Annotated in this window: 149 protein-coding genes, 3 tRNA genes and 5 pseudogenes; 73 read left to right on the top strand and 84 right to left on the bottom strand. The window is 66.1% G+C overall.

Translation table 11 applies throughout. The annotated features are described in order from the left end of the window. Positions 1–1,134: MinD/ParA family ATP-binding protein (locus AWC31_RS07385; protein ID WP_085143654.1), on the top strand; the 1,134-nt coding region annotated here is incomplete at its 5' end. Positions 1,135–1,140: 6 nt separating this feature from the next. Here the strand turns inward: AWC31_RS07385 and AWC31_RS07380 are convergent. Next, positions 1,141–1,914, bottom strand: a complete 774-nt coding sequence (locus AWC31_RS07380; protein WP_085143638.1) for a helix-turn-helix domain-containing protein — start codon at positions 1,912–1,914, stop codon at positions 1,141–1,143. 385 nt (positions 1,915–2,299) lie between these two features. Between AWC31_RS07380 and AWC31_RS07375 the strand changes: the two genes are divergently transcribed. Then, positions 2,300–2,593, top strand: coding sequence for a WhiB family transcriptional regulator (locus tag AWC31_RS07375; RefSeq protein WP_067849798.1), 294 nt, complete (start codon positions 2,300–2,302; stop codon positions 2,591–2,593). Positions 2,594–2,799: 206 nt separating this feature from the next. Here the strand turns inward: AWC31_RS07375 and AWC31_RS07370 are convergent, their stop codons facing one another. Continuing rightward, positions 2,800–3,066, bottom strand: coding sequence for a DivIVA domain-containing protein (locus AWC31_RS07370; protein ID WP_085143637.1), 267 nt, complete (start codon positions 3,064–3,066; stop codon positions 2,800–2,802). A gap of 46 nt (positions 3,067–3,112) precedes the next feature. Between AWC31_RS07370 and AWC31_RS07365 the strand changes: the two genes are divergently transcribed. Further along, positions 3,113–3,835 (top strand): pirin family protein, encoded by a 723-nt coding sequence (locus tag AWC31_RS07365; protein ID WP_085143653.1) that lies wholly within the window; start codon positions 3,113–3,115, stop codon positions 3,833–3,835. On the opposite strand, the gene AWC31_RS07360 is transcribed toward AWC31_RS07365, so the two are convergent. After that, positions 3,832–4,335, bottom strand: coding sequence for a pyridoxamine 5'-phosphate oxidase family protein (locus tag AWC31_RS07360; RefSeq protein ID WP_085143636.1), 504 nt, complete (start codon positions 4,333–4,335; stop codon positions 3,832–3,834). The two genes, AWC31_RS07365 and AWC31_RS07360, sit on opposite strands and share 4 nt — an antisense overlap. A 116-nt stretch (positions 4,336–4,451) precedes the next feature. Here AWC31_RS07360 and AWC31_RS07355 point away from each other — a divergent pair, with 116 nt between their 5' ends. After that, the gene (locus AWC31_RS07355) at positions 4,452–5,363 is read left to right on the top strand and encodes a DUF8017 domain-containing protein (protein ID WP_085143635.1); all 912 of its coding nucleotides are present in this window, start codon (positions 4,452–4,454) and stop codon (positions 5,361–5,363) included. On the opposite strand, the gene AWC31_RS07350 is transcribed toward AWC31_RS07355, so the two are convergent. Genes AWC31_RS07350 through AWC31_RS07340 form a run of 3 tightly spaced genes read right to left on the bottom strand, consistent with a single transcriptional unit; the run spans position 5,360 to position 10,990 of the window. Beyond that, positions 5,360–6,517 carry a hypothetical protein gene (locus tag AWC31_RS07350; protein ID WP_085143634.1) on the bottom strand — a complete coding sequence of 386 codons (1,158 nt, stop codon included), beginning with the start codon at positions 6,515–6,517 and terminating at the stop codon, positions 5,360–5,362. The two genes, AWC31_RS07355 and AWC31_RS07350, sit on opposite strands and share 4 nt — an antisense overlap. Then, on the bottom strand, positions 6,510–8,972 hold the full coding sequence (locus AWC31_RS07345) for a GAP1-N2 domain-containing protein (protein ID WP_085143633.1): 2,463 nt from the start codon (positions 8,970–8,972) through the stop codon (positions 6,510–6,512). The genes AWC31_RS07350 and AWC31_RS07345 overlap by 8 nt, the downstream gene beginning before the upstream one ends. Continuing rightward, complete coding sequence (locus AWC31_RS07340; RefSeq protein ID WP_085143632.1) at positions 8,969–10,990, bottom strand: SaeA-related protein; 2,022 nt, start codon at positions 10,988–10,990, stop codon at positions 8,969–8,971. Before AWC31_RS07340 ends, AWC31_RS07345 begins: the two co-directional genes overlap by 4 nt. 205 nt (positions 10,991–11,195) lie before the next feature. On the opposite strand from AWC31_RS07340, the gene AWC31_RS07335 reads away from it, so the two are divergent. Beyond that, positions 11,196–11,816 carry a nitroreductase family protein gene (locus tag AWC31_RS07335; protein ID WP_085143652.1) on the top strand — a complete coding sequence of 207 codons (621 nt, stop codon included), beginning with the start codon at positions 11,196–11,198 and terminating at the stop codon, positions 11,814–11,816. Positions 11,817–11,824: 8 nt separating this feature from the next. Here AWC31_RS07335 and AWC31_RS07330 read toward each other — a convergent pair whose 3' ends face one another. Next, positions 11,825–12,466, bottom strand: a complete 642-nt coding sequence (locus AWC31_RS07330) for an alpha/beta fold hydrolase (protein ID WP_085143631.1) — start codon at positions 12,464–12,466, stop codon at positions 11,825–11,827. A gap of 46 nt (positions 12,467–12,512) precedes the next feature. On the opposite strand from AWC31_RS07330, the gene ygiD reads away from it, so the two are divergent. Beyond that, entirely contained in the window at positions 12,513–13,280 is a 768-nt protein-coding gene (gene ygiD, locus AWC31_RS07325) for a 4,5-DOPA-extradiol-dioxygenase (RefSeq protein ID WP_085143651.1), read from the top strand. A 19-nt stretch (positions 13,281–13,299) separates the two neighbouring features. After that, on the top strand, positions 13,300–13,794 hold the full coding sequence (locus tag AWC31_RS07320) for a CYTH domain-containing protein (RefSeq protein ID WP_085143630.1): 495 nt from the start codon (positions 13,300–13,302) through the stop codon (positions 13,792–13,794). Here AWC31_RS07320 and AWC31_RS07315 read toward each other — a convergent pair whose 3' ends face one another. After that, entirely contained in the window at positions 13,795–14,343 is a 549-nt protein-coding gene (locus tag AWC31_RS07315) for a TetR/AcrR family transcriptional regulator (RefSeq protein ID WP_085143629.1), read from the bottom strand. A gap of 52 nt (positions 14,344–14,395) precedes the next feature. On the opposite strand from AWC31_RS07315, the gene AWC31_RS07310 reads away from it, so the two are divergent. The 3 genes from AWC31_RS07310 (at position 14,396) to AWC31_RS37345 (ending at position 17,037) form a co-directional block, all read left to right on the top strand. After that, the gene (locus tag AWC31_RS07310; protein WP_234816757.1) at positions 14,396–15,649 is read left to right on the top strand and encodes an MFS transporter; all 1,254 of its coding nucleotides are present in this window, start codon (positions 14,396–14,398) and stop codon (positions 15,647–15,649) included. A gap of 203 nt (positions 15,650–15,852) precedes the next feature. Continuing rightward, the gene (locus AWC31_RS07305) at positions 15,853–16,740 is read left to right on the top strand and encodes a glycoside hydrolase family 5 protein (protein WP_085143627.1); all 888 of its coding nucleotides are present in this window, start codon (positions 15,853–15,855) and stop codon (positions 16,738–16,740) included. Positions 16,741–16,875: 135 nt separating this feature from the next. Next, positions 16,876–17,037, top strand: a complete 162-nt coding sequence (locus tag AWC31_RS37345) for a hypothetical protein (protein ID WP_165765926.1) — start codon at positions 16,876–16,878, stop codon at positions 17,035–17,037. Between the two features lie 262 nt (positions 17,038–17,299). Here AWC31_RS37345 and AWC31_RS37105 read toward each other — a convergent pair whose 3' ends face one another. After that, the gene (locus AWC31_RS37105) at positions 17,300–17,701 is read right to left on the bottom strand and encodes a hypothetical protein (protein WP_133060124.1); all 402 of its coding nucleotides are present in this window, start codon (positions 17,699–17,701) and stop codon (positions 17,300–17,302) included. A gap of 24 nt (positions 17,702–17,725) precedes the next feature. Next, complete coding sequence (locus AWC31_RS37100; protein ID WP_133060123.1) at positions 17,726–18,505, bottom strand: hypothetical protein; 780 nt, start codon at positions 18,503–18,505, stop codon at positions 17,726–17,728. Positions 18,506–18,615: 110 nt separating this feature from the next. Here AWC31_RS37100 and AWC31_RS38130 point away from each other — a divergent pair, with 110 nt between their 5' ends. The 4 genes and pseudogenes from AWC31_RS38130 to AWC31_RS07285 all read left to right on the top strand — a co-directional run. Then, positions 18,616–20,607, top strand: coding sequence for a GH-E family nuclease (locus tag AWC31_RS38130; protein ID WP_272937907.1), 1,992 nt, complete (start codon positions 18,616–18,618; stop codon positions 20,605–20,607). Positions 20,608–20,664: 57 nt separating this feature from the next. Beyond that, a complete protein-coding gene (locus AWC31_RS07295) occupies positions 20,665–21,066 on the top strand; it encodes an ankyrin repeat domain-containing protein (RefSeq protein ID WP_084356509.1) in 402 nt (133 codons plus the stop codon). Between the two features lies 1 nt (position 21,067). After that, on the top strand, positions 21,068–21,667 hold the full coding sequence (locus AWC31_RS07290) for a DUF4241 domain-containing protein (RefSeq protein WP_085143625.1): 600 nt from the start codon (positions 21,068–21,070) through the stop codon (positions 21,665–21,667). Positions 21,668–21,847: 180 nt separating this feature from the next. Beyond that, a pseudogene (locus tag AWC31_RS07285) lies at positions 21,848–22,303 on the top strand (recombinase family protein); the annotation flags it as partial. Between the two features lie 209 nt (positions 22,304–22,512). Here the strand turns inward: AWC31_RS07285 and AWC31_RS07280 are convergent. Further along, positions 22,513–22,595 (bottom strand) — tRNA-Leu (locus AWC31_RS07280). Positions 22,596–22,855: 260 nt separating this feature from the next. Between AWC31_RS07280 and AWC31_RS07275 the strand changes: the two genes are divergently transcribed. The 7 genes from AWC31_RS07275 to pknB all read left to right on the top strand — a co-directional run bounded on the left by AWC31_RS07275 (position 22,856) and on the right by pknB (position 32,445). Continuing rightward, positions 22,856–24,292: an FhaA domain-containing protein gene (locus tag AWC31_RS07275; protein WP_085143650.1), complete on the top strand. Its 1,437-nt coding sequence runs from the start codon at positions 22,856–22,858 to the stop codon at positions 24,290–24,292. 131 nt (positions 24,293–24,423) lie between these two features. After that, on the top strand, positions 24,424–24,891 hold the full coding sequence (locus AWC31_RS07270; protein ID WP_067849830.1) for an FHA domain-containing protein FhaB/FipA: 468 nt from the start codon (positions 24,424–24,426) through the stop codon (positions 24,889–24,891). Between the two features lie 22 nt (positions 24,892–24,913). Next, entirely contained in the window at positions 24,914–26,440 is a 1,527-nt protein-coding gene (locus AWC31_RS07265) for a PP2C family protein-serine/threonine phosphatase (RefSeq protein WP_085143624.1), read from the top strand. Next, positions 26,437–27,852, top strand: a complete 1,416-nt coding sequence (locus AWC31_RS07260; RefSeq protein WP_067849833.1) for a peptidoglycan glycosyltransferase RodA — start codon at positions 26,437–26,439, stop codon at positions 27,850–27,852. The genes AWC31_RS07265 and AWC31_RS07260 overlap by 4 nt, the downstream gene beginning before the upstream one ends. Continuing rightward, on the top strand, positions 27,849–29,324 hold the full coding sequence (gene pbpA / locus AWC31_RS07255; RefSeq protein ID WP_067849835.1) for a D,D-transpeptidase PbpA: 1,476 nt from the start codon (positions 27,849–27,851) through the stop codon (positions 29,322–29,324). Before AWC31_RS07260 ends, pbpA begins: the two co-directional genes overlap by 4 nt. Then, positions 29,321–30,577 (top strand): protein kinase domain-containing protein, encoded by a 1,257-nt coding sequence (locus AWC31_RS07250; RefSeq protein WP_085143623.1) that lies wholly within the window; start codon positions 29,321–29,323, stop codon positions 30,575–30,577. Before pbpA ends, AWC31_RS07250 begins: the two co-directional genes overlap by 4 nt. Next, positions 30,574–32,445: a Stk1 family PASTA domain-containing Ser/Thr kinase gene (pknB, locus tag AWC31_RS07245; protein WP_085143622.1), complete on the top strand. Its 1,872-nt coding sequence runs from the start codon at positions 30,574–30,576 to the stop codon at positions 32,443–32,445. The genes AWC31_RS07250 and pknB overlap by 4 nt, the downstream gene beginning before the upstream one ends. Here the strand turns inward: pknB and AWC31_RS07240 are convergent. Beyond that, positions 32,423–33,097, bottom strand: a complete 675-nt coding sequence (locus AWC31_RS07240; RefSeq protein ID WP_085143621.1) for an aminodeoxychorismate/anthranilate synthase component II — start codon at positions 33,095–33,097, stop codon at positions 32,423–32,425. The two genes, pknB and AWC31_RS07240, sit on opposite strands and share 23 nt — an antisense overlap. Positions 33,098–33,114: 17 nt before the next feature. Next, positions 33,115–33,864, bottom strand: coding sequence for a DUF881 domain-containing protein (locus AWC31_RS07235; protein WP_085143620.1), 750 nt, complete (start codon positions 33,862–33,864; stop codon positions 33,115–33,117). 94 nt (positions 33,865–33,958) lie between these two features. Between AWC31_RS07235 and crgA the strand changes: the two genes are divergently transcribed. Then, positions 33,959–34,243: a cell division protein CrgA gene (crgA, locus tag AWC31_RS07230; protein ID WP_067849843.1), complete on the top strand. Its 285-nt coding sequence runs from the start codon at positions 33,959–33,961 to the stop codon at positions 34,241–34,243. 155 nt (positions 34,244–34,398) lie between these two features. Further along, positions 34,399–34,806: a PH domain-containing protein gene (locus tag AWC31_RS07225; protein ID WP_085143619.1), complete on the top strand. Its 408-nt coding sequence runs from the start codon at positions 34,399–34,401 to the stop codon at positions 34,804–34,806. 76 nt (positions 34,807–34,882) lie between these two features. Here the strand turns inward: AWC31_RS07225 and AWC31_RS07220 are convergent, their stop codons facing one another. Next, positions 34,883–35,410, bottom strand: coding sequence for a peptidylprolyl isomerase (locus AWC31_RS07220; RefSeq protein ID WP_067849847.1), 528 nt, complete (start codon positions 35,408–35,410; stop codon positions 34,883–34,885). A gap of 123 nt (positions 35,411–35,533) precedes the next feature. On the opposite strand from AWC31_RS07220, the gene cwsA reads away from it, so the two are divergent. After that, the gene (gene cwsA, locus AWC31_RS07215; protein ID WP_085143618.1) at positions 35,534–35,926 is read left to right on the top strand and encodes a cell wall synthesis protein CwsA; all 393 of its coding nucleotides are present in this window, start codon (positions 35,534–35,536) and stop codon (positions 35,924–35,926) included. 3 nt (positions 35,927–35,929) lie between these two features. On the opposite strand, the gene AWC31_RS07210 is transcribed toward cwsA, so the two are convergent. Beyond that, positions 35,930–36,394 (bottom strand): SRPBCC family protein, encoded by a 465-nt coding sequence (locus AWC31_RS07210; RefSeq protein WP_085143617.1) that lies wholly within the window; start codon positions 36,392–36,394, stop codon positions 35,930–35,932. Positions 36,395–36,503: 109 nt separating this feature from the next. Here AWC31_RS07210 and AWC31_RS07205 point away from each other — a divergent pair, with 109 nt between their 5' ends. Continuing rightward, entirely contained in the window at positions 36,504–37,250 is a 747-nt protein-coding gene (locus tag AWC31_RS07205) for an SDR family oxidoreductase (protein WP_085143616.1), read from the top strand. A gap of 5 nt (positions 37,251–37,255) precedes the next feature. On the opposite strand, the gene AWC31_RS07200 is transcribed toward AWC31_RS07205, so the two are convergent. From AWC31_RS07200 to AWC31_RS07150, 11 genes and pseudogenes are all read right to left on the bottom strand, one after another. Continuing rightward, the gene (locus AWC31_RS07200; protein ID WP_085143615.1) at positions 37,256–37,747 is read right to left on the bottom strand and encodes a MarR family winged helix-turn-helix transcriptional regulator; all 492 of its coding nucleotides are present in this window, start codon (positions 37,745–37,747) and stop codon (positions 37,256–37,258) included. A gap of 219 nt (positions 37,748–37,966) precedes the next feature. Continuing rightward, a tRNA-Ala gene (locus AWC31_RS07195) sits at positions 37,967–38,039 on the bottom strand. Positions 38,040–38,188: 149 nt separating this feature from the next. Continuing rightward, a tRNA-Ile gene (locus tag AWC31_RS07190) sits at positions 38,189–38,262 on the bottom strand. 80 nt (positions 38,263–38,342) lie between these two features. Next, positions 38,343–39,203, bottom strand: a complete 861-nt coding sequence (locus AWC31_RS07185) for a DUF3566 domain-containing protein (RefSeq protein ID WP_085143614.1) — start codon at positions 39,201–39,203, stop codon at positions 38,343–38,345. A 52-nt stretch (positions 39,204–39,255) separates the two neighbouring features. Beyond that, the gene (gyrA, locus tag AWC31_RS07180; protein WP_085143613.1) at positions 39,256–41,760 is read right to left on the bottom strand and encodes a DNA gyrase subunit A; all 2,505 of its coding nucleotides are present in this window, start codon (positions 41,758–41,760) and stop codon (positions 39,256–39,258) included. A 162-nt stretch (positions 41,761–41,922) separates the two neighbouring features. After that, positions 41,923–42,645, bottom strand: coding sequence for a hypothetical protein (locus AWC31_RS07175; RefSeq protein WP_085143612.1), 723 nt, complete (start codon positions 42,643–42,645; stop codon positions 41,923–41,925). Beyond that, the gene (locus AWC31_RS07170; RefSeq protein ID WP_085143611.1) at positions 42,645–44,930 is read right to left on the bottom strand and encodes a TPR repeat domain-containing protein; all 2,286 of its coding nucleotides are present in this window, start codon (positions 44,928–44,930) and stop codon (positions 42,645–42,647) included. The genes AWC31_RS07175 and AWC31_RS07170 overlap by 1 nt, the downstream gene beginning before the upstream one ends. Positions 44,931–44,932: 2 nt before the next feature. After that, the gene (locus tag AWC31_RS07165) at positions 44,933–45,250 is read right to left on the bottom strand and encodes a hypothetical protein (RefSeq protein ID WP_067849891.1); all 318 of its coding nucleotides are present in this window, start codon (positions 45,248–45,250) and stop codon (positions 44,933–44,935) included. 108 nt (positions 45,251–45,358) lie between these two features. Continuing rightward, positions 45,359–46,510, bottom strand: a pseudogene (locus AWC31_RS07160) (MinD/ParA family ATP-binding protein); the annotation flags it as partial. Continuing rightward, positions 46,498–48,333, bottom strand: coding sequence for a type VII secretion AAA-ATPase EccA (gene eccA / locus AWC31_RS07155; RefSeq protein ID WP_067849893.1), 1,836 nt, complete (start codon positions 48,331–48,333; stop codon positions 46,498–46,500). The pseudogene AWC31_RS07160 and the gene eccA, both read right to left, overlap by 13 nt. Before the next feature lie 22 nt (positions 48,334–48,355). Continuing rightward, positions 48,356–49,579, bottom strand: a pseudogene (locus AWC31_RS07150) (MinD/ParA family ATP-binding protein); the annotation flags it as partial. A 376-nt stretch (positions 49,580–49,955) separates the two neighbouring features. On the opposite strand from AWC31_RS07150, the gene AWC31_RS07145 reads away from it, so the two are divergent. The 9 genes from AWC31_RS07145 to AWC31_RS07105 all read left to right on the top strand — a co-directional run bounded on the left by AWC31_RS07145 (position 49,956) and on the right by AWC31_RS07105 (position 55,392). Continuing rightward, on the top strand, positions 49,956–50,279 hold the full coding sequence (locus tag AWC31_RS07145; protein ID WP_085143609.1) for a hypothetical protein: 324 nt from the start codon (positions 49,956–49,958) through the stop codon (positions 50,277–50,279). Further along, positions 50,276–50,617 carry a YbaB/EbfC family nucleoid-associated protein gene (locus tag AWC31_RS07140; protein WP_085143608.1) on the top strand — a complete coding sequence of 114 codons (342 nt, stop codon included), beginning with the start codon at positions 50,276–50,278 and terminating at the stop codon, positions 50,615–50,617. Before AWC31_RS07145 ends, AWC31_RS07140 begins: the two co-directional genes overlap by 4 nt. Before the next feature lie 233 nt (positions 50,618–50,850). After that, positions 50,851–51,144 carry a hypothetical protein gene (locus tag AWC31_RS07135; protein WP_067849903.1) on the top strand — a complete coding sequence of 98 codons (294 nt, stop codon included), beginning with the start codon at positions 50,851–50,853 and terminating at the stop codon, positions 51,142–51,144. A 9-nt stretch (positions 51,145–51,153) separates the two neighbouring features. Beyond that, entirely contained in the window at positions 51,154–52,485 is a 1,332-nt protein-coding gene (locus AWC31_RS07130; RefSeq protein ID WP_133060121.1) for a hypothetical protein, read from the top strand. 33 nt (positions 52,486–52,518) lie between these two features. Then, positions 52,519–52,815 carry a PE family protein gene (locus AWC31_RS07125; RefSeq protein WP_085143606.1) on the top strand — a complete coding sequence of 99 codons (297 nt, stop codon included), beginning with the start codon at positions 52,519–52,521 and terminating at the stop codon, positions 52,813–52,815. Positions 52,816–52,839: 24 nt separating this feature from the next. Then, positions 52,840–53,922, top strand: a complete 1,083-nt coding sequence (locus AWC31_RS07120; RefSeq protein ID WP_085143605.1) for a PPE domain-containing protein — start codon at positions 52,840–52,842, stop codon at positions 53,920–53,922. Beyond that, positions 53,919–54,728: an ESX secretion-associated protein EspG gene (locus tag AWC31_RS07115; protein WP_085143604.1), complete on the top strand. Its 810-nt coding sequence runs from the start codon at positions 53,919–53,921 to the stop codon at positions 54,726–54,728. Before AWC31_RS07120 ends, AWC31_RS07115 begins: the two co-directional genes overlap by 4 nt. A 71-nt stretch (positions 54,729–54,799) precedes the next feature. Beyond that, positions 54,800–55,069, top strand: a complete 270-nt coding sequence (locus AWC31_RS07110) for a WXG100 family type VII secretion target (protein WP_067849912.1) — start codon at positions 54,800–54,802, stop codon at positions 55,067–55,069. Positions 55,070–55,092: 23 nt separating this feature from the next. Then, a complete protein-coding gene (locus AWC31_RS07105) occupies positions 55,093–55,392 on the top strand; it encodes a hypothetical protein (RefSeq protein ID WP_067849915.1) in 300 nt (99 codons plus the stop codon). A 56-nt stretch (positions 55,393–55,448) separates the two neighbouring features. Here AWC31_RS07105 and mycP read toward each other — a convergent pair whose 3' ends face one another. From mycP to eccCa, 3 genes are read right to left on the bottom strand one after another with little or no spacing between them, the layout of a single operon-like run. After that, entirely contained in the window at positions 55,449–56,819 is a 1,371-nt protein-coding gene (gene mycP, locus AWC31_RS07100; protein ID WP_085143648.1) for a type VII secretion-associated serine protease mycosin, read from the bottom strand. Positions 56,820–56,857: 38 nt separating this feature from the next. Then, the gene (eccD, locus tag AWC31_RS07095; RefSeq protein ID WP_085143603.1) at positions 56,858–58,372 is read right to left on the bottom strand and encodes a type VII secretion integral membrane protein EccD; all 1,515 of its coding nucleotides are present in this window, start codon (positions 58,370–58,372) and stop codon (positions 56,858–56,860) included. After that, the gene (gene eccCa, locus AWC31_RS07090; protein ID WP_085143602.1) at positions 58,369–62,397 is read right to left on the bottom strand and encodes a type VII secretion protein EccCa; all 4,029 of its coding nucleotides are present in this window, start codon (positions 62,395–62,397) and stop codon (positions 58,369–58,371) included. The genes eccD (AWC31_RS07095) and eccCa overlap by 4 nt, the downstream gene beginning before the upstream one ends. Before the next feature lie 88 nt (positions 62,398–62,485). Between eccCa and eccD (AWC31_RS07085) the strand changes: the two genes are divergently transcribed. After that, a complete protein-coding gene (gene eccD / locus AWC31_RS07085) occupies positions 62,486–63,961 on the top strand; it encodes a type VII secretion integral membrane protein EccD (protein WP_110774955.1) in 1,476 nt (491 codons plus the stop codon). A 1-nt stretch (position 63,962) separates the two neighbouring features. On the opposite strand, the gene eccB is transcribed toward eccD (AWC31_RS07085), so the two are convergent. Continuing rightward, positions 63,963–65,477, bottom strand: a complete 1,515-nt coding sequence (gene eccB, locus AWC31_RS07080) for a type VII secretion protein EccB (RefSeq protein ID WP_085143600.1) — start codon at positions 65,475–65,477, stop codon at positions 63,963–63,965. A gap of 100 nt (positions 65,478–65,577) precedes the next feature. Between eccB and eccE the strand changes: the two genes are divergently transcribed. Beyond that, the gene (gene eccE / locus AWC31_RS07075) at positions 65,578–67,269 is read left to right on the top strand and encodes a type VII secretion protein EccE (protein ID WP_234816756.1); all 1,692 of its coding nucleotides are present in this window, start codon (positions 65,578–65,580) and stop codon (positions 67,267–67,269) included. Between the two features lie 6 nt (positions 67,270–67,275). Here the strand turns inward: eccE and AWC31_RS07070 are convergent, their stop codons facing one another. The 7 genes from AWC31_RS07070 to dnaA form a co-directional block, all read right to left on the bottom strand. Next, entirely contained in the window at positions 67,276–68,022 is a 747-nt protein-coding gene (locus tag AWC31_RS07070) for a DUF5336 domain-containing protein (RefSeq protein ID WP_085143599.1), read from the bottom strand. Between the two features lie 91 nt (positions 68,023–68,113). After that, complete coding sequence (gene gyrB / locus AWC31_RS07065) at positions 68,114–70,141, bottom strand: DNA topoisomerase (ATP-hydrolyzing) subunit B (RefSeq protein ID WP_085143646.1); 2,028 nt, start codon at positions 70,139–70,141, stop codon at positions 68,114–68,116. A 218-nt stretch (positions 70,142–70,359) separates the two neighbouring features. Continuing rightward, a complete protein-coding gene (locus tag AWC31_RS07060; protein ID WP_085143598.1) occupies positions 70,360–70,926 on the bottom strand; it encodes a DUF721 family protein in 567 nt (188 codons plus the stop codon). Continuing rightward, positions 70,923–72,077: a DNA replication/repair protein RecF gene (gene recF / locus AWC31_RS07055; RefSeq protein ID WP_085143597.1), complete on the bottom strand. Its 1,155-nt coding sequence runs from the start codon at positions 72,075–72,077 to the stop codon at positions 70,923–70,925. The genes AWC31_RS07060 and recF overlap by 4 nt, the downstream gene beginning before the upstream one ends. 3 nt (positions 72,078–72,080) lie before the next feature. Then, positions 72,081–72,974, bottom strand: coding sequence for a phosphogluconate dehydrogenase (NAD(+)-dependent, decarboxylating) (gene gnd, locus AWC31_RS07050; protein WP_085143596.1), 894 nt, complete (start codon positions 72,972–72,974; stop codon positions 72,081–72,083). Positions 72,975–73,000: 26 nt separating this feature from the next. Continuing rightward, positions 73,001–74,194 carry a DNA polymerase III subunit beta gene (dnaN, locus tag AWC31_RS07045; RefSeq protein ID WP_085143595.1) on the bottom strand — a complete coding sequence of 398 codons (1,194 nt, stop codon included), beginning with the start codon at positions 74,192–74,194 and terminating at the stop codon, positions 73,001–73,003. A 549-nt stretch (positions 74,195–74,743) separates the two neighbouring features. Continuing rightward, positions 74,744–76,243 carry a chromosomal replication initiator protein DnaA gene (gene dnaA, locus AWC31_RS07040; protein ID WP_085143594.1) on the bottom strand — a complete coding sequence of 500 codons (1,500 nt, stop codon included), beginning with the start codon at positions 76,241–76,243 and terminating at the stop codon, positions 74,744–74,746. 503 nt (positions 76,244–76,746) lie between these two features. Here dnaA and rpmH point away from each other — a divergent pair. The 9 genes from rpmH to AWC31_RS06995 all read left to right on the top strand — a co-directional run bounded on the left by rpmH (position 76,747) and on the right by AWC31_RS06995 (position 83,035). Further along, complete coding sequence (rpmH, locus tag AWC31_RS07035; RefSeq protein ID WP_084356629.1) at positions 76,747–76,890, top strand: 50S ribosomal protein L34; 144 nt, start codon at positions 76,747–76,749, stop codon at positions 76,888–76,890. Positions 76,891–76,908: 18 nt separating this feature from the next. After that, positions 76,909–77,277, top strand: coding sequence for a ribonuclease P protein component (rnpA, locus tag AWC31_RS07030; protein WP_067849942.1), 369 nt, complete (start codon positions 76,909–76,911; stop codon positions 77,275–77,277). Next, positions 77,274–77,588, top strand: coding sequence for a membrane protein insertion efficiency factor YidD (gene yidD, locus AWC31_RS07025; protein ID WP_067849944.1), 315 nt, complete (start codon positions 77,274–77,276; stop codon positions 77,586–77,588). The genes rnpA and yidD overlap by 4 nt, the downstream gene beginning before the upstream one ends. Next, a complete protein-coding gene (yidC, locus tag AWC31_RS07020; RefSeq protein ID WP_085143593.1) occupies positions 77,581–78,666 on the top strand; it encodes a membrane protein insertase YidC in 1,086 nt (361 codons plus the stop codon). The genes yidD and yidC overlap by 8 nt, the downstream gene beginning before the upstream one ends. A gap of 36 nt (positions 78,667–78,702) precedes the next feature. Then, positions 78,703–79,245 (top strand): Jag family protein, encoded by a 543-nt coding sequence (locus AWC31_RS07015; RefSeq protein WP_067849948.1) that lies wholly within the window; start codon positions 78,703–78,705, stop codon positions 79,243–79,245. Positions 79,246–79,305: 60 nt separating this feature from the next. Next, positions 79,306–80,013, top strand: coding sequence for a 16S rRNA (guanine(527)-N(7))-methyltransferase RsmG (rsmG, locus tag AWC31_RS07010; RefSeq protein WP_067850093.1), 708 nt, complete (start codon positions 79,306–79,308; stop codon positions 80,011–80,013). A gap of 2 nt (positions 80,014–80,015) precedes the next feature. Further along, on the top strand, positions 80,016–80,987 hold the full coding sequence (locus AWC31_RS07005) for a ParA family protein (RefSeq protein WP_110774953.1): 972 nt from the start codon (positions 80,016–80,018) through the stop codon (positions 80,985–80,987). Between the two features lie 51 nt (positions 80,988–81,038). After that, positions 81,039–82,049 carry a ParB/RepB/Spo0J family partition protein gene (locus AWC31_RS07000; protein WP_085143592.1) on the top strand — a complete coding sequence of 337 codons (1,011 nt, stop codon included), beginning with the start codon at positions 81,039–81,041 and terminating at the stop codon, positions 82,047–82,049. Positions 82,050–82,288: 239 nt separating this feature from the next. After that, positions 82,289–83,035 carry an acetyltransferase gene (locus tag AWC31_RS06995; protein ID WP_085143591.1) on the top strand — a complete coding sequence of 249 codons (747 nt, stop codon included), beginning with the start codon at positions 82,289–82,291 and terminating at the stop codon, positions 83,033–83,035. Positions 83,036–83,502: 467 nt separating this feature from the next. Here AWC31_RS06995 and AWC31_RS06990 read toward each other — a convergent pair whose 3' ends face one another. The 8 genes from AWC31_RS06990 to AWC31_RS06955 all read right to left on the bottom strand — a co-directional run bounded on the left by AWC31_RS06990 (position 83,503) and on the right by AWC31_RS06955 (position 94,548). Continuing rightward, on the bottom strand, positions 83,503–84,693 hold the full coding sequence (locus tag AWC31_RS06990; protein ID WP_067849955.1) for an N-acetylmuramoyl-L-alanine amidase: 1,191 nt from the start codon (positions 84,691–84,693) through the stop codon (positions 83,503–83,505). 130 nt (positions 84,694–84,823) lie between these two features. Then, positions 84,824–85,156, bottom strand: coding sequence for a thioredoxin (gene trxA / locus AWC31_RS06985; protein ID WP_085143590.1), 333 nt, complete (start codon positions 85,154–85,156; stop codon positions 84,824–84,826). Between the two features lie 33 nt (positions 85,157–85,189). Continuing rightward, positions 85,190–86,125 carry a thioredoxin-disulfide reductase gene (trxB, locus tag AWC31_RS06980; RefSeq protein WP_085143589.1) on the bottom strand — a complete coding sequence of 312 codons (936 nt, stop codon included), beginning with the start codon at positions 86,123–86,125 and terminating at the stop codon, positions 85,190–85,192. Positions 86,126–86,242: 117 nt separating this feature from the next. Then, positions 86,243–86,965 carry an RsmA family anti-sigma factor gene (locus AWC31_RS06975; RefSeq protein ID WP_085143588.1) on the bottom strand — a complete coding sequence of 241 codons (723 nt, stop codon included), beginning with the start codon at positions 86,963–86,965 and terminating at the stop codon, positions 86,243–86,245. Beyond that, the gene (gene sigM / locus AWC31_RS06970; protein ID WP_067849963.1) at positions 86,919–87,554 is read right to left on the bottom strand and encodes an RNA polymerase sigma factor SigM; all 636 of its coding nucleotides are present in this window, start codon (positions 87,552–87,554) and stop codon (positions 86,919–86,921) included. Before sigM ends, AWC31_RS06975 begins: the two co-directional genes overlap by 47 nt. Before the next feature lie 99 nt (positions 87,555–87,653). Continuing rightward, the gene (gene murJ / locus AWC31_RS06965; protein WP_085143587.1) at positions 87,654–91,295 is read right to left on the bottom strand and encodes a murein biosynthesis integral membrane protein MurJ; all 3,642 of its coding nucleotides are present in this window, start codon (positions 91,293–91,295) and stop codon (positions 87,654–87,656) included. A 38-nt stretch (positions 91,296–91,333) separates the two neighbouring features. Continuing rightward, positions 91,334–93,763 (bottom strand): DUF6049 family protein, encoded by a 2,430-nt coding sequence (locus tag AWC31_RS06960; RefSeq protein WP_374213912.1) that lies wholly within the window; start codon positions 93,761–93,763, stop codon positions 91,334–91,336. Further along, positions 93,745–94,548 (bottom strand): NUDIX hydrolase, encoded by an 804-nt coding sequence (locus tag AWC31_RS06955; RefSeq protein ID WP_085143586.1) that lies wholly within the window; start codon positions 94,546–94,548, stop codon positions 93,745–93,747. The genes AWC31_RS06960 and AWC31_RS06955 overlap by 19 nt, the downstream gene beginning before the upstream one ends. A gap of 84 nt (positions 94,549–94,632) precedes the next feature. Here AWC31_RS06955 and AWC31_RS06950 point away from each other — a divergent pair, with 84 nt between their 5' ends. Beyond that, positions 94,633–96,078: a CCA tRNA nucleotidyltransferase gene (locus tag AWC31_RS06950; RefSeq protein ID WP_085143585.1), complete on the top strand. Its 1,446-nt coding sequence runs from the start codon at positions 94,633–94,635 to the stop codon at positions 96,076–96,078. Positions 96,079–96,096: 18 nt separating this feature from the next. Next, a complete protein-coding gene (locus tag AWC31_RS06945) occupies positions 96,097–96,588 on the top strand; it encodes a pullulanase (protein WP_085143584.1) in 492 nt (163 codons plus the stop codon). Positions 96,589–96,682: 94 nt separating this feature from the next. Here the strand turns inward: AWC31_RS06945 and AWC31_RS06940 are convergent, their stop codons facing one another. After that, a complete protein-coding gene (locus AWC31_RS06940; protein WP_085143644.1) occupies positions 96,683–97,459 on the bottom strand; it encodes a TIGR03084 family metal-binding protein in 777 nt (258 codons plus the stop codon). Between the two features lie 5 nt (positions 97,460–97,464). Further along, positions 97,465–98,769, bottom strand: a complete 1,305-nt coding sequence (locus tag AWC31_RS06935; protein WP_085143643.1) for an MFS transporter — start codon at positions 98,767–98,769, stop codon at positions 97,465–97,467. A 173-nt stretch (positions 98,770–98,942) separates the two neighbouring features. On the opposite strand from AWC31_RS06935, the gene AWC31_RS06930 reads away from it, so the two are divergent. Then, a complete protein-coding gene (locus AWC31_RS06930; RefSeq protein ID WP_085143583.1) occupies positions 98,943–99,548 on the top strand; it encodes a YqgE/AlgH family protein in 606 nt (201 codons plus the stop codon). Between the two features lie 14 nt (positions 99,549–99,562). Here the strand turns inward: AWC31_RS06930 and AWC31_RS06925 are convergent, their stop codons facing one another. Both AWC31_RS06925 and AWC31_RS06920 read right to left on the bottom strand, forming a co-directional pair. Then, entirely contained in the window at positions 99,563–99,913 is a 351-nt protein-coding gene (locus AWC31_RS06925; protein WP_085143582.1) for a hypothetical protein, read from the bottom strand. 70 nt (positions 99,914–99,983) lie between these two features. Beyond that, positions 99,984–100,871 (bottom strand): LpqN/LpqT family lipoprotein, encoded by an 888-nt coding sequence (locus tag AWC31_RS06920; protein WP_085143581.1) that lies wholly within the window; start codon positions 100,869–100,871, stop codon positions 99,984–99,986. A 218-nt stretch (positions 100,872–101,089) separates the two neighbouring features. Here AWC31_RS06920 and leuS point away from each other — a divergent pair, with 218 nt between their 5' ends. Further along, complete coding sequence (gene leuS / locus AWC31_RS06915; RefSeq protein WP_085143580.1) at positions 101,090–103,951, top strand: leucine--tRNA ligase; 2,862 nt, start codon at positions 101,090–101,092, stop codon at positions 103,949–103,951. Here the strand turns inward: leuS and AWC31_RS06910 are convergent, their stop codons facing one another. Next, a complete protein-coding gene (locus AWC31_RS06910; protein ID WP_085143579.1) occupies positions 103,952–104,617 on the bottom strand; it encodes an SDR family oxidoreductase in 666 nt (221 codons plus the stop codon). A gap of 65 nt (positions 104,618–104,682) precedes the next feature. Between AWC31_RS06910 and ggh the strand changes: the two genes are divergently transcribed. Then, positions 104,683–106,023: a glucosylglycerate hydrolase gene (ggh, locus tag AWC31_RS06905; protein WP_085143642.1), complete on the top strand. Its 1,341-nt coding sequence runs from the start codon at positions 104,683–104,685 to the stop codon at positions 106,021–106,023. Between the two features lie 5 nt (positions 106,024–106,028). Here the strand turns inward: ggh and AWC31_RS06900 are convergent, their stop codons facing one another. The 11 genes from AWC31_RS06900 to AWC31_RS06850 all read right to left on the bottom strand — a co-directional run bounded on the left by AWC31_RS06900 (position 106,029) and on the right by AWC31_RS06850 (position 119,386). Then, complete coding sequence (locus AWC31_RS06900) at positions 106,029–106,514, bottom strand: MarR family winged helix-turn-helix transcriptional regulator (protein WP_067849980.1); 486 nt, start codon at positions 106,512–106,514, stop codon at positions 106,029–106,031. A gap of 62 nt (positions 106,515–106,576) precedes the next feature. Continuing rightward, a complete protein-coding gene (locus AWC31_RS06895; protein WP_085143578.1) occupies positions 106,577–107,314 on the bottom strand; it encodes an amino acid ABC transporter ATP-binding protein in 738 nt (245 codons plus the stop codon). Continuing rightward, on the bottom strand, positions 107,314–109,083 hold the full coding sequence (locus tag AWC31_RS06890) for an ABC transporter substrate-binding protein/permease (RefSeq protein WP_085143577.1): 1,770 nt from the start codon (positions 109,081–109,083) through the stop codon (positions 107,314–107,316). The genes AWC31_RS06895 and AWC31_RS06890 overlap by 1 nt, the downstream gene beginning before the upstream one ends. 45 nt (positions 109,084–109,128) lie before the next feature. Next, positions 109,129–109,794, bottom strand: a complete 666-nt coding sequence (locus AWC31_RS06885; RefSeq protein WP_067849986.1) for a GntR family transcriptional regulator — start codon at positions 109,792–109,794, stop codon at positions 109,129–109,131. A 98-nt stretch (positions 109,795–109,892) separates the two neighbouring features. After that, positions 109,893–110,690: an LLM class F420-dependent oxidoreductase gene (locus tag AWC31_RS06880; RefSeq protein WP_085143576.1), complete on the bottom strand. Its 798-nt coding sequence runs from the start codon at positions 110,688–110,690 to the stop codon at positions 109,893–109,895. A gap of 42 nt (positions 110,691–110,732) precedes the next feature. After that, on the bottom strand, positions 110,733–112,805 hold the full coding sequence (locus AWC31_RS06875) for a PhoX family protein (protein WP_085143575.1): 2,073 nt from the start codon (positions 112,803–112,805) through the stop codon (positions 110,733–110,735). A gap of 104 nt (positions 112,806–112,909) precedes the next feature. Next, the gene (locus AWC31_RS06870; protein ID WP_085143574.1) at positions 112,910–113,815 is read right to left on the bottom strand and encodes an Rv0045c family esterase; all 906 of its coding nucleotides are present in this window, start codon (positions 113,813–113,815) and stop codon (positions 112,910–112,912) included. A 20-nt stretch (positions 113,816–113,835) separates the two neighbouring features. Continuing rightward, positions 113,836–116,592 carry an ATP-binding protein gene (locus AWC31_RS06865; protein WP_085143573.1) on the bottom strand — a complete coding sequence of 919 codons (2,757 nt, stop codon included), beginning with the start codon at positions 116,590–116,592 and terminating at the stop codon, positions 113,836–113,838. A gap of 78 nt (positions 116,593–116,670) precedes the next feature. Continuing rightward, positions 116,671–117,750 (bottom strand): inositol-3-phosphate synthase, encoded by a 1,080-nt coding sequence (locus AWC31_RS06860; protein WP_067849993.1) that lies wholly within the window; start codon positions 117,748–117,750, stop codon positions 116,671–116,673. Between the two features lie 66 nt (positions 117,751–117,816). Next, positions 117,817–118,362: a PadR family transcriptional regulator gene (locus AWC31_RS06855; RefSeq protein ID WP_067849995.1), complete on the bottom strand. Its 546-nt coding sequence runs from the start codon at positions 118,360–118,362 to the stop codon at positions 117,817–117,819. Positions 118,363–118,531: 169 nt separating this feature from the next. Continuing rightward, positions 118,532–119,386: a DUF1707 domain-containing protein gene (locus AWC31_RS06850; RefSeq protein ID WP_085143572.1), complete on the bottom strand. Its 855-nt coding sequence runs from the start codon at positions 119,384–119,386 to the stop codon at positions 118,532–118,534. Between the two features lie 69 nt (positions 119,387–119,455). Between AWC31_RS06850 and AWC31_RS06845 the strand changes: the two genes are divergently transcribed. The 3 genes from AWC31_RS06845 to AWC31_RS06835 are packed head-to-tail and all read left to right on the top strand — an operon-like array spanning position 119,456 to position 123,970. Continuing rightward, positions 119,456–119,878: a DUF5318 family protein gene (locus AWC31_RS06845; RefSeq protein WP_067850108.1), complete on the top strand. Its 423-nt coding sequence runs from the start codon at positions 119,456–119,458 to the stop codon at positions 119,876–119,878. Then, positions 119,871–122,339 carry a transglycosylase domain-containing protein gene (locus AWC31_RS06840; protein ID WP_085143571.1) on the top strand — a complete coding sequence of 823 codons (2,469 nt, stop codon included), beginning with the start codon at positions 119,871–119,873 and terminating at the stop codon, positions 122,337–122,339. The genes AWC31_RS06845 and AWC31_RS06840 overlap by 8 nt, the downstream gene beginning before the upstream one ends. Before the next feature lie 8 nt (positions 122,340–122,347). Next, on the top strand, positions 122,348–123,970 hold the full coding sequence (locus AWC31_RS06835) for a glycosyltransferase family 87 protein (RefSeq protein WP_085143641.1): 1,623 nt from the start codon (positions 122,348–122,350) through the stop codon (positions 123,968–123,970). On the opposite strand, the gene AWC31_RS37655 is transcribed toward AWC31_RS06835, so the two are convergent. Further along, positions 123,961–124,611, bottom strand: a complete 651-nt coding sequence (locus AWC31_RS37655; RefSeq protein WP_207626315.1) for a hypothetical protein — start codon at positions 124,609–124,611, stop codon at positions 123,961–123,963. The genes AWC31_RS06835 and AWC31_RS37655 overlap by 10 nt on opposite strands. A gap of 190 nt (positions 124,612–124,801) precedes the next feature. Here AWC31_RS37655 and rpsF point away from each other — a divergent pair, with 190 nt between their 5' ends. The 5 genes from rpsF to dnaB all read left to right on the top strand — a co-directional run bounded on the left by rpsF (position 124,802) and on the right by dnaB (position 128,340). Continuing rightward, positions 124,802–125,092 carry a 30S ribosomal protein S6 gene (gene rpsF, locus AWC31_RS06825; protein WP_067849999.1) on the top strand — a complete coding sequence of 97 codons (291 nt, stop codon included), beginning with the start codon at positions 124,802–124,804 and terminating at the stop codon, positions 125,090–125,092. Positions 125,093–125,164: 72 nt separating this feature from the next. Further along, on the top strand, positions 125,165–125,668 hold the full coding sequence (locus AWC31_RS06820; protein WP_067850002.1) for a single-stranded DNA-binding protein: 504 nt from the start codon (positions 125,165–125,167) through the stop codon (positions 125,666–125,668). 36 nt (positions 125,669–125,704) lie between these two features. Then, positions 125,705–125,965 (top strand): 30S ribosomal protein S18, encoded by a 261-nt coding sequence (rpsR, locus tag AWC31_RS06815; RefSeq protein WP_067850004.1) that lies wholly within the window; start codon positions 125,705–125,707, stop codon positions 125,963–125,965. Between the two features lie 20 nt (positions 125,966–125,985). Then, a complete protein-coding gene (gene rplI, locus AWC31_RS06810) occupies positions 125,986–126,441 on the top strand; it encodes a 50S ribosomal protein L9 (RefSeq protein ID WP_085143570.1) in 456 nt (151 codons plus the stop codon). A gap of 507 nt (positions 126,442–126,948) precedes the next feature. After that, positions 126,949–128,340 carry a replicative DNA helicase gene (gene dnaB, locus AWC31_RS06800; protein ID WP_067850008.1) on the top strand — a complete coding sequence of 464 codons (1,392 nt, stop codon included), beginning with the start codon at positions 126,949–126,951 and terminating at the stop codon, positions 128,338–128,340. 178 nt (positions 128,341–128,518) lie between these two features. On the opposite strand, the gene AWC31_RS06795 is transcribed toward dnaB, so the two are convergent. Then, positions 128,519–130,030, bottom strand: coding sequence for an acyl-CoA carboxylase subunit beta (locus AWC31_RS06795; RefSeq protein WP_085143569.1), 1,512 nt, complete (start codon positions 130,028–130,030; stop codon positions 128,519–128,521). A gap of 148 nt (positions 130,031–130,178) precedes the next feature. Between AWC31_RS06795 and AWC31_RS06790 the strand changes: the two genes are divergently transcribed. Beyond that, positions 130,179–130,832 (top strand): MerR family transcriptional regulator, encoded by a 654-nt coding sequence (locus tag AWC31_RS06790; RefSeq protein ID WP_207626314.1) that lies wholly within the window; start codon positions 130,179–130,181, stop codon positions 130,830–130,832. Between the two features lie 89 nt (positions 130,833–130,921). Here AWC31_RS06790 and AWC31_RS06785 read toward each other — a convergent pair whose 3' ends face one another. Continuing rightward, positions 130,922–131,770 (bottom strand): alpha/beta fold hydrolase, encoded by an 849-nt coding sequence (locus AWC31_RS06785; protein ID WP_085143567.1) that lies wholly within the window; start codon positions 131,768–131,770, stop codon positions 130,922–130,924. 523 nt (positions 131,771–132,293) lie between these two features. Next, complete coding sequence (locus AWC31_RS06780; RefSeq protein ID WP_085143566.1) at positions 132,294–132,635, bottom strand: aldo/keto reductase; 342 nt, start codon at positions 132,633–132,635, stop codon at positions 132,294–132,296. Between the two features lie 175 nt (positions 132,636–132,810). Here AWC31_RS06780 and AWC31_RS37780 point away from each other — a divergent pair. Beyond that, positions 132,811–133,638 (top strand): annotated as a pseudogene (locus AWC31_RS37780) (serine/threonine-protein kinase); the annotation flags it as partial. 1,174 nt (positions 133,639–134,812) lie between these two features. On the opposite strand, the gene AWC31_RS06770 reads toward AWC31_RS37780, so the two are convergent. From AWC31_RS06770 to AWC31_RS38270, 6 genes are all read right to left on the bottom strand, one after another. Further along, positions 134,813–136,909, bottom strand: a complete 2,097-nt coding sequence (locus tag AWC31_RS06770; protein WP_133060119.1) for a hypothetical protein — start codon at positions 136,907–136,909, stop codon at positions 134,813–134,815. 63 nt (positions 136,910–136,972) lie between these two features. Then, positions 136,973–139,150: an AAA family ATPase gene (locus tag AWC31_RS06765; protein WP_085143563.1), complete on the bottom strand. Its 2,178-nt coding sequence runs from the start codon at positions 139,148–139,150 to the stop codon at positions 136,973–136,975. Further along, positions 139,147–139,839 (bottom strand): hypothetical protein, encoded by a 693-nt coding sequence (locus AWC31_RS06760; protein ID WP_133060118.1) that lies wholly within the window; start codon positions 139,837–139,839, stop codon positions 139,147–139,149. Before AWC31_RS06760 ends, AWC31_RS06765 begins: the two co-directional genes overlap by 4 nt. Before the next feature lie 1,288 nt (positions 139,840–141,127). After that, entirely contained in the window at positions 141,128–141,679 is a 552-nt protein-coding gene (locus tag AWC31_RS06750; protein WP_133060117.1) for a hypothetical protein, read from the bottom strand. Positions 141,680–141,785: 106 nt separating this feature from the next. Continuing rightward, positions 141,786–142,802: a hypothetical protein gene (locus AWC31_RS06745; RefSeq protein WP_085143560.1), complete on the bottom strand. Its 1,017-nt coding sequence runs from the start codon at positions 142,800–142,802 to the stop codon at positions 141,786–141,788. An 890-nt stretch (positions 142,803–143,692) separates the two neighbouring features. Beyond that, positions 143,693–144,736: a serine/threonine-protein kinase gene (locus AWC31_RS38270; RefSeq protein WP_085143559.1), complete on the bottom strand. Its 1,044-nt coding sequence runs from the start codon at positions 144,734–144,736 to the stop codon at positions 143,693–143,695. A gap of 38 nt (positions 144,737–144,774) precedes the next feature. On the opposite strand from AWC31_RS38270, the gene AWC31_RS06735 reads away from it, so the two are divergent. Continuing rightward, positions 144,775–145,248 (top strand): hypothetical protein, encoded by a 474-nt coding sequence (locus AWC31_RS06735; RefSeq protein ID WP_085143558.1) that lies wholly within the window; start codon positions 144,775–144,777, stop codon positions 145,246–145,248. Here AWC31_RS06735 and AWC31_RS37775 read toward each other — a convergent pair. Together AWC31_RS37775 and AWC31_RS38265 are read right to left on the bottom strand one after the other, a co-directional pair. After that, positions 145,236–145,577: a hypothetical protein gene (locus AWC31_RS37775; RefSeq protein ID WP_234816754.1), complete on the bottom strand. Its 342-nt coding sequence runs from the start codon at positions 145,575–145,577 to the stop codon at positions 145,236–145,238. The genes AWC31_RS06735 and AWC31_RS37775 overlap by 13 nt on opposite strands. A 48-nt stretch (positions 145,578–145,625) precedes the next feature. Next, positions 145,626–145,811: pseudogene (locus tag AWC31_RS38265) on the bottom strand (helix-turn-helix domain-containing protein); the annotation flags it as partial. A gap of 1,180 nt (positions 145,812–146,991) precedes the next feature. Between AWC31_RS38265 and AWC31_RS06720 the strand changes: the two are divergent. After that, positions 146,992–147,540, top strand: coding sequence for a TetR/AcrR family transcriptional regulator (locus AWC31_RS06720; RefSeq protein ID WP_085143555.1), 549 nt, complete (start codon positions 146,992–146,994; stop codon positions 147,538–147,540). Here the strand turns inward: AWC31_RS06720 and AWC31_RS06715 are convergent. Next, positions 147,530–148,456, bottom strand: a complete 927-nt coding sequence (locus AWC31_RS06715; RefSeq protein WP_085143554.1) for an LLM class flavin-dependent oxidoreductase — start codon at positions 148,454–148,456, stop codon at positions 147,530–147,532. The two genes, AWC31_RS06720 and AWC31_RS06715, sit on opposite strands and share 11 nt — an antisense overlap. Positions 148,457–148,646: 190 nt before the next feature. Next, positions 148,647–149,672, bottom strand: coding sequence for an aldo/keto reductase (locus AWC31_RS06710; protein WP_085143553.1), 1,026 nt, complete (start codon positions 149,670–149,672; stop codon positions 148,647–148,649). A 167-nt stretch (positions 149,673–149,839) separates the two neighbouring features. Here AWC31_RS06710 and AWC31_RS06705 point away from each other — a divergent pair, with 167 nt between their 5' ends. After that, the gene (locus AWC31_RS06705) at positions 149,840–150,475 is read left to right on the top strand and encodes a TetR/AcrR family transcriptional regulator (RefSeq protein WP_234816753.1); all 636 of its coding nucleotides are present in this window, start codon (positions 149,840–149,842) and stop codon (positions 150,473–150,475) included. Between the two features lie 34 nt (positions 150,476–150,509). On the opposite strand, the gene AWC31_RS06700 is transcribed toward AWC31_RS06705, so the two are convergent. Together AWC31_RS06700 and AWC31_RS06695 are read right to left on the bottom strand one after the other, a co-directional pair. After that, positions 150,510–151,052 carry a nuclear transport factor 2 family protein gene (locus AWC31_RS06700; RefSeq protein ID WP_133060115.1) on the bottom strand — a complete coding sequence of 181 codons (543 nt, stop codon included), beginning with the start codon at positions 151,050–151,052 and terminating at the stop codon, positions 150,510–150,512. A gap of 71 nt (positions 151,053–151,123) precedes the next feature. Continuing rightward, entirely contained in the window at positions 151,124–151,975 is an 852-nt protein-coding gene (locus AWC31_RS06695; RefSeq protein ID WP_085143551.1) for a LysR family transcriptional regulator, read from the bottom strand. Positions 151,976–152,044: 69 nt separating this feature from the next. On the opposite strand from AWC31_RS06695, the gene AWC31_RS06690 reads away from it, so the two are divergent. From AWC31_RS06690 to AWC31_RS06680, 3 genes are read left to right on the top strand one after another with little or no spacing between them, the layout of a single operon-like run. Continuing rightward, complete coding sequence (locus AWC31_RS06690) at positions 152,045–152,362, top strand: hypothetical protein (protein WP_067850024.1); 318 nt, start codon at positions 152,045–152,047, stop codon at positions 152,360–152,362. Beyond that, a complete protein-coding gene (locus tag AWC31_RS06685; protein WP_207626313.1) occupies positions 152,335–153,111 on the top strand; it encodes an SDR family NAD(P)-dependent oxidoreductase in 777 nt (258 codons plus the stop codon). The genes AWC31_RS06690 and AWC31_RS06685 overlap by 28 nt, the downstream gene beginning before the upstream one ends. 15 nt (positions 153,112–153,126) lie before the next feature. Continuing rightward, on the top strand, positions 153,127–154,161 hold the full coding sequence (locus AWC31_RS06680) for an amidohydrolase family protein (RefSeq protein ID WP_085143549.1): 1,035 nt from the start codon (positions 153,127–153,129) through the stop codon (positions 154,159–154,161). A gap of 82 nt (positions 154,162–154,243) precedes the next feature. On the opposite strand, the gene AWC31_RS06675 is transcribed toward AWC31_RS06680, so the two are convergent. The 4 genes from AWC31_RS06675 to AWC31_RS06660 all read right to left on the bottom strand — a co-directional run bounded on the left by AWC31_RS06675 (position 154,244) and on the right by AWC31_RS06660 (position 156,949). Continuing rightward, positions 154,244–154,696 (bottom strand): pyridoxamine 5'-phosphate oxidase family protein, encoded by a 453-nt coding sequence (locus AWC31_RS06675; RefSeq protein ID WP_085143548.1) that lies wholly within the window; start codon positions 154,694–154,696, stop codon positions 154,244–154,246. A gap of 90 nt (positions 154,697–154,786) precedes the next feature. After that, positions 154,787–155,521 (bottom strand): hypothetical protein, encoded by a 735-nt coding sequence (locus AWC31_RS06670; protein ID WP_133060114.1) that lies wholly within the window; start codon positions 155,519–155,521, stop codon positions 154,787–154,789. Between the two features lie 11 nt (positions 155,522–155,532). Continuing rightward, a complete protein-coding gene (locus AWC31_RS06665; RefSeq protein ID WP_085143546.1) occupies positions 155,533–156,093 on the bottom strand; it encodes a VOC family protein in 561 nt (186 codons plus the stop codon). A 61-nt stretch (positions 156,094–156,154) separates the two neighbouring features. Next, complete coding sequence (locus AWC31_RS06660) at positions 156,155–156,949, bottom strand: SDR family NAD(P)-dependent oxidoreductase (protein WP_085143545.1); 795 nt, start codon at positions 156,947–156,949, stop codon at positions 156,155–156,157. Between the two features lie 294 nt (positions 156,950–157,243). Here AWC31_RS06660 and AWC31_RS06655 point away from each other — a divergent pair, with 294 nt between their 5' ends. Genes AWC31_RS06655 through AWC31_RS06645 form a run of 3 tightly spaced genes read left to right on the top strand, consistent with a single transcriptional unit; the run spans position 157,244 to position 160,198 of the window. Then, complete coding sequence (locus tag AWC31_RS06655; protein WP_085143544.1) at positions 157,244–157,993, top strand: RraA family protein; 750 nt, start codon at positions 157,244–157,246, stop codon at positions 157,991–157,993. Positions 157,994–158,009: 16 nt separating this feature from the next. Continuing rightward, a complete protein-coding gene (locus AWC31_RS06650) occupies positions 158,010–159,227 on the top strand; it encodes a DUF3500 domain-containing protein (protein WP_085143543.1) in 1,218 nt (405 codons plus the stop codon). 17 nt (positions 159,228–159,244) lie between these two features. Then, on the top strand, positions 159,245–160,198 hold the full coding sequence (locus AWC31_RS06645; protein WP_085143542.1) for a LysR family transcriptional regulator: 954 nt from the start codon (positions 159,245–159,247) through the stop codon (positions 160,196–160,198). A gap of 41 nt (positions 160,199–160,239) precedes the next feature. On the opposite strand, the gene AWC31_RS06640 is transcribed toward AWC31_RS06645, so the two are convergent. Beyond that, complete coding sequence (locus AWC31_RS06640) at positions 160,240–160,836, bottom strand: TetR/AcrR family transcriptional regulator (protein ID WP_085143541.1); 597 nt, start codon at positions 160,834–160,836, stop codon at positions 160,240–160,242. A gap of 81 nt (positions 160,837–160,917) precedes the next feature. Between AWC31_RS06640 and AWC31_RS06635 the strand changes: the two genes are divergently transcribed. From AWC31_RS06635 to AWC31_RS06625, 3 genes are all read left to right on the top strand, one after another. Next, the gene (locus tag AWC31_RS06635) at positions 160,918–162,414 is read left to right on the top strand and encodes a carboxylesterase/lipase family protein (RefSeq protein ID WP_085143540.1); all 1,497 of its coding nucleotides are present in this window, start codon (positions 160,918–160,920) and stop codon (positions 162,412–162,414) included. 164 nt (positions 162,415–162,578) lie between these two features. Beyond that, positions 162,579–163,325, top strand: a complete 747-nt coding sequence (locus AWC31_RS06630) for an NHL repeat-containing protein (RefSeq protein WP_085143539.1) — start codon at positions 162,579–162,581, stop codon at positions 163,323–163,325. Positions 163,326–163,479: 154 nt separating this feature from the next. Next, complete coding sequence (locus AWC31_RS06625) at positions 163,480–164,583, top strand: coiled-coil domain-containing protein (RefSeq protein WP_085143538.1); 1,104 nt, start codon at positions 163,480–163,482, stop codon at positions 164,581–164,583. A gap of 42 nt (positions 164,584–164,625) precedes the next feature. Here the strand turns inward: AWC31_RS06625 and AWC31_RS06620 are convergent, their stop codons facing one another. After that, complete coding sequence (locus AWC31_RS06620; RefSeq protein WP_085143537.1) at positions 164,626–165,513, bottom strand: serine hydrolase; 888 nt, start codon at positions 165,511–165,513, stop codon at positions 164,626–164,628. A 251-nt stretch (positions 165,514–165,764) separates the two neighbouring features. On the opposite strand from AWC31_RS06620, the gene AWC31_RS06615 reads away from it, so the two are divergent. Then, a complete protein-coding gene (locus tag AWC31_RS06615; protein ID WP_085143536.1) occupies positions 165,765–167,417 on the top strand; it encodes a phospholipase D-like domain-containing protein in 1,653 nt (550 codons plus the stop codon). On the opposite strand, the gene AWC31_RS06610 is transcribed toward AWC31_RS06615, so the two are convergent. Beyond that, complete coding sequence (locus tag AWC31_RS06610) at positions 167,368–168,126, bottom strand: DUF1906 domain-containing protein (protein WP_085143535.1); 759 nt, start codon at positions 168,124–168,126, stop codon at positions 167,368–167,370. The two genes, AWC31_RS06615 and AWC31_RS06610, sit on opposite strands and share 50 nt — an antisense overlap. Positions 168,127–168,281 lie beyond the last annotated feature (155 nt).

Below are 168,281 nucleotides of genomic sequence, written 5' to 3'. Positions count from 1 at the left end.
GCCCCCCGCCCCGACCCGTGGGACCAGCACCCACCGGGGTGGAAGATGCCACCCCAGCGCCCACCCGGCCCGCCACCGCAACAGCCCTACGGCCCGCCGCCCGGCCAACCGTGGCCCACCGAAGGAGGGTTCGCACCGGACGCCGGTGCGCCCGGCCAACCGCCGCACACGCCGCCGGCCATCCCGCCGGGCTCCTACGCCGACCGGATCAGGGTCAACGACCTGGTGCCGCAGCGACGCCAACCGCCCGGCAGCGGCTGGCGCCTGCTGGTGTACCGGGCCACGTTCGGCCTCATCAACCCGGGGCCCTCGCCCGAGGACATCCGCCAGGCCGAAATGGAAGCCAAGGTCAAAGGGGTCCTGCGCGGGCACTACAAGGTCGGCGTCATGGGCAAGGGCGGCGTCGGCAAGACGACGGTCTCCGCGAGCATCGGGTCGATGTTCGCGCACCTGCGCCAGGACGACCGCGTGGTCGCGATCGATGCCGACACCTCATTCGGAAAACTCGGCAGCCGCGTCGATCCCCGCGCGCACAGCTCCTATTGGGAGTTGGCCTCCGACAAGCACCTGGAGACCTTCGCCGACGTGCGCAGCCGGGTAGGCAACAACTCGGCGGGTCTGTTCGTCCTCGCCGGCGAGGGCAGTCCGGCCCGCCGCCGCGTGCTGGACGCGGCGATCTACCGCGAGGCCACGACCCGGCTGGACCGGCATTTCTCGATCTCGGTGGTCGACTGCAGCTCGACGATGGATTCGCCGGTGACACAAGAGGTTCTGCGCGATCTCGACGCGCTCGTCGTGGTGTCCTCGCCGTGGGTCGACGGCGCCGCGACGGCCGGCCAGACGCTCGACTGGCTGGCCGCCCGCGGGATGACCAGCCTGTTGCAACGGACCGTCGTCGTCCTCAACGACTCCGACGGCCACGCCGACAAACGCACCCGGTCGATCCTCGCCAACCAGTTCTCCGGCCAGGGGCAGGTGGTGGTCGAGGTCCCGTTCGACGGACACCTTCGGCCCGGCGGGGTCGTCGACATCCACGAGATGTCACCGCCGGTGCGCAAGAAGTTCCTGGAGATCGCCGCGGCACTGGCCGAGCATTTCCCGACACACGACGACCGGGCGCGCGAGCGGTCCTGAACCAGCTCAGCGCAGCGTCTTGATGACGGCTTCGATCGCGTGCACGGCCGCGGCATCCACCGGGTACTCGGCTTCCGCGCGCGCGATGGCGTCCTCGGAAACGCCTGCGGCTTGCGCGGTTTCGCCGACGGTGAGGTTGGCGTGGCGGCGCGCGGCGTACAGGCGCTGACCCAAGGTCGCCCCGGGGGCGGCGGCCGCACGCGTCGTCAAATCGTCGATCTGGCGACGGACCGCACTCAGCGCCTTGATCAACGCCGGCGTCACCATGCTGATCCTGGCCGCACGCGAGGCGACCGCCTCTAGCTGGCGGAGATCGGCGAGCATCGCCGTCACCCGTGGCGTGAACTCGGGATCGTCTTCGGCCGGCAGGGTGGGCACGGTCGACTCGAGGGTGTTGACGGCGGTGAGAACCGCCTGCGCGATCAGCGGCACCTCGTCGGTGCCGGGTACCGAGATCGTCGTGTCGGTTGTCGCCGCCGGCGGCGGCGACGGCGGTGCGACGGGCGCCGTCGGTGCGGGCACCGACCCGCCCTGGCGCAGCCGCGCGATGGTCCCGGGCGGCCACCGCAGCACTTCCTCGAGCTTCAGGCGCGTCCGCTCCCGGGGCCAGCTACGGCCCTTCTCGAAGGCGATCAGCGCGCCGGCGTTGATGATGCCGTCCGCCGCGAGGCTGCGCTGGCTGATGTCGAGCTCACGACGCCGCGCTGCGGCCGCGGCACCGGCGCGCACCAGCCCGATGTCGAATTCACCGGTAGCGAGATCGAACTCCGCATCGGTCATCTCGGGACGGTTCCTCGCTGGTGTTCCTGCAGAGCTGGGGCGGCCGAAAGTGGGCGCTGGACCAGTCAATCCTAACCCCCTACCGAAGCACCGCTACGCCTCGGATTCCGCGCGGTTTCAGCAAATTACATAGGTGCTACACCTTTGTCACAGCACAAACCGCACCGATGCTACGGATTGGATCCAGTCCCGTAAACTGCCCGCTGACGTGCAGTTTTGGATGCAACCCGTCTTTACCCAGGTGGCCACCGGTCGTTACCGATGCAAACTTCCGTAGCGGCGGCCTGATTCAGTTTCGGAGAAACTGTTGCATCGCTACGGTTGTTGCTATAGCGTTCTGCTCAACGCGGTGACCACCGCAACAGTCCCTAACAGGAGCAGCAGCATGAACGCACTCATGGCCAACGGAATCCCGCTCGGCGTGTGCACGAGCGACCCGGAACGGTGGACCTCCACTCCCGACGACGAGGCCAAGGTCATCTGCCGCGAGTGCCCGCGGCGCTGGCTGTGCGCCCGCGAAGCCTGCGAACTCCCCCGGGCCGAAGGCCTGTGGGCCGGCATCATGGTCCCCGAGGGTGGCCGGGGCCGGACGTTCGCGCTCAAGCAGCTCCGGTCACTGGCCGAGCGCCACGGCTATCCGGTGCGCAAGACCCGGCTGATCTTCCCCGACGCCGCCTGACGTGACTCATTGCCCTCTCGCCGCCGCGTTCGAGGGGACGGCGGCGGGAGGGCGACATTTCGAACGGGGGGGAATAGGGGCCCGGGGTGTGCCGTTACATTTCTCGACGGTGCCGGGCATGCCCCGGGCCCCATCCAAAACCGTCGCTGCGAGCGACCACTCGCCGTGAGGCGCACTGACGGCACCGTCCCCCAAACTTCTTCCCGCTACAGCTCGAGCGTGGCGACCACCGCGTCGAGCAGAGCATCCACCTCGTCCTCGTCATAGCCCCGCTGAAACATCGGGGGCTTCGGGAATCCGATGTTGCGAACATCGTCGGCACTGAGATGGCCCCGCCCGTCGAGGCGGCGCGCGACGAGTTGCAGAAAATCGTCGACCGACTTCTTGTCATAGCCCCGCTTACCGATCGGCGGCTTCGAGAACTCGGCATTGCGAACATCCTCGGCGGTCAGCACGCGGCTCATGGCGCTCATGCTAACCGCGGCGACTGCGGAAGCCGGTCGCATTACCGTGGGCTTCATGAGCAACACCGACACGGCGCCTGCCGAGGTCACATGTGCCACTTCGGCGTTCACCGGCGTCCTGCACGCACGCGAGGTGCCGCTGGGTGGGCCGCGGGCGCTACTCGTCCGACGCACCCTGCCGCAGCGCGAGCGATCGCTGATCGGCGCATGGTGTTTCGCCGACCACTACGGGCCGCACGATGTCCGGGCCAGCGGCCGCGGCATGGATGTTCCGCCTCATCCGCACACCGGGCTGCAGACCGTCAGTTGGCTTTTCGCGGGCGAGATCGAACACCGCGACAGCGCGGGCGTGCACGCGATGGTGCGGCCCGGCGAGCTCAACCTCGAGGCCGGTGCGGTGCTGACGCTCGATGTCGACCCGGCGTACGAACACGGTGTGCTGTTGGACCAAGGGATCGTTCACGTCGGCGATACGCCGCTCGAGGTAGCTGACCTGGCCTACCAAGCTCCCGGCCACCAGCTGCTGCACCTCGCCAATCCCGCGGACAGCCCGGCGCGCGTCGTCCTGCTCGGCGGCCCGCCGTTCCCCGAGGAACTCGTGATGTGGTGGAATTTCGTCGGCCGCAGCCACGACGACATCGCGATGTATCGCGAACTCTGGCAGGACAACGACGCTCGCTTCGGCGACGTTTCCGGCTACCGCGGCAACACCGCGCGGTTGCCCGCCCCGCCGCTGCCGAACGGCAGACTCAAGCCGCGCCCGCGCCCGTCGAACTAGGCGTTGAGGTACTGCGCCGTGCTGCCGCCCACCGGCATCTCGGGCAGGCCCAGTTTCCGGTGATCCCAGCTGCGCAGCCTGCTGGGCACGACCCGGACCGCGATGCGGTTGTTCATCATCTGGTCGACGAACGGACGCATCTCATCGGTGTATGGCCCGGTGTAACGCTCCCACACGCTGATGCCAACGCGCAGTATGGTTTCCGGGTCATCGACGATCTCGGCGTCACCGTCGATCGATACCCCGCGCAGGGTGTTGTAGGTCAGGCCGTCCTCGATCATCACGGTGACCGTCGGATCGCGGCGCAGGTTCACGGCCTTCTGCGACTTGGCCTTGGTCTCGAACCAGATCTCGCCGTCGAGGACCGCGTACCACATCGCCACCAGATGTGGCCGGCCATTCGGCAGCACGGTGGCCATGGTGGCGGTCCGACTGCGTTCGACGAATTCGGCGATCTCGTCGTCGGTCATGACGATCTTTGCCCGCTCGTTCCTGCCCACGCATCGCCCTCTCTGCTCGGTGTGCTCACGATAAGCGGCCGCTGTGCGACGCGACACCGGGGTGTGGTGCGGTACCTATAATCCGGACAACGAACATTGCAGAGGAGCGCGCGGCTTTGACCGATCCCTCGAGGTATCCACCCGGGTGGAATCCGCCGCCCCCAGGCCCGTACCAGGGTCAACCGCCGGCGAACCCGTACTACGGCGGTTACCAGCCGGGCTACAACTGGCCGGGCTACGGCGAGGCCCCACCCATCCACGGCAGGCCCCCGAAACGGAGCAAGACCCCGTGGATCATCGCGGCAGTGGCAGCCGTTCTCGTCATCGCGATCGTCGTAGGCGGGGTGTTGTGGAGATTCAACTCCGGCGGGGAGGACACCGAGGCCGCCACTACGACCACGTCGGCGACCACGTCGACCACCGCTACCCCGGAATGTGAAGGACGGGTCGCCAGCCCCACGCCGCAGACTCCCCCGGACTGGATCGCCGTCGCGAGCCCCCGCGGGCTCGGCTACGACGTGCCGCCGGACTGGACCGTCAACAGCTGCACGACCATGATCGGCTGGGAAGTCCCGTGCCCGGACGGCCCGTTCGGCTTCTGCCCCGTCCGGACGATGACCGGCTCGGCCGAAATGCCCAACAAGCAGTGCCCGGACCTGCACCGCGGCGCCACCGGTGTCCCCGGCGCCAACAGCACCGACGACATCGACGAGGCCCTACAGCGCGAAACCCAACTGGTCGAGGACATCTATACGTCGAGAAGCGGTGTGGTGCCGACGGTTTCACTGGGCGAGCGACGCGAGCTGACCGTGAGCGGGGAACCCGCGGTCCAGGTCATCGCGACCGTCACCGGCATCGAAGCGAGCGAATGCACCGGCCCGTCGGCACTGCATTCGATGCTGGCCACCAAAGTCGAGGGTCAGCCGGGTTCGGTGATGTTCATCGTTTCGCTCGAACAGGGCTATCCCGGTGCGCCGGACCCGAAGCTCATCGATGAGATCGTCGCGACCCTGCGCAAGGACGACTAGAGCACGCCGAAGCTCGAGGTGACCCACCGGACCGGGTCGACGCACCGGAACGGCGCGATGCCCCTGGCGTGCAGGCGATTTCCGTTGGGCGGATGCCCGAGGGCGGACACCACGAAATTGCGGCTCGGCAGCCGGATGCCCGTGGCCGGGTTCTCGACCGCGGCGACGATCGAACCGCCGTGCAGCCGGATCAGCAGGCTGCGCACCTCCTCATGCAGGAGTTGACCGTCGACGTCGTCGTACTGCCTGCCGTCGGAGGTGTCGCGCAGGTATGCCGCACCGCCGTTGGACATGATCAGGCCCCACTCGGAGCCCTCCACCTCACGCAATGCACGCAGCACGTCGAACTTCGACAGGATGACGGCCAGCTTCGGCTGACCGGGGCGTACCGCCGTCAACAGGTTGGTCAGCACGGTGCGCGGATCCCCGCCGCTGACCACCTGCGCCGGCAGTAGATCGTGCAGTTGATCGCGGATCGTCTTGACCCGCAACGGGTCGAACATGAAGAACACCGCGTCCGCGTGCGCGAAGAACTGGAACGGTGGCGCGTGCAGATCGCCGGACTCCATGTCTTCGCCCGCGACATCGCGCAGCACGAGGTAGCGGCGCACCCCGTGCCAGGTCCCTATCGAAAACATCAGGGGCTCACGGTGATCGGAGGTCTGGGTGTGCACCGTCGGGGTCGGCGGAATCAAACCCCGCTGCACATAGAGCGGTGCCTCGTAGTTCGTGGCATAGGCGTGGGCCGTACCACGTGTGACGGGCTGCATCGAGAACCCGAACCGTTCGCACAACAGCTCGAGCTGCTTGACCAGCACCGCGATGTAGAGGCTCTTGCCGGTCGCGCGGGCACCGGCCAGCGCGATGCAGATGGCGTGCCCCTCACGCCAGCCGTCGGGCAACGTGAAATGGCATACCGGGCAGATCTCCACGGCGGGCCCCTGCAGCGCCCGGCTGGCCTCCGATATCGGCGGCGGCGGGCCGTTGTAGCCGGGGCTGCGCGACCAGGTGTAGAGCGGGCCGCAGTCGGCAGGAGCGCCCGTATACGCCGATGCGACCTCGTCGCGGTAACGCGTGCCACCGGCTTGCGCGGGCAAGGTCCACAGATGCTGGTTGGGACTCAGCGTCGCGAAGCACCGCGGGCATTTACTCATGCCTGCCACCACTCCCCCGTAGTCGCGCGGCCAGCGACGTGTGCGCGTCGCCCCGCCGTGCCAACAACCTGCTCACCATCTTGCGGTATCCCCGCACCGTGCCCTCCGACGAGTCACCCGACAACTGCGCCATCAGCATCGTCACGCTGTCGGCGTCGTTCTCGTCGCCGGGCAGGGTGGCGGCCACCCGCTCGGCCAGCTGGTTGACCAGATCGTGGACCGCATCGAGCGGCACGTCGGCGGCCTCCGCGGCCGCTGACCGCAGCAGACTGATCGCAAGCACCGCGTACGGCGCGATGTGGCGGTCGGCGACGATGGGTAGCACGCGGTCCACCGCGTCGGGTCCATGCGCCGCGACCAGTCCGTTGCATGCCTGCGGATACGGTTGCCCCGCAAGTACTCCCAGCAGAGCGAAGGCCAGCAGCCGCACCGCGAAGTCGGCATGCACACCGCTCGGTTCGATGCCGGCCAGGACGTCATCCCACAACGGCGCGTACGCGCGCTGATGCGTCTCGAGGTAGCGCTGCTGCAGCCACTCCTTTGGGCCGATGTGACGGACCGCGGCGCACGCCACCGCGAAACTGTCGCCGTTCGCGTCGATCACCATGCCTGCCAGGTGGTCGAGGGCGGCGGAATCAGGAGCGCCGACGAGAGTCCGCAGCGCGGCCGCACCCGGCAGCGGCTCGGTTCCGACCGCCAGCAGGAGGTCGGCGGGTTCCCACACCTGCGCGCTTGCCACCCGCTCGAACTCCGCAGGCTCGCTCACCCGCAACCACCACAGGTGGGCACCCGGATCACCGGGTTCGGCGGGGCCGCGGCGGCGAGTCCGGACGCCGCGCACCGCGGCACGGGTCCAGACGGAATCCCACGGGACGGCCTGCACGAGGGTCCCGGGCTGCGGCAGCCGGACGCTCTCGGCGAGCCAGTCGAGCAGCTCGTCGCCGATCGCGCTGCCGTCGACGTCGCCGTCCCGCAACAGCGCCGCGGCGAGCGCGAGCCTGCTCTCGGTGCTGATGCGCTGACGCAACTGGGCGTCACCGAGGCGGGGCACCACGTCGTCGACCAGTGCCGTGCGGATCCGCTCGTCGTCCACCCCCGCCCGCAGCAGCAGATCGACCACGCGCAGCATCCGTTCGGGCCCCTGACCGTCGGCCAGGGCCGTGCCGATCGCCGCGCGCAGTGGCCGAGGCACTGGTTTCCCGTGAAACAATCTCGGCCCCAACGGTATTGGCCCGATCTGCGACAGCCAGGTGTCATCCTCGATGGCCCGGCAAAGGTAGGTGGTGTCGGCGAACACGGCACCGGGCCCTTCCGGTAGCTCCTGCACCGCGCGCCACGCATCGGCCGTCGTGGTGCCCACCGCTGCCGACAACACACCGGCGATGGTGCGGGCGGCCACGGATCCGACCGCGATCCCCGGCGGCGAGTGCGCGGCGATCACCTCGTGCGCTTCCATCTCGGCGTCGGAGAACTCGGGGCGGCCCGTCACCGCCATCGCCATGGGCCACGCGGGGTGCAGGCCGTCGTCGCGGACCTGCTCCGCGACACCGTCGATGTCATCGAGCAGACGGCGCGCCGAGCCGGGGTCGAGGAGCACCACCTGGGCCATGGCCGACCAGGGCGTGACGGCCACGCTGTGCCCGCCCGCGGTGCGGTGCGGTTCGCCACCGAGCTCACCCAGTGACATGGTTTCGGTCTCGCTGATCGCCACCAGTCCGGACGGGATGGCGTCGAGATCGGCGATCGGCACCGCGGTGAGTACCTGGCCGCCGTGCGGATTGAGTTGATCGGCGCGGTCGAACGTCGAGAAACTCAGCTGCGCTGCGGTACCCGGGGACATCAGGAAGCTGATGAGCCCGATCCATTGGGCTGCCGAGTCGGCGGACTCGACCCCGAGCACCACGGGCGCGCCGCCGTCCAGTGCGGCGGCCACCGCATCGAGGAGACCGAACAGGGTCGCCAACCGCCAGGTGGAGGTGTCCAGCGCGAATGCGACGACGCTGTCTTTGGTGACCACTCCGCCGGGCGTGGGGTCGACGTCGGTCAGCGCTGCGCGGGCGACCGCGGCCGCACCGTACGGGTGCAGCCACTGCGGGGAGCGCCACCATTCGATCGCCCGCCGACGCGGATCGGGCGTGCGGTCCAGCAGCGCGTGGGCGAACACGTTGCCCGGGCGGCCGATGCTGTCCGAGCCCGCGGGCACGGTGTGCCAGTAGGCGGCTCCGGACTGCTCGGTGCGGCAGTAGGCGAGCCGGCGCGGCACCTGCTCGAGCTGCTCGGGCGTCGGGTAGTCCGGCGGCGGCTCCACCGGGCGGAACACCGTGCGCACCCCGGCGAGCAGCAGCTGGGTTTCCTCGGGCGTCAGCTCGCCGCTGGTCTCCTTGACCTGCCAACCTCCGACGGACCCCGCTGCGTCGAACGACGTGTAGGCCAACTGGCCGTACCGGGGTGTCACAGGGCCGCCGCGGTGAGTTGCAGGGTGTCCACCGGCGGATCGAGCAGTGCGATGACCCGCAGCTGCGCAGGCGAACCGATGTTGACGAACAGCCGGATCCAGCCCTGCAAGCCGCTGACGTTGGCGGCCCACAGCTCGCCGTTGCCCGATGTGGTCAAAGCCGACCAACGCAGTTCCTTGGTCGGGTGGTCGGCCAGCTGGCCCTGTGCGTCGAGCGGTGCCACGTCGACGGGTTGACCGTCGTGCACGCTCAGCGGCAGCCGCTGCGGATTGTTGACCAGAACGAAGCCCGGTGACCCCGGGACGTTGTGTTCGGCCCGTATCGCCACCGTGGCCGTGGTGGGAAAACCGTTGGGGTCCCGGCCGATTCGCACCGCGTACTGCAAACGGAGCAGGCCGCGGTACTCGATGCTGGAAAACGCACCCGTCACGCGCCGGCCACCCGCGAACGCCACCGGCGCCAGGTGCAACGAGCAGCCGCCGACCGGCAGCTGACCGGTGAGGTGCATACCGCCGTACTTCTCGTACTCCTCAAGCGAGATCTCGAAGGATCGACCGGTCAGACCGGTACGCGGATCGTGCCCCTTGGGTGCCAGGTACACCACGACGCCTGCCGCGCCGTCCGGCCAGTCGAACGTGAGCACCTGCTTGTTGCAGTACTCGGCCAACTCGATGTCGCGGATCGTGCCCGTTCGCACCGAGGACACCGTGCGGCCGAGCATCGCCCGTTCGCCGAGGATCGTGACCGGCGTGAAATACGCGCGGCTCCATTCCGAGGGCCAGGACACTCCCGTCATCGTCGAACGGCGGCGACCACCCGGAGCGGGCGTTTCGGAGACGGGATGGGTGAGGCGAAGGTCCGATGTGAGCCCCACCTGTTCGAGCGCGCCCTCGGGCAGCTCGATGGCTTCGGCACCGGCGCTCGGACCGCTCTGCGTGCGGTAGATCGCGACCTGTCCCCCGGCAGGCGGGGTCCATGACAGATCGCACGAGACGCCGTCGGCGCCGGATTCGACCGTCATGTCGGTGACGGGTGCGAGCGCCGCCGCGAGTTCGACGTCGGCCTCGGCAGCGTCCGACAGCCGGACGACACCGTCGACGTTGGCGGCGCAGCGGGCCCGGTACCGGTAGCGCTGGCCTCGTACGGGTTCGGTGTCGACGAAGCCCGCCAGGTTCTCACTGCCCGCGAGGATCCGGTACTGCGCCTCGTCCCGGTCGACCTCATCGATCGGGATCCGGAACACGTGCACCGCGGACACGCCCGGCGGCGCCGTCCACTGCCCGACCACCCAGCCGGCATCCTCCCGGACGTCGAATCCGGTGACGGGCCTGACCAGCACCGCGGTGGCGTAGAGTACCGGCTGGGCGGCTCGGGCCTGGGCGTGCGAGCCACCGGTGTTCACCCACACCTGGTAGTGCCGGACCGGCGTCAGCTGCGGCCGGTCATCGCCGGCGGCGGGCTGCTCGGTGACCGCGACCTGATGGGCGAGGTCCGGCGAGTAGGGCGCTTGATCGTCGGTGCTGACCACCCGGTACATCACGACGCCGGGCGTCTCGTACCTCGGCCAGCTCAGCTCGACGGCGCCGCTCGCGCCATCCGGCCGGCGCACGGTGATGTCGTGCAGTGCCACCTGCTGGCTGCTGAACAAGAACGGGGCGAATTCGCCTGTCGGGACGACATTTTCGACCGTCGGCGGTTCCGCTTCCTCCACTGGCGGCTGCGGGTCATCGGGGCTGCGGTGTTTACCCGGGCTCGAGGCTTCGCCTGTCTGCGGCGTGGCGAGCTCGGACAGCAGCCGGGCCATCTCGTCGGCGTGCTCGGCCACCGACCCCGGCAGCATCGCGCGGATCTGCTCGACATCGGTACGGCCCGATCTCAACACCAGGCGCAGATGCGCCTCCTTGAAGCTGCGCGGCGCGACCGCGCCGGAGTCGACGAGTTGTTGGCGCCACGCCAACAGCGGCGCCAACCGGGGGTCGGCGTCGTCGTGGTCGTCAGCGGGGTGCAGGTCGGGCATCAAAACACCAAGTCCTCGCCGGATACGGGCACCGGATCAGAAGGCTCGAACAGCGGGCGGCGCCGCGTGCAGTGCTGCGCCAACGCTCCTCCAGTGATCCCGACGTCCAACCGGCAGCCTCGAGATTAGTACCGGGCCGCCTGCTGAGCGCCGCCAGCGCATAAGTTCGGTGAAGCGAACCGAAGGGAGTGCGATGTCCGACCCGATGTCCGCGGCCACCGACGACGTCTGGGAAGTCATGTCGACCTGCCGGACGATCCGGCGATTCACCGACGAACCGGTCGACGATGCCGTCCTCAACCGATGCCTGCAGGCCGCGGCGTGGGCGCCGTCGGGGGCCAACGCTCAGGCCTGGCGATTCGTCGTGCTGCGCTCGCCCGAGCAGCGAGCCGTGGTGGCCAAGGCCGCGGCCCAGGCGCTGGCGGTGATCGAACCGGTCTACGGTATGAGCCGGCCCGCCGACGACGACACCAGCCGGCGGGCCAGGACGAACCGCGCCACGTACGAATTGCACGATCGCGCAGGAGAATTCACCTCGGTGCTGTTCACGCAGCAGAAGTTCCCGACGGCTTCGGAGTTGTTGCTCGGCGGTTCGATCTTCCCGGCGATGCAGAACTTCCTGCTGGCGGCGCGGGCGCAGGGCCTCGGCGCGTGCCTGACGAGCTGGGCGTCCTACGGCGGCGAACAGCTCATCCGCGACGCCGTGGGCGTACCGCCGGACTGGATGTTGGCCGGGCACGTCGTGGTGGGCTGGCCGCGCGGCAGGCACGGACCGGTTCGCCGTCGCCCGCTCGCGGAGTTGGTGGCCACGGATTATTGGGTCTGACGCGGCTATCAGGCCAGGTAATCGACGACGGCGTCGGGGTTCGACAGTGCCACCAGATGCCCACCGGGGATGACGTCCGCGGCGATGCCGGTGCGCTCAAGGGCCACCCGGCGCTGGAACTCGGCGGGGAAAAACCGGTCGTCGGCGCCGACGAGGACCTTGACCGCGATATCGTCCCAGCCGCCGAAGACGCACGGGTCGGCGGCGATCGCGTCGGTCTGCTCCTTTTGCTCGGATTCACCCTCGGCCGCGATGTCCGGCGGCACATCGTGCAGAAAGTAGGTGAACTCGTCGAACTCCTCGGGATAGCCGTTCGCCGCGGCCACCCGAGCTTCCTCGGCACCGACGTTGCCCCACCACTCCCCCACCGTCTCACCGGGCACCGGAATCATCGCGTTGACGAAAACCACTGCGGCGGGCCGGGTTACCCCGCATACCGCGCCGGCGGTGAAGCCACCCAGCGACTGCGCCACGACCACATCGCTGCCCTGGAGTTCGGCCAGCACGATGTCGCGGTAGTCGGGCAGCCGGCCGTCGCCAGGCAGGTCGACGGACACCGCGGTGTGCCCTCGGGCGCGAAGTCCCTCGGCCACCCGATGCCAGTACCAGCCGGCTCCCCCGGCGCCCGGGATCAGGACGAATCGCGTCATAACGCCACGGTACTTAGGTCACTACGCTGGCAACATGCCCACGATCATGCCTGCGGCGTTCATCGGTCACGGCAGTCCGATGAACGCCATCGAGTCCAACCGCTACACCGAGGCGTGGCGGCTCTTCGGGCAGTCCGTGCCGCGCCCGCGCGCGATCCTCGTGGTCAGCGCGCACTGGTACATCAATGCGACGGCCGTGACGGCGATGCCGCGGCCCCGCACGATCCACGACTTCTACGGGTTCCCGCGAGAGCTGTTCGCGGTCGAGTATCCGGCGCCGGGTCTGCCGGAGCTGGCCGAGGAGGTCAGCGACACCGTCCACCCGACGTGGGTGGGCGCCGACGTCGACAGCTGGGGCATCGACCACGGCACGTGGTCGGTGTTGGTCCACGCTTTTCCCGATGCCTCCATACCTGTTGTGCAACTGGCGATCAACGCGAACGAGCCCGCGGACTACCACCTGCGACTCGGGTCGAAGCTGGCCCCGCTGCGCGAGCGTGGCGTGCTCGTGTTGGCCAGCGGCAACATCGTGCACAACCTCCGCGGCATGGATGCCGAGCTACCCGACGGCGGCTACGACTGGGCACAGCGCTTCGACGACGCCGCGCAGGCGGTGATCGCCGACTCCCCCGCCGACGTCGCCACCCTTGACGGGCACGCGGACTACGCCCTTGCCGTCCCGACCCCCGATCACTTCATCCCGTTTCTGTACTTCGCCGGACTCGCCTCTGCCGGAACGGATTCCGTGAACACGCTGGTTCGGGGATACACCTTCGGGTCACTGTCGATGACGGCATACACGCTCGGTCGGTGAGATATGGAAGGCTGCTGGCATGGCCACTGAGAAACCTGGGACCGAGGTCGAACGGAAATTTCTGGTAGAGCCCCGTGGCCTCCCGACCGATGTCGACCGGCAGGCCGAACGCAAACTGGTCCTCAAACAGGGTTATCTCGCGGTCGCCGCGGACGGCTCCGAGACGCGGGTGCGCAGCACCGATGACGCATCGTTCGAACTGACCGTGAAGTCGGCCGGTGATCTGGTGCGTGGTGAATCAACCATCCCGATCACCCGCGAGATGTTCGAGGCGCTGTGGCCGAAATCGGAGGGCGCGCGAATCGAGAAGACCCGGTTGAGGATTCCGCACGGGCCCCACACGATCGAACTCGACGTTTATGCCGGCGCCCTCGACGGTTTGGTGGTCGCCGAAGTCGAGTTCACCGACGAGGCGGACGCCGCGACGTTCGCGGTACCGGAGTGGTTCGCGCTCGACGTCACGAGTGACAAGGCGTACAAGAACAAGAATCTCGCCACCAAGGGCAGGCCGTGATCACTTGCGGGATGCGTTCGTGCTCGCGATGATTCGGTCGATCACCTCGAGAAGCCCGTCATCGGCGTCGGTTCCGGCCGGATGGCCACCCAACGCAGTGGACAACGCGTTGTAATACAGCCCATCCCCGATCAGCTTGACGGCGCGGGCCACGTCGAGATCGCCGAGCGCCTCGTGCAAGACGTTCAACCACTCCCCCGACACCGATTCGATGACCGCGCGGGCCCGCGTGTCCCCGGCTTGCTGTAACCGCGCGACCGCGAGCAGGGCCCGGTCCAGTGGTGTGCCCGCGTAGTGGGAGGTGCGGATGTAGTGGCGCGCCGGCCCTTCGGCAGCGGTTCGCATCTGCTGCACGTCCTCGGCCGCGAGGAACTGCAGCCGATCGTAGAGCGCCTCGGCCAGGCGGTCCTTGGACGGAAAGTGGTACAGGAGCCCGCCCTTCGAGACCCCCGCCCGGGCTGCGACCGCGTCTAGCGTCGCGAAGCGTTCGCCCTCGACGGCCAGCAGATCCTCATAGGCGTCGAGGATGCGGTCGCGTGACGAAGCCATCGTGAGAGCTTACGACAGCCCTGTTTAACTGTACCGTCTGGACGGTATAGTGATGGCCTCGGCGTCCAACCGGCCCGACGGAACTGTGGGGAGGGTTTCAGTGCGGGCCTACCTCGATCTCGTTCGAGTGCCCGGCGTGGTGAACGTGACCGCGTCGCAGTTGTTCGCGCGTCTGCCACTGGGCATGCTCTCACTCGCGATTCTGCTGCACGTGCAGGGACTTTCAGGCTCCTATGCGCAGGCGGGCGCCGTCGTGGCGGCCGTCAGTGTCGGCCAGGCCGTGGCCATGCCGGTCACCGCGCGGCTGGCCGGCCGGCTGGGGGTGGTGCCGACATTGTCGGTTGCCGCGTTGGTCAGCGGCGCCAGCATGCTCGCGCTCGCGTTCGCGGGCTCGTCACCGGTCCTCCTGATGACGCTCGGTGTGCTCATCGGCGCATCGGTTCCCCCGTTGATGCCAGTGGTCCGCGCGCTGTACCCGAAAATGGTTGCCGGCGAAGGTGTTCGCGCACTGTTCGCGCTCGACACGACCGCCCAGGAACTGATCTGGGTCGTCGGTCCGGTTGGGGCCACGTTCCTCGCATCGGCCGTCTCGACCGCCGCGCCACTGGTCGTGTCGGCCGCCGTCACCGTCCTGGGAACGGCCTGGTTCCTCCTCAGTGCCAGGCGATTGCACCCGGGCGTCGCCGCCGGCAGATCGAGTTTCGGGCGCGTTCTCGCGAATCGCACCGTCATCCTCGCCATGGTGACGAGCCTGCTGCTCGTCGCGTCGTTCATGGCGCTCGAGGTCGGCATCGTCGCCGAACTGGGGCGCGACGGTGTCACGGCCGGTGCGGCGATCGCGGTGGCGAGCGTCGGCTCACTGATCGGCGGACTCCTGCTCGGACACCGTCGGCTCGGCATTGCCTGGGTCGTGGCCGCATTGGCGGCCGTGGCGACCGGCACGGCACTGTTCGGCGTCATCGACAACCTCGCGCTGCAGTTCGTCGCACTGTTCTTCTCGGGGCTCGGCTTCGCCCCGGCCATGTCGGCGCTCTACCTGTTCGTGTCACGTGAGGTCGCCGAACACTCGGCAACCGAGGCGTTCGGTTGGCTCAACAGCGGCGCACTCGTCGGCGGCGCGGTCGGCACCGCGTGTGCCGGCGTGGCAACCGAGGCACACGGCTCGATCGGGGCCGTCACCGTCGCGGCCCTGCTGGCGACGCTCGCTGCGTGCTGCCCGCTCGTCGCGCGAGCGGCGGGCCCGATCGGCGGCGTCACCGACCCACCGACCGATGCCGTCAGCCCCGCTGCACCGCCAATGCGGTGACCTCGTTCCAGTACGACGCGGAGGTTTTTCAGGGTATGGCAGCACTGCTCTTTGATGTCGCCCGTATCGATTAACCCCACATGACGCCCAAAGTTGCGGTGGCGCGTCGCAACTGCGCAAAGAGGATGTCAGCCGTCTCCCGTATGTTCCTGCTGCAGGATCGCCCAGGCTCCTGGGCGGACTGTCGAGAAGGGGGAACTGAAGTGACTATCGGTATCAACCAGAGCAACCTGTGTCAGTTGTCGTCATCTGCTCTGGCCACAACGCTCGACGGTATCGCCGAGATAGGTTTTGAGACAGTACGATTCGCTGTCGACTGGGGCTACCTCAGCAATGCCTTCGGTCAGACCAATTACACCCCGGTACGAGCGGTGAAGAACGCGCTGGACGCTCGTGGCCTGACCGCTATGCCATGCCTTGGCATCCACTATCCGTTGAATCACAGCTCCACCGGGTTCGGAAACTTCGTGGGCAAGTGCACGGAGATCTTCGGCAGCATTCCGTACTACGAGGTGTGGAACGAGCCCAATCTCATCGCGTTCAACATCGGCAGCCCGGCCAACTACGTCAAGTACCTCAAGGCGGCGGCGCCGCGCATCAGAGCCGTTGGGTCACAAGTCATCTCAGCAGGGCTGGCTGCCTACCCGACCTTCCAGTCCCCGCTGGGCAAGAACTGGTCTCCGGTGGACTGGCTCAACGGCATGTACGCGGGCGGCGAGAGTGGTGACTACGACCTGCTGGGCTACCACCCCTACAGCATCAAGGACGACCAGAACGCCACGTTCGTGGATCCCCGGACGAACCCGTTCGGCATCGCGCAGATCGACGCGCTCAAGGCGGTGCAGGCGTCCAAGGGCGACACCCGGCCGATGGCCTTCACCGAGGTCGGCTACATCACGCCCGGCAAGGTAAGCCTCGCGGACGCGTCCGACTGGCTGACATGGCAACTGGCCAACCAGGATCCCAACTTCCCGCCCACGTGGTTCTTCTGCTACCAGGACACTGCGGGCGATGGTGGTGGCTACGGGATCAAGGACACCGCAGGCGCTCCCAAAGGCGTGTACTTCGACACCGTCGCCGCGCTCGTTTAGCCCGCAAGAATGCGCGTTCGCTCCGAACGCGCATTCTTCTTTCTTAGCAACTTCACGGCCTTGTCGACTGCTGCGCTCAGCTTTGCCGAGCACCCTTGAGCGTACGGATCAAGCAGTGGCCCAAGGGAGGTCGCCATGCAGAAAAAGAACGTCGGTGCGACGGTGATATCGCTCGAGACACACCCTGCCTGGCTCGCGGCGCACCCCGATGCCGAGGCACTCGAGGCGGCGAAGCGACGCCACCCGTCCTATCAAGCGGTAACACCGCACCCAGTGTGGCCGGCCGACGCGGGATGACGCCGCGAGACAGCACCCGATATGGCAGCACCCAGCCCCCCGCATTGAAGTGTTCCCCGGAAGGTTGGAACGAGGATTTCGGATCTTTTCTAGGGCGTACTAGTGCAACCACGAAGTTGGTTTGACTGAGGCGCAGCGCAGTTGTCTAGATATGAGACCGCACCACGGTACGGGCTGACTCGATCGAATCCACCCCCAGGGAGAGCCGGGTGGGCTTACTCGATGAGGATGTTGAGATCGGTGGGTGTCTGCGGTTCGTCGGCTAGTTCCGGGATGGTGTTTGGGCGTAGAACCGGATTTGAGTAGGTCCGGTTCGGCCGACATCTACTCGCTGGAGCCATTCATCACCAACGAGCATTTCCCCAATGGCCAGTGTGGGTTCGGTGAGATCAAGACTTCCTGAGTAGATGAGGGTACCGAGCCCGGCGGGGTCAGCACCCTGATAGATCCGGACCGTCACGTTTCTGCCGACGCTTTCGGCAGTATCAGCCGACATGGTGACGATTCGGACTGAGTGACGACCGGCCACGAACGTGCCGGGGTCACCGAAGTCCGTTCCGCCACCGGCGATATCGGGATCAGGGCCGGAGTGGCCTGGGTCTTCGATGCGGACCATGCCGCCTGACGGGAAGACATCTAGTTGGGCGATGAGCTGGGTAGACATGACCGGTTCACCTCACTGCCAGTTCTACTTCTGACCTTTGCGGCGCTTTTTGTTGGTGCTCTGTTTCTTCTTTTTCTTGCTGCTGTTGTCAGAGTTCTTCTTCTTGCTGCCGTTCTTGGAACCATGCTTGTTCTTGCGATTCTCGCCGCCGCTGAAACTGGTGCTGTCTTGAGTGTTGTTGGTGACAACCGTTCTAGAAGTGTTGCCCGGACTGGGGGCGTTGTTGGCCTCGCGAGCACTAGCTTGGGCCCGGGCACGAGCGGCATCAGCGGCAGCGTCTTGCTGATTACGGCGCTTGATCGCACAGCGCGCACACCGTACTCGTCCATCGTCACCTCGGAACACGCGATCGTGCCCAATGTTCTGGTCCTTGAAGGTCTTGAGAACTTGCTCGGATTCTCGCGGGCCTTCCCACGCTGGAACTTGTTGGACACGCGACGCTGTGCCTCCGTTGGCGGTGGACTCCAGGGTGGACGCCAGCGGGTGACTGTCACAGGTTGAACTCCCCGGTATGGCGGGTTTGATGTGGCCCCACTTTGCCGATTCGCCGGTGCGGTTGTGCGGTTTGATTTGGGGACACCCGTTCTCGCCGAGTGAGCCGCCATCACATGTTGCAGCGAGCAACACCGAGGGTGCAGCATAGCAAGTTGCTTGCTCCACTAACCGAGTAGCTATCGGCTCGTCAAGACCTGTTCGTTTAATTTTGCCTTCATGGAAACCAACTGGCCGCACGAGTGACGCGACGCCCGCTATTACCGCTGCTAGTTGACGATTGCTGGTGGCGTTACATACAGTCTCGATCATTGGTGATCAGATAGCTGATTGCTCACTGATCGGGGGATGGTATGCGGGGGAACCATAGCTGGATCGCGGGTTCAGGAAACTTTCTGCGCGACGGCCAGCAAAGTACGTGGTTGGGGTGGCCGGCGCGTTGGCTGGCCGCGTTGTGCGCGGTGGCGGTCACCGTCGGCGGGCTGCACCTGGCCGCGCCGTCGAGCGGGGTGGGGCAGGCGGTGCGCACGGTGTCGGCGGCGCAGGGGTTCGCCGACGCCGCAGTCGCTGCGTTCACCGATTCGGCGGTCGGCTCCGATCCCACTCTGACCGTCGAGCAGCGTGGCGCCGGAATACCTGACGAGCCGGTGGCCGGGCTAACCGCCCAGACTCCGGCCGGCCCGGTGCAGGTGGTGTTGCCCGGCGGGCTCGGAAACGCCCAGCACACCGCGGGCGGGCAGGTCGTCTACCCGAACGCCGGCGCCGGCTTCGACCTGTTGGCCGAAAACACCGCCACCGGCACCCGCACCGTCGCCCGCATCAGCGACCCGGGCGGGCCGCGGATGGTCACCACCTTCGTACGCACCCCGGCCGACACCGTCATGCTCGCCCACACCAACGGCTACCTGACCATCAACAAAGCCACCCCGACCGCCGAGACCATCGGCATGTTCTCCCCAGCCGAAACCCGCGATGCCACCGGCCGATTGGTGCCCAGCTCGTATGTGGTCAAACAACTCGCCCCGCAGCTATATGTGCTCGCCGAGGTCATCGACCCCCAACCGCACACCACCTGGCCGGTCTATGTCGACCCACCCCTGCACCTCACCGGGACCGGCGGCACACCGCTGCCCCAAGGGTTTTTTGATTCGGTCACCAACACCGTCAGCTCACTCGCCGACACCGCGACCTCGGCAGTCACAACCGTCGCGTCGGCCACCGTCTCCGGCGCCAAAGCCGTGGGCGGGTTCGTCACGGAAAACCCACTCGAATCCGCGCTACTCGTCGGCGGTGTCGCGTTGGCGGTCACCGGCGTCGGTGGCCCCGCGGGTGCTGCGATGATCGCCTCGGCCACCGTCAACATCTCCAGCGCCGCCGTCGACATCGCCGCCGCCGCCATGCCCGACAACCAAGCCCTCGGCATCGCCTCCACGGTGCTCGGCGCCGCCTCCATGGTCACCCCACAAGGCGCGGCCAAGAAGGTCGTCACCGAGGGCGCCGAACTCGCCGTCGAACAACTAGGCAAGCACGCCGACGACGTCATCGACGTCGCCAAAGCCACCCCCACCCCGCCAGCGCAACTCGCCGAGGAGATCGCGGCCACAGCCAAACCTCCTGTCACGCCAGGGATTTCCCCGAAGGCGCCCAACGCACCGCCGGCGAAGACGCCCGAGGCCACACCCACAGCTGCGACCCACAACGCGTCCGACGCTGCCCCGAGCGTCGGCAAAGCTCCCGAGGCCTCACCGCACGCAGTCCCCGGTGGAGAAAACAGCTGGGCATTGCCACCAGCACGCGGCGATCGCCGCCTCACCACAGACATCACCGCACGGGTAAAACACCGTATCGGTACGAAGACAGGTATCAAGCGCTACTACGACCCAATGACCGGTAAAGAGATCGACCGCGCAACAAACGAAGTCCTGGGTAAAAAGCGCGATATCGGACATAAGCCCGGATATGAATTCCATACCACTCAACAGATGGCCCGCAAGCATGGCCTTTCCCGCCGCGAGGTTGTCGAATGGGAAAACGATCCCAGTCACCTGCGATGGGAAAACGAAAGCACAAATCGAAGCCGGAAGTATGAAAACCCACGCTCGGCCGACGACATGTACGACGAGTACAAGGGCTGGCTGAAACGGCAGGTCGACCAAGGCAACAAGAAGTTGGCCAAGGATCCCACTGCGCAACGCCGGCTCCGCCAGGAAGCCAACCCCACCCAGTCCAGTGCAAGTGCCCAACGCGACACTGCCCGCGAATCTGCACGCACCGCCAACAACAACGACGCTGTTACCAATAGCGATTCAAAACCGCGCAACGGTAAGAGTAAAGACAGTAAAAAGAACGACAAGAAAAACGAGAAGAAGAAAGACAAGAAGAGCAAGAAGCACCACAAGAAACCCGGCAAGTGACCAAATCACCGCGCACCAGGTCATCGCCAGACTGATTGAGATGGGAAGCTGATCGCTATGGCTCGCACACCGTTGCACATGTTTGGTATGGAGTACCGCCGCGACGAGTACCTGGGGTTGATCGCCAGCGGCGAACATGACGTCAACGCCCAAGACCTCGACGGTAAGACGCCGCTGCACTATGCCGCTGAGCAGGAACAGTCTGAGATCGTGCACGCGTTATTGGACGCCGGGGCTGATCCGAACATTCAAGAACGCATCCACGGCAACACCCCGCTATGGGAAGCGATTGCTGACATCGTCGAGCCCGGGGATCCGGTGATCGTCAAGATGATCGACCGCGGAGCCGACCCCACCATCGTCAATAACCACGGCCACACCCCGTTGGCGCTTGCACGTCGACTCGGCCGTAGCTGCGTGCCGCTACTTGAAGCCACAGCCAAAAACAAGCAGGACTGAAATGGACCTCAACACCTTCGTTGTAGGAAAGACCTTCTACTACAAGGGCGCAAGCGAACTCGAGCTTGGTTCGGTGGCTGTTCCCTCGGGCCGGCTGCGGATCCGCGACCCATTCTTTCCCCACCCCGGTCCTGATGACGGTTGTCTACTGATCGTCGCGCCGGGGACGTACCGCGTCTGGGTCACCCTCGTCGAAATCCCTGCCCTGCATGACGAAACCGAGCTGGAGACCCGCGAGGCCTACCTATCGATTGGCCTCAACGACCGCACGCCCACCGGCTTGGACTATGCCGATGCTCTGCTGCCCTCACCTCGGCCCAGCTTCGGCGCGATGACCGGCACCGATTCCGGCAACATCGCAATCTTCGACGACACCCTCACCGACATAGACCGACAACAACTATCCGACGAACTCGACGGACACCACCCACTGCCAGAGCTGTACGCCAATATCACCGTCGGCGACCGCAACATCGTATGCAGCCACTCAGGCTACGGCGACGGCGCATTCAACATCCTGCTCACCCACGACACCACCGGTCCGATCGCCATTCACGTCGACTTCGGAATCTTCGGCACCGACGAAGACGACGATGACTAACCCAGAGAACGGGGGTAAACACCGGGGGCAAGCGGGCCTGTCTCATTTCTAAACAAACGGGACAGGCCCCAAACCGCCACTCCCCAAGGCGGATCCCGCCAACTCGCGGTGTCTCATTTCTCGTCTCACACTGCGTGTCCCAAATGCTCAATGTCGGTGGTCAGTGAGACGGTCGCCGATATGGCAGTGATTCTCGGACACGCGCGTATAAGCACTACCGGCCAGGAGCTCGGCGCGCAGCTGGCGACCTTGGCTGCAGCCGGCGTCGGTGATGACAGGATCTACACCGATAACCTTTCCGAAGCTGCTAACACCGCCCGCCCCGCGCCTAGCCGCACTACTTGATTATGCCCGCGACGGGGACACCGTCGTCGTCACCGCCATGATCGACTGGGCCGATCTGTCGCGAAAGTCACCCGCACCATCGCAGATCTTGGTGAACGCCGAATTACATTGCGCGCGTTACGGGAAAACGTGGACACCAGAATGCCGACAGGTCGGGCCGGGGCCGCCATCATGGCGACGCTCGCCGAACTCGAGCTGGAGTTCGGCCGTTAGCGGCGGGCGGGCTCGCGTGATTCCCGACGGGCCCGCCGGCTGCCGGCGACCAAGAGGGACAAGCTGACACCGGAGCGGGCTGTCGGCACGCATCTTCAGATTCTCCGAGGCCTGTGCCCGCCCCCCCAGTGGATAGATGGCGCTTCAGCGATTACAGGGATTGACACCACCAAGTCGCCAGTACGGGTTGAAGGTCGCACCCGCCGACCAATCCCACCGGACACAAAGGCCACGAACTCTCAGTGAGTTCGTGGCCTCGCGCCTGCGGTTCGTAGAACCGCTCGTTGTGGGCGAAGGGGGACTTGAACCCCCACGTCCCGAAGGACACTGGCACCTGAAGCCAGCGCGTCTGCCATTCCGCCACTCGCCCGAATGACCGAGGCAGCGTATCACTGGGCGCGCTCGGTTCCCAAACCGTGCCGATCACGGCCTCATGAAGGTGAATGAATTCTTAAGGTCATCAAGATCACGTCATTGACCAGCCGCGATCCGATTCTCAGAGTTCTGTTGGTCCCGCATTGGCAGCTCAGGCCGATACCATGCATGTGAGCAGTGTGGCCAGAGCGACACGCGGTAGCACCGGCTGCCGATCTGGGCCATCAACGACGACGAGTGAAGGCGGGCGGTGACATGGGATTTGTCGACCGCATCGAACGCAAGCTCGAGTCCACCGTGGGCGATGCCTTCGCCCGCGTCTTCGGCGGCTCCATCGTCCCGCAGGAAGTCGAGGCGGCGTTGCGCCGCGAGGCGGAGTCGCGGGCCCGGACGGTCGCAGGCGGACAAGTTTTGGCACCGAACGAGTACGTAATTACCCTCAGTGGGACTGACTATCAGAAGGTAAGCGCCGATACTGACCTGACCTCGACCGCGTTCGCCAAGCATCTGGGGGGATTTATCCGTGATCAGGGGTGGCAAACGTATGGTGATGTGGTCGTTAGATTTGAGCAATCACCGAACTTGCACACCGGACAGTTCCGCGCGCACGGCGCGGTCAACCCCGATTCGACCGCCAGCGAATCCGCGCGAGCCCAACGCGACCATGCGTTCACCGCAGAATCAGGAGAACCACCTATGACCGATAACCCGAATTACCGCGGCGGCCAGGGACAAGGTCGGCCCGGCGACGATTACTACGACGACCGGTACGGGCGTCAGCAGGATGATCCGCGTGGCGGCCAGTACCCGCCGGAGCAAGGCGGCTACCCGCCGCGCGGCGGTTACCCCGATCAGGGCGGATATCCCGACCAGGGTGGCTACCCAGAGCAGGGTGGCTATCCCGATCAGGGCGGCTATCCGGACCAGGGTGGCTATCCCGATCAGGGCGGCTACCCCCCGCAGTCCTACGAGCAGCGTCCGCCCGCCGGCGGTGGCTACGGCCAGCCGGGTGGCGGGTATGACCAGCCGGCCGGCCGCGGGTACGGCCAGCAGCCCGGTGGGTACGGCCCGCCCCCCGGCGGCCAGCCCGGCTACGGCGGTCCCGCAGGCGAGTACGACTACGGCCGTCAGCCCGCACCCGGGCGTCACGATGACTACGGCAGGCAGGAGCCTCGCCCCGGCGGCGGTTACCCCGATCAGGGCGGCTACGGCGGTCAGTCGTACGGACGTCCGGAATACGGCCAGCAGCCGGATTACGGCCGTGGCTACGGCGAACCGGCACCCGGCGGCTACCCCGATCAGGGTTACGGCGAGCCGGCCGGCCGGGATTACGAGTACGGCGCTCCTGGCGGCGGTCAGGCCGGGTACGGCGGCGGCTACGGCGCGGGTGACTACCAGGCCGGTGGTGCGACCGTCACGCTGCAGCTCGACGACGGCAGTGGCCGGACCTATCAGCTCCGCGAAGGCGCGAACGTGATCGGCCGCGGCCAGGACGCTCAGTTCCGGCTGCCGGACACGGGTGTGTCGCGCCGGCATCTGGAGATCCGGTGGGACGGTCAGGTGGCGTTGCTGTCAGACCTCAACTCCACCAACGGCACCACAGTGAACAACGCACCGGTGCAGGAGTGGCAACTGGCGGACGGCGACGTCATCCGGCTGGGACACTCCGAGATCATCGTGCGCGTGCACTGAGCGTCGCGGACCGGACACAACGGGGTGACAAGCAGCCCGCTTCACCCTCATGCCCATCTCTGTCCAAGTATCGTGACGATGCCGAAGGTCGCTGAAGGACACCAACGGGACTGCCACGGAAAGGACGTCGGATGCAGGGGTTAGTGCTGCAGCTGACGCGCGTCGGCTTCCTGTTGCTGCTGTGGCTGTTCATCTGGTCGGTGCTGCGCATCCTGCGCACCGATATATACGCGCCGACGGGTGCGGTGATGGTGCGTCGTGGGCTTGCGTTGCGTGGTTCGCTGCTGCCCAATCGGCAACGACGCCACGTGGCGCGCCAGCTCGTGGTGACCGACGGCGCCCTTGCCGGTACCCGCATCACGCTGGGCAACCAACCGGTGCTGATCGGCCGGGCAGATGACTCGACATTGGTCCTGACCGACGACTACGCCTCGACGCGCCACGCCAGACTCTCGCCACGAGGTTCGGAGTGGTACGTCGAGGACCTAGGATCGACCAACGGCACATACCTCGACAGGGCGAAGGTGACAACAGCGGTACGGGTTCCCATAGGCACGCCGGTTCGGATCGGCAAGACGGTAATCGAGCTGCGCCCGTGACGCCGCGCACGCGAGGAGCAATATGACCCTCGTTCTCCGATACGCCGCGCGCAGCGATCGCGGCCTGGTCCGCGCCAACAACGAAGACTCCGTCTACGCAGGTGCCCGGCTGCTCGCGCTCGCCGACGGGATGGGCGGGCATGCCGCGGGCGAGGTGGCCTCACAGCTCGTCATCGCAGCGCTGGCCCACCTCGACGACGACGAGCCCGGCGGCGATCTGCTGAGCAAGCTGCACGCCGCGGTGGCCGAGGGCAACTCCGCGATCGCCGCGCACGTCGAGGCCGACCCCGAACTCGACGGTATGGGCACGACGCTGACCGCGATCCTGTTCGCGGGCAACCGTCTCGGCCTCGTGCACATCGGTGACTCGCGGGGCTATCTGCTGCGCGACGGGGAACTGACGCAGATCACCAAAGACGACACCTTCGTCCAGACGCTCGTCGACGAGGGCCGCATCACGGCCGAAGAAGCCCACAGCCATCCACAGCGCTCGCTCATCATGCGGGCGCTCACCGGCCATGAGGTCGAGCCGACGCTGATCATGCGCGAGGCCAAGGCCGGCGACCGTTACCTGCTGTGCTCGGACGGTCTGTCCGATCCGGTCAGCCAGGAGACCATCCACGAGGCGCTGCAGATCGAGGACGTCGCCGAAAGCGCCGACCGGCTCATCGAATTGGCGCTGCGCGGCGGTGGTCCCGACAACGTCACCGTGGTGGTGGCCGACGTCGTCGACTACGACTACGGGCAGACGCAGCCAATCCTCGCCGGCGCGGTGTCCGGTGACGATGACCAGACCGCACCGCCCAACACCGCGGCCGGCCGGGCGTCGGCATTCAATCCGCGTCGCAACGAACCCAAACGAGTAGTGCCCCAGCCCGCCGAACCGTCGCGCAAGCCCCGGTCGCGGCGTCGCATCGTCATCGCCGCGATACTCCTGTTGTTGGTGGTGGTGGGCGGCCTGGCGATCGGCCGCGAGATCATCCGCAACAACTATTACGTCGCCGAGCACGACGGCACGGTCTCGATCATGCGCGGTATCCAGGGCTCGTTTCTCGGATACTCCCTGCAGGAGCCCTACCGGCTCGGCTGCCTCAACGACCGCAACGAGCTGTCGCTGATCGGCGCCGACGAGAATCAGGACAACCTCGCCTGCCGGCTGATGGCCGTCAACGACATGCGCCCGTCCGAACGCGCGCAGGTGGTGGCCGGGCTGCCCGGCGGCACCCTCGACGAGGCGTTCGCCCAGATCACCGAACTCGCCCGCAGTTCCGTGCTGCCGGTGTGCGCGCCGCGCCGAGCGGCCACACCGACGACCACCACACCGCCGCCGCCGCCGACGCCGACTTCGGAACCCGCGCCCGAGCCCAGCGCACGCGGCCCGGGTGGCTCTCCGGCGCCGGAGACGCCGACGACCGTCACCGCGCCCGCGCCGACCCCGCCGCCCCCGGGCGCGCCGGCTCCGTCGCCTTCGCCAACGCCGTCGCCCACCGTCACCGCACTGCCTCCCCCGCCACCCGAACCGGGGACGAACTGCCGGGCGGTGTCATGACGACGCAGCCCCAGTCGCCGGTTACCGTCATGCCGCCGCTACCGAACCGGCGCAACGCGGAACTGCTGCTACTGGGGTTCGCGGCGCTGATCACCACCGTCGCGCTGCTGATCGTCGAGACCAATCAGGAACAAGGCGTCAGCTGGGATCTGGCCCGCTACACGATCGGATACCTGGCACTGTTCGGCGGCGCACACCTGGCCGTGCGACGGTTCGCGCCGTACGCCGATCCGCTGCTGCTGCCGGTGGTCGCGCTGCTCAACGGGCTGGGCCTGGTGATGATCCACCGGCTGGATCTGGCCAAGGGCGAGATGACCTCCGACGGCCTCGGCGGAACAGCGAACCAGCAGATGCTGTGGACCCTTGTCGGCGTCATCGCGTTCTCGCTCGTGGTGATCTTTCTCAAAGACCACCGCATGCTGGCCCGGTACGGATACATCTGCGGCCTGACCGGCCTTGTGCTGCTTGTGATTCCGGCGCTGCTGCCGGCGAGGTACTCCGAGCAGTACGGCGCGAAGATCTGGATTCAGTTCCCGGGCTTCTCGATTCAGCCCGCCGAGTTTTCCAAGATTCTGCTGCTGATCTTCTTCTCGTCGGTGTTGGTGGCCAAGCGCAGCCTGTTCACCAGTGCCGGTAAGCATTTCCTCGGGGTCGACCTGCCCCGCCCGCGTGATCTGGCACCGCTGCTGTTGGCGTGGGCCGCGTCGGTGGGCGTGATGATCTTCGAAAAGGATTTGGGCACTTCACTTCTGCTGTACGCATCGTTTCTCGTGCTGCTCTATGTCGCCACCGAACGCCTCAGCTGGGTGGTCATCGGGCTTGCGCTGTTCGCGGTGGGAAGCGTTGCGGCATACCACATTTTCGGTCACGTCCGGGTGCGGGTGCAGACCTGGCTGGACCCGTTCGCCGACCCTGAGGGCGCCGGCTATCAGATGGTGCAGTCGCTGTTCAGCTTCGCAACCGGCGGCATCTTCGGCACCGGTCTCGGCAACGGGCAGCCCGGAACGGTACCGGCCGCCGCCACCGATTTCATCGTCGCCGCGATCGGTGAAGAACTCGGATTGGTCGGTCTCGCAGGCGTTCTCATGCTCTACACGATCGTCATCATCCGCGGCCTGCGCACCGCGATCGCCGTACGGGACAGCTTCGGCAAGCTTCTTGCCGCGGGCCTGGCCTCGACGCTGGCCATCCAGCTGTTCATCGTCGTTGGCGGCGTCACCCGACTGATTCCGCTGACCGGGCTCACCACACCGTGGATGTCCTACGGCGGCTCGTCGCTCGTGGCGAACTATGTGCTGCTGGCCATCTTGGTGCGCATCTCCTACGCCGCACGGCGACCGATCACCACCGAGCGGCCACCGAACGCGACGCCCATCGCGGCGGCCAGTACCGAGGTGATCGAGAAGGTATGAACACCTCACTGCGCCGGGTAGCCGTCGCGATCATGGTGCTGATCGTGCTGCTGTTGGCCAACGCCACGATGACCCAGGTCTTCACCGCCGACGGGTTACGCGCCGACCCGCGCAACCAGCGGGTGCTGCTCGACGAGTACTCGCGTCAGCGCGGGCAGATCAGCGCGGGCGGTCAGCTTTTGGCCTACTCGGTCGCGACCGACGGGCGGTTCCGGTACCTGCGCGTCTATCCCGATCCGCAGGCTTACGCGCCGGTCACCGGTTTCTACTCGCTGGCGTACTCCAGCACGGGCCTCGAGCGCGCCGAGGACACCATCCTCAACGGCTCGGACGAGCGCTTGTTCGGCCGGCGGCTCGCCGATTTCTTCACCGGACGCGATCCGCGGGGCGGCAACGTCGACACGACCATCAAACCGCAGGTGCAGCAGGCCGCGTGGAACGCGATGCAGACCGGCTGTGACGGGCCCTGCCGGGGCTCGGTCGTCGCGCTCGAACCGTCGACCGGCAAGATTCTGGCCATGGTCTCGGCACCGTCCTACGACCCCAATCTGCTGGCCACGCATGATCTCAACGCGCAGACCACGGCGTGGGAGCAGTTGCGCGACGATTCGCAGTCGCCGTTGCTCAACCGCGCGATCTCCGAGACCTACCCGCCGGGGTCGACGTTCAAGGTCATCACCACCGCGGCCGCGCTGCAGGCCGGCGCCACCCCGGACACGCAGCTGACGTCCGCGGCTCGGACGTCGTTGCCGGACAGCACCGCGACGCTGGAGAACTTCGGCGGCGCGGCCTGCGGACCCGGACCCACCACGTCGCTGCGCGACGCGTTCGCGAAGTCCTGCAACACCGCATTCGTCGAATTGGGTCTCGACACCGGCGCCGACAAGCTCAAGGCGACGGCCCAGGCGTTCGGCCTGGACGCGCCGCCACCGGCGATCCCGCTGCAGGTCGCCGAGTCCACCACCGGGCCGATTCTCGACGGCGCCGCGCTGGGCATGTCGAGCATCGGACAGCGCGACGTCGCGCTCACACCGTTGCAGAACGCACAGGTGGCCGCGACAATCGCCAATGACGGCATATCCATGCGCCCCTATCTTGTGGATAACCTCAAGGGGCCGGATCTGGCCACCATCAGCACCACCGCGCCCGTCCAAGAGCGCCGAGCGGTGTCACCCCAGGTCGCGGCTACACTTACGGATTTGATGGTCGCCGCCGAGCAGGTGACTCAGCAGAAGGGAGCTATCGCCGGCGTGCAGATCGCTTCGAAAACCGGTACGGCGGAGCACGGGACTGACCCCCGCAACACTCCGCCGCATGCCTGGTACATCGCCTTTGCACCGGCCTCCGACCCCAAGGTCGCGGTCGCGGTGCTGGTCGAGGACGGCGGCGACCGGTTGTCAGCCACCGGCGGCGCATTGGCCGCCCCTATCGGACGCGCCACGATCGCGGCGGCGCTGCGGGAGGGAACATGAGCCCCCGGGTCGGAGTCACGCTGTCCGGTCGTTACCGGCTGCAGCGACTGATCGCCACCGGCGGTATGGGCCAGGTGTGGGAAGCCGTCGACTCCCGGCTGGGTCGCCGGGTCGCGGTCAAAGTACTCAAGGCCGAGTTCTCGACCGACGCCGAGTTCGTCGAGCGGTTCCGGGCGGAGGCCCGCACGGTCGCGATGCTCAACCACCCCGGCATCGCGAGCGTGTACGACTACGGCGAGACCGAGCTCGACGGCGAAGGCCGTACGGCGTATCTGGTCATGGAGCTCATCAACGGTGAGCCGCTGAACTCTGTGCTCAAGCGCACCGGCCGCCTGTCGCTGCGTCATGCGCTCGACATGCTCGAGCAGACCGGGCGCGCGCTGCAGGTCGCCCACACGGCGGGCCTGGTGCACCGCGACGTCAAGCCGGGCAACATCCTGATCACCCCGACCGGTCAGGTGAAGCTCACCGACTTCGGTATCGCCAAGGCCGTCGACGCCGCACCGGTCACCCAGACCGGCATGGTGATGGGCACCGCCCAGTACATCGCGCCCGAGCAGGCCCTCGGCCACGACGCGACCGCGGCCAGCGATGTCTACTCACTGGGAGTCGTTGGCTACGAATCGGTTTCGGGCAAGCGCCCGTTCACCGGCGACGGTGCGCTGACGGTGGCGATGAAGCACATCAAGGAGACGCCGCCGCCACTGCCTGCCGATCTGCCGCCCAATGTGCGTGAGCTGATCGAGATCACGCTCGTCAAGAACCCCGGCATGCGCTACAAGTCGGGCGGGCCGTTCGCCGATGCCGTCGCCGCGGTGCGCTCCGGCCGCCGCCCACCCCGGCCCAACCAGGCCCCGACACTGGGACGGGCCGCCCCGGCCGCCGTGCCGTCCGCCGCGCAGGCTCGCGCGGCCGCCGACCTCACCGGGCGCGCGCCCGTCACCGCCGCACGCGCGAGGCCGACGGCCACCAGTGCCCACCGCCCGGCGCCGCCACCGCGGCGTACGTTCTCGTCCGGCCAGCGCGCGCTATTGTGGGCGGCTGGCGTCCTCGGCGCGCTGGCGATCGTGATCGCGATCCTGATCGTGCTCAATGCGCAGGACCGCAAGGAAAGGGACCAGACGCCACCACCCACGGTGACCGACACGGTGACCGAGACAACGCCTTACCAGTCGCCGGCAGCGTTGCCTGAGCTGGGACTCCACGTGATCATGCCGCGGGCCCCCGCAGCACCGGAACAGATACTGCAATGACGACGCCTCAGCACCTCTCCGACCGATACGAACTCGGTGAAATCCTCGGCTTCGGCGGCATGTCCGAAGTTCATCTGGCACGCGATACGCGGCTGCACCGTGACGTCGCGGTCAAGGTGCTGCGCGCCGACCTGGCCCGCGACCCCAGCTTCTATCTCCGGTTCCGCCGCGAGGCCCAGAACGCCGCCGCACTGAACCATCCGGCGATCGTCGCGGTGTACGACACCGGCGAAGCCGAGACGCCGAACGGGCCGCTGCCCTACATCGTCATGGAGTACGTCGACGGCGTGACGCTGCGCGACATCGTCCACACCGACGGCCCGATCCCGCCGAAGCGCGCGATCGAGATCATCGCCGACGCGTGCCAGGCGCTGAACTTCAGCCATCAGCACGGCATCATCCACCGCGATGTCAAGCCGGCCAACATCATGATCAGCAAGAACAACGCTGTGAAGGTGATGGACTTCGGCATCGCGCGGGCACTCGCCGACACCGGCAACAGCGTCACGCAAACCGCCGCCGTGATCGGCACCGCGCAATACCTGTCACCGGAGCAGGCCCGCGGCGAGACGGTCGACGCCCGCTCCGACGTCTACTCGCTCGGCTGCGTCCTGTACGAAATCCTCACGGGCGAACCGCCTTTCATCGGTGACTCGCCGGTCGCGGTCGCCTACCAGCACGTGCGCGAGGATCCGATTCCGCCGTCGCACCGCCACCAGGGCATCTCGCCCGAGCTCGACGCCGTCGTCCTCAAAGCACTCGCCAAGAACCCCGACAACCGCTACCAGTCCGCCGCGGAGATGCGGTCGGACCTGATCCGCGTGCACAGCGGGCAGGCACCCGACGCGCCCAAGGTGTTCACCGACGCCGAGCGCACGTCGATGCTGACCGCACCGATGGACCGCGGACCCGCGACCCAGGACATGCCGGTCCCACGGCCCGCCGGTTACTCACGTGAGCGCGGCAACTCGGTGGCCCGCTGGCTCATCGCGGTGGCGGTGCTCGCGGTGCTCACCGTGGTCGTGACCGTCGCGATCAACATGGTCGGCAGCAGTCCGCGCGACGTTCAGGTGCCCGATGTGAGCGGCCAGTCCGTCGATGACGCGCAAGCCGCGTTGCAGAACCGGGGTTTCAAAACTCGTACCGAGCCCCGGCCGGACAACTCTGTACCTGTCGATCAAGTCATCGACACCGAGCCCGCCGCGAACAGCACCGTGGCCGCTGGGGACGAGATCACCATCAATGTCTCTACCGGTCCGCAACAGGCGCCAGTACCCGACGTGGTCGGACTGACGCCCTCGCAGGCCAGGCAGAAGCTCAAAGACGCCGGGTTCGAGAAAGTCAGGGAATCCTCGACCCCGTCGACGCCTGAGCAAAAGGGCAAGGTGATCGCGACCAATCCGCCGGCGAACCAGAACACCGGTGTCATCTACGAGATCACCATTGCCGTGGGCTCCGGTCCCGAGAACGCCCAGATCCTTGACTGCGTCGGGCAGACCGCCGACAGTTGCAAAAATATCTTGGGGGCGTCGGGCTTCCCCAACACCGTCATCGTCGAGGTGGACAACACCGCGCCTGCCGGCCAGGTGGTCGGCACCGAGCCGCCCGCAGGGCAGTCGGTTCCGAAGGACACCGTGATTCAGATCCACGTGTCGAAGGGCAATCAGTTCATCATGCCCGACCTGGTCGGGCAGTTCTGGGCGGACGCTTATCCGCGGTTGACGGCCCTCGGTTGGACCGGGCAACTCGACAAGGGCGCCGACGTTCGCGACAGCGGCCAGCGCACGAACGCCGTCGTGAATCAGACACCCGCGGCGGGCACCCCGGTGAACCGGGACGCCCGGATTACGCTGAGTTTCGCGTCGTAGCGGCCGCGACCGCGCGGGCGACCTCGTCCTCGAGCTGTCGGACGAGGGTCTCGGCGGGCGCGGCGCCGCAGTAGCCGAGCCAGTTGGCCAGCATGCGGTGTCCGCCCTCGGTCAAGATCGACTCGGGGTGGAACTGCACACCGTGAATGGGCAACTCGACATGGCGCACGCCCATGATCACGCCGCCTTCGGTGCGCGCGATGACCTCGAGCTCGGCCGGGACGGTGTCGGGCAGGATGGTCAGCGAGTGGTAGCGCGTGGCGGTGAACGGATCCGGAAGTCCTTTCAGCACACCGTCATCGGTGTGGTGCACGACGCTGGTCTTGCCGTGCAGCAGTTCGGGAGCACGGTCCACGGTGCCGCCGAACGCGACGCCGATGGCCTGATGTCCCAGGCAGACCCCGAGCAGGGGCGTGCGGGCCGCGGCACACGCGCGCACCAGCGGGATCGAGGCGCCGGCGCGCTCGGGCGTGCCCGGTCCGGGGCTCACCAGTACGCCGTCGAAGTCGGCGGTCACCTTGGCGATGGCGGCGTCGCTGCTCAGCCGTTCGTCGTCGTTGCGCCAGACCTGTGCGTCCACGCCGAGCTGGCCCAGGTACTGGACCAGGTTGAACACGAAGCTGTCGTAATTGTCGACGACGAGAACCTGCATCGGCCCAGGTTACCGGCTCAGTAGCCGATAGGGCCTGCGGGTTTCGCGTAGCGCATCCGCACGGGCTCGGTGTGCCCGACGAGTTCGACCTGGGCCCGCGGTTCTTCGACGTAGCCCAAGCCGTACCGGACCACGTACTGCTTGTAGAGCGTGACGAGCGGTGCGGCGGCGAGCGCGGCCTGCATGGCCGCCGTGTCACCGATCGCGGTGATGACGTACGGCGGGCTGTAGGTGCGGCCGTTGAGCAGCAGGGTGTTACCCACACAGAGCGGTGCGGAGGTCGCGATGATGCGCTGATCCTGCATCTGGATGCCCTCGGCGCCTGCGCTCCACAGGGCGTTCAGGACGGCCTGTATGTCCTGCTGATGCACGACGAGGTCGTCGGGTGCGGCATCGCGGGGGAACCGGCCCTCAGCGTCACGCTGGGCGTCGGTGAGCGTCACCACAAGGCCAGGACCGCGGATGGGTTCCATCCCGGCGGCTGCGGCCAATTCGGCGCTGCGCGCGGTGATCGCGTCGAGCGCGGCATGCGAGCTGGGGGAGCCGCCGTGATGGCTGTCGATCTCCGTCGCCAGCGAATCGCGCCTAGCGGTCAGCCGGTCCACGGACTGCTGAGCCTCCCGCACGAGGTCCACCAGGCGCGGAGCGTCGCTGCGGCGAATCTCGTCTCCGCCGGAGACGCCGTGCGTCGCGGCGAGCAGCAGGCCCGCGAGCAGGCACACCACCGGGACGCCGAAGCGCCACGGGGAACGACGGGGCTGGTCCATCGGCTCCTCTTCCGGACGTGCAGCTACGTTAGGCTCGTGAAGCATCCTGCTTCATCGTCGCACCGTGTGACGCCGACTGTCCGCGAAGGTACCCATGCCCAAGTCCAAAGTCCGCAAAAAGAACGACTTCACCATCAAGCCGGTGAGCCGGACACCGGTCAAGGTTAAAGCCGGACCGTCCAGCGTCTGGTTCGTCGCGCTGTTCATCGGCCTCATGCTGTTCGGCCTCATCTGGCTCCTGGTGTTCCAGCTCGCCGCGACCAATCCGATCGACACCCCGTCGTTCCTCCAGTGGATGGCCGATCTCGGTCCGTGGAACTACGCGATCGCCTTTGCTTTCATGATCACCGGTCTGTTGCTCACGATGCGCTGGCGCTGAGTCGAGACGGCATCATAATGAATTCATCTTACGTTCCGTGCGTTACCGGTTTAGCAACGTCCCGGACGCTCAATCACACCGTTGTGATTCATCCCCATTGGGGATAGCACCTGTGGATAACTTCATTAGTAACGGTAAAAGGGTGTGCACAGCCCGTGCAGCAAACTAGTTGGGGGCCTCCGACCGCTGGAATCGCAGGTTGCGGCATAGCCGGACTTATGATGGCTATCGCAGCTGTGACCCTGATCACAGATCCGCCAGGACGTGTTCTTGCCGGCATTGCCGCCGTGGGATTGCTCACCTTTGCAACGTTCTCCTGGCGCGCCCGGCCAAAACTGGCAATCAGCGAAGACGGTCTCACTGTTCGCGGTTGGTCGCGCACCCGGATACTTCGGCGCAATGACGTCCGTTCGATCCGCATCACCGAGTTCCGGCGCATCGCCCGCAAGGTCCGCCTGCTCGAAATCGACACGGCCGATGATCGGCTGCTCGTCATGACTCGGTGGGACCTGGGCACCGACCCGCTCGACGTTCTCGACGCCCTCAAAGCGGCCGGCTACTGAAAGAAATCCCGCACACACACGCGACGTCCCCGCGGACGGGGACGTCGCGTTGTTGCGTATGCGGGTCAGGCCGTGGCTATGACACCGTGACCGACTCGATCACCACCGGCTCGGTGGGGCGGTCACCCCGGTCGGTCGCAGTCGATGCGATCGCATCGACGACCTTCTGAGACTCCGGGTCGACAACCTCGCCGAAGATGGTGTGGCGGCGGTTCAGATGGGGGGTCTTGCCGACCGTGATGAAGAACTGCGAACCGTTCGTGCCCGGCCCGGCGTTGGCCATCGCCAGCAGGTAGGGCTTGTCGAACTGCAGCTCCGGGTGGAACTCGTCGGCGAACTGGTATCCCGGGCCGCCGCGACCGGTGCCGGTCGGGTCGCCGCCCTGGATCATGAAGCCGTCGATCACCCGGTGGAAGATCGCCCCGTCGTAGAAGGGCCCGGACGTGCTGCCCGACGCGTTCTCGGTGCTGTAGTCCTTGGTGCCCTGCGCCAAACCGACGAAGTTGGCCACGGTCTTGGGAGCGTGGTTACCGAACAGGGCGATCTTGATGTCGCCGCGGTTCGTGTGCAGGGTCGCGGTTGCGGTCTGAATGGGGCTCGTCACGGAATGTCAGTGTGCCATCCCGCTCGCGCGCCCCCATCGGCACCCGTCACTTACCCACCTGACCGCGTTCGAGATGGCAGGCTGGACGGGCAGTCGGAACCCGATGGCTCAGAAAGGTGCGAGATGACCGCGAACGCCGATCTCCGGTTGGCCCCCCATCAACGACTTTCCCGCGGTTTGAAATACACCGCGGTCGGCCCGGTCGACATCACCAGGGGCGTCGTCGGTCTGGGACTGAACTCGGCACAGGCAACCGCGAACGGGCTGCGCCGTCGCTACGAATCCGGCAAGCTGCGCCGCCAGCTGGCCGCGGCCGCCGAAGCGGTCGCCGCGCTGCCGGAAGTCATCCAGGAAGCCACCGCACCGCCCAAGAAGCGGCGCCGTCCGCTCGTCATCGCCGGGGTCGCGGCAGCCGTCCTGGCGGGCGGCGCGGTCGTGTTCTCGATCGTGCGACGCTCGACCCGCCCCGAGCCTTCGCCGCTGCCGCCGAGCGTCGAAGTCACGCCGAAGCCGTAGGGCCTAGGCGCCCTCTGCGACGGCCTTGATGGCCGCGAGGGTGGCCGGTATCCCGCTCAGGGCCGCTTCGCTACGCGCGGCGATCTCGGCGTCGGCCCGCTCGCCATAGCGCTCGCGGAAGCCTGCGATTCCGGGCTCCAGGAAGGCCCAGGACTCCGTCAATCGGGTGCCGTCATCCTCTGGCTCCAACGTGAAGCCCCAACGCACCCAGCCGTCGTTGACCTCCCAGGTGAACTCACGTCCTGGATCGGCGACGACGACCTGACTGCGGGTCTCCCATTCGCGGTCAGGTGTCACGTTGCGTCCGGTGAACCACGCGCCCACGCGCGGCCCACCGTCCTCGTCCCACCAGCACTCGCGGCAGATGGGACTCCACTCACCGGTACGGGTGACATCGGAAACGATGGCGTAGAGGGCATCCGGCGGGATGTCGACGTGGATGGAGTCGGAGTACTCGAGCTGAGTCACGGAGTCGACGCTATCAAGTGGATAGGTGACATGTCCCGGAATAACGTGACATGTCACCTAGTTGCCGGATATGACACGCAACAAGCGTTTTCGACAACAGGAGGACGAGATGGCTCAGCTCGAAGGTAAAACAGCACTGATCACCGGCGGCACATCCGGCATCGGTTATGCGACGGCGCGAGCCTTCGCCGACGAGGGCGCCAAGGTGTTCATCACCGGGCGTACCCAACAGCGCGTCGACGCCGCCGCAGCCTCGCTCGGTTCCGGTGTCGTCGGTGTTGCCAGCGATGTCACCAGCACCGAGGACCTGGACCGACTTGTCGGGGTCATCCGCGACGCAGGCGCCGGCCTCGACATCGTTTTCACCAACGCCGGCAGTGGCGAGTTCGCCACGCTGGAGGACGAGACACCCGAACACCTCATCGACACGTTCAACCGCAACGTGGGCGGGACGGTGTTCACCGTGCAGAAGACGCTGCCGCTACTCAATCCCGGTGCCTCGATCGTTCTGTCCGGCTCCACCGCGGCCACCAGGGGTACCCCGGCATTCGGTGCCTATGCCGCGGCAAAGGCTGCTATCCGGTCCTTCGGCCGCACCTGGGCCACCGAGCTTGGCGACCGTGGCTTCCGGGTCAACACGGTCACACCCGGTCCCATCCTGACCGAGGGACTCACCGAACTGGTGCCTGACGAAGACCAGCGGCAGGTGTTCTTCGACGGTCTGGCAACGAACCCGATGAAGCGGTTAGGCGATCCTGCCGAACTGGCCGCCGTGGTGGTGTTCCTCGGCTCCGATGCGAGCAGCTTCATGACAGGTGCGGAGATCTTCGTCGACGGGGGCATGAACCAGGTTTAACTGGTCTAGCTGAGGTCGGGACGCGGCAAGGTGCCCTCGCGCAACAGACTCTCGTGTACAACGGCGAGGATGTCGGCGAGGGCATCCTCGTGCTCGGGATCCAGATCGGCGAAGAACGCCCGGTGTACCCACTCCGCGTGCACCGGGGCGGCGTCGGCGAGTCGGTCCCAGCCCTCGTCGGTAAGGACGACGACAGTGCCGCGACCGTCGGTGTCACAGGTTGTGCGCTCGACCAGGCCGCGGCGTGCCATCCGCATCAGATGGTGAGAAAGCCGGCTGCGTTCCCACCCGATCACCGTGGCCAGTGTGGTCAGCTGCAGGCGGCGATCCGGTGCGCGCGAGAGCGTACTGAGCACCGTGTAGTCGTAGAGTGAGAGACCGCACTCGGTGCGCAGATGACGGTTCACCTCATATTCGAGCCGGTGATAGACCCGCATGAAATTCAGCCAGGCCCGCTGCTGCCTCGGCGTTAGCGGGTACTCGCCGGAATCAGTCATCGCGCGTCATCGAGATGCATGTCGCCTATCTAAGCAAAACTCAACCCCGATACGCGGTTTCGGTGACTATCCGTGTCGACGACCACCGAACGGGCTCGAAGCCGGTCACCTGTACGGGTCTGATGTTGAGGAAGATTGTGGGCAACGTGTGGGCGAGAACGAGAAAAGCGGCCCCGGTGGCGAACACCGAAACCGCTTCTGAACCGCTGATTCAACTTGTGGAGCCTAGGAGATTCGAACTCCTGACATCTGCCTTGCAAAGGCAGCGCTCTACCAACTGAGCTAAGGCCCCTCGACTGGCCGAGGTGGCTAGTCCGCCTCGTGCCAAACTTCGTCGCCGTGTCGTGATCGCCACACGATCACCGTCGCGGCCACGATCACAGCCAGAACCACGAACCGCATGGCGCACCCTCTCGGTGATCACCGGCAATGCCGGCTTCGTGGGCCTAGGAGGACTCGAACCTCCGACCTCTTCGTTATCAGCGAAGCGCTCTAACCGCCTGAGCTATAGGCCCGAAATAGGGGACGACCGAGCGACGAGATTACCTCAATGGTGGTCGGCTACCCAAATCGGTTCCGTCGGCGGTGACGTCCCTCAGTCCCGGTCTGCCAATGTCACTTCGACACCGCCCACGAGATCGGTTGTGAGGTTGTAGATGAACGCACCGATCGTGGCCATCGCACTCAGCACGACGATGTTCACCAAGCCGATCAGGGCGGCACCGCCGAAGATCGTGCCGCTGGAGACGAGCTCGCCGCCGGTGCTGCCGCTCGCACTGGTCAGCAGGTCGCCGACGTTGCTGTTGAGCTTGCTCCACACGCCCATCCCGCCGAGGACGAGGTAGAGGAACGCCACCGCGATCATCCACACGAAGAACAACACCACCGACAGCACCAGCGAGACCTTCAGCACGGTCCACGGGTCCACCCGCCGGATCTGCATGCTGGCCCGGACGGGACCGGCCTGCTGCGGGCGATTCGCCACCTGGATCCGGGTGGTCGGCGGGCCCGACGACCGTGCACTGTCGTTGCCGCTCTTACGCTGCGGCGGACGGGGTACCGGGCCGGACAGATCCGGCAGCTCGCTGGCATACGCCTCGGGGCGCACCGGCTCGCTCCGAGGCTCGTTGCGAGGCTCGTTCCGCGGCTCGGGGCGCGGTGCCGGGCGCGGCTGCTGCTCGGTCTCGGTCTCCGGTCCCGAGACGAATCGCTGCGCCCGGGCCTCGCCGCTGGGTCCGCGGGATCCGTCGCCGCGCGCCTCCGCGGGCGGCTGCTGCGCGGTCCGGGACGTCCCGCGCTGCCACGGTGGCACGTCGCCCGAATCGGTGATGTGGCCGCCCGCGCGCGACGCGGCGTTGCCCGCGGCTCCGACCTCGCCACCCGGCGCCGAGCCGTTGGTGCTGCTGCCCGGCCGGTCGCCCGCGCGCGGGTATCCCGGCTCGCTCGGTGAACTCACCTAACAGCTCCTTAGCTCAGGCCGGGGGCCCGGTCGGACCCCAGCGGCTCCCTCACGACTCGTCGGACTCGGCGCCTTCCGCATCCGGGCCCTCCTCGGCGTTGCGCGCGATCGCAATCAGTGTGTCGCCCTCGCCCAGGTTCATCAAGCGGACCCCCTTGGTTTGGCGTCCTGCCTTACGCACCTGACGTGCAGCTGTCCGGATGACACCGCCGCCAGAAGTGATGGCGTACAGCTCGGTGTCGTCGTCGACGATCAGCGCTCCGACCAGACTGCCACGTTTGCGGTCGTACTGGATCGTCAGGATGCCCTTGCCGCCGCGGCCCTGCACCGTGTACTCCTCGATCGCGGTGCGCTTGGCGTAGCCACCCGATGTCGCGACCAGCAGGTACGTGTCGGGGCGGACCACGTTGAGCGACAGCAGGCGGTCCTCTTCGTTGAACCGCATGCCCTGCACGCCGGACGTGGCACGTCCCATCGGACGCAGCGCCTCGTCGGTCGCCGAGAACCGGATCGACTGGCCCTTGGCCGACACCAGCAGCAGGTCGTCCTCGGCCGAGCACAGCACCGCACCGACCAGTTCGTCGCCGTCGCGCAGATTGACCGCGACGATGCCGCCCGAGCGGTTGGAGTCGAAGTCGACGAGCTTGGACTTCTTCACCAGGCCGTTGCGCGTCGCGAGCACCAGGTACGGCGCGTCCTCGTAGGACTTGAGCTGGATGACCTGCGCGATGCGCTCCTCCGGCTGGAAGGCCAGGAGGTTGGCGACGTGCTGGCCGCGCGCGGTACGCGAGGCCTCCGGCAGGTCATAGGCCTTCGCCCGGTAGACACGACCCTGCGTGGTGAAGAACAGGATCCAGTCGTGGGTCGAGCAGACGAAGAAGTGGTTGACGATGTCGTCGGCCTTGAGCCCGGCACCCTGCACGCCCTTACCGCCGCGCTTCTGGCTGCGGTACAGATCGGTCTTGGTGCGTTTGGCATAGCCGGTCTCGGTGATCGTGACGACGACGTCCTCACGTGCGATGAGATCCTCGTCGGACACCTCGCCGTCGGCGGGCACGATCCGGGTGCGACGGTCGTCGCCGTGCTTCTCGACGATCTCGGCGAGCTCGTCGCGCACGATGGCCCGCTGCCGTTCCGGCTTGGCCAGGATGTCCTCGAGGTCGGCGATCTCGGCCTCGATCTTGGCCAGATCGTCGACGATCTTCTGCCGCTCCAGGGCTGCCAGCCGGCGCAGCTGCATGTCGAGGATGGCCTGCGCCTGGATGTCGTCGATGTCGAGCAACTCGATCAGGCCGGCCCGGGCGATGTCGACGGTCTGCGACGCCCGGATCAACGCGATCACCTCGTCGAGGGCGTCGAGCGCCTTGACCAGACCACGCAGGATGTGGGCCCGCTCATTCGCCTTGCGCAACCGGTACCGGGTGCGCCGCACGATGACATCGAGTTGATGGTCGACATACAGCCGGATCAACTGGTCGAGACGCAGCGTGCGCGGCACCCCGTCGACGATCGACAGCATGTTCGCACCGAAGCTGGTCTGCAGCTGGGTGTGCTTGTAGAGGTTGTTCAGCACCACCTTCGCGACGGCATCTCGCTTGAGCTCCACCACGATTCGGATGCCGACGCGGTCACTGCCCTGATCCTCGATGTTCGAGATGCCGGCCAGCTTGCCGTCGCGGACCTGCTCGGCGATCGAGGTGATGAAGTTGTCGTGGTTGACCTGATAGGGCAGCTCGGTGATCACGATCGAGGTGCGCCCGCGGGAGTCCTCCTCGATCTCGACGACACCGCGCATCTTGATCGACCCGCGGCCCGTCTTGTACGTGTCCTCGATGCCCTGCGAGCCGACAATCAAACCGGCAGTGGGGAAGTCGGGCCCCTTGACGCGCTCGGTGACCGCCGCGAGCGTCGCTTCTTCGTCAGCCTCGTAGTTCTCCAGGCACCAGTACACCGCCTCGGCCAGCTCGCGCAGGTTGTGCGGCGGGATGTTGGTGGCCATGCCGACGGCGATGCCGCCCGAACCGTTGGCGAGCAGGTTCGGGAACCGGCTCGGCAGAACCGTGGGCTCCTGTACCCGGCCGTCGTAGTTCGGGATGAAATCGACTGTCTCCTCGTCGATTTCACGCAACATCTCCATCGCCAACGGAGTGAGGCGCGCTTCCGTGTAGCGCATCGCCGCCGGTGGGTCGTTACCCGGCGAGCCGAAGTTGCCCTGGCCGTCGACCAGCGGATAGCGCAGTGACCACGGCTGGGCCATGCGGACCAAGGTGTCGTAGATCGAGGCGTCGCCGTGCGGGTGGTAGTTACCCATCGTCTCGGCGACGGACCGTGCCGACTTGGCGTGGCTGCGGTCCGGGCGGAACCCGGAGTCGTACATCGCGTAGAGCACCCGGCGGTGCACCGGCTTCAGACCGTCGCGCACCTCGGGCAGCGCGCGGCCGACGATCACGCTCATGGCGTAGTCGATGTAGCTGCGCTGCATCTCCTGCTGGATGTCGACCGGTTCGACGCGGTCCGCGGAGTCTCCTCCCGGTGGGAGGGTGGTGTCTGTCATCTAGTCCTCGCTCGTCAGCCGCGGCCCCGTGTGAGGCCGCATGCAGGCGCACCGCACCCCGGTACGCGGGGGCGGCAACCTCACCAGTTTAGTGGTTCGCGCTGTGGCCACCGGCGGTTGCCGGGTTCCGACACGCCTGCGACAGGCGCGCGAGCGACTTCGTCACGTGACGTTGTTCGACCAGCCGGGGTAATTCGGCGCGGTCGGGACATCCTCGGTCACGTATGGTCGGCTGCCCGGCATCAGCGCAGGCCAGGCCCCGGGTTCCACACCGGGCGTGGGCCGCCCCCCGCATGGGTTCGGGGTGTCCGCCGGCTGCCTCGCCCATTTGACGGTGCGCCACGATCCGAACATCGCGGCCTGTGGATAGGTGTCTCGACCTCGCTGGCCTGCCGGTGGGGTGGCTTCGCCCGCTTTCTCGACCGTCAATTCCCAGTAATGGCTGCCCATGCGGTTGAACGTGAACCGGCCGTCGGTATCTTCGACGCCTAGTTGCCGTTCGTAGATGCACAGCCCAGCGGTGAGCCGGTCCTCATGGTCGACGACCCCGATCACTTCGAAGCGATTGACCCCGTGCAGGGCATCGTCGGGTCCGAGGGCGAAGAAGCTCTCGGCATAGTCCTTGGCGGGCCCGGTCAGCGTCTCCCAGAATCCCGGGTAGGCGGCGTCGCGGTTGCTGTTCGCCGCCGCGAGCCGCAACGACTCGACGCTGGCCCGCAGATACGTGCCTTCGGCGGACAGCAGATCCAGCCCGGCCGGATCACTCCACACGATCGTGAAATGCGACAGTGCCCGCGGATCGACCGGCGCAGGCGGGGGAGCGGACGGTTGTGGGGTCGTACAGCCGCCAACCAGCAGAGCCGCGGCGATAACCCGCAGGCGCATCAATTCCCTGATGGTGTCTGGATCTGGCCGGCCCGTGCACCGCGGTCGTACTCGTTCTCCCACTCGGTGATGTCGATGCCGTAGTGGTCGCGCAGCCGCTCCTTGACTGCCTGCTGATCGTCGAGCCCGTTGACTACGAGGCGTACCTCACCGTTGGCGTCTGTTTCACGTAGATCCGCGAAGGCCGGGTCGTCGATGACCGACGGGTCCTCCGTCTGCAGCCCGTTGAGCATGTTCTGCACGGTGACGTCGGAATCGACCTGACCCGTTGCGACGTCGTTGGGCCTGCCGTTGTTCGGATCCATCGCGGCCTGCTGATCGACGATGCCCATCAGCTCGAGCTTGGCGTGTGGGGCGATGATGTCGACAGCCCACTTGCCGGGCTTGATCCCGGCCGCGTCGAACGCGGTGGTCGCCACCGACTTCGCGGTGTCGAAATTCGCGGAGTTGAGCGCGTACTCGTACTGCGCGTTGTAGATGTCGTTGCGGTCCATCGACGCCTTGGCATCGGCGGTGCCGTCGACGAGCGCGCTGTGCATCTGCCCTGCGATCTGGGCGTAGGTGCTCGCGGCCTCACCGCTGCCGTACTCGGCGGCCAACGCGTTCTCCTGCGCGTAGGTGTGCGTCGCGGCCTTGGCCCCGGCCTCGGGATCGCTGGCAAGTACGGCGTACATGTCGGCGAGTTGGCTCTTCTCGTCGAAGTTGTCGACCCCGGGGATGGTCTCGGCACCGGCGAAGGTGCTGTAGTACGGCGCGAGGTCGTCGGCGAGGCTTCGCATGAGTTCCGGGTTCAGCTGGCCGGCCGAGATCTTGTCCTCATAGCCGGGGACCCGCAGCAGGTCGGCCTTGTGCTCGGACATGTAGTCCGCCGTCGCCTCGGCGATATCGCCGTGCAGTTCGGCGTTTTTCGCGTCGACCGGATCTCCCGGCGTCGTCACCGCGTCACCGGCGGACGTGTCGAACAGCGCCGACACGGTCTTGCCGTCGTCCTGCCACTCGTGCTGGAAGATGTTGCCGATCAACTTCTCACCGGTGTCGGGGTTGGTGACCGCGGCGGCGACGGCGAATTCGTCGTCGGCCACCGCGCCGAACATCGGCTCGGTGATCTGGACTTCCTTCGGATCGGCACCGCGGTCGTCGATCGAGAACATCATCTGGTCGCCGCCCGTTTCGGCGCGCACCTGTGCGTCGAGGTACTTGCCCGCGACGTCGAGCACTTTGTGGTCGAGGTCGGATCCGGCCCGCATGTTCGAGTCGCTCATTCCGGCGATCCGCGCGATCGCCTGGTTGGTGCCGACGCCATTGACATTGATGGTGTCGTACACGACCGGGAATCCCGTGCTGGCGCCCGCAGTGAACGTACCGTTCTCCACGAGGTCACTGCGCGTGAGGGAATCCCGCATCTTCTGCGGCAGCAGGTTGAAACCGCCATTGGTCGGGACGTCGTAGTTGCCCTCGACGGTCGCGGTGACGCGGCCGTTGGACGCGATCTGGAACATGTTGGCCAGGCCGGTACGGGCTTCCGGCGGAAGACCCTTGAGCATCTCTTCGATCTCTTCCGGCGTCTTCCCGTCGAGCGAGCGCATCATCGCGTTGATGTATTCCATCTGCGATGCCGAGATCTCGACCGGCTGGCCGGACTGGAGCGCGGCGAGCTGATCCGGCGTCAGCGAGCCGGCCTCGATCAAACGTTGCAACACATCCGGCGGGATGTTCCCGTCGAATATCGCGCTGCCGTCGGAGGTTCCCTGCTGACCGCTCAGCGATGCGGGATCGGTGAACTTGGCGATCAGCCCGGAGGCGAGGTTGTTGATCGTGGTCGCGCCGTTGTCGTCGGCGGTGACGAGGGCGTCGACGAGGGTTTTGAGTTCGCCGGCCAGCAGGCGCATCCGGGCGGCCCGCTGTCCGGTGTCCTGGATGCCCGACGGGTCGGTCAGCGACCAGTCGTCGTGCACCAGAAACTGCTCACCCGAGATCGCCGAGACCTTGTTCAGCACGTTGGTCCGCGCGGTGACGATGTTGTCGCGCACCCCACGCGCGGTGTTCGCCGCCGACTGCACCTCGTCGACCAGACCCACCGCGACCTTGCGGTCGGCGTCGGCCCGGGTCTGGGCGGCCTCCGCCGCCTTGCCCTCCCAGTAGCCGCCGTCGGCGGTGTTCTTGACCTTGTTCACATAGGAGTCGAACTTCTGCTCGATCTTCGTACCGAGATCGTCCCAGCCCTTGGCGATGTTGCCGATCACGTTCGGGTCCATGTTCTGGACCTGGGACTTGGTGAAGCCCATCGTCATTCACCCCACGTGCCGGTGGCTTTGTTGAACGTGTTGACGACGTCGAGAAGCTTGCTCTCGTCGCCGTTCTGGAACTTGTCGGCGATGTTGATCATGATGTCGCCGGTCTCGCTGAGCCGCTCCGAACACGTCGGTATCAACGTCGTGTTGAGCACGTTGTACTGGATGTTCTGCATCGCGCCCACGCTCTTGAGGGCTGCCGAATCGGTGCCCATCATCATCGGTCCGAACTTCATGCCGGTGACCTCGACGGCGAGCCCTCTGAGATGTCCACCCACGGTGCGCATTTGATCCAGATCGGCTTTCAACGACACAGCAGTCCCCCTGCAGTTGATTGATCCCGCCGCTGCCGCCGCCCTCGCCGGCAGAACACAGATTCCAACGCTAGTCGCCGAATCTCTTGCGGCGCAATACCCGAAGCACTACTCGACCCGCATCACCGGCCCACCCGCCCGCCGGTCGGTGCGGACAAAGGCGTCTGCGACCGTCGCGGCGAGTTCGATGAACGCGTCCTGCGTCTTGCGATTCATCAAGTTCAGGACAACTTCCGAGCCTTCGGCGAGGTGATCGTCGAACGGGATGAAATGAACAGCACGTGAACGGCTTTGGAAATATCGCATCAGTTCGTCGATATCCATCGACGTGGCCCCCGGACGCGACGAACTCACCACCACGACGGCATTGGCCACGAGATGCCCGTAACCCTGGTGGGTCAGCCAGTCGAGCGTGCCCTGCGCACTCGTGGCCCCGTCCATCGCGGGCGAGGTGACCAGGATGATCGCGTTCGCCTCGTCCAGGACGCCCTTCATCGCCGAGTGCATGAGACCGGTTCCGCAGTCGGTGAGGATGATGTTGTAGAACCGCTGCAGCAACGAGATGACCTGGCGGTAGTCCTCTTCCGAGAAGGACTCGGACACCGCCGGGTCGCGTTCGGAGGCCATGATCTCGAGGCGGCTCTCACCCTGCGACGTGTAGGCCCGCACATCGGAGTACCGCCTGATCGACGTGTCGGCCAGCAGGTCACGCACGGTGGCCCGGGTCTGGTCGGGGCCGCGTTGAGCCAGCGTGCCGAAATCCGGGTTGGCATCCACGGCGATCACCCGGTCACCGCGGATCGACGCCAGCGTGGCCCCCAGCGCGACGGTCGTCGTGGTTTTGCCGACGCCGCCTTTCAGCGACAGCACCGCGATCCGGTAGTCGCCGCGCACCTCCTTGTTGACGCGGGCGACAAGTGCCCGCCGGTTGCGGTCGCGCGGCGATTCACCGGGATTGATCAGGCCGGCGGCCAGCAGGTACACGAGCCGTCGCCAACCGCCGCTGGGCCTGCGCTGCACGGGTGCGATCAGGCGCAGCTGTTGCGGGCCCGCGGCCACGGGCTGTCCGGCCATCGCGCCGGGATGCTGACCCGTCACGAACGGGGTTTGCAGCGGCGGATGTGGTTGGGGGACATACCGTGTCGAGTACGTCGAGCGTTGGTTGAACACCTCGGCGTCGGCCACGCGCGGGATCTGGCGCGTCGGCTCGTCGAGTTCGGCGGGCCCGTCGCTGCCCGAAGGCGCCGTCATCGGTTCTCCTTGTGCATGTCCATGTGCATTTCGAGCACGTTGCGCAGACCGGCCCGGATGTCGGCCGGTTCGATCCGCCGCAACACGTCCTCGCTGAGTGAATCGAGGTCGACGTCGGGGTCCTCGCTGAGCCGGAAGGCCCGTTCCTCCTCGGCGGATTCCACGACGTTGCGGATGAAGCGACCGTTGCCGGCGATGTCGATGCTCAACCGCCGTTGCCCGGCCTGGTCGAGCGATTCGGTCTCGCACAATTTCCGGCACACCGCGATCAGCTCACGGTAGGCGTCGTCGGTCAGGTCGGAATCTCTCGCTCTGGCGATCACCCGGGCGATGTCACCCAACTCGTCGGCACTGTAGGAACTGAACCGGATACGACGCGAGAACCGAGACGACAGACCTTCGTTGGCCGCCAGGAACCGGTCGATCTCCCGGTCGTAGCCCGCGATGATCACCACGAGGCGGTCCCGGTCGTCTTCCATGCGGGCCAGCAGTGTGTCGACGGCCTCCCTGCCGAACGCGTCACCGCCGGCCAGACCCGACTGGATCAACGTATAGGCCTCGTCGATGAAGAGCACGCCGTCGAGGGCACGGTCGATGAGCTCGGACGTCTTGATCGCGGTGCTGCCCAGATGCTGTCCGACGAAATCGGCACGGGTGGCTTCAACCACCGACGGCGTCTTCAAAAGGCCGAGGCCGCAATAGATCTTGGCGATCACCCGGGCGATGGTGGTCTTGCCGGTCCCGGGTGGGCCGGTGAAGGCGAGATGCAGGCTGCGGGGTACCGAGCTGAGACCCTTGTCTTCGCGGACCTTCGCCAGTTTGGCGGTCGACCGCAGCTTCGCGACCTGCGTCTTGACCTCGGCCAGGCCCACCTGACGGTCCAACTCCTCTTGCGCTTCCCGCAGGAAGCTGTTGTTCCGGTCGGCCTGCTGCTCGTCGTCTCGCTCGCTGTGCGATCGCGCCGATTTGGGATCCCACTTGTCGGTCCGCGAATCGATCGTCTCTTGATCGGTGATCATCAGCCGGTATTTCGGATCTCGCAGTGCCGCCGCATTCGCCGTGAATGCCGGATCCTCGCTGTAGAGACGCTCGAACACCGCGCGGGCCTCGTCCTCTTTGCCCATCTCCCGCAGCGTCAGGCCGCGGCAGAAGTCGGCGGCCTGGCGGGCCGCCGGGATCGGCCCGGTGCCGGCTTGCTCGAGGCGCCGGATCGCCTCGCCGAACAGACCGAGCTGAGCACACGCGGTGCCCACCATCATGTTCGCGCCCGCGGCGATGAACTCGTCGCGGAACGACGCCGAATTGGCCAGGGTGACAAGGACATCCGGCCAACGCTGGGTGAGAAAGTGCATCACGCCGCGGATGTAGGCGCAGATCTCGTCCGATGCCGCGTCGCCGCCGGGCATCCGCGCCCGGATCCGGTCGAGCTCGTCGAGGGTGTTCTCGGCTTCGGTGTAGTCCTTGCCGGCGATCATGCCCGCCGCATACGCGAGCCAGATCTCGGTGAACGAACTGAGGTCGTAGTCGATGTAAAGATTGGTGTGGAACCGTCCGCTGAGCGCGCGGCCCGGCAACCCCAGTCGGCGCTGTTCGCGAAACAACGTGGTGCTGCTCGTGCGGTAGAGGTGGTAGATGATCTCGGGGCTGGACTCGCCCGCGGCGACGCGCCCCAACCACGCATCGCACATATCGGGGTCGTACTCGGTGGCGCGCGCGAACGCCAACTTCGCGTACTCGACATCCCGGTCGGTCTCGACGCCGTTGATCGGGATTCCCAGTGACAGCACTCCCGCGTCGAACACGCGCTGGGCGTCTCTGCTGCGTCCGCTCATTGTGTCCTGCCTGTCGTGTGGTTCAGGCGTCCGGCCCCGCATACGGCCGCCCGCCGTTCGGCCTCAGGAGCGCGAACTTCTCCGCGACGGCCCCGGCCAATTCGACGTATGCCTGGAACGTTGCCGGTTTGAGCAGTTCCATGTCGACCTCGCCCCCCTCGGCCAGGTGGGAGTCGAATGGAATCAGGTGAACAGATCGGCACCGGGATTCGAAATGCTCGTAAACCTTGTCCATCCGGACCGCGGTTCCGCCCGGCCGCGACGCGCTCAGCACCAGGTGAGCCTCCCGCACCAGATCCGAATATCCGTGCTGGGTAAGCCATTCGAGGGTGGCCGACGCGCTGCGCGCGGCATCCAGTGCAGGCGAACTGACCAGCACGACGGCATGGGCGAGATCGAGGACGCCGCGCATCGCCGAATGCATGATGCCGGTGCCGCAGTCGGTGAGGATGACGTTGTAGAAGTTCTGCAGGATGTCGATCGTGCGGCGGTAGTCGAGTTCGCCGAACGCCTCCGAGATGGCCGGGTCGATCGGGCTGCCGAGCACCTCGAGCCGGCTCTCCGACATCCGCGTGTAGTAGCGCACGTCGGAGTACCTCGTGATGTTCGGGTCCGACAACAGGTCTCGCACCGTAGCGGTCGACGGGTCGTTGATGCGCTGAGCCAACGTGCCGCGGTCGGGGTTCGCATCGACCGCGATGACACGATCGGTGCGGATCGTGGCGAGCGCCGAACCGAGTCCCAGGGTCGTCGTCGTCTTACCGACTCCACCCTTGATCGACAACACCGCGATCCGGAAGTCGCCCCGGATCGGCTGTCTGATGCGGCTGTACAACTCTTCGCGGCGCCGGTCTCGAGGCGAGTCGCCCGGATTCACCCTGCCTGCGGTTGCTCGGTAAAGAGCCCGCCGCCAACCCGATTGCGGGGCGAAGCGGTCACGGTTGGCGATCGCCGCGTCATCCAGCGGCCGCAACGTGTGGTGCGGTGGCGGGTATGCGGGCATGCGCTCGGCCGGGTTCGGCGGTGACAGCTGTGGAGGCTGCGGCAGCAGTGGCGGCGGTTGTGGTGGCGAGGGGACCGGCGGCGGATTCGGCGACGCGATCACCGCGGGGTCGGTCACGTCGTCCACTGCCTGCGGCGCCTCGACGTCCACCGGCCGATCCGGGCCGAGCAGTCGCAACAACTCCGCGGCGCGCGCTTCCACCGGGTCCTGCGGTGCGACCGGCGCGACCGGATCGGGTTGCGGGACCGGCTGATACGACGTGGCTAACTGCTCGCTGTGGGCTTCGCCGTTGCCGTTGCGATGCCGTCCGGGTCGGTTCTGAGGCTCGTCAGCAAACTGGTTGTCGTCGGCGTAAGACGCACCGTCGTGTTCTTCCTGTGCAATGTCACGACCCAGCAACGAATGTCGCGGCCCTACCGACGGCTGCTGATAGCCGTGCAACCAGGGCGGTTGAGCAGGCGCCCCACGGTCATTGGCCAACTTCTCCCAATTCCTTTCCACTTCATACACAGCTCTATCGGCGCGCCCGGTTGGTATCGTACTGAAGATCCGGGGCCGTAGTAACTCGACTTCGCCGCCTCACCCGTCGTTCCAGCAAACTCTCTGTCGAGGAGTTTCGATGGCAGAAGTTCCCACCGCCACGTCACGTAACGGGGGAATCGCCGTTTCGACAACCGAACGCGGACTGCCCGTCGCCCTGCGGATCGACCCTCGCGAACTGCAGAAATCTCCCGAACTCCTCGCTGCCGAGATCCTCGCACTCTGTCGCCTGTCCGCCGTACGGGCTCAGGTCGCGCGCCGCCGCGAGCTACTGTCGCAGAACGTTTCACCAGCGGTGATACGAAACCTGAAGCTGGCCAACGAAGAAGACCTCAGGATGGCCGAGGACCGCGCCGCGGAAGGCGACGACGTGTTGCCGAGCAGCTGGATGCGATCCGTATGACCGGCCTCGCCGACGCGGTGGTCGCCCGCATGGCGCGCCAGCGCGACCTGCTCGCGGCCATGCAGGAGCAGTGCGCGGCGATCCGGGTGCGCGCGACGAGCCCCGACCGGGCGGTGACCGTCGAGGTCGATGCCACCGGTGCGATGACCGACCTCACCATGGGGGGCGCAGCAACCCGATTGGGCGCGCAAGAGCTCGCGAATCTGATTGTGAACATTGCGCAAACAGCAGCCAAAGCCGCGGTAGACCGTCGGGATCGTCTCGTCGAACAGTTCAACTCGCGGTATCAGGAGATCGAGCGCGAACCGCTGCGGCGGTCGGACGAGACGATCGGCTGAAGCGCCGCCTTACGTCGGAGAACGCCGACCCTCGATCGGCCGTGTGCGACACTTCGCGAACGTCGCCGCCACGCCCCGTGTGTTTTGTATTGGCACACAACTATTTCGAGTCGGGGGGTCGCCAAAGAGACTGGTACGGGCTAGGCTTCAGTTTTGGGCTTTGGTGTTAGCAGTTGCCACAATCCCCGCAACGTAGCGGGCCTGCGCACACGACAGCACACCGGGGGTTTTCAGTGAGTTCTGGATTGACGGCTGTGCCCGTCGGCATGGCGGCCTTCGCCACTGCCAACGCGACGGCCGGCGAGGTGATCAGCGCTGCGGGATCGGCGGATTCGGCCGCGATGCTCGCGGCCGCCGCAACCGCCATCGGGCCGATCGGTGCTACCTACCTGGCGGCGTACGGGCGTGCGCAAGCGACCAATCTGGCCGGCACGTTGCTCGTCGGCGGTGTACACGCCGGTATCGGCGGCGTAACCTCCGGCGCCAGCGCGGGCCTGTCATCCGCCGACTCCGGCTTCTCCGCCTAGGCGTTCGCTGTGGCTGCAATACCCCAGCCGACTGCTGCGGTGACGGGCTCGGGCGATGTCACAGCGCAATTCGCCGGCCAGCTCCCTGGGTTCGACGCGAGCGCGGTGATCGCCGCGCAGGAGCACGGCCTCGCCGAGTATCTGAACCTGCCGGTGCAGGAAATCCTGGCGCGGCTCGGGTTTCCGCCGCTGCCCACGGCGCCGCCACCGGGCCCACTCCCGCCCGAGGGCGTCCCCCCACCGAATGCGCCGGCCAGTCCGATGGATCCGGGGCAATTGATCAAACCCGTGACCGATGCGCTGGGCACCCTCGGCGACGGCGTGTTCGAAGGGCTCGATCCGACACAGATGTTCGACGGCGTCGCACAGGCCTTCGACAGCTCCAACAGCTCCCTGGCATCGGCACTTGGCGATCTGACCGGAAACTGGGAGGGTGCCGGCGGCACTGCCGCGGCCGCCAAGACCGCCACCGCACTCGACAACGGCGCCGCGCTCAGGGCTCAGGCCAACGCACTGCGCAACTCGCTCGCTGCCGCCGCGGCGACGGTCAAACAGGCCGAGGCCAGGCTGATCGAGATCATCGGCGAGTTCATGGCGACCATGGCCGCGATCGGTCCCAACATCATCTTCCCGTGGGGCTGGGCCGCCGCCATCGCCGCGGCCACCGAGGCAGTCACCCGCGCCACCGAGACGATGGCCGAACTGCAGGCCGAACTCGCCGCCCAGACCGCGGCGGTCACCGCGGCGGGTGAACCGGTTCCGGTGACCGAGGCACCGCTGACCACCACCGCCGTGCCGAGTCAGCTGACTTCGGCGACCTCGTCGGCTTCGGGTGGCTCGCAGGGACTTTCCTCGCTCATGAGTGCTGCGACGAAGGCCGCGCAGGCCGGCACGCAGACCGCGACCGATCTGGCCTCGCAGCTCAGCGGCATGGCGTCCCAGGGCACGGCCGGTACGGCCGGTTCCACGGCGGCTGCCGCGGGCACCGCGGGCCGCGCCGGCCATGCGGCGGGCGGCGGCGGAAGCGCGGGCGGCGGTGCCGGTGGTGGCAGCGCAGGCGGATCCGGCGCCAGCACGCTCGCCGCCCGATCTGCGCCCCCGATGCCACCGGTGAGCGAGGACCTGGGTCGGGCGGTCGCCTCGTCGGCGCGCGCAGGCGCAGCACTCGGCGCTGGTTACGGCGCTCCGATGATGGGCGCACCGATGGCGCCGATGGCCCACGGCGGCCGGATGGCCGGTGGGGACCACACCGCCCCGGCCTTCCTGCAGACCACCGACCACGGGGACGAAATCGTCGGTGACCTCGGTACGGCAGCACCGCCGGTGATCGGGGAGGCGTGAACCGATGCGAATCACGACAACAGGGGAGAAGACATGGCCGATTCACAAGGATTGTCGATCCGCACCCGCGAATTGGGTGACGCCGCCACGCGGCTCGATGCCATAGCCGACCGGCTGGAGAGCCTGCTGCGCGCCGAAGAGCCTCAGCTCAACACGGTGCCGGTCGGTCGCGATGAGGTTTCCGTACGGGCGTCGTCCACGCTCAACGAGGTGCACACGTCCTATGCGAAATCGGCCGCACTCGGCGTCACGGAGCTCCGCGAGGTAGCCGCGGCGCTGCGCTCGAGCGCCGGGAATGTCGCTGCCGCCGACGCAGAGTTCACCGTCTGACAGGCCGAAGGGTTCGGATTCACCGTGGGTTACACCGGCGTGGTGTGGGAGTCGCGAAGCACCGAACAACTCGCGCGCGACCTCACCGAGGGCCCCGGACCATCGTCGGTCGGCGATGCCGGCGCGGCCTGGGTCCGGGTCGCCAACGGTTTCAACGCCGCAGCCACCGAGTACACCCAGCTCCTCGACCGGGTCCGCACCTCGTGGGAAAGCCAACACGCGCCGGATGTGTTGGCACGTCTGCAGGAGCTGGGCGATTGGCTGCAGGCCAAGGCGCTCAACGCCGCCGCCAACGGCCAGCGGGCCGAACAGGCCGCCGTGGCGGCCACCGTCGCGATCCTGGCCATGCCGAGCGTGTCTGAGGCCGTCGAAGGCGAGGCACAGCGCGACATGATGGCCTCACTTGCCGCCTACAACGGCGCCGTCCTGGCCGGATCGTTCGCCGAATTCGACGCTGCGGCAACGGCTGACCAGGCCAACGCCGCCGCGGTCATGCAGCAGTACGAGAACGCGGTCGCACCCCTGGCAACGGCTTGGGAAGAGCCGCTGCCACCCGAGGTCGCCAAAGGCGATGCCGCGGCTGCCGAGCGGGCCGCGGCCGCAGCGGCCGCCGGTGCTGCGGGCGGCTCGGCGGGAGCAGGCGGCGGGGGCTATGCGCCGCCACCCATGCCGTTGGGTCCGCACGCCGGCCGTGGCGTATCGGGTTCCGAACGGCCGAGCAACAGCGGCCGGGTCTCGGCGGTATCACCAGCGGCCGCGTCGACCATGGCCGGTGCGCCCTACGCACCGATGGCCGGGCTCGCGCGCGGTCAGGACGGTGGACGTGACCACGAATCGATGTACCCGCCAGAGGTTCTGGAGGGCGGCGGCGAAGCGGCCGCCGGTCTTGCCGCGAACGGTTCCACCTGGCTGCCTGCGACCGGTATCAACGACACACCCATCCTGGTCGACAGCGTCAGCTGGGGTCCCGACACCGCGGCTTTCGACGGGCTTGCCGACCCGGGAACCGCACCCGACGAGTTCGCCGATGATTCGCGCACCCTCGAACAGGTCTCGGACAGCTGGGTTTCGCCTGCCGTCATCGGTGCAAGCTCGGAGGAGCCGTGAGCACGCGGGCCGCATCGGCGTTCGGGCTGACCGACGACGAACTGCAGGTGGTCGGCTCGCGACTCGGTGTCACCGAGTTCCCGACTGTGCTCGCCGTACGGCCCAGGCACGGCACGGTCGAGGCGTTGGCGAGGGCCGCCGATCTGGCCACCGGGCAGTTGGCGGCGCGGGGTCTGATCGGCTCCGACGGGGTCGACACCGAACTCGCCGACATGGTGACGGCGCTGCGACGCCCGGCTCGGGAGATCGCCATTCGTCTGGTCACACCCGATGGGTTGGCCCGGATCTCGCTCGTCCAAACGGGATTCATGTGTGTGGCGGCCCGCCGGACCGGAAATGGCCTGCAGCTCAGAGCGATCGATTCCCATACCGGTACTGCCGGTGCGGTGATCGCCGAGCTGCCCGCGAGCCAGCCCGCCGCGGTCGAGCCCTTCAGCGCACCGGCCACCGACCTGGCCGAGTGCCTCAGCGGCGGACACAGCGCCACATTCTTCACCGATCGATTACGGGCCCTCGGCGCCGGGCACCAGGTGGCGTCGGCCCTCGGGTCCGCGTTCGCGGCCCGCATCGCGTTCGCCGAGATCGTGTGTCACGTCCTCGATGCCGCGGCCGATCGTGTGGTCCGCGTGCCTGGTGCGGTCGCAGTCTTCTACACAAAGCGCGGCAGGTTGGTGTCGGCTCCCAGCGTGTCGCCGTCCGGTCAGCTGTGGACGACCATCAAACCCGGTTCGGACCACCGTGTGATGCAGGCGATTTCACAACTCGCCGAACTCACTCCGAGCGGGTGGGAAGGGGACGCCCGGTAGTCGCCAATAGCAGACGAAGACCTGACAGCGCCTAGGTAGATCGAAACAACCACCAGATAGGAAACGCACCGATGGTAGTAGCACTCACACCGCAGGAAGCCGCGGCCAAGATCACCCAGATCGACGAGGCCATGGGCCGGGCCCGCAGCCTGGTCGCCAAGATGCAGGGCGAGACCGAGACCATGGTCAGCGGTCCGTGGAACGGTGTCGCGGCAGGCAAGTTCAACGAGTTGAAGACCGGTCAGCACGATGAGTACAACCTGCTCATCCAGACGCTGACCAACGTTGCCGAGAAGGGCAAGAAGCACATTCAGAGCATCGCCACGGCGGACCAGGCCTAGAGCGGGAAGAGAAGGAGACGAACATGTCGTTCGACGGCAGCACGATCAAGTACGACTTCGCGCAGAACCACGGATTCCTGGATGCGCTCGACTCCGGACTCGGGGACGCGCGCGCTCTGCAGGATGAGGTGAACAATGTGTTCAACGTGCTCTACAGCGTCTACGAGGGCGAGGGCGCCCAGGCGCTGCAGCTCACGCACAAGCAGCTCGCCGGCTTGATGGAGCAGGCGGTGCAGGACATGGTCGTCGGCAACACCCGGGGCCGTGATCAGCAGGACCTGATGGCGGCGCTGGACCGCGCCAACGCCGCCGACTTGGTGTGACGCGCAAGCGGGGCGCCCGGACTATCCGGGTGCCCCGCTTCGCTATTCGTTGATTCTCAGAGATTTTCCGACTGTTCGGCGTTGCGGCGACGGTATGCCACGCTCAGCGCCCACGCGAACACCATCGCGGCCACGCAGCCACCTGCCGCGATGAACGCGATGTTTCTGGCCCGGTTCGCATCGGGCCCCGGCGTGGGTGGGCCGGCGATCGGAGTACCGCGAGCATCGTCGACGTCCTGCGTGACGAGATCCGCGGTGAGAGCCGCGACCGGATCGACGACGCCGTATCCGCTGGCGATGTTGGGACCGGCACCCGGCGTTCGGGCGGTGCGCTCGATACGCTCCATCACTTGTGCCGCAGACAATTCCGGGAACCGCGCCCGTACGAGCGCAGCGACCCCGGCCACGTACGGTGCGGCGTAGCTGGTGCCGTTGATCGGTGCCAGACCGTTCTGCCCCGGTATCCCGTTGATCAGCCCGGGACCGTTGGGGTCGAGTGAAACCACCTGTTCACCCGGAGCCGCGACGTCGACCCAGGGGCCGTTGAGGCTGAAATCGGAGGGCTCGCCGTACGGAGACAGCGAACCGACCGTCAGGACATAGTCGTCGAACCAGGCCGGGCTGGCCACCGTCCGCACGTCCGGCCAGGCGGTGTCGACGGGCAGGTTCGGGTCGGCCATCGTGTTCTGCGCGCCGCACGGACCCTGTTTGTCGACATTGCCTGCCGCCGCGACCACCACGACGTTGCGGTCGAACGCGTACCGGACCGCCCGGCCCAAGTCCGCATCGTCGATCCCGATACCCGATGGGGCACAAGCCAACACCGACAGGTTGATGACGGTGGCACCCAAGTCGACGGCCCTCGTGACGGCCAGGGCCAAGGTGTGGGTGTTCCCGTAACCCGCGGCGCCGGTACCGGGGGACACTGAATTCGGGTCGTATGACTGGCGGCCGCCCTTGACGGCGAAGGACAAGCTGTTCTGCCGGATCGCCAGGATCGCGGCGTCCGGCGCCACCCCGGCGAACGCGTCGTCTGCGCTCGGCGCGGCCGCGATGATGCCTGCCACGAGCGTGCCGTGGGCATCGCAATCGGACAAACCGTCGGTGCCGGACACGTAGTCACCACCGGGTTGCAGCACGGGCAGACGCGGGTGCGGGTTGACCCCGGTGTCGATCACCGCGACCTTCTGCCCGGCCCCGCGCGAGTATGCCCACGCGTCGCGGTAGTGCAGCATGGCCTGCGCGATGGGGGCCAGCCGGTAGTCGGTTTGCGGTCGGCTACCCCCGACCGCGCACACGGTCTTTTGTTCGGTCGGATCGGGCGGGGCCACCGGGCCCGCGGGGGCGGGCCCGGGCGGTACGACGGGCGGTTCCACCGCGAATGCGGTTCCCGCTCCTGCGGTTCCGGCGATGATCAGTAGGACCATCGCGATGGCCGGCACGCGGTCGAGCCGCCTCCACACGGTCACAGCCCGCCGGCGCGCAACTGTGTGTACACGTCGAGCACCGCCAGTGCCACGGGAACAAGTGCGGCGACCGCGAGGTAATTCAGATAATCCAGTGTTCGCTCGCGGCGGCGCGACCGGGCCGGCCCCGCGAATACCGCGGTCGCGGCGCCTCCCGCCACGATCAGCCCGAGCCCGGCCAAGCCGGTCGCGGCGAATTCCGGTGGGCCTGCCGTGGCCGCCACGCACGTGATGATGATCACCACGGCCGCCGTGAGCAACACGCCGGACTGCTCGGCGGCACTGCGACACAACCGCACTCGCAAACCGAAGACCACCGCGCACAGTGCCCCTAAGGCAAGGTCGGGCCATCGGGGCTGCCCCCATGGCGTCAGCAGCAGCGCCATACCGGACACCAGGGCCGCCCCGCAGCCGACGTACAACGCCGCGCGCACGCTCACCGCGGCGCGACCGCGTTCCCTGATCTCGTCGGCGGTCGGCACCGTCTCCACGAGTTGCCGCCTATCCGGCAGCGAGCGGTCCGCGCCGGTTCCGAACGGATCGTCGAGCGCCTCGACCGGCGCCGCGGTGGAACCCGTTCGCAGGTCGAATCGGTCCCATCCGGCGGTCACCCGGGGAACCGCCCAGCACAGCAGCAGCGTCACCAGACACACCGCCACTCCCAACCGGTCATCGGTGACGCCGAACCCGGTCCGGACCGCGACCACCACGCCCATGACCGCCGCATACAGGGCCCCGGCGAGATAGCCACCGCCGCCGGCGCCGATCAGCCGGTATGCCCCGTAACTGAGCACGATCACCGCGCCGCATGTGGCGACCACACCCCAACCGGGCAGCCCGGCGAAGATCGCCAACGATGCGGCGCCGGCGAGAAGTATTGCCGCCCAACCCAGTACGGCTGCGACTCGCCCGTAGGAATACATCCGCTGTGCCACGGTGGCCGCCGCGACGAGCGCCAACGCGCCGGCGAGGTCGAGGCCGACGATCACCGGCCGCGCCGGATCGAAGCGCATGTCCAACGACATCCAACCGAGGATGCCCACACACGCGTACAGCGCCACGATCGCCATCACCGCCGCAGACGTCGGCCCCCACGACGCATACGAGGCGCGATTGAGCTGGGCCGCGGCGTCGACCACATCGTCGTAACGGATGGGCGGCAACAGCGTCGGCTCGGCACACAAGGTCAGCACATCGCCGTGCCGCACGCCCGCTTCCCGCAAGGTGCGATCGGCGGGCAGCTCCTGAGAACCTCGCGTCAACGTGTTACGCGACGTCCGTTCGTCATCGATCGACGCCGGCTCCTCGCCGGTGCGTTCATGATCGGCGATCAGCCGCACGAGGTAGGGCAGGATGTCGGCGACGCGAGCGTTGGCGGGCAGCGTGATGTCGACCTGGGTTCGTCCACTGCTCACCGAGACCCGCAAGTGCTCCGGTATGGGCGACACGGTGCGGATCGGGGTCAGTTCGTCCACTCCGGTCGGCATCCGGTAGCGGGGCGCGGTCAGGCTCATGCGTCCGGCATCCGTGACAACTGCACGACGCCGCTCGGCATCGTCCGCGACACCAGATAGCCTCTGCCGGGCGGCATTGCGGTGGCTTTCACACCGCCGAAGAGGTTGCCCTCCTCGCGCGATCCGCTCATGATGAGCGCGTTGCACGACAGGTCCTTGAGCCTGCCGATGAACGGGTCGAAGATCGCGCGCCCCGCCCCGCCGCTGCGCCGCGTGACGATCACGCGAAGGCCGATGTCGCGGGCCTGCGCCAGATACTCCGCGATGGGTGCCAGCGGATGGTTCATGGTGCTGACCGCCACCAGGTCGTAATCGTCGATCAACACGTACAAGTCGGGTCCCGACCACCACGACCGGTCGCGCAGTTGCTGTTGTGTCACATCGGTCGGCGGCAGCCGGTCCTGCAGCGTCGCGGCCAGGCTCATCATCAGTTCGCCGCAGGACTGCGCGGCTGTGGCATAGCCGCCGAGATGGTTCGACTCGACCGCACCGAGCAACGACCGGCGGTAGTCGACCAGAAACAGCTTCGCCTGTTCCGGAGTGCTGTTCTCCAGAACTCCCTGGGCGATGTTCCGCAGGAAATTGGTCTTGCCCGATTCCACGTCGGCCAGCGTGACGAAGTGCGGTTGCGCATCGAAATCGACGACGACCGGCGCCAATTCGGCTTCGTCGATTCCGATTGCGACGCGACCGTGCCCGAGCAGACCGCGCTCGGCAGCCAAGGCGACGACGCGGTCGCGCTCGAGATTGTGCGGAAGCATCCGCACCGGCGGGGCCTGCCGGGTGCCGTAGTGCGCGGCGACCGCGTCGGATGAGCGGGCCACGCCCTCCGGTAGGTCCTCGACAGTCGAGCTGGAATCGAGACGAGGCAGGCCGATCAGCAGATGCAGCTTGTCGCGCGACACCCCGCGCCCCGGAACGCCGATCGGCACCACTTCGGCGACCTTGCGGCCCATCTCGCTGTCGACCGGGTCGCCGAGGCGCAGTTCGATCCGGGTGCCGAGCATGTCCTTGACCGCGGGCCGGATCTCCATCCAGCGCGTGGCCGACACGGCGAGGTGGATCCCGTACGACAAACCCTGCACCGCGATGGATTGCAGCGGGCCCTCGAGCGCCTCGAAATCGCTACGGATCGAACTCCACCCATCGACCACGAGCACGACGTCGCCGAACCCGTCACTTGCCAATGGGTGCTTGGCGGCCTCGGCCGCTGGTAGTTTCGCGAGCTCCGCCTTGCGGCGCCGGAACTCGCGCATCGACTCGATGCCCGCCTCGCGGAACAGCGCTTCGCGTCGGCGCAGCAGGCTCGACACCTCCGCCACGGTGCGGCGGATGCGGTCGGCATCCATGCGGCCTGCCACCGATCCCACATGCGGCAGGCGGGCCATGCTGGCCAGTGTGCCGCCGCCGAAATCCAGACAGTAGAACTGCAACTGCTCGGGGGTATGGGTGGCGGCGCCCGCCATGATCAACGTTCGCAAGGTGGTCGACTTCCCCGACTGGGGGCCACCGATGACCGCGAAATTGCCTTCGGCACCGGACAAGTCGACGGTCAGCACGTCGCGACGCTGATCGTAGGGGCGGTCCACTATGCCCAGCGGCATCGACAGTTGCCCGTTGACGTTGACGAGGTCGCTCCACACCGCGCTCGGCAACAGGTCGTTGACCGCGGGGCTGTCATCGAGCGGTGGCAGCCACACCTCGTGCGCAGGCCGGCCGTGCCCGGCCAACCGGCTCACCACCACGTCGAGCACGGTCGCCTTGATCGGCGTCTGGGCGGTGCTCCCGGTGTCGGGCTCGGGCACCGGTTCGTACACCGGCGGTTCGACTTCCTTGGGCACCGGCACAGCCGTGAAGAGCTTGGGCCGCAACGCCGCACCCGGCCCGCCGCGGGCACGCCGGGTGACCGCGCGCGGCTTCACATATTCACCCGACACGTAGCAGGTGTTGAACCGCTTGGGTTCGTCGGCGTCGCATTTGAGGTAGGCCGATCCGGGCACATTCGGCAGATGGTAGGCATCCGGCACCCCGAGCACGCTGCGGGATTCGCCCGCCGAGAACGTCTTCAACCCGATCCGGTAAGACAGATGCGAGTCCAGGCCCCGCAGCTTGCCCTCCTCGAGCCGCTGCGACGCCAGCAGCAGGTGGATGTGCAACGACCGGCCCAGGCGACCGATCATCACGAACAGTTCGGCGAAATCCGGTTTCTGCGAGAGCAGTTCGGAGAACTCGTCGACGACGATGAACAACGCGGGCAACGGGTCCAGGTCGACGCCGCTCGCGCGGGCTCGCTCGTATTCGCTGACATTGGGGAAATTGCCTGCCGCGCGCAGCAACTCCTGCCTGCGGTTGATCTCGCCGGCCAGCGCGTCCTGCATGCGGTCGACCATGGTGAGTTCGTCTTCCAGGTTGGTGATCACCGCGGCTACGTGCGGGGCCGCGTCCAACCCCAGAAAGGTTGCGCCACCCTTGAAGTCGACCAACACCAGGTTCAGCAGCTCGGGCGAGTGCGAGGTGATCATGGCCAGCACCAGTGTCCGCAGGAACTCGGATTTACCCGAGCCGGTCGCACCGATACAGAGGCCGTGCGGGCCCATGCCGCCTTCCGCCGACTCCTTGATGTCCAGCTCGAGTGGCAGGCCGTTGGGCGTGTAGCCGATCGGGACACGTAGCCGTTCCCGCGGCGAACGCTGCCGCCACACCTGTTCGGGAACGATCTCCGCGGCGTCGTCGACACCCAACAGCGTCATCAGGCCGGGGTCGGTCGCCCGGGTCTCGGTCTCCAAGCTGACGATGTGGGCAGCATTGGCGGGCCGGTACCGCCCGATGCGACGCGCGGTGGCCTCGGCCTCGGCCAGGCTCAACGCATCCGGGGTGGCGAACCGTTCCACGTCGGCCGCCGTTCGCGCCGCGATCCAGTCCCGTTCCACCACGAGGTGCAGACCGCCCTTGGCCGACACTCGCCCAGCGGTGGCATTGAGATCGAGCAGCGTGGTGTTCTCGATACCGGCCTCGGTCGCCAGGCGCTCGTCGCCGGCGACGTATCCGTCGTCGAGGATCACCACCAGATGCCGGGTGCCCTGGTTGAGCGGGATCGTGCGGCTGAACCGGCCGCGCTGGCCCAGGTCGATCGCCAGGACGTTCTCGAGATCGCGCAGCGACGAGAAAACGAGCCGCGATGTCCCGAGGCCGTCACTGTCGGTCTGGTGCTGCGCCTGGGGCAACCACTTCACCCACTGCCAGTTCTCACCGTCGGGATTGGCTGTGACGACCGCGATCTCCAAATGCTCCGGCCCGTGAAAAACGCACAGCTCCAGCAGCATCGAGCGGACCAGCTGCCGGGTCAGCCCGGGCTCGCCTTCGAAGTCGACAACCGGGAACGCCCGCAACGACACCGCGGTCGGCATGGCATGCGCGACCGAATGCGTCCGCACGAAGCGGCGCAGCGCCACCGTCGACACCGGCTCGAGATCCTCGGCGGGACCGGTTTCCGGCGCCAGGAGCCGGGTCGCCAGCCGATGCGTCCCGACGCCGACTCGCACGTGGCAGAAGTCTCCGTCGGCGGGCCTGCGTTCCCACATCCGCCGGGTCCCCACGACGTCCGGCAAGGTCCGGGGATCGGGGTGGCTCCACTGCAGTGCGCGGCGTTGCTCGTCGCCCGTCTTCTCCGCGTCGTCGCGCAGGTTCGACAGATACCGGAAGTAGTCTTTGCGTTCCTCGTTGAGTTCGGCGGCGGCCTTGCCGGATCGGGTGCCACCGCCCATGAACATGCCGACCATCGACAGCAGCATCATCATCGGGAACATCATCATCATCGGGTTGGTGGCCATGGCGCGGCCACCGACGGTGAACATCAGTGCGATCATTCCGATCACGGCGATGACCATCACCACCGGGAGCAACCGGATGAACAGGTTGCCCGGGATGACCCGCGGAACCTCGGGCGGAGCCTGCAGATTGACCTCGCCACCGGGCATCCGGGGCACCGCGACTCGCGTCCGTCGCACGAAACCCTGCGTCCCCACCGAACATCCCCCCGGCGCCAACTGTCGTCCCCGGCTGCTAGTTTCCAGACATCACCTTACTGACCGCGCGCACGATAGGTTGCCGCAGATGACCCTGCCCCCATCGCTTGCGGACCTGGAAACCCCGTCGGGGACCGATACCGGGCTCACTCGCGTCACCGTGTTGATCGGCGACCTGCGGCTGGACGTCGGCCTGCCGGAGGATCTCGAAATCCGCAGCTACATGGCCGATCTGCTCGACATCGCGAACGCGCAGCTGACGGCGCGGGGAGCCACGCATGTACGGTTCGACGACACAGCCGACCGGTGGAGCCTCGCACCGTTGGGCCGGCCCGTGATCGAGCCGGACCGAACACTGTCGTCAGCCGGCGTGTTCGACGGCGACGTACTGATCGTGCGGGCCTGTGCAACTCCTTCGGTGCCAACCTTGTTCGACGACATCGAGGGCGCTGCCAATGCCTCTACCGCGCGCCGGTGGCTAAGTTCGCACCGAACCGGTCTGGTGGCCTTCAGCTTTGCATTTCTGGCCGCAGTCGCCTGGTCATGGCAACTTCCGCAAACCGGCCCCGCCGTCGTCGCAGCTGCCGTCACGCTCGCGTGCGGGGTGATTCTCGTCGGCGCTGCCTGCGCCGTAACCCGCCGCGACGACGGCCTTTTCGCGTCGGTGGCACTCTCCGTGCTCGCGGTTCCGCTGTTGTTCACCGGATCGTTGTGCGTTATTCCCGATGGTTTCGCCGTACCGTCACTTCCGTTGGCGTTCGGCGTCGTAGCGCTTGCGGCACAACTCAATCTGCAGATCACCCGCACGGGCCACGTGTTCCACAGCTTCGTGATCGCGTTGTCGCTACTCGGGGGTGCGACGGCGGTCGCGGTCAACCTCTGGCACCCGCAACCGCGGGCGCTCGGGGCCGTCGTCTCGACGGTGTCGGTCATCGTGCTGTACCTGGCGCCGCGCGTAACGATCCTGCTCTCCCGGCTGCCACTGCCGCGCGTACCGACCGCAGGTGAACCTCTCGACGAGATCGAGACCCACGGCGGGGCCACCGTCGAGGGCGTCAGTGCGATCGGCCTACAGGTGATACCCACCGAGGAACGTCTGCTGCACCGGGTGCGGCGCGCCAACGAGTACCTCACCGGGATCCTCGTCGGTGTCGGCATCACCGCGATGTTCGGCTGCTACCTCGCCGTCGACACGTCCGACGGTTTCTATTGGCAGGGAACGCTGTTCGCGGTGGTGGTGGCCGCCGCGATGTGTCTGCGCGGCCGCACGCACCATGACCTCGTGCAGTCCGCCACGATGATCGGTGCCGGCTTGAGCATCGCGGTCCTCACGGTGTTCAAGACCGCGGCCGAACTTCCCGCCTGGCATGCCCGCGCCGGACTGGCCGCGGTCGCACTGGCGACGCTGGCGTTGTTGTGCGGACTCATCGCACCGCGGCTGGACTTCTCGCCGGTCATGCGACGGTGGGTCGAAATACTCGAATACCTCGCGATCGGGCTGGTTTTCCCGCTGTGCTTCTGGATCGTCGGCCTCTACGGCTACGTTCGCGGCCTGCGGCTCTAGGTCAGTTCTCGGGCAGTCGGAACGGCCCGCCCGCGGCGTCGGCCGACATGCCATCGTGCGCGATGAGCGCGGCCTGCTGGGATAGCTCGGGACCCGCGGGCAACAGCGACAAGATCGGCCACGGCGCCAGTTGCGGAAGCTTGTGTTCACCGTGCGGGTTGGCGGGGTCGTCGACGCCATGCACCCCGAGCGCACCGGCGGCGGCCGGATCATGAATGTGGAAGCGCTGACCGGTGTCGGCGACATAGAACAACTGACCCATGGCACCCGACGCCGGTGCCGCGCCGACCGCCTGAACGTATTCTCCCGTACCGGGTTTGAGATACACCGAATCCAATTCTGGTCCGTTGCCGTCCGCGGTGGCCAGCGGCACGGTGCCGGCGCCGGGCGGCATTGGCAACCTCCGACCGATCAACATCTGCGTCGAGGCCGAATTCTCGGTGTTGCCGCGCTGCCAGGCAAAGCACACGACGGGGTCGGCATGCACGTCGGCGATCTTGGGCGTGACCGTCGGGTAATGGCCCAACGGAAGCCGCTCGACCACCGGCACCGCGGTGAGGAGCGCCGGTGACACGGTCTGCGGCTCACGGTCGGCCGCGGGGTCGCCGTAACGGATGATGTCGGCGGTCGGGGGTGAGATCTGCTGAACCCCGTCGGCCAGCACGACGAAGAGCTTGTCACCGGCGGTGTCGGAGGTCCGGATGATCGAACCCACCGTGACCGATTCCGGCAAAATCGCCGGACCGCGCTGACCGGCACCCGGAACCGACACCGGAACGATGGGCGCCGCGAGCGGGAACGCGTTGAGCAGGCCCGGTGAGATCTCGCGGGATTCGGCCCCACTCAGACGCAACGCGTTGGCCAGCACCGGGTCAGCCGGATCGATCGGCGCGCGCACCCCGTCATACAGCAGATAATCCTGCCCGGCTGCCCGCACGAGCACCGCGTCGCCGGACCCGGCCGACCGGGTCTCGCCGTTCAACACCGGCTCGTTGGCCAACACCGACGTACGTACCATTCGTGACCCGGTGCTCTCCACGACCGCCGGTGTCTCGGTCGCATCGCACACGGTCCAATTGGATTTCGACATGTCATCGCCGCCGGCGATCGACATCGGCGCGCCGACGATGCCCACCACGGGCCCGCGTTGCAGGGCAGCCAGCTTCTTGTCGTCGACGACGGCGGGCACTTCACTGCTGCCTGCGATCAACCGGGCCGATGCCACGTTGAGGGCCGGGTGCGCACGGTCGCCGATCCGGACGAATATCGCCCCGTTGGACTTGCTCAACAAGATGTTGGCGTTGCCGACGGACGGCTGCGGCTTGAAGAACGCCAGGACGCCGCACGCCCCGACGATGATGATGCCGATCACGAGACCGACGAACATCGATCTTGTCTGCCCGCGCATCGGATCATGGATCATGCGCGAATCCCCGCGGATCAAGGCATGTTCCAGACGGCGAAGCAGGAACCGATATCCGTTTACCTGCGCACGAGTCGTGATTTGCGCCGGCACTCGACATCCCCCTGTCAGATCGGCGGCAGGGCCCCGACTTTACACCGCGGCTTAGACTGCATGGTAAGTCTTTCCGCCTCCGGAGGAGGATCATCGACGCGTGGCCACCGCAACCGAGCAAGCCCCACAGTATCGACTTCTGGCCTCCACCAACATTTATCCGCAACGTGTGCTTCCGTTAACCGAACTGGTGTTGGCACAGATCGTCGTCGTGCTGGCGGCGGTGCTGTGGATCTGGACGCGCACGCCATGGTGGATCTGGGCAGGCGGTGCGGTACTGCTCATCGCCGTGATGATCGGCCGCTGGCGCGGCGTCAGCTTGCTGAAGGCCGCGGCGGCGCGGTGGGCGTTCGTGCGTGGACGTCGCCGACGCGCCGACCTGGTCGAGGTCCCCGACGCGTTCGACCACGTCACGGATGCCGCCGATCCCGACGGGGGTCCATACGGGTTTCGTTGGGATGGCCGAACTCTCGTCACGGTGCTGCGCATCGAGGACAAACCCGAAGACCTCACGGTCATGGAACCCGGCTCCACGGTGTCGGGGGAGATGGTGCCGCTCGAGATTCTGGTCGAATGCTTGCGGCAATTCGACCTCGAGCTCGATTCGATCGACGTGATCAGTCACGGGTCGAGATCGCACGGACACACCCCGCTGGCCACGGTGTATGACGCCGTCCTGGGCCCGTTGCCCGCCATCGCGCACCGAACCGTATGGGTGACGATCCGATTCGACCCGTCACGCTGCCCGGAAGCGGTCGGACTGCGCGGCGGTGGTCGCACCGGTATGTTGCGCACCGCGATGGTGGCCACCCGCCGGGTGGCCAACCGGCTGACCGAGGCCGGCATGCGGGTACGGGTCTTGGCGGCGGCGGAGATCGGCCAGGCCATCAGTCAGCTCTGCGGCGGCGCGAATTTGGCCAATCTGCACGAGGATTGGGATTACTGTGCCGACGGCAACTTCCGGATGACGAGTTTCGGGCTCACGCGCGACATCCTCACCACCGAAGGCCTCGGCCGGCTGTGGACGGTGCCCAGCTACTCGACCACGGTGGCCATATCGCTGCGGAATTTCGGTGCCGACGCGACCGGAATCACCGGCACCGCCCGCTTCGACAGCTTCGGCCCGGTCAACCGTGCTCCGGTGGGCGGGTTGGCTGACCTCCCGGGCCGCCAACTGCCCGCACTCATGGCGAGTTTGCCGACGACCCGCCCGGCGCACGAGGTCACCCCGTGGTGCTTCGGCAGTGCCAGTACGGATTTCAGCGATATCCGGATACCGGCGTCGGGGTGCGGGCAGGTGATCGGCGCCGACGACTACGGCCGCGCCGTCGCGCTTCCGATGTTCGGCCCACGGATCGCTCGGGTCGAGATATCCGGATCGCTGCACCTGGTTCAGCAGGTGGTCCTACGGGCGCTGGCGCTGGGCGCCCGAATCCTGGTTCACACCAATCGGTCCGGCATGTGGCGGGACATGATCCACAATGTCGACGACAGCCGGCTGTTGTGGGTCACCGATTTCAATCGCGGTGCGCTGCAAGCCGGTTCGGAGCGTAACTACACCGTCGCGATGTTCGACGGCGTGCCGGAGGCCGCGACTCGCGTCGGTGTCACATCGATCGTCGTCCTGCCGCCAGGGTCGGCGGTGTCGGGTGGCGCCGACGTCACGTTGCAGCAGATTCGCGACGAGGCCGATCGGGTGGTGGTGACGACCCGCTCGGACACCGCCGTGGTGACCATGGTTGCCACGCATGAAGAGCTGCGTTACATCGGCCGGTCGCTGCACGCCGGCTGACCGGGGCTAGCGGGCCTGACCACGGTCCGTGCCGGCGCTCCCCGGATGTCCGGGCATCGGTTGGGGATTGTGTCCCCACACACCGTATGGTGTGGCCGAACCGCCGGCCGGCTGAGCACCGGTCGCCGCAGGGGATGCGGGTGGTGTGAACGGCACTCGAGGTGGCTCAGGCGCCTGGCGTTGCTCGGCAGGCGGCCGCTCGTTGTACGTTGCGGATTGCTGGGCCTGGCCGAAGGCGGCGCCCCGCTCCTGCTGGTGGTAATCCGTTGTTCCCCATGGTATTCCGGAGTATCCGGCGAACTCGGCTCCAGGCGCGGGAACTTCTCGCTGTACCGGCGGGGCCGGTGCCCGTCCCACCGGTGCGGACTCGAGGCCGATCAGCACAGCGATCACCGCCTGCGCGGCCGCCAGCACGACGATCACGATCAGCGCCCACCCGATCGCGGCGCCGGCAGGCTTGTCGATCAGCGCCATCGCCACCAGCAGTAGACCGAAGACCGAAAGGACGGCGACGATTGTCCGGTACTGCCGCGCGTGCGTCCGCCGGGCGGGGATCGCCAGGAGTCCGGCGAGCAACAACGCCAGGCTGCCGATGCCGGCCCATGTGGCCGTAGCCGCCGCTGCTCCTCGGTACACCGGCCCGGCGTGGAAGCCGAACCCCACCACCCCAAGGGCCGTCACCCCGAGCACGGTCTGCATCGGCAGACTGCGGACACCGGTGGATGTGACCTCGTGTGCTCCGATCGGCTCCATCGCGGCAGCTCCCCTCGCAGTGCATTGTCGGCTCCTGCCGAAACTAGCGTACCGAGGGTTACCCGCCGTCGAACGTCACCGAACCATGACGTTAAACGTCCAGGAAACGCACGTCTTTCGCGTTGCGCGTGATGAAGCTGCGGCGTGCCTCGACGTCCTCGCCCATGAGGATCGAGAACAGCTCGTCGGCAGCGGCAGCGTCGTCAAGCGTCACCTGACGCAATACGCGCACCGACGGATCCATCGTGGTTTCCCACAATTCCTTGGCATCCATCTCGCCGAGACCCTTGTACCGCTGGATACCGTCGTCGACGTTGATCCGCTTGCCCGCCTTCTTGCCTGCCTCGAGCAGGCCGTCGCGCTCACGGTCGGAGTAGGCGAACTCGGGTTCCTGCCGCTGCCACTTCAGTTTGTACAGCGGCGGCTGGGCGAGGAACACGTGTCCGTTCTCGATCAGTGGCTTCATGAAGCGGAACAACAGCGTCAGCAGCAGCGTCGAGATGTGCTGGCCGTCGACGTCCGCGTCGGCCATCAGCACGATCTTGTGGTAGCGCAGCTTCTCGATGTCGAACTCGTCGTGGATACCGGTACCCAGCGCGGTGATGATGGACTGGACTTCGGTGTTCTTCAACACGCGGTCGATGCGGGCCTTCTCGACGTTGATGATCTTGCCGCGCAGCGGCAGGATCGCCTGGAACATCGAGTCGCGGCCGCTCTTGGCCGAGCCGCCTGCCGAATCGCCCTCCACCACATACAGTTCGGACTTGCTCGGATCGGTCGAGCGGCAGTCCGCGAGCTTGCCGGGCAGACCGCCGATGTCGGTTGCGCTCTTGCGCCGCACCAACTCTCGTGCCTTGCGCGCGGCGATACGGGCCTGCGCCGACGAAACAGCTTTGTTGACAACAGTTTTCGCCTCAGCCGGATTGGCCTCGAACCAGTGCTGCAGCTGCTCGTTGCAGATTCTCTGCACAAACGACTTCACCTCGGTGTTGCCGAGCTTGGTCTTCGTCTGACCCTCGAACTGCGGCTCGGCCACCTTCACCGAGATCACGGCGGCCAGGCCTTCGCGGATGTCGTCCCCGGTGAGGTTGGGGTCTTTGTCCTTGAGGAGCTTCTTGTCCTTGGCGTACTTGTTGACCACGCTCGTCAACGCCGTCCGGAAACCCTCTTCGTGCGTGCCGCCCTCGTGGGTGTTGATCGTGTTGGCGAACGTGTGCACGGATTCCGAGTACCCGGCGTTCCACTGCATCGCGATCTCGACCTCGTGGCCGGTGCCCTTGCCGCCGAAATCGATGATGCTCTGCTGGATCGGGGTCTTGGTCCGGTTGATGTGCTTGACGTAGTCGACCAACCCGCCGGGGTAGTGGAAGACGCGGTGCTTGACCTTGTGCGGACCGGCGGCCTCGGCGGCCTTCTCATCCGCGGATTTCGGCGCGTCGGCGGTGTCGCTGACGACCTCGTCGACCACCTCTTCTGCGGCGACCCGCTCGTCGGTGAACTCGATGGTCAGGCCCTTGTTGAGGAACGCCATCTCCTGCAGGCGGCGCGCGACCGTCTCGAAGTTGTAGTCGGTGGTCTCGAAGATCTCCGGATCGGCCCAGAATCGGACGGTGGTTCCGGTCTTCTTGGTGGCGCCGCCCTGCTTGAGGGTTCCCGGCACCGATTTGTCGTAGTACTGGAACCACTCGTAGCCGTCACGCAGGATCGTGACTTCGAGGCGGGTCGACAGGGCGTTGACCACCGACACACCCACGCCGTGCAGACCACCCGAGACGGCATACGTCTCGCCGTCGAACTTGCCGCCCGCGTGGAGCTGGGTCATCACGACATCGACAGTGGGCACGCCCGTGGCGTGCATGGCGACGGGGATGCCGCGGCCGTCGTCGGTGACCTCGACGCTGCCGTCGCCCAGAATCTTGACGTCGACGCGGGTCGCGAACCCGGCCATCGCCTCGTCGACTGCGTTGTCGACAACCTCCCAGATGAGATGATGCAGACCACGTTCACCGGTCGAGCCGATGTACATACCCGGACGTTTACGGACCGCTTCCAGCCCCTCGAGGATGGTGATGGAGTCGGCGCCGTATTCCTTGGGCGCATTATTCTTCTGGGCAGCCACGTCGGACGCGTCTCCTTGGGGTTCACGGGAGGCGGTACACATACCGCCTGAGATCCGTCGAACAGTCTACCGTCAGATCTGCACAGCACCGATTCTGTAGCTGCGTTTCTGCCCATCTGATTGCGCCGTGCGCGGAATTTCTCGGAACCCGGTGCGTGAGGACGCTTCAGGGCACCCCCGCTGACGGCCTCGGCCCTCTCAGCGGAAACTCAGACCGGCTAACCGTACGTGTCGCGGGGCCCGCGGCCGGCGATGTGGTACGGGCCCTTACGCCAGGACGGACCCACCGGTCCGACGATTTTCAGCGAGGTCACGACGCCGTCGCCCACGGCCGCGGCGATCTTGGCCAGCAGTTGCGCCTGCACCATCCGCAGCTGTGTGGCCCAGGCCGTGGACTCGGCCGACACCGTCAACACGCCCTCGTGCAACGCCGTGGGGTTGGCATGTTCGGCGATCTGGTCCCCGACGACCGAACGCCAGCGGCCGAACACCGAACCTTCGGCGACGCGCGACGACCAGCCGCGCGATTTCGCGAGATCCTGCGTCGCGGCGCCGAGGAGCTGCGGGTCGCGGACATCCGGACCGGGTCCCGACCACGCGCGCCGGCGCCCGGCACCGGCCACGCGCCGTACCGGCGCGCTGCGGCCACGGCCGACATCTTTACCTTGACTGCGTGCGGCGCCCCGCGCTTCCTCGAGCGTGCGGCGCACCAGATCCATGCCGCGCAGCCCGGCCAGATGATCGGGAGGGAAGGGCTGCACGGTGTCGTCGCCGTCGTCGGTCACGAACTCACCTCCGAAACCCGTCCACCGTCTTCTTCTGTCATCCGGACCTCGATGCGGCGCGCATCCCAGTCTTCCGGAATGTCCTCGGCCACCGCGGCGGTCACGAGAACCTGCTCGGCGGCCCCGGCGACCGTGGCCAGCGCCCGCCGCCGCGCACTGTCGAGTTCGGCGAACACGTCATCGAGCAGCAGCACCGGATCAGCCCCGTCGCTGCGTAACAGCTCATAGGCGCCGAGCCGCAGGGCGAGTGCCATCGACCACGATTCACCGTGGCTCGCAAAGCCTTTCGCCGGTTGATCGCCGAGCCTCAGCTCGAGGTCGTCACGGTGGGGACCGACCAGGCACACGCCGCGTTCCAGTTCGGCATCGCGCCGCCGGGCCAGCGCGTCGAGCAACGCGGCCTCGTAGAACTCCACGCCTTCACCCGCGGGCGCATTCTCGATCGCCTCCACGCTGCTGCGGTAGCGAATCGCCGCGGGCCGCGACGCCGGCGCCAGCAGTTGATAGGCCTTCTCCACCTCGGGATGGAGCTGATCCACCAGGGCGACGCGGGCCGCGATGAGCGCCGCCCCGTGCGCGGCCAGATGCCCATCCCACACGTCGAGCGTGTCCAGCACGCTGCGATCGCCCCGATAACGGGCGCCCGCAGCGGTTTTCAGCAGGGCGGTCCGCTGACGCACGACTTTGTCGTAATCGGCGCGTACCCCGGCGATGGATGGCCGGCGCGTCGTCGCGAGTTCGTCGAGATAGCGGCGGCGGTCACCCGGATCCCCCCGTACCAACGCCAGATCCTCCGGGCTGAACAACACTGCCCGCAGTACACCGAGGATCTCGCGGGCGCTGCGCACCGGGGACCGGTTCAATCGCGCCTTGTTGGCCCGTCCGCTCGTGATCTCGAGGTCCACCGCTAGTTCGCGACCGTCGTTCACCACGATGGTCGACACGATCGCGCGCTCTGCCCCGGCACGGATCAACGGTGCGTCCGACGCCACGCGATGCGACCCGAGCGTTGCTGAATACCACAGCGCCTCAACAAGATTCGTCTTGCCGAAGCCGTTCGGCCCGACAAACACCGTCCGGCCGGGCTCGAGGTCCAGCTCGACGTGTGCCCAGGAACGGAAGTCTGTCAGTCCCAGGTGACGAACATGCACGGTTCAGCCCGACTCGCTGATCCTCTTGACGGCGTGTCCACCGAACTGGTTACGCAGCGCCGACACCGCCTTCATGGTGGGCGAGTCGTCCTGCCTCGAGGCGAACCGCGCGAACAACGAGGCCGCGATCACCGGCATCGGGACCCGGTGCGCGATGGCCTCTTCGACCGTCCACCGCCCTTCACCGGAATCCTCGGTGTAACCGCTGATCTCGGCGAACCCCGGGTCTTCCTTGAGCGCCTTGGCCAACAGCTCCTGCAGCCACGACCGCACGACGGTGCCGTTGGACCAGGCCTGGATCACGGCCTGCGGATCGTTGATGAGATCTTCGGCGGCCAGCAGTTCGTAGCCTTCGGCGTAGGCGTGCATCAACCCGTACTCGATGCCGTTGTGCACCATCTTGGCGTAATGACCGGCACCGACCGGGCCGGCGTGCACGAAACCGTCGGCGAGATCTCCGGGCGGCCGGAGGGTGTCGAAGATCGGCATGACGCGCGCCACGTCGGCATCACTACCGCCGACCATCAACCCGTAGCCCTCGGTCAAACCCCAGACCCCGCCGGACACACCGGCGTCGATGAAAGAGATTCCCTTGTCGCCCAACAGTTTTGCGTGCGGTCCGTCCTCGGTGTAGCGCGAGTTGCCGCCGTCGATCACCAGATCGCCCGGACTGAGCACATCGGCCAGCTCGGCGATGGTGCTGTGGGTGATCGTCCCCGACGGCACCATCACCCACACCACCCGTGGCGCGGTCAACGCGGCGGCGAGCGCGGCGAGGTTCGCGACATCGGTAACCTCGGGGCGGGGGTCGTAGCCGATGACCTCATGACCGCCCGCACGCAGGCGCTCCCGCATGTTGAAGCCCATCTTGCCCAGGCCGACTAACCCCAGTTGCATGTGCGCCCCTCTTCTCGGCAGGCCGGTCAGCCAGGAAGGCGCACCGGCATCAACAGATAGACGTAATCGGTTTGGGCAGCCGGGAACGGACCCGAGCCACCGCCCGTGCCATCATCCTCGCCCGCCGGCCGCAACACCGCGGGACGGCTCGGTGTCGTGAAGCCGAATGTCACGCGTTCGGAATGCAACGAGCCCAAACCGTCGGTGAGGTAGGTCGGGTTGAACGCGATGGTCAACGGCTCGCCGGCGAACGAGACCGGCAGGTCCTCCTCGGCACGGCCCACGTCGTCGGCGCCCGCGGACAGCCGCAGCACGTCATCGCTGAACTCCATGCGAATCTGGGCGCCGCGATCGGCGACGAGCGCGACACGCTTGATGGCCTCGGTGAGCTCGGCGACCCCGATCGTGGCGATCGCGGTGTGCTCGGTCGGCAGCAACTGACGGAATTTCGGGAACTCGGCGTCGAGGAGCCGGGTGGTGCTGCGCTTACCGTCGCTGCGGATGCCGAGCAGCCCGTCCTTGCCGACCGCCGCGCCCGAGCCGAGCGCGAGGTGGACCTGCGTGCCGTCGGTGCCTGCCTTGGCCGCTTCGGCGAGCGTCTTGGCCGGAACCAGCACCGCAGCCTCGACGTCGCCTGCGGTCGTGGCCCACGTGAGTTCCCGGACGGCGAGCCGGAAGCGGTCGGTGGCCGCCAAAACGACGGACTCGCCCGAGATCTCGACCCGGATGCCGGTCAACATCGGCAACGTGTCGTCGCGGCCGGCGGCGACGGCGACCTGGCCGATGGCCTCGGCGAACAGGTCGGCCGACACGACACCGGTCTCGTCTGGCAGCGCGGGCAGCGCGGGGTAATCCTCGACCGCGAGGGTGGGAAGCGAGAACCGCGCGCTGCCGCAGGTCAGCGCCACTCGAGTGCCTTCCACGCTGACTTCCACCGGTTTGGCCGGCAGCGCCTTGGTGATGTCGGAAAGCAACCGACCGGACACCAAAACGCTTCCGGCAGAAGCGATTTCAGCAGCCACCCGGACCTCGGCAGAAACTTCGTAATCGAATCCCGAGATCGTCAGGCCGTCTTCGGTGCCGGTCAGCAAGACCCCAGCCAGCACCGGGATGGTCGGCCGAGTCGGGAGATTACGGGCCACCCAGGCCACCGCGTCCGCGAAGTCTTCGCGCACCACGCGAAACTTCAAGTCGGTCAGCCCAGCCGTCGTCGTCGCCACGTCCTATGCGCCCCTTCGATAATCCCCGCAATGAGCTCTACCAGCGCGTTCCCAAGACCGGATCAGGCAGCGAGTCGCTGAATGACACGGTCGGGAAGCGCCGTCGATGAACCACCGTAGAGCTTTCCGCACCAACTTGAAAGCTAATCGATCGGGCTGACATCGGCGTGCGCTGAGCCGGCCGCGCACCCGGCGGGCCGAATCTCCCCAAGGTGCTTCTTCTAAAGAGAATCCTAGGAAGATATTTGAGTAACAGTATTAGGTGCTGTGGAATCTGGGGATGAAGTGTGGTTTGCCCAGTACGCGCGGTGTGTCGCGATGTGAGCCGGCTGTGGAGCGCGGGGCGCGGTTGTGAGTCGGACTGTGGACAGCCGGGCCCGTGTGGATCGATTCGATGTTCATCCCGTGGTTTGCCCGCAGGTTGTACACAGCGCCATCCACAGTGCTCGAGTGTGACAACTGACGCCCGTGTGACGAAAGTTGTTCGCAGATTTTTCGCGGGGTCGGGCCCCGGAACCACAATGTGAGACGCCGGACGGGCGCCCGCGCTCAACGCTTCGCGCGTTGGCGGATACGGGTGGTGAGTTCCTTGACGTGATCGAAGACCTCGCGGCGCTCGGCCATCTCGCCGCGGATCTTCTTCTCGGCGTACATGACCGTCGTGTGATCGCGCCCGAACGCCTGCCCGATCTTGGGCAGCGACAGGTCGGTGAGCTCACGGCACAGATACATGGCGATCTGCCGGGACTGCGCCAAGGCGCGGGTCTTACCCGGGCCGCGCAGCTCCTCGACGGTGGTCTCGAAGTACTCGGCCGTGGCGGCCATGATCGCGGCGGTGCTGATCTGCATGGTTGTGGCGTCGGCGATGAGATCGCGCAGCACGACCTCGGCGAGTGACTTGTCGATGCGCGTCTTGTTCAGCGACGCGAACGCCGTGACGCGGATCAGCGCACCCTCGAGTTCGCGGATGTTGCGTTCGATGCTGCTGGCGATGAGCTCGAGGACGTCGTCGGGCACGTCGAGCCGGTCCATCTGGGCTTTCTTGCGCAGGATCGCGATGCGGGTCTCGAGCTCCGGCGGCTGGACGTCGGTGATCAGCCCCCACTCGAAGCGGGTACGCAGGCGGTCCTCGAGCGTCGCCAGCTGCTTGGGCGGGCGGTCCGACGAGATGACGATCTGCTTGTTGGCGTTGTGCAGGGTGTTGAAGGTGTGGAAGAACTCTTCCTGGATACCTTCCTTGCCCTCGATGAACTGGATGTCGTCGACCAGAAGGATGTCGATGTCGCGGTAGCTGCGTTTGAACGAGGCCTTGCGGTCGTCACGCAGTGAGTTGATGAAGTCGTTGGTGAATTCTTCGGTGGAGACGTACTTCACGCGCATGCCGGGAAAGAGACGTTGCGCATAATTTCCGGCGGCGTGCAGCAGATGGGTCTTGCCGAGGCCCGATTCGCCCCAGATGAACAAGGGGTTGTACGCCCGGGCCGGCGCTTCGGCGATGGCGAGCGTGGCGGCGTGTGCGAAGCGGTTGGAGGCACCGATGACGAACGTGTCGAACGTGTAGCGGCGGTTGAGATTGACCGCGTTGCCGTCGGCGGCCGCCGGGTCCTGTTGCGGGCTGCTGAAGTAGGTCGGCCAGCTCTCCTCGGCGTTGACCTTGGCCTCGCGGTCGTCGTCGATCTCGTCGGTGTCGACCGACAGGGGAGCCGGGTCGTGCGCGCTGTCGGGGCCCGGATCGTCGGGCTCGTCGGGCGGCGTGGCGATTCGCACGCCGAGCTCGACGCGCTGGCCGAGCTTGCGGCTGAGCGCGGTGACGATGGGCTCGCGAAGGTGACGCTCGATCTCGTTCTGGACGAAGGGCGTGGGAACCGACAGCAGAGCAAACCCCTCGGCGATGACGAGCGGTTTGACGAGTTTGAGCCAGGCCCTTTGCTGCGGGGTGAGGGCAGGCAGGGAACCATCGCCTTGACGGCCGCCTTCGTGATCGCCGTTGAGTTCGGCGACGACGCTGTTCCAGACGGCGACGAAAGGTGGGTCGGGGTCAGCAGTCACTGACGGTTACCCCCTTTGAGGTGCTGGAGGTCGACCCAGGGACGACCAAAAGAACGATGACGAACTGTCCACATATTTATCCACAGCTTGTGGAGAAAGGACAGTCGCCGTCGCTCTGTTGTCTGTAGCGAGGGCGTGGTGGCCGGGCTCGTCACGTGCTGAGCGGTCAGCGGCGAGACGACGTCCTCAGTTCATTGTCCGGGGCCGGTCCAGGCGTGGAACGGCATTGCCAGAAGCTAACAGTTTTCTGTCGAAGTGCCAACAGTTCTGCAACATCCGCCGGCGGAACTTCGTGCCGGTTGGCGCAGGTTTGACCCAGGGAAATCTCGTCAGTAACCTTGACCAGTCGCCCGCACGTGGCGATACGGCTGCGACCCGGGCTTGCCCGGAGACCGCGCCGGTAAGTAAAGCACGACGGACGAGCTTATCAACGGCAGCCGGGTCTCTCCGACACGAAAGTGTGGGTGAGTCGCGGATGCCATACGGAACAAGGAGATACTGCCGTGGCCAAGGGCAAGCGGACCTTCCAGCCCAACAACCGCCGCCGTGCGCGGGTGCATGGGTTCCGGCTGCGGATGCGCACCCGCGCCGGCCGCGCCATCGTCTCCAACCGGCGTAGCAAGGGCCGTCGCGCGCTCACTGCGTGATTCGACGCAGGTAGCGCGGTGCTTCCGGCTCGACACCGGATGAGGCGGTCCGCGGAGTTCAGTGCCACCGTCGGTCGTGGCGTGCGTGCTGTGCAACCTGATGTTGTCGTGCACGCATTACGCAACGGTTCGGACGAGAGTGGTCCGCGGATCGGCTTGATCGTGTCCAAGTCTGTGGGGAACGCGGTGGAACGTCATCGTGTGTCGCGTCGCTTGCGGCACGCGGCTCGAACTGTGTTGCCCCATCTCCATCCCGCCGACCTGATGGTCATCCGGGCGCGGCCGGGTTGCCGTGATGCGCTGTCGCCCCGCTTGGAGCAGCAGCTGCGTCAGGCCGTCGAGAAGGTCCATGAGCGCGCGGGTGCCCGGCGCGGGACGTCTTCATGATTCGCCGCGCGGGTTCAGGTGTGGCCCGCGGTCTGATCTTCCTGATCCAGCTCTACCGCCACACGATCTCGCCGCTGCGGCTGCCGACATGCCGGTTCATGCCGACGTGTAGTCAGTACGCGGTCGATGCTCTCACCGAGTACGGGTTGATCCGTGGCGGTTGGCTGGCCACAGTCCGGCTGCTGAAGTGCGGCCCGTGGCATCGGGGAGGATGGGACCCCATACCGGAGCGTCGCCCGCATACGTGTGAGACCGATGTCTCCGGTGAGACAGCCGCTGCCGACCTTGTCAGGAGCAAGTCGCGTGTTTAATTGGTTCAGCCTCGACATCATCTATTACCCGGTGTCGGCGATCATGTGGGTTTGGTACAAGGCCTTCGCCTTCCTGCTGGGCCCGTCCAACTTCTTCGCCTGGGCGCTGTCGGTGATGTTCCTGGTGTTCACGCTCCGCGCGATCCTCTACAAGCCGTTCGTCAAGCAGATCCGCACGACGCGCCAGATGCAGGAACTGCAGCCCCAGATCAAGGCGCTGCAGAAGAAGTACGGCAAGGACCGCCAGCGGATGGCGCTCGAGATGCAGAAGCTGCAGCGCGAGCACGGATTCAATCCGATCCTCGGCTGCCTGCCGATGCTCGCGCAGGTGCCGGTGTTCCTCGGCCTCTATCACGTGCTGATGTCGTTCAACCGCACCCAGACCGGTATCGGGCGCTTGGGTCTTTCGGTCGAAGAGAACCGCAGCCTGCCGAACTACCTCTTCAGCGCGACCGACGTCGGGCACTTCCTGGACGCGAACCTGTTCGGTGCCCCACTGGGCGCGACGATGATCCAGCAGCACGGCCTCGAGGCCTTCACCGAATTCAACCGCCTCGCGGTGATCGCCGTCGGTCTGCCGATCATGATCCTGGCCGGCATCGCGACGCACTTCAACAGCCGCGCATCCGTCGCGCGCCAGAGTCCGGAAGCGGCGTCCAATCCTCAGACCGCGATGATGAACAAGCTCGCGCTGTACGTGTTCCCGCTCGGTGTCGTCGTCGGCGGCCCGTTCCTTCCGCTCGCCGTGATCATGTACTGGCTGGCCAACAACATCTGGACCTACGGTCAGCAGCACTACGTGTTCGGCAAGATCGAGAAGGAAGAGGAAGCGAAGAAGGCCGAGGCGCTCGAACGCCGCGCCGCCAACGCGCCGGCGCCGGGAGCCAAACCGAATCGGGCTCGCAAACAGACCCCGAGTACGTCTGCGGGCCCCGATGTCGAGAGCACGGTGCCCGAGATCGAAAGCTCGGCCGCGACCGACAACAAAGCTGACGATCCCAAGACAGACACCACGGGCACGACGGCGGTGAGCCGAACGCCGAAGCCAGGCGCGCGCCCCAAGAAGCGGAAACGTTGACCAGTTCCGGCTGGCACAAGTAGGGAGAAGACGGATATGACGGACGCACAGACGACCGAACCGGGCGCCGAGGTGAAGGAGAGCGCCGAGTCCGTGGCGAAGGTCGAGGACGACCTCGAGGAGCGGTTGGTCGCCGAGGGTGAGATCGCCGGTGACTACCTCGAGGAGCTTCTCGATCTTCTGGATTTCGACGGCGATATCGATCTCGATGTGGAGGGCGACCGCGCGGTCGTGAGCATCGACGGCGGCGGCGACCTGAACAAGTTGGTTGGTCGTAAAGGCGAGGTGCTCGACGCGCTGCAGGAGCTGACCCGGCTCGCGGTTCACCAGAAGACGGGGGAGCGGAGTCGGCTCATGCTGGACATCGCTCGGTGGCGTCGGCGTCGCCGCGACGAGCTTGCCGCGCTCGGCGAGAAGGTCGCGCGACGCGTGCTGGAGTCCGGCGAGCGCGAAGAACTCGCCCCGATGACTCCCTTCGAGAGGAAGATCGTCCACGACGCGGTCGCCGCGATCGACGGCGTCCGGAGTGAGAGCGAGGGCGTGGAGCCGTCGCGCCGCGTCGTTGTTCTCCTTGGCTAGTTACATCGGTGTAGTTCGTAGGCGGCCTCCGCGGCCGCGGGAGTTCGGAGGATGTTTCACGTGAAACATGAACCGGCACCCGTGGCACCGGAGGCCGCTGGCGTTGTGTTCGGCGATCGTCTCCCGGCCGCGGAACGGTACGCAGCGCTCCTCGCCACCGCCGGCGTCGAGCGTGGGCTGATCGGCCCGCGCGAGGTGGATCGAATATGGGACCGCCACATTCTCAACAGCTCCGCACTGGGTGAGCTTGTGGTTGCCGGCGAGCGAGTGGCGGACATCGGTAGTGGTGCCGGCCTACCCGGGATACCGTTGGCGTTGGCCCGTCCCGACGTTCACGTCACATTGATCGAGCCGCTGCTGCGCCGCAGCGAGTTCCTTCGTGAAGTGGTTGCGGAGCTCGACCTGAGCGTGGCGGTGGTGCGGGGCAGGGCCGAGGATCGGGTCGTCCGGGAGCAGGCGGGGGAGATGGATGTCGTGACCTCTCGCGCGGTGGCTTCGCTGGACAAGCTCGCGCGGTGGAGCATGCCGCTCCTTCGGGAGGGCGGGCGGATGTTGGCGATCAAAGGCGAACGCGCTGAGGCCGAGATAGAGGAGTTCCGGCGTGTGATGGCATCACTGGGCGCGGCGGATGCCAGGGTAGTGAGATGTGGCGCGAACTATTTGAACCCACCCGTAACCGTCGTCGACGCGCGGCGCAGGGCGAGCAATCGGGGGCGGCAAGGACCGGCGGGCAAGGCCGGTCCGCGGGGGAGAGCGGGCAGGAGATGAAGATGGGTTCGAAGCAGAACGAGGTGCCAAGCGCAGTGGGTAAGCCCAATGTTTCACGTGAAACATGGAACGGTCCGGTCAACACCACATGGTCGGCGGACGCCAGCATGGACACCCCGATCGCGGCAGAAGCCGAGCAGGCGACTCGCGTCCTCCACACCTCGCATGGCCAGCTCCCGCGCCCCGAGCGCCAGCGCGTGTTCACGATCGCGAACCAGAAGGGCGGGGTTGGCAAGACGACCACGGCAGTGAACGTCGCCGCCGCGCTCGCGCTCCAGGGACTGCGGACCTTGGTGATCGATCTCGACCCGCAGGGCAACGCGAGCACCGCGTTGAGCATCGAGCACCGGCCCGGGACACCGTCGTCGTACGAAGTACTCATCGGTGAGATCCCGGTCGAAGAGGCGCTGCAGCAGAGCCCGCACAGTGAGCGTCTGTACTGCATCCCGGCCACCATCGACCTCGCGGGCGCCGAGATCGAATTGGTCAGCATGGTCGCCCGCGAAGGCCGGCTGCGGTCGGCTCTCGCCGAGCTCAAGAACTACAACTTCGACTACGTGTTCATCGACTGCCCGCCGTCACTCGGCTTGCTGACCATCAACGCGCTCGTAGCCGCCCCGGAGGTGCTGATTCCGATCCAGTGCGAGTACTACGCGCTCGAAGGTGTGGGCCAGCTCTTGCGGAACATCGAGATGGTGAAGGCGCATCTCAATCCGGACTTGTCGGTATCCACCGTCATACTCACGATGTACGACGGCCGGACCAAACTGGCCGACCAAGTCGCCGAGGACGTCCGGGAGCACTTCGGCGACAAGGTGCTTCGTACCGTCATCCCGCGGAGCGTGAAGGTGTCGGAAGCGCCCGGGTACGGCATGACGATCCTCGACTACGACCCCGGCTCGCGCGGCGCACTGAGTTATCTCGATGCGAGCCGTGAGATCGCAGAGCGCGGTGCGCCGCCTCGTGCGCAGTAGACGAACAAGCAGCAGGCGTAGAAGCGGACGGTAGAGGGGCAGGACAGGATCATGAATCAGCCGGCACGGAAGCGAAGCGGTCTCGGTAGGGGCCTGGCATCTCTGATTCCGACTGGGCCAGCCGATGGCGGTACCGACGCTCTGAGCCCGCGGATGGGAGACAGCGCCGCCGACGTTCTCCTGGGTGCGCCACCCGGAGCACCCGGTGAACCGGCCCCGACCCCGGTCGAGCAGATTGACGGAGAAGCCGTCGGTGCCACGTATCGCGAGATCGACCCGGCCGCCATCGAGCCGAACCCGCGTCAGCCGCGCCAGGTCTTCGATGACGAAGCGCTGAACGAGCTCGTCCACTCGATCCGCGAATTCGGCTTGATGCAGCCGATCGTCGTACGTGCCGTGCCCGGCGAAGGCGATATCCGCTACCAGATCGTCATGGGGGAGCGCCGGTGGCGGGCCGCTCAGCAGGCCGGCCTGACGGCAATCCCCGCGATCGTCCGCGAAACCGCCGACGACAGTATGCTGCGCGACGCACTCCTCGAGAACATCCACCGCGTGCAGCTCAACCCGCTGGAAGAGGCCGCGGCCTACCAACAGCTCCTCGACGAATTCGAGGTCACCCACGACGAACTGGCGGCGCGGATCGGACGGTCACGTCCGCTGATCTCCAACATGATCCGCCTGCTCCGACTGCCGATCGCGGTGCAGCGCCGGGTGGCCGCAGGCGTGCTGTCCGCCGGCCATGCCCGCGCGCTCCTCTCGCTGGAGGGTAGTCCGGAGCAGCAGGAGGAACTCGCGGCCCGCATCGTGGCCGAAGGACTCTCGGTGCGGGCAACCGAAGAGGCCGTGACACTCGCCAACCGCGACGGCAAGACCGCCCCGGCGCCCCGGCGGAAGCCGATCCAGATGCCGGGTCTGCAGGACGTTGCCGAAAAGCTGTCGACGGCGTTCGATACCCGCGTCACGGTCAGTCTCGGCAAACGCAAGGGCAAGATCGTCGTCGAGTTCGGGTCGGTCGACGATCTGCAGCGCATCGTCGAACTGATGAGCGCACAAGAACAGTAATTTGACGCTGAAAACCGAGGACCAACTACCCACGGTCGTTCCGTCACTGTGACACATCCGGTCGAAGCGCACTCGGCACGGTGTGGGCGTGAAGGCAAAGCACTTGTGCGCCACCATATTTCGCAGAAAGGGCGGTGTTCGATGAGAGTTTCACCGCCCACTGGGCTGTTGACCGCATGCTCTCCTATCCTTGAGGGGCAGCCGCGCACGTCAACTTCGTGTGAAAGCCGGGGAGTCTAGTGTCAGCACACATCACGCCGCTTCGGCTCGAGGGATTCGAGCAGCTGCCGAAGCATGCACGGCGATGTGTGTTCTGGGAAGTCGACCCGTCGACCGTCCCCGGCGAAGATCACCTCACCGATCCCGAGTTCGAGAAAGAAGCCTGGCTCTCGATGGTCATGCTCGAGTGGGGCTCGTGCGGACAGCTGGCCGTGCAGGCGTCACCGGCTGCGGTCGGCGACTTCGAGACACTGCTGAAGGGCGACGAGCCGTGTGTCGGGTACGCGTTCTACGCGCCGCCCGGCGCGGTTCCACGTGCCCGCCTGTTCCCAACCGCACCCGTCAGTGCCGACGCGGTGCTGCTGACGACGGTCGCCGTCGAATCCGCGGAGGAGACCGAAGGCCTGTCGGCCAGCCTGCTCGCCGCGGTGGTCAGCGATCTCGTCCGCCGCGGTGTCCGGGCGCTCGAGGCGTTCGGCTATACGACCGCCGTGACCGATATCGACTGCGGCGCACTGCCCGATGAACTGGCGCCGGTCGTCGAGGTGCTGGGGGACTGCGCGGTCGATCAGTGCATGATCTCGGCCGATTTCCTCTTGGATGTGGGTTTCACGGTCGTCGCACCACATCCGTACTTCCCGCGGCTACGCCTGGAGCTCGACAAGGGTCTCGGCTGGAAGGCCGAGGTGGAGGCCGCGTTGGAGCGACTGCTGGAGAACGCTCGGATCGAACTGCCCGTCGGCGCGGGCTCGGTATCGCTGCCGTAGCCGTTCTCATTGACGCGAGGCCTTTCCCACCGGGTATGGGGCAAACGGCGCGGCTTCTCGTTGATCTGACACGAGTGGCTATCAGTGCATGTGCGCGTTGTCGGCCGGCTGGATCATCACTTGACCTGGGGCACCATCGCCTCCGCCGGGAACGGACGCCTACGCGGAAAAGATATATCAGAAGAATCGGGTCGCCGGCCTGTGATCACACCCGGAGCCATCACCCCATGCCGCGACACCGACCAGGAACCTTATGTGGGTGAAATCCCCACCGTCACAATGGCTATGACCGTACCAGTGCGGAAGCCTGAAGGGGTTGTCTTACCGAGCTCATTGCATGGTTTTCCGTTGCGGCGCTCAGTGATGGCCAGTCTCTAGGCCGACCTGCCGCACCGAATTCCGGTGCAACAGTTGGAGATTGACGGACAATGCATCGACGTGGCGCCATCGACCTGACGCCGAGGGAATCAGGCGCCGCGGCCGGCCTGTTCCACCGACAGTTCGTGGGCCAGGAGCTCGGCGAACGTGAAAGTGCCTGTGGGACGGTCGTTTTTGCCCAACAGGTAGAGCCGCTTCACGGCGGCGAGGATGCCTTCGGCGATGGCGTCACGGGTCTGAGTCGACACGAGAAGGCCGCGGTCACGCGGGTTGGTGATGTAGCCGATGTCGACCTGCACGGTGGGCATGCGGGTGAGCCGCAGCAGGTCCCACGTGCGGCCGTGGGTGCGGCAGTCACGTAATCCGGTGCGCGCCACCACTTCACGTTGGATGAAGTCGGCGAGATTGCGGCCGATGGTCGACACCGAGCCGTGGGAGTTTCCGAAGTGGAACGACGCGACGCCGTTGGCGGCCGGGCTGGCCTGCGTGGCACAGCGCAGGCTGATCATCAGATCGGCACCCACGGTGTTGGCGGTGCCCGCACGCTCGGCGTCGGATGGGCTGCGGTTGGCCGGCCGCGACGTGAACGTGTCCATGCCGATGGCGGTCATGCGGCCCTCGAGTCGGCTTGCCAAGTCCCACAGGATGTCTGCTTCGCTGATGGGGCCTTCGGGTCCGTGCATGATGAGCCCGTGGTCGGCTCCACCGCGGCCCGGATCGATGATCACCCGCTTGCCGGACAGGCGAGGGCCGGAGCTGCGCACCAACTCCTCTTCGCGGATCGCGTGCGGTGAGCCACCGGTCACGCGTGAGCCGAGGAAGTACAGCGAGCGCAACGTTTCCGGACCGCAGATGCCGTCTGGATAGAGCCCGTATTCACGTTGGTACGAGGACAACGCGTTGTGCGTCTGCAGACCGAAGTATCCGTCGACCAGACCGGTGTAGAAGCCGAGATCCTGCAGCCGGGCCTGCAGAGTGGCGACATCGTCGCCGTACATGGGTGCGCCGAACTGATGGGTCAGCGTGCGGGCGCCGAGTCGGTAGGACGCTTCGCGCAACGCGCGATACGTGGCCTCCCCGACAATGCCGTCGACGAGTAGGCCACGATGCTGCTGAAATGCGCGGACAGCTTGGTCGAGTTCGTCGTCGAACGCGTCCAGTGCCACGTGTCGACCCGTACTGAGATCGGCGTCGGGGTTCTCGATGAGACCAAGCGCCGCCAGCGCTGCCCGGATCTCGGTGACCGCACCGCCACGATCACCGCGACGCAGACTCGACATACGGGGCCCCTCCAGGCTGGTTTGCGGCAATCTGCCGGACTAGCTAGGCAGCATTGTCTCAGATTTCGACCCGATTCCGGAAAACGCCAGGCGGTGCGGGCGCGGGTCTAACCGTGCTCTAACCGAGTGATCAGAGGGCGTCGGAAAGCTCGCGCAGCAGCGCAGCCTTGCCTTTTGCGCCGACGATGCGCTTGACCGGGGCACCGTCCTTGAACAGGATCATGGTCGGGATCGAGACCACCTGGAAGTCACGCGCGGTCGCGGGGTTGGCGTCCACGTCGATCTTGGCGACAGTGAGCTGATCGGCCTTCTCGGAGGCGATTTCCTCCAGCACCGGGGCGACCATCTTGCATGGTCCGCACCAGGTGGCCCAGAAATCCACCAGTACCGGCTTGCTGCTGGTCAGCACGTCGGCGGAGAACGAATCGTCGGTGACCGCCACGGTGGCGCTGTCCTGGCTCATATTGCCTCTCCTGTCATTCGAAACTGTTGGGGATCAAGCGTTTTCGGCGAGCCATCGCTCGGCGTCGATCGATGCCGAGCATCCGCTGCCCGCCGCGGTGATGGCTTGGCGGTAGGTGTGGTCGACGAGATCGCCTGCGGCGAACACACCCTCGAGCGACGTGTAGGTGCTGCGCCCGGCGACCTTGACGTAACCCTCGTCGTCGAGCTCGACCTGACCGCGCACCAGCTCCGAGCGCGGATCGTGGCCGATGGCCACGAACACCCCGGTCACGGCGAGCTTGGACTCCTCACCGGTGACGGTGTCGCGCAGTCGCACGCCGGTGACCTTCGGATCTCCCTCGATCTCGGTGATCTCGGTGTTGGTCAGGCACGTGATCTTCTCGTTGGCGCGGGCGCGTTCGAGCATGATCTTGGATGCGCGGAACTCGTCGCGGCGGTGGATCAGCGTGACGCTGCGGGCGAACCGGGTCAGGAAGGTGGCTTCCTCCATCGCGGAGTCACCACCACCGACCACGACGATGTCCTCGTCGCGGAAGAAGAAACCGTCACAGGTGGCACAGGTGCTCACGCCCATGCCGAGCAGCGCCTCCTCGCCGGGCACGCCCAGATGGCGCGCCGCCGCGCCCATCGCCAGGATGACGGCACGCGCCTGGTGAGTCTCATCGCCGACGGTGACCGTCTTGACGGGCCCCTCCAACTGCACGGCGTCGACGTCTTCCATGCGCAGATCGGCACCGAAGCGCAGCGCCTGCTCACGCATCTCGTCCATCAATTCCGGCCCGGTGATGCCCTCACGGAAGCCGGGGTAGTTCTCCACCTCGGTGGTCGTCATCAGTGCCCCGCCGAACTGAGTGCCCTCGAAAACCAGCGGCTTGAGCTGAGCCCGGGCCGCGTAGACGGCTGCGGTGTAACCGGCCGGACCGGACCCGATGATGATGACGTCGTGAACCGTCGGAGTGGTGGACATGAGGGCCTTTCTGCCGGAGCGTTCTCGCCGTACGTGAGGAGCACTGTCAGCACGGGTAGCAACACCAGCCTATGCCGAGGTGTTCCCGCAGGGCGTCGTGGGACGGCCAGGAACCGATCAGGGTCGTTTGACCACGGTGTCGGCCAGCAGCTCGGGGTGAGCGGCGTCGCAGTCGGGTGTCACGACGAGCCCCACGATCGCGTTCGGGGTGTCGGCGGGCAACAGGACCAGCACGCCGGGGCGGCCGGTCACCGCATGTGGACGCGCACCGAGCACCCGGACTCCGGACGGGTAGCCGAGCGCGGACAGGCATTGTGCCCGGCGTTGCGGATCGGCCAGCGGCCCGAGGTCGGGCGGGGCGGACAACAGGCCGAGGATCTCCGGTTCCGAGAGCCCGATGTCTGCCGGTGGCGGCGCCACGGTCATCCGGCCGAGGCTGGTGGGGGACGAGTCGGCGGTATCGGACGTCTGCGTCAGCGTGACGGCCCCCACCCCGGCCCCGAGCAACGCCGCACAGCAGCCGGTGATCGCGCCGATCCGTCGCCACCGGCCGCGCGACCGGTCGCTTTCGGCTCGTCCGTCGGCCGCCCGCAGCGCCGCGATCATGCGAGCGCTCACGTCAGGCGGGACGGCCGGGGCCGAAGCCTCGTCGGTGCCGAGCGCGGCCACGTCGCGCCGGACGCGGTCGAGTGCGGCCAGCGTCGCCGCGGCGTCGGGATCGCTGCGTACCTGTTGGCGCACGCGGGCCGCGGTCGCGTCGTCGAGCAGCCCGGCTTGCAGCTCGGCCAACAGGTCAGGGGTGAGCCCGTCGGACGGCACTGGGTGCGGGCTGCCGTTCATCGCCCTCAAAATACTGGAGCGATCGAGCCAGTTTGGCGCGTGCACGGGCGCAGCGGCTCTTGACCGTCCCTTCCGCGACGCCGAGCAGCCGCGCGGTCTCGGCCACCGAATAGCCCTGCATGTCGACCGCGACGACGGCGGCACGCTGTTCGACCGGCAACTGCAGCAGGGCCCGTTCGACGACGATGGCGGTGTCGACGCGGTGGGCGGGGTCGCCGGCCGGGTCGCGGACATGGTCGAGTTCGCCGAGCTCGTCACGACTCGGCGCGCCGGGTTGCGTCTTCGCCCGGCGCAACCGGTCCAGGCACGCGTTGACCACGATGCGGTACAGCCAGCTGCTCACCGATGAGTCGAACCGGAACGACGCCGCGGTGCGGTGCGCCGACAGCAGCGCGTCTTGCACGGCATCGTCGGCATCGTCGTGGTGGCGGCTCGTCAGGTACGCCAGCCGGCGCAGCTGCCGATGATGCCGCAGCACCAGCTCCTCGAAGGCGTAGCGATCCCCGGCAACGTGGGCGGCGAGCAACTCGGCATCGGAGCGGCCATTAACCGGCCCCGCAAACTCGCTGGCTCCCCCGAACCTTCCCACATGCCGAACCTAAACGGTGCCGGGACCCACTTCGGACACTTGTTTGTCCCGACGGTCGTCACGCCTGCTCAGAGGCGCCGCGCGGCTGGGGATGAACCGTCAGGACGCCGCCTTGACGGTGATCTCGGAGATGTCGCTGCGGCTCTTGCCGTCGACGGTGCCCAGCGTCGAGATCCACACCAGCACGTACTGCGTCGCGTCGGCCTTCTCCACCGAGATGGTGTTGGAGCCGGGCTTGAGCGGGGTCGGCGGGGTCAGCTCGGTGGTGTCGGACAGGGACGACGGCGACGCGCTGTCGGCCGACCGGATCTGCACCGACGTGCCGGTACTCGTGATGTCGAGGGTCACCTCGCCGACCACCGTGGGCTGCGGCAACTGCAGCAACAGGCCGACGCCGTTCTTGAAACCGGGGAACGGGGCCGGGTCGGAGTAGGTGTCGGTGGCCCACATCGTGCTGGTGCTGCCGTCGATCGCGAGCCCGGCCTGACTCGGCGAGTCGGCCTCGCCCTCCGGTGAAAACACCGTTGCCCGAACGGGTTTCACGGTGCTGCCGGTCGCGGTGGCGCCGTTCTCGGATTCGGTGGCCGAGGTGGGCGCGTTGAGGCCGAGCTCGTCCTTGTCGAGCCCGCCGCCGACATCGCCGAAGATGCGGCTGAGGATCGTGGCCATCACCACGAGCGCGACGATGATGATCGCCGCGCCGGCCGCGAGGCCGACCATGAGGCCCTTCTTGCGCCGGGCCTGCGCGTCGGCATCGTCGGCATGCGGGCTGCGCACCGGTGGCGGCGGCTGCTGCTCGTCGACCGAGTCGATCAGCTCGGTGCGGTCGGCGATCGCGGTGGCCTGCTGCAGCAGGTTCAGCAGAGTGGGGGCGCTGCGGATGCCGCCCCCGGGCTGGACGGCACGCGCGGCGGCGGCCGAGATCTGGAAGGGAATGTCACGGTCGATCGCGCGGGGCTCGACGGGCTGGCCGGCGGAGTCGAGCGCGGCGGGCTCCAAGCCGCTGCGCGCCCCGGTCTCGGGCAGCGGCCAGCGATTGACCAGCAGTGCGTAGAGCGCGGCCCCGATACCGCGGATGTCGTCGTCGGGCGTGGCGTCGGGCAGGGTGGCCGGGAACGCCAGCGCGACGTCGCCCTCGATGCTGACCCGCACCCGGCTGGGATGGTCGATCGACAGCGCGACACCGGCGCGGTGGGCCGCCTCGGCGGCCGCGGCCAGCGACTGGATGGCCCGCGCGCCACCGATCGGCGACGGGGACGTGTCGGCGACCTCGGCCAGTGAGCCGCCCCGGATCCACTCGGAGACGATCAAGCCGCCGGACCCGCTGTGGGCCACATCGAGCACGCGCGCGATACCGGTCACGTCGATACGACTCAGCTTGAGTGTGCGCGACAGGATGTCGGACACCTCGGAGTCGGGCATCGTGGCCTCGGGGTCGACGAAGGTCAGCGCCACCTGGCGGTCGAGCGCGGTGTCCAGCGCCTGCCAGAACTGCAGATTCGGCGGGCCGCCGTGGAATACCAGCAGCCGGTAGCGGCCGTCGGCGATGGTGGCACCCGGAATCAGGTGCATGTCCTCCCCGGCGGTGGCCGATTCGACGGCGGGCTCACGCGGCGGGGCGAACGAGATCGGTTCCCGGGTGGGATCGCCGCCGTAGTCGGCGGGCGGTCGGCCCGAAGACGAGCCGTTCGAGATGGTCACGGTGTCGTCGGACGGCGCATTGTCCCCGGCCGGAACGTCCGGCTGGAAGTCATCGGGGGCAGGACGGGGCAGCTTGGTCGTCGCGGTCCCCTCAAGTGCCGGGCCGCCCGCAGATTCGTCGGTCACCGGTGATCCTTTCCGAGTCCCCGCTCCGGCAACGGAGGCCGGAGCCCCACCCCAACCGGCCGCCGGCGTTGGCGGCCACCGGTGGGGAGAAGAATTCCTCTGATCAGGGTACGTGACGGGACCGGGCGGCCGTGGCTGGACGGGCCGTCGAATAGTTTGCACGGCTACCTTTTCGGGGTGGCCGGCCGGGGCGCCGCGCCCGTTGCCCAAGCGGCGACGGACCGCCGCGAGCGCCGATTGCGCCTCGGGTACCTTCGCCGCGATCAGCACTCCCGCGATGATCGGCACCATGATCAGGCCCAGGGCCACGAGCCGCAGGAGCGACCCCGCCGCACCCCAGTGCGCGGTGAGCGATTCCAGGCCGAGCAGCTGATCGGCCACCTGCGCCACCAGGCCGGCGATCAACGACGCGGTGATGGTCACCAGGATGGTGCGGACGACCGGCAGGCCGATCAGCCGCCCACCCGGCGGGTCCAGGTTGGCCCGCAGCAGCACATGGCCGACGATTGCCCCGGCGACCCAGCCCAGCCCGTTCGCCAGGCCCAGGTAGCCCGCGACCATCTCCGGATTGTCGGCGAGCGCCGGCGCGGCGATCGATGCCGCGATCTTCACGACGGTGATGACGACGATGATGATGATCGGCGTCCACGGTTGTTCGCGCGCGTAGAACACCCGCAGCTGCAAGAGCACGAGCGCGTAGGGGATCAGCGTGAAGGCCGACAGCGTGATCGCCATGCCGAGGTACCCGGCGTCGGCCTCCCCGAAGTTCCCGTAGGCGAACAACGCGCTGCCGATCGCCGGCCCGCCGACGGTCATCATCGCGACGATCGGAATCAGCGTGACCATCGTGAGGCGGGTGGCCAGCGACAGGTCGGCGAGCACCGCCGGGGTGTTGTTGGCGGCGGCGTTGCGGCTCAGCCGGGGCATCACGACCGTGAGGACGGTGACGCCGATCATCCCGAACGGCAGCTGCAGCACGAGCCAGGTGTAGTTGTAGATCGCGGGACCAGACGCCGCCGCCGAGCTCGCGATCTGGTTGCCGACGATCAGCCCGATCTGGCTGATGACGACGTAGAGCACCATCGCGGCGGCCATGCCGCCGAACTTCTTGAGCCGGTCGTCGAAGCCCCACAGCGGCCGCAGGCTGACCCGTTCGGCGCGGATCGCGACCAGCAGCACCGCGGTCTGGGCGACCACGCCCAACGTCGTGCCGATCCCGAGTACCAGAAGTTTGGCGTTGCCCATCTCGACCGGGTCGAGCGAGAGTTCGCCGGGGACAAGCACATACAGGCCGAGCGTGACGATGGCGACGACGTTGTTGAGCACCGGGGCCCACGCCGGCGGCCCGAACACGTTGCGTGTGTTGAGGATTGCGCCGAACACCGACGTCAGCCCGTAGAACAACACCTGCGGCAGCAGCAGGTAGGCGAACGCCACGGTCAGCGGATTGTTGACCTGGGGGTCGCTGCCCAGCATCACGCGCACCAGAAGCGGCGCGCAGGCCACCGACAGCACCGTCGCGGCCAGCAGCACCGCGGTCGCGAGCGTCACCAACCGCCTGATGAAAGCCGTTCCGCCATCGGCGTCGTCGCGCTCGGCCCGGGCCAGCACCGGCACGAAGATCGCGGTGAACGTGGCCTCGAGCACCAGCGCGGCCACCATGTTGGGCAGCTGATTGGCCACCGAGAACGCACTCGACAGCGCCGCACCGAGAATCGCCGCGAGCAGCACGATGCGGAAGAACCCGGTGATCCGCGAGATCAGGGTCGCGAACGCCATGCCCCACGACCGCGACACCACGGCGGCGTCGGACAGTTCGGGCCGCCCGGCCCGGCGCCGCGGACCCGGGCCCCGCGGTATGCGCGGCGGGCCGGCCGGTCGGACGGCAGGGGGGTGGGCCGGGGGAGGGCCCATCGGGGTGACGGGCCGCCCGGCGCGTGGGTGGGGCGCTGTCATCGCCGGCCGTCCGGCGTGTCCTCGCGGCTGAACGCCATCGCCACTTCGATGGGATCGGGATGTTCACCGGGAGGCGTGAGATCGGCGGGGTCGGGCTGGCCGCGGAAACGGTGCCACAGCCGCCGCCCGGCCAGCAGCACCAGCACCGCGCCCGCCGACAACGTGATGAAGAACAGCAGCTTGCCGTAGGCGTTGGAATGCACCGACAACCGCACCGGCTCGCCGAGTGGTATGCCGTCGGCGGTCTGCAGCGCGACGTCGACCGCGACGCGCTGGGTGAAATGCACCTCGATCGGCACCCGCAACGGCAGATAGCCGGGCGGCAGCACGATCTCGCCCATGTCCGTCACGGTCATGCCGGGTGGCGCGTCGACCTGAAGCCGCACCCGGACCGGCACCGGGAGATCGTTGCGCAGCGCAAGCGGCAACGGACTGCGTTCGGTGGCCAGGGTGTAGGCGCCACCGGGGTTGACGATCGTGACGGCGCCGAACATGTCGTCGACGCTGCCCGACACGGTGGCCAGACGCTGCTGTGCCAAACCGTTGCGCGCCTCGGGCGGCACCGACTGGCTCAACGCGCGCAGCATGTCCTCGCGCAGCGGCGCGGTGTACTGCACGCCGGTCAGCCCGGTGCGCTCGTCGGTGGTCAGCGCCGCCGTCAGACCCCACAGCCGTCCGATGACCGCGGCGATGCCGCCGGTGATCGCGTCGTCGATACGGCTGCGCGGGTTGCCCAGCGACTCGGCCGGCAGGGGTTCCACCGGAATGCCCGGCACAGCGTCGCCGTCGGCGATCACGGCGGTGAGTGGCCGCGGCACCGCGAGCCCGGCGTGGATCGTGGTGGCGACGGCGGTGAGGATCGCCTGCGCGTCGTCGGGATGCAGGCTCCACACGAGCGGAGGCATCAGGATCTGGGTCCGCGGCTGGATGTCCGGTGTCAGTCCCCGCCACATGAGCGCACCGAGCGCGTCCTGGCGCCGCGCGGTCTGCGAGTCGTGCCGGACCGGGATGTCGAGCGAGGGATCCAGATACGACGGGGTGACGGGATCGGTACCCGCACCGGCCAGCGCGGCACCGACCGCCGGATCGAAGCCGGCCGCCACCAGGCTGGGGGAGTAGCGCACCGGGGTCACGTCGGCAGTCTCGGGTGTGCCGGTCGCGGCGTCCTGCGCGGTGATGTGTGCGGCCGCGATGGCCACGGTCTGGCCCTGTGCGGTGAGCAGGTCGACGGCCGGGCCGGTGAGCGGGCCGTCGGCGACCAGGCTCGCGCCGCGCGTCGAGGTGACGCCCAGGATCTGGTCGACGATGTCGCCTGCCCCGTTGGTGGCGGTGGCGCTCAAGCCCGCATCACCGACGCGGTGCAGGGCCGCGAGATCGGCCTGGGCGTAGGTCGTGGGCGCGACGCACATGCGCTGAGCCAGGCCGCGCAGGCGGTTCAGCCAGCCCACGGCCGCTTCCTGACCGGTTCCCGGCCGCGTCGGGGTGGCCGGCCCGGCGTCGGGGCCCTCGTTGACGACGTAGCCGCCGGTCATCGCGTTGACCGTGACGAGTAGATCGGGGTCGACGGCAAGGCACAGCGCGCTGCGGACCTGCCCCGACGGATCCACGGTCGGGCCGGTCGCGAAGTCGATCGCCGACAGCAGTGTGTCGAGCCGGCCGCCGGGTGCCAGCGATGTCGCCAGATCGTCGTCGATCAGCCGCACCGGCGTGGTGCCGCCCGGTGCGCCCGCCGCGAGCCTCGGCCGGTCGGCCAGCGGCCACAACATGGTCAGCCGGACCGGGTTCGATGTGTCCGGTGGCACCACCGAGTTCAGCGTGTCCGCGGCCGACGCCGTCGCCGAGGAATCGGCCGGTGGCACGCCGAGCACCGGCAGCAGGAAGCGTGCGTCGTCGAGGCGCGCGGGTGCCCCGTAGTCGGGTGTGCCGTTGACGTTGACCAGCACGGGATATACCCCGGGCCGGTCGATGTGCAGCGATTGTCCGGACGCACGCAGCGGATAGGACAGCGTGAACGGAACCGTCTGGCCGCGCTGCATCTCGGGCGCCACGGTGATGAAATCGGCGACCGGCTCGAACTGGTCGAGGTCACCGGTCAGATCGGTCCGCAGCTCGGTCGACGACGTGACGGCCCGCGCATGTTCCATGCGGATCACCACGTCGCGCACCGGGCGGTCCCCGACGTTGAGCACGACGCCGCTGACCGTGAGGATGGACTCGCTCGTGGTCGTGACGACTTCGGGCGTGACCCGGTCGATGCGGATCTGCAGGAAGGGCGTCGCGCCGGGCTCGCCCGCGGTGGCGCGCGGGAGCTGAGCCGGCGACAGCATGACGAACAGCGACAGCAACGCCACGACCAGCACTATGCGCGCCACGGTCGAGGGCCACCGGTGCATCGCCGCGGCGGCGGTCACGGTCCTTGTCCGCATCCGTTCGCGCGCCGGCGGGGCTGGGGTTCGTCGCGGCGATGATTGCGGGTGTGTGAGTGCGTCTGGGCGCGTCGCCGCGGCGCGCTACGGGGCAGTGGCGGCAGGGCTCCCGGCCCGTCCGTGTGCAGTTTGTCGATCAGCTCGCCGGCCACCTCGGCCAGCCTGCGCTCGTCGGCGTAGGCGAGCCGTGACGGCAGTTCCCGCAGCGGCACCCAAGCGACTTCGGTCACTTCGACGTCGTCGTCGGACAGTTCGCCGCCGAGAAATCGCATCAGATAGTGATGCACGGTCTTGTGCACCCGGCGGCCCTCGGTGACGAACCAGTAGTCGATGCTGCCGAGCGCGGCCAGCACGCTGCCCTGGATGCCGGTCTCCTCGGCGACCTCGCGGATCGCGGTCTGCTCGGCCGTCTCGCCGAGTTCGATGTGCCCCTTGGGCAGCGACCACAGCATGCGGCCCCGCCGGTCGACCCGGCCGATCAGCGCCGCCACCTGGGTGTCCTTGGGCCCGTCGATCCCATCGATGACCAGCCCGCCTGCCGATGTCTCGTGCACGGTCCGCAACCGGTCCGGTGGGCGCCGCGGCCGCGACTTCCGTTGCTTCGACTGATCCCGCGGCGTCGGCGTGGCCGTAGGTTTCTGGCTCTGGTCGGTGGCGGGTTCGTTGGGCTGCGCGGTGTGATGCTCGGCACTCGCGGCCGGTGGGCCCGCGGCCCGTTGTGCGCGGCGTTGGCCGCGGCGCCGACCCCGGCGCCGTCGTGGTTTGGCCTGTTCGCCGTCCGACACCCAAGCGATAGTAGCTGCCACGACGGTCGGCTCCTGCCACACTCGCCGGTAGCGAGCGCACCGCGCGCATTAGGCTCATCGAACGTGCCCGAAGCTGCTCCTGCTGATGCCGAACTGCTGGCCGGCGCGCTCGTCGCGCTGAACCGCCGCGCCGACGTGTTGCGCGGGCTCGGTGCAGTGTTCGCTGCCGCGGGCCACGAGCTCTACCTCGTGGGCGGCAGTGTGCGCGACGCGTTGCTCGGCCGGCTGACCGACACGAGCGATCTGGACTTCACGACCGACGCCCGGCCCGAGCAGATGCAGAAGTTCCTGCGCCCCTGGGCCGACGCGTTGTGGGACACCGGCATCCAGTTCGGGACGATCGGCGCCGGCCTCGGCGATGACCGCCTGGAGATCACGACGTTCCGCGCCGACAGCTATGACCAGGTGTCGCGCAACCCGACGGTGGAGTTCGGGGACAACCTGCACGACGATCTCGTCCGGCGCGACTTCACGGTCAACGCCATGGCGGTGCGCATCACGCCCGACGGTCCAGGCGAATTCCACGATCCCCTCGGCGGTTTGTCGGCGGCCCGCGACAAGATCCTCGACACGCCGTCCGCCCCCGAGGTGTCGTTCGGTGACGATCCGCTGCGCATGCTGCGTGCGGCCCGGTTCGTCTCGCAACTCGGCTTCGGCGTCGCGCCGCGTGTGCTCGAGGCGCTGCTGGAGATGGCTCCGCAGCTCGAGCGCATCACCGTCGAGCGCGTCGCGGCCGAACTCGACAAGCTGCTGTTGGGCGCCGACCCGGTGGCGGGCATCGACCTGATGGTGCAGACCGGCATGGGCGCGGTCGTGCTGCCCGAGGTCGGCGACATGCGCATGGCCATCGACGAACACCACCAGCACAAGGATGTGTACTGGCATTCGCTCACGGTGCTGCGCCAGGCCATGGATCTCGAGGACGAGGGTCCCGATCTGGTGTTGCGCTGGGCCGCGCTGCTGCACGACATCGGCAAGCCCGCGACCCGCAAGCACGAGTCCGACGGCGGGGTGAGCTTCCACCATCACGAGGTGGTCGGCGCGAAGATGGCCCGCAAGCGCATGCGGGCGCTCAAGTACTCCAAGCAGATGGTCGATGACGTATCGCAGCTGGTGTATCTGCATCTGCGGTTCCACGGCTACGGGGACGGCAAGTGGACCGATTCGGCCGTGCGCCGCTATGTGACCGATGCCGGTCCGCTGCTGGGCCGGTTGCACAAGCTGGTCCGCGCGGACTGCACGACCCGCAACAAGCGCCGGGCCGCGCGCCTGCAGGCCAACTACGACGACCTGGAGAACCGCATCGCCGAGCTCGCGGCGAAGGAAGACCTCCAGCGGGTTCGCCCGGACCTCGACGGCAACGAGATCATGGAGATCCTCGGCATCCCCGCCGGCCCGCAGATCGGCGAGGCCTGGCGTCACCTCAAGGAACTGCGCCTCGAACGCGGTCCGCTGACCCGGGACGAGGCCGTCGACGAATTGCTGAAGTGGTGGAACGCGAGGGGCTGATCGTGCGTCTGATCAGACATGGAGTACTGCCTGGGTGACCCCGACGGCTCGGCGACCATGTGGACGCGCGAGCCCGATGTCGATCTCGACGGCGACGGCGTGTTCGACGGGATCGGCCTGGATCTCGACGGTGACGGCCGCGTCGACGACGTGATGGCCGATCTCGACGGCGACGGGCTGGTCGAGCACGCGGTGCGCGACATCGACGACGACGGCACGGCCGAAAGCTATTTCACCGACGACGGGTCGGGCGTCTGGGCGGTGAGCGTCGACCGGTCCGGGCAGGTGCGGTGGTTCGGCCTGGACGGGGTCGAACAGACCGGCGGGCCCACGGTCGATTTCGACCGCGACGGCGCGACCGACGACCGCCTGCTCGATACCGACGGCGACGGGCTCGCCGATCGCGTGCTGGCCGGTGAGTTCGCGCACGTCGACACCGACGGCGATGGCCGGTGGGACCTCAAGCTCGCCGACACCGACGGCGACGGCCGCGCAGACTCGGTGTCCTAACGCGTCACCCCACCCCGCGAGCGACCGTGTTTGTACGCGACACGCCGCACAGTTCCGTACAAAAGGTGTCGCTCACGCCGTCACGAGCGGGCACTCAGCCGCGGCCGGCTCCCGGCGGGCCCGCGAACGCCTGCGCGATCGTCAGCCACTTCGCGGCGTCGGCGCCGTCAGCGGTCACGTCCAACTCCGACGGCGCCCGGCGCTGCGTGACCAGCATGCAGAAGTCCTCGGCCGCACCCGTCACCCGCTGTGCGGCATCTTCTGGACCCCACGCCCACATCGAGCCGTCGGGCGCGCGCAGCTCGACGCGGAACGGCTCGGCAGGCGGCGTCAGTCCGTTGACGGTGAACGCGAAATCCCGTGTGCGAACCCCGATGTGGGCGATCGAGCGCAGCCGCGCGGTGGCGGGCCTGCGGACACCGAGCGCGTCGGCGACATCGAGCCCGTGCGCCCAGGTCTCCATCATCCGGGCCGTCGCCATCGACGCCGCGCTCATCGGAGGACCGAACCACGGCAGCTTACGGCCGTCCGCGACACCCAGCAGTTCGTCATGCAGCCGCCTGCGGGTCTCGCGCCAGTCGGCCAGCAACCGGCCCGGCGGCGTGAGTGCGAGGTCCTCGGCACCCGCGTCGACGAAGCCCGTCGGATTCTTCATCGCCTCCGCGAGCAGGTCGTTGAAGCCCGGCTCGTCGGTGATCGCGATCAAAGACACCCGGTCGGTCCACAGCAGATGCGCGATCTGATGTGCGATGGTCCAGCCGGGCGCCGGGGTCGCGGTGGCCCAGCCGGCATCGGGCAGATCGGCCACAAGCGTGTCCAGCTCGTCGCTCTCGGCCTGCAGATCGGCCACGATGGCCTCGGCAGTCGACATGCCGGTCACCTTAGACGGGGGGGCTGGATCCGCCGCGGCGAGGCCACCATCGCATGCACGACGAGGCCCGCCAGGTAGATCACCGACCCCGTCGCCACCAGACCGGGCGTCTGGCCGTCGGACGGGATGAACACCGCCGACCCGGCGATCGCGGCGATGAACGACATCCAGAACAGCGCGTCCTGCACGGTGAACACGTGGCCGCGCAGCGCGTCGTCGACATCGAGTTGCATTGCCGAATCGGCGCACAGCTTCACCAGCTGCCCGGCCGCACCGAGCAGGAACCCGCACACCAGCATCACCGGCAGGTCCAAGCCGATCGCGACCATCTGGACCACCGCGGCAAATGCCAACGCCCAGTTGGCCGTTGCGTACCGGCCCAGCCGGGCGATGACCGCGGGCGCGGCCAGCGTCGCGAGAAACGATCCGGTGCCGGTGGCCGCGACGAACACCACGGCGGTGCCGAGACCCAACCCGGCCACCTCGGCCGGGGTGTCGGCGTGGCGGACGATCACGAGCACCAGCAGCGTGTTGATGCCGAACGCCATGCGATGGGCGGCGAGCCCGGCCAGGGTTCCGGCGACCGTGCGCACCGCGAGCACGGTGCGGGCGCCGTGTAGCCAGCCGGTGGCCACGGCGTAGGCGGCCGAGCCGTGGATCGCGCGTTTGCTCTCGTGCGGGCCGAGCACGTGCGGCCCGAACCGCACCGACAACCACAACGCCAGGGCGACGGGCACCAGGACGATGAAGATGATCACCGACGCACCGGCGTCACCCGCCCCGAACACCCACCGTGGCAACAACATGAAGTTGGCTCCGAGGAACGCCGCGAGGGCACCGGTCGCGCTCGCGACCGCGTTCATCGTCACCACCTGCCCCGGCGGCACGACGTCGGGCAACGCCGCCGACAGACCCGAGGACACGAACCGGGTGAATCCGTTGACGATCAGCGCGCCACACAGGATCGGCACGTCGCTCACCCCGAACGCCAACAGCACCCCGACCAGCAGAACCAGCAGCAGCCGGCCCAGGTTGGCGCCGATCATCACCAGCCGCCGGTCCCAGCGGTCCAGCAGCGCACCGGCAAAAGGTCCCAACAACGAGTACGGAAGGAACAGCACCGCGAACGCCGCGGCGATCGCCCACGGCTCGGCCTCGCGCTCCGGGTTGAACAGGATGGCGCCGGCCAGCGCGGCCTGGAACAGGCCGTCACCGAACTGGCTGACCGCACGCAGTTCCAGCAGCCGCCGGAACTCCGTCATACCCCGCAGCGACCGCCAGAGGGCGATGGGCGCGCGAGCGTCGACCACGGAAATCACGTCCTGTTCGGGAGGGTTTGCACAGAGCATTCGGTAGGCAATCGGCAACCCGCTCCACAGTACAAAGTTCGCCGGACACGCGAGGAGCGAGATTGGCCGCAGAATTCCGGCCACGCCTGCGATTGTTAGCCACGTCGCGGCGGCGCTGGTGCCATGATGTACGAGTGGCGCAGTCAGAGGACCCGGAGGATTTCATCGCTCCTGCGGCGCACCGCGTCCGACCGGGAACCCTCCTGCTCGCCAACACCGATCTGCTCGAGCCGACGTTCCGCCGCACCGTCATCTACATCGTCGAGCACAACGCCGGTGGCACGCTCGGAGTGATCCTCAACCGGCCCTCGGAAACCGCGGTCTACAACGTGCTGCCGCAGTGGGCCAAGCTCACCACCAAACCCAAGACGATGTTCATCGGCGGCCCGGTCAAGCGGGATTCGGCGCTGTGCCTGGCGACGTTGCGGGTCGGCATGCAGGCCGACGGCGTGCCCGGGCTGCGGCATGTCCAGGGCCGGATCGTGATGGTGGACCTCGACGCCGAGCCCGACAATCTGGCGCCGATGCTCGAGGGCGTGCGGATCTTCGCCGGCTACTCGGGCTGGACCATCGGTCAGCTCGACGGTGAGATCGAGCGCGACGACTGGATCGTGTTGTCGGCGTTGCCGTCCGACGTGTTGATCGAGCCGCGGGTGGACCTGTGGGGCCGCGTGCTGCGGCGCCAGCCGTTGCCGACGTCGCTGCTCGCGACGCACCCGATCGACGTCAGCCGAAACTGACTATCTGCGCGGCCCTATTTGCACGACAGTGTGCAGCTCGCGCACGAGCCGACACAGCCCGCTCCGGAGCCCGCGCTCGCCTCGCTGCGCGCGACGGCTTTTGCGCTCTGCCAGCACCCGGCGGCCACGGTCGCGATCGCGCCGATGATGCACACCACGACGACCATCAGGCCGGTTCTCGGGGCCGCGGCCAGGGCGGCCGCGCCACCCGCCGCGAGCATCACCGCGGCGGCGAGTTGAGTGGGGGCCACCGCCCGCAACACGTTGCGCACGGGGTCCCCGGTGCGCGGCCTGGACAACAACCACAGCCCCAGGACGCCGACGACGACGGCGGCGCTCAGACACAGCAGCGCGGCGATCAGCATGCGCCACACAATACGAGGCGCGCGCCGATTCCGCGGGGCCGGGCCGCAACCGACGGCCCGGCCGACGGGCCTAGCTCGGCGCGCCCAGGAGCTGCGGCAAACCCGGCAGCCCGGGGGCGGCGGGCGGTGCAGCAGGGGCGGGCGGTGGCGGTGCGGCCGGTGCGGGTGCGCCCACCCGGAACCCGGACACGATGGCGTCTGCCGCCTCCGCCGAAGCCGATACGCCCTGGTTGGCGGCCGAGTAGTTGACCGATAGCGACACCAGATACCGATCGGGCCCGGACGTCGCGATGACGTGCCTGCGCGACGTGTTGAGCATCTGGCTGCCGGAGTTGTAGCTACCTTCTATGAACGCGGACGGGAAACCGTTGAAATCGGCGAGCGACATGTCGGTGGTCCGCCAACCCAGCTGCTGCTGGCTGTCGACGTATCCGTGGCTGATGGCTTCCTTCGGGTCGAAGGTGCCGATCAGCTTGTAGACGACCACCTGCGCATTGGGCGTGTAGAGATCGGTGCTCGTGCGGTCGGCGATGACCGCGAAGGCATCGGGCACGTTCGGGTCGGGCACCTTCGTCCAGCCCGCGGGCAGCGGCAGCACGATGTTGAGCGCCTTGAAATCGTGGCTGACCTGTGGCTCCATCTTGACGCCCTTGGCCTTGAAGAACTCGGCGAGAGTGCCAGAGGAGGCCGGCGTGATGGTCTGCGGTGCCGCGACGGGCACCGCGACCGGTGCGGGCGCGCCGGGGAGTGCGCCCGCGGCGGCCGGTGCGACCGGTGCGGCAGCCGGGGCCACGGTCACGGTCTGGGTCACCGTCGCCGGGCTCGGCGCAGCGGGGCCGGGCGGAAGAGGAAACAAGGGTTCGGCTGACGCGGTGTTCCCCGCGAGGCCGACGACCCCTGCCAGGCCGACGGCCGCTCCTGCTGCCAGAACCCGCCAGCGGCGGGCACTCTCGATCATTGTTCGGTCCTTCCCCAACGGTCCGGGGCGATTTGCTGCCCCTCGTCAGGCGCCGACTGTATCCACGCCACCGACCCGGTCACCAGATGCGCAACCGACCTGGAATCAAGCCCTGACATGGTTGCGACGCAACCGATACCAAGCCGTGCCGTTCGGCCGGGCAGAAGCGTGGTGAGCTGGCTAAACCGTCCGAATCGTGGCCTTATACCCTGTTGGGCGTGACCGAACCCGCAACCACGCAGTCAGGGCCCGAGGGGGACACCCCGCAGCACCGCTACACCGCGGAGCTGGCCGGGCAGATCGAACGTGACTGGCAGCACACCTGGGCGGAGTTGGGCACCTTCAACGTTGCCAACCCGGTGGGCTCACTCGCCCCGGCCGACGGCTCCGACGTGCCCGCCGACAAGATGTTCGTGCAGGACATGTTCCCGTACCCGTCCGGTGAGGGGTTGCACGTCGGCCACCCGCTCGGCTACATCGCGACCGACGTCTATGCCCGCTACTACCGCATGACGGGCCGCAACGTGCTGCACGCGCTGGGCTTCGACGCGTTCGGTCTGCCCGCCGAGCAGTACGCGGTGCAGACCGGCACGCATCCGCGCACGCGCACCGAGGCCAACATCGTCAACTTCCGCAGGCAGCTGGGGCGGTTGGGGCTCGGGCACGATTCGCGGCGCAGCTTCTCCACCACCGACGTCGACTTCTACAAGTGGACGCAGTGGATCTTCCTGCAGATCTACAACGCCTGGTTCGATCGCGATCTGAACCGGGCCCGCCCCATCAGTGAACTGATCGCCGAATTCGATTCGGGAACAAGGACACTCGACGACGGCAGGAACTGGCGAGATCTCGACGCGGCGGGCCGCGCCGACGTGATCGACGGTTACCGGCTGGTCTACCGCGCGGATTCGATGGTCAACTGGTGTCCGGGGCTCGGCACCGTGCTGGCCAACGAGGAGGTCACGTCCGACGGCCGCAGCGACCGCGGCAACTTCCCGGTGTTCCGAAAGCGGTTGCGGCAGTGGATGATGCGGATCACCGCCTACTCCGACCGGCTGCTCGAAGATCTCGATGTGCTGGATTGGCCGGACAAGGTCAAGACCATGCAGCGCAACTGGATCGGCCGCTCGACGGGCGCCAACGTGCTGTTCGCGACCGACGCAGGCAACATCGAGGTGTTCACCACGCGCCCGGACACGTTGTTCGGCGCGACGTATGTGGTGCTGGCACCTGAGCACGATCTGGTCGACGCGCTGGTAGCCGATGCGTGGCCGGACGGCACCGACGAACGCTGGACGTATTCGGCGGCGTCGCCGCGCGAGGCCGTCGCGGCATACCGGGCCGACATCGCGGCCAAGTCGGACCTGGAGCGCCAGGAGAACAAGACCAAGACGGGCGTGTTCCTCGGCGCCTATGCCACCAATCCCGCTGACGGCAAACAGATTCCGGTTTTCATCGCCGACTACGTGCTGGCCGGCTACGGCACCGGCGCCATCATGGCGGTACCCGGCGGTGACCAGCGGGACTGGGACTTCGCCAAGCAGTTCGGCCTCCCGATCGTCGAAGTCGTTGCGGGCGGCGATATCTCGGAGGCCGCGTACAGCGGTGACGGGACGATGGTCAACTCCGGCTATCTGGACGGTCTCGACGTCGAAGCGGCGAAGGCCGCCATGATCGACCGGCTGGAGGCAGAAGGCCACGGCCAGCGTCGCATCGAGTACAAGCTGCGCGACTGGCTGTTCGCCCGGCAGCGGTACTGGGGCGAGCCGTTCCCGATCGTCTACGACGCCGACGGCCGTGCTCATCCGCTGCCGGAATCGGCTCTGCCCGTCGAGCTTCCGGACGTGCCGGACTACTCCCCGGTGCTGTTCGATCCCGACGACGCCGACAGCGAGCCGTCGCCGCCGCTGAACAAGGCGACCGAATGGTTACACGTCGAGCTTGATCTCGGCGATGGTCTGCAGACCTACACGCGCGACACCAACGTGATGCCGCAGTGGGCGGGCAGCTCGTGGTACGAGCTGCGCTACACCGACCCGCACAACTCAGAAGAGCTGTGCGCCAAGGAGAACGAGGCCTACTGGATGGGCCCGCGCCCGGCCGAGCACGGGCCGGACGATCCGGGCGGTGTCGACCTCTATGTCGGCGGCGTGGAGCACGCCGTGCTGCACCTGCTGTACTCGCGGTTCTGGCACAAGGTGCTCTACGACCTGGGCCACGTGTCGTCTCGCGAACCCTATCGGCGTCTGGTCAACCAGGGCTACATCCAGGCCTTCGCCTACACCGACGCGCGCGGCTCCTACGTGCCCGCCGCGGAAGTCGTTGAGCGTGAAGGGAAGTTCTACTGGCCCGGACCCGACGGCGAAATCGAGGTCAACCAGGAGTTCGGCAAGATCGGCAAGAGCCTCAAGAACTCGGTGTCGCCCGACGAGATCTGTGACAACTACGGGGCCGACACACTGCGGGTCTACGAGATGTCGATGGGTCCGCTCGAGGCGTCGCGCCCGTGGGCGACCAAGGATGTCATCGGCGCGCACCGGTTCCTGCAGCGCGTGTGGCGGGTGGTGGTCGATGAGACCACCGGCGCCGTGCGGGTGGCCGCACACGAGGCCCTCGACGAGCCGACGCTGCGCATTCTGCACCGTACGATCGCCGGTGTCACCGAAGACTATGCCGCCCTTCGCAACAACACCGCGGCGGCGAAACTCATCGAGTACACCAATTACCTCACGAAGGAAGGTGTTTCGGCGCGCGCCGCGATCGAACCGCTCGTGCTGATGGTGGCGCCGCTGGCACCGCACCTGGCCGAGGAGCTGTGGAAGCGGCTGGGCCATGACACGTCACTGGCGCACGGACCGTTCCCGGTGGCCGACCCGCGATACCTGGTCGACGACACCATCGAGTTCCCGGTTCAGGTCAACGGCAAGGTGCGCAGCAAGATCACCGTCGCGGCCGACGCGGACAAGGCGGCGCTCGAGGCCGCGGCCCTGGCCGACGAGAAGGTGCAGGCCTTCGTGGCGGGTGCGACGCCGAAGAAGGTCATCGTCGTGCCGGGCCGGCTGGTCAACATCGTCGTCTGATCAGCCGGGGCGGACCACGATCTCGTGCACGTGCCCGTCCGGCGGGGTGGTCACGGCGTTGGCGACCAGGCCGGCGACGGTCTCCGGCCGCAGGAAGCGCCCTGCGTCGTACTCCTTGCCCTCGTACGCGACGAGTTCACGCTGCATCTCGGAGTCCGTGCGGCCGGGGAAGATCGAGGTGACGCGCAGCGACGGCTCGTCGGCGCGTAGCGAGTCGGCGAAGGCACGCAGGGCGAACTTGCTCGCCGAGTAGGACGCCATGCCTGCCGAAACCGTCCGTCCCGCACCGGAATTGATGAACACCACATGGCCGCGGGCCGCGCGCAGCGCCGGTAGCAGAGCCAGCGTCAACGCGACGGCCCCGGTGACGTTGACCTCGAACGACGCGCGCCACTCCTCGGCACTGGATTCACCGACGCGGCCCGGGTAGAGCACACCCGCGTTGTGGACCAGCACGTCGAGTTCGGCGAGCACCTCGGAACTGGCCTCGATCGAATCCGCATCGGTGAGATCGAGTGGCCAGGTCGGCGCGCCCAACCGTTCGGCGAGTTCGTCGAGGTGAGCTGACGGGCGCCCGGCCAGCAGCAGCGTATGGGTGGGGGCGAGCGCGGCGGCAATGGCCGAACCGATGCCGCCGCCCGCCCCGGTGATCAGCGCGGTCGGCACCCCCGAGACGTTACCGAGCCCCCACCGACCTGCGCGACTTGCCCTCGAGTCGCATCATGGTACGGATGCCTCCCGATCCCAGCTTCGCCCCGACCCAGCTCGCCGCGCGCGCCGCCTACCTGCTGCGCGGTAACGACCTGGGTGTGATGACCACTGCCGCGCCGCTGCTCTACCCGCACATGTGGAGCTGGGACGCCGCGTTCGTGGCGATCGGGCTGGCTCCGCTGAGCGTCGAGCGCGCCGTCGTCGAACTCGACACACTGCTGTCGGCGCAGTGGCGCAATGGGATGATCCCGCACATCGTGTTCGCCAACGGCGTCGACGGGTATTTTCCCGGGCCGGCCCGCTGGGCCACGTCGGCGCTCGCGGCCAACGCGCCGCGGATCCGGCACACGTCCGGCATCACCCAACCTCCGGTGCACGCGATCGCCGTGCAACGCATCCTCGACCATGCGCGCAGCCGGGGCCGCTCCACGCGTGCGGTCGCCGCCACGTTCCTGGACCGGCGCTGGGGCGATCTGGTGCGCTGGCATCGCTGGCTGGCCGAATGCCGCGATCAGGACAGCCGCGGCCGGATCACGCTGTATCACGGGTGGGAGTCCGGCATGGACAACTCGCCGCGCTGGGACAGCGCGTACGCGAACGTGATCCCGGGCAACGTGCCCGAGTATCAGCGCGAGGACAACACGATCGTCACCGACGCGACCCAGCGGCCGTCCGATCTCGAGTACGACCGGTACCTGTGGTTGCTGGAGGAGATGAAGTCTGTTCGCTACGACGACGATCTCCTGCCCAAGGTGATGAGCTTCGCGGTCGAGGACGTCTTCGTGTCGGCGATCTTCTCGGTCGCCTGCCAGGTGCTCGCCGAGATCGGTGAGGACTACAAGCGACCGCATGCGGATGTGCGTGATCTGTACGCGTGGGCGGACCGGTTCCGCGCCGGAGTCGTCGAGACGAGCGACGAACGTACCGGTGCGGCAAGAGATTACGATGTGCGCGCCAAGAAGTGGGTGGCCACCGAGACCGTCGCGCAATTCGCGCCGCTGCTGTGCGGGGGGCTTCCGCACGACAAGGAGCGCGCGCTGGTGAAACTCCTTGAGGGGCCCCGCTTCTGCGGACATCCCGACCTCAAGTACGCGTGCATTCCGTCGACTTCGCCGGTGTCACGCGACTTTCGGGCGCGCGAGTACTGGCGCGGGCCGGTGTGGCCGGTGATGACGTGGCTGTTCTCGTGGTGCTTCGCGCGCCGGGGCTGGGCCGAGCGGGCACGGCTGCTGCGCCAGGAAGGGCTTCGCCAGGCCAGTGACGGTACGTTTGCTGAGTATTACGAACCATTCACCGGTGAGCCGCTGGGCAGCATGCAGCAGTCGTGGACCGCGGCCGCGGTGCTGGACTGGCTCGGTTAAGCGGGTTACTCGTCGGCCTTGGCCGAGGACGCCGCGCTCTCCTCCTCCTGGCCGGCCAGCCGCTCGAGCGGGGCCAGCGCCTTGGCGAGGGTTTCGAGATCTTCCGAGCTGAGTTTCGCCAACCGGGCGGCCAGGTCGGCGCGGCGGGCAGCGAGCGACTCACGATGCTGCACCAGACCGCGCGGCGTGACGTCGACGAGCACCGCGCGCAGGTCGGAGGGATCGCGTGAGCGCTTGACCAGGCCCAGCTTCTCCAGCCGGCGGATCGCGACGGTGGTGGTCGGCGTGCGGACGCGCTCGCGCGCGGCCAGTTCCGTCATCCGGATCGGGCCCTGGTCCAGCAGGGTCAGCAGAATTGACAGCTGAGCCAGCGTCAGATCGCCCGCGGTGCCCTTATGGGTATCCCCGCGGCGCAGCACGGAGAACACCTTGGAGAGGACACGCTGAAGTTCCCCAGCAAGCTCCGTGACCTGCGACTCGGTCTCCACCATAATTCGCTAGTCTAACCTGTCTGATCCTGTCACGATGTCAGGTTGCACATTTGGCGCGACAATCAAAGTATCTGGGACAAGAAGCGGCGCAGTCGATCTGTTTCGGCGGCTTCGAAGATCTGCGTCGGCGTGCCCGACTCGACGACCTTGCCGTGATCCATGAACACCACGCTGTCCGCGGTGGATCTGGCGAACCCCATCTCGTGGGTCACGGCGATGATCGTCATGCCGTCGGCGGCCAGTTCGGCCATCAGCTCGAGCACGCCCTTGACCAGTTCCGGATCGAGCGCCGACGTCGCCTCGTCGAAGAACATCACCTGCGGCGCCATCGCGAGCGCCCGAGCGATGGCGACGCGCTGCTGCTGGCCGCCCGACAGGGTGGCGGGCCGCACATCGGCCTTGTGCCGCAATCCAACCCGGTCCAGCTGGGCCAGGCCGAGCTCGCGGGCGGCCTCGGCGTCGAGGCCCTTGAGCTTGCGCGGGCCGAGTGTGACGTTGTCGAGCACGGTGCGGTGCGGGAAGAGGTTGAACTGCTGGAAGACCATGCCGATGCGTTGACGCAACTGGTCGGGATTGTCGGCCAGCACCGAGCGGCCGTCGAGCAGAATGTCACCGCGGTCGGGTTCGTAGAGCCGGTTCAGCGTGCGCAACAGCGTGGACTTACCCGACCCCGACGGCCCGATGACGGCGGTCGTGGTGCCGGCAGGCACGTCGAGGTCCACCCCGCGCAGCACCTTGTTCGGCCCGAACGCGAGGTGAATGTCGCTGGCCGCCAACGAGACTGGTTCGAAGGCCGGCATCAGATCATCTCCTGGTGGGCGGCGGGCAACGGGTCTTCCTCGGTCGGGGGCCTGCCGCGTCGCAGCCGGTTGTCGATGAAGTTCACCAGATGCGTCAAGGGAATCGTCAGCATCAGATAGAACAGCCCGGCCGCCACGAGCGGCGACAGGTTCCCGGTCTGCGCGTTGAGATCACGTCCCACCTGGAACAGCTCACGCTGATTGGCGATGAGCCCGAGGAAATACACCAGCGAGGAGGCTTTGAGCAGTGAGATGAACTGGTTCATCAACGCGGGTAGCACGCGGCGCACGCCTTGGGGCACCACGACAAGGCGCATCGACGCGGCATAGCTGAAGCCGAGGGCGCGCGAAGCCTCGAGCTGGCCGGCTTCCACGCTCTGGATGCCCGACCGGAAGATCTCGCCGATGTAGGCCGCGGCCATCAACCCGAGCGCGGCGATGCCCAGCGGGTAGGGATTGTTACTCGTCAAGGACCCGACCACCGGGCCGATGCCGAGCCCGATCAGCAGGATGATCACGACTTCGGGCAGGCCGCGGAAGATGTCGGTGTACACCCGGGCGGGCCACCGCAGCCACGCCGAACGCGAGATACCCGCCACCGCCAGCACCATGCCGAGAACCAGGCCGATGATGCTGGCACTGACCGTGAGGATCAGCGTGTTGGGCAAGCCGGTCTTGAACAGGTCCGGGATGGCCTGTTTGTAGAGCTCCCAGTCGAGGAACGAGTCGGCCAGTTGCGACAGCGTGGATTTCGGCGCCACCGCCTCACCGGCGGCCGGTTGTTCGCGGCCGGCGGCGATCGCGTCGAAGTCGGGCAGCTGGGGCTGCGGCGCAGCCTTGGATCCGGGTTTCCAGCCGGGCGGCAACGCACGCGGCACCCAGTCCGAGTAGAGCCGGGCCCAGGTACCGTCGGCGATCACCGCGTCAAGGCCCGAGTTGAGCGCATCGATCAGCGGCTTGTTCTCCTTGGCGACCGCCCAGGCCACGAAATTGTCCAAGCTGAACGTGTTTTCGATGATCTCGGCCGGATCGCCCGGCTGCACGGTGCCCGATGCCTGCGCTGACGGCGCCACCCACGCGTCGATCTGGCGGGTCTTGAGGCTCGCGTAGACGGTGTTGTAGTCGGGGAACTTCACCGGCTGCAAGCGCAGCGTGTCGATGACGTAGGACTCCTGCACGGTGCCCTGCACGACGCCGATCCGCTGGCCCGGGCCGAGCTTGTCGAAACCGGTGATGGCCGAGCCGGTCGGCACGACGAGAGAGAAATAGCCGAAGTCGTAGCCGTTGGTGAATCCGACTGTGCGGCGGCGCGCGTCGGTCGTCGTGATCGACGAGGACGCGACGTCGAAGCGCCGCGACGCGGTCTGGGCCAGCAGCCCGGAGAACTCGGTGCCGACGAAGTTGATCCGCAGGCCGAGTTTGTCGGCGATGGCCCGCAGCACCTCGTTGTCGAATCCGGTGAACTGGCCGGCCGAATTGATGCAGATGCTCGGTGGTGCGTCCGAGAGGGTGCCGACGGTCAGCACGCCGGGCGTCGACAGCCCGAGCGCATCCACGCGGACCGTGTCCAACGGCTGCACATTCGGCGTCGTGTATTTGTCGGCGCCGGGCCCGGTCGCCGCGGCAGCGAGATTGGTCGGCAGCGCGCTCGCGCTCTCCACGCCCGGCGGAGCGCATTGGTCGGCATCGGCATGGGCCGGGCCCGCCAGCACGAGCCCCATGACCATCAGGGTCGATGCCAGCAGCGCAGCGATTCGTCTGACGCTCATCTGTTGCAACCTAGTGGGCACACGCGCCGCGGTGAGGGATTCGGCTCAAGGCGACCGCAAGTCTCCGAACACGCCACGCCGGGTGAGCTCGGCGATCATGATCTTCGCCATCAGGTCCGCGCGCTCGACGCAGGCGCGGCGGGCCGCCTCGGGGTCGCGGGCATGGATGGCCGCGGTCTCCGCCTCGTAGCCCTCGAGAAAATCGACCTTGGCCTTCGGATAGGACAGCCAGAACTCCGACGGGGCGAAGCTCTTTCCGGCGCGGATCGTGGCCTGGAGCCGGGGCCCGGCGTACTCCTCGTTGATGGCGTCGCGGTACACCCAGCAGGCTTCCTGAAACGAGCGGGTGTCCTTGGCGGTGCGCAGGATGCGCAGCGTGTCGTCGAGGTGCGCGAGGATGCGCGGCGTCGGGTTCTCCGCGCAGCGGGCGGACGCGATGCCGTTGAGGATGCCGTAGAGCTCGTGATGTTCGGCGACCGTCGCCTCGTCGAACCGTGAGACGAACGCACCCCGGTGATACCGGGTGGACAGGATGCCGTCGTGCTCGAGCTGCACGACGGCTTCCTGGATGGGGACACGGCTCAACCCGAGATCACGGACGATCTCGTTGCGGTCGATGCGGTCTCCGGTACGCAGTTTGCCCGTCATCACCTGGTTGATGATGTACGTGACAACCTGGTCCTTTTCCTTGACCCCGTACTTCTTCGGCACCCTGCCTCAGACCCCCTGCGGTGTATGCGTTGCGCCAGTTTCTCACGCGCTCGCCCCGGCACGGTCCAAGTCAATGCCGGTTCGGCTCGCGACGGACGTCAGGCGCCGGCACGGCCGTCCCGCCAGCGGCACAGCGCCTCTGCCGCGGTCAGGTCGTAATCGGGACCGTTCGCGCCGACCGTGAGGATCGTGACGCCGAGGTCGGCGAGGGCGTCGGCCTCGGCGAGCATCGCGTCGATGCCACCGGAGTCCTGCACGCCGGCCGACCGCTCGACCGTCGCGGGGTCGCGCCCGACCGACTGGCAGTGCTCGCCGAGCACCTGCGCCTTGCCGGGGTAGGTGTTGCGGTCGACGAACGCGTGCCAGATACCGGCGTGCTCGGCGACCAGTCGCAGCGTCTTCCGTTCGCCCTGCCCGCCGATCAGGATCGGGATGTCGCGGGTGGGCGCCGGGTTGAGCTTGGCCAGCCGAGCCCGAATCCGGGGCAGCGCCTCGGCCAGATCGTCGAGCCGACTGCCCGCGGTGCCGAACTCGTAGCCGTATTCGTCGTAATCCTTTTGTTTCCAACCTGATCCGATGCCGAGGATGAGCCGGCCGTCGGATATGTGGTCGACCGTCCGGGCCATGTCGGCCAGCAGCTCCGGGTTGCGGTAGGAGTTACAGCTCACCAGCGCGCCGATCTCGATGCGCGACGTCTGCTCGGCCCACGCGCCGAGCATCGTCCAGCATTCGTAGTGCGCGCCATCGGGATCACCGTAGAGCGGGAAGAAGTGATCCCAGTTGAACGCGATGTCGACGCCGATGTCCTCGCAGCGGCGTACCGCGTCGCGGATGTGGCTGTACTTGGGGGAGTGCTGAGGCTGCAGCTGCACGCCGATGCGGATGGGGAAGGTCACCTTCGCGAGCGTACTCAGACGCCTTCCCCATCTGAACCGGTATCACATGCCGATCTGGCTGTCCGGCTTCCACACCGCGACGACGGCGGGCCGAGCCGGCGTGTCACCGCCACCCGGCCAGTGCGACAACGGCTTCTCCAGGCTGTAGTCGTCGCCCTCGCCCGGATGCTGCACGCACACCGTCACGAGGTTGTCGGTCACGACCGGCCCACAGGTCTCCGCGCCGATCGGCACCGACAGGAACTGTTTGGTCTCACCGCGATTCGGCCCGTCGAGCGCCACGGCGAACAAGCCGTCGTTGGCGTCGAGCGCGTTGCCGTCGGTCGAGATCCACAGATTGCCGTGGTTGTCGAACGCGAGGTTGTCCGGGCACGAGATCGGGCTGACCTTCTCCTTGTCGAAGCCCGCGTAGTACGTGTCGGCGGCCTTGGGGTCGCCACACACCAGCAGCAGGTCCCAGGTGAAGTCGGTGCCCGCGTGGTTGTCGGTGATCTCGAGGATCTGGCCGTTCTTGTTCTCGTTGCGGGGGTTGGCCGCGTCGACGGGTGCCTTACCCTCGGTGCCGCGCTTGTCGTTGTTGGTCAGCGCGACATAGACCTTGCCCGTGTGCGGGTTGGCCTCGAAGTCTTCGGGCCGGTCCATCTTGGTGGCGCCGGCTTTGTCGGCGGCCATGCGGGTGAACACCGCGACCTCCTGCGCGGTGAAGCCGTCGACCAGCGATTCGCCCGCCCCGTTCGGGCCCGACTTGAGCAGCGGGATCCAGGTGCCGGAACCGGCGAACGAACCCTTCGACGGGAGCTTGCCGGTGCCGTCGATCTCACTGGCCGGGATGTCGCTGCTCAACTTGGCGACGTAGAGCGTGCCCTCGTCGAGCAGGGTCATGTTGTGCGCCATGGCCGCGGGATCGGTTCCGGGCTGGACCTTCTTGGCAGAGACGAACTTGTACATGTAGTCGAAGCGCTCGTCGTCGCCGGTGTAGACGACGACGGTGCCGTCGTCGGTCACGTAGACGTTGGCCCCCTCGTGCTTGAGCCGCCCGAGCGCCGAGTGCTTGACCGGGGTGGACGCCGGGTCCCACGGGTTGACCTCGACCACGTAGCCGAACCGGTTGACCTCGTTGGGCGACTTCGCCAGGTCGAACCGGGGGTCGAAGTTCTCCCACTTGAGTTCCGATGGCTCAAGGGCGATGCCGTAGCGGTCGAAGCGATCGGCGTCGACGGGCCCGGGTGCCGGGCTGCCCTCGGCGGCACCGAAGTAGTTGTTGAAGTTCTCCTCGCCGGAAAGCACGGTGCCCCAGGGCGTTACGCCACCCGCGCAGTTCGCGAAGGTGCCTGCGACGGTGCGGCCGGTCGGGTCGGCGGCAGTCTTGACGAAGTCGGTCCCGGCGGCGGGCCCGGTCAGCGTGAACGGGGCGTCGGCGGTGATCCGGCGGTTGTAGCGGCCCATGACCGGCTTGAGCGCCCCGTCGGCGCCACGCTCGACCTCGACGACGCCCATGCCCATCGCGGCGATCTCGATGTCGAACTGTTCGCGGGTGGGGGCATCGGCGTTGTAGCCGGGGAACATGAACTGCGGTGTGACGTACTCGAAGTTGGTCACCAGCAGGAAGCGATTGTCCTGTCCGGGAACCGGCATGAGTGCGGCGAAGTCGTTGTTGAACCCGAACTGCTTGCGCTGCGCGTCGGCGGTCTGCTTGTTCAGATCGAACGCCGGTGCATCGGGGAGGACCGGATCGCCCCACGAGATCACCACGTGCTGCCGGTACCCCTCGGGGATGACGACGGCGTCCTCGGTGTTGGGGGCCACGGCGGAGAACTTCATGCCGGGCGGGGTCTCGACGGGTGCGGCGGCGGGCGACGGCGTCGGGTCCGGCTGGTCGCCGGTGCCGCACGCGGCCAGCACCGACCCGGCGCCGACGGCCAACACGGTGACACCCGCGGCCTGCAGCACCGAGCGGCGCGACATCTGCTGCACGATGTCGCCGAAATACTCGTTGTCACTGGTGTTGGGCACGGGCTTCGAACACGCGTCGCCGCACCGGAAGCGGCAGGTCACGTGCTGACGCGACGAGATTCCACGGTGGGTGACAAAGAGATTCAACGGTACAAGCGCCATCGCGCGCAGATCCTTCCGCTCGATACCGGCCGAGGGCTGGGCGGCCGGGTCCGGCGGAAACCTACGGGAGTCGAACTAGCAGCGGGTTAACAGCAGGGAACCAGTCAGCTATCAAGAAGTCCACGCAGGATCTGCGCAAGGGCCGCGGGCTGATCGCCCTGGACGGAATGCCCGGAGTCGGCCACCACATGGGTTTGCCGAAAGCCCGGCGCCGTCCTGGCGAACAACTCGGCGTCCTCGTCGTTGACGAAGAACGAGTTGGCGCCGCGGATCAGCGTCGTGGGCATCGTGATCGACGGCACATCGTCCCACAGGCCCTCAAAGCCGTCGCCCTTGCGGAACGAGTCGTAGCGCCATGTCCAGGTGCCGTCGTCGAGTCGCTTCGAATTGTGGAAGACGCCGCGGCGCAACGATTTCCGATCCCGGTGCGGCGCCGCGGCGATCGTGACGTCCAGCATCGCCGGAAAGCTCGGGAAAGTCCGGTTCTCCTGCACGAGCGCCACGGTGCCCATCTGGGCCTTGGTCATCTCGGTGTGGCGTTCGGGGGCCGACGGCGTGACGTCGACGAGCGCGAGCTCGGGCACGAGGCCCGGTTCGGTCGCGGCGATGCGCAACGCGGTCAACCCGCCCAGCGACATCCCGACCACCAGCCGCGGGCTCGGTGCGTACGCGCGCAGCATCGGCTTGAGGGTCTCGGCGTTGAGCTTTGGCCCGTAGTCGCCGTCCTCGCGCCATTGCGAGCGACCATGGCCGGGCAGATCCACCGCGAGCGCGGGCTCGCCGAGGCCCAGGATCACGGTGTCCCACGTGTGGGCGTTCTGGCCGCCGCCGTGCAGGAACACCACGCGTGGCGGTTCGGCACCGAACTTCAGTGCGCTGATCGGTCCGTGCTCGACGCGTTCGACGGCCGGCAGCGGCCCCGTCGCGCCGATCTGCTCGGCGTTCTCGTGCAGGAGCCCGAACTCGTCAAGCCTCAGCAGATCGTCATCGGAGATCTCCGGGTTGGCCACGCACCGACCTTACAAAACGGTCAGCTCGCCCACGAGACCGTGCGCAACTGTCTGCGCGACGTGATCCCGAGCTTGACGAACACCTTGCGCAGGTGCCATTCGACGGTGTGCACGCTGATGAACAACTGCGCGCCGATCTCCTGGTTCGTCAGGCCTTCGCCGGCGAGTTTGGCGATCTGGGCTTCCTGCGCGGTCAGTTCGTCCCCGGTACCGATCGCCTGCTTGCGCGCCTTCTCGCCGGTCGCGACGAGCTCGCGCCGCGCTCGTTCGGCGAAACCCTGCACACCCATCCGGGTGAACGCCTCGTAGGCGTCGTTGAGTTGCTTGCGGGCGTCGAGCTTGCGGTGCACACGTCGCAGCCACTCGCCGTAGGCCAGCCGGGCACGCGCGCCGTGAAGGGCGATCTGCCCGCGTTCGAGCCGCTCGATCGCCTCGCGGAACAGTTCTTCGGCTGTCTCGTCGGCGGCCAGCAGTGCCCGCGCGGTCGCGACCACACCCAACCCCCAGTCCGTGCCGCTGACGCCGGCCCGCTGCTCGAGCAGCAGCAGGGCAGAATCCCCGGTCTCCCGGTCGCCCAGATGTGCTGCGGCCTCGATCATTTCGAACAGGCACCAACTGTAGAACCCGAGATCCTCGTATTCGCAACACCGACGCGCAGCGGCGAGCGCCTCGGCGTAGCGGCCGAGCCCGTTGAACAAGACGGCCGACAGGAACTCGGTGAGGCCCAGCAGCCGGCCTTCCCCCTGTGCGGCGCCGTCCGCGGCTGCGCTCGCGATCAGGTCGGCCGCTTCGCTGTGAACACCACGCCAGGCCGCGAGGTTGAGCGTGTGGTACTTCCTGGGTGCACCGCCCGTCGCGGCGGCGATGGCCGTCGCCTCTTCCAGAAGCCGTGTCGCCGAGTTGAATTCGCCCATGTACACGTGGATTCCGGCACGGTAGACGAGCGCCGGTGACAGCGCCGCGAGTGCGCCGGTGTCGCGCGCATGCCGAACGGTGTCGGTGGCGATGTCGGCCAGCACCTTGTCGTCCCACAGTTCGTGGGCGGCCGATTCCTGCGCGATCGGAAACGGCCAGTGCCGCCCGGCGCGTGGCAATTCGGCGGTGCTCCACGACTGCAGCGCGGTACGGAGGTGGTCAGCGCCTGCACCGGGACCGTCGAGGATACGACTTGCGATGCCGCTCAACAGGAAATCCACCGGCCGGTGCAGTTCGGCGAGTTGGTCGACGGCTGCTCGCGCGGCCCGCGCCACCTCTTCCAGGGTGCCTGCCCCGCCGAGCCTTCCCGCATACATGGCAGCAGCGAGTGCCTCGAGGTGGGTCTCGCGCGCCAAGTCGTCGTCGAGTCCTTCGAGTCCCTTTGCGGCACTGAGTAGTTGCTTGGCGGCTTCGCCCGTCTTGATCGCGCCTGCGGCACCGCTGCGGCTGCGCGCGAACTCCATCTGTGCCCGCATCCGCACGATATGGGCGTGCTGCAACTTGGTGAGCGGAGCCAGTTCGGCCATCGCGAGAAGCTCATAGGCGGCCTCGGGTGCTGCCGCGTCGCGTTTCGCCTGGGCGGCGGCGATCGCTCTGGCCCCGCGAAGGCCCGGGTCCGCGGTGAGGGTGGTGGCGCGCTCCAAGAAGGCGGCCGCTGCCGCGATCCCGCCTCTGCTCTGTGCCCGGCCCGCCGAGGTCTCCAGCATTTCCGCCACCGATTCGTCGGGGCCGGATGCGGCGTTCGCGGCGTGCCACGCGCGGCGGTCGGGATCGAGCTCGGGGTCGGTCGCGTCGGCCAGTGCGCGGTGGATCTCGCGGCGGTCGGTGAGATCGGCGGCCCGGTAGGCGGCTGAACGCATCAAGGGGTGCGCGAAGTGAACGCGCGCACCGAACTCGATGAGCCCCGCTGCTTCGGCCGGTGCGAGTGCGTCGACCGGAATCGCGAGCGCGGTCGCGGCGCGGACGAACAACGCCGCGTCACCGACCGGTTCGGCCGCCGCCAGGAGCAGCAGCCGCTGCGTCGGCTCGGGCAGCGACTTGATGCGGCGCAGGAACTCCTCTTCGATCGCCGCGGTCGACGAGCGCTTGCCGGAGATCCAGAAGCCGCCGGCAAGGGCGGTCGCGGACACACTTCGCGGCACCTCGAGTATCGCCAGCGGTATGCCACGGGTCTCCGCCACGATGCGGTCCCGCACGCGTGGGTCGATGCCCGTCAACAGCACGGAGTCCAAGAGGTCGCGCGCATCGGCGTCGGAGAGCCCCTCGACCACCATCTCCGGGAGGCCGGCAAGGTCGCGTGCCCCGGTGCCGCGCGTCGCGAAGACCAACGCGACCGGTTCGGCCAGCAGGCGCCGGGCCACGAAGGCCAGCGTCTGTAGGGACACCTGATCGAGCCATTGCGCATCGTCGACGATGCAGAGCAGAGGTTTGTCTACGGCCGCCGCGGCGATCAGGCTCAGCACGGCCAGCCCGACCAGGAATCTATCCGGCGCCGTCCCGCCCGTGCGGCCGAACGCGACGTTCAAGGCCTCGCGCTGAGGCTCCGGCAATTCGTCGAGGTAGGTCAGCAGCGGGGCGCACAGCTGCTGCAGGCCGGCGAACGCGAGTTCCATGTCGGATTCCACGCCCGCGACCTGGACGCGCCGAAACCCTGACGCCTGCTCCGAAAGGTATTCGAGGAGTGCGGTTTTCCCGACACCCGCCTCGCCGCGCAGTGCCAGCACCCGGCAGCTGCCCGATCGCACTGTCGATATCAGACTACGCAGCGCCTCGCATTCGCTCTCGCGACCACGCAGACTCATTGCCTGACCTTATAAAACGCGGCTTGTGGAGCCCTAACCGTGCTGCGCACGGATAAGACTCCACAAGCCGCGGGATGACTAGCTCTCGATGAAGGTTTCGAGCTGCGCGCGAGCGACATCGTCGGGCAGCTGCTTCGGCGGGCTCTTCATGAGGTAGGCCGAGGCCGCCTCGACGGGGCCGCCGATACCGCGGTCCTTGGCGATCTTGGCGGCGCGGACCGCGTCGATGATGACGCCTGCCGAGTTGGGGGAGTCCCACACCTCGAGCTTGTACTCCAGGTTCAGCGGCACGTCGCCGAAGGCACGGCCCTCAAGGCGCACGTAGGCCCACTTGCGGTCGTCGAGCCAGCCGACGTGATCGGACGGGCCGATGTGGACGTCCTTGGTCTTGAACTCGCGCTGCAGGTTGCTGGTGACGGCCTGCGTCTTGGAGATCTTCTTGGACTCGAGGCGTTCACGCTCGAGCATGTTGAGGAAGTCCATGTTGCCGCCGACGTTGAGCTGCATCGTGCGGTCGAGCTGTACGCCGCGGTCCTCGAACAGCTTGGCCATCACGCGGTGGGTGATGGTCGCGCCGACCTGGCTCTTGATGTCGTCGCCGACGATCGGCACGCCTGCGTCTTCGAACTTCTTGGCCCACACCGGATCCGAGGCGATGAACACCGGCAGCGCGTTGACGAACGCGACGTTGGCGTCGATTGCGCACTGGGCGTAGAACTTGTCGGCCTCTTCGGAACCCACGGGCAGGTAGGAGACCAGGACATCGACCTTGGCGTCCTTGAGCGCCTTGACGACGTCGACCGGATCGGTGTCGGACACCTCGATCGTGTCGGCGTAGTACTTGCCGATGCCGTCGAGGGTCGGGCCGCGCTGCACCGTCACGTTGGTCGGCGGCACGTCGGCGATCTTGATGGTGTTGTTCTCGGAGGCGAAGATGGCCTCGGACAGATCGAAGCCGACCTTCTTGGCGTCCACGTCGAACGCGGCCACGAATTTCACGTCCCGGACGTGGTAGGGGCCGAACTTGACGTGCATCAGGCCGGGCACGGTCGTGTTCTCGTCGGCGTTCTGGTAGTACTGCACGCCCTGCACAAGGGAGGATGCGCAGTTGCCGACGCCGACAATGGCGACCCGGATTTCTCCTGCGTGCTCAGACATGGACGGTCTCCTTACTCGTTCCGTACTGCTCGGCCAGCGGCCTATGTTGTGGTGTCATGGCGGTGCTCAGGTGTTTTCGGGGCGTCCCTGCGCTGTGCGTTCCGCCGCGATCAACTCGTTGAGCCATTTGACTTCTCGTTCGCTGGACTCCAGACCCAGCTGGTGGAGCTGGCGGGTGTACCGGTCGAACGAACTGCTGGCCCGCGCGACTGCTTCACGCAGACCTTCCCGGCGTTCCTCCACCTGGCGGCGGCGCCCCTCCAGAATTCGCATCCTGGCCTCGGCCGGGGTGCGGTTGAAGAAGGCGAGGTGGACACCGAATCCGTCGTCGGAATAGTTCTGCGGTCCGGTGTCGGCGACGAGCTCGGTGAACCGCTGCTTGCCGGCGTCGGTCAATTGGTAGACCCGGCGCGCGCGGCGCACTTTCGTCGCCCCCTGCGGTGCGGCGTCCTCGACGATCAGCCCATCGGCCTGCATGCGGCGCAGTGCCGGATAGAGCGAGCCGTACGAGAACGCCCGAAAAGCCCCCAACAAACCCGTCAGTCGCTTGCGCAGCTCGTAGCCGTGCATGGGCGATTCGAGCAGAAGACCCAGAATCGCGAGCTCCAGCACGTAAATCACCCCCTCAACCGAACTATGGATTGTCGCTACGACGAATCAACACCTCGGCCAACTGTATCGCGCCGATATATTGAGTGCCAAGCCGGGATGACAAAGTAATTGCTTTGTCACGTTGGAGTGGCGCGCGAGGCCGGGCGTCACGCCAGCGTGACGCGGCGTGTCAGCGGCTGCTGCGGTAGATCTCTTTGACCGTGCCGTCCGGATAGAGGTCGATGGTTCCGCCACCGAAATCACTGCTGACGATCACTTCGACGTTGACGAGTTCGGGCGTCGACGGGTCTCCCGACGGGGTGATGCGCAGCCAGGAACTGCTCACGTCCTCGGGCTTGGTGTTGAGCGTTTCGGGTGCGCCCCGCAGGATGGCCAGCGCCTTCTCGACGTCGAACTTCGCGAGGTCGACCAACCGGTCCTCTTGGTCGACCGCGTCGGGCGATTGCGGGTCACCCCACCCGCCCACATAGCGGTAGTAGACCTCTTTGCGGCTGTCCTGCGGGTCGGGCCGGTACAACATCGCCGAATCGGGGTCGATGTGCAGCTCGTAGCCCATCGTGTTGCCGAACTTGTTCCGCATCTGCTGGAACAGCCCGTTGACGCCGTTGAGGCTCTGCAACTGCCGGGGTGGCGTGAGCACCTCGGCGGCGATGCCGTCGGCTTTGGCGCCCGGGTCGGTCTGGAAGCTCAGCGGCGAGGACGTGTTGCCGTACAGGCCCCAGCCGATGCCCATACCGAGCAGCACCAGCACCACGGCCGTCGCGAGCTTGAATCCCCAGCCACCTGAACCGGGCCGCCGCGGTTGCTTGAGTGTCGGCAGCTGGACCGGCGCGTTGGAGTTCTGCAGATCGGCGACCAGGGCCGCCAGCTCGCCGAGTGTGGTGGCGTTGGTGGCGGCGCTCACGCGCTGGCGGTGCTCCTCCATCGACAGCTGGCCCTCGCTCAGCGCGCTGTCGAGCACTTTGCAGGTGTCGTTGCGATCGCTGTCTTTGGCGCGTGTAGCCGAGGTCTGCCGGGTTGCCACGCGGATGATCGTATGAGCTGTGACGCGGTCGCGCCTCGGTCTCTGGGGTGCCGACGTACTCTGGTCATCGTGCGATTGCAGAGACAGGTGGTGGACTACGCGCTTCGGCGCCGGTCCCTGCTGGCCGAGGTCTACTCGGGCCGCACGGGTGTGTCGGAGGTCTGCGATGCCAATCCGTATTTGCTGCGTGCCGCGAAATTCCACGGCAAGCAGAGCTCGGTGATGTGCCCGATCTGTCGCAAAGAACAGCTCACGTTGGTTTCCTGGGTGTTCGGGGAACACCTGGGTCCAGTGTCGGGATCGGCACGCACGGCAGAGGAGCTGGTGATGCTGGCCAGCCGCTATGACGAGTTCGCGGTACACGTGGTGGAGGTATGTCGGACCTGCAGTTGGAATCACTTGGTGAAGTCGTACGTGCTCGGCGCCCCTCGGCCTCCGAAGGCGCGCGGCACCCGATCTGCGCGCAAGTCCGCGCGCACGGCCAGTGAATAGCGAAGGGCGCCACAGCCGGTCAGCCAACGACGTCCGTAACGCGGCTGACCGCCTTGGTGCACGCCAGAAGCCACCGGCCCGGCCGGCTCGTTCCGGACCCGGGGTCCCGCCCGACGACCGGTTGACGACTGTGCTGCCGCCCGTCCGTGACGGCGGCCCGGCGCAGATCGACGTCGTCAAAGCCGCGCTGGAAGGCACGCCGCCCCCGAAACCACCGCCGCCCCCGCCGGGCGGCGGCGGACCGTCGGGACCCGGTGGCCCGTCGGGTCCGAAGCCGCCCAAGCCGGGCAAGCAGTTCCGGATCAACTGGAAGTGGGTGCGCCGCGGGTCCATCGCCGCGGTGGCGGTCATGGTGCTGTTGCCGTTGGTGACCTTCGGTATGGCCTACATGATCGTCGACGTCCCGCAGCCCGGCGACATCCGCACCGCCCAGGTCTCGACCATCCTGGCCAGCGACGGCAGTGAGATCGCCAAGATCGTGCCGCCAGAAGGCAACCGGGTCGACGTCAAGATCGACCAGATTCCGGTGCACGTGCGCGACGCGGTGATGGCCGCAGAAGACCGGGACTTCTACTCCAACCCGGGCTTCTCGTTCACGGGCTTCCTGCGGGCCATCAAGAACAACCTGTTCGGCGGCGGCGGTCTGCAGGGCGGGTCGACGATCACCCAGCAGTACGTCAAGAACGCACTCGTCGGCGACGAGCGTTCCGGTGTCGGCGGCTTGGTCCGTAAGGCCAAGGAGCTGGTCATCTCGACCAAGATGGCCGGTGAGTGGTCCAAAGACTCTGTGCTGCAGGCGTATCTGAACATCATCTACTTCGGCCGCGGCTCATACGGGATCGCGGCGGCCTCGCAGGCGTACTTCGGAAAACCCGTCGAACAGCTCACCGTCGCCGACGGCGCACTGCTGGCCGCACTGATCCAGCGGCCCTCGACGCTCGACCCCGCCGTGGACCCCGAAGGTGCCGCCGACCGGTGGAACTGGGTGCTCGACGGCATGGTCGACATCGGCGCGCTGTCGGAAAGTGACCGCAAGGCACAGGTTTTCCCGCCGACGATCCCGCCCGATCAGGCCACCCAGCAGAACCAGACCACCGGGCCCAACGGGCTCATCGAACGCCAGGTCACCAAGGAACTCCTCGATCTGTTCGACATCAGCGAGCAGGCGTTGAACACCGAGGGTCTGCAGATCACCACGACGATCGACCCCAAGGCGCAGAAGGCTGCCGAGGAGGCCGTCGCGGAGTACATGGACGGCCAGGATCCCGACATGCGGACGGCGGTGGTGTCGATCGATCCACGCGACGGCGCGGTCAAGGCCTATTACGGCGGATCGGACGCCAACGGGTTCGACTTCGCCCAGGCCGGGCTGCCGACGGGCTCGTCGTTCAAGGTGTTCGCGCTCGTGGCCGCGCTGCAGCAGGGCATCGGGCTGGGGTACCAGATCGACAGCTCGCCGCTCACGGTCAACGGCATCAAGATCGGCAACGTCGAAGGTGAGGGCTGCGGCACCTGCTCGATCGCCGAGGCGCTCAAACGCTCGCTCAACACGAGCTATTACCGGCTGATGCTCAAGCTGCAGAACGGACCCGAGGACGTCGCCAAGGCCGCGCACGAGGCCGGCGTCGCCGAGAGCTTCCCCGGCGTCGAGCACACGCTGTCCGAGGACGGCAAGGGCGGCCCGCCGAACAACGGTGTGGTGCTCGGCCAGTACCAGTCCCGCGTCATCGACATGGCCTCCGCCTACGCGACGCTCGCGGCGTCGGGCGTCTACCACAAGCCGCACTTCGTGCAGAAGGTCGTGAACTCCTCGGGGCAGGTGCTCTTCGACGCGTCCGAGCAGGACAACGGCGAACAGCGCATCGACAAGGCCGTGGCCGACAACGTCACCGCGGCGATGCAGCCGATCGCCGGGTACTCGCGCGGGCACAACCTCGCGGGCGGGCGTCCATCGGCGGCGAAGACCGGAACCAACCAGCTCGGCGACACGGGCGCCAACCGCGACGCCTGGATGGTGGGTTACACGCCGTCGCTGTCGACCGCGGTGTGGGTGGGTACCACCGGTGGCGACAAACCGCTTGAGAACCAATGGGGTTCACCGGTCTACGGATCCGGGCTGCCGTCCGACATCTGGAAGGCCACGATGGACGGCGCGCTGGAGGACACCGAGAACGAGTCCTTCCCGAAGCCGACCGAGATCGGCGGCTACGCGGGTGTGCCGCAGGCGCCGGCCGCGCCGGCCGGACCGCCGACATCCGGTCCGCCGACCATCCCCACAGTCCCGTCGCAGACCGTCATCCAGCCGACCATCGAGGTGGCTCCGGGCATCACGATCCCGATCGGGCCTCCGACGACCGTGCCGATCGGACCGCCGCCAGGCGCTCCGGGTGTGCCTGTGGCGCCGGGTGCGCCGGGTGTCCCGGTCGTGCCGGGTGGTCCGGCACAGCCGCCGCCTCCGTGACGGACCGCATATCGCCGGAGCCGCTCGCGGGGGACCTGCGGAGCGCCGACGACCGCGACCTGCCCAGCCGCACCGACGGTCTGAGTTCGGCGCTGTCACAGGTGATCGGCGGCCCGGTCGGTCGGCATGCGCTGATCGGCCGGTCGCGGTTCATGACGCCGCTGCGCGCGATGCTCGTGATCGCGGTGGTGTTCCTGGCGCTCGGTTACACGACCAAGGCGGCCTGCCTGCAGAGCACCGGGTCCGGCACCGCCGGGCAGCGGGTGGCCAACTGGGAGAACAACCGCGCCTACTACGAGCTCTGCTACTCCGACACCGTCCCGCTCTACACCGCAGAGTTGTTGAACCAGGGGAAGTTTCCCTACAAGTCGAGTTGGATCGAGAAGGACGGCTCCGGCAAGCCACGGGTGCAGTACGACGGCAGTCCGGCGATCCGCTACATGGAATATCCGGTGATCACCGGTGTCTACCAATACGTCTCGATGACGTTGGCGAAGACGTACACCGCACTCACCAAACTCGTGGCGATCCCGATCGTCGCCGAGGTCGTGATGTTCTTCAACATCGCCGCGTTCGGTTTGGCGCTCGCGTGGATGGCGACGATCTGGGCGACGTCGCGAATGGCGGGCCGACGCGTGTGGGACGCCGCACTGGTGGCCGGGTCCCCGATCGTGATCTTCCAGATCTTCACCAACTTCGACGCGCTGGCCACCGCCGCCGCGGCCGGGGCCATGCTCGCCTGGGCCCGGCGAAAACCCGTGCTGGCCGGTGCGCTGATCGGGCTCGGAGTCGCGGCCAAGCTCTATCCGCTGCTGCTCCTGGCGCCGCTCGTGATGCTCGCGGTACGGGCGGGCCGGCTCCGCGAGGTCGGCAAGACCACGCTGACGGCGGTGCTGACCTGGTTGGTGGTGAACCTTCCGATCATGGTGTTGTTCCCGCGGGGCTGGTCGGAGTTCTTCCGGCTCAACACCCGCCGCGGTGACGACATGGACTCGCTGTACAACGTGGTGAAGTCGTTCACCAACTGGGGCGGGTTCGATCCGGAGCTCGGCTTCTGGGAGCCGCCGACGGTGCTCAACACCGTGACGGCGATGCTGTTCGCGGCGTGCTGTATCGCGATCGGCTACATCGCCTTGACCGCGCCGAAGCGCCCGCGCGTCGCGCAACTCGCGTTCCTCGTGGTCGCGGCGTTCCTGTTGACCAACAAGGTGTGGAGCCCGCAGTTCTCGCTGTGGCTCGTGCCGTTGGCCGTGCTGGCGCTACCGCATCGCCGAATCCTGTTGGCGTGGATGACGATCGATGCGCTCGTGTGGATACCGCGCATGCTCTACCTCTACGGCGAGGCCAACAAGGGCCTGCCCGAGCAGTGGTTCACCACCACGGTGCTACTGCGCGACATCGCTGTGATCGTGCTGTGTGCGTTGGTGATCCGGCAGATCTACCGACCGGAATTGGACCTGGTCCGGTGGGGCGGGCGCATCGATGACCCGACCGGCGGCGTGTTCGACGGCGCACCCGACAACCCGCCGCGCTGGCTGCCTGATTGGCTTCGGCCATCCGCGGGCCGCGTGCGGATCGAACCCAGGCCCGATCCCGAACCCGAGCCCGCCTCGGCGGGTACTCAGCCCTGATACGGCGGATAGTACTGCGGCGCAACGGGATTGCGCTTCGCCTGGATCCACGCGGTCGTCGACGGCAGTAACACCAGCACGAGCGTCGCGATCGGGAAGATCAGGCCGAGCACGGCATATCCGTTACCGCCGCCGTAGGTCTCGTAGCGGGCCATGACGGCGGCACTCAGGCCGAGGTTCAGCAGGCTGCCCAGCATGGTGATGGCGCACCCCGAGACGACGAGCCAGCGCCCGATCATCTTGCGTTGCATCAGCGTTATCGTCCCGCCCAGGAGCAGCAGTCCGGCCACGATGCTCGCGAACACCCCGAGGATCAGCACGGCGAACACTCCGCCGGAGACGTCTGACACGGACTCGAACGCCGAGTCGTTGCTGAGCGCGATGAGCCCGATCAGGCCGAGCAGACCACCGCCGAGGTTCGCCAACGTGCCGAGCCCGGCCAGCACGATCGCGGTGATCGCGGTGCCGCCACTCGGTGAGGCAGGTTGCATGGGTTGGTACTGGTAGGCGCCCGGATAGCCGGGCTGTTGAGGATAGCCCTGCTGCTGGTAGTTGGGCTGCTGCTGGGGATAGCCGGGCTGCTGGGGATAGCCGGGCTGCCCGGGGTATCCCTGGCCGTAGGGCCCGTTCGGATAGTTCACGCAACCGCCTCGGCTAGATGGACCTGCATGGACAAGGAATTCAGCCTAACGCCAGACGGCAGCCCCGGACAGCACCGATTTCGCAGTTCAGGGCGTGTTCAGGTAGCCTGGGCCGGTTGCCGACGCAGGCGACCCTCCTGCCACGGAACACGCCGTGGCCGCGACGACCATAGGAGGTGATGAGGTTCTAATGCGTCCATACGAAATCATGGTCATTCTCGACCCCACACTTGACGAGCGCACCGTAGCTCCCTCGCTGGAGACGTTCCTGAACGTCGTCCGCAAGGACGGCGGGACTGTCGACAAGGTCGACATCTGGGGCCGTCGCCGGCTGGCGTACGAGATCGCCAAGCATGCCGAGGGCATCTACGCCGTCGTCGACGTCAAGGCTGAGCCGGCCACCGTGTCCGAGCTCGACCGTCAGCTCAACCTGAACGAGTCGGTGCTGCGGACCAAGGTGCTGCGGACCGACAAGCACTAGGCGAAGCGCTGCAGCCTGTCATGCAGGTTGCGTAGGCTCGCGCCCAACTGTCCGTCCACTCAGGAGGATCTCGTGGCTGGTGACACCACCATCACCGTTGTCGGAAACCTGACCGCCGACCCGGAACTGCGATTCACGCCGTCCGGCGCTGCCGTCGCCAACTTCACCGTTGCGTCGACGCCGCGCATCTACGACCGCCAGAGCGGTGAGTGGAAGGACGGCGAGGCCCTGTTCCTGCGGTGCAACATCTGGCGTGAGGCCGCCGAAAATGTGGCCGAAAGCCTGACCCGCGGTTCGCGGGTGATCGTCACCGGGCGGCTCAAGCAGCGTTCCTTCGAAACCCGCGAGGGTGAGAAGCGCACCGTTGTCGAGGTCGAGGTCGACGAGATCGGTCCGTCCCTGCGTTACGCCACGGCCAAGGTCAACAAGGCCAGCCGTAGCGGCGGCGGGGGTGGCGGCGGCTTCGGCGGTGGCGGCGGCGGTGGGTCGCGCCAGTCCGAGCCCAAGGACGATCCATGGGGCAGCGCCCCGGCGTCGGGCTCGTTCAGCGGGGCCGACGACGAGCCGCCCTTCTGATCAACAACGAATTTTTTTGCAAGGAAGAGATAACCAATGGCCAAGACCAACAAGCGTCGGCCGGCACCGGAAAAGCCGGTCAAGACCCGTAAGTGCGTGTTCTGCTCCAAGAAGGGCAAGGGGCAGGTCATCGACTACAAGGACACCGCACTGCTGCGTACCTACATCAGCGAGCGCGGCAAGATCCGTGCCCGCCGGGTGACCGGTAACTGTGTCCAGCATCAGCGCGACGTCGCCGTCGCGGTCAAGAATGCCCGTGAGGTGGCTCTGCTGCCGTTCGGCTCGTCGACGCGCTAGAGCCAGGAACGGAGAGACAAATGAAGCTGATTCTCACCGCTGAGGTGGAGCACCTGGGTGTCGCAGGCGACACCGTCGAGGTCAAGGACGGCTACGGCCGTAACTACCTCCTGCCCCGTGGGCTGGCGATCGTGGCGTCGCGTGGCGCCGAGCGCCAGGCCGACGAGATCCGCCGGGCCCGCGAGTCCAAGGCCATCCGTGGCCTCGAGCACGCCAACGAGCTCAAGACCGCGCTCGAGAACCTCGGCGAGGTGTCGCTGCCCGTCAACGCCGCTGCCGATACCGGCAAGCTGTTCGGTTCGGTCACCGCGGCTGATGTCGTGTCGGTGATCAAGAAGGCCGGCGGGCCCAATCTCGACAAGCGGACCGTGCAGCTGCCCAAGGCGCACATCAAGTCCGTCGGCACGCATCCGGTGACCGTGAAGCTGCACACTGGCGTCGAAGCCAAGGTGTCGCTGAACGTCGTGGCTGAGTGAGTAGCGGGCCAGTCGCCGCGTAGTACCGCCAGCGTTGATACGCCCGGGTGAGGACCTTAGCCTCCTTACCCGGGCGTTGCTGTCCCGGCTGGCGAACACTGTGCGTAAAAACCTCGACAGCGAAGCTAACCGACTGTTAACCCAGGCGGCCCTTCCGCGAAACACAACACGCCCGAGACGGCAACCAGCAGCGACACGCCGAGGAACTTCCCATCCACAGTGATCCACCGGGTCTCTGGCATCCTGACCTCGGAAAACAGTGGATCACAACGCGGTAATCCACAGGTTCTCCCCAACGAGTCAACACGCCTGCCCACAGATATCCCCATGCCATCCACAGGTTCATCAACAGGCCGACTTTTGGAGGCCTCCAGCAACGCCTAACGTGTTGCGTCGCGGCGCCATTTCGACGACTTGTCAGCGCCCTGTTTTACAGTTGCAGTACCGATTCGAATACACGTTCGAGCTTGTCGGCCGGGCAGGTCTCGTGAGGGGGTGGGTAGTCCGTTGGCTGTCGTGGACGACCTGGGACATCCGGATGGGCATGCCGGTATGGATGGGCCGCCGCCAAGCGAGGAATTCGGTCGCCAGCCCCCGCAGGACATGGCCGCCGAACAAGCCGTCCTCGGCGGCATGCTCCTTTCGAAGGATGCCATCGCCGATGTGCTCGAGCGGCTGCGTCCCGGCGACTTCTACCGTCCCGCCCACCAGAACGTCTACGACGCGATCCTCGACCTCTACGGGCGTGGCGAGCCCGCCGACGCCGTCACCGTGGCCGCCGAGCTCGACCGCCGCGGCCTGCTGCGCCGCATCGGCGGGGCGCCCTATCTGCACACCCTGATCTCCACCGTGCCCACCGCCGCGAACGCCGGCTTCTACGCGGGCATCGTGGCCGAGAAGTCACTGCTGCGCCGGCTCGTCGAGGCCGGCACGCGCGTCGTCCAGTACGGCTACGCCGGGGCCGACGGCGCCGACGTCACCGAGGTGGTCGACCGCGCGCAGGCCGAGATCTACGACGTCACCGAACGCCGCGCCTCCGAGGACTTCGTGCCCCTCGAGGACCTCCTGCAGCCGACGATGGACGAGATCGACGCCATCGCCTCCCAAGGCGGTATCGCCCGCGGTGTCCCCACCGGCTTCACCGAACTCGACGAGATCACCAACGGACTCCACGCCGGCCAGATGATCATCATCGCCGCGCGGCCGGGTGTGGGGAAATCGACTCTGGGACTTGACTTTATGCGGTCCTGCTCGATCAAGCACCGGATGGCCAGCGTCATCTTCTCGCTCGAAATGAGCAAGTCCGAGATCGTCATGCGGCTGCTGTCGGCCGAGGCGAAAATCAAGCTGGGCGATATGCGTTCGGGTCGTATGAGCGACGACGACTGGACCCGTCTCGCTCGCCGCATGAGCGAGATCAGCGAGGCGCCGCTCTACATCGATGACTCGCCGAACTTGACCATGATGGAAATCCGCGCAAAGGGCCGACGGCTGGCTCAGAAAGCGGATCTACGTCTCGTAGTGGTCGACTATATGCAGCTGATGAGCTCTGGAAAGAAATACGAATCTCGACAGCAAGAAGTGTCGGACTTTTCGCGTAGCCTGAAATTGATGGCGAAAGAATTGGATGTCCCGGTCGTGGCAATCAGCCAGCTCAACCGTGGCCCGGAACAACGTACCGACAAGCGCCCTCAAGTCTCTGACCTGCGTGAAAGTGGTAGCCTGGAACAGGATGCGGATATGGTCATGCTCTTGCATCGGCCCGACGCAATTGACCGCGACGACCCCCGCGGCGGTGAAGCCGATATTATTTTGGGCAAGCACCGAAATGGCCCGACGGCGAATATCACCGTCGCGCACCAGCTGCATTTTTCGCGGTTTACGAATATGGCGCGATAAATCTCGCCGCCGCCGTCACTGTAGATTCTCATTCGCGGGGTCATATTCTCAAGTGGGCTGTCATCCGCTTGTCATTTGGACACTGAAGTGAGATCACGGGCTTTGCCTGTGGCTGAAGGCGTGGTGCCTGTACGCGGCGACCACACGGCCGGTCCTTCATCTTGCGCAGTCGTATGGGTTAGATGGGGGTTAGTCCAGTCTTGCGGAGCACGCGGCCGTGATTCTGTTTGTCCCGCAATAGCTTTAGCGACTTTCTGAGCAGTAGGCGGGTTTCATGGGGCTGGATCACGGCGTCGATGTAGCCGCGTTCTGCGGCGATCCAGGGTGTTGCCATAGTGGTGTTGTAGCCGGCGATGAAGTCGGCCTTGATCTTCTGTACTTCGGGAGCGGTGGGGTCCGGGAACCGTTTGACCAGGAGATGGGCGGCGCCTTCAGCTCCGATGACGGCTATTTGGGCTGTGGGCCAGGCGTAGTTGAGGTCAGCGGCGAGCTGCTTGGATCCCATCACGGCGTGCGCGCCGCCGTAGGACTTGCGGATGGTCACGGTCACTTTCGGGACATCGGCTTCCCCGACCGCGAAGAGGAATCGCCCGCCGCGTTTGATGATGCCGCTTTTCTCCTGCGCGGCGCCGGGTAGGAATCCTGGCGTGTCGACGACGAATACCAGGGGCGTGTTGAGTGCGTGGCAGAACCGGACGAACCGCGCGGCCTTATCGGAAGCCTCGTTGTCGATGGCCCCAGACATATGTATTGGCTGGTTGGCGATCACGCCGACCGGGTGCCCATCGATGCGGGCGTAGCCGGTGATGATGGCGAGCCCGGCCTGGCCGCCGACTTCCAGGAAGTCGCCGTCATCGAAGATGCGCAGCAAGATTTCGTGCATGTCGTAGGCGGTGTTGTCGGCGTCGGGGACGATGGTGTCCAGTTCCAGGTCGTAGGAGGTGATCTCGGGTTCAAGGCCCGGGTTCACGATCGGTGCCTCGTCGAAGCAGTTCGACGGAAGAAAGGCCAGGAAGTCTCGGACGTACTGAAATGCCGCGGCCTCTGACTCCACGACCTGATGGATGTTTCCGTAGCGCGCTTGCGCGTCGGCGCCGCCGAGCTCGTCGAAGGTGATGACTTCGCCGGTGATGTCTTTGATGATGTCGGGGCCGGTGACAAACATGTATCCCTGGTCGCGGACGGCCACGATGAGGTCGGTCTGAATCGGCGAATACACCGCCCCGCCAGCACATTTACCCACGATCAGCGAGATTTGTGGCACCAAACCGGACAGCATCTCGTGGCGGTAACCCAACTCGGCGTACCACGCCAACGATGTCGCCGCGTCTTGGATGCGGGCACCGCCGGAGTCGTTGATGCCGATGATCGGGCACGCGGACCGCGCGCACCATTCCATGAGTTTGGCGACCTTGCGGCCAAACATCTCGCCGACGCTGCCGCCGAAGACAGTCTGGTCGTGCGAGAACACTCCCACGGGTCGTCCCGCAATGGTCCCGTAGCCGGTGACGACGCCGTCGCTGTATAGGGCGTTGGGATCTCCCGGTGTGCGGACGAGGGCGCCGATCTCCAGGAAACTGCCGGGGTCGAGCAGCGCCAGGACCCTGGACCGAGCGCTCGGAACACCCTTGGCGTCGCGCTTTGCTGCAGCCTGTGCTCCACCCGGCTCCTGCGCTGTGCGTAGCCGCATGCGCAGTTCCGCGAGCTTCCGATCGGTAGAGCCGGTCACATCGTCCTCCCACTGTCACGGCAGATCTAAGCTAGATAGTGGAAATATCCACTGGAGGATAGTGAAGCTATCCACCAGGTGCTGTCAACCCAGCAGTGGAAGGGGCTTAGTGCGCATCTCTGAGCTTGCCGAGCAGTCAGGCGTAACGGTGGCGACCATCAAGTACTACGTGCGTGAGGGTCTGCTGCCGCCCGGAAACAAGATGGGTGAGAGGCGCGCGGAATATGGCGACCGGCATGTGGCACGACTGCGACTATTGCGCGTGTTGCGCGAGGTCGGTGACATACCGGTATCTGATCTCAAGCAAGTGGTGGATGCGATTGACAACGAATCGCTGTCGACGCACGAAATGAACGGAGCCGCTTACGACGCACTGGTGCGCACACCGGGCGCGGTGAACGCAGAAATGCGGGCGCTCGCTACGCAGGTAGTGCAGGAAGCCGGCTGGACACGCGTGCGTCCGGAATCACCAGCGATCGACCATCTTGCGGGTCTGCTCGGGGTAGTCCTCGATTTGAGTGCGATGTTCGACATGAACCACGCGGCAACATATTTGGGACTCATCGACGCCCTCGCCGCGTATGAGGTCGGCAGGCTGAATACGGCCGAGCGCATAGAGGACCGCGATGCGGTTGTGCAACAAATGGTGATAGGCCAGGTCGTATTCGGCCAGCTGCTACTGAGCCTGCGCCGTATCGCGCACGAACACCACAGCGCCCTCAGATTCTTCGACGAACCTCCGGCGGGCACACATCCCGACTAACGCGAAGACCCGCCCCAGGTCGGCTGGCTCAGACTCGCGCCGAAGGCTTTCCCAACCCGCTGAAAAGAACCACGGGCATGAGGTCCAGGCTAGGTGGTAGCCCGGTCCGTGGTGACCTGCTCACGAAGGAACGGAATCAATAACTCGCTGAGGCGCTCTGGCGCCTGCAGGTGCGGCCAGTGGCCCGCTCGGTCGATCATGTGCACGCTCGCGTTCGGCAGCGATTCGCGGTTGCGATCAGCGAACTTTGTCGGCAGATAAGGATCGTCAGCGCCGAAGATCACGATCGACTGCCACTGCGTGGTAAACAAGCGCACCTGCGGCAATTGGGCGGTCTGAGTCTCCATATCAGTCGCACGGTAAAGCGCGAGGATAGCTCTGCGGCTGTGACGATCAAAGTTGCGCCACATCACCTCGAGATCGGCAGTCGGCAGAGCTTGCAGTGCGCGCTTAAAGCCCCACTCGTTGGCGATCGCCATGAAGGCTTCTCCTGCCAGCGGTGTGCGGTAGAGCCGCGCCATCCCATGCCAACGCATGCCGCGCATGAGTCCGGCATTGATCAGCGACAGTGACCCCACACGCATCGGGTCATACAGCGATGCAAACATCGCCCATGACCCGCCGAAGTCGTGGCCCACGAAATGCGCGCGTTCCACACCCAGCGCGTCAAGCTGCTTGACCAAGTGCACGCCGATGTTCGGTACGTCGTAGATGAAGTGACGCGGGTGGGGCTTGTCAGCTTGACCGAAACCGGGAATGTCCGGGGCGATCGCACGAACAAACTTGCCCGTCTCGCAGACCAACTTCGTGAACTCACCACCGCAGCCGGGGCTCCCATGCACAAAAACGACTGCTTCACGCCCATCTGGATCGCCGGCCTCAATCACCGGTGAACGAAGACCGTCGACCACGACAGTCAAGCTGCGGACATCGACCATCCCGCCACCTTAGTGAGCTACTGGGACAGCACCTTTGCGGTGGCGTGAACTGTAATAACGGCCGCGTCTTTCTGCCTCCGATCGACGGGACAATCGAGACGACATCACCTGCCACCCCGCAGCAGGTGCGGACGCAACGAACGAATACGAGCAGCTCTTGCGCAGGATGCGAACGGACTGGATCGACTTCGCCACCACAGCGCGCCCAAGTGGACCCCTTCCGAACCGTCCGGGACCCGCACCACACGCGTCTACAACAGGAGACGTCCGTTTAGCCGTACCCTGAAGAACTCTCCCGCCTTCTCTAGTTCGAACTACAGATTCGAAGCGCTAAAAATCCTCAGCTGACAACGTCGTACGCCCACTCCACATATGGGGTTGCCCGAATATGGGTCCAGCAACTCGCCTTGGCGCAGATCGGTTCGAGCCCATGGCAGAAATGACACGGGGTTGAGACTACTTGCAGATGACGCGAGGTGAGACGTGCTGAATCGCCGCAGCTCAGCAGGATCGCAAATGACACTCAATTTGAGAATCGACAGCTGTCTTGGCGGCCATCGGGCCGGTCGATCGCACACCGGTTGTTGAGTGACCGACGACGGAGTTCGGTGAGCTGCATAGCCGGAGGAACGTAGGCCTGGTCCAATGTGCCGACGTCGCTGCCCGGCGGGACAATCTCGTCGATGCGATCGAGCACGTCGTCGGTCAGTACCACGTCGAGGCCCGAGAGCAAGTCCTCAAGTTGCTCCATGGTGCGCGCTCCCAGAATGGCGCTGGACACCCCGGGATGACTGATCGCAAACGCCATGGCCATGTGCGGCATCGACAGACCAGCCGCGTCGGCCAGTGCGATGAGCTGTTCCATCGAGACGACGTTGGGAAGTTCCTCGTGGCGCAGCGGGCGGAGACAAGGTGGGCGATCACGGGTCGAAGACTCGAACTCACGGGCTGCGACAACGTACCGCACCGAGACCGCATACGAGAACGGCGCGTCTGTTAACACCCAATCACATTCGTGGATGTAGTTCTAAAATCCCGGCATGCCGTTGAACAGCGGGGACACCTTTGCGGGCTACCGGATTATCCGGCTACTGGGGTCCGGTGGCATGGGCGAGGTGTACCTCGCCCAACATCCCAGGCTGCCCCGGCGCGACGCGCTTAAGCTTCTTCCCCGCGACTGGTCCAACGATCACGGATACAGGGCTCGCTTCATTCGAGAAGCGGACCTGGCGTCCACGCTGTGGCATCCCGGTATCGTCGGTGTCCACGACCGTGGCGAGCATGACGGGCAATTGTGGATTTCGATGGACTTCGTCGACGGCAAAGACCTCGGACGCGTGTTGACCAAGCGATATCCAGCCGGAATGCCGTACGAACACGTTGTCGAGATAGTGAACGCTCTTGCTGGCGCGCTTGACTACGCGCACAAGCAAGGCCTGCTGCACCGGGACATCAAGCCAGCCAACATTATGCTCACCAACGCAGACTCAAGCGACGAAAAGCGCGTGGTTCTAGCGGATTTCGGCATCGCCCGCAGCGTTGATGACATAAGCGGGCTAACAACGACGAATACGGCGGTCGGGACCGTCGCTTACGCAGCGCCTGAGCAACTCATGGGGGAGGAAACCGACGGGCGTGCCGATCTTTACGCGCTGGCCGCCACCACGTATCACCTGCTGACCGGAACACAGCCCTTCCCGCACTCCAACCCCGCGGTGGTCATCAGCCACCACCTCAACTCGCCCCCACCGTCACTCTCGGCTAATCGCCCTGAATTGGCGGCACTGGATGAGGTGTTGGCTGAAGGACTAGCCAAGAAGCCGGAGGACCGTTTCCAACGGGTCACCGACTTCGCACGTGCGCTCTCCGGTCTGTCGCCGGCCGGAGGCGCCTCGCACCCGACAAGGCCAGCTTTATGTTCCCAGCGCTCTGAATCAATACCCCTTCATGAATCACCACCCGAATCCGGGGCATTGACAAAGCAGGGTGCGTTCACACGCAGGAAGTACGGGTTCATAGGTGTGGCAGCAACTATCGTCATTGGATCCGTGGTCGCCACGGCGGTTCTTTGGCGCCCGTGGCAAGAACCACGAACCGCTACATCTCAGGGCGTGCAAGCGGGCCTTCCGTCCAGCCAGCCCATTCCCACCCATGCTCCGACGGTTGCTGGCCCGGCGACTTCGGAACTCCCTTCCAACTTTCCGGATGTTTTGCCCACCAATTCAGGTTGCCGCGGGGACGTCGTTGATCAAAAAGACATCGAGCACAAGTTCTTGGGGCCTATCCGCATCTTCCTGACACTTTCGGGCACCGGATTCGACAAGGTCGGCTGTGTCGCGCCAGTCGCTGTGTCGGGAAAAGTCCTCGAAGCGATACACATTCGAGTGACGAACCACTTCGGATTCCCGAGCCCAGCCACCGACACAACCGGCAATACATTCGTCACCTACAACCCGGGTAGATACGACGGTGTGCTCGTACTCGTTCCGACCCGCGACGGGTTCGCAGATATCGGATGGGAATCCACTTCGACACCAAGCTATCCCAGCTACTGGGGTCGTTACGCGATCTATTACGCCGAACTGGTGGGCCCCGGACCTGACGGCCAGTACACGATCCGACAGTCCAGCAACGATTGCAACCCCAGCTGCGCTGAAGGCACCACCACTTACGAAGATCTGCGATGGAACGGAGCAGACTACGTGGCGGCAAACCCGCCCGATCCTCATGCAAACCCGCCTTCCAGCCAAGCGATTCCAACTTCGCCACCGTCTGTAAATCTTGAGTCCGCATGCTCAAACCCGGAGTGGCGTGAAGCGAACGGAGCAGAAGGCGACAGACTATGCGGCGCGCCCTACCCATTTCGCTAGCCGCACAGCCGGGAACAGCCTCTCTGACAGTCTCGCTCGGCACATTTGATCATGACCGAACGATCAGGAACCCTATTGCGGCAGAAAATGATACGGTGTCATCGGCGACGGCTGTACATCCGCGACCGGATGGTGAGCTACCTAAGATCGGAGGGTTCACATGCCTGCCCAACTACTTGACAGTCGAGTCTGACGGCTTTGTTCTGCTGCCAGGCACTGCGACTGTCACTATATGGCGGGGGACCGGGTCACTGGGGATGTCAAATGCTGTGTGTTGCATCAGTGAGGTCAAGTGCGGCGGCGGTCCCTTCGGAAATGCTTTGTGCCGCAACGCGATTAGGAATCCGATGCGTATGTCATTGCCTTGGTATGTTGCGGCCTGCTTGAGGTAAGCTGACTTGTCGTTCATCGGCACTTGAGTGTCGTCGACCTTCATCTCTATGTGAATGGCGAACTCGCCGAATTTCAGGCGCAGATCAACCCGCCCGCCGCCCACATGCGACACTTCATACTCGGCGCGCGCACCGAGAGCAGCAACGAGGTAGTTGTACAGATCTTCCTGAATTGCGCTTTCAACCGCCGATGGGTCGAACAAGTACGGATAGTGACCAGACTCGCCAGCGGTTCGACTGACGACAAAGTTGAGCACAAGTCGAAGGACTTCGTCGACTACAGGGATCACCTCGCCCCTGTAGTCCGGACATTCTTTAAACTTTTCCCGAATGCCGTCGTAGACCTCCCGCTGAACCATGTTCAAATGGGCACGGCCAGCGTCGACGTGCTCCATGCCAACTGCGAGCGCTGCCAACGTATCCGGGGAGATCTGCCTCAAGAGAGCTTCATCGGGTGATCCGGCTACTACCAACTGACTTATTGATGCGGGAAGCGGCGGTGCCGAAGCGCCGCCAGGAGTTTTTCCCGGCAACTCACCACCCCTGGCAGCGCGCCGAGCAGCGTCGATTACTTGCCGCGCCGCCATTAGCTGTTCCTCTAGCCCTTGATCGGGTTCGACCTCAACACGACCTTCGAGAATGTCGGCGTGCTGTTCAAGGTTGCTGAGATGTCCAGCCTTGCTAGCGAACCCGCCTTCGATGACCGGGTGGATGAGCTTTTGGACACCGCCGACGTCGAGATCTGAATAATGGGTTTCAAACGAACGGCTATGGAGATAGACGTTTAAGAGATCGCGGACTATAACTTCGGCCTGGTAGAAAGCGTCTTTAGTGAACTCGGTGCGCAGGCGGTCCAGATCGTCCATAACACCAGTCCAGGCGGCGAGGACTGCTCGCGTGCGGTCCCCGTACCAGTGGTCCAATCCAGCAGTGTCAGTTGTAAATTTGCGGATTCGAGTGCGGACTTCCTCGATCGCGCTCGGCGAAAGCGCCGCACCATGCAACGCCCTTAATGGCGTCTCCTCAACGATGGCAGCGACGAGTTGTCGCAGGGCTGAAAGTACTTGGCGCATGACCGCCGCGTCAGCCCTATCATGAGTGGTCGCTGCCACGTCTAGGTAGCGATCGGCGTCGTCAAGGTGTGGAGCCATGTCGATAATGGTGTTGGCGCGCAGCGCGCGCAGTATCGACATCATCGCTAAGGCCCAGACCGCATCGGGCTCTACCGCACCAGCGAATTCTGAGTTTGACGATTCTGTAGGATCGAGCCCGGCGAGGTCACGAATTCGAACTGCGAGCACGTCAGCTTCCGGCCAAATATCCGCCGCGACGCTGACCGACCGTACGGCTGCTCGAGCGATCGGCAGGTTCATCGGAGCGTCGAATCGATCAAGAAGCGCGAGCAGCCCAAAGTGTGAGCCGTATCCAGAAGCGACGACCTTTGTGAGGACTTCGAGGGCGTCAGCTGCAACAAGGTCTGCAGCCTTATCGCGTTGGGCATCGTTAAGAATCGATTCGACGATCGAGGGAAGGGTTGTGGCCAGGAGCTTACCGGTGGCGCGGATCGCGCCCTTTGCCGCAGTCAGAGCGTCAAGAGACTCGCGCATCAACGTCGGTTCTCTTGTCGCCATGACGGATTCAGCTATTGCGATGAGGGCAGCCACCGCGTGCTCGTGGGGTGTATCTCCGGCGTCGCGCGCGGCCAAGTGCGCTAGAAGTGGCAAAGCAGGTTTTCCCGCAAGCGATACTGCATCTTGCGTGATTCGACCCCACCCACCCACTACGTCAATAGCGTCTTCCGGGAATGGGTGGCCCGCCGACATCTCAGCAAGCGTTGTCAAAGCGTCGGCGAGCGTGATGTTCTCGTGTGCGTTCAATCCCCTCCTTTCTACCTAGGGTGAGGATTGCTTTGTGCGCAGTCACCACTCGGTCAGGCTCTCCTACCAGACATAGTTGTCGCCGGTCGCGATGCGTCGACTAGCTTCGGGAAGTAAGTCAAGAAGTGGCCCTGTGTTTCGAGTGGCCACAAATATCTGCATCGGAGCGTTTTCGGCGACCTCGATGAGTGCGGCAATCATGGTGGCGAGGTCTCCATCCGGGATCTCCTCTGCGGCCGGCGAGTCGAGCAAAAGCAGACCTGGATGTCGGCCAAGTCCTGCCACGTAGCCGTGCCGGATCAGGGCGATCACTGTCGCCACCTTTACCCGGAGTTGCTCGCCAGGAGTGAGAGCACCATAGGTCGCCGGATCACCGCCCTTGAGGAGCTTCATATTGGCCGCGCCATCCAATTTCACGTCGTTGAGGCTGTCACCGCCGAAGCTAATGGTTAGGCGTTCGATATCGGCGGAGATCGCCGCTAGCAGGGGGTCCTGGCCGTCTTTTACCCATCTTTTCAGGACAGTCTCGGCTGCTGTGGCAACTGCAAGCTGGATGGGATCGACGGGTGGTCCAGTTGTCGCTGGGACTGGCTGCGCAAGGGCATCAGCAGCGCCTTCAGCTCTGGCGATATCCAGCTCCAACCTCTGTCGTTCCTGTGCTGCAGTAAGCAAAGTTGCGTCGAAGGCAGCTTCTGCGGTGGCTGTCTCACGTGCTTCGGCGAGTTCTGCCAGCTGTTCTTGCAGCGCAGATATTGCCGCATCGGTGTCTTCCAGCGCCTGCTTCAGCGCATCGATTTCGTCGCGAGGCGGCGGATCAGGATCTTCCGCGTCCGTATCCGCCGACGGCGATGCGTCGGCCGTGGACGCGGCCTCGACGGTCGCTTGCACATCTTCAAGATGGAGGTCGTTGGTGCAGACGGAGCACTTGTGTGAGTCGGCCTCCGCCGCTCGACGTTCCTCAGTCACGGCCGCGGTGCACCGTGGGCACACGGTCGGTTCCATCTGGTGGAAGAACTTCGTGAGAAGAGCGTCCTCGTAGTCTGTGTGCTGTCGAGCGTGGGCCGCCTTCAATTGCTGCGAAATAGATTGTCTTGCAGCCGATTGCTGTAGCTCTTGAAGCTCGATACGGTTTATCTCTAGAGCCAATTGACTTGCGCGGGCACTTGCTGCCGTAATCTTCACGAGGTCGGGAGTTCCCGACGGTAACGCAGAAATCCGCGATCGGAGACTCTGCACCTTTGACTGCGCTTCTAACCGCGACGCCGCGACTGCGTCCCTTGCGGTCTTCGTACGCTCCTCGGCGGTCATCTGTTCAGCGTTTAGGGTTCCGGCCACTGTTGATGCTGCTGCAAGTACAGGTACCCAGTCCGTACCGATGAACATCTGCATCAACCGTACGCTGAGAGTCGGTTCCTTGCCGATGATCGAAGCGAGGTACTTCGGCCGCACCCAAAGTGCGTTCGTATACGCCGGCCACTGATGCGAGGTGGGTTTTCCCGACTGCGACACCGTGATGGGATCAAGCCTGAGTCTGTTGAGAATGACCGAGTTCATAGCGTCTTCGAAGGAGTCTCGATCAAAGGTTGCCAGCACGTTGCCGGCCGCGCCGTCAGCGGCGAGGAGTGACACCGTTCCTGTCGTGGCATGGCCATCCGCAGCGTCGAATTGGACGCGTAAGGTCTCATGGCCGACGTTCCAGTCAACCTCGACGTGCTGAATCCATCGCTGCACATCGGGAGAGAATTCAGAGCAACGCCCCGACAGCGACCACAACAGTACGTTCAAAACTGATGACTTGCCGCGGAGGTTTCGTTCAGATCCCAATCCGTTTACCCCGTCTTGGGGAAGCCACTCGAAGTGAAACGGGACTAGAGCTCGTCGGATGAGTTTGTCTTCTCGTTCGTCGGCTGTGTCCGTGTCGCCGGAAGTCTTGTCTGGCAGCGATTGAGGAAGAGCCGGTGCTAGATTCGTGGTGGTGGGTCTTGGCGCGACATCGAGTTCCCTTGGATCGGCCATCTCTTCAAGTGGGAAACCCTCGGCACCGGGATGGTCTGGCGCGAGGCGCTTTGTGCCGCTGAACATCACGCGTTTCGCACGAAGGCGGACGGGGAGTCCCTTCGACGACGACGTGGGGATGCCGAGTTCGTTGAGCACGTCGTCCACAACCTCGACTCCGAGGTCGATCGGATCCTTCTTCTTCCGGCCGAGTGTCTTCACGATCTCCTCGGCGAGGTCACTCATTCCCCATCTCCTTCGAGACCGCCGTTGCTCTGTGTTGTCATCGCTTGCAGTCGCACCCGCACACCATCAGCGATCGACGCGATTCGCAGCCCTAACTCCGTGCCGGCATATGTTGCCTGCTCGTACTGACGTTCCTTCAGTTTCGAGCCAACCGTGTCTCCGGCGACGAGCGACACGAGTTCGGCCTGGCGCACATACCAGCCCAATACAGGATCTGTGGCGAGTTCGGCGACGGAGGCCGCGCCTCGCGCTGTGAGGAACAAGCTGTTTCGTTGGCTCTTGGATCCTGGTTCACCGCTGCGGCGGAATATCGCGAGCCCGTATGTTTCCAGTAGTGCCACTGCGTCATCGATTGCCTCGTATGCGCCGTAGAGCCAACGCGGGGTGGGGTACCAGCGGAGGTCAGGTTCAGGATCGTCCAACAGTGCTTGCGCAGTCTTGAGGTAAGAGTCCGTAATAGCCCCATTCTCAACCTGGGTGATCAACTCATCAGCGAGATAGTCCGGATTTCGCATCCAGAAGTCCATCGCCTGCAATCGAAGTTCGCTTCGAACTGCCTTAACCGCGAGATCGGGGTCGCTGTCGACAGCAGCTTCGCCGCAGCTGTCTAGGAGCACGAGCAGTCTGATTGCGTGTTGTGTTCGTGTGTGAGAGGGACGTGCGCTCGTAGCTGCCGGGTCGACCGTCATTGACACCCCCTTCGTCAGAGCCTGTAGGTGAGTCGGCCGAGCCGTCGAGACGAGAGCGAAACCGCGCCAAGCACCTCGCTGACGTTCACGACGATATATGAAACAAGGAGGTCCGATCGGGCAGTGGTGGGTATTGCGCGAGTCGCCGGAAAGCTTGTTAGCGCTTCTGTTGGAGCCGCGCTTCAACGCCCTACCGATTGTCGGAGTAGCTCCTTAAGATCGTGCTTTCAGCTATCGAGACTGCTCAGCCTGAAAGGCGGCGAAGCGCATGCCGAAGCCGAAGAATGTTCTGAGGGACGTACATCTGGAAGTGGAGAGAGCGAAGGCGCCACGAATCTGCTCTGCTCATAAGACCGGAGCACACTCCCATAGGATCCAGCCGGGACAATTGTGCCTTGTCGTCACAGAGCAACGGATCAAGAAGAACTACTGCGCCTCGGGCGCGGCCGCGGTCTTGGATCTCGCCGCCACCGAACTTTCGGACCTGCAATCTCACTTGGTTGTGCTGCGTCAACAACTCAGCATCTGACGACTCGCATAACCCGGATGTCAGTCCAAGACCAGCACGCTTGCAGCGAAGATTAACAAGCGGCCCTAGTACGTCGCCTTCGTCCCACGCACGTTGCTGGTAACTGACGGTGCCATCGTTGGCGGTGCCGGCGACTGTCCGGGCAAAATCGGCCGCTAGGCCGCAGATCGAGGTCGATGCACCACTCATCGTGGCGTTCGCGGAAGTAGAAACTGTGACCGTCGACCGTCCCGCGCCACTGTTCGGGTGCGAACCCGCCATGATTGTGCACAATGACCCCGGTGCACTCAGCAAGCCACGAATGAAGCTCGGCGTCCGCGGCCTGCTCGGCGGCGGTGATCTGCTGGCCTTCTGGCGATCGCCAGAGCGCCTCAATGCCGTTGCGCCACTCGTTGAATGCGCGGCCGCGATCTTCGGGTGTGCGTGCGCACACGCAGATAGGCCGCAGATGACACGTGAGGCCGCTGGCATAGCCGCAGGTCAGAGCGCCGCGCGGTAAGACACGAAGTTGGAGAATCGACAGCGCCGCGGGTGTCCTACACCAGGGTCACGCATTAGCGCCGGCAGCTTAGTCCATGCGGTTTGTTGGCGGTGCGGAAGTACGTGGCCCCCGCGCGCCGGGCAGCCGGTGGGCTGGAGCGGTTCGCTAATGGACGCCAAAGCGTTGGGTTCACTGCCGGCTGCGATTGCAGTCTCGGGCTGATCCTGGGCAGCTGGGAATTCGGGCGCCTCTGAACACCTTCGCCGCACTGTGCCCGTCTATCTGGCGTACGACAAGGCCGGAACCTGCCGCTGATCTGACCGCAATTCTTGGGCGCCGGCTCTGAGGAACTGGCCGCACCACTCATCGCCAACCTCGCCCGCCCACTTTGGAAGCTCTTTCGGCTCGTCGGGCGCCGAACTCAGGGCTAGATGCACCACAGGCCCAACGACAGGGCCGAACATGTTCTCAAACCAGGACATTTCATCTGAGTGATCCTCAGCTGATATCCATGGCTTCAAAGCGGTTGCCAGGTCTGCGGACCGGTCTGAGGCAAGATACTGGCCCACGGCCAGAATCGCGACCGAGCAGTTGTTGATGCCAGCGCCCTCTAGCGCCTTTGCCAACTCCTCTGATTGTCGTTCCCGTTCCACATCGACGAGATCCACGCTGGGTAAGGCCACTCGCCGATAGTCCGAGCGGAGCTGGCTGAGGAAACGCTGCGCTGACCTCGCGGCGTTGGCCCGTACATCGGATCTGTACGTTCGCAACAGCGGCATGGAGACCCGGTCCAGGCGGTCGGTCTGGTTGTCCATATCGGCGGCCGCCATCGACACAATTGAAGCGAGCACACGCCACCACAACACCGGGTCATACGTACTGCTCGGTGTCCAAACTTTGCCGGCCCGCATACGGCGGACCTGGGCGTCGAGTGTCCTATCTGGCGTCATCAGTGATTCCCATGATAGTCGTGAGGATGTCATCCAGCGCGGGGAGCCGACTCTTCAGCAGGCCGAGCTGGTCCTGATCGGCCTGGTTTACCTTGTTGGTCAGCGCGTCGGTCACAACGCGCAACACGAGAACGCCATCTCCTAGGCCTAGCGCACGCATCGCCGAAGCGATTCCGAACGTCTCCATATCGATCAAGACGTAGCCCTTCACGTTTTCCCTGCAGTGGGCCAGCGTCTCGCCGTACGTCCACTCACCAGCGTCGAAAATTGGCCCCTCAAGAGGGGTTCGCCTAGGCGTAGGAGCGTTCATTGCAGGCGGGATCTCGATGACCTTGTCCGTGGCCAGCACGTAGGCATCCGGAATGTTCAGAAGTTTTAGGCGCCCTGGCGCGCTCTCCGATCCGGTGGGAAGTTCGATCGACCCTAGCGGCGCTTGTTCACCTGGGTGCGTTCGCACGATCCACTTATTCTTCAACGTCACCGTCTCAGTGACCGCATCGACCGGCGTCTGCGCCACCGCGCCGATGACGACCGGCGGCCGCTCCTTGACCATCAGCTGATCGCCTCCCTGGCCGCTCGAGTCCGTCACGTGCTCGGGTTTGTTTTCGACGACCTGGCCGCGGGGGTCCTTCACGGATCCCAGCGACATATACGACACGCTCGAAACGCGGAAGATCTCGCCGGTCAGTTTCCCGTCGAGCGCTCCGCAGCAACCGTAAAAGATGTAGTAGTCCGCCGACGGCTGGTGATCTACAGCGTCGTCATACACGGCGCGAGTAAGCTCCGTCGCCGCGGTGACGTTGCCCTGTGCCCTCAGTGGTTTGTGCTCGATTTGGACAGTCCGGCCATCGGTCAGGGTGCCCATGATCAGTTCCTTGCCCAGGGCCGCCCGCCACAACGTCGGATCCGTCCGATTCGGATCGACGTACAACTCCAGAAGCGACTTGACCGCGGCGGCCTCGGTGTCAGTGAAGGTGAAAATCACCACGTCGAGATCTGCCACAGCAACAGCGTAGGCAACAAAGGCCTCTGAAGTTCCGCGATCTGGCGGATGCGAGGGACCGTTGCGCCCAAAGTGAGCCCTTCGCCGCGCAGTCGAGATCGGTTCGTGATGCAGGCTGTATCGCCGCCACGCTGGCTAGAAAAGTGCCATTGCTGCTTCCCGCCGGTGAAGCCGCCAGCGCTAAAGCCTGTGTAGACGGGGGACAGCGATGATGATCCGGCCGATGCCGCATCGCTGTCTAAAGTCGGGTAGCGACACCGCCGTGGATAAGTCGCGTTGCACTTGTCCACCGACACGCCGGTCTTGCTCTGGGCGAGTCTTAATGCTGCGGCGACGACCAATTTGCTTTAGGCCGTCTGAGGCGCTGCGCGCGGGCGTGCGCCGATGGCGCCCTCGTGCCGCTCGCCACACACGAGAATCCGCACTTGGGTGCTCATCGGACTTGACGGTGAGGGTTTGGAGACGATCGAAGATGCGCCTCCTCCGTTCTCGGTGGAGATGAGCAGGCTCGAGGTACTTGATGGGAGCGAAGATTGACACGCTCTCGCGACTCGCCGAAATGTTGTCAAAGTAGCCCAGGCGTGATTGTCAATCTTCGCTGCATCTCGACAGCCGCCGCTCGTCGGCCTTAAGGATTTCTCGGCGGCCGGCGATGGTGACGACAACCGACCGACCGATCTCTGGGAGCTATTTGTGGCGCATCTGTTGCTTTCAAAAATATTGGCTTGCAGACGAACTCGTAAACTCGCCGAATACAGGCGCGCTCATGCGTGGTGACGTCGACCGCCGAGGTCCACACCGTAATCAAGGGTCTGTGAACGCGACAGCGATACTGCGCAGCTCCTGAACGGCTTAACACGCCGGGTACTAGACGGGACACCTACGCGAAGTCACCCGAGAGCGGCGATCAACCTGCGAACTACCCGTGGCCAAGTCGCGGCCGTCGCGGACCCACAGCCTCGCATAACGCGACGTCCACTATTCGCGGTTACGGTCGTGACAGTCCGGCGCGACGCCGTGGAGCCTTGTTCCAGGCACATGACGTATGTTGCGCCGCTCTGCGGAACTCCGCGCCAGCATGCGAGATGGCCGGTGTGTTCATCGGTGCGTATCCATTGCCGGGGCAGCACCGGGCGATTGCCAAGATCCGCGGCGAACGCATGCGCTGAGTCGTATCGATTGGCAGGATCTATGGACATCGCCTTCTCGATCTTGTCGCGGACCCACCTCGGAACGTGCGGGGCCACATCCTGAAGTCGGGGTGGAACCAGCGTCGCAGCGCCCTGCATCCGCGCCAGCACCCCCACTCGGCCGGAAAGATCGATTGGCGGACACCCAGTCAACATCCAAAAAGCGGTCGCGCCGAGCGAGTAGATGTCGGATCGAGTCGTTGCCAGAGGTGTGGACCCGCCAGCGACCGCTATTGCGATTTCGGGTGCCACTGTTTCGGCGGTCGCTCCGGGCACCAACGCAAAGCCGGTGGACGGATCAATCGCCGCGGCGAATCCCCAATCGGCAACAACACATTCATGGTTGTCATTCAGGAACAAGTTTGCGGGCTTGATGTCGTTGTGTACCAGTTTCGAGTCGTGTCCACGGGCGATCCCATGGCAGGCGTGACGAACCCACCGTACTGTGTCAGCGGTACTCAAGCCGGCGGATCCGGCCGCTGATATCTGGCCGTCGACACTGCCGTGGGCAGCTAGTACTGTCGCTAGAAAGGGCTGTCCCACATGTACATCCGCGTTGCGGATCGGAAGGATGTGGTGGTCGGCCAAGCGCCGTAGAATCGCCGCTTCAGCCCACACATCGGGGGTCGGCCTCAGAAGCTTGAGGGCAACCGTCTCCTGTTCGTGTAGGTCGAACGCTTCGTACACTTCTCCCTGGGCCCCTTGGCCGAGCGAAGACCGCAGCTCGTACCGGTGCGCAAACATCGCTGGGAACGCCACGATTGAAGAGTACGGTCCAACTCATGCGACTGATGGGAATTGCGGTCAAGCTAGAAACAGAAGGGCGACCGACTGCCCGTGCCATTGTGATCGAGCCGGGCACCCCAAATCCCTTGATAGTCGACTCATTTGCGCTCACGGGGGACGACGTAGACTTCACCAGACAGCTTTTCGAACTGAGCCAGGCGACCCGATCACGATCCGCGGCGCTGAAGCCGGAGCGGGTGGTAATTGCCCGCGCAGACTTTCCACCGACCGGATCTCGCAAAGAGGGACCGAAGCTGCGGCTGCTCGCCGAGGGCGCGATCGCCGCTGCGGCCCGAGAGATAGTCACCGAAACAGCACTTGCCACTGGTCTTGAGATTGGTCAGTGGGATGGAACGAGCAAGGACGAGGTCAAGGCCAAAGCCAAAGTGATGCTCAGAGCGGCGGGATTACCTCAGAAGTGGCTAGAAGCCACGATGGCGGCAATTGGCGCGCTCGCCTACAGTCCTTGATCCTTGCTAGAGCCAAGGCTCTCGGCATTGCCGGGAGTGATGAACTGGCCGATCGTGACCTGTGCTGCTGCCAGCGCTTCGCGCCGCCGTTCGTCGGCGGTTTCGCTTGCCGTTACCGCGGCGATTAGATGCTGTACAACCTCGGCGCGAGCTTCATCGGCAGCAGCGAGTGCATCTGTGATCGCGCGTTGTTGCACCAAAGCCTCTCGTAGTGTGGTCAACTCGGCGCGCAGGCCGCTCTCCGCGGGGTCGGGTATGTCGAACCTGGCCCGAGTGCGAACTTCGTCCCGTAAACGCTTGAGCTCATCGCGAAGTTGGGAAACGGTCACCCGTTTTCCTTCTCGACGTGCGTCAGCGGAACTATCCCGTGCTTTGAGATAGGCAACGACGCTGGCTTCATCGATCCGCCAAGCGAAGCGGGTACCGCGCTGAACTGGCCGACCCGCGAGGGCGCCGTCCCTCACCAATTTGCGGACGGTCGGACGCGAGATTCCTAGCCGAACTGCGGCTTGGTCCGTGCTGAGTTCCGGGTCAGCCACGTTGTCAGGATACCGTTGTAGCATTTTCCTTTCCATGGGCGAGTCGGTCCCAGATCTGAGAAGGAAACAAGGCATGATTTTTCCTATGAACTTTACTCGGCATCACGCCGGCCCGCTGTTGGCCAGCGTGCTCGCCGCCGAGGGACGTGCGGATCGCGCTTTGAGATTCCCTCTCCTGCAGACTTACGCGGATTCGGTCATCGACCTGGCGCTACGCCTCGAATGCCCTTTGTTGATGGCCATCGGTGCAGATGGTCAACGCCTGCTAGGGGCCGTCGAACTCCGCTGCCAAGGAAAACTGGAACAGGTCGGTTGGCATACCTCGCTCGCTGGGAGGGACGTGCTCTTGGTTGGTGTTGCTGGCGTATCCGGGAATGGAGTTTCTGCTGCCGCCATGGCGGCTCGCCGACTCGGAGCAGGCAAGGTGCACGCATGCTCACCTGACGCGGAGATGAGTGAAGGGCAGCTTGTGGATTCGTTCACTCTGCTCTCCGGGCGGGCCTCGAGCGTCAAGCGACGTCGGACTGCATAGCCAAACCGGTGAAAGGCCTCATGCACCAATGAAGGCTAGCCAAGCTCCACAGATACGGACATGAGCGTGCCTGTCTCGACCTGGTAGTTCTCGACTCAGTGCCAAACGCTTCGCGCGAAGCCGCCCCTGCGCATGTGGCGGACAGGATCGGCATCTTCTGACCTCCGCTTTTGCAGCGAAGATTAACAAGCCGCCGCGACACGCCCGAATCTTGTCAAAGTAGGCAGGCGTGTCTTGTCAATCTTCGCTGCATCTCTACATCGGTAGGTCTGCCGGGTCTACCTGGCGGGCGGGGAGCCGGGATTAATTCTTTGGCAGAGAAGGTATCCCACTCCCCGAGGTTTCCATCGCCGTCGCACCCCACTTCCGTGGGAGGGGCATTGGCGGTGCGCCTGTACCAGCGCAAAGGCTTTCGATCCAGTCGGGCGGGGTCGGGGGCGAGCTCGACGTCGTCATGCGCAAGGCCGTCCCCTGAGAACAGAGTAGATCGCCGCTGGCGGATAGTGATCCATCGGAGATAGCGTCGATGGCGATGTCTGAGAACCTGCCGTTGCGTCGTTCGTGCCGAGGCCTTCTGGTCGACGGCGAGCGGGTGAGACTCCTTGCACACGGACAAATGCTGGTCGGTACTCGTTTAGAGGGTGCCGAGCCTGCCCGCCGGGGTGGTCTGGCATGACAGCGCCACGCCGCCTCCGTGCCGATGCTCGGCGCAGCCGTGAGCGTGTGATCAGCGCTGCGACGGAAGTGTTCTTGCGTGACGGTGCGGACGGTTCGCTGGAGGAGATCGCCCGTCAGGCTGGCGTCGGATCGGCGACCTTGCATCGGCATTTCCCGTCGCGGTGGGAACTGCTTGATGCGGTCTTCACCGGTACGGTCCGGGCGTTGTGTGAACGGGCCGCCGGTGACACCGCGGCCAGAGACCCTGCGGCAGCTTTGACATCGTGGTTACACGAAGTGGGGGAGTACTTTTCCGACGTGCGCGGACTGGCCGCCGCCGTGCTGCACAACCGTGGAAACACGTCGTGCGAGGCGTGTCACCGGTTACTAGTGCAACACGGTGGTCCGCTCCTGGCGAGGGCTATCGCATCAGGCGCAGTGCGGCAGGACGTCACCATCGAGGAATTGCTTGCGCTGGTGGGCGGAGTGGCTCTCGCGACCGAACAGGACCCATCCGTCGGCCACAGGTTGCGCACGCTGGCGCTTGAAGGCATCAAACCTTAGTGACGTCGGCGGCGATCGACTCGAGCTTGTCCACGCCGGAGTTGAAGTCCGCCGCGACCGGCATCAGGACCACATGATCGGCGCCGGCTTCGATGTATCGTCTGGCGGCCGCGGCGATGGTGGCTCCCGAGCCGGCGGCGGTGAGGTCGGCGGTCAGGCGGTCGCTGCCTTCGGCGCGATCCTGTGCGGTGTAGCCGAAACTGTCGAGCACTCGTCCGTACGGAACACCCTGCATGGCAAAGATCTGCGAAATGCTTTGTGATGCAGCGATTTTGGCTACCTCTTTATCGTCGTCGACGAATGTCGTCAACCCCACGATGATCAGCTTGTCATCTCCGAGCACCGATCGGATCTCCTCGACATAGCGCGGCGGAACCAGTGCCGGGAATACGCCGTCGGCGATCTCGCCGGCTTGCCGTACCGACCGCCGGCCGTTGGCAGCCAGAATGGTGGGGTAGTCGACGGCGGGGGAGTCCGACAGCGGGACGGGTTCCGGCATTCGCGTCACGTACTCCCGTAACTGGGCCAGTGGCTTGTGATACACCAGGCCAGCAAGGGTCGCCATGAAGTCATAACCTGATCCGAGTCCGAGCAGGAAACGGTCCGGGAAGGCTTCTACCAGCTGGTGCGCCGCGGCGTGGGTAACCATCGGCGGACGAGCCCATATCGGGGTTACCGACGTTCCAAAAGTCAGCTGATCGGTGGCGCCGAGCAGGATGGCGATCTGCACGAAAACGTCCTTGCCGCCCACGCCTTCGTTGGCCCAACCGTTGCGGTAACCCGCGGCTTCCAATCGTCGCGCCGCCTCGATCTGGTGTTGCACAGGAGGCACTGCAGACAGGCCGATGCTGGGCATCGCGAATCCGATCGGCCGCAGGGTGCGACGGACGGCGGTGAGACGTTCCTGGGTGAGCATGCGGGCGCTCCTCAAACGATTCGTCGAAATGGGGTGGCACCCCACTTATCTTCTGTGACCATACTCACCGGCCGCAAGCGAGGTCAAAAGATGTGAAGATCTTGTCCATCGCTCGGCGTGAATCGGTTCAAGCCCAATGCAACAGAATGACACTCAATTTGACGATCGATAGTCGCGGCCATCGGGCCGGTCAGATCGCAGACCGGTTGTTGAGTGACCGACGACGGAGTTCGGTGAGCTGCATAGCCGGAGGAACGTAGGCCTGGTCCAGCGTGCCGACGTCGCTGCCCGGCGGGACAATCTCGTCGATGCGATCGAGCACGTCGTCGGTCAGTACCACGTCGAGGCCCGACAGCAAGTCCTCAAGTTGCTCCATGGTGCGCGCTCCCAGAATGGCGCTGGACACCCCGGGATGACTGATCGCAAACGCCATGGCCATGTGCGGCATCGACAGACCAGCCGCGTCGGCCAGTGCGATGAGCTGTTCCACTGCGTCGAGACGACGTTCATCGCGGAATACCTTGAATATTGGCGCGCGGTGTGAATCGGTCTCTTGACCCTTGCGGACGCGGCCGGTGAGCATGCCCTGTGCCATGGGCCCCCACACCAGGACGCCCATGCCGTAACGCTGGGCAAGGGGCAAGATTTCGGATTCGATGCTGCGGTTGAGGATCGAGTACGGAGGCTGCTCGGTGCGGAACCGATGCAGCCCCCGTCGTTCGGCGACCCAGTGAGCTTCGACGAGATCGGAGATCGGGGTATTCGAGGATCCGATGACGCGGACCTTCCCACTGTGGACGAGGTCCGACAGCGCCGAGAGCGTCTCCTCGATGTCGGTGTCGGGGTCGAGGCGATGAATCTGATAGACGTCGAGGTAATCGGTCTGCAGCCTTCGCAACGAGTTCTCGACCGCGGTCATGATCCAGCGGCGAGAGGTGCCCTGCTGGTTGGGATCGTCGCCGAGTGCGCGGCTGAATTTGGTTGCGAGAACGACGCGGTCGCGTCGACCCTTGAGTGCCTTGCCCACGACGATCTCGGAGTCGCCGTAGACGTCGGCGGTGTCGACGAGATTGATTCCCGCGTCGAGCGCCTTGTGAATGATGCGGATGGAGTCGTCGTGGTCGGGATTGCCGAACTTGGGCACGCCGAACATCATGGCGCCGAGGGCGTAGGGGCTGACCTTGATGCCGGTTCGGCCGAGCGGGCGGTAGTGCATGACCTATCTCCTTTGACGCAGGGCGATCGTGGGGGCGCCCGGATGACGTAGTCTCGCCATATCCGGAACGGGATTCCACAAAAAATACGGAACGGCGTTCCGGAACGCAACCGATAGCGGAATGCCATTCCGAAATGGACTCGCAGATGCTTCGAGAGGGGAACCGAGTGGCGAGGGCTCACAGGGGTGAGGAGACCCAACGAGACGATTCCCGGTTCGAGGGCGGTCCGAGAACGCCGGGCGGGCGCCGCAAGCGCGTTGACGCTCAACGCAACCTTGGCGCACTGCTCGATGCGGCGAAGGGGGTATTCGCCCGGTCAGGTGTGGATGCTCCGGTTAAAGAGATCCTCGACGCGGCCGGTGTCGGTGCAGGGACGTTGTATCGGCACTTCCCACAGCGCGCCGATCTCGTCGCCGCCGTGCTGGCGCACGAAATCGACGAGTGTGCCGACGCTGGGCCGGCGCTGAGCGCCGCGCACGAGCCCGCCGTAGCACTGTCTCTGTGGCTGAAGCGCTTCACCGAGTTCGTCGCGACGAAACGCGGGCTTGCCGGTGCGCTGCACTCTGGCGACCCCGCGTTCGAGGCCCTGCCGGGATACTTCCTACAGCGTCTCGAACCCGTTGTGGAACACCTGATCACATCGGCAGTCGGCACCGGCACCATCCGTACCGACGTCACGGCCAGGGATCTGTTGTACGCCGTCGCCCTACTGTGCCAACCGGTGCCCGGCGAAGGCGTCGCTTACAACCTGCGGATGGTGGAAATTTTCATCGATGGCCTCCACGGCCCAACTGCACGGTGAGTTCCGACATGGTGCGTTGCGGTCAGTGACCGGCTCACTGCGGTGGGATGGCGCCCCAGTACTCGTGCAGTCCGCTGAGCCGGTCATCAGAAACCGTGAGCACCACAATCTCCCAGTTGCGATAGGACAAGGCCGGGCCAGCTGTCCCGACGGCCTCGGTTTCATAGATCACCCGTGATCCAGCGGTGGTGCGGGCAGTCACGACACTGTTCAGGCGTGCTCCGCTGAGCCTGTTGTCGTTGGCCCAGTCGATCAATCGCTCATGTCCCGTAGTTCCTTCGTGTTTTCCCGCGTACGGGCCGACGGGGAACCAGAAACTGAACTCAGCGGTGGTCATGTCCAGGAACGGCTGCCATTCCCCGGTGCGCCACGCATCGCGAAACCTGTCCATCGCGCGGTCCGCGACAGCTGCCGGCGGCTCGCGAACATCACCCGCGCACCCGGCGAGCGCCGCTGTCAACAACACTGCCGACCACACCCAGACTGAGATGCGACGACCACACCATCGCACCTGAGCCCGCCCGGTCGGCACGAGCCCGCGCCGACGGACGTGTTGAGCGCCCGAGTGTTTCGCCATGGAGCTCAGTGTGGTGTCGGCAGTGACCGATCGCCAATAGGTTTCACTTCCTCTGTGATAGCCACACCCAATCAGTGCCCACTCGCTGAGACGCGTGCGGACGAGGCGGCGGTGACGAACGCGGCGACCGTGTTTCGGTGGTCATTGGCATTGTGGGCGAGGACGATAGTGCTGGTGCCCGCGTCCTCGACGGGAACGCAGACGGTCGCCGGCGGTGCGGGTGACACAAGCGAGCGCGGTAAAACCGCAACTACACGTCCGATCTGGACCAAGGGAACCAGTTCGGTGACATCCTCGATCTCGGGTCCGGCGGATTGATCGGTCGGGACGCCGACCCAGCGTGCGAAAGTCTCTGCGGCAAGGTCTTTGAGGCGGATGTTAGCTCGTCGGGCCAACGGATGGGTCTGTGGCAGGAGCGCGACGCGATCCTCGACGTGCAGGGGCACCGTCGTGAGACCGGCGAGATCATCGAACGGGGCATAGAGCAATGCGACGTCGGCCTGCCCGTCGCGAAGTGTCTGCGCACGGTTTGTGCCGCTGCAGAATACGATCTCTACGCGTCTCGCATCCTGCTGCTCGGCATACGCGGCAAGTAGCCCGGGCAGAAGCCCCGCGTCCCCTCCCGGTTTCATCGCGAGCCGCAGATGATCGGGTTCGCTGGCCTGTTGGGTTTTCTGCACGGCGATGTCCATCGCGTTGAGGGCGTGCCTGCCGTGTTCCAGGAGCGTCGTACCGGCTGCGGTCAGGGTGACGCTGCGACTGGTGCGAACGAACAGATCCACGCCCAGGCGCGACTCGATGCGCTGGATCGTCTTCGACAACGCCGGCTGAGCGATGCGCAACTGTCGTGCCGCGCGGCCGAAATGCAGGCGCTCGGCGACGGCCACGAAGTACCGCAACTCCCGAATCTCCAGCATTTCCATTCCAACAGGTTATCGATCGAGGCCTGATGTGTATTGGACGCCGGTGCCTTCGGCGGCTGAACTGTCTGCATGATCACCCATACGATGCTGGTCTCGTTCGCCGATCCCATTCCCGACGAGGAACTCGAACGATTCGTCTCTGATATCGAGAACGCGATGGCTGACACCGGTGTGGTACGTCGCTTCCATGCGCAGCGGCATATCGCGGTCGACGGCGAGCAGGCAATCCCGGCGTTTATCGCGACCGCCGTGCTGCAGTTCGAAGTTTCGAGCGAAGCCGACCTCGCGACGCTGTTCGCGGCTCCGGGTGCGAGTCCGGTCATCCACACATGGCAGGCCCGCCGCCCATATCGGGTGGCGTGGGTGAACCACGAGACGTCCGCGTGACCGGTTTCACCGGCAAGGCGAGCATGGTCACCGGCGCGGGGAGCGGAATCGGCCGCGCCATCGCGGTCGGTCTTGCGCAGCGCGGCGGCGCGGTCGTGGTGCTCGACGTGGATCCGAACGCGGCCGAGCAGACCGCCGAGACGATCATCGGGTCAGGCGGTCGGGCGGTCGCAGTTGCCGCGGACATCGCCGATGAGGACGCCGTGCGCGACGTGGTGGCCGCAGTGGTCGAGGAGTTCGGGCGGCTGGACATCGCGGTGAACAATGCTGCCGTCGCCTCCACCGACCAGGACCTGACCGACATGTCCGGCAGGCACTGGGAGCGAGTGCTGAGGATCAATCTCACCGGCACGTTCTTCTGCCTCAAATACGAGATCCCGCAGATGATTCGGGCCGGCGGCGGGGCCATCGTCAACATCGCCTCCAACGGCGGGTTGTATGCCATCCCGCGGGCTCCGGCGTACGTGGCCAGCAAGCACGGCGTGGTAGGGCTGACCAAGGTCACCGCCGTCGATTACGCACGAGACGGGATCCGCGTGAACGCGGTCGCACCGGCGATCACCCGCACCGCAATGTTCGACGAGGTCGCCGACGGAACCGACATCGTCGCGCAGCAGGAAGCCGCCACGCCGCTCGGCCGGTTGGCAACACCGCAGGAGATCGCCGACGCCGCGATCTGGCTGTGCTCCGACGAGGCCTCCTACATCACCGGCACCGTCCTGTCCGTCGACGGCGGACGCCGAGCATGAACTGAAAGGACATCAATGACACTGCCGGGCATCATCGCCGTCGAGGAGCACGTCGCCACGGACGCCTTCCTGAATGCGGCGCACCGGCTGGAGGTTGCGCCAGCCGACCGCCGCGAGCTCGAACTGATGCGCACGGTCGAACGCCAGGAGCGGTTCCGCACCGCACTGACCGACATCGACGCCCGCATCGCCGAAATGGACGCCGCCGGTCAGGCGATGGCAGTGCTCAGCATCAATCCACCTGGCGTGCAACCCTATTCCGCCGCCGACGCCGTGCCTCTGGCCCGGGCCGTCAACGACGATCTCGCCGCCATCCTGCAACGTCACCCGTATCGCTTCGGCGCGCTCGGCACCATCACGCCGCAGGCAGTGGATGCGGCCACGCAGGAGATCGAACGCATCATGGGCCCGCTCGGGCTCAACGGCGTAATGATCAACTCCCACACTCATGGCCGCTACCTCGATGAGACGGAGTTCCAGCCCATTCTGGCCGCCGCGCAAGAGTTCGGCGCGCCCATCTATTTGCATCCGCGGTTCCCGAGCACGCTCACCCCCTACGACGCCTACGGGCTTCAGGGCGCCATCTGGGGCTACCAGGCCGAGGCGGGCCTACATGCCATGCGCCTCATCATGAGCGGAGCGTTCGACAAGTACCCCGACCTGACCATCGTCCTGGGACATCTGGGCGAAGGAATCCCCTACTGGCTCAGGCGTATTGACAACAGGCACGCGTTCGCGGCCCAGGTGTCCGGATCTGCCGGCCGGATGCCGGCACTCGAACTGACCCCCAGCGAGTACTTCCGACGCAACTTCGCCCTCACCACGAGTGGAATCGACGATCCTGCTGTGCTCGACCTCGCCCTTGACACTGTCGGCGACGACAACATCATGTTCGCCGTCGATACTCCCTACGAAGACACCGCCGCTGCGGTCCGCTTCCTGCGCGACGCGCCCCTGACCGACACACAACGCACCAACATCGCGTACCGCACCGCCGAGCGGGTATTCGGCCTGGAGTGCTCAGCCACCCACACTGCCGCGTCGCACTGATCGATTCACCGGCGTGCACGTCGATCGAGCCAGCCCACTCCGGAAGTAGTGTGCGGAGACGAAAGCCCGCGCTAGAGCTGGCTCAGATTGGGGTTCCGTAGGACGTCGTCTTTCCGGTGTGCCAAGGCCCAACGCCGGAGACGCGTGTGACGTCGACAGTGACGAGGAGGTGCCCGCCTTCGTTCAGCTCGAAGCTGGGCGCGCCGGTGTACTTGTGAAACAGCTGGTCCATGAATCTTTGTCCGCGTTCGAGATCATTGTCGATCGACGCGATGCCCTCAATGAGGAGATGTCGGGTCAGACCGCTTTCGAGTTTCCGATCATCCTGGATTGAGAGAATGCATTGCGGATTGTGTGCGAGGTTCTTTCCCTTGACCCGCCACGGCGGTGTTCCGAACTGGATCTGCCCGGCATCCGTTATGTCGATCCAGATGAAGGACACATGTGGGCGGCCGTTGGGCCGCATGGTCACCAGATGGGCGCACGGCCGTGACTCGATGAGCGCGCGGGCCTCCGGATGAAAGTCATAAGCCATTGTTCGCTACCTCTCGAAATACGTACCTCACGTGAAAACTCAACACCCCCAACCGGTTCGGACAACCGAGGGGTTGTCGTCGTGCCGACTTCAGAGTATTTCGGCCACCGTGAACGGGGCCCAAGTGATGTCACCGTAGAGGACACTGGCCACATCTGGGTCCGAACTCGGGGCTAGCGCCGCAGCGGGGTGATCGGCATCGAAGAGCCATTCGATCGACTTGACCTGAGCCTCTTTCACATCGGCGACGAACGGTACCGCGACCCGCGCGATCTGCTCACGATCGTCCGGGCCGGCGAAGGTCGTGAAGTAGTTCAAGTGCCCGCCGATCGTTGCCAACCTTTCGGTACCGACCGACGACGTCGTTCTCACGACAACCTTGCCGTCGACGTAGAGCTCCTGGACCAGTTCGCCTGGACGAGGCTCGCTTTGCTGCACATATCCGATGTCGGCACGGTTTCCGCATGACGCCTCGGCGAAGGACCGCATGCCCGCCGACTCCAACCAGTGATGGGTGAAGAAGCGGCCATGCCCGGTCGCATTCCCATCGCTTGTCTGGGTGTCGTATCCGCTGACTTCTGGGGCGATGTAGCCGCACGACAGGCGCCCGTACGTCCCCATTCCGGACGAGCGTCCGGGATCCTCTGCGGCCCAGAGGTTCAGCAGCACGACCCCGTCGGGGTGAGGTTCCAACCGGCTCGGAAGGGCCCGTCGCGCCGCGGCCGGATCCGCGGGCCGGTACCCGATAATCATCATTCGAGCGTCCTTGATGATCTCTCGTGGAAGCGGAACGACATCCGGGCCGGCAACAGTGTCAACACTCATGACGTTTCCTTTTAGTTCGTAGGTGCAGATTGTCCGTTGCTCCACTCTTGCGTCGGCGCGAGCAGTCGAGCCTCGGTGGCGGACTCATAAGGGAGGTCATGTGCGGGACGCGACACCAGTTCCAGCAGCAGCCCGATCGGCGTTCGGACGTAGAGAATGGTGACGCCGGCATGGGGGACACCTTCGAGGAGGACGGGGCCGCCGCACGCACTACATCCGTGCTCTTTCAGGTATCGCATCGCTTGGTCGATGTCGCCCACGTGAATCGCCAGATGCGACGCCCCGACATCACTGTTCGCCGGCCACTCCTCTTTGCGATTCGTCGTGGTCCATTGGATGAACTCCACGACCTGAGTCGCCCCGAGCCTGACGTAGGCAAGTGATGCCGAGGCGCGGGCGTCAACGTCGAAATGCGTAGACATCCAGTCGCCGGAGGGGTCGGAGAAAGGCCCGGCCCTGAGAATTTCCTGACCTCCGAGAACCTCGACGCAAAAGGACACGGCAGCATCGAGATCTTGGACCGACCAACTGACATGGTCGACATTGGTTGCGGTAGGGATAGATTGGGTCATCACATGTACATCCAGTTCTAGTTCTGTAATCAGCGAGATCGCACTCAGGCAGTAGGAAGTTTCATCTCAAACGGTCGGAATGCTGCCACCGTTCACCGTGTATTCGGCACCCGTGACGAATGATGCGAGCGGGCTCGCGAGGAAGACGTTGACCGCGGCCACTTCCGCTACCGTGCCGAGTCGGGCAAGGGGGGAGCTTGCGAACGTTGACGGCGAAGTGTTCAATCGCGGCTTCCTTCTCCATGCCGAAAGACTCAGCGACAGAATCACCGAATCCACCCGGCCGGTCCCACATCGGTGTGCGCACAGGGCCCGGACTGACAGTGTTGGCACGAATTCCCGCGCCGCCGAATTCAATCGACAGTGCCTTCATGAACATGAGGATCGCCGCCTTGGATACGTTGTACTCAGCGAAAAAGGGGTCAGGCATTCGGCCGGCATCGGAAGCAACGCTGACGATCGAGCCCCCGTTGGCGGCTTTCATGTGGGGCACCACTTCGCGGCACATTCGCACGATGCTCAGGAAATTGACGTCGAGTGTGCGCCGCCAATCAGCATCGGTTCCCTCGAGCGAGCTGCTTCGGACTGGCGCGATCCCGGCACACGAGATCAGGACGTCGATGGAGCCGAACGCCTCCAGCGCTGCAGCGGCCGCGGCCGACGCCGAGTCCGGATCCGTCAGGTCACACTGGAACGACCGGAGCTGCGGGTCCTGCCGAGCAGCGAGGGGGTCGACGTCAAGGTCCACCGCCAGGACGTTGGCGCCTTCGGCAAGCAACTGATTTGCCGTCTCGAGTCCGATGCCCGACCCCCCGCCGGTGACGATCGCCGTCTTTCCTGAAAGCAGGTAGTCCATGTGCCATCTCCATTGATAGTCCCGTCATTCGATGACGTCCTGATGAAAGCGAACTTCGAATCTCGCATGTGATACACGAGTGATGTTGAACGCTAAGTGATTTGGAACTCCTTGGCAAGTATGGGAAAACCGTCACTACTCCGGGGGCAGCGATCCAAAAGATTGGCGAATGGCTGCCATTCAAAGATCGAAGGGCACGTGAAACCGGTCTCGGATACGGTTGAGCGATTGGCGGTACCGCGTTATTTGCGTCGAAACCAATTGCATCACAACGTGTTTTAAAGAGGAGAGTTGATGACCGACCGAAGGTACGACGGATCTGTCGATGTCAGGTTCGACTGGGTGACGATTCACGATCCGCTCCCGCCGACCGACCCCACGACCATTCAGCGTTTCCTCGCCCTTGACGACCTGTCCAGCACTGTGTCCGATGTGCTGGACGAGTTGGGCGTGCGCGGTGCGATTCCCACGTCACGCCTGAGTCCGTCGATGCCGAAGGAACGAATCGTCGGAAACGCCACGACGGTGCGAAACGTGGGTCAGTCGCGGTCCGCGTATGCCGCGGTGTCCGACAAGGATTGGCGCATGGCCGAAATCCTCGCCCTCAGGACTGCGAGCCCAGGGGACGTCCTGGTCATCGAGGGCCTCGCCGAGGTATCGAACATGGGCGGCTTGATGGCTTCGGTGGCCAAGCGGCAGGGCGTGGCGGGTGCGATAGTCGACGGCGGCGTCCGCGATCTGGGGAGATCGCGCTCCTTGGACTTCCCGGTGTGGTCGCGTGACCACACTCCGGTCACCGGCAAGTGGCGCAGCATCACCACCGAGGTGAACGGAAAGATCCGGCTGTCCGACATCCAGGTCGCGGCCGGCGATCTCATCGTCGCCGACGAGACCGGGATTTGTTGCATCCCTCGTGATCTCATCTCCACTGTCCTTGAGCGCGCAGAGCAGATCGCGTCGTCCGAGAGCGGTTTCGATGCCCTGCTGAAGGCCGACGAACCGGTCGACGGCCTTATCGACTACCTGTACGGCGGGGCAGACTGAAACCATATAGTCTGCAATGACTTTCGATACATTCACCTCCCGGCGGCCCCGCACTCCCGCCGAGATCAGGGCGCTCGACGCGACGCGACCTCTTGCCGTCGAGCTGGCCGCGAAGGTCGCGGCATGGCTTGAGAGTTTGTCCAGCGAGCAGCGCACACGTGCCACCTTCGGATCTCCCGGCAGTTCGGAGAATGAGCGGTTGCTGTGGTTTTACACTCCGACCGACCACGGCGGCCTCCCGTTGGTCGACCAGCGCCCGGCGCAGCATCGCCTGGTAATGCAGATTCTTGCGACGGGACTCTCCGAGCCCGGGTACGTCACCCTGGTCACGGTCATGGGCATGGAGAACGTGCTCGACCGCTTGGAGGGGTGGTCGATGACCTTCGAACGAGATCGGGGCAGAGACCCCGGCATGTATTACGTAAGCGTGTTCGGGTCGCCGGGTGATCGACTGTGGGGCTGGCGATTCGGCGGCCACCATGTCTCGGTCAATCAATTGATCGCCGACGGACGCGTCGTATCCACCACCCCGCTGTTCCTGGGGGCGGACCCGGCGGCTGCGCCGTTGCTCGGCAGTGTTCTGCAACCGCTGGTCAGCGTGCAGGACGTCGCGCTTGATTTGATGCGATCTTTCGATCGCGACCAGCGGACGCGTGCGCTGATTCATCCCCGGGCAGTCTCAGATCTGGTTGGGGCAAACCGTTCCCTGGTCTCGGAGGGCGATCAGCGGCTGCCTTTGCCTGATGTGTTCCGCGGTCGTTTCACCGACAGTCAGGTGGCAACCCAGCTCGACGAGGTCAACGAAGCGATGCAGGCAGGCTCTGGTTACTCGGCCGAAGACGACGCCCAAGTCGCGTTGACCGGGGTGCCGAAAGGCCTGCCGGCGGCCGCCATGACAGCGACGCAGCGGGATGCGCTCCGGATTCTGCTCGACCTGTACTTCACGCGGGCGGCCGAACCGATCGCCGAGTCGTACCGGGTTCGATACCAGGCAGCGGACCAGTTCGACGCACTGCACGTCGCGTGGGCCGGTGCCATCAAGGCCGGCGAACCGCACTACTACCGCATCCAAGGCCCAGGAATCCTCATCGAGTATGACAACACCCAACGCCGCGCCAATCACGTTCACGCGGTCTGGAGGGATCCAACGGGTGACTTCGGAGTCGACACTCTCGCCCATCATCACCACACGGCGCATGGTGCGCTCAGGGCACACCGTCCCAACGAGGTTTGAACAGGTAGCCTGCGGTGATGGTGTCATTGCGGGCACTTGAGTCCCTGGTGGCAGTAGCTGACCACGGATCGATCACCCGCGCCGCGGAAGCGCTGCATTCGTCGCAGCCCGCGGTGTCTCAACAGCTCGCCGCACTCGAACGCGAGACACGCACGCAGTTGTTCCATCGCGAAGGACGCGGAGTGAGGCTGACGCCCGCCGGTCGTGCGGCCCTGTCCGACGCGCGGCGGGCCCTCGACGCCGCCGCGGCGGCGGTGCGCTCAGCGCGCGTCGTCGGGGAAGGCGCCAGCGGGTCGTTGCGGCTCGCGTGCGCGCAGAGCCTCACGGTCGCGTTCCTCGCCCCGGTGATCCAACGATGGCTCCACAGCGAGAGCGCAGTGATGTTCACCCTGCGGGAATCGACCTCGATGGACGTGCTACTGCAAGTCCTCGACGACGACGAGGTGGATGTGACATTCGTAGCCGCGCCCACTTCCGTTCCTGACCGGTTCACGGTCACTCCAGTGGCGGACGAAGAGGTTGTCCTGACAACAACATTGGATCATCGCCTGGCCCAACAGCCCGCGGTGCGACTCGATCAACTCGACGGCGTCCCCATCGTTCACTTCGCACCTGAGAATGGTCTGGTCTCCTGGCTGGATTATTCGCTCGCCGAGGCCGGCGTTCGTCCGGATCCCGTGATGAGAACCGCGGTGACAGCATCCGCACCCCAGCTCGCCGCAACGGGGATCGGCGTTGCCATCACGCCGATCAGTGCGGTCGGCGATGGTTTTCCCGGAGCCGTGCGGTCCTTCTCACCCCGCTGGTTTCGTCAGCTCGTGGCCATCACCCCCGCCGCGCCTGACCCACTCGCCGCCCGCTTCATCGGCGAACTTCGCGCGCGGGGCGTGCGCGTACCGACGGAGATCCGGCAGCAACTTGCCACCGACCTCGCGACAGGAGACGACCTCGTTCGCCCCGACGGCATGTAGACCAGAGTCCAGACCCCCGACTCGACAGCGACTCCGAATCCCTACGACGTGAAGAGTTCGTCGAGATGCCGATCGATTGCGGCGAGGGCCTCTCCGGGATTGATGACCTCCAGGTCGAGAAGGGGCGTCAGGCCGGTCAACGCAAGAATGCGGTCGGTCTCGATGTTCGTGTCGCGATCGCCAGCGATCTTTCCATCATTGATCGCTTGCGCGATAAGTTCTTGGACCTGTTGCCGTCCCTGACGTAAGCCCTCCCGCGCACGATTGCGAATCATGTTGTCGTGCAGTGCTTCGAGAACATAGGCGGCATTCATTCGGCTCGTCGCGCGCGCATCGTCGTGCAGCGGCAGCATTTCGATGAGTATCAACCGCAGGACGTCTCGGGGGTGCGGTGCCGCGTCGAGCGCCTGCAGGCCGCGTGCCACTCGCTGAGCAGTCTGTTCGGCGGCGAAGTCCATCGCGAACGAGAGCATCTCCTGACGACTCGCGAAGTAGTGCTGGAGCTGGCCATGTGACATCTCGGCCTCCGCCGCCACCTCACGCAAACTCAAACGCTGAACCCCGCGTTGATCCACCACACGCCATAGAGCGCGAGCGATCGTCTCGCGACGCTCGCGGTGATCGACCTGCTTCGGCATTTGCCCTCCCACGTTTCCAATACACTTGAAATAATACAGGTGGATGATTACCGTCGGCGCATTGAAAAGTGGGGAGCAGGCATGCACGAACATCCGCGCGTCCGAACAGAGCAGGGGCTCCTTGAGGGTCGACTACGGCGAGGGAACGCCGACTTCCGCGGCATCTCCTACGCCCAGCCCCCGGTCGGTGCGCTGCGATTCGCTGTACCCGCACCTGTCGCTTCGTGGGACGGCGTTCGGCACGCGGTCGAATTCGGTCCCGCTCCACCGCAATCGGGCCCAGGCCCGCAGGCGGACCCGTCCCAAGATCCGGACTGGCTGACACTCAACGTGTGCACGCCAGACCCCGGCACGACGGGATTGCCCGTGTTGGTGTGGCTGTGCTGCGGCGGCTACATGGCCGGCACCGCGGCCGATCCGATGACCGATCCCACAGCCCTGGCCGACGCCGGCATCGTCGTGGTCAGCGTCCAATGCCGAATGGGCGCGGAAGGTTTCGCCCTACTCGATGGTGCTCCGTCCAATCGCGGCCTCCTCGATCAGATCGCGGCATTGGAATGGGTCCAACACAACATCGCCAACTTCGGTGGAGACCCGAGTCGTGTCACCGTCGCCGGGGTCTCCGGCGGAGCCGGGTCAGTGGCCGCTCTTCTCGCGGTCCCCCGCGCCTGCTCGCTGTTCCACCGGGCCATCACCCACTCGGTTCCCGGTCTGTACTGCACCCCTGCGCTGGCCGAAGAAGTGACCGCCACGCTCGCCCATCGCCTGGGTGTCACGCCGACAGCGCAAGCGCTCTCCACCGTCACTCCACAGCGGTTGGCCGACGAGGTCACCGCACTGTGCCTCGACGCGCCCTCCTATCGCGAGCGCTGGGGCCGCCTGGCTCACCTGGGCATCGTCGTCTGCCCGGTGATCGATGGAGAACTCCTCGGCGACACCCCGTGGGCCGCCCTCGCCGAGGGTCGTGCCGAAGGAATCGATCTGCTCGTCGGCCATACTCGTGACGAATTTCGGCTTTTCAGCATCATGATGGGCGTTCGGGGCACCTTCACCGACAACGATGCGTGCACGGCGATGGAGGTCTTCGCCCCGCGTCCCGACGGTCCAGGCGCATACCGCTTGGCCTTTCCCGACGCCGGTCCGGAGGAACTCGTGGAAATCGTGTACTCGGATGCCACCTTCCGCATGCCGTCGCTTCTGCTGGCAGAAGCAAATACCGAGGCCGGCGGCAACAGCTTCCTCTTCGAATTAGCCTATGCCACGGGGCATTTCGGCGCGTGTCACAGCATCGACGTCCCACTGGCCTTCGCGACCCTCGACAGTCCCACCGGCCGACTGTTCTTCGGAGACCACCCCACGGCCGATGCTCTCGCGGTGTCGCACGAACTCCACCAGGCATGGGTCCGCTTCATCACCGAAGGCGAACCCGGATGGCCCCGCTACAGCACAGACCAGCGAGCGACCCGAGTTCTCGCGGCGCCCTCCACCACCACGACCTATCCCGAGGAAACGTCGCGGCGGATCTGGCTCGGCCGTCCGCCGGTCCCGTTCACACTCCTCGACGACTCCCGTCTCTGAAGCAAGAGCGTGCTTAGTATCCGTGGGTGGATACGGAAACGCCGAAGGCCTGGCGACGGTCGCAAAGGGCGCTCGGATTCCTCATTGCGGTAGCAACCCTCGTAGCCGGCATGGTGGCGTGTTCGCGGGAGTCCGCGCCGACGTCGCCGTCTGTAGATGTCCCATTGCAGGCCGGCCAGCAGACCGTGCTCCTCGAGGCGATGGGCTTTACCGATATGGCCGTCGACGCCAAGAACACGCTGTACCTGGGCGGAAGCCTCGGGATCGCGACGCTTGCACCGGGAGCAGACAAACCAGTCCCGTTGGAACACGGCAATCTTCCCGTATCGACATTGGCGGCAGCGCCAGATGGCACGTTGTATTTCGTCACTCTCGACAATGTGGTCGAATCTCTCGCACCGGGATCCACCGCCCCGGACCGGCTGCCCTTCGGCGAACTTCGGCAACGGAGCCAGATCGCAGTGGGGAAGGACGGCACGGTCTACCTCGGCGACAATCAGCAGGGCAAGTTGTTGACGCTCGCGCCCGGTGCGAACTCCCCGAGCGCGCTTCCAGTGGAAGGCGTCAACGGGATGGGTCACATGGTGGTCGACGCGAACGACAACGTGTTCGTATCCGTGATGGGCAAAGTCGTGAAGATCGCGAAGAACGCGACGACTGTCGAGACGGTCGAAGGCGCGCCCGACAATGTCGGCGGCCTGGCGGTCGACGCCGGCGGCAATCTATATGCGACTGACATTGAAGCGAACACGGTATCCCGGATGCCAGCTGGTGGAGGTGAGTGGGTCCAGCTACCGTTCAGCGACATCCAGGGGCCAAGCAGAATTGCCGTCGACGATGACGGCAACGTCTACGTCATCGCCGCGATCAGAGACCGAGGACGCCAGATCATCAGGCTCGGTGTCGAGTAGCGCCGCAAAGTACTGCACACCGGAAGCATGTTGCGGCTCGTCAACCGGTTGTAAAGGACGGGTGGACATCCTCCGAGTGAGTTCGTAGCCTGTCCGAGTCACACACCGCCGGGCCAAGTTAGGTCCTTGCACATGAAGGATCGAGACAGACCGAATGACCCGGGTGCGCCAGTTACTGCGGCGAACGGCGTTGGGTTCGGCTGCCGCGATCCTGGTGCTTGCGACATCGTTCGGCGACGTCAAGGCCGACCCTGCGGCTGACGCGCTGGCGAAGCTCGACGAGTTGTCCCGACAGGCTGTGCAGACGCGCGAGGCTGTCACGAATGCCCAACGCGATGCCGATGCCAGACTGGCCGAGCAGACAGCGGCCGAGGACCGCCATCGTGCCGACCTGGCTGGCCTCGAGGCCGCGAACGCTCAGCTCGGGCCTTATCAGGCCGCGGCCAACCGCGTGGCGGCGATGACCTACATGAGTGGACGTACCGGTGGGATCGCGGCAGTGCTGACGGCATCCTCCCCGCAGCAACTGATCGACCAGCTGTCGTTGCAGCGGACGGTGGCCGCCCAGACCGCCGAGCAGTTGAAGGCTTTCCAAGCGGCACGTGAGCGCGCGGCCACCGCTGCCCAGGCGTCCGAGAAGTCGGCCGCCGACGCCCGCGCCGCGGCCGAGCGGGCCGCTGCGGTACGCGCAGACCTGGACGCCAAGTGGCGTGAGCTGCTTCGTCAGATCGCCGCCGCGGAAGCGCAGTACTCGGCATTGACACCGCAGCAGCAAGCGGTGGTCGACAATGCGAGCCCGCCGCCGAGTGCGCCCGCTCCCGCAGACCCGGCGATCGTCGCGATGCCGGGCCAGCCTCCCGCCGACGTCGGTTCGTCCCTGGCGGCTGCTCGCGTCGATATCCCAGAGGCGTTGCCCGTCGGCGTCGCGAACGAGGCGGGGTTACAGCCCAACACCATCCTGGCCGCCCGGGCCGTCAGCGCACGGTTTCCGCAGATCGCCGACATCGACGGCGTGCGGCCCGACTCGAAGCCGTGGCATCCGAACGGTCTGGCGATCGACATCATGATTCCAAACCCCGAAAGCCCCGAGGGCATCGCGCTCGGTAACGAGATCCTGGCGTTCGCGATGAGCAATGCCGCCCGGTTCGGGTTGCAGGATGTGATCTGGCGTGGCACGTACTACACGCCGGCGGGTCCGCAAGCGTCGGGATACGGTCACTACGACCACGTGCACATCACCACGACGCCGCGCCGCTGACCGACGAGCTACCGGTCGGCGAGTTCGGCCAGATTGTGAAGTTTAGACGTGCCCGCCGGGGAACATCGTCTTGACAACCTGAGTGATGTGCTCGCGGGCGGCGCCGGCGCTGGTGGGGTCCAGTGAGCTGATCGCCATGACGTAGCGGCGTTCGGGACCGATCGCGCCGGTGGACACATGTAATTGGTTGCCGCCGTTCCAGCAACAGAACCAGCCCTGCTTGACCGCGACCGGCTCGCCAGAGAGCCCGTCGGGGATGCCGAACCGCTGCGGGTACCCGTCGGTTCCGGTCGGGGTGGATTGTGCGAGGTTACCGATGATGACGTTGGCCTGTTCGGGTGGCAGCCCTCCGGCGCCATCCAGCAGCATGTCGTAGTACCGGACGAGATCGCTTGCCGTGCTTTGCGTGACGTCCCAATGTCCGTTGTAGGGCGCCGTCGTGCCCGTCAATCCGTACCGCGCCACGACGCGTGAGATCACGGCGTTTCCGCCACTCCGGTCCCAGAAGTTCTGGGCCGCGCTGTCATCGGAGGACCGCAGCATGATGTCGAGCGACTTGCGGTCGGCAGGGCTCAGCTCCGTCTCGCCCTTCGATTCCTGCAGCAGCAGGTCGTCGGCGATGAACAGCTTCACGACGGAGGCGATCGGGAACGGTTGATTGGCGCCGGTGGAGATGATCTGGCCGGTGTTGCGGTCCAACACGGCGACCGTGATGTCGGCCCCGGACTCCGCCGCAGTGGCGGTTGCTTGCTGGGTGCGGGCATCGAGTCCGTCGAACGGCGCGGCGGGCGGACTCTGGGGCAGCGCGGGCATCGACGCTTGCGGGGCGGCCGGCATGGCCGAGACCTGTGCCGTACAGCCGGCGACGACCATCGCCACGCCGAGAACTGCCATGGTCGTCATCGCCGACTTCGATCGCCGCGGCCGCATAAGTCCTCCGAAGGTTCTGAGCCAGGGAGCTTGGATGGACTCTGCGCTCACTGGTCGTTTCAGCCTAACCGGCCCACCCGCACCGATTCTCGGTGAGCGGGTGTACTGGCATTCGAAACGCTGTCCGCTGGTGTGCCCCGCAGAACGCGCTCGCAAACAAGCCACGACCACGCTGACTGTCGCCCGATCCATCGATGACGGAAGATGGTCGAGAACCGCGTACTGAGTGACAGCTCGCCGATTCGACGGAAATGGTGACCGTGGACAACGATGAATCGAGGCGTGACATCGTGGGCCATGACCACGAGCGGGTAGTCGTGCCGGGCAAGACGTGCTGGCGGACCGCTCAGGCCGATCGCTATGCGCACATTGTCGACGGCGCCGACTATCTGTACCACGTCAAGGCCGCGATGCTGAACGCACACAGCCGAATCATCGTGATCGGCTGGGACTTGGACTACCGCACGGCCTTTGAGCGGGGCGAACACACGCTGGCCGGGCCCAATCAGCTCGGCCCGTTCCTCCATTGGCTGTTGTGGCGCCGTCGCGAACTCAACGTCTACCTTCTGAAGTCGAACCTGCGGCTCTTACCCGCGTTCGATGGCTTCTGGTTCGGTGTCGCACCTGTTGGGCTGTTGAACCAATTCACCTCAGCACGAATGCATTTCGCAGTTGACGGGGCACACCCTACCGGCGCGGTGCATCACCAGAAGATTGTGGTGATCGATGACGCAATCGCATTTTGCGGCGGTATCGACCTGACGATCGGCCGCTGGGACATTCGTGCGCACCTTCCCGATGACCGCCGTCGGCACGGCCCCGGCGGTGTCTACGGTCCGCGTCACGAGGTTGCCGTAGCGGTCGACGGAGACGCCGCGCATCTACTCGCGCAGCAGGCCCGCGAACGGTGGAATGGTGCAACCGGTGAATCACTGGATTCGGTGCGTCGGTCGCAATCCGCTTGGCCCGACGGGCTCAGCGCCGCACTGCGTAACGTCACGGTCGGCATCGCCCGGACGCTTCCCACGCTCGCGCAGCGCACCGAGGTACGCGAAGTCGAAGCCCTCAACCTGGCCGGTATAGCCGCCGCTCGAGACGTCATCTACCTCGAAAACCAGTACTTTGCCGCGCGCGGGATTGCGGAGGCGATCGCCGCGCGGTTGCGTGAACCGCACGGACCCGAAGTCGTCATGGTTCTACCGCGTAGCTCCGAGAGCCGCCTGGAACAACAGTCGATGGACAGCGCCCGTGAACGACTCATGGGTGTGCTCCGGTCGGCAGACCTGTATGGGCGGCTGGGAGTCTATTGGCCCGTTGCCGGTAACGGGGTCACGGTGTATGTGCACTCGAAGGTCATGGTGGTCGACGGTCGACTGCTTCGGATCGGCTCGTCCAACTTCAACAACAGGTCACTGGGATTCGACAGCGAGTGCGACATCGCACTGGAAGCGAACCCCGCTTGCGTGAACTCTGCGGAGATCGAACGCCAAATCCTTTTCACCCGAGACAGTCTCGTTGCCGAGCATCTCGGAGTGTCCGTCGTCGACTTCCGTGACTCGATGCAGCGCCATGGGTCGTTCCTCCAGGGTGTCGAAGCACTGCGGGGGACCGGGCGGTCACTGCGAAAGCTGACCGACACCATGGTGTCGGCGGATGCGAGCCCGTTCGCCGAGAACGATCTGATGGACCCGTCGCACGTTCCACCATCTCTCGCGCAGAGCACGTTCCGGCTGGCCGAACGACTGGTGACCGCGCCGTTGAGGCGCTCCGGTCTGGTGTCATTTGTCGAAGGATGGTTGGCAGGATCGTCGCGAACGACCGACGGTCGGCCGGGGCACGGCTCAGATCACACAATCACTGATGCTTGTTCCACTGACCGCAATCCTGGGCCAGGACGTCGTTGACGTCGACGCGGATGCCGCCGACCACCGGTCCGGGGTTCGACGCGGTGTCGATGATGCGCTGGTAAAGAACTGCGGCGGGATGGATCTGACCCCCAGACCAGGACCGGGTCTGCCATGCCCACACGCGGCCGGGCGTGCTGGACCTCCCGATAACACCGTCGGCGATAGCCCACTGGCACGGTCGGATACCCGCGTAGATACCGGTGCGCTGCACTCCGATCACCGAGTTGATGCCGCGAAACCACGGCAGCGCAACGTTGTTCCAGGTGTTCTGGTCGATATCGTCGTCAACGCTGAAGAAAATCGGTGCACTCCGGCCGCCGCCGGCCGCGGTATGCAGTTGCCAGGCGGTGCGCGCATCGGCGACGCCACCGGCGTATCCGCGGGTGAAGTCTGACGGCGCTGTACCGCCCGGCTTGCCGTATTGGTAGTTACTGACGATGATCAGCCCCGCAGCGGTCAGCTCCCGGGCGTAGGGCAGGGTGATCGGCTTAGCTCCGAAGGACGAGCCCGGACGCGATGTCGAGACGTAGTTGATCACCCCGGCGTGGCCGGCGGCCCGGATATCTTGCGCCGGAATCTGGCGCATGGCGAAGTCGATGAGTGTGGGGGCGGCGGCCGACGCCGTGGGCGCACCGATGCCTGCTGCCACACCTAACCCCGCCAGCGCGGTGGCATAGCGCAGTGCGTCACGCCGGGAAACCTGCACGTCGCGATGTTAACAAAGTGATTGCTGTTAACAGTGTGACCGCGCTGGCGGGTGTCGGGCTGTGCCCTAATTGAGAGCCGGTGGTGGTTGTGGTTGGAAGGGTTCATACCACCACCAGTCGGCGCGTTCGCCGGTGGGTCCGGGGCAGGGTGGTA

The sequence above is a fragment of the Mycolicibacterium wolinskyi genome, from assembly GCF_002101965.1.
Classification (GTDB): domain Bacteria; phylum Actinomycetota; class Actinomycetes; order Mycobacteriales; family Mycobacteriaceae; genus Mycobacterium; species Mycobacterium wolinskyi.
Note: the sequence above shows the minus strand (reverse complement) of the source record. Positions and strands in the feature narration are given on the sequence as shown.

Excerpts from the sequence above, each read along its gene's own strand:
- AWC31_RS07335 (WP_085143652.1), top strand. The coding sequence starts at position 11,196 with ATGTCCGCGGCCACCGACGACGTCTGGGAAGTCATGTCGACCTGCCGG.
- AWC31_RS06690 (WP_067850024.1), top strand. The coding sequence starts at position 152,045 with ATGATCACCCATACGATGCTGGTCTCGTTCGCCGATCCCATTCCCGAC.
- AWC31_RS06940 (WP_085143644.1), bottom strand. The coding sequence starts at position 97,459 with ATGTCGACTGCCGAGGCCATCGTGGCCGATCTGCAGGCCGAGAGCGAC.
- AWC31_RS07145 (WP_085143609.1), top strand. The coding sequence starts at position 49,956 with ATGGCAGAAGTTCCCACCGCCACGTCACGTAACGGGGGAATCGCCGTT.
- AWC31_RS06750 (WP_133060117.1), bottom strand. The coding sequence starts at position 141,679 with ATGGCGGCCGCCGATATGGACAACCAGACCGACCGCCTGGACCGGGTC.
- pbpA (WP_067849835.1), top strand. The coding sequence starts at position 27,849 with ATGAACACCTCACTGCGCCGGGTAGCCGTCGCGATCATGGTGCTGATC.
- AWC31_RS07000 (WP_085143592.1), top strand. The coding sequence starts at position 81,039 with ATGAATCAGCCGGCACGGAAGCGAAGCGGTCTCGGTAGGGGCCTGGCA.
- AWC31_RS06895 (WP_085143578.1), bottom strand. The coding sequence starts at position 107,314 with ATGCCGGCCTTCGAACCAGTCTCGTTGGCGGCCAGCGACATTCACCTC.
- AWC31_RS06900 (WP_067849980.1), bottom strand. The coding sequence starts at position 106,514 with ATGGTGGAGACCGAGTCGCAGGTCACGGAGCTTGCTGGGGAACTTCAG.
- AWC31_RS07240 (WP_085143621.1), bottom strand. The coding sequence starts at position 33,097 with ATGCAGGTTCTCGTCGTCGACAATTACGACAGCTTCGTGTTCAACCTG.
- trxB (WP_085143589.1), bottom strand. The coding sequence starts at position 86,125 with ATGTCCACCACTCCGACGGTTCACGACGTCATCATCATCGGGTCCGGT.
- AWC31_RS06650 (WP_085143543.1), top strand. The coding sequence starts at position 158,010 with ATGACTTTCGATACATTCACCTCCCGGCGGCCCCGCACTCCCGCCGAG.
- AWC31_RS07260 (WP_067849833.1), top strand. The coding sequence starts at position 26,437 with ATGACGACGCAGCCCCAGTCGCCGGTTACCGTCATGCCGCCGCTACCG.
- AWC31_RS06920 (WP_085143581.1), bottom strand. The coding sequence starts at position 100,871 with ATGATCGAGAGTGCCCGCCGCTGGCGGGTTCTGGCAGCAGGAGCGGCC.
- AWC31_RS07375 (WP_067849798.1), top strand. The coding sequence starts at position 2,300 with ATGAACGCACTCATGGCCAACGGAATCCCGCTCGGCGTGTGCACGAGC.
- AWC31_RS07250 (WP_085143623.1), top strand. The coding sequence starts at position 29,321 with ATGAGCCCCCGGGTCGGAGTCACGCTGTCCGGTCGTTACCGGCTGCAG.
- AWC31_RS07265 (WP_085143624.1), top strand. The coding sequence starts at position 24,914 with ATGACCCTCGTTCTCCGATACGCCGCGCGCAGCGATCGCGGCCTGGTC.
- trxA (WP_085143590.1), bottom strand. The coding sequence starts at position 85,156 with ATGAGCCAGGACAGCGCCACCGTGGCGGTCACCGACGATTCGTTCTCC.
- AWC31_RS07170 (WP_085143611.1), bottom strand. The coding sequence starts at position 44,930 with ATGGGCTTCACCAAGTCCCAGGTCCAGAACATGGACCCGAACGTGATC.
- AWC31_RS38270 (WP_085143559.1), bottom strand. The coding sequence starts at position 144,736 with ATGTTTGCGCACCGGTACGAGCTGCGGTCTTCGCTCGGCCAAGGGGCC.
- cwsA (WP_085143618.1), top strand. The coding sequence starts at position 35,534 with ATGACCGCGAACGCCGATCTCCGGTTGGCCCCCCATCAACGACTTTCC.
- crgA (WP_067849843.1), top strand. The coding sequence starts at position 33,959 with ATGCCCAAGTCCAAAGTCCGCAAAAAGAACGACTTCACCATCAAGCCG.
- yidD (WP_067849944.1), top strand. The coding sequence starts at position 77,274 with ATGATTCGCCGCGCGGGTTCAGGTGTGGCCCGCGGTCTGATCTTCCTG.
- AWC31_RS06660 (WP_085143545.1), bottom strand. The coding sequence starts at position 156,949 with ATGGACTACCTGCTTTCAGGAAAGACGGCGATCGTCACCGGCGGGGGG.
- AWC31_RS07310 (WP_234816757.1), top strand. The coding sequence starts at position 14,396 with ATGGCCTCGGCGTCCAACCGGCCCGACGGAACTGTGGGGAGGGTTTCA.
- AWC31_RS07315 (WP_085143629.1), bottom strand. The coding sequence starts at position 14,343 with ATGGCTTCGTCACGCGACCGCATCCTCGACGCCTATGAGGATCTGCTG.
- AWC31_RS07350 (WP_085143634.1), bottom strand. The coding sequence starts at position 6,517 with ATGAGTAAATGCCCGCGGTGCTTCGCGACGCTGAGTCCCAACCAGCAT.
- AWC31_RS07340 (WP_085143632.1), bottom strand. The coding sequence starts at position 10,990 with ATGCCCGACCTGCACCCCGCTGACGACCACGACGACGCCGACCCCCGG.
- AWC31_RS06990 (WP_067849955.1), bottom strand. The coding sequence starts at position 84,693 with ATGTCGAGTCTGCGTCGCGGTGATCGTGGCGGTGCGGTCACCGAGATC.
- AWC31_RS06865 (WP_085143573.1), bottom strand. The coding sequence starts at position 116,592 with ATGAGTCTGCGTGGTCGCGAGAGCGAATGCGAGGCGCTGCGTAGTCTG.
- AWC31_RS07275 (WP_085143650.1), top strand. The coding sequence starts at position 22,856 with ATGGGATTTGTCGACCGCATCGAACGCAAGCTCGAGTCCACCGTGGGC.
- mycP (WP_085143648.1), bottom strand. The coding sequence starts at position 56,819 with ATGGTCCTACTGATCATCGCCGGAACCGCAGGAGCGGGAACCGCATTC.
- AWC31_RS06785 (WP_085143567.1), bottom strand. The coding sequence starts at position 131,770 with ATGGTCGATGTCCGCAGCTTGACTGTCGTGGTCGACGGTCTTCGTTCA.
- AWC31_RS06960 (WP_374213912.1), bottom strand. The coding sequence starts at position 93,763 with ATGCGGACAAGGACCGTGACCGCCGCCGCGGCGATGCACCGGTGGCCC.
- AWC31_RS06640 (WP_085143541.1), bottom strand. The coding sequence starts at position 160,836 with ATGCCGAAGCAGGTCGATCACCGCGAGCGTCGCGAGACGATCGCTCGC.
- AWC31_RS06760 (WP_133060118.1), bottom strand. The coding sequence starts at position 139,839 with ATGACGGTCGACCCGGCAGCTACGAGCGCACGTCCCTCTCACACACGA.
- AWC31_RS06860 (WP_067849993.1), bottom strand. The coding sequence starts at position 117,750 with ATGTCTGAGCACGCAGGAGAAATCCGGGTCGCCATTGTCGGCGTCGGC.
- gnd (WP_085143596.1), bottom strand. The coding sequence starts at position 72,974 with ATGCAACTGGGGTTAGTCGGCCTGGGCAAGATGGGCTTCAACATGCGG.
- AWC31_RS06875 (WP_085143575.1), bottom strand. The coding sequence starts at position 112,805 with ATGGCGCTTGTACCGTTGAATCTCTTTGTCACCCACCGTGGAATCTCG.
- AWC31_RS06675 (WP_085143548.1), bottom strand. The coding sequence starts at position 154,696 with ATGGCTTATGACTTTCATCCGGAGGCCCGCGCGCTCATCGAGTCACGG.
- AWC31_RS06975 (WP_085143588.1), bottom strand. The coding sequence starts at position 86,965 with ATGAACGGCAGCCCGCACCCAGTGCCGTCCGACGGGCTCACCCCTGAC.
- AWC31_RS07200 (WP_085143615.1), bottom strand. The coding sequence starts at position 37,747 with ATGACTGATTCCGGCGAGTACCCGCTAACGCCGAGGCAGCAGCGGGCC.
- gyrA (WP_085143613.1), bottom strand. The coding sequence starts at position 41,760 with ATGACAGACACCACCCTCCCACCGGGAGGAGACTCCGCGGACCGCGTC.
- AWC31_RS06735 (WP_085143558.1), top strand. The coding sequence starts at position 144,775 with ATGCGACTGATGGGAATTGCGGTCAAGCTAGAAACAGAAGGGCGACCG.
- eccD (WP_085143603.1), bottom strand. The coding sequence starts at position 58,372 with ATGAGCCTGACCGCGCCCCGCTACCGGATGCCGACCGGAGTGGACGAA.
- AWC31_RS07295 (WP_084356509.1), top strand. The coding sequence starts at position 20,665 with ATGGCTCGCACACCGTTGCACATGTTTGGTATGGAGTACCGCCGCGAC.
- AWC31_RS07105 (WP_067849915.1), top strand. The coding sequence starts at position 55,093 with ATGTCGTTCGACGGCAGCACGATCAAGTACGACTTCGCGCAGAACCAC.
- eccD (WP_110774955.1), top strand. The coding sequence starts at position 62,486 with ATGACCCTGCCCCCATCGCTTGCGGACCTGGAAACCCCGTCGGGGACC.
- AWC31_RS07175 (WP_085143612.1), bottom strand. The coding sequence starts at position 42,645 with ATGCGCCTGCGGGTTATCGCCGCGGCTCTGCTGGTTGGCGGCTGTACG.
- AWC31_RS06615 (WP_085143536.1), top strand. The coding sequence starts at position 165,765 with ATGGTGACCGTGGACAACGATGAATCGAGGCGTGACATCGTGGGCCAT.
- AWC31_RS37100 (WP_133060123.1), bottom strand. The coding sequence starts at position 18,505 with ATGATCGAGACTGTATGTAACGCCACCAGCAATCGTCAACTAGCAGCG.
- AWC31_RS06680 (WP_085143549.1), top strand. The coding sequence starts at position 153,127 with ATGACACTGCCGGGCATCATCGCCGTCGAGGAGCACGTCGCCACGGAC.
- AWC31_RS07140 (WP_085143608.1), top strand. The coding sequence starts at position 50,276 with ATGACCGGCCTCGCCGACGCGGTGGTCGCCCGCATGGCGCGCCAGCGC.
- AWC31_RS06635 (WP_085143540.1), top strand. The coding sequence starts at position 160,918 with ATGCACGAACATCCGCGCGTCCGAACAGAGCAGGGGCTCCTTGAGGGT.
- AWC31_RS06710 (WP_085143553.1), bottom strand. The coding sequence starts at position 149,672 with ATGCACTACCGCCCGCTCGGCCGAACCGGCATCAAGGTCAGCCCCTAC.
- AWC31_RS37345 (WP_165765926.1), top strand. The coding sequence starts at position 16,876 with ATGCAGAAAAAGAACGTCGGTGCGACGGTGATATCGCTCGAGACACAC.
- rplI (WP_085143570.1), top strand. The coding sequence starts at position 125,986 with ATGAAGCTGATTCTCACCGCTGAGGTGGAGCACCTGGGTGTCGCAGGC.
- pknB (WP_085143622.1), top strand. The coding sequence starts at position 30,574 with ATGACGACGCCTCAGCACCTCTCCGACCGATACGAACTCGGTGAAATC.
- AWC31_RS06645 (WP_085143542.1), top strand. The coding sequence starts at position 159,245 with ATGGTGTCATTGCGGGCACTTGAGTCCCTGGTGGCAGTAGCTGACCAC.
- AWC31_RS06945 (WP_085143584.1), top strand. The coding sequence starts at position 96,097 with ATGGAGTACTGCCTGGGTGACCCCGACGGCTCGGCGACCATGTGGACG.
- ygiD (WP_085143651.1), top strand. The coding sequence starts at position 12,513 with ATGCCTGCGGCGTTCATCGGTCACGGCAGTCCGATGAACGCCATCGAG.
- AWC31_RS06780 (WP_085143566.1), bottom strand. The coding sequence starts at position 132,635 with ATGGAACAGCTCATCGCACTGGCCGACGCGGCTGGTCTGTCGATGCCG.
- AWC31_RS07270 (WP_067849830.1), top strand. The coding sequence starts at position 24,424 with ATGCAGGGGTTAGTGCTGCAGCTGACGCGCGTCGGCTTCCTGTTGCTG.
- AWC31_RS07380 (WP_085143638.1), bottom strand. The coding sequence starts at position 1,914 with ATGACCGATGCGGAGTTCGATCTCGCTACCGGTGAATTCGACATCGGG.
- ggh (WP_085143642.1), top strand. The coding sequence starts at position 104,683 with ATGCCTCCCGATCCCAGCTTCGCCCCGACCCAGCTCGCCGCGCGCGCC.
- AWC31_RS06720 (WP_085143555.1), top strand. The coding sequence starts at position 146,992 with ATGACAGCGCCACGCCGCCTCCGTGCCGATGCTCGGCGCAGCCGTGAG.
- AWC31_RS07205 (WP_085143616.1), top strand. The coding sequence starts at position 36,504 with ATGGCTCAGCTCGAAGGTAAAACAGCACTGATCACCGGCGGCACATCC.
- AWC31_RS06925 (WP_085143582.1), bottom strand. The coding sequence starts at position 99,913 with ATGCTGATCGCCGCGCTGCTGTGTCTGAGCGCCGCCGTCGTCGTCGGC.
- AWC31_RS07005 (WP_110774953.1), top strand. The coding sequence starts at position 80,016 with ATGGGTTCGAAGCAGAACGAGGTGCCAAGCGCAGTGGGTAAGCCCAAT.
- AWC31_RS06625 (WP_085143538.1), top strand. The coding sequence starts at position 163,480 with ATGACCCGGGTGCGCCAGTTACTGCGGCGAACGGCGTTGGGTTCGGCT.
- AWC31_RS07290 (WP_085143625.1), top strand. The coding sequence starts at position 21,068 with ATGGACCTCAACACCTTCGTTGTAGGAAAGACCTTCTACTACAAGGGC.
- AWC31_RS06670 (WP_133060114.1), bottom strand. The coding sequence starts at position 155,521 with ATGAGTGTTGACACTGTTGCCGGCCCGGATGTCGTTCCGCTTCCACGA.
- AWC31_RS06765 (WP_085143563.1), bottom strand. The coding sequence starts at position 139,150 with ATGAGTGACCTCGCCGAGGAGATCGTGAAGACACTCGGCCGGAAGAAG.
- rpsF (WP_067849999.1), top strand. The coding sequence starts at position 124,802 with ATGCGTCCATACGAAATCATGGTCATTCTCGACCCCACACTTGACGAG.
- murJ (WP_085143587.1), bottom strand. The coding sequence starts at position 91,295 with ATGGGCCCTCCCCCGGCCCACCCCCCTGCCGTCCGACCGGCCGGCCCG.
- AWC31_RS06700 (WP_133060115.1), bottom strand. The coding sequence starts at position 151,052 with ATGGCGAAACACTCGGGCGCTCAACACGTCCGTCGGCGCGGGCTCGTG.
- AWC31_RS06890 (WP_085143577.1), bottom strand. The coding sequence starts at position 109,083 with ATGAGCGTCAGACGAATCGCTGCGCTGCTGGCATCGACCCTGATGGTC.
- AWC31_RS06695 (WP_085143551.1), bottom strand. The coding sequence starts at position 151,975 with ATGGAAATGCTGGAGATTCGGGAGTTGCGGTACTTCGTGGCCGTCGCC.
- AWC31_RS07125 (WP_085143606.1), top strand. The coding sequence starts at position 52,519 with ATGGCCGATTCACAAGGATTGTCGATCCGCACCCGCGAATTGGGTGAC.
- AWC31_RS06620 (WP_085143537.1), bottom strand. The coding sequence starts at position 165,513 with ATGCGGCCGCGGCGATCGAAGTCGGCGATGACGACCATGGCAGTTCTC.
- AWC31_RS07370 (WP_085143637.1), bottom strand. The coding sequence starts at position 3,066 with ATGAGCGCCATGAGCCGCGTGCTGACCGCCGAGGATGTTCGCAATGCC.
- AWC31_RS06665 (WP_085143546.1), bottom strand. The coding sequence starts at position 156,093 with ATGACCCAATCTATCCCTACCGCAACCAATGTCGACCATGTCAGTTGG.
- rpsR (WP_067850004.1), top strand. The coding sequence starts at position 125,705 with ATGGCCAAGACCAACAAGCGTCGGCCGGCACCGGAAAAGCCGGTCAAG.
- AWC31_RS07235 (WP_085143620.1), bottom strand. The coding sequence starts at position 33,864 with ATGGACCAGCCCCGTCGTTCCCCGTGGCGCTTCGGCGTCCCGGTGGTG.
- AWC31_RS06795 (WP_085143569.1), bottom strand. The coding sequence starts at position 130,030 with ATGCGGCTACGCACAGCGCAGGAGCCGGGTGGAGCACAGGCTGCAGCA.
- AWC31_RS06655 (WP_085143544.1), top strand. The coding sequence starts at position 157,244 with ATGACCGACCGAAGGTACGACGGATCTGTCGATGTCAGGTTCGACTGG.
- eccA (WP_067849893.1), bottom strand. The coding sequence starts at position 48,333 with ATGAGCGGACGCAGCAGAGACGCCCAGCGCGTGTTCGACGCGGGAGTG.
- AWC31_RS07110 (WP_067849912.1), top strand. The coding sequence starts at position 54,800 with ATGGTAGTAGCACTCACACCGCAGGAAGCCGCGGCCAAGATCACCCAG.
- AWC31_RS07330 (WP_085143631.1), bottom strand. The coding sequence starts at position 12,466 with ATGACGCGATTCGTCCTGATCCCGGGCGCCGGGGGAGCCGGCTGGTAC.
- AWC31_RS07070 (WP_085143599.1), bottom strand. The coding sequence starts at position 68,022 with ATGGAGCCGATCGGAGCACACGAGGTCACATCCACCGGTGTCCGCAGT.
- AWC31_RS07015 (WP_067849948.1), top strand. The coding sequence starts at position 78,703 with ATGACGGACGCACAGACGACCGAACCGGGCGCCGAGGTGAAGGAGAGC.
- AWC31_RS07365 (WP_085143653.1), top strand. The coding sequence starts at position 3,113 with ATGAGCAACACCGACACGGCGCCTGCCGAGGTCACATGTGCCACTTCG.
- AWC31_RS37105 (WP_133060124.1), bottom strand. The coding sequence starts at position 17,701 with ATGTCTACCCAGCTCATCGCCCAACTAGATGTCTTCCCGTCAGGCGGC.
- AWC31_RS06715 (WP_085143554.1), bottom strand. The coding sequence starts at position 148,456 with ATGCTCACCCAGGAACGTCTCACCGCCGTCCGTCGCACCCTGCGGCCG.
- AWC31_RS07320 (WP_085143630.1), top strand. The coding sequence starts at position 13,300 with ATGGCCACTGAGAAACCTGGGACCGAGGTCGAACGGAAATTTCTGGTA.